208 protein-coding genes, 1 tRNA gene and 5 pseudogenes (2 of these 214 cut by a window edge) are annotated in these 230,114 nt (G+C 68.9%); 138 read left to right on the forward strand and 76 right to left on the reverse strand.

Annotation, left to right across the window (positions count from 1 at the left end; translation table 11 throughout):
- Positions 1 to 181 carry the beginning of a DUF3866 family protein gene (locus JOF29_RS09450; protein WP_209693825.1) on the reverse strand. 902 nt of this gene lie to the left of the window's left edge, so only the first 181 of its 1,083 coding nucleotides appear in the window; its start codon is at positions 179 to 181; its stop codon lies off the left edge, out of view.
- An 86-nt stretch (positions 182 to 267) separates the two neighbouring features.
- Here JOF29_RS09450 and JOF29_RS09455 point away from each other — a divergent pair, with 86 nt between their 5' ends.
- Both JOF29_RS09455 and JOF29_RS09460 read left to right on the forward strand, forming a co-directional pair.
- Complete coding sequence (locus JOF29_RS09455) at positions 268 to 1,221, forward strand: helix-turn-helix transcriptional regulator (protein WP_209693826.1); 954 nt, start codon at positions 268 to 270, stop codon at positions 1,219 to 1,221.
- Positions 1,218 to 2,189: a helix-turn-helix transcriptional regulator gene (locus JOF29_RS09460; protein WP_209693827.1), complete on the forward strand. Its 972-nt coding sequence runs from the start codon at positions 1,218 to 1,220 to the stop codon at positions 2,187 to 2,189. Before JOF29_RS09455 ends, JOF29_RS09460 begins: the two co-directional genes overlap by 4 nt.
- Here the strand turns inward: JOF29_RS09460 and JOF29_RS09465 are convergent.
- Entirely contained in the window at positions 2,186 to 3,376 is a 1,191-nt protein-coding gene (locus JOF29_RS09465) for a winged helix DNA-binding domain-containing protein (protein ID WP_209693828.1), read from the reverse strand. The two genes, JOF29_RS09460 and JOF29_RS09465, sit on opposite strands and share 4 nt — an antisense overlap.
- Positions 3,377 to 3,504: 128 nt before the next feature.
- On the opposite strand from JOF29_RS09465, the gene JOF29_RS09470 reads away from it, so the two are divergent.
- The 5 genes from JOF29_RS09470 to JOF29_RS09490 all read left to right on the forward strand — a co-directional run bounded on the left by JOF29_RS09470 (position 3,505) and on the right by JOF29_RS09490 (position 6,745).
- Positions 3,505 to 3,696 (forward strand): hypothetical protein, encoded by a 192-nt coding sequence (locus JOF29_RS09470; RefSeq protein ID WP_209693829.1) that lies wholly within the window; start codon positions 3,505 to 3,507, stop codon positions 3,694 to 3,696.
- Between the two features lie 72 nt (positions 3,697 to 3,768).
- Entirely contained in the window at positions 3,769 to 4,065 is a 297-nt protein-coding gene (locus JOF29_RS09475) for a twin-arginine translocase TatA/TatE family subunit (protein ID WP_209693830.1), read from the forward strand.
- Positions 4,066 to 4,150: 85 nt separating this feature from the next.
- Positions 4,151 to 4,906 carry a twin-arginine translocase subunit TatC gene (gene tatC / locus JOF29_RS09480; RefSeq protein WP_209693831.1) on the forward strand — a complete coding sequence of 252 codons (756 nt, stop codon included), beginning with the start codon at positions 4,151 to 4,153 and terminating at the stop codon, positions 4,904 to 4,906.
- A gap of 3 nt (positions 4,907 to 4,909) precedes the next feature.
- Positions 4,910 to 5,782, forward strand: coding sequence for a diacylglycerol/lipid kinase family protein (locus tag JOF29_RS09485; protein ID WP_209693832.1), 873 nt, complete (start codon positions 4,910 to 4,912; stop codon positions 5,780 to 5,782).
- Between the two features lie 129 nt (positions 5,783 to 5,911).
- Positions 5,912 to 6,745, forward strand: coding sequence for a chitosanase (locus tag JOF29_RS09490; protein WP_209693833.1), 834 nt, complete (start codon positions 5,912 to 5,914; stop codon positions 6,743 to 6,745).
- A gap of 95 nt (positions 6,746 to 6,840) precedes the next feature.
- Here JOF29_RS09490 and JOF29_RS09495 read toward each other — a convergent pair whose 3' ends face one another.
- Positions 6,841 to 7,296: a MarR family winged helix-turn-helix transcriptional regulator gene (locus tag JOF29_RS09495; RefSeq protein ID WP_209693834.1), complete on the reverse strand. Its 456-nt coding sequence runs from the start codon at positions 7,294 to 7,296 to the stop codon at positions 6,841 to 6,843.
- A 69-nt stretch (positions 7,297 to 7,365) separates the two neighbouring features.
- Between JOF29_RS09495 and JOF29_RS09500 the strand changes: the two genes are divergently transcribed.
- The gene (locus JOF29_RS09500) at positions 7,366 to 8,265 is read left to right on the forward strand and encodes an alpha/beta hydrolase (protein WP_209693835.1); all 900 of its coding nucleotides are present in this window, start codon (positions 7,366 to 7,368) and stop codon (positions 8,263 to 8,265) included.
- On the opposite strand, the gene JOF29_RS09505 is transcribed toward JOF29_RS09500, so the two are convergent.
- Complete coding sequence (locus JOF29_RS09505) at positions 8,216 to 8,542, reverse strand: hypothetical protein (RefSeq protein ID WP_209693836.1); 327 nt, start codon at positions 8,540 to 8,542, stop codon at positions 8,216 to 8,218. The genes JOF29_RS09500 and JOF29_RS09505 overlap by 50 nt on opposite strands.
- Positions 8,543 to 8,650: 108 nt before the next feature.
- On the opposite strand from JOF29_RS09505, the pseudogene JOF29_RS09510 reads away from it, so the two are divergent.
- The 4 genes and pseudogenes from JOF29_RS09510 to JOF29_RS09525 all read left to right on the forward strand — a co-directional run bounded on the left by JOF29_RS09510 (position 8,651) and on the right by JOF29_RS09525 (position 13,577).
- A pseudogene (locus tag JOF29_RS09510) lies at positions 8,651 to 11,462 on the forward strand (DEAD/DEAH box helicase).
- A 77-nt stretch (positions 11,463 to 11,539) separates the two neighbouring features.
- Positions 11,540 to 11,794 carry a hypothetical protein gene (locus tag JOF29_RS09515; protein WP_209693837.1) on the forward strand — a complete coding sequence of 85 codons (255 nt, stop codon included), beginning with the start codon at positions 11,540 to 11,542 and terminating at the stop codon, positions 11,792 to 11,794.
- Positions 11,791 to 12,204, forward strand: a complete 414-nt coding sequence (locus JOF29_RS09520) for a type II toxin-antitoxin system VapC family toxin (RefSeq protein ID WP_209693838.1) — start codon at positions 11,791 to 11,793, stop codon at positions 12,202 to 12,204. Before JOF29_RS09515 ends, JOF29_RS09520 begins: the two co-directional genes overlap by 4 nt.
- Positions 12,205 to 12,278: 74 nt before the next feature.
- Positions 12,279 to 13,577 (forward strand): serine hydrolase domain-containing protein, encoded by a 1,299-nt coding sequence (locus tag JOF29_RS09525; protein WP_209693839.1) that lies wholly within the window; start codon positions 12,279 to 12,281, stop codon positions 13,575 to 13,577.
- Positions 13,578 to 13,872: 295 nt separating this feature from the next.
- Here JOF29_RS09525 and JOF29_RS09530 read toward each other — a convergent pair whose 3' ends face one another.
- Together JOF29_RS09530 and JOF29_RS09535 are read right to left on the reverse strand one after the other, a co-directional pair.
- Positions 13,873 to 14,982 (reverse strand): IS110 family RNA-guided transposase, encoded by a 1,110-nt coding sequence (locus JOF29_RS09530; RefSeq protein ID WP_307863235.1) that lies wholly within the window; start codon positions 14,980 to 14,982, stop codon positions 13,873 to 13,875.
- Positions 14,983 to 15,104: 122 nt separating this feature from the next.
- Positions 15,105 to 15,569 (reverse strand): MarR family winged helix-turn-helix transcriptional regulator, encoded by a 465-nt coding sequence (locus JOF29_RS09535; RefSeq protein ID WP_209693840.1) that lies wholly within the window; start codon positions 15,567 to 15,569, stop codon positions 15,105 to 15,107.
- A 62-nt stretch (positions 15,570 to 15,631) separates the two neighbouring features.
- On the opposite strand from JOF29_RS09535, the gene JOF29_RS09540 reads away from it, so the two are divergent.
- From JOF29_RS09540 to JOF29_RS09550, 3 genes are all read left to right on the forward strand, one after another.
- Complete coding sequence (locus JOF29_RS09540; RefSeq protein ID WP_209693841.1) at positions 15,632 to 16,003, forward strand: cupin domain-containing protein; 372 nt, start codon at positions 15,632 to 15,634, stop codon at positions 16,001 to 16,003.
- Between the two features lie 83 nt (positions 16,004 to 16,086).
- Positions 16,087 to 16,560, forward strand: a complete 474-nt coding sequence (locus JOF29_RS09545) for a GyrI-like domain-containing protein (protein ID WP_209693842.1) — start codon at positions 16,087 to 16,089, stop codon at positions 16,558 to 16,560.
- A gap of 81 nt (positions 16,561 to 16,641) precedes the next feature.
- Positions 16,642 to 17,697, forward strand: coding sequence for an ArsR/SmtB family transcription factor (locus JOF29_RS09550; protein WP_209693843.1), 1,056 nt, complete (start codon positions 16,642 to 16,644; stop codon positions 17,695 to 17,697).
- Here the strand turns inward: JOF29_RS09550 and JOF29_RS09555 are convergent.
- The 8 genes and pseudogenes from JOF29_RS09555 to JOF29_RS09585 all read right to left on the reverse strand — a co-directional run bounded on the left by JOF29_RS09555 (position 17,662) and on the right by JOF29_RS09585 (position 25,312).
- Positions 17,662 to 18,735 carry an FAD-dependent oxidoreductase gene (locus JOF29_RS09555; RefSeq protein ID WP_209696057.1) on the reverse strand — a complete coding sequence of 358 codons (1,074 nt, stop codon included), beginning with the start codon at positions 18,733 to 18,735 and terminating at the stop codon, positions 17,662 to 17,664. The genes JOF29_RS09550 and JOF29_RS09555 overlap by 36 nt on opposite strands.
- 51 nt (positions 18,736 to 18,786) lie before the next feature.
- Entirely contained in the window at positions 18,787 to 19,947 is a 1,161-nt protein-coding gene (locus JOF29_RS45220) for a N(5)-(carboxyethyl)ornithine synthase (protein WP_209693844.1), read from the reverse strand.
- 127 nt (positions 19,948 to 20,074) lie between these two features.
- Positions 20,075 to 20,767 carry a hypothetical protein gene (locus JOF29_RS09565; RefSeq protein WP_209693845.1) on the reverse strand — a complete coding sequence of 231 codons (693 nt, stop codon included), beginning with the start codon at positions 20,765 to 20,767 and terminating at the stop codon, positions 20,075 to 20,077.
- An 80-nt stretch (positions 20,768 to 20,847) separates the two neighbouring features.
- On the reverse strand, positions 20,848 to 21,396 hold the full coding sequence (locus JOF29_RS42880) for an SAM-dependent methyltransferase (RefSeq protein WP_307863237.1): 549 nt from the start codon (positions 21,394 to 21,396) through the stop codon (positions 20,848 to 20,850).
- 16 nt (positions 21,397 to 21,412) lie between these two features.
- The gene (locus JOF29_RS42885; protein WP_245357524.1) at positions 21,413 to 22,399 is read right to left on the reverse strand and encodes a precorrin-2 C(20)-methyltransferase; all 987 of its coding nucleotides are present in this window, start codon (positions 22,397 to 22,399) and stop codon (positions 21,413 to 21,415) included.
- Positions 22,399 to 23,053: pseudogene (locus JOF29_RS09575) on the reverse strand (precorrin-8X methylmutase). The gene JOF29_RS42885 and the pseudogene JOF29_RS09575 overlap by 1 nt, the downstream one beginning before the upstream one ends.
- The gene (locus JOF29_RS09580) at positions 23,026 to 24,138 is read right to left on the reverse strand and encodes a ferredoxin-like domain-containing protein (protein ID WP_307863238.1); all 1,113 of its coding nucleotides are present in this window, start codon (positions 24,136 to 24,138) and stop codon (positions 23,026 to 23,028) included. The pseudogene JOF29_RS09575 and the gene JOF29_RS09580 overlap by 28 nt, the downstream one beginning before the upstream one ends.
- Before the next feature lie 10 nt (positions 24,139 to 24,148).
- Positions 24,149 to 25,312 carry an MFS transporter gene (locus JOF29_RS09585; protein WP_209693846.1) on the reverse strand — a complete coding sequence of 388 codons (1,164 nt, stop codon included), beginning with the start codon at positions 25,310 to 25,312 and terminating at the stop codon, positions 24,149 to 24,151.
- A 232-nt stretch (positions 25,313 to 25,544) separates the two neighbouring features.
- Here JOF29_RS09585 and JOF29_RS09590 point away from each other — a divergent pair, with 232 nt between their 5' ends.
- Positions 25,545 to 26,027 (forward strand): MarR family winged helix-turn-helix transcriptional regulator, encoded by a 483-nt coding sequence (locus JOF29_RS09590; RefSeq protein WP_209693847.1) that lies wholly within the window; start codon positions 25,545 to 25,547, stop codon positions 26,025 to 26,027.
- A gap of 8 nt (positions 26,028 to 26,035) precedes the next feature.
- On the opposite strand, the gene JOF29_RS09595 is transcribed toward JOF29_RS09590, so the two are convergent.
- The gene (locus tag JOF29_RS09595; RefSeq protein ID WP_209693848.1) at positions 26,036 to 26,989 is read right to left on the reverse strand and encodes a phosphotransferase enzyme family protein; all 954 of its coding nucleotides are present in this window, start codon (positions 26,987 to 26,989) and stop codon (positions 26,036 to 26,038) included.
- Between the two features lie 127 nt (positions 26,990 to 27,116).
- On the opposite strand from JOF29_RS09595, the gene JOF29_RS09600 reads away from it, so the two are divergent.
- Both JOF29_RS09600 and JOF29_RS09605 read left to right on the forward strand, forming a co-directional pair.
- Positions 27,117 to 28,541 (forward strand): DHA2 family efflux MFS transporter permease subunit, encoded by a 1,425-nt coding sequence (locus JOF29_RS09600; RefSeq protein ID WP_307863239.1) that lies wholly within the window; start codon positions 27,117 to 27,119, stop codon positions 28,539 to 28,541.
- Complete coding sequence (locus JOF29_RS09605) at positions 28,534 to 29,172, forward strand: TMEM175 family protein (RefSeq protein WP_209693849.1); 639 nt, start codon at positions 28,534 to 28,536, stop codon at positions 29,170 to 29,172. The genes JOF29_RS09600 and JOF29_RS09605 overlap by 8 nt, the downstream gene beginning before the upstream one ends.
- Here JOF29_RS09605 and JOF29_RS09610 read toward each other — a convergent pair.
- From JOF29_RS09610 to zwf, 3 genes are read right to left on the reverse strand one after another with little or no spacing between them, the layout of a single operon-like run.
- Positions 29,126 to 30,679 carry a carboxylesterase/lipase family protein gene (locus JOF29_RS09610; RefSeq protein ID WP_209693850.1) on the reverse strand — a complete coding sequence of 518 codons (1,554 nt, stop codon included), beginning with the start codon at positions 30,677 to 30,679 and terminating at the stop codon, positions 29,126 to 29,128. The genes JOF29_RS09605 and JOF29_RS09610 overlap by 47 nt on opposite strands.
- Positions 30,680 to 30,736: 57 nt before the next feature.
- The gene (cobF, locus tag JOF29_RS09615; RefSeq protein ID WP_209693851.1) at positions 30,737 to 31,498 is read right to left on the reverse strand and encodes a precorrin-6A synthase (deacetylating); all 762 of its coding nucleotides are present in this window, start codon (positions 31,496 to 31,498) and stop codon (positions 30,737 to 30,739) included.
- 13 nt (positions 31,499 to 31,511) lie between these two features.
- On the reverse strand, positions 31,512 to 32,999 hold the full coding sequence (gene zwf, locus JOF29_RS09620; protein WP_209693852.1) for a glucose-6-phosphate dehydrogenase: 1,488 nt from the start codon (positions 32,997 to 32,999) through the stop codon (positions 31,512 to 31,514).
- A gap of 162 nt (positions 33,000 to 33,161) precedes the next feature.
- On the opposite strand from zwf, the gene JOF29_RS09625 reads away from it, so the two are divergent.
- A complete protein-coding gene (locus JOF29_RS09625) occupies positions 33,162 to 33,323 on the forward strand; it encodes a hypothetical protein (RefSeq protein ID WP_209693853.1) in 162 nt (53 codons plus the stop codon).
- A 52-nt stretch (positions 33,324 to 33,375) separates the two neighbouring features.
- On the opposite strand, the gene JOF29_RS09630 is transcribed toward JOF29_RS09625, so the two are convergent.
- Complete coding sequence (locus tag JOF29_RS09630; RefSeq protein ID WP_209693854.1) at positions 33,376 to 33,759, reverse strand: VOC family protein; 384 nt, start codon at positions 33,757 to 33,759, stop codon at positions 33,376 to 33,378.
- 59 nt (positions 33,760 to 33,818) lie between these two features.
- Between JOF29_RS09630 and JOF29_RS09635 the strand changes: the two genes are divergently transcribed.
- Genes JOF29_RS09635 through JOF29_RS09645 form a run of 3 tightly spaced genes read left to right on the forward strand, consistent with a single transcriptional unit; the run spans position 33,819 to position 35,944 of the window.
- A complete protein-coding gene (locus JOF29_RS09635; protein WP_209693855.1) occupies positions 33,819 to 34,148 on the forward strand; it encodes a YciI family protein in 330 nt (109 codons plus the stop codon).
- On the forward strand, positions 34,145 to 35,335 hold the full coding sequence (locus tag JOF29_RS09640; RefSeq protein ID WP_209693856.1) for an RNA polymerase sigma factor: 1,191 nt from the start codon (positions 34,145 to 34,147) through the stop codon (positions 35,333 to 35,335). Before JOF29_RS09635 ends, JOF29_RS09640 begins: the two co-directional genes overlap by 4 nt.
- 18 nt (positions 35,336 to 35,353) lie before the next feature.
- Complete coding sequence (locus tag JOF29_RS09645; RefSeq protein ID WP_209693857.1) at positions 35,354 to 35,944, forward strand: maleylpyruvate isomerase family mycothiol-dependent enzyme; 591 nt, start codon at positions 35,354 to 35,356, stop codon at positions 35,942 to 35,944.
- On the opposite strand, the gene JOF29_RS09650 is transcribed toward JOF29_RS09645, so the two are convergent.
- A complete protein-coding gene (locus tag JOF29_RS09650) occupies positions 35,925 to 37,424 on the reverse strand; it encodes a serine hydrolase domain-containing protein (RefSeq protein WP_209693858.1) in 1,500 nt (499 codons plus the stop codon). The two genes, JOF29_RS09645 and JOF29_RS09650, sit on opposite strands and share 20 nt — an antisense overlap.
- 97 nt (positions 37,425 to 37,521) lie before the next feature.
- Here JOF29_RS09650 and JOF29_RS09655 point away from each other — a divergent pair, with 97 nt between their 5' ends.
- Positions 37,522 to 38,055: a helix-turn-helix domain-containing protein gene (locus tag JOF29_RS09655; RefSeq protein ID WP_209693859.1), complete on the forward strand. Its 534-nt coding sequence runs from the start codon at positions 37,522 to 37,524 to the stop codon at positions 38,053 to 38,055.
- Positions 38,056 to 38,383: 328 nt separating this feature from the next.
- Here the strand turns inward: JOF29_RS09655 and JOF29_RS09660 are convergent.
- Positions 38,384 to 38,455 (reverse strand) — tRNA-Arg (locus JOF29_RS09660).
- 79 nt (positions 38,456 to 38,534) lie between these two features.
- On the opposite strand from JOF29_RS09660, the gene JOF29_RS09665 reads away from it, so the two are divergent.
- From JOF29_RS09665 to prmC, 14 genes are all read left to right on the forward strand, one after another.
- Positions 38,535 to 39,368, forward strand: a complete 834-nt coding sequence (locus tag JOF29_RS09665; protein ID WP_209693860.1) for a hypothetical protein — start codon at positions 38,535 to 38,537, stop codon at positions 39,366 to 39,368.
- A gap of 137 nt (positions 39,369 to 39,505) precedes the next feature.
- Complete coding sequence (locus tag JOF29_RS09670) at positions 39,506 to 39,691, forward strand: PspC domain-containing protein (RefSeq protein ID WP_209693861.1); 186 nt, start codon at positions 39,506 to 39,508, stop codon at positions 39,689 to 39,691.
- A 43-nt stretch (positions 39,692 to 39,734) separates the two neighbouring features.
- A complete protein-coding gene (locus JOF29_RS09675; RefSeq protein ID WP_209693862.1) occupies positions 39,735 to 40,265 on the forward strand; it encodes a hypothetical protein in 531 nt (176 codons plus the stop codon).
- Between the two features lie 46 nt (positions 40,266 to 40,311).
- Positions 40,312 to 40,554, forward strand: a complete 243-nt coding sequence (locus JOF29_RS09680) for a FitA-like ribbon-helix-helix domain-containing protein (protein ID WP_209693863.1) — start codon at positions 40,312 to 40,314, stop codon at positions 40,552 to 40,554.
- Positions 40,554 to 40,967 carry a type II toxin-antitoxin system VapC family toxin gene (locus JOF29_RS09685; protein ID WP_209693864.1) on the forward strand — a complete coding sequence of 138 codons (414 nt, stop codon included), beginning with the start codon at positions 40,554 to 40,556 and terminating at the stop codon, positions 40,965 to 40,967. The genes JOF29_RS09680 and JOF29_RS09685 overlap by 1 nt, the downstream gene beginning before the upstream one ends.
- A gap of 63 nt (positions 40,968 to 41,030) precedes the next feature.
- The gene (argS, locus tag JOF29_RS09690; protein ID WP_209693865.1) at positions 41,031 to 42,689 is read left to right on the forward strand and encodes an arginine--tRNA ligase; all 1,659 of its coding nucleotides are present in this window, start codon (positions 41,031 to 41,033) and stop codon (positions 42,687 to 42,689) included.
- Entirely contained in the window at positions 42,686 to 44,098 is a 1,413-nt protein-coding gene (gene lysA, locus JOF29_RS09695; RefSeq protein WP_209693866.1) for a diaminopimelate decarboxylase, read from the forward strand. The genes argS and lysA overlap by 4 nt, the downstream gene beginning before the upstream one ends.
- Positions 44,088 to 45,386: a homoserine dehydrogenase gene (locus JOF29_RS09700; RefSeq protein WP_209693867.1), complete on the forward strand. Its 1,299-nt coding sequence runs from the start codon at positions 44,088 to 44,090 to the stop codon at positions 45,384 to 45,386. The genes lysA and JOF29_RS09700 overlap by 11 nt, the downstream gene beginning before the upstream one ends.
- A 6-nt stretch (positions 45,387 to 45,392) precedes the next feature.
- Complete coding sequence (gene thrC / locus JOF29_RS09705) at positions 45,393 to 46,457, forward strand: threonine synthase (RefSeq protein ID WP_209693868.1); 1,065 nt, start codon at positions 45,393 to 45,395, stop codon at positions 46,455 to 46,457.
- A 114-nt stretch (positions 46,458 to 46,571) separates the two neighbouring features.
- Positions 46,572 to 47,477 carry a homoserine kinase gene (gene thrB / locus JOF29_RS09710; RefSeq protein ID WP_307863240.1) on the forward strand — a complete coding sequence of 302 codons (906 nt, stop codon included), beginning with the start codon at positions 46,572 to 46,574 and terminating at the stop codon, positions 47,475 to 47,477.
- 327 nt (positions 47,478 to 47,804) lie between these two features.
- Positions 47,805 to 49,982 carry a transcription termination factor Rho gene (gene rho, locus JOF29_RS09715; protein WP_209693870.1) on the forward strand — a complete coding sequence of 726 codons (2,178 nt, stop codon included), beginning with the start codon at positions 47,805 to 47,807 and terminating at the stop codon, positions 49,980 to 49,982.
- A gap of 111 nt (positions 49,983 to 50,093) precedes the next feature.
- Entirely contained in the window at positions 50,094 to 50,300 is a 207-nt protein-coding gene (gene rpmE, locus JOF29_RS09720; RefSeq protein ID WP_209693871.1) for a 50S ribosomal protein L31, read from the forward strand.
- Positions 50,301 to 50,385: 85 nt separating this feature from the next.
- Entirely contained in the window at positions 50,386 to 51,462 is a 1,077-nt protein-coding gene (prfA, locus tag JOF29_RS09725) for a peptide chain release factor 1 (RefSeq protein ID WP_209693872.1), read from the forward strand.
- Between the two features lie 164 nt (positions 51,463 to 51,626).
- Positions 51,627 to 52,448 carry a peptide chain release factor N(5)-glutamine methyltransferase gene (gene prmC, locus JOF29_RS09730; protein ID WP_209693873.1) on the forward strand — a complete coding sequence of 274 codons (822 nt, stop codon included), beginning with the start codon at positions 51,627 to 51,629 and terminating at the stop codon, positions 52,446 to 52,448.
- A gap of 228 nt (positions 52,449 to 52,676) precedes the next feature.
- On the opposite strand, the gene JOF29_RS09735 is transcribed toward prmC, so the two are convergent.
- The 3 genes from JOF29_RS09735 to JOF29_RS09745 form a co-directional block, all read right to left on the reverse strand.
- Positions 52,677 to 53,561 (reverse strand): endonuclease/exonuclease/phosphatase family protein, encoded by an 885-nt coding sequence (locus JOF29_RS09735; RefSeq protein ID WP_209693874.1) that lies wholly within the window; start codon positions 53,559 to 53,561, stop codon positions 52,677 to 52,679.
- Entirely contained in the window at positions 53,558 to 54,475 is a 918-nt protein-coding gene (locus JOF29_RS09740; RefSeq protein ID WP_209693875.1) for a hypothetical protein, read from the reverse strand. Before JOF29_RS09740 ends, JOF29_RS09735 begins: the two co-directional genes overlap by 4 nt.
- Positions 54,476 to 54,550: 75 nt before the next feature.
- Positions 54,551 to 55,576 (reverse strand): adenosine deaminase, encoded by a 1,026-nt coding sequence (locus JOF29_RS09745; RefSeq protein ID WP_209693876.1) that lies wholly within the window; start codon positions 55,574 to 55,576, stop codon positions 54,551 to 54,553.
- A 110-nt stretch (positions 55,577 to 55,686) separates the two neighbouring features.
- Between JOF29_RS09745 and JOF29_RS09750 the strand changes: the two genes are divergently transcribed.
- The 15 genes from JOF29_RS09750 (at position 55,687) to JOF29_RS09820 (ending at position 68,144) form a co-directional block, all read left to right on the forward strand.
- Positions 55,687 to 56,589: an L-threonylcarbamoyladenylate synthase gene (locus JOF29_RS09750; RefSeq protein WP_307863241.1), complete on the forward strand. Its 903-nt coding sequence runs from the start codon at positions 55,687 to 55,689 to the stop codon at positions 56,587 to 56,589.
- Positions 56,589 to 57,707 (forward strand): glycosyltransferase family 4 protein, encoded by a 1,119-nt coding sequence (locus tag JOF29_RS09755; RefSeq protein ID WP_209693877.1) that lies wholly within the window; start codon positions 56,589 to 56,591, stop codon positions 57,705 to 57,707. Before JOF29_RS09750 ends, JOF29_RS09755 begins: the two co-directional genes overlap by 1 nt.
- 204 nt (positions 57,708 to 57,911) lie before the next feature.
- On the forward strand, positions 57,912 to 58,376 hold the full coding sequence (locus JOF29_RS09760) for a Cg1360 family ATP-synthase-associated protein (protein WP_209693878.1): 465 nt from the start codon (positions 57,912 to 57,914) through the stop codon (positions 58,374 to 58,376).
- Positions 58,377 to 58,466: 90 nt separating this feature from the next.
- On the forward strand, positions 58,467 to 58,679 hold the full coding sequence (locus JOF29_RS09765; protein ID WP_209693879.1) for an AtpZ/AtpI family protein: 213 nt from the start codon (positions 58,467 to 58,469) through the stop codon (positions 58,677 to 58,679).
- A 109-nt stretch (positions 58,680 to 58,788) separates the two neighbouring features.
- Complete coding sequence (gene atpB, locus JOF29_RS09770) at positions 58,789 to 59,571, forward strand: F0F1 ATP synthase subunit A (RefSeq protein WP_209693880.1); 783 nt, start codon at positions 58,789 to 58,791, stop codon at positions 59,569 to 59,571.
- A gap of 70 nt (positions 59,572 to 59,641) precedes the next feature.
- On the forward strand, positions 59,642 to 59,881 hold the full coding sequence (gene atpE / locus JOF29_RS09775) for an ATP synthase F0 subunit C (protein WP_209693881.1): 240 nt from the start codon (positions 59,642 to 59,644) through the stop codon (positions 59,879 to 59,881).
- A gap of 37 nt (positions 59,882 to 59,918) precedes the next feature.
- Entirely contained in the window at positions 59,919 to 60,491 is a 573-nt protein-coding gene (locus tag JOF29_RS09780; RefSeq protein ID WP_209693882.1) for a F0F1 ATP synthase subunit B, read from the forward strand.
- Complete coding sequence (locus tag JOF29_RS09785; RefSeq protein ID WP_209693883.1) at positions 60,491 to 61,288, forward strand: F0F1 ATP synthase subunit delta; 798 nt, start codon at positions 60,491 to 60,493, stop codon at positions 61,286 to 61,288. The genes JOF29_RS09780 and JOF29_RS09785 overlap by 1 nt, the downstream gene beginning before the upstream one ends.
- Before the next feature lie 26 nt (positions 61,289 to 61,314).
- Positions 61,315 to 62,952, forward strand: coding sequence for a F0F1 ATP synthase subunit alpha (gene atpA / locus JOF29_RS09790; protein ID WP_209693884.1), 1,638 nt, complete (start codon positions 61,315 to 61,317; stop codon positions 62,950 to 62,952).
- 6 nt (positions 62,953 to 62,958) lie between these two features.
- A complete protein-coding gene (locus tag JOF29_RS09795; protein WP_209693885.1) occupies positions 62,959 to 63,870 on the forward strand; it encodes a F0F1 ATP synthase subunit gamma in 912 nt (303 codons plus the stop codon).
- 5 nt (positions 63,871 to 63,875) lie between these two features.
- Complete coding sequence (gene atpD / locus JOF29_RS09800; RefSeq protein ID WP_209693886.1) at positions 63,876 to 65,330, forward strand: F0F1 ATP synthase subunit beta; 1,455 nt, start codon at positions 63,876 to 63,878, stop codon at positions 65,328 to 65,330.
- Positions 65,330 to 65,722, forward strand: coding sequence for a F0F1 ATP synthase subunit epsilon (locus tag JOF29_RS09805; protein ID WP_209693887.1), 393 nt, complete (start codon positions 65,330 to 65,332; stop codon positions 65,720 to 65,722). The genes atpD and JOF29_RS09805 overlap by 1 nt, the downstream gene beginning before the upstream one ends.
- Before the next feature lie 101 nt (positions 65,723 to 65,823).
- On the forward strand, positions 65,824 to 66,255 hold the full coding sequence (locus tag JOF29_RS09810) for a DUF2550 domain-containing protein (protein WP_209693888.1): 432 nt from the start codon (positions 65,824 to 65,826) through the stop codon (positions 66,253 to 66,255).
- 62 nt (positions 66,256 to 66,317) lie between these two features.
- Complete coding sequence (locus tag JOF29_RS09815; RefSeq protein ID WP_209693889.1) at positions 66,318 to 67,163, forward strand: helix-turn-helix transcriptional regulator; 846 nt, start codon at positions 66,318 to 66,320, stop codon at positions 67,161 to 67,163.
- Positions 67,164 to 67,235: 72 nt separating this feature from the next.
- Entirely contained in the window at positions 67,236 to 68,144 is a 909-nt protein-coding gene (locus JOF29_RS09820) for an SDR family NAD(P)-dependent oxidoreductase (RefSeq protein ID WP_209693890.1), read from the forward strand.
- Between the two features lie 18 nt (positions 68,145 to 68,162).
- Here the strand turns inward: JOF29_RS09820 and JOF29_RS09825 are convergent, their stop codons facing one another.
- Positions 68,163 to 69,161, reverse strand: a complete 999-nt coding sequence (locus JOF29_RS09825; protein ID WP_307863242.1) for an alpha/beta hydrolase — start codon at positions 69,159 to 69,161, stop codon at positions 68,163 to 68,165.
- A gap of 165 nt (positions 69,162 to 69,326) precedes the next feature.
- Between JOF29_RS09825 and JOF29_RS09830 the strand changes: the two genes are divergently transcribed.
- The 10 genes from JOF29_RS09830 to JOF29_RS09875 all read left to right on the forward strand — a co-directional run bounded on the left by JOF29_RS09830 (position 69,327) and on the right by JOF29_RS09875 (position 81,457).
- Positions 69,327 to 69,686 (forward strand): methyltransferase domain-containing protein, encoded by a 360-nt coding sequence (locus tag JOF29_RS09830; RefSeq protein ID WP_209693892.1) that lies wholly within the window; start codon positions 69,327 to 69,329, stop codon positions 69,684 to 69,686.
- 104 nt (positions 69,687 to 69,790) lie between these two features.
- Complete coding sequence (locus tag JOF29_RS09835; protein WP_209693893.1) at positions 69,791 to 71,437, forward strand: ABC transporter substrate-binding protein; 1,647 nt, start codon at positions 69,791 to 69,793, stop codon at positions 71,435 to 71,437.
- A 2-nt stretch (positions 71,438 to 71,439) separates the two neighbouring features.
- Complete coding sequence (locus JOF29_RS09840; protein ID WP_209693894.1) at positions 71,440 to 72,438, forward strand: ABC transporter permease; 999 nt, start codon at positions 71,440 to 71,442, stop codon at positions 72,436 to 72,438.
- A 2-nt stretch (positions 72,439 to 72,440) separates the two neighbouring features.
- On the forward strand, positions 72,441 to 73,301 hold the full coding sequence (locus JOF29_RS09845; RefSeq protein WP_209693895.1) for an ABC transporter permease: 861 nt from the start codon (positions 72,441 to 72,443) through the stop codon (positions 73,299 to 73,301).
- Positions 73,298 to 74,269, forward strand: a complete 972-nt coding sequence (locus tag JOF29_RS09850; RefSeq protein ID WP_209693896.1) for an ABC transporter ATP-binding protein — start codon at positions 73,298 to 73,300, stop codon at positions 74,267 to 74,269. Before JOF29_RS09845 ends, JOF29_RS09850 begins: the two co-directional genes overlap by 4 nt.
- Positions 74,266 to 75,237 (forward strand): ABC transporter ATP-binding protein, encoded by a 972-nt coding sequence (locus tag JOF29_RS09855; RefSeq protein ID WP_209693897.1) that lies wholly within the window; start codon positions 74,266 to 74,268, stop codon positions 75,235 to 75,237. The genes JOF29_RS09850 and JOF29_RS09855 overlap by 4 nt, the downstream gene beginning before the upstream one ends.
- Positions 75,234 to 76,271 (forward strand): LacI family DNA-binding transcriptional regulator, encoded by a 1,038-nt coding sequence (locus JOF29_RS09860; protein WP_209693898.1) that lies wholly within the window; start codon positions 75,234 to 75,236, stop codon positions 76,269 to 76,271. Before JOF29_RS09855 ends, JOF29_RS09860 begins: the two co-directional genes overlap by 4 nt.
- A 3-nt stretch (positions 76,272 to 76,274) precedes the next feature.
- The gene (locus tag JOF29_RS09865; RefSeq protein ID WP_209693899.1) at positions 76,275 to 77,834 is read left to right on the forward strand and encodes an FAD-dependent oxidoreductase; all 1,560 of its coding nucleotides are present in this window, start codon (positions 76,275 to 76,277) and stop codon (positions 77,832 to 77,834) included.
- A gap of 87 nt (positions 77,835 to 77,921) precedes the next feature.
- Positions 77,922 to 79,334: a cellulase family glycosylhydrolase gene (locus tag JOF29_RS09870; protein WP_209693900.1), complete on the forward strand. Its 1,413-nt coding sequence runs from the start codon at positions 77,922 to 77,924 to the stop codon at positions 79,332 to 79,334.
- A gap of 104 nt (positions 79,335 to 79,438) precedes the next feature.
- Positions 79,439 to 81,457, forward strand: a complete 2,019-nt coding sequence (locus JOF29_RS09875; RefSeq protein WP_209693901.1) for a DUF6351 family protein — start codon at positions 79,439 to 79,441, stop codon at positions 81,455 to 81,457.
- A gap of 87 nt (positions 81,458 to 81,544) precedes the next feature.
- Here JOF29_RS09875 and JOF29_RS09880 read toward each other — a convergent pair whose 3' ends face one another.
- Positions 81,545 to 83,290: a glycoside hydrolase family 127 protein gene (locus JOF29_RS09880; protein ID WP_209693902.1), complete on the reverse strand. Its 1,746-nt coding sequence runs from the start codon at positions 83,288 to 83,290 to the stop codon at positions 81,545 to 81,547.
- Between the two features lie 208 nt (positions 83,291 to 83,498).
- Between JOF29_RS09880 and JOF29_RS09885 the strand changes: the two genes are divergently transcribed.
- The 13 genes from JOF29_RS09885 to JOF29_RS09945 are packed head-to-tail and all read left to right on the forward strand — an operon-like array spanning position 83,499 to position 103,319.
- Positions 83,499 to 85,862: an Ig-like domain-containing protein gene (locus JOF29_RS09885; RefSeq protein WP_209693903.1), complete on the forward strand. Its 2,364-nt coding sequence runs from the start codon at positions 83,499 to 83,501 to the stop codon at positions 85,860 to 85,862.
- 10 nt (positions 85,863 to 85,872) lie between these two features.
- Entirely contained in the window at positions 85,873 to 87,855 is a 1,983-nt protein-coding gene (locus tag JOF29_RS09890) for an ABC transporter substrate-binding protein (RefSeq protein WP_209693904.1), read from the forward strand.
- A gap of 3 nt (positions 87,856 to 87,858) precedes the next feature.
- Positions 87,859 to 88,857 (forward strand): ABC transporter permease, encoded by a 999-nt coding sequence (locus JOF29_RS09895; protein ID WP_209693905.1) that lies wholly within the window; start codon positions 87,859 to 87,861, stop codon positions 88,855 to 88,857.
- Positions 88,858 to 88,869: 12 nt separating this feature from the next.
- Positions 88,870 to 89,994: an ABC transporter permease gene (locus tag JOF29_RS09900; RefSeq protein WP_209693906.1), complete on the forward strand. Its 1,125-nt coding sequence runs from the start codon at positions 88,870 to 88,872 to the stop codon at positions 89,992 to 89,994.
- A gap of 8 nt (positions 89,995 to 90,002) precedes the next feature.
- Entirely contained in the window at positions 90,003 to 91,001 is a 999-nt protein-coding gene (locus tag JOF29_RS09905; protein ID WP_209693907.1) for an ABC transporter ATP-binding protein, read from the forward strand.
- Complete coding sequence (locus JOF29_RS09910; protein WP_209693908.1) at positions 90,998 to 92,005, forward strand: ABC transporter ATP-binding protein; 1,008 nt, start codon at positions 90,998 to 91,000, stop codon at positions 92,003 to 92,005. The genes JOF29_RS09905 and JOF29_RS09910 overlap by 4 nt, the downstream gene beginning before the upstream one ends.
- 13 nt (positions 92,006 to 92,018) lie before the next feature.
- Positions 92,019 to 93,599, forward strand: coding sequence for an ABC transporter substrate-binding protein (locus JOF29_RS09915; protein WP_209693909.1), 1,581 nt, complete (start codon positions 92,019 to 92,021; stop codon positions 93,597 to 93,599).
- The gene (locus JOF29_RS09920) at positions 93,596 to 94,750 is read left to right on the forward strand and encodes a sialidase family protein (protein WP_209693910.1); all 1,155 of its coding nucleotides are present in this window, start codon (positions 93,596 to 93,598) and stop codon (positions 94,748 to 94,750) included. Before JOF29_RS09915 ends, JOF29_RS09920 begins: the two co-directional genes overlap by 4 nt.
- Positions 94,751 to 94,758: 8 nt before the next feature.
- Positions 94,759 to 96,156, forward strand: a complete 1,398-nt coding sequence (locus tag JOF29_RS09925; RefSeq protein ID WP_209693911.1) for a DUF5060 domain-containing protein — start codon at positions 94,759 to 94,761, stop codon at positions 96,154 to 96,156.
- Entirely contained in the window at positions 96,153 to 97,328 is a 1,176-nt protein-coding gene (locus JOF29_RS09930) for a DUF5605 domain-containing protein (protein WP_209693912.1), read from the forward strand. The genes JOF29_RS09925 and JOF29_RS09930 overlap by 4 nt, the downstream gene beginning before the upstream one ends.
- Positions 97,328 to 99,382 carry a hypothetical protein gene (locus JOF29_RS09935; protein WP_209693913.1) on the forward strand — a complete coding sequence of 685 codons (2,055 nt, stop codon included), beginning with the start codon at positions 97,328 to 97,330 and terminating at the stop codon, positions 99,380 to 99,382. Before JOF29_RS09930 ends, JOF29_RS09935 begins: the two co-directional genes overlap by 1 nt.
- Positions 99,375 to 100,556, forward strand: a complete 1,182-nt coding sequence (locus JOF29_RS09940) for a glycoside hydrolase family 28 protein (protein ID WP_209693914.1) — start codon at positions 99,375 to 99,377, stop codon at positions 100,554 to 100,556. Before JOF29_RS09935 ends, JOF29_RS09940 begins: the two co-directional genes overlap by 8 nt.
- Positions 100,557 to 100,595: 39 nt before the next feature.
- Positions 100,596 to 103,319 (forward strand): glycoside hydrolase family 78 protein, encoded by a 2,724-nt coding sequence (locus JOF29_RS09945; RefSeq protein ID WP_209693915.1) that lies wholly within the window; start codon positions 100,596 to 100,598, stop codon positions 103,317 to 103,319.
- Positions 103,320 to 103,556: 237 nt separating this feature from the next.
- Here JOF29_RS09945 and JOF29_RS09950 read toward each other — a convergent pair whose 3' ends face one another.
- Positions 103,557 to 104,561, reverse strand: a complete 1,005-nt coding sequence (locus JOF29_RS09950; protein WP_209693916.1) for a LacI family DNA-binding transcriptional regulator — start codon at positions 104,559 to 104,561, stop codon at positions 103,557 to 103,559.
- 179 nt (positions 104,562 to 104,740) lie between these two features.
- On the opposite strand from JOF29_RS09950, the gene JOF29_RS09955 reads away from it, so the two are divergent.
- Together JOF29_RS09955 and JOF29_RS09960 are read left to right on the forward strand one after the other, a co-directional pair.
- Positions 104,741 to 107,185: a pectinesterase family protein gene (locus JOF29_RS09955; protein ID WP_209693917.1), complete on the forward strand. Its 2,445-nt coding sequence runs from the start codon at positions 104,741 to 104,743 to the stop codon at positions 107,183 to 107,185.
- A gap of 3 nt (positions 107,186 to 107,188) precedes the next feature.
- Positions 107,189 to 108,454, forward strand: a complete 1,266-nt coding sequence (locus JOF29_RS09960; RefSeq protein WP_209693918.1) for a hypothetical protein — start codon at positions 107,189 to 107,191, stop codon at positions 108,452 to 108,454.
- On the opposite strand, the gene JOF29_RS09965 is transcribed toward JOF29_RS09960, so the two are convergent.
- The 3 genes from JOF29_RS09965 to JOF29_RS09975 are packed head-to-tail and all read right to left on the reverse strand — an operon-like array spanning position 108,451 to position 112,651.
- Positions 108,451 to 109,725, reverse strand: a complete 1,275-nt coding sequence (locus JOF29_RS09965) for a glycoside hydrolase family 28 protein (RefSeq protein ID WP_209693919.1) — start codon at positions 109,723 to 109,725, stop codon at positions 108,451 to 108,453. The two genes, JOF29_RS09960 and JOF29_RS09965, sit on opposite strands and share 4 nt — an antisense overlap.
- On the reverse strand, positions 109,722 to 111,209 hold the full coding sequence (locus JOF29_RS09970; RefSeq protein ID WP_209693920.1) for a glycoside hydrolase family 28 protein: 1,488 nt from the start codon (positions 111,207 to 111,209) through the stop codon (positions 109,722 to 109,724). Before JOF29_RS09970 ends, JOF29_RS09965 begins: the two co-directional genes overlap by 4 nt.
- An 11-nt stretch (positions 111,210 to 111,220) precedes the next feature.
- Entirely contained in the window at positions 111,221 to 112,651 is a 1,431-nt protein-coding gene (locus tag JOF29_RS09975; protein ID WP_209693921.1) for a glycoside hydrolase family 28 protein, read from the reverse strand.
- 156 nt (positions 112,652 to 112,807) lie between these two features.
- Between JOF29_RS09975 and JOF29_RS09980 the strand changes: the two genes are divergently transcribed.
- The 6 genes from JOF29_RS09980 to JOF29_RS10010 all read left to right on the forward strand — a co-directional run bounded on the left by JOF29_RS09980 (position 112,808) and on the right by JOF29_RS10010 (position 123,945).
- Positions 112,808 to 114,196, forward strand: a complete 1,389-nt coding sequence (locus JOF29_RS09980) for a glycoside hydrolase family 28 protein (protein WP_209693922.1) — start codon at positions 112,808 to 112,810, stop codon at positions 114,194 to 114,196.
- 9 nt (positions 114,197 to 114,205) lie between these two features.
- Positions 114,206 to 115,210 carry a LacI family DNA-binding transcriptional regulator gene (locus tag JOF29_RS09985; RefSeq protein ID WP_209693923.1) on the forward strand — a complete coding sequence of 335 codons (1,005 nt, stop codon included), beginning with the start codon at positions 114,206 to 114,208 and terminating at the stop codon, positions 115,208 to 115,210.
- A gap of 54 nt (positions 115,211 to 115,264) precedes the next feature.
- On the forward strand, positions 115,265 to 117,256 hold the full coding sequence (locus JOF29_RS09990) for a beta-galactosidase (protein WP_209693924.1): 1,992 nt from the start codon (positions 115,265 to 115,267) through the stop codon (positions 117,254 to 117,256).
- On the forward strand, positions 117,253 to 120,123 hold the full coding sequence (locus JOF29_RS09995) for a glycoside hydrolase family 2 TIM barrel-domain containing protein (RefSeq protein WP_209693925.1): 2,871 nt from the start codon (positions 117,253 to 117,255) through the stop codon (positions 120,121 to 120,123). The genes JOF29_RS09990 and JOF29_RS09995 overlap by 4 nt, the downstream gene beginning before the upstream one ends.
- Before the next feature lie 55 nt (positions 120,124 to 120,178).
- Positions 120,179 to 121,531, forward strand: coding sequence for an HNH endonuclease signature motif containing protein (locus tag JOF29_RS42890; RefSeq protein ID WP_245357528.1), 1,353 nt, complete (start codon positions 120,179 to 120,181; stop codon positions 121,529 to 121,531).
- 1,706 nt (positions 121,532 to 123,237) lie between these two features.
- On the forward strand, positions 123,238 to 123,945 hold the full coding sequence (locus JOF29_RS10010) for an aminoglycoside adenylyltransferase domain-containing protein (protein WP_209693926.1): 708 nt from the start codon (positions 123,238 to 123,240) through the stop codon (positions 123,943 to 123,945).
- A gap of 172 nt (positions 123,946 to 124,117) precedes the next feature.
- Here the strand turns inward: JOF29_RS10010 and JOF29_RS10015 are convergent, their stop codons facing one another.
- Genes JOF29_RS10015 through JOF29_RS10030 form a run of 4 tightly spaced genes read right to left on the reverse strand, consistent with a single transcriptional unit; the run spans position 124,118 to position 131,136 of the window.
- Positions 124,118 to 126,847: a glycosyl hydrolase family 95 catalytic domain-containing protein gene (locus JOF29_RS10015; protein ID WP_209693927.1), complete on the reverse strand. Its 2,730-nt coding sequence runs from the start codon at positions 126,845 to 126,847 to the stop codon at positions 124,118 to 124,120.
- On the reverse strand, positions 126,844 to 129,273 hold the full coding sequence (locus JOF29_RS10020) for a glycoside hydrolase family 95 protein (RefSeq protein ID WP_209693928.1): 2,430 nt from the start codon (positions 129,271 to 129,273) through the stop codon (positions 126,844 to 126,846). The genes JOF29_RS10015 and JOF29_RS10020 overlap by 4 nt, the downstream gene beginning before the upstream one ends.
- Positions 129,270 to 130,253, reverse strand: a complete 984-nt coding sequence (locus JOF29_RS10025; protein WP_245357529.1) for an amidohydrolase family protein — start codon at positions 130,251 to 130,253, stop codon at positions 129,270 to 129,272. Before JOF29_RS10025 ends, JOF29_RS10020 begins: the two co-directional genes overlap by 4 nt.
- Positions 130,246 to 131,136: a GntR family transcriptional regulator gene (locus JOF29_RS10030; protein WP_209693930.1), complete on the reverse strand. Its 891-nt coding sequence runs from the start codon at positions 131,134 to 131,136 to the stop codon at positions 130,246 to 130,248. The genes JOF29_RS10025 and JOF29_RS10030 overlap by 8 nt, the downstream gene beginning before the upstream one ends.
- A gap of 68 nt (positions 131,137 to 131,204) precedes the next feature.
- On the opposite strand from JOF29_RS10030, the gene JOF29_RS10035 reads away from it, so the two are divergent.
- The 11 genes from JOF29_RS10035 (at position 131,205) to JOF29_RS10085 (ending at position 144,635) form a co-directional block, all read left to right on the forward strand.
- Positions 131,205 to 131,369: a hypothetical protein gene (locus JOF29_RS10035; protein ID WP_209693931.1), complete on the forward strand. Its 165-nt coding sequence runs from the start codon at positions 131,205 to 131,207 to the stop codon at positions 131,367 to 131,369.
- Positions 131,370 to 131,532: 163 nt separating this feature from the next.
- The gene (locus JOF29_RS10040) at positions 131,533 to 132,807 is read left to right on the forward strand and encodes an ABC transporter substrate-binding protein (protein ID WP_209693932.1); all 1,275 of its coding nucleotides are present in this window, start codon (positions 131,533 to 131,535) and stop codon (positions 132,805 to 132,807) included.
- Positions 132,804 to 133,673: a carbohydrate ABC transporter permease gene (locus tag JOF29_RS10045; protein ID WP_209693933.1), complete on the forward strand. Its 870-nt coding sequence runs from the start codon at positions 132,804 to 132,806 to the stop codon at positions 133,671 to 133,673. The genes JOF29_RS10040 and JOF29_RS10045 overlap by 4 nt, the downstream gene beginning before the upstream one ends.
- Positions 133,674 to 133,693: 20 nt before the next feature.
- Positions 133,694 to 134,548 (forward strand): carbohydrate ABC transporter permease, encoded by an 855-nt coding sequence (locus tag JOF29_RS10050; RefSeq protein WP_209693934.1) that lies wholly within the window; start codon positions 133,694 to 133,696, stop codon positions 134,546 to 134,548.
- On the forward strand, positions 134,545 to 136,458 hold the full coding sequence (locus tag JOF29_RS10055) for a DUF8034 domain-containing protein (RefSeq protein ID WP_209693935.1): 1,914 nt from the start codon (positions 134,545 to 134,547) through the stop codon (positions 136,456 to 136,458). The genes JOF29_RS10050 and JOF29_RS10055 overlap by 4 nt, the downstream gene beginning before the upstream one ends.
- A 16-nt stretch (positions 136,459 to 136,474) precedes the next feature.
- The gene (locus tag JOF29_RS10060; protein ID WP_209693936.1) at positions 136,475 to 137,263 is read left to right on the forward strand and encodes an RraA family protein; all 789 of its coding nucleotides are present in this window, start codon (positions 136,475 to 136,477) and stop codon (positions 137,261 to 137,263) included.
- Between the two features lie 23 nt (positions 137,264 to 137,286).
- Positions 137,287 to 139,146, forward strand: coding sequence for a right-handed parallel beta-helix repeat-containing protein (locus JOF29_RS10065; protein WP_209693937.1), 1,860 nt, complete (start codon positions 137,287 to 137,289; stop codon positions 139,144 to 139,146).
- Positions 139,147 to 139,382: 236 nt separating this feature from the next.
- A complete protein-coding gene (locus JOF29_RS10070) occupies positions 139,383 to 140,990 on the forward strand; it encodes a right-handed parallel beta-helix repeat-containing protein (protein WP_209693938.1) in 1,608 nt (535 codons plus the stop codon).
- Positions 140,991 to 141,274: 284 nt separating this feature from the next.
- Complete coding sequence (locus JOF29_RS10075; RefSeq protein WP_209693939.1) at positions 141,275 to 142,138, forward strand: ABC transporter permease subunit; 864 nt, start codon at positions 141,275 to 141,277, stop codon at positions 142,136 to 142,138.
- The gene (locus JOF29_RS10080; RefSeq protein ID WP_209693940.1) at positions 142,135 to 143,025 is read left to right on the forward strand and encodes a carbohydrate ABC transporter permease; all 891 of its coding nucleotides are present in this window, start codon (positions 142,135 to 142,137) and stop codon (positions 143,023 to 143,025) included. Before JOF29_RS10075 ends, JOF29_RS10080 begins: the two co-directional genes overlap by 4 nt.
- Entirely contained in the window at positions 143,022 to 144,635 is a 1,614-nt protein-coding gene (locus JOF29_RS10085; RefSeq protein WP_209693941.1) for an extracellular solute-binding protein, read from the forward strand. Before JOF29_RS10080 ends, JOF29_RS10085 begins: the two co-directional genes overlap by 4 nt.
- Positions 144,636 to 144,958: 323 nt before the next feature.
- On the opposite strand, the gene JOF29_RS10090 is transcribed toward JOF29_RS10085, so the two are convergent.
- Positions 144,959 to 146,206: an SGNH/GDSL hydrolase family protein gene (locus tag JOF29_RS10090; RefSeq protein WP_209693942.1), complete on the reverse strand. Its 1,248-nt coding sequence runs from the start codon at positions 146,204 to 146,206 to the stop codon at positions 144,959 to 144,961.
- A 127-nt stretch (positions 146,207 to 146,333) separates the two neighbouring features.
- On the reverse strand, positions 146,334 to 147,581 hold the full coding sequence (locus JOF29_RS10095) for an IS110 family RNA-guided transposase (protein WP_443667596.1): 1,248 nt from the start codon (positions 147,579 to 147,581) through the stop codon (positions 146,334 to 146,336).
- 451 nt (positions 147,582 to 148,032) lie between these two features.
- On the opposite strand from JOF29_RS10095, the gene JOF29_RS10100 reads away from it, so the two are divergent.
- A complete protein-coding gene (locus JOF29_RS10100) occupies positions 148,033 to 150,534 on the forward strand; it encodes a DEAD/DEAH box helicase (protein WP_209693943.1) in 2,502 nt (833 codons plus the stop codon).
- Here the strand turns inward: JOF29_RS10100 and JOF29_RS42895 are convergent.
- The 3 genes and pseudogenes from JOF29_RS42895 to murA form a co-directional block, all read right to left on the reverse strand.
- Positions 150,521 to 150,982, reverse strand: a complete 462-nt coding sequence (locus JOF29_RS42895) for a hypothetical protein (protein ID WP_307863551.1) — start codon at positions 150,980 to 150,982, stop codon at positions 150,521 to 150,523. The two genes, JOF29_RS10100 and JOF29_RS42895, sit on opposite strands and share 14 nt — an antisense overlap.
- Positions 150,983 to 151,061: 79 nt before the next feature.
- Positions 151,062 to 151,751: pseudogene (locus tag JOF29_RS42900) on the reverse strand (enoyl-[acyl-carrier-protein] reductase FabV); the annotation flags it as partial.
- The gene (murA, locus tag JOF29_RS10110; RefSeq protein WP_209693944.1) at positions 151,729 to 153,015 is read right to left on the reverse strand and encodes a UDP-N-acetylglucosamine 1-carboxyvinyltransferase; all 1,287 of its coding nucleotides are present in this window, start codon (positions 153,013 to 153,015) and stop codon (positions 151,729 to 151,731) included. The pseudogene JOF29_RS42900 and the gene murA, both read right to left, overlap by 23 nt.
- Before the next feature lie 119 nt (positions 153,016 to 153,134).
- Here murA and JOF29_RS10115 point away from each other — a divergent pair, with 119 nt between their 5' ends.
- Positions 153,135 to 153,716, forward strand: a complete 582-nt coding sequence (locus JOF29_RS10115) for a cob(I)yrinic acid a,c-diamide adenosyltransferase (protein WP_209693945.1) — start codon at positions 153,135 to 153,137, stop codon at positions 153,714 to 153,716.
- Here the strand turns inward: JOF29_RS10115 and sppA are convergent.
- The 3 genes from sppA to JOF29_RS10130 form a co-directional block, all read right to left on the reverse strand.
- Entirely contained in the window at positions 153,713 to 155,365 is a 1,653-nt protein-coding gene (gene sppA, locus JOF29_RS10120; RefSeq protein WP_209693946.1) for a signal peptide peptidase SppA, read from the reverse strand. The two genes, JOF29_RS10115 and sppA, sit on opposite strands and share 4 nt — an antisense overlap.
- Positions 155,366 to 155,442: 77 nt before the next feature.
- The gene (locus JOF29_RS10125) at positions 155,443 to 156,381 is read right to left on the reverse strand and encodes a hypothetical protein (protein WP_209693947.1); all 939 of its coding nucleotides are present in this window, start codon (positions 156,379 to 156,381) and stop codon (positions 155,443 to 155,445) included.
- Between the two features lie 81 nt (positions 156,382 to 156,462).
- Entirely contained in the window at positions 156,463 to 156,795 is a 333-nt protein-coding gene (locus tag JOF29_RS10130; protein ID WP_209693948.1) for a hypothetical protein, read from the reverse strand.
- Positions 156,796 to 156,933: 138 nt separating this feature from the next.
- Between JOF29_RS10130 and JOF29_RS10135 the strand changes: the two genes are divergently transcribed.
- From JOF29_RS10135 to JOF29_RS10160, 6 genes are read left to right on the forward strand one after another with little or no spacing between them, the layout of a single operon-like run.
- Entirely contained in the window at positions 156,934 to 157,242 is a 309-nt protein-coding gene (locus tag JOF29_RS10135) for an STAS domain-containing protein (RefSeq protein WP_209693949.1), read from the forward strand.
- Between the two features lie 18 nt (positions 157,243 to 157,260).
- Positions 157,261 to 159,288 (forward strand): ethylmalonyl-CoA mutase, encoded by a 2,028-nt coding sequence (locus JOF29_RS10140; RefSeq protein ID WP_307863243.1) that lies wholly within the window; start codon positions 157,261 to 157,263, stop codon positions 159,286 to 159,288.
- 11 nt (positions 159,289 to 159,299) lie between these two features.
- A complete protein-coding gene (locus JOF29_RS10145) occupies positions 159,300 to 160,607 on the forward strand; it encodes a glycoside hydrolase family 32 protein (protein WP_209693951.1) in 1,308 nt (435 codons plus the stop codon).
- Positions 160,608 to 160,629: 22 nt separating this feature from the next.
- Positions 160,630 to 161,451, forward strand: a complete 822-nt coding sequence (locus tag JOF29_RS10150) for an aldo/keto reductase (RefSeq protein ID WP_209693952.1) — start codon at positions 160,630 to 160,632, stop codon at positions 161,449 to 161,451.
- A 4-nt stretch (positions 161,452 to 161,455) separates the two neighbouring features.
- Complete coding sequence (locus JOF29_RS10155; protein WP_209693953.1) at positions 161,456 to 162,421, forward strand: Dyp-type peroxidase; 966 nt, start codon at positions 161,456 to 161,458, stop codon at positions 162,419 to 162,421.
- Positions 162,418 to 163,221, forward strand: coding sequence for a family 1 encapsulin nanocompartment shell protein (locus JOF29_RS10160; protein ID WP_209693954.1), 804 nt, complete (start codon positions 162,418 to 162,420; stop codon positions 163,219 to 163,221). The genes JOF29_RS10155 and JOF29_RS10160 overlap by 4 nt, the downstream gene beginning before the upstream one ends.
- Here the strand turns inward: JOF29_RS10160 and JOF29_RS10165 are convergent.
- The 7 genes and pseudogenes from JOF29_RS10165 to JOF29_RS10190 all read right to left on the reverse strand — a co-directional run bounded on the left by JOF29_RS10165 (position 163,218) and on the right by JOF29_RS10190 (position 169,618).
- Positions 163,218 to 164,786 carry a Na+/H+ antiporter gene (locus JOF29_RS10165; RefSeq protein ID WP_209693955.1) on the reverse strand — a complete coding sequence of 523 codons (1,569 nt, stop codon included), beginning with the start codon at positions 164,784 to 164,786 and terminating at the stop codon, positions 163,218 to 163,220. The genes JOF29_RS10160 and JOF29_RS10165 overlap by 4 nt on opposite strands.
- Before the next feature lie 90 nt (positions 164,787 to 164,876).
- Positions 164,877 to 165,341, reverse strand: a pseudogene (locus JOF29_RS44405) (MFS transporter); the annotation flags it as partial.
- Between the two features lie 7 nt (positions 165,342 to 165,348).
- Positions 165,349 to 166,089 (reverse strand): annotated as a pseudogene (locus JOF29_RS45900) (MFS transporter); the annotation flags it as partial.
- A 64-nt stretch (positions 166,090 to 166,153) separates the two neighbouring features.
- Positions 166,154 to 167,341: an amidohydrolase gene (locus JOF29_RS10175; RefSeq protein WP_209693957.1), complete on the reverse strand. Its 1,188-nt coding sequence runs from the start codon at positions 167,339 to 167,341 to the stop codon at positions 166,154 to 166,156.
- A 22-nt stretch (positions 167,342 to 167,363) separates the two neighbouring features.
- Positions 167,364 to 167,981 carry a GntR family transcriptional regulator gene (locus tag JOF29_RS10180; protein ID WP_209693958.1) on the reverse strand — a complete coding sequence of 206 codons (618 nt, stop codon included), beginning with the start codon at positions 167,979 to 167,981 and terminating at the stop codon, positions 167,364 to 167,366.
- Positions 167,982 to 168,029: 48 nt separating this feature from the next.
- The gene (locus tag JOF29_RS10185; RefSeq protein WP_209693959.1) at positions 168,030 to 168,677 is read right to left on the reverse strand and encodes a response regulator; all 648 of its coding nucleotides are present in this window, start codon (positions 168,675 to 168,677) and stop codon (positions 168,030 to 168,032) included.
- Complete coding sequence (locus JOF29_RS10190; RefSeq protein ID WP_209693960.1) at positions 168,674 to 169,618, reverse strand: HAMP domain-containing sensor histidine kinase; 945 nt, start codon at positions 169,616 to 169,618, stop codon at positions 168,674 to 168,676. Before JOF29_RS10190 ends, JOF29_RS10185 begins: the two co-directional genes overlap by 4 nt.
- 124 nt (positions 169,619 to 169,742) lie before the next feature.
- Between JOF29_RS10190 and JOF29_RS10195 the strand changes: the two genes are divergently transcribed.
- The 3 genes from JOF29_RS10195 to JOF29_RS10205 all read left to right on the forward strand — a co-directional run bounded on the left by JOF29_RS10195 (position 169,743) and on the right by JOF29_RS10205 (position 171,156).
- Entirely contained in the window at positions 169,743 to 170,057 is a 315-nt protein-coding gene (locus JOF29_RS10195; RefSeq protein ID WP_209693961.1) for a TraR/DksA family transcriptional regulator, read from the forward strand.
- 8 nt (positions 170,058 to 170,065) lie between these two features.
- Positions 170,066 to 170,401, forward strand: coding sequence for a TraR/DksA family transcriptional regulator (locus JOF29_RS10200; RefSeq protein WP_209693962.1), 336 nt, complete (start codon positions 170,066 to 170,068; stop codon positions 170,399 to 170,401).
- Between the two features lie 215 nt (positions 170,402 to 170,616).
- A complete protein-coding gene (locus JOF29_RS10205) occupies positions 170,617 to 171,156 on the forward strand; it encodes a rod shape-determining protein (RefSeq protein WP_209693963.1) in 540 nt (179 codons plus the stop codon).
- Between the two features lie 43 nt (positions 171,157 to 171,199).
- Here the strand turns inward: JOF29_RS10205 and JOF29_RS10210 are convergent, their stop codons facing one another.
- Entirely contained in the window at positions 171,200 to 171,688 is a 489-nt protein-coding gene (locus JOF29_RS10210) for a pyridoxamine 5'-phosphate oxidase family protein (RefSeq protein ID WP_209693964.1), read from the reverse strand.
- Between the two features lie 83 nt (positions 171,689 to 171,771).
- Between JOF29_RS10210 and JOF29_RS10215 the strand changes: the two genes are divergently transcribed.
- A complete protein-coding gene (locus JOF29_RS10215) occupies positions 171,772 to 173,643 on the forward strand; it encodes a hypothetical protein (RefSeq protein WP_245357531.1) in 1,872 nt (623 codons plus the stop codon).
- Here JOF29_RS10215 and JOF29_RS10220 read toward each other — a convergent pair.
- Positions 173,636 to 174,331 (reverse strand): SDR family NAD(P)-dependent oxidoreductase, encoded by a 696-nt coding sequence (locus tag JOF29_RS10220; protein ID WP_209693965.1) that lies wholly within the window; start codon positions 174,329 to 174,331, stop codon positions 173,636 to 173,638. The genes JOF29_RS10215 and JOF29_RS10220 overlap by 8 nt on opposite strands.
- Before the next feature lie 152 nt (positions 174,332 to 174,483).
- Between JOF29_RS10220 and JOF29_RS10225 the strand changes: the two genes are divergently transcribed.
- A complete protein-coding gene (locus JOF29_RS10225) occupies positions 174,484 to 175,479 on the forward strand; it encodes a sigma-70 family RNA polymerase sigma factor (protein WP_209693966.1) in 996 nt (331 codons plus the stop codon).
- On the opposite strand, the gene JOF29_RS10230 is transcribed toward JOF29_RS10225, so the two are convergent.
- From JOF29_RS10230 to JOF29_RS10240, 3 genes are all read right to left on the reverse strand, one after another.
- Positions 175,462 to 176,166, reverse strand: coding sequence for an isocitrate lyase/PEP mutase family protein (locus tag JOF29_RS10230; protein ID WP_209693967.1), 705 nt, complete (start codon positions 176,164 to 176,166; stop codon positions 175,462 to 175,464). The two genes, JOF29_RS10225 and JOF29_RS10230, sit on opposite strands and share 18 nt — an antisense overlap.
- 115 nt (positions 176,167 to 176,281) lie before the next feature.
- Entirely contained in the window at positions 176,282 to 176,761 is a 480-nt protein-coding gene (locus tag JOF29_RS10235) for a carboxymuconolactone decarboxylase family protein (protein ID WP_209693968.1), read from the reverse strand.
- A gap of 88 nt (positions 176,762 to 176,849) precedes the next feature.
- Entirely contained in the window at positions 176,850 to 177,008 is a 159-nt protein-coding gene (locus tag JOF29_RS10240; RefSeq protein ID WP_209693969.1) for a hypothetical protein, read from the reverse strand.
- Positions 177,009 to 177,201: 193 nt separating this feature from the next.
- Here JOF29_RS10240 and JOF29_RS10245 point away from each other — a divergent pair, with 193 nt between their 5' ends.
- The 3 genes from JOF29_RS10245 to pdxR are packed head-to-tail and all read left to right on the forward strand — an operon-like array spanning position 177,202 to position 180,492.
- Positions 177,202 to 178,227, forward strand: coding sequence for an NAD(P)-dependent alcohol dehydrogenase (locus tag JOF29_RS10245; protein WP_245357532.1), 1,026 nt, complete (start codon positions 177,202 to 177,204; stop codon positions 178,225 to 178,227).
- Positions 178,224 to 179,087, forward strand: coding sequence for an SDR family NAD(P)-dependent oxidoreductase (locus JOF29_RS10250; protein ID WP_209693970.1), 864 nt, complete (start codon positions 178,224 to 178,226; stop codon positions 179,085 to 179,087). The genes JOF29_RS10245 and JOF29_RS10250 overlap by 4 nt, the downstream gene beginning before the upstream one ends.
- A gap of 28 nt (positions 179,088 to 179,115) precedes the next feature.
- Positions 179,116 to 180,492 carry a MocR-like pyridoxine biosynthesis transcription factor PdxR gene (pdxR, locus tag JOF29_RS10255; RefSeq protein WP_209693971.1) on the forward strand — a complete coding sequence of 459 codons (1,377 nt, stop codon included), beginning with the start codon at positions 179,116 to 179,118 and terminating at the stop codon, positions 180,490 to 180,492.
- Between the two features lie 412 nt (positions 180,493 to 180,904).
- Here the strand turns inward: pdxR and mmuM are convergent, their stop codons facing one another.
- From mmuM to JOF29_RS10295, 8 genes are all read right to left on the reverse strand, one after another.
- Positions 180,905 to 181,828 (reverse strand): homocysteine S-methyltransferase, encoded by a 924-nt coding sequence (gene mmuM, locus JOF29_RS10260; protein WP_245357533.1) that lies wholly within the window; start codon positions 181,826 to 181,828, stop codon positions 180,905 to 180,907.
- Positions 181,812 to 182,738 carry an FAD-dependent oxidoreductase gene (locus JOF29_RS10265; RefSeq protein ID WP_209693972.1) on the reverse strand — a complete coding sequence of 309 codons (927 nt, stop codon included), beginning with the start codon at positions 182,736 to 182,738 and terminating at the stop codon, positions 181,812 to 181,814. The genes mmuM and JOF29_RS10265 overlap by 17 nt, the downstream gene beginning before the upstream one ends.
- A gap of 175 nt (positions 182,739 to 182,913) precedes the next feature.
- Positions 182,914 to 183,738 carry a M55 family metallopeptidase gene (locus tag JOF29_RS10270; RefSeq protein ID WP_209693973.1) on the reverse strand — a complete coding sequence of 275 codons (825 nt, stop codon included), beginning with the start codon at positions 183,736 to 183,738 and terminating at the stop codon, positions 182,914 to 182,916.
- Between the two features lie 4 nt (positions 183,739 to 183,742).
- Positions 183,743 to 185,062, reverse strand: coding sequence for an enolase C-terminal domain-like protein (locus JOF29_RS10275; RefSeq protein WP_209693974.1), 1,320 nt, complete (start codon positions 185,060 to 185,062; stop codon positions 183,743 to 183,745).
- The gene (gene kdgD, locus JOF29_RS10280; RefSeq protein WP_209693975.1) at positions 185,059 to 185,973 is read right to left on the reverse strand and encodes a 5-dehydro-4-deoxyglucarate dehydratase; all 915 of its coding nucleotides are present in this window, start codon (positions 185,971 to 185,973) and stop codon (positions 185,059 to 185,061) included. Before kdgD ends, JOF29_RS10275 begins: the two co-directional genes overlap by 4 nt.
- Positions 185,974 to 186,025: 52 nt before the next feature.
- On the reverse strand, positions 186,026 to 186,904 hold the full coding sequence (locus JOF29_RS10285) for a LysR substrate-binding domain-containing protein (protein ID WP_209693976.1): 879 nt from the start codon (positions 186,902 to 186,904) through the stop codon (positions 186,026 to 186,028).
- Positions 186,904 to 187,572, reverse strand: a complete 669-nt coding sequence (locus JOF29_RS10290) for a FadR/GntR family transcriptional regulator (protein ID WP_209693977.1) — start codon at positions 187,570 to 187,572, stop codon at positions 186,904 to 186,906. The genes JOF29_RS10285 and JOF29_RS10290 overlap by 1 nt, the downstream gene beginning before the upstream one ends.
- A 75-nt stretch (positions 187,573 to 187,647) precedes the next feature.
- Positions 187,648 to 188,763 (reverse strand): L-talarate/galactarate dehydratase, encoded by a 1,116-nt coding sequence (locus JOF29_RS10295; protein WP_209693978.1) that lies wholly within the window; start codon positions 188,761 to 188,763, stop codon positions 187,648 to 187,650.
- 197 nt (positions 188,764 to 188,960) lie between these two features.
- On the opposite strand from JOF29_RS10295, the gene glsA reads away from it, so the two are divergent.
- Entirely contained in the window at positions 188,961 to 190,382 is a 1,422-nt protein-coding gene (gene glsA / locus JOF29_RS10300; protein ID WP_307863552.1) for a glutaminase A, read from the forward strand.
- A 124-nt stretch (positions 190,383 to 190,506) separates the two neighbouring features.
- Here the strand turns inward: glsA and glmS are convergent, their stop codons facing one another.
- From glmS to nucS, 3 genes are all read right to left on the reverse strand, one after another.
- Entirely contained in the window at positions 190,507 to 192,327 is a 1,821-nt protein-coding gene (gene glmS, locus JOF29_RS10305; RefSeq protein WP_209693980.1) for a glutamine--fructose-6-phosphate transaminase (isomerizing), read from the reverse strand.
- Between the two features lie 39 nt (positions 192,328 to 192,366).
- The gene (locus tag JOF29_RS10310) at positions 192,367 to 192,681 is read right to left on the reverse strand and encodes a hypothetical protein (RefSeq protein WP_425557290.1); all 315 of its coding nucleotides are present in this window, start codon (positions 192,679 to 192,681) and stop codon (positions 192,367 to 192,369) included.
- A 122-nt stretch (positions 192,682 to 192,803) separates the two neighbouring features.
- Positions 192,804 to 193,463 carry an endonuclease NucS gene (nucS, locus tag JOF29_RS10315; protein WP_209693981.1) on the reverse strand — a complete coding sequence of 220 codons (660 nt, stop codon included), beginning with the start codon at positions 193,461 to 193,463 and terminating at the stop codon, positions 192,804 to 192,806.
- Between the two features lie 49 nt (positions 193,464 to 193,512).
- Between nucS and JOF29_RS10320 the strand changes: the two genes are divergently transcribed.
- From JOF29_RS10320 to JOF29_RS10345, 6 genes are all read left to right on the forward strand, one after another.
- Positions 193,513 to 193,836, forward strand: a complete 324-nt coding sequence (locus tag JOF29_RS10320; protein WP_209693982.1) for a hypothetical protein — start codon at positions 193,513 to 193,515, stop codon at positions 193,834 to 193,836.
- Positions 193,833 to 194,714, forward strand: coding sequence for a class I SAM-dependent DNA methyltransferase (locus JOF29_RS10325; protein WP_209693983.1), 882 nt, complete (start codon positions 193,833 to 193,835; stop codon positions 194,712 to 194,714). The genes JOF29_RS10320 and JOF29_RS10325 overlap by 4 nt, the downstream gene beginning before the upstream one ends.
- On the forward strand, positions 194,684 to 195,157 hold the full coding sequence (locus JOF29_RS10330) for an NUDIX hydrolase (protein WP_209693984.1): 474 nt from the start codon (positions 194,684 to 194,686) through the stop codon (positions 195,155 to 195,157). Before JOF29_RS10325 ends, JOF29_RS10330 begins: the two co-directional genes overlap by 31 nt.
- A 64-nt stretch (positions 195,158 to 195,221) precedes the next feature.
- On the forward strand, positions 195,222 to 197,000 hold the full coding sequence (locus JOF29_RS10335) for a 3-hydroxyacyl-CoA dehydrogenase family protein (protein ID WP_209693985.1): 1,779 nt from the start codon (positions 195,222 to 195,224) through the stop codon (positions 196,998 to 197,000).
- A 44-nt stretch (positions 197,001 to 197,044) separates the two neighbouring features.
- Positions 197,045 to 197,356: a hypothetical protein gene (locus tag JOF29_RS10340; RefSeq protein ID WP_209693986.1), complete on the forward strand. Its 312-nt coding sequence runs from the start codon at positions 197,045 to 197,047 to the stop codon at positions 197,354 to 197,356.
- Positions 197,353 to 198,207 (forward strand): zeta toxin family protein, encoded by an 855-nt coding sequence (locus tag JOF29_RS10345; RefSeq protein WP_209693987.1) that lies wholly within the window; start codon positions 197,353 to 197,355, stop codon positions 198,205 to 198,207. The genes JOF29_RS10340 and JOF29_RS10345 overlap by 4 nt, the downstream gene beginning before the upstream one ends.
- Here the strand turns inward: JOF29_RS10345 and JOF29_RS10350 are convergent.
- Entirely contained in the window at positions 198,186 to 198,968 is a 783-nt protein-coding gene (locus tag JOF29_RS10350; protein WP_209693988.1) for a phytanoyl-CoA dioxygenase family protein, read from the reverse strand. The two genes, JOF29_RS10345 and JOF29_RS10350, sit on opposite strands and share 22 nt — an antisense overlap.
- A 169-nt stretch (positions 198,969 to 199,137) precedes the next feature.
- Here JOF29_RS10350 and JOF29_RS10355 point away from each other — a divergent pair, with 169 nt between their 5' ends.
- The 4 genes from JOF29_RS10355 to JOF29_RS10370 are packed head-to-tail and all read left to right on the forward strand — an operon-like array spanning position 199,138 to position 202,394.
- Positions 199,138 to 199,935 (forward strand): helix-turn-helix domain-containing protein, encoded by a 798-nt coding sequence (locus JOF29_RS10355; RefSeq protein WP_307863244.1) that lies wholly within the window; start codon positions 199,138 to 199,140, stop codon positions 199,933 to 199,935.
- A 10-nt stretch (positions 199,936 to 199,945) separates the two neighbouring features.
- Positions 199,946 to 200,806, forward strand: a complete 861-nt coding sequence (locus tag JOF29_RS10360) for an ABC transporter substrate-binding protein (protein WP_209693989.1) — start codon at positions 199,946 to 199,948, stop codon at positions 200,804 to 200,806.
- Positions 200,803 to 201,654, forward strand: coding sequence for an amino acid ABC transporter permease (locus tag JOF29_RS10365; protein ID WP_209693990.1), 852 nt, complete (start codon positions 200,803 to 200,805; stop codon positions 201,652 to 201,654). The genes JOF29_RS10360 and JOF29_RS10365 overlap by 4 nt, the downstream gene beginning before the upstream one ends.
- The gene (locus JOF29_RS10370; RefSeq protein ID WP_209693991.1) at positions 201,651 to 202,394 is read left to right on the forward strand and encodes an amino acid ABC transporter ATP-binding protein; all 744 of its coding nucleotides are present in this window, start codon (positions 201,651 to 201,653) and stop codon (positions 202,392 to 202,394) included. Before JOF29_RS10365 ends, JOF29_RS10370 begins: the two co-directional genes overlap by 4 nt.
- Here the strand turns inward: JOF29_RS10370 and JOF29_RS10375 are convergent.
- Both JOF29_RS10375 and JOF29_RS10380 read right to left on the reverse strand, forming a co-directional pair.
- Entirely contained in the window at positions 202,372 to 203,019 is a 648-nt protein-coding gene (locus tag JOF29_RS10375) for a response regulator (protein WP_209693992.1), read from the reverse strand. The genes JOF29_RS10370 and JOF29_RS10375 overlap by 23 nt on opposite strands.
- Entirely contained in the window at positions 202,971 to 204,269 is a 1,299-nt protein-coding gene (locus tag JOF29_RS10380; protein ID WP_209693993.1) for a sensor histidine kinase, read from the reverse strand. The genes JOF29_RS10375 and JOF29_RS10380 overlap by 49 nt, the downstream gene beginning before the upstream one ends.
- A 190-nt stretch (positions 204,270 to 204,459) precedes the next feature.
- Here JOF29_RS10380 and JOF29_RS10385 point away from each other — a divergent pair, with 190 nt between their 5' ends.
- The 10 genes from JOF29_RS10385 to JOF29_RS10430 all read left to right on the forward strand — a co-directional run bounded on the left by JOF29_RS10385 (position 204,460) and on the right by JOF29_RS10430 (position 214,111).
- Complete coding sequence (locus JOF29_RS10385; RefSeq protein ID WP_209693994.1) at positions 204,460 to 205,488, forward strand: fatty acid desaturase family protein; 1,029 nt, start codon at positions 204,460 to 204,462, stop codon at positions 205,486 to 205,488.
- Between the two features lie 72 nt (positions 205,489 to 205,560).
- Entirely contained in the window at positions 205,561 to 206,958 is a 1,398-nt protein-coding gene (locus JOF29_RS10390; RefSeq protein WP_209693995.1) for a M28 family metallopeptidase, read from the forward strand.
- A gap of 26 nt (positions 206,959 to 206,984) precedes the next feature.
- Positions 206,985 to 207,278 carry an Rv1322 family protein gene (locus JOF29_RS10395; RefSeq protein WP_209693996.1) on the forward strand — a complete coding sequence of 98 codons (294 nt, stop codon included), beginning with the start codon at positions 206,985 to 206,987 and terminating at the stop codon, positions 207,276 to 207,278.
- Between the two features lie 10 nt (positions 207,279 to 207,288).
- Positions 207,289 to 208,056, forward strand: coding sequence for an alpha/beta fold hydrolase (locus JOF29_RS10400; RefSeq protein WP_209693997.1), 768 nt, complete (start codon positions 207,289 to 207,291; stop codon positions 208,054 to 208,056).
- 103 nt (positions 208,057 to 208,159) lie between these two features.
- On the forward strand, positions 208,160 to 209,275 hold the full coding sequence (locus JOF29_RS10405; RefSeq protein ID WP_209693998.1) for an exo-beta-N-acetylmuramidase NamZ family protein: 1,116 nt from the start codon (positions 208,160 to 208,162) through the stop codon (positions 209,273 to 209,275).
- On the forward strand, positions 209,272 to 210,237 hold the full coding sequence (locus tag JOF29_RS10410) for a GNAT family N-acetyltransferase (RefSeq protein ID WP_209693999.1): 966 nt from the start codon (positions 209,272 to 209,274) through the stop codon (positions 210,235 to 210,237). The genes JOF29_RS10405 and JOF29_RS10410 overlap by 4 nt, the downstream gene beginning before the upstream one ends.
- 2 nt (positions 210,238 to 210,239) lie before the next feature.
- Positions 210,240 to 211,523 carry an ABC transporter substrate-binding protein gene (locus JOF29_RS10415; RefSeq protein WP_209694000.1) on the forward strand — a complete coding sequence of 428 codons (1,284 nt, stop codon included), beginning with the start codon at positions 210,240 to 210,242 and terminating at the stop codon, positions 211,521 to 211,523.
- Complete coding sequence (locus JOF29_RS10420) at positions 211,520 to 212,467, forward strand: carbohydrate ABC transporter permease (RefSeq protein WP_209694001.1); 948 nt, start codon at positions 211,520 to 211,522, stop codon at positions 212,465 to 212,467. Before JOF29_RS10415 ends, JOF29_RS10420 begins: the two co-directional genes overlap by 4 nt.
- Positions 212,464 to 213,342: a carbohydrate ABC transporter permease gene (locus JOF29_RS10425; protein WP_209694002.1), complete on the forward strand. Its 879-nt coding sequence runs from the start codon at positions 212,464 to 212,466 to the stop codon at positions 213,340 to 213,342. Before JOF29_RS10420 ends, JOF29_RS10425 begins: the two co-directional genes overlap by 4 nt.
- Positions 213,343 to 213,352: 10 nt before the next feature.
- Positions 213,353 to 214,111: a PIG-L deacetylase family protein gene (locus JOF29_RS10430; RefSeq protein WP_209694003.1), complete on the forward strand. Its 759-nt coding sequence runs from the start codon at positions 213,353 to 213,355 to the stop codon at positions 214,109 to 214,111.
- Positions 214,112 to 214,129: 18 nt separating this feature from the next.
- Here the strand turns inward: JOF29_RS10430 and JOF29_RS10435 are convergent, their stop codons facing one another.
- Both JOF29_RS10435 and JOF29_RS10440 read right to left on the reverse strand, forming a co-directional pair.
- Positions 214,130 to 214,897 (reverse strand): acyl-CoA thioesterase domain-containing protein, encoded by a 768-nt coding sequence (locus JOF29_RS10435; protein ID WP_209694004.1) that lies wholly within the window; start codon positions 214,895 to 214,897, stop codon positions 214,130 to 214,132.
- 156 nt (positions 214,898 to 215,053) lie between these two features.
- A complete protein-coding gene (locus tag JOF29_RS10440) occupies positions 215,054 to 215,812 on the reverse strand; it encodes a helix-turn-helix transcriptional regulator (protein ID WP_209694005.1) in 759 nt (252 codons plus the stop codon).
- Positions 215,813 to 215,876: 64 nt separating this feature from the next.
- On the opposite strand from JOF29_RS10440, the gene JOF29_RS10445 reads away from it, so the two are divergent.
- Complete coding sequence (locus JOF29_RS10445) at positions 215,877 to 216,638, forward strand: phytanoyl-CoA dioxygenase family protein (RefSeq protein ID WP_209694006.1); 762 nt, start codon at positions 215,877 to 215,879, stop codon at positions 216,636 to 216,638.
- Positions 216,639 to 216,860: 222 nt separating this feature from the next.
- Here the strand turns inward: JOF29_RS10445 and JOF29_RS10450 are convergent, their stop codons facing one another.
- From JOF29_RS10450 to mce, 5 genes are all read right to left on the reverse strand, one after another.
- Positions 216,861 to 218,273 carry an AI-2E family transporter gene (locus JOF29_RS10450; RefSeq protein WP_209694007.1) on the reverse strand — a complete coding sequence of 471 codons (1,413 nt, stop codon included), beginning with the start codon at positions 218,271 to 218,273 and terminating at the stop codon, positions 216,861 to 216,863.
- On the reverse strand, positions 218,270 to 220,381 hold the full coding sequence (locus JOF29_RS42905) for a hypothetical protein (RefSeq protein WP_245357534.1): 2,112 nt from the start codon (positions 220,379 to 220,381) through the stop codon (positions 218,270 to 218,272). Before JOF29_RS42905 ends, JOF29_RS10450 begins: the two co-directional genes overlap by 4 nt.
- A 146-nt stretch (positions 220,382 to 220,527) precedes the next feature.
- A complete protein-coding gene (ccrA, locus tag JOF29_RS10460) occupies positions 220,528 to 221,859 on the reverse strand; it encodes a crotonyl-CoA carboxylase/reductase (RefSeq protein ID WP_209694008.1) in 1,332 nt (443 codons plus the stop codon).
- A 138-nt stretch (positions 221,860 to 221,997) separates the two neighbouring features.
- The gene (locus JOF29_RS10465) at positions 221,998 to 222,912 is read right to left on the reverse strand and encodes an anti-sigma factor RsbA family regulatory protein (RefSeq protein WP_209694009.1); all 915 of its coding nucleotides are present in this window, start codon (positions 222,910 to 222,912) and stop codon (positions 221,998 to 222,000) included.
- Between the two features lie 51 nt (positions 222,913 to 222,963).
- The gene (mce, locus tag JOF29_RS10470) at positions 222,964 to 223,395 is read right to left on the reverse strand and encodes a methylmalonyl-CoA epimerase (RefSeq protein WP_209694010.1); all 432 of its coding nucleotides are present in this window, start codon (positions 223,393 to 223,395) and stop codon (positions 222,964 to 222,966) included.
- A gap of 125 nt (positions 223,396 to 223,520) precedes the next feature.
- Between mce and JOF29_RS10475 the strand changes: the two genes are divergently transcribed.
- The 4 genes from JOF29_RS10475 to JOF29_RS10490 all read left to right on the forward strand — a co-directional run bounded on the left by JOF29_RS10475 (position 223,521) and on the right by JOF29_RS10490 (position 227,058).
- The gene (locus JOF29_RS10475; protein ID WP_209694011.1) at positions 223,521 to 224,723 is read left to right on the forward strand and encodes an acetyl-CoA C-acetyltransferase; all 1,203 of its coding nucleotides are present in this window, start codon (positions 223,521 to 223,523) and stop codon (positions 224,721 to 224,723) included.
- A 109-nt stretch (positions 224,724 to 224,832) separates the two neighbouring features.
- Positions 224,833 to 225,789 carry a methylmalonyl Co-A mutase-associated GTPase MeaB gene (meaB, locus tag JOF29_RS10480; protein WP_209694012.1) on the forward strand — a complete coding sequence of 319 codons (957 nt, stop codon included), beginning with the start codon at positions 224,833 to 224,835 and terminating at the stop codon, positions 225,787 to 225,789.
- A gap of 298 nt (positions 225,790 to 226,087) precedes the next feature.
- Positions 226,088 to 226,246, forward strand: a complete 159-nt coding sequence (locus tag JOF29_RS10485; RefSeq protein WP_209694013.1) for a hypothetical protein — start codon at positions 226,088 to 226,090, stop codon at positions 226,244 to 226,246.
- Positions 226,247 to 226,335: 89 nt separating this feature from the next.
- Positions 226,336 to 227,058 (forward strand): PH domain-containing protein, encoded by a 723-nt coding sequence (locus JOF29_RS10490; protein ID WP_209694014.1) that lies wholly within the window; start codon positions 226,336 to 226,338, stop codon positions 227,056 to 227,058.
- Between the two features lie 170 nt (positions 227,059 to 227,228).
- Here the strand turns inward: JOF29_RS10490 and JOF29_RS10495 are convergent, their stop codons facing one another.
- Positions 227,229 to 227,951, reverse strand: a complete 723-nt coding sequence (locus tag JOF29_RS10495; RefSeq protein ID WP_209694015.1) for a maleylpyruvate isomerase family mycothiol-dependent enzyme — start codon at positions 227,949 to 227,951, stop codon at positions 227,229 to 227,231.
- 54 nt (positions 227,952 to 228,005) lie between these two features.
- On the opposite strand from JOF29_RS10495, the gene JOF29_RS10500 reads away from it, so the two are divergent.
- Both JOF29_RS10500 and JOF29_RS10505 read left to right on the forward strand, forming a co-directional pair.
- A complete protein-coding gene (locus JOF29_RS10500) occupies positions 228,006 to 228,509 on the forward strand; it encodes a MarR family winged helix-turn-helix transcriptional regulator (protein ID WP_209694016.1) in 504 nt (167 codons plus the stop codon).
- Positions 228,510 to 228,707: 198 nt separating this feature from the next.
- Positions 228,708 to 230,114: the 5' portion of a peptide ABC transporter substrate-binding protein gene (locus JOF29_RS10505; protein WP_209694017.1), read on the forward strand. The gene runs 180 nt beyond the window's last position; the window shows 1,407 of its 1,587 coding nt (coding positions 1-1,407); its start codon is at positions 228,708 to 228,710; its stop codon lies off the right edge, out of view.

Here is a 230,114-nt window from a genome sequence, read left to right on the forward strand (position 1 = left end):
CCAGGCCGCGGTCCAGGGCGCCTACGTTCAGCAGCACACGGTCGCCCGCAACTGGCGCACCGACCAGCTCCGGGTACGCCAGTGCACGCACAGTCTGCTCGCCAATCGTCACAGTCAGCTCAAGCGCCCCGGCCCAGCTCCGCCCGACCTGTGCGACCACACCGTCCCGCCAACGAATCACACCGTGAGATTAGCGGGTCGAACCGGTGTTCGAAGTTTCGGTGCGACAAGGCGGGTTTTGGACGCCCGAGGCCGTAAGGTGGTCGGGTGTCGGCGCGGAAGAGTGAGCGGCTGCTCAACGTGGTCATCTGCCTGCTGGTCGCGCGCACCTACGTGACCAAGGAGCGGATCCGCGAGGTCGTCGAGGGCTACGCCGGGCAGACCGACGACGCGTTCGAGAAGATGTTCGAGCGCGACAAGGACGAGCTGCGCGATCTCGGCATCCCGATCGAGATGGGCACCATCGACAAGTTCTTCTCCGACGAGGTCGGGTACCGGATCCGCCGCGACGTGTTCGAGCTCCCCGAGGTGCACCTGGAGCCGGACGAGGCCGCCGTGCTGGGAGTCGCCGCGCGGGTCTGGCAGCACGCCGGCCTGTCCGAGGCGACCACGTCCGCGGTGCTGAAGCTGAAGGCGGCCGGCATCCAGACCGACCAGTCGGCGCTGAGCGCGATCGAGCCGCACGTCGGCGCGTCCGAGCCGTCGTTCGACCCGCTGTGGGCGGCGGTGGTGGCGCGCCAGGCAGTCCGGTTCCAGCACCTGCGCAGCGGTGCGTCCGAGCCGACCACGCGGACGCTGGAGCCGTGGGGGATCGTCTCCTGGCACGGCCGGTGGTACGTCGTCGGGCGCGACCGCGACCGGCAGGCGACCCGGATGTTCCGGATGTCGCGGATCGGCGGCGCCGTGAAGACGGTGGGGGAGCCCGGCGCGTTCACCGTGCCGGAGGGGACGGACCTGCGCTCGCTGGTGACCGAACTGGCCCCGCCGCGGCCGACCTCCGAGGCGAAGGTGCGGGCGCGGACCGGGTCGTGCGTGAGCCTGCGCCGCCGCGCGAACGCCATCGAGTCGTACGAGGAGGGCTGGGACCTGCTGCACGTCCCGTACGCCGACTCGTCGGTGCTGGCTGAGGAGATCGCGTCGTACGGAACGGATGCGGTCGTCGAAGGACCGGGGGACGTGCTCGACGGCGTGCTGTGGCGTCTGCGGACGGTGGCGGGATGAGTAGCGCGCGTGACCAGGTGCAGCGGCTGCTGGCGCTGGTGCCGTACCTGCGGGAGAACGACGGTGCCCGCGTCGACGATGTCGCCAAGGAGTTCGGCGTCCGGCCGAAGCAGATCATCGCGGACCTGAAGGTGCTGTGGTTCTGCGGGCTGCCCGGTGCGCAGATGGGCGACCTGATCGAGATCGACATCGAGGCGGCCGAGGGCGACGGCGTCATCCACATCAACAACGCGGACTACCTGGCCCGCCCGCTGCGGCTCGCCGCGGCCGAGGCGCTCGCCCTGCTGACCGCGCTCCGGACGCTGCGCGAGGTGACCGGCGGCCCGGACCGGGACGCCGTGGACCGAGCGATCGCGAAGCTGGAACGCGCCGCCGGTGAGGCCGCCGCCGCGAGCGAGGGCGCCGCGGCACACGTCCACGTCGAGCCGGCCGCGCCGGAGATCGCCGAGACCGTCAACCGCGGCCTCGCGACCAAGCGCCGCCTGCACCTGACGTACGACGTACCGTCACGCGACGAGACGACCGAGCGGGACGTGGACCCGATGCGGCTCGTGGTGTCCGAGGGGCGCACGTACCTCGAGGCCTGGTGCCGCCTGGCCGAGGACGTCCGGCTGTTCCGCCTGGACCGGATCGCCGACGTCAAGCTCCTCGACCTCCCGAGCGAACCACCGCCCGAGGCGACACCGCGCGACCTGTCGAACGGCATGTTCCAGCCCTCCGAACAAGACCTCCTGGCCACGCTCCGGCTGGCCCCGCCCGCGCGCTGGGTCGCGGAGTACTACCCGAACGAGTCCGTCGAAGAGGCCCCGGAGAACTCCCTGATCGTCAAACTCCGCGTCGCCGACGTCAACTGGCTGCAACGCCTGGTCCTCCGCCTCGGCGGCGCCGCCACGGTCCTCGACCCACCCGACCTCAGCACCCAGATCGCCGCCACCGCCCGCGACGCCCTCTCGGCGTACGACGTCTAACCGTTGCTGAGCTGCTTCTCCAGCGGGGAGCGGAAGCGGGGCGTGACCCGGACGCCGGCTAGCCAGGTGGTCCAGCGTTCGGCCTCGGATGCGACGAGGGCGGTGACGTCGGCGCCGACGTCCTCCAGCAGGTGGCAGCGGACCTCGCCGGACTCGGGTTGGCCCCAGCCGCCGATGATGCGGCCGTCGGACCAGATCGTCGGGCCGATGTTGCCGGTGCTGTCGAACAGCTTCGACTTGTGCGGGCCGAGGAACCAGTCGCGTTCCTTCCAGCCCATCGGCGTCGGGTCCAGGCCGGGCAGGAACGCGACCCACGGGTCGACCGGGACCTCCGGGTCCTCGTCGCCGGGCAGCACGTACCCGACCTGGCCGTCCAGGTCCACCTCGACGGCTTCGACCGCCGCCAGCGCCTTCCGGGACTGGCCGAGCGTCCACCCGGCGTACCACTGGAGATCGGCCACGGTGCCGGGGCCGAACGACGTCAGCCATGCCCGTGCGAGCGTCACCCGCGCGTCCTCCGCCGGCGGTTTGTCGCCGAGCCCGCCGGGCAGCCAGTCCGCGGACGGTGACCACTGGTGCTGGCCGCTCAGCCAGGTCCCCAGCGGGCGGCCGCGGACGATCCGGCCCTCGGCGGAGAGCTGGAACAGGACACGGCTCGTCACATACGGCTGGGCGGCGTACGACTTCCCGGCGGCCATGCTCAGCCGGGTCCGCAGCCGCGGCTCGTCGGCGGACAGCTCCTGCGCGGTCGCGGACCCGCGCAGCGCCAGCGCGGTCGCCGTCGACTCCTCGACCGCCGCCAGCCAGCGCCCGCAGGCCTCCGTGTCCTCGGCGACCTCCGCCTCGGCCAGGTGCTTGACCAGCAACTTCCGCTGCTTCACCGCGATGTCGTCCGTACACGCCGCCTGGACGACCGGCGCGAACGGCGTCGGTACGACGAACACGGTACGGCGCATGCCCAGCATCCGGATCAGCGTGCGGTCGTCGTACAGCGCACGCTCCGTGCCCGCGACCTCACTCCCCGGAACCCGCGCGGCCACGCTCAGGTGCACGGTGGCCGGATCGGTCGCGTGCAGGGCGACCATCGCCGCGGCCGCCGCGACCGGGTCTGCCGCCTGGCAGCCCGCGCCGAGCCGGTGCCGCCGCCCCAGCCGGGCCCGCCGCTCCGCCACCCCGATCCGCCTCATCCACACCCCTTGGTCCGTTGGAACACCCTGCGCGACACTCGGTTTTACCATCACGTTCCGACACCGTTGTCCGCGGAGACGCACCGCGGGTCGTGGCCCGCCCGCCGGAACCGGCTAGGCTCCTGGGTATGTACTGGTTGCTGCTCTTCGTCGCGGTGGTGGTGGTGTGGACGATCGTCCTCGCCCTGCTCGCGCTGAAGCTGTGGCGCCAGGGCAAGGCACTGACGCGTGAGTTGGTCGCCGCCCAGTCCAAGCTGGATGCAGCGCAGTCCACGGCCGGGTCTGGACAGACCCGTGAGGATGCGTACGCTCCGGCGTAGTATTCGGCCACGAACTCAGGCTCGAGTCCCGAGTTGATGGTGGCAGTGTTTGATGTTGAAAGGGAGATCGACATGGCAGCACCGCTCCTCGGGATGCCTCAAGGCGCAGAGTGGCTCGTGATCCTCGCGATCGTCGTGCTGCTGTTCGGTTCGGCGAAGCTGCCGCAGCTGGTCAAGCAGCTCGGCAAGTCGAAGAAGATCTGGGAGGACGAGGTCGGTCCGCGGAAGAACGGCGAGCTGACCGAAGAGGCCTCGCAGCAGCCGGCCCAGCCGGTGCAGCAGCCGGTCCAGCAGGCCCAGGCGCAGCCGAACCAGGCGAACGGCCAGGCGCCGGGCGACGGCCTGCCGCCGACGCACACGGCGAACTGAACAGAACGCCCAACCTGTGTCGATGGTGAAGTTCGGGCGACGGAAGGCGAAGGAAGACCGCCGCCCGAGGGACCCAGAGGGTCGGATGACCCTGCGCGAACACATTGTCGAGCTCCGTAACCGGCTGCTCATCAGTGTGCTCGCGATCGTGGTGTGCACGATTGCGGCCTGGTTCATCTACTACCAGGCGCTGGAGATCCTCAAGCAGCCGTTCGAGACGGCCGTGCGGCCGTTCGCCGAGAACCGCGGCCTGAAGCCGCAGCTCACCTTCCAGGGCGTCGGCGACCCGCTGACGTTCCGGATCAAGGTGTCGGCGATGCTCGGCCTGATCGTGTCCGGGCCGATCTGGCTGTACCAGCTCTGGGCGTTCATCGCGCCGGGTCTGCACCGCACCGAGAAGAAGTGGGCGTACCTGTTCGCCGCGATCGCCGCGCCGCTGTTCGCGACCGGTATCGCGCTCGGCTACTGGACGCTGCCGAAGGGCATCGCCATCCTGCTCGGCTTCACCCCGGACCAGGTGCAGAACCTGATCGAGCTCGGCAAGTACCTGGACTTCGTGATCCGGACGCTGCTGGTGTTCGGCGTCGCGTTCCTGATCCCGCTGGTGGTCGTGCTGCTGAACATGGTCGGCGTGGTGCCGGCGTCCGCGCTGGCCAAGTTCCGGCCGTACATCATCGTGGCGATCTTCGTCTTCGCAGCCGTCGCGACGCCGTCCGGTGACCCGTTCACGATGTGCCTGCTGGCGATCCCGATGACGATGTTGTTCCTCGCCTCCGAGGTGATCGCGCGGATCAACGACAAACGCCGCAAGGTGCGCAACGACGAGTTGCTGGCGGACTAGGGGATGTCTCGGCGGATCGCGCTGGTGGTCAACCCCACCAGCGGTAAGGGCCGTGGTGCCCGGATCGGCCCGGTGGTCCGGGAGCGGCTGGCGGCCGCCGGGCTGACGGTCGACGTACACACCACCACCTGCGCCGCCGACGTCGGCCGGATCGCCGCCGAGGTGGTCGCGTCCGGCGCGGACGCGGTCGCGCTGGTCGGCGGTGACGGCACGATCCACCTCGGCGCACAGGTGCTGGCGAACTCCGGGATGCCGTTCGGCGTCATCCCGGCCGGCACCGGCAACGACTTCGCCCGCGGTCTCGGCGTACCGCTGAATGATCCCGCCGCCGCGGCCGACCTCGTGGTCGGCGGCCGGATCCGGGCGGTCGACCTCGCGGTGGTGAAGGACGAGTTCATCACCACCGTGGTCGCGGGCGGCTTCGACTCGCTGGTGAACCGGCGCGCGAACGCGATGACCTGGCCGAAGGGCAACGCCCGCTACACGCTCGCGACCCTCGCCGAGCTCCGGACCTTCAAGCCGCTGGAGTACGTCGTCACGATCGACGGCGAGCGGCTGGAGACCCCCGCGATGCTGGTCGCGGTCGGGACCGGGCCGATGTACGGCGGCGGGCTGCAGATCTGCGCGAACGCCGAGATCGACGACGGCCTGCTGGACGTGACGATCATCGAGCCGGTGTCCCGGCTGACGCTGCTGCAGATGTTCCCGAAGCTGTCGAAAGGCACCCACGTCGGCCACCCGAAGGTGCGGATGCTGCGTGGCCGCTCGGTGCGGATCGAGTCGCCGGGGATCACGGCGTACGCCGACGGTGAGCCGCTCGGCCCGCTGCCGGTGGAGATCGGCATCGCTCCGGGCGCACTGACCGTCTTCCACTAGGCCCTGTCTGGATCACCAGACAGGGCCGAGACGAAATCATGAGGTTCCGAGGTCCTTCCATTCCTGCCTTCGGTCTGATAGGAAAGCTTCCTAACAGTTCGTTGCCTCGGACGCCCCTCGGAGGACCTCATGGAGAACCGTCCCACCCGCCGGACCACGCTGCTGCTCGGTCTGTCGCTCGCCGCCGTTCCGGCCGCCGGACTCGCCGCCTCCCGCTACGCGTCGCCCGCCGACGCCGCGGTACAGGTGAAGGCGACCGGCCTCGACGATCCCGCGAAGAAGGAGATCGCGATGGAGATCGTCTGCAGCGCGGAGAACTCGTCGCTGGACTGGAAGGCGCAGTACAAGTACATCGAGGACATCGCCGACGGCCGCGGGTACACCGCGGGCATCATCGGCTTCTGCTCGGGAACCGGCGACATGCTCGACCTGGTCGAGCTGTACTCGAGCCGGAAGCCGGGCAACGTGCTGGAGAAGTACCTGCCGGCGCTGCGCAAGGTGAACGGCAGCGACTCGCACAAGGGCCTCGACCCGAACTTCACGAAGGACTGGAAGACCGCGGCGAAGGACTCCGCGTTCCAGTCGTGCCAGAACGACGAGCGCGACCGCGTGTACTTCAACCCGGCCGTCAAGCAGGGCAAGGCCGACGGGATCGGCACCCTCGGGCAGTTCTGCTACTACGACGCGATCGTGATGCACGGCGACGGTAACGACCCGACCAGCTTCGGCGGCATCCGCAAGCGCGCGCTCAGTCACGCGAAGCCGCCGTCGCAGGGCGGGAACGAGACGACGTACCTGAACGCGTTCCTGGACGCGCGCGTCTGGGCAATGAAGCAGGAGGAAGCCCACAGCGACACCAGCCGCGTCGACACCGCGCAGCGGGTCTGGCTGAAGAAGGGCAACCTCGCGCTGAACACCCCGCTGGACTGGAAGGTGTACGGCGACCCGTACCACATCAGCTAGTCACCACCGGACCGCAGCCGGGCTCTCGTCGGACCACCAGGGAAGAGAGCCCGGCTGCGTCATGTCCTGCGTCATGTCCTGGGCCAGGTCCTGGGTCAGGTCTCGGCCCGGTCGGTGCGCGAGTCGACCTCCGCGCGCTGCCTGAGCATCGAGAGGTTGGTGGCGAGCTGTTCGAGGACCGGTGCCGGCAGGACCGAGCCGATCCAGGTCTGCAGCTCCGCCTCGACCGTCGGCGTCGCGGCCGCGAGTGCGTCGGCGCCCGCGTCGGTCAGCTCGAGCAGGGACGAGCGGCGGTCGTCGGGGTTCGCCGTACGCCGGATGCGTCCGGCCGCCTCGAGCCGGTCGACGGCCTTGCTGGTCGCGCCGACGGTGATCGCCAGCTCGCGGGCCAGGTCGAAGACCCGGGCGGTGTCGCGGGACGCGATGGAGCGCAGGAACTCGAACTGGCCGAGCGGCAGCTCGTGCTCCGCCTTCAGCCGGGCGTCGACGGCGTTGTAGATCCGCGTTTCCAACCGGACCAGGTCCGTGAACAGTGCTGTGAGATCAGTCACGGAATTAGATTCCTCGGAATGTAGTTGGAAAGAACTATATTCCTCGGAATCTATCATCAGGAGTCGACGATGAGCGCTGAAGAACGCCAGGCAGCACGCGGCATGATGCAGAAGAGTGAGGTCGGCCGGTCGCCGAAGGAGCAGCGGGCCGGGTTCGACGAGTTGTTCGCGAACCGGCCGCTCGGCGACGACGTCACGCTGGCGGAGCGGACGATCGGCGGTGTGCCGGCCCTCGACGTACGGGTCGAGGGTGCGGACGCGGCGGGTGTGATCCTCTACCTGCACGGCGGCGGCTATGTGATCGGCTCCGCGCGGACCGGGGCGAACCTGGCCGCCCCGCTGTCCCGTCGCAGCGGTGTCCCGGCAGTTTCGCTGGAGTACCGGCTGGCGCCGGAGCACCCGTTTCCGGCCGGGATCCACGACGCGTTGGCGGCGTACCGGGAGCTGGCCGATCAGCAGGTCGTGATCGCGGGCGACTCGGCCGGCGGCGGCCTGGCGCTGGCGACCTTGATCGCGGCGCGCGCGGAAGGACTGCCGATGCCGGCCGGGGTGGTGCTGTTCTCGCCCTGGACCGACGTGGCGCTGACCGGTCCGAGCATCGACGCGCGGAGCGACTACGACCCGCTGTTCAGCCGCGCCGCCATGGAGGAGAGCGCCGAGCTCTACCTGGGCGGTGCGGACCCGCGGAACGAACTCGCCAGCCCGGTCCTCGCCGACCTGAAGGGCCTGCCGCCGTTGCTGGTGCAGGTCGGTACGGCGGAAGTCCTGCTCGACGACTCGCTCCGCCTGGTGGCCCGGGCCGCCGAGCAGGAGGTGGACGTCAGCCTCGACGTGATCGCCGGCGCGCCGCACGTGTTCCAGTACTTCGCCGGCCTCCTCCCCGAGGCCGACGAAGCCCTGGATCACGCGGCGACGTTCATCAAGAACCGGCTAGCTGCGACCAGAACCCGCAGTGGTGCTGCCGGCTGAGGCTGATCTGGGTGATCCCGCCGAGCTGGAACGACTGAGTTGCCCCACCACCATGGAACCGAGCCCACTCCGGCAGCTCCGACGAGTGATACGCGCCGGCCCGGTATCCAGGCGGGAAGCCGAAGTGGTCCGGCGCCGTCCGGTCCGCGAACGAGAACGTGTACCTCGGAACGAAGTGCGAGTACCCCTGCTCGTCGCGGGTGTTGCCCTCCATCACCGGCACGTGGTTGAAGACGGTCAGGACACTTGCCAGCCTTCGAACACGAATTGTGGTCACGCCGCGACCATAAGCAAGCCAGCCGGTCGGCCGGATCAACCTTTGGTATCCCTCCGCCGGACCATGGTCGAGGCGGGTTTTGTCGTGGGCGTCGCATAGATTGGTCACATGAGTACCCCGTCCGAGAAGTACGCCACGTTCCGCTCGGACCAGGAGCATCCTGCCGTGAAGGAGTTCCGGGGGCACTACGACTTCGAGCTGGACGAGTTCCAGCTGCGCGCCTGCGCCGCCCTCGAGGACGGGCACCAGGTCCTGGTCGCGGCGCCCACCGGGTCCGGCAAGACGCTGGTCGGCGAGTTCGCCGTGCACCTGGCGCTGGAGCGCGGGCAGAAGTGCTTCTACACCACCCCGATCAAGGCGCTGAGCAACCAGAAGTACGGCGACCTGGTCAGCCGGTACGGCGTCGACAAGGTCGGGCTGCTCACCGGCGACAACTCGGTCAACTCCGAGGCCCCGATCGTGGTGATGACCACCGAGGTCCTGCGGAACATGCTGTACGCCGGATCGCAGACCCTGCTCGGTCTGTCGTACGTCGTGATGGACGAGGTGCACTACCTGGCCGACCGGTCCCGCGGCGCGGTCTGGGAAGAGGTGCTGATCCACCTGGCGGACTCGGTCTCGGTGGTCTCGCTGTCGGCGACCGTGAGCAACGCCGAGGAGTTCGGCGACTGGCTGGAGACGGTCCGCGGCAACACCGTCGTCGTCCTGGAGGAGAAGCGGCCGGTGCCGCTGTTCCAGCACGTGATGGTCGGGAAGCGGCTGCACGACCTGTTCGCCGGTGAGGCGCCGACCGCTCGGGTCGGCGCTCCTGCGTCGGGCAAGTCCGGAAATCCGGCGAAGGCTGCCGTGCAGGCGGACGTGCGCGATCTGGTCAACCCGCAGCTCGTCCGGATCGCGCGCGACGACAGCCGGATCTTCCGGGACGACTCGCGCAAACCCCGGCGCCGCCGGGACCTGCCGAGTAACCGGCCGGCCAGGACCCACTTCACGCCGTACCGCTCGGATGTCGTGGAGGAGTTGGACGCTGGCGCGCTGCTGCCGGCGATCTTCTTCATCTTCTCCCGCAAGGGCTGCGAGGACGCCGTCGTGCAGTGCCTGCGGTCCGGGCTGCGGCTCACCAAGCCGTCCGAGCGCGACGAGATCAAGCGGGTCGTCGCCGAGCGTACGGCGGACCTCCCGGACGAGGACCTCGGCGTGCTCGGGTACCACGACTTCGCCGAGGCGCTGTCACGCGGGATCGCGGCGCACCACGCGGGCATGCTCGCGGCCTTCAAGGAGGTCGTCGAGGAGCTGTTCGCGCGCGGGCTGATCAAGGTCGTGTTCGCCACCGAGACGCTTGCCCTGGGCATCAACATGCCGGCCCGCACCGTCGTACTGGAGAAGCTCTCCAAGTGGAACGGCGAGGCGCACGTCGACATCACGCCGGGGGAGTACACGCAGCTCACCGGGCGGGCCGGGCGGCGCGGGATCGACGTCGAGGGGCACGCGGTCGTGCTCTGGCAGCCCGGGTTCGACCCGCGGGCGGTCGCGGGACTCGCGTCGACGCGTACGTATCCGCTGCGGTCGTCGTTCTCCCCGTCGTACAACATGGCCGTCAACCTGGTCCGCCAGGTCGGGCGGACGCGGGCGCGGGACATGCTCGAGCTGTCGTTCGCGCAGTTCCAGTCCGACCAGGCCGTGGTCGGGCTGGCGCGGCAGGTGCAGCGCAACACCGAGGCGCTCGAGGGGTACAAGGAGTCGATCGAGTGCCACCTCGGCGACTTCCTGGAGTACGCCGCTCTGCGCCGCCGGATCGGCGAGCGGGAGTCGTCCGGCTCGAAGCGGCGCAAGCTCGACCAGCGGGTCGAGGCGCAGGAGTCGATCGAGAAGCTGAAGACCGGCGACATCATCCGGATCCCGGCCGGGCGCAGTGCGGGCTGGGCGCTGGTGCTCGACCCGGGGATGCGGTCCGAGCGGGAAGGGCCGCGGCCGACCGTGCTGACGCTCGACCGGCAGGTGCGGAAGCTGTCGATGGTCGACTTCCCGTCGCCGGTCGAGGCGATCGGGACGCTGCGGATCCCGCGCAAGTTCAACCCGCGGAACCCGCAGCAGCGGCGCGAACTGGCCCAGGTGCTGCGGAACCGGACCGACCTGCTGGGCGAGGACGGGCCGCCGTCGCGCCACCGCGACGTGATGTCGCACGCCGACGATCCGGAGCTGCAGGAGATGCGGGCGCAGCTGCGTGCCCACCCCTGCCACGGGTGCTCGGACCGCGAGGACCACGCGCGCTGGGCGGAGCGGTACTTCCGGCTCGACCGCGAGAACCGCGACGTACAACGCAAGATCGAGCAGCGGACGAACACGATCGCCCGGCAGTTCGACCGGGTCTGCCAGGTGCTGGACGCGCTGCATTACCTGGACGACGACAAGACGACCGAGGCGGGGGATCGGCTCGCGCGGATCTACACCGAGCTCGACCTGGTCGCTGCCGAGTGCCTTCGGCAAGGTGTCTTCGACGACCTGACGGTGCCGGAGCTGGCGGCGTGCCTGGCCGCGCTGGTGTACGAGTCCCGCTCGAAGGACGACCCGACCTCACCACGACTGCCGCGCGGCGACGTACGGCAGGCGCTGGAGCGGATGGGCGCGATCTGGCGCGACCTGTCCGCCCTCGAACGCGACATGCGGGTCGACTTCCTCCGCTCCATGGACCTCAACTTCTGCTGGCCCGCCTTCCGCTGGGCCTCCGGCGCCTCCCTCGCCGAAGTCCTCTACGAATCCGACCTCGCCGCCGGCGACTTCGTCCGCTGGGTCAAGCAACTGATAGACCTCACCGAACAAATAGCCGACGCCGCCGGCCCCCACCCCCCTCCGCACCACCGCCCGCTCCGTAGTAGACCAAATCCGCCGAGGCGTAATCTCCTACGCCACGGTCGTCGACTGACCGAGCATGGCTCCTGCGCACTTGGCATGACCGATCAATGCGAGCCTGCGCCCAAGAGAGGAACTAGACTTCGTACTATGACTGGCACCGAAGCCCCCCGCGATCACGAGGCTGCCCGGTCGCGTGCGCACCGGCTGCTGGATGCGGTGCCGGATGAGCGCATGTCGGACGTCGTCGGGATGCTCAAGCGTCTAGCCGAGTCGGAGTCCTCTGACCGGCTGCGTCGACGGTTCAGGACCGTGGGCGTGTTCGACGGTGAGCACGACCTCAGTGGCCGGGTGAAGGACATCGCTCGCGGTGAACTTGGTAACGGCTCGAGTCAGTCGGCGTGATCGTAGACACCGGCGTCATTGTGGCGATGAGCAACCGCCGCGATGACTACCACCATCAGTGCACCGACCTGTTGACCACGACACTTGAGCCGCTCGTGCTTCCGGAGCCGTTGCTGGTCGAGATCGGCTACATGCTCGGTTCGAGAGCGAGCGCGCAGGTCGAGGCCGACTTTCTGCGCGACGTGGCCGATGGCCTCTACACGCTGGAGTCCATGCATCGCGATGACCTCGCCAGGACAGCCGAGTTGGTCGAGACCTACGCAGACTTGCCCCTTGGCACTGCTGACGCCTGTGTCATCGCGCTGGCGGAGCGCCTCGGTGTGACGCGAATCGCAACGCTGGACCGGCGTCACTTCTCTGTGGTGAGACCCAGACACGTTGCAACGTTCACGCTTCTGCCCGAGCTTTAGCGACTTCGACCTGAATTCAGGCGGGTGGCTGATCCTCGGCGGAGTGCACCTGTTGGGTGAAAGACTTGCCGGCGTTGTCCACCCTTGGTCTGAAGGAGAAGACGTTCGTGGAGTTGTCACGCCGGAGTCTTGGGAAGTTGGCTGTTGCTACGGGGGCCACCGCTGCGGTGGGGACCGGGGCCGGCTATCTGATCGGGCGGCCTGCTGATGCTGCTGCTACCTGGAAGGCGACCGGTACTGCGGTGCCGGCGCTGGTCGGGTTCGACAACCAGATGAAGGCGTTCATGCAGGCCCGGGGGATTACCGCGGGGCAGGTCGCGGTGACGTACAAGGGGCGGCTGGTGCTTGCCCGTGGCTACAGTACGTCGACCGCGCTGGCGGTGCAGCCGACGTCGTTGTTCCGGATCGCGAGCCTGTCGAAGTCGCTGACCGCGGCCGCGATCGTGAAGCTGGCGCAGGACGGGAAGCTGAGCCTGTCGACGCCGGTCGCGAACATCATCGACATCAAGCCGGCGACCGGGCTGACCCGGGATGCGCGGTGGTCGAAGATCACGCTGTGGAAGGTGCTGCAGCACCTCGGCGGCTGGGACCGGGACGTCTCCGGCGACCCGGAGTGGAAGGATGCCACGATCTCGCGGGCCCTCGGCGTACCGATGGAACTGCACACCGCGGACGTGATCAAGTACGTCGCCGGGCAGAAGCTCGACTTCGACCCGGGCGCGAAGTACGTGTACTCGAACTTCGGGTACACGCTCGCCGGCCGGGTGATCGAGAAGGTCAGCGGGCTCAGCTACGAGAACTACGTGAAGCAGAAGCTGCTCGCGCCGTTGAAGATCAACCGGATGGCGCTCGGCTACTCCCTCGCGAAGCACAGCGGCGAGACGTCGTACGAGTCGCAGTACACCGGCCCGACGGTCCTCGACATGTCCGGGAAGATCGTGCCCGCGCCGTACGGCTCGTTCAGCATGCGGATCCAGGACGCGAACGGCGGCTGGATCGCGAGCGCGCCGGACCTGGTCCGCTGGGCGAAGATGTTCGACGCGCCGTCGAGCGTGCTGAACAGTACGTCGCTCGGCCGCGTCTGGGCGAAGCCGTCCATCGGTGTGAACTCCGACGGCTGGTACTACGGCCTCGGCTGGCAGATCCGCCCGGTGACCGGCGGTACCGGCCGCAACACGTGGCACACCGGCAGCATGCCCGGTACGTACTCGATCGTCGTCCGCACGTACAACGGGATGAGCTGGGCGGCCGTGTTCAACCGCCGCGACGACGCCAGCGGCAAGTCGTACGGCGACATCGACGCCGCGCTGTGGACCGCCGCCAACGGCGTGAAGACCTGGCCGACGAACGACCTGTTCCCGCAGTACTTCTGATATGGAGTGAGTTCTTGTCAAGGGCAGGGTGAGGCGCCCGTCGCGGTTGTGTTCCGTGGCGGGCGCCTCGTGCTTCGTCGGGCTGTGGCTCGGCCGAGCGTGTCGGTGTCGACGCGCGGTCAAGTCTGATATGCGCGGGTTGGTTACCGCAGGACGGTTGTTTCGGCTGGAACGGTTCCGCGTGTCTAGGAACGAGCGTCGCCCGGGGGGTGGGCTGCTCATAGAAGTGTCGCGGGTCGTTCCACGCGCTGCCGGCGAGCCTGTGCGGCTGACGAAGCAGTTCGATGGCCGGGCGTCAGGTGGCGTCGTCGAGGGTTGCCAGTGACCAGCACCAGCCGGCGAGTTCGCGGGCGATCGCGATGTTCGCGACGGTGCTGCGTTTGCGGCGGTCGATGAAGCGGACCCAGCGTTGGTGGAGGCGGTGGTTTCCTTCGTCACCGCGGATCCTGGCCGCGGCCGGGGCGAGGTCCCAGCGGTCGCGCAGGGTTTTGCCGATCCGGTAGTGGGGCCGGTGGTGCCAGGCTGCCTCGACCAGCAGCCGGCGGGCGTGGCCGTTGCCGGTCTTGGTGATCGGGCCCAGAGCGCGCGATCCGCCCGAGGAGTACTCGGCCGGGGTGAGCCCGACGAATGATCCGATCGAGTTGCCGGTGAACCGGTGCCAGTCGCCGATCTCGACCGCGAGCGCGAACCCGGTGAGCGTGCTGATGCCGCGCAGACAGCCCAGACGCCGCACGAGTGCAGTGAACTCCGAATCGGCGGCCAGCTGTTCGATCGCGGCGTCGAGCCGGTCGCGACGGGCCTTGGTTGCGAGCACTGTCTCGTAGTCGGCGTCGAAGGTCAGACGTGTGGCTGTCGAAGCAGATACCGAGGTCAGCCGTGGGAGGGCGTCGTTGCGCAGCCAGGTGTCGTGCTTACCGGTCCAGGCGTTGCCGCCGTCGTAGACGATGCCGTGGCGCAGCAGCAGCTTCGATAACCGGTGCCGGGCGCGCATCAGGTCGCTGCGGCAGTCCTCGCGGGCACGAACGAGGTCGCGGGCGGCCTCCTGGTCGATGGTCGGGATCGCGACCGCGGTGATCTCGTCCAACCGCAGCAGCCGCGCCAGATGCACGGCGTCCCTGGCATCGGTCTTCACCCGGTCACCGGCCGGCCGTTGCAGCTTGCTCGGCGCGACGACCTCGCACCTGACCCCGGCCGCGGTCAACACCCGATAGAGCCCGAAACCCGTCGGCCCTGCCTCATAGGCCACCGCGACCGGGCCCGGCAAACCGGCGACCCACGACCGGATGTGCTCGTGCGACGGGGTCAGCCTGGCCTGAAACAGCTCACCCGTGACGCCATCAATCGCCGCTGCCGCGACCGACCGGGCGTGCACATCAAGCCCAACACTCGTACGCTCGGTAAACACCGGGGCCTCCCACAACTGTCGGATAGGCCGAGCAGGCAGCCCCTACTCGGTAACCCACGAATCTCTGTGAGTGAGGCCCCGGCCCGCAACCCCGTCACGACGACGGCGTCACGTCATACCGTCTAGAACATCCCCGCCCGGAAGTGCGGCGTGCTGATCTGGGCCTCGCCGGTCATCTCGGTCAGTACGTCGCGCAGGGTGTCGATCGCCTGGTCGCCGAGGGCTTTGCGGAGCCGGCGTTCGTAGTCGCGGTGGAACCGGCGGGCCGCTGACAGGGCGGCGTGGCCGCGGTCGGTGAGGTGCAGCAGGCGCGCGCGGGCGTCGGTCGGGTCGGGGCGACGTTCGACATACCCGCGGCGTACGAGGTCGTCGGCGATCTGGCCGGCGCCCTGCTTGGTGATCTCCAGCCGCTCGGCCAGCCGGCTGATCGTGGTCGGGCCATCGGCCAGCGTGCGGAACACGAATCCGTCCGAGCGGCCCTGGTCCTCGTACCCCTGCGCGGCCAGTCGCGCGCGGAGTTCGCGGACGAACTCCTGGTCGGCGAGGAGTAGGAGGATGCCGAGATCCGGCTTGCCCGATTGCGTCATACCCGCCATGATAGTCAAGCTGACTTGGTCAAGTTGGCTTGACTAAATGAGGGGAGAGGCGGATGCAGGTCATCCACGCGGACGAGGCACCGCGGTTCCGGCTGCCGGGGGTCGAGTTCACCGGGTACGCCGCGCCGAGCCGGGGGTCGGCCGGGCTGTGCACGTGGCGGCTCACGGTCGACGTCGGCCACGGTGGCGACGCACCGCACACGGTCGACCACGACGAGGTGTTCATGGTGCTGAGCGGCACGGTGCAGCTCGGCGACGGAGGGGACAGGCTCGGCCCGGGCGACGCGGTCGTGGTGCCCGCCGGTGAGCCGATCGCGCTGACCAACCTCGGCGAGGAGAATGCCGAGCTGATCGTTGCCATCACGGCAGGGTTCACCGGCCATCTGGCCGACGGCACGTCTGTCCAGCCGCCCTGGGCGCAGTAGTCGCACCGGTCCGGGTTGCTGACCTGAGGGGACGTCCGGCACTAGGTTGGTTCTGCTGGATTGTCGAGCCAGGAGGGCCGGTCATGCCGGAGATCGTGGAGTTGGGGGAGCGGCCGTACGTCGCGCTGCGGGGCACGGTGCCGATGGACGGGATCGCGGCGTTCGCGGACCGGTTGCGGGAGGTGATCGACTGGCTGGCGGCCCGGGAGATCGCGCCGAACGACGCGCCGTTCTTCAAGTACGACGTGGTCGACATGGACCGCGGGCTGACGATGGAGATCGGCTTCCCGGTCGACGACGTGCACTCCGGTGAGGGCGAGATCGTCACCGGCGTACTCCCGGCCGGCCGGTACGTGACGGCCACGCACCACGGGCATCCCGACGGGCTGCTCGGCGCGACCCGGGACCTGCTTGCCTGGGGCGACGAGCAGGGCGTTGCGTGGGACGCCGACGGCGACATCTGGGCGGCCCGCCTGGAGGTCTACCGCTCCGACCCCCGCGAGGTCCCCGACATGGACGACTGGGTCACCGACCTGCAGTTCAAACTGAAGGGCTAAGCGCGTGGCTCCCGATCCGGCGCCTACTGCGCGGCACTCGGCACGGGCTCGCGACGGCGCTGGATCGGGAGCCACGCGCTAGTGCCGACTGTCCTGGCAGGCGTCAGTCGGCTCGACCCCGAGCGGATCCGGCACGTCGCCTCGCCGCTGATCGAGCTCGGCTGCGCTCTGCACGTGCTGGCTGAGCCTGCACACCACGGCTGTGCGGACTGGGCGGCCGCCGTGCCGCTCTCGGACGACCTGCGCGGGGAGCTCGCTCAGTGGGCCTGGACCGTACGAGCGGTACGGGCACGCTTCTTCGCGACCTCCACAGCCACAGGTATGCCGTCATGGGACGACGAGCTGGCAGCGCTGCGGAAACGTCCGCCGGAGGCGGTGGCCGCGGAACTCGTCCGCCCGCTCCGTGGCCGTCCGTTGAGCAGCCACGCCACCGACAACACCGCAGTACTGCACTGGGCGCGCAGCCGAGGCCGTTCCACCGCCGCACTGGTCGAGTCGCTGCTGACCGACCCCGCCGATCCGGTACGTCGTTTTGTCGACCTGCTGGACGCCTGCTGGCAGGAGTGGTTCCGGGCCGTCTGGGACGAGTCACGTGATGCCCTGGCTGCACGTGGTCGGCAGGACCGTGACTTGGCAGTACGGGACGGTGTTGGGGCGATGCTGCGTTCGCTGGACGCCTCGGTCGACGTACGGGACGCGGACAGCGTTGTGGTGCAGAAGGTGCAGAGCAAGCGGATCGACATCGGCAGCCGCTCGTTGCTGCTTGTCCCGAGCAACTACATCGCGCCGCACCTGTTCATCGGAGAGATCCCCGGCGAGCCGATCACGATCATCTACCCGACCCGCGGGCGCGCGGCCGACGTACCGACAGCACAGCAGATCCGGGAACGCCTGGACGCCCTGGCGTCACCCGACCGCCTGCAGGTGTGCCGCGCGGTTGCCAGCGAGCCTCGCACCGCAGGTGAGATCGCTGCGTTGTGGGGTCTGCACCCGACACAGGTCACCCGCCACCTGCGAGCACTTACCAGAGCCGGTCTGGTCACCGCTGAACGCCAGGGCCGGTTCGTTGCCTACAGGTTGAACAACGACGCGCTCACGACCCTAGGCGCCGACCTGCTCACGCTCATCCTGCGCTAGGAGGTCGCGGAGAGCCCTGGCGGCCGCGAAGCCGGCGCGGTTGGCGCCGATGGTGCTGGCCGACGGGCCGTAGCCGACCAGGTGGATGCGTGGGTCGACTGCAGCCGCGGTGCCGTTCATGCGGATGCCTCCGGACGGCTCACGCAGGTGCAGTGGGGACAGGTGCGCCAGGTCAGCACGGAAGCCAGTAGCCCAGAGGATTGTGTCCACGTGCTGATTGCTGCCGTCCGCCCAGTCCACACCGTCCGGTGTGATGCGCGAGAACATCGGCAGCCGCGTGTAGACGCCACGGCCCCACGCAGCTTGTTCCTGTTGCCGCAGGTGCAGACCGGTCACACTGACCACGCTACGAGGCGGTAGGCCCGCACGGACACGCTCCTCGACCCGGGCCACCACCTGACGCCCGTACTCCGGTGTGAAGTCCACGTCGGTGCGCCACTCCGGAGGGCGCCGAGTCACCCACGTGGTGGTCGCAACCTCCGACACCTCCGCCAGCAATTGCACCGCAGACGCACCACCACCGACGACGAGGACATGCTGTCCGGCGAGCGCAGCCGCGCCGCGGTAGTCCGCCGTGTGCAGCTGACGCCCGCGGAACGTCTCGATACCCGGGTACCACGGGATGAACGGCCGGTCCCAGGTCCCGGTCGCGTTCACCAGCGCGGCAGCGGAGTATCTCCCGGCAGACGTGTCCAGTGCGAACCCGCCGTCGATCTCCCGCACGCTCTCGACCGCCACCGGCCGTACGACGGGGAGGTCGAAGCGCTTCTCGTAGTCCGCGAAGTACGCGGGCACGAACGCGTTGGCCCGCTCGGCCCCGACGCTCGCCGGCACCGGCACTCCGGGCAGGTTGGCGATCCCGTGGACGTCGTGCATCGTCAACGAGTCCCACCTGTGCTGCCAGGCACCGCCCGGCTCCGTGTTGCGGTCCAGCACGACCACCTCGTCGTACGGCGCGAACCCGAACCGCACCAGGTGGTACGCAGCCGACAGCCCGGCCTGCCCCGCACCGATCACCGCTACCTCAAGCACACCAATCGCAACGCGAAGCCAGGCTGATGTCTTCCCGCGGTCACCGGCGGACCAGGGTCAGAGGCGTGGGTGAGGATAGTCGGGGGAGCGGTGCTGGAAGGACAGGATGCCGGTATTGCGGATGGTGCCGCCCTCGATCTCGATCGCTCGGCTGAGGGTGGCGTCGGCGTGCCAGCCGGCGGGACCTTCGAGCACCGGGCGGAGGAACGGCAGCAGGGCCTCGCTGATCTCCCAGGTCGCCGAGTTCCACAGGTACGACGGGCTGTGGTCGACGCCGTAGTACGTGATGTTGTCGCCGACCATGAACGTCGGGTCGTCGAACCCGGTCGGCCGGGCCCAGCTGAAGCCCATGCCCAGGTCGCAGGAGACGTCGACGATCAGGCCGCCCGGCTCGAACAGCGCCAGGTCCTCCTCGATCAGGAAGGTGAGCGGCGCGTCCGGATCCTGCAGCACGCAGTTCACGATGATGTCGTGCTCGGCCAGGAACCCGGCCAGCGGCACTCGGCCGTCCTCCAGCAGCGCGTGGCTCCGGCGGGGATCGAGGGCGGCACCGGGCGCGACCTCGTCCTGGTCGTACTGGACCATCCGCGCCGAGTGGATCGGTGAGCCGACGGCGGCCACGTCACGGCCGGTGAGAACGTCGACGTCGTGGATGCCGTGCGCGTTCAACGCGGTGACGGCTCCTCGGGCGGTCGCGCCGAACCCGATCACCACCGCCCGCAGCCGGCGCCCGTAGTCGCCGGTCGAGCCGACCAGCTCGAGCGCGTGCAGTACGGAGCAGTACCCGGCCAGCTCGTTGTTCTTGTGGAACACGTGCAGGCTGAACCGGCCGTCGGCGGTCCAGTGGTTCATCGCCTCGAACGCGATCAGCGTGAGCCGGCGGTCGATCCCGAGCTGGGTGACCTTCTCGTCCTGGACGCAGTGCGGCCAGCCCCAGAGCACCTGCCCGTCGCGGAGCTCAGCGAGATCCTCGGGCTGCGGCTTGGGCAGCAGGACGACGTCGGCGGCGGCGATCAGCTCGTCCCGGCCGACGACGCCGGCGACCGATTCGGCCAGTTGCTTGTCGGAGAGCCCGAACCGCTCGCCGTACCCGGCCTCGAGGAGGATGCGCCCCCGCAGATCCTCCTCGATCCGCTCGAAGTGGTGCGGATGGATCGGCAACCGATGCTCGTTCTCCTTGCGGGAACGACCGATGACGCCGAGGGTTAACTGGTCCACGAAGGCCCCTTTGGTTACTGCCTGTTGTAGCACAGCCCGTAGTACGGGCCACGGTGCGGCCGGTCAATCGGCGTTGGTACGCCGTCGTCTGCGGCCGCCTCCTGCCACCGCGGCAACCGACACGTACTCAGAGAAGCTGGTCGATGCGGTCGTGGTAGCGGCGACCGGCCTTGCCGCCGATGATCGCGGCGAGCAGCGTGAGCACCAGCAGGGCGGCGGCCGCGGCGGCGCTGCCGAGCAGGAGAGTGTTGTCGGAGAGCGCGACGCTCGGCCGGTGGAGGTTGCCGGTCAGGCCGTACTGGGTGTCCAGGAACCAGGTGAGACCGCCAGCGATCGCTCCGACGAGTACGGCGATCATCCACACGCCGAAGCCCTGCCGGCCGCCGTCGAAGCGCGCCAGGCGGCCTGCGACGTACCCGCCGGTGTAGAACGCGAGGGTGAGCATGAAGATCGTGACGGCAGCCGCGGTGATCGAAGCCGCGCCAGGCTGGGCCTTCGCGTCACTGGTCGTGTAGTTGAGGATCTGCGCGGTCCCGAACGCGGCGGCGGACACGGCGGCCAGCAGCAGCACCGACATCGCGATGGCGATCAGCCAGCCGAAGAACGCGGCACCGAACTTGAAACCGCGGTAGGACAGGAGCTCCGGGTCGACCTCGGTCTGCGCTGCAGCCGGCGGCGGGGTGCGCAGCTGTTCGTCCGCCGGGACCGCGATCGTGCTGATCGCCCGGCCTGCCGCGGCCCGTGCCTCCTCGTACCGCTGGGTGCTGTCACCGGCGGGCGTGGTGATCGTGGCGGTGTCACCGGGGTACTGCTGGCTCATGTCCGCTGGCTCCTCACAGGTCGGTTTCCCGGACGCCCCCTACCCGTCCGAACACTTCCTGACACAGGCGGAGCACGGATTTAACCGACTCCTGGTGTGGTCTCACTGACCGTTGCCGGGTATCGGCGCGGAGTGAAGACCAGCGGGCCGGCCGGACGGGGCACGGTACGCGTCTGTGACGAGCCGATCAGTAGCAGGCACCGCATGTCAACCGTTTGAGCGTCCAGTTGGCCCAGAGTTGTCACAGTGATCGCCTCCGCCGGACCGCCGACGTCACGCCCGACAACCACCGGTGTGTCAGCAGAACGATGCTCGAGCAGCAGGTCCCGCGTAGCGGCCACCTGCCAGGTGCGGGACTTCGAGGCGGGGTTGTAGATCGCTATGGCGAGGTCTGCCTGTGCTGCTGCGGTCAGGCGCTGTGCGATCACCTCCCACGGCTTGAGCCGATCCGAGAGCGACAGCACGCAGTAGTCGTGCCCCAGCGGTGCTCCCACGCGGCTGGCGACCGCCTGTGCCGCTGTCATGCCCGGCAGCACCCGTATGGCGATGTCGGCGTACTCCGGCTCCGCCGCCACCTCTGTGACCGCACTGGCCATCGCGAACACACCAGGGTCGCCGGACGAGACCACAACGACGCGGGAGCCCTTACGGGCCAGGTCCAGTGCGAACGCGGCCCCGCTCCGACTCCACGCGGTTGTCGGAGCCGTGCTTACGCTGCCGAGCTCTGTCGGGCAAGCGGTCGACGTACGTCGTGTAGCCGATCACGTCGTCGGCACCTGCGATTGCTGCGCGTACCTCTGGAGTCATCCACTCCGGGCCGGCCGGTCCGAGGCCTACGACGGTGACCGAGCCTTCCGGCGCGGTCTTGGTGGCCGGGGGAGTGAGCGTGCTGTTGATGGGGCTCGGGAGCAGGGCGAGGGAGAAGTACGGCACCTCGTCCGGGTCGACTTCGTTGAGCGGGGCCGTGCGCTGGGCGTCGGTGGTGGCGCGTTCGACGTACCAGGCCTCGTCCGCACGGCCCGCCAGCTCGAACGCCTCACGCACGTTCTCGAACGTGCGGCCGAGCTTCATCACCGCTGCCGCGTCCGTAGAGCGGAGGCGGTCGGCCAGGACGTCCGGCGGCAGGGTCCCGGGGAGGACGGTGAGGATCTCGTCGCGTTCGCAGAGCGGCCGGCCGAGTACGGCGGCGGCCGCGCTCACGGAGGTCACACCGGGGACCACCTCGCACGGGTAGCGATCCGCAAGGCGTTTGTGCATGTGCATGTACGAGCCGTAGAAGAGGGGGTCGCCCTCCGCGAGGACAACGACGTCCCGGCCCGCGTCGAGATGGGCGGCCAGGCGGGCGGCGCAGTCGGCGTAGAAGTCGTCCATCGCGCCCTGGTAGCCGCCCGGGTGGTCCGTGGTCTCGGTGGTGAGCGGGTAGACGAGGTGCTCCTCGAGCTGCCCTTCGGTGAGGTACGGCGCGGCCACCGATCGCGCGATGCTCCGCCCGTGCCGCGCACTGTGGAACGCGATCACGTCCGCGGCCCCGATCAACCGCGCCGCCTTCACGGTGACGAGTTCCGGGTCGCCCGGCCCGAGCCCGACCCCCCACAACCGCCCGGTCTGCTCACGCTTCGTCGCCTCGCCCATCACTCCGCCTCGCTTGCGATCGCGTTGACGGCGGCTGCGGTGATCGCGCTACCGCCCCTGCGTCCTCTGACCACCAAGTACTCGAGGCCGAGCTTGTTCGCGGCCAGCGCCTCCTTGGACTCGGCCGCGCCGATGAACCCCACCGGAATCCCCAGCACCGCGGCCGGCTGCGGACCACCCGCCGCGATCACCTCCAGCAACCGGAACAACGTCGTCGGAGCGTTGCCAATAGCAACAACCGCGCCGTCGAGCTGGTCCGCCCACAGGTCAACCGCCGCGGCGCTCCGCGTGGTCTGCAGGTGCTGTGCGAGCTGGACGGTGCGCGGGTCCTGCAGTGTGCAGATCACCTCGTTGTCCGCGGGCAGCCTGCGCCGGGTGATCCCGGCCCGCGACCATCTGCGCGTCGCACAGCACCGGCGCACCGTTCTGCAGCGCGGCGCGGGCGTTCTTCACCACGTTCGGCGACCAGGCCAGGTCCGCGACCAGGTCGGTCATCCCGCACGCGTGAATCATCCGTACGGCGACCTGCGACACGTCGGCCGGCAACCCGTCGAGCGCCGCCTCGGCCCGGATCGTCGCGAACGACCGGCGGTAGATCTCCGCGCCGTCCCGCTCGTACTCGTAACTCACAGCCGTTCCCCGTCCACCAGATATCCGTCACCGACAGCAACCACATCCACGAACTCACCGGCCGGTTTCCCGCACCGCCGCTCACATCCGGACCAGTGCACGCGTCTCCCACGCCCAAGCCCACGCACGTCTGCCAGTACAAGGCCACCCACGTCTGCCAGTAAGTGGGTTGCGTCTGCTCGCACGTCGGCCAGCGCCTTGGCGCAGCCCGGCTTGCCGGCGCAGGCTGTGACGCCCTCCCACACCGAGTCCGGTGTGGTGACCAGCCCGACGTCCTCCAGCCCGCGCGTACTGGACGGCACCACAACGGAGCGCCACGGCGTGAGACGGACTTCGGCCTGTCCCAGCGCGGCGGCCTGCTGCTGCGTGAGACTGCCCAGCGGCACTGTCACGACCAGTGCGGTCCCATGCACACCAGCAACAACCCGTGTGGTCTCAAGAGGCACCACCTCAGTCGCCTGCAGCCCAAGGCGTTCAAGGATCCGTCCGGAGCCTCCGGCAACCTCAGCGACCCGCCATTCCTGCTCACGCACCTGCAGGAACGCCCCGGCCGCAGCAACCATCAGCTCAGGCACTGTCGCCCAGTCAACCCGAACGCCCCGGTCTCCAAGGCTCATCAGTGCAGTCCGCTCGTCCAACGCCCGTACAGCCACGTCCGCCCGCAGCTCAGCCAGGTCCCCACGCCCGTCATCCAGTGCGAACAAGAACCGCCCCGGCAGCTCTGCCAGCTCAGGGCGGTCGCACAGCGCTTCGTCAAGCGCAGCCGCCACCGGCATGACGTCGTACCGCGACTCTCGGTCCAGACCGGAGAGCGGGGACGCCATGATGTTCCGCACGCGCTCATGGGCGATCGACGGCAGTAGGCCGGCCGCGTACAACCTGTCGGACAGCTCCTGCGGTCCGTCGGCGTCCAGCCCACGGAGTTGTACGTTGGCGCGTGACGTGAGCTCCAGCCGCCCGTCACCCAGCTCAGCGGCAGCAACACGCAGTACGTCGACCTGTGCGGCGGTCAGACGTCCACCGGGTAGCCGTACGCGGGCGAGACCGCCGTCAGCAGCCTGGTGCACCGCCAGCACACCAGGGCACCGATCGCCTTCAGTCCTCGCCACAGGCGTGATGCTACGTGCCCGGAACCCGCTGTGTTCTGGACCACAGCAGGACTCCGACTGTCAGCACCGCACAGCAACCGCCGGCCACCATCACGACTGACAGCGACCACGCGTCGACCACCAGACCGCCCAGGAGCGCGCCCGTCGACAGGACAGCCTGGAACGAGGAGGTGAACCAGACAGTCGCCGCTTCCCGCTCCGGGACGGCGCGGGCGAACATGCTCATCGAGCAGACAGGCACACCGCCGTACCCGAAACCCCACACCACGAGCAGCAGCAGGGCTCCCGGCGTACTGCGACCCAGCACCGGCATCAGTAGGGTCGCCGTGGCGATCAAGGCGGCACAGGTGGTGAAAGCGGCCCTGAGGTTGCGGCCGGCGTACAGACCAGCGATGACGTTGCCGACAAGCCCTGCAGCGCCGTACACGAGCAGGAACAGGCCGATGAGCTCAGGACGCACCACCTCCCGCAAGAACGGCGTGACATAGGTGTAGGTCGCGAAGTGTGCAGTGACGATCAGACACGTAACAAGCAGAGCCATGCGGCTGCTGCGGAGAGCCTTCCGGAGTACGGCGGCGTGGGTGACCTGTAGTGGTGGGAGCGGGGGCACGCTGACGCGCAGGGCGACCAGGGCGAGTACGGCGAGGACTCCGAGCGCGGCGAACGACGTACGCCAGCCGACGAGTCCGCCGACGAAGGTGCCCGCCGGTACGCCGAGCACCGAGCCGAGGGGGACCGCGGAGAAGATCACGGCCGTGGCCCGGGTCGTCCACGGCTCGGGCACCAGGCGTCCGGCGAGTCCCGCGCCGATCGACCAGAAGCCGCCGATGGTCAGGCCGACCAGGAACCGGGCGGTGAGCTCGAGCCAGAAGAACGGTGCGGCGGCCGCGAGGAAACCGGCGGCGGCCAGCAGGACCATGAGGGCGCAGAGCATCAGACGCCGGTCCAGCCGGGCCGTGGCGACGGTGACGACCGGAGCTGCGACTGCCGCGACCAGGCCGGGTATCGTCATCAGCCAGCCGGTACGGCCGGGGGTGAGTGCGAAGTCGGCGCCGATCGGGGTGAGCAGCCCGATCGGGAGGATCTCGGTGGTGACGATCGCGAAGATCCCGAGCGTCACCGCGCCGACGCCGTACCACTGCACAGCCGGGCGGGTTGCGGTCTGCGTTGTCATGTCCTCCAGGCAACCCGGGCTGCGGCGACTCGGCTCGCGGTTTCGCGACACTGCGGTCCGCGGTGAGCAAGAGGTCGTTTTTCTGCGATTGCCGGTGCCGGCTGGGAGGGTACGGGGCATGCTGCTGAGAGACCGACCGTGGCCGGCTGACGAGCTGATCGACGGCGGCCGCGGGGAATGATCCGGCTCGGGATCATCTGCGGGTAGATAGTTCCGAGCTACCCTCGAAGGTATGGCGCAACTCCCGGAACGCACCGTCCCCGACCTCACCGGCTACCTGACGCACGCCGGCCACGTCCTGGAGACCCAGTTGTCCGCGGCGCTGGCCGAGGTCGGGCTGACGCTGCGGATGCAGTGCGTACTACGGCACGCGCTGGAGACGGAGCGTACCCAGATCCAGATCGCCGAGCTGTCGTACATGGACAAGACCACGATGGTCGTCACGGTCGACGCCCTGGAGAAGGCCGGGTACGCCGAACGCAAGCCGTCCGCCACCGACCGCCGCGCCCGCATCATCGCCGTGACCGACGCCGGCGCCCGGGTCGCCGTCGAGGGCCAGCGGATCGTCGACCGCGTCCACGCCGAGGCCCTCGCGGCCCTGCCCGCCCCCCAGCGCCAGCCGTTCGTAGACGCCGTGACCGCCCTGGTGGACGGCCCCTTGGCAAGTCCCGTCACCGCCCAACCCGTCCGCCGCTCCCGCCAACGCACCGGCTGAGCTGGGCCCTACCCGGGCACGTACACCGTCAGCTCTCGCCAGGACTCCTTGCTGTCCTCCGAATCGACGTGCGGCTGCCGGAACAGCTGAACGTACGACGCGATCTCCGCCAGCGGCCACCAGACGTCGAAGAGCTCCATCGCCGCAGCACGTGGACCGACCGGACCGGCCTCCGACTGGTACGCCGGGAGGACGTCGATCGAGTCGTCGAGGACCGCCACGAGATCGCGTTCGCGCGGTGCGAGCCGCACCGTCCCCCAGTCGACCAGCCGCAGCTGGCCGTCGGCCGTCCGGACGACGTTCGCGCTGTGTGGTTCGCCGTGCGTCACGACCCACGGATCGTCCGAGGCCTCGACCTCGCGCACGAGCGCGTCGTAGTACTCCAGTCTGCTGCGCACGCACGAGCGCGCGCCGGCCAGTCGCAGCCGGGTCGGCTCGGAGTACGGCCCGGCGGACCAGGGCTGCTCGAGGTCGGCGAGTGCCGCCAGCAGTCCGTCACGATCGGGTATGGCGAACTCCCAACGCTGCAAGGCTTCCGGCGCCGGAGCCGCGTGGAGCCGGCCGAGGATCTGCGCGATCTGCTCCCGCTCCGCGGGGTCGTCCCATCCGCCGTCCGGAGTACTCCACCCGTGCAGATACGGCAGAACGGCCAACCTCCAGCCTGGCAGCGCCTCGCGGACGAACTGCCCGCTCCGATCGGGCAACGGCGCGACGGAGAACTCGTAGCCGCGGTCGGCCAGGTCCCTGCTCGTCCGCATCGCCGCCTCGATCAGCTGGCCGCCTGCCGATCCGACACCGTCCGCGGTGACGAACCAGTGCGGCGCGTCGTCCTGGGACGCGATCCAGTGGTGACTGCCGAACCCCACCGGCGCGTACGTCACCTCCGTGGCCCGGAAGTCCCAATGCTCGTCGAGGATCCCGGCCACCAGTTCGCAGGTGATCTCCGTCGGCTCGTCTCTCATTCCCGCGACCCTAACGCCGGCCGTGGTGACCGGCAGCTCATTTCCCGGGGTCGTTCGATAGAAGATCGTCTATTACAGGACTATCTGTTATGGTCTCTCCCATCGAGTACTCAGATCGGAGTGGGCTGTGGATGTGGTGGCGGACGTTGCCGTGCGGGGCCGGGCGAAGGCGCTCGTGGTGCTCTGCGTGATGCAGTTGATGATCATTCTCGACGGGACCGTGGTGACGGTCGCGTTGCCTACGATTCAAGGGGATCTGGGCTTCTCGCAGGCGGGGCTGGCCTGGGTGATGAACTCGTACCTGATCGCGTTCGCGGGGCTGTTGCTCCTCGCCGGGCGGATCGGGGATCTGATCGGGAGCAAGCGGGTCTTCCTCGCGGGGCTCGGGTTGTTCACGGCTGCGTCGTTGCTGTGCGGGGTGGCAGGCAATGCGGAGGTGCTGATCGCGGGGCGGTTCCTGCAAGGGGTTGGTGGGGCGCTGGCCTCGGCGATGATTCTGGGGATGATCGTGAGCCTGTTCCCTGCGCCGGGCGAGCAGGCGCGGGCGATGGGGGTCTACAGCTTCACAGCGGCCAGTGGCGCGTCGATCGGGCTGATCTTCGGTGGCGTGATCACCCAGACCGTCGGCTGGCACTGGGCGTTCCTGATCAACGTACCGATCGGCCTTGCCGCGCTGGTGTTCGCCGTACGGCTCCTGGCTCTCCAACCCGGTCTGGGCCTCGCTAACGGTGCAGACGTACTGGGCGCCGTCCTTGTGACGGCCGGGCTGTCCCTAGCCGTCTACACGATCGTCCAGACGGCAGAACCGCAAGCAACGCTGGCTCGCACGCTTGTGGAAGCAGCAGCGGCGCTCCTGCTGCTGACGGCATTCGTCGTACGGCAGGCGCGTATCAAGCACCCGCTGCTTGCCCTGCGCATCTTCCGCAACCGCCAGGTCACCGTGGCCAATGTGATCGTCGTACTGATGACTGCGGCCGGCTTCGGCTTCCAGTTCACCACTGCCCTGTACGTCCAGCGCGTACTCGGGTACGACTCACTCACAACCGGCCTGGCCTTCCTGCCCTCGCCCGTCATGAACGCACTGATGTCCCTCTTCCTGGCGCCACGTCTTAGCGTCCGCTTCGGCCCCCGCAAGATGCTGATCGGCGGACTGCTCGTCTTCATGCTGTCCCTGCTCTGGATCAGCAGGGCACCAGTAGACGGCTCGTACCTCGTCAACGTCGGGCCTGTGCTCGCCGTGATGGGCGCAGGTGTCGGCGTGGCGATCCCGTCAGCCATCATGCTGGCCATGTCCGGTGCGGACCCAAGCGACGCCGGACTGGCGTCAGGACTCAACAACACCGCTCAACAAGCAGGTGCAGCCATAGGAACCGCCGTGCTGGCCACCCTGGCTGCTTCAACGACTGCTCACCGTGCAGCCGAAGGCAAACTGCTTGCACTGAGGGACGGGTACGGCGCAGCGTGGCTGGCCGCGGCCGGGTTCGTACTCGTAGCTGTCCTGCTGGCGATCACGATGCTCCGAAGTACAGCTACTGTTGTCGGCCGTGAGTAGGACGAGAGATCCCGACCGGCTGGTGCTGTTCACGGACGCCGTGGTGGCGATCGCCATCACGCTGCTCGTCCTGCCGCTGGTCGACCTGGTCCCCGAGGTCAAGAGTCACGGCGGCGACGCGGTGAGCGTGATCAGCGAGCACCGGCAGGAGATCTTCACGTTCCTGCTGAGCTTCGTGGTGATCGCCAACTTCTGGCTGGGACACCACCGGGTCTTCGAGCACGTCCGCGCGTACACGCCGAGCGTCATGCGGCTGAACCTGCTCTGGCTGCTGACGATCGTCGTACTGCCGTTCCCGACGGAGATCGTGGGTGCGTTCCGCAGCGACCGGTTCACCGCCGGGGTGTACACGGGGACGATCCTTGCCCTCAGCATCACCCAGACCGCGATCACCTGGCTGGTGCATGGTCACAAGGAGCTCGAGAACCCGGACGACCCGGTCGGCAAGCGGGAGCTCGTCGGCTCTCTCTTGCTGACCGGGCTGACCGCCGTCGCCTTCCTGCTGGCGTCGCTCGTGCCGGGTGTGAACTTCTACGCGATGTTCCTGCTGCTCCTGTCGCCGGTCACCATGCGGGTGTGGCGCGCTATGCGCCCAGAGCCGCCCAGAACCGGCACTGGTGCTCAGAGCTGAGGTTGACCTGCTGGATGCCGGTCTGGTCGGTCGGCGCGAGTGAGACGCCGTTGACGGAGCTGGTACCGGTAGGAGTCCACTGCGGGCGGCCCGGCCCGTTGGGGCTGCCTGTACGGGCGAACGCGGTCCAGTAGTCGATCATCTGGTTCGACAGCTGCTGCTGAGGCTTGGACATCGGGAAGTCGTAGCCGCCGAGCCGGAACAGGTAGGGCAGCTCCGTGGCGTGGGCAGCTCCCAGGCCGGGTGCTGCGATCGGGGAGTGCTTGTCGGCGAACTCGTACGCGTACACCGGCACCTTGCGCGCTGCCTGCTGGTCTGTCGCTACCTGTGTGCACGACCAGATCCTGTCCGTCGTCACAGCACCCCACGCAGCCGCAGGCGACGCGTAGCGGGACTGCGGGTAATGCTTCAGTAACTGTGCCGCCTTGGAGTCGCCGACCATGTTCTTCACCAGCGCCGGGTAGTCCTTGATGTCACCGAACGCGGCCAGCCACGCGTTCGCCTCGTCGTGGTTGTTGCCCGAGATGATCGGCACCCGGTGGAACAGCCCCGCCCGCATCGCCTTCGCCGGGCTGAACGGCACGACCGCCGTCCCGCCGTACCCGATCTGGGTGAACTGGAGCGTGTCGTCGACGAGTACGTCGGCCTTGAGGGCGCGCAGGCACTCGATCGTCGTACAGGACAGCTTCTTGCCGGCCGCCCACTCCTTGCCGTTCGCCTCGACCTGGCGGGCCGGGATCCACGGGGAGTCCGCGGCCTGACCCGGGTACTGGCTGTTCGCGGCCCAGTTGAACGCGCACGAGCCGCTCTGCATGATCGCCTTCGCGAACAGGCCCGTGGACGTCGGCGAGGTCAGCTGCGCGCAGACGCTCATCCCGCCCGCCGACTCGCCCGCGACGGTGACGTTGCGCGGGTCGCCCCCGAACGCGCCGGCGTTCCGCTGCACCCAGCGCAGCGCCGCCTGCTGGTCCTGCAGGCCGAACGTCCCGGAGCCGGGCAGGCCCGGGTACCCGAAGAACCCGAAGATGCCGAGCCGGTAGTTGACCGTGACAACGACCACGTCGCCGCGGGCCGCGAACTTCGACGCCTCGTAGCTGCTGCCGGCTCCGGAGAAGAACCCCCCGCCGGGCAGCCACACGACCACCGCGCGCGGTTTGGCCGACGGTTTCGCGGGGGTGCTGACGTTCAGGTAGAGGCAGTCCTCGGCGGCCGACCCGCCCGGCGCCTCGGGGTTCGCTTGCTGCGGGCACACGTTGCCGACCTTCGACTGCCGTACGCCGTTCCACGCCCGCGCCGGCTCCGGCGCCTTCCACCGCAGCCCCCCGACCGGGGGAGCGGCGTACGGAATCCCGTCGTACACGAGCGCATCGCCGACGGTCTTGCTCGCCACCAGGCCTTTGTCAGTTCGTACTGCAGAAGCTTGTGCAGCCTCGCCAGGTCCCGCGAAGCCCACCAACAACCCAACCGGCACCACCGCTGCCGCCATCATCGCCAAGATTCTCTTCATACCCAGCAGCCTCCGCCGGACCAGCCCCCGACGACTTCAGCCGCCCGGCCAAACCCACTAAGACTTTGGTCTACGCAGCAGGTACGTATCCATGATCCAGCCCTTGCGCTCACGGGCCTCGGTGCGGGTCTTCTCGATCTCTGCTGCCACCTCGTGCACGGGGCCCGAGATCAGTAGTTCGTCCGGGGTTCCGAGGTAGGCGCCCCAGTAGATGTGGGCGTCCTGGTCGAGGTGGTGGGTGAACGCCGTCTGCGCGTCCAGCATCACCACGACGTCGTCCACCCCGTCGGGCCACTCCGCCGCGAGCCGCCGGCCGGTGGTGATCTGGATCGGCCGGCCGACCTGGTTGAGGCCGATCCGGTGGCGCGCCGCCAGCGTCGAGACGCTGCTGATCCCCGGGATGACCTCGACCTCGAACGCCAGGTCACCCCGTGCCGCGATGTCGTCGAGGATCGCCAGCGTGCTGTCGTACAGCGACGGATCGCCCCACACCAGGAACGCCCCGACCTGGTCCTCGCCGAGGTCGCCGGCGATCAGCTCGGCGATCACGTCGGCCCGGCGGCGCCGCCAGTCGTCGACGGCCTCGACGTACGCCGGCGTCGTCCGGTCCCGCTCCGGATCCCGCCCGACGACGACGCGGTACTCCTTCGAGGTCGCGTACCGCCGCAGGATCTCGCTCCGCAGGTCGACCAGCTCCTGCTTGACCTCGCCCTTGTCGAGTACGAAGAACACGTCGACCCGGTTCAGCGCCGACACGGCCTGCATCGTCACCTGCTCCGGATCGCCCGCCCCGACACCGATGACCAGAATCTCCCGCATACGGGCAGCCTAACTACTCCCGCCACTCGCGTTCGAAGGGGAGGCGCCAGGCGCGTGGGGCGATGAGCTGGTGGATCGCGTTCGGGCCCCAGGTGCCCGGCTGGTACGGCTTGGCCGGTGGCGGGTCCTCCAGCAGCGGCGCGGAGCGGTCCCACAGCGACTCGATGCCCTCGGCGGTCGTGAACAGCGTGTGGTCGCCGCGCATCGCGTCCAGGATCAGCCGTTCGTACGCCTCCAGTACGTCGGCCGCGCCCGCCGTCTCCTGTGTGGAGAACTGCATCGACAACTTCTCCAGCCGCATCCCGGGGCCGGGGCGCTTGCCGTAGAAGGACAGCGACACCCGCGAGGAGTCGGCGAGGTCGAAGGTCAGGTGGTCCGGACCTTCGGAGCCGACGCCGGATCCGGCCGGGAACATCGTCTTCGGGGCTTCCTTGAAGGCGATCGAGATGATCCGCTGGCCCTCGGCCATCTTCTTGCCGGTGCGCAGGAAGAACGGCACGCCGGCCCAGCGCCAGTTGTCGATCTCGACCTTCAGCGCGATGAACGTCTCGGTGTCGGAGTCGGGCGCGACGCCGTCCTCGTGCCGGTACCCGGTGTACTGCCCGCGGACCACGTCGCCGGGGTTGATCGGCAGCATCGACCGGAAGACCTTGTTCTTCTCCTCCGAGATCGCCCGCGGCTCCAGGGCCGTCGGCGGCTCCATCGCGACGAACGACATCACCTGCATCAGGTGCGTGACGACCATGTCCTTGAACGCGCCGGTCGGCTCGTAGAACGTGGCCCGCTGGTCCAGCCCGAGCGACTCCGGGATGTCGATCTGCACGTGGTCGATGAAGTTCCGGTTCCAGATCGGCTCGAACAGACCGTTCGCGAACCGGAACGCGAGGATGTTCAGCGCCGCTTCCTTGCCGAGGAAGTGGTCGATCCGGAAGATCTGCGACTCGTGGAAGGTCTCGTGGACGAAGTCGTTCAGCTCGATCGCGCTGGCCAGGTCGTCCCCGAACGGCTTCTCCATCACCACCCGGGCGCGCGCCACGAGATCGGCGTCGCGAAGCATCGCGATCACCGCCTGGGCCGCCTTCGGGGGCACCGACAGGTAGTGCAGCCGCCGGGTGTCCGGGCCGAGCAGTTCCTCGGCCTTCTTCACCGCGGACGCGAGCGCCTCCGGGCCGGCCGTCACCGGTACGTACTCGAGCCGGTCGGCGAACTGCGCCCACTGCTCGTCGGTCATCTTGTGGGTGCCGAACTTCTCCACCGCCTGCCGGGCCCGGTCCCGGAACTCGTCGCAGCTGAGGTCCTCGGTCGCGGTCCCGATGATCCGCACGTCCGGCGCGAACTTGGACTGCTGCAGGTACGCCAGCCCGGGCAGCAGCTTGCGCTTGGCCAGGTCGCCGGTCGCGCCGAACAGCACGATCACATGCGGGGCCAGCGGCTCCGGATCCCGCCGCGACGGGCGCGACCCGGGCGCCGGGTACGCAATGGTCTGGGTACGGTCAGGCATTCAGTCCTCCCGAGGACACCGGAGCCAACACACCTCGCAGTGTAGGTCCATCAGCCGAACAACAGGCAGCCCCAGTCGACCGACCAGTGCACACCGTGTCCGCTGAGGTACCTGAGGAAGCCGGCCGGTTCGAAGGCATGGGCAGCGGCCAGTACACCGGACTTGGGTGCCGTCGGCAACGGGTCGGCGGGCGCCCTCGACCGCGGTCACCGCCGTACTGCCCGTACTGCCCTGCATGTCGGCGCCGTGTACGACGCCCCGGGCCTGCCGCCCGACCTCGCCGACGGCCTCCACGACGATGATCCAGCAGGCCCCGCGCCGTGAACTCGGTCAGTCCCCAGGCAGCTACCGCCGCGCTCTTGCCTGAACCGTCTGCCTAGGCCGTGGCCGTCTGCCAGAGGCCGAGGACGTTGCCCTCCGGGTCCTTGAAGTAGGCGGCGAAGCCCATGTCGCCGACCGGTACCTTCTCGCCGACCTTTTCGCCGCCGAGGCTCTCGATGGTCTTCCAGGCGGCGTCGATGTCCGGTACGTCGACGGTCAGCACCGGCCGGGTGAGGTCGGCGCTGCGCTGGAACATCCCGCCGTTGATGAAGCCCGGCTCGGTCGGCAGCTGCTGCTCGTCCACCGGCCCGGTGGACACCATCGTGTAGTTCATCTCGGGCATCTCCATCACGTTCCACCCGAAAGCCTCGCGGTAGAACGCCCGCGCTCGCTCAGCGTCGTCGTACGGCACCTCGAAGTGCACGATCCGACCAGTCATCCTCGTACCTCCCCCAAAGAGTTCCTTGGTGCCGACGCTAGACCTGCGAGGATGAGGGCGTGAAGTACCTGCTGATGATTGCTGGTGACGAGTCGGCCGCCGCGCACGCGTTGGACGGTTGCGACGGCTGGACCGAGGAGATGGAAGGTCGTGGTGTCGTCGCCGGTGGGGCCGGGCTGCGGCCGCCGGACGAGGCGACCACGGTCCGGGTCCGCGACGGCGACCTGCTGCTGACCGACGGGCCGTTCGCGGAGACGAAGGAGCAGATCGGCGGCTTCGTGCTGATCGACTGCGCCGACCTGGACGAGGCGATCGAGATCGCGTCGAAGCACCCGGCGGCGGGCTACGGCACGATCGAGATCCGGCCGGTGTTCGAGCCGCCGGTGTGAGGTTCGAGGAGATCTACCGGCAGGAGTGGGGCCAGGTGGTCGCCACGCTGATCCGGTTGACCGGTGACTGGGAGCTGGCGGAGGAGTGCGCGCAGGAAGCGTTCGCCGCAGCACTCCAGCGGTGGCCGAAGGACGGCGTACCGGACAGGCCCGGTGCGTGGCTGACCACGACCGCGCGCAACCGCGCGATCGACTGGCTGCGCCGGGAGGCTGTGGGCGCGGCCAAGCTGCAGCAGGTGGCCGCGCTGGGGGTTGAGCAGTCAGATCCGGCCTACGACGTACCTGACGACCGGCTGCGGCTCATGTTCACCTGTTGCCATCCCGCGCTGGCGATGGAGGCCAGGGTGGCGTTGACGTTGCGGACACTGGCTGGTCTGAGTACGGCGGAGATCGCGCGGGCGTTCCTGGTACCGGAAACGACCATGTCCAAGCGGCTGACCCGTGCCAAGCAGAAGATCCAGCACGCCGGCATCCCGTACCGCGTACCGCCCGCACACCTCCTGCCCGAGCGCACACCCGCCGTACTGGCCGTGCTGTACCTCCTCTTCAACGAGGGGTACTCCGACGTTGTAAGGAGCCAGCTGGCCACTGAAGCGATCAGACTGGCCCGGCTGCTCGTCCAACTGATGCCGGCCGAACCTGAGGCCGCCGGACTTCTCGCACTGATGCTTCTGCACGACTCCCGCCGGGAAACGCGGCTGGCACCCGACGGCGCACTGGTCACACTGGACGACCAGGACCGCACCAGCTGGGACCGCCCACAGATCACTGAAGCCGTGGACGTCCTCGACTCTGCACTGCGCCATGGCGAGCCCGGCCCGTATCAGGTCCAAGCGGCGATCGCTGCCTGCCATGCAACAGCCCGCGCCGCAGCAGACACCGACTGGCCCCAGATCGCTGCCCTGTACGCGCAGCTCCCACAGACACCGGTAGTTGCACTCAACCGCGCTGTAGCGATCGGCATGGCAGACGGCCCAGCTGTCGGCCTGCATCTCGTCGACGAGCTGGCCGCCGGCGAGCTGACCGGCTACCACCTGCTCCCCGCCACCCGCGCGGACTTCCTCCGCCGGCTGAACCGACGTACCGAGGCCGCTACCGCCTACCGCGAGGCCCTGGCCTTGGCCGCTACTGAGGCCGAACGCCTGTACCTGCAGAAGAGGTTGCAGGAGGTGTCTGTCCGGAGCTGAACCGTTCGTCGGTGGGGTATGACGGACATCAGAAGCGCTGTGGCGGGTGAGCGGACCGAGCTGGCGGAGTTGCTGGCCGGGCTGACGGAGGCGGACTGGGACAAGCCGACGCTGTGTGCAGGCTGGCGGGTGCGTGAGGTGGTCGCACACATCACCATGGCGTACCGGATCCCGATGCCGCGGTTCCTGGCCGGGATGGTGCGGGCCGGCGGCAACTTCAACCGGTACGCCGACCGGCAGGCGCGGCAGGACGCGTCGACTCTGACGTCGGCCGAGCTTGTCGATTGTCTAAAGCAGAATGTCAACAATCCGTGGAAGCCGCCGGGCGGTGGCTACGAGGGCGCCCTGTCGCACGACGTGATCCACGGCCTCGACATGACCGTTGCACTGGGCATCGATCGCCAGGTACCCCCGGACCGCCTCCGCCGAATCCTCGACGCGATGAAGCCGCGGCAGCTCAAGTACTTCGGCGTGGACCTCACCGGCGTACAGCTCCAAGCCACCGACCTCGACTGGACCTACGGTGCCGGCGAACCACTCACCGGCACCGCCCAGGACCTCCTGCTCCTAGTGAGCGGCCGTACCTTCCCTAAAGCACACGGTGGCTAAAGGCTGCCGCCTTGCGGGCGCCGGCGGCGTGGAAGCGGAACAGGCGGCCGCCGTAGCGCAGCCACTCGACCTGGCCGGTGTTCCCGCGGACGAAGTTGGCGCGCGTGTGGGTCGGCGTGCCGTCCGCGTTCAGCGCCAGTACGAAATCCTTGCGGTAGAAGGCGAAGCGGAACACCGTCTGGCCGCCCGCACTCGCCACCAGCTCGCCGTCGTCGGTTGTGAGGTCAAGCCCGATCTCCTCGGGCTTGCCGTCGAAGCCGATCTGCTGCGCGACGTAAGTCCCCACGTACTCCGCCAGCCCGCGCGGCGGCAGCTCCCGCGGTACGGCGGGCAGGTTGTCGACCCCTGCGAACTCCTGCAGCGCCCAGTCGTCCGCGAACAGCTCAGCCACCAGCAACGGCCCACTCTCCGAGTTGGTGAGCAAGGTGATCGCGAAGTCCCGCTGCGGTACGAACAGGAACCCGGAGTGCTGACCTGACCAGTCGCCACCGTGCTGCACGACCGTCGGCCCCTGCGCCGTCGGACGCAGCATCCAGCTCACACCCACGCCGTTCAGTTCTACGAACAGGCTGCCGCCAGGACCCGGGTGCGACTGCATGGACAGCCTGGTGCGGTCACTGATCACCTGGGGGAGACCGCGGTGGCCCAGGTGGAACCGGGCGTACCGCAGCTGGTCCCGTGGGCTCGAGATCAACCCGCCTGCCGCGTGCAGACCACGCGGGACCCGGTCGAAGGAGGGCTCCACGACAGGCTTGCCGTCCACGATGTTGTGCGACGCGGCGACACTGAAGCCGCTCAGCTCATTGCGGAAGTACCGGCTGTGGTTCAGACCGAGCGGGTCGATGACCAGTTCCCGTACGGCGGTCTCGTACGTCTTGCCGTACACCGTCTCGAGGATCAGTCCCGCGACGCCGATCGCGGCGTTGTTGTACGAGAACACCTTCCCGAGAGGTGTCAGCTGCGGGACCTTCGTCATGTCCGCGACGTACTTCGGGAGCGCGTCGTCGCCGTCCCCGGTGTCCTCGAAGTAGTCGCCCTGCCAGCCGGCCGAGTGGTTCAGCAGCTGCCGTACGGTGACCCGGGCCGAGACCGCCGGGTCCGCGGTCGCGAAGTCCGGCAGGTACGCGCGGACCGGCCGGTCCAGGCCGATCCGGCCGCGCTCGGCCAGCCGCATGATCGCGGTCGCGGTGAACGTCTTGGTGGTCGAGCCGATCCGGAACACGGTGTCCGCGGACACCGGCTCGCCCGTGTCCACACTGGTCACCCCGAAACCGCGGACGTACTCGCGGCCGCGGTACCAGACGCCGAGCCCGGCGCCGGGGATCGCGTACTTCGCCATCCCGGCCTGGATCTTCGCCGCCAACCGCCCGATCGCGACAGGTTCCCTGCTGGTGGTTGCCGATGCGGGCAGAGTGGTCAACGCAGCAACCGGTACGGCGGCAGCCGCGGACTTGAGCACAGTACGACGGGTGAGCGACACGTCAACGTCTCCTCGGGCGAGTGAATGGTTCCGGTGCCGCTATTATTACCACCGTTGGTATCAATGGATACCCTGAAAGAACCCTGATGGAGAGTCGATGGAGGAGTCGCCGACCCCGGTGCTGGACGTCCTGCTGCACCCGATCCGCTGGCGGATCGCGCAGCGCGTGCTGGGTCGCGAGGTGACCACAACGGACCTCAAACGCGACCTGCCGGACATCCCCACCACAACGCTGTACCGGCACGTGGCCGCCCTCATCGACGCCGGCTACCTGACCGTCGTCCGCGAACGCAAGATCCGCGGCACCACCGAACGAACCCTCACCCTCGACCAAACCAAGGTCGGCCACATCGACCAACGCGAAGCGCGCGCGATGACCCCCGACCAGCACCGCCAAGCATTCCTGATGATGCTCACCCGCCTGGCCGCAGACTTCGACCGCCTGATCGAAAGCGGCGACCTCTACCCCCGCCTGGACCAACTCGGCTACTCACAACTGGCCATGTACCTGAGCCCGGAAGACATGACCGAGTTCCGCACCCGCTTCGCAGAATTGATCGAGCCCTACCTGATCGGGGCCCCCGGCAAGGACCGCGTGGTCCTGTCGATGTTCTCACTACCCGACAGCTGATCTCGGATGCGTGGAGGCCGGCCCGCTCCAGCGGCCCCGGTCGGCCGAATCGCCGTCCCGGCGGTGCGGCGGTGGGGCACAGCGCATGAGGGGTTTGGTACCTCCGGGTGCGGTGGCGTGTACCGGACGGCGGGGTAACAAGTTTGCACATAGCAACAGATTCTTTCCCCGCTGCCGGGACTGGCAACCAGACCCTGCAACTCCGACTCGCCTCCCGCATGCCAGGCGCGAAGGAACCACCTTGGGGGCCAGCCCTGGGATGGCGGCCAGAACGCATCAAACCCCGGCCATCTCGTTGCTGACCGGGGTGAGAAATGACTAACTGTCGCGCCCCCGGCAGGATTCGAACCTGCGCACCCGCCTCCGGAGGGCGGTGCTCTATCCCCTGAGCTACGGGGGCTCAGGAACGTGCAGAAGAGTAGCAGGAAGTTCATCGAAATCCAGAATCGGGGTGCAGACCGGCGTGCTAGAAACCTGGGATGCGCAAACTAGGGATCTCTCTTGTTGTCGTGCTAGCCGCCCTCCTTCTACCCACCCAGGCCCAGGCCGTCACCGGATGGCATGTTGTCGGGTCTGACAACGCCCGCCCGTTGGACGAGAGCCAGGGCCTGGCCACCGTCACACGTGGCGGAAGTACGCAGTACCGCTACACAGGAATCGGGACCATCCCGTCGGACCTCCTGGTCCGCGGCTGGAACCACGTCGGCGACCCCGGCACATCGCAGGGCTGGTACGTCGAGCCGTACCAGCGTGACGACCGCGGCGGGAAGCTGTACCGCGTGCAGTCGCCGTCCGGCACCTGGTCCAACTACACGCATGCCCTGGAGTCCTGGGAGGCGAACAACAACAGCTTCGCCGCAGTGAGCCCGGATGCGCACTGGCTGGTAACGGGAGAGTGGGGCACCATGGACCGCCTCCTGGTCCTCCCGATGCCCGGTGTGGCCGCCACGGACCCTTCGAAGAACCTCCCGTACGCCGCTGCGATCCGCCTGGACCACCAGGTCCGCGACGTACAGGGCTGCGATTTCGTGAACGCTACTCAGCTCCTGTGCTCCTCCGACGACCCTGACGGCAGCCTGTTCGGTACGACGAAGCCGCTGCTCCAGGTCGACCTGTCCGCCCCGGTCGGCTCGAGTGACGTCACCGGCCATGTGACCTCGCTGGGGCAACTCCCGCTGCAGAGTGGCTGCTCCGGCAGCTTCGAGGTGGAGGGCATCGACTACTACGAGCCCGACGGCACTCTGCGCGTCGTGGTGATGTCCCCGGGCGTGTGCGTCGGTATCGACAGCAAGACGTACCGGTTCCAGCGCTGACGCGCCTGCCGATCGTCGTACGGGGGACCCCTGAGCGGACCCTGGAACCCCGGCGCGGTGGGACCTTTCCACCGTTGAGTGCCGTCATAGTGGACGTAAGCCCAACGGTGCAAAGGAATGGAAAGGAAACGGTACTCATGGCTAGCTCTCTGGTCCGCCCGTCACACGATCGCTGGATCGGCGGTGTCTGCTCCGGACTCGCTCGCCGGTTCGGTATCTCCGCCAACACGATGCGCCTGATCTTCGTGGTCAGTTGTCTGTTGCCGGGCCCGCAGTTCCTGATCTACATCGCGCTCTGGATCCTGATGCCGTCGGAGCGCTGACCCCGGCGCCCGGCTGTCCCTGTGTACCTGACAACCTGCTCTCATGAGAGCAGGCAGGTGGCGCCGGGCGGTCGGGACGGCGGGCGTCCTGCTGTTCGCGGGGGGCCTGCTCGGTGGCTGCCAACTCGGCCCCGCCGCGCCCGCGGCCGCCGAGCTGCGGACCACTGCGCCGCCCTGGGAAGCTCCCCGGGACGCCGTCTCGTACATCGACAAGGCCGGCTTCGAGCGGCTCCCGCTGGACTTCTCCGGCCCGTCGCCGTACACGCTGACCATCGCGATCATTCTCGACGGCAAGCCCGTGCAGGTCGCGGCCGGCATCGGCATCGACAAGCTCCGCGCCGAGCAGGCCGCGGTCCACACCCACACCACCGACGGCACCGTCTGGGTAGAGGCGAAGACCACCGCCGAGCGCCCCACCCTCGCCCAGTTCTTCACCCTCTGGGGCGTCCACTACAACCCCCACTGCCTAGCCGCCGCCTGCACCGCCCTCACCGTCACGGTTGATAGCCAACCTGCCACCTGGGACGCCCCGTTGACCCGCAACAGCCACATCGCGCTCACTGTCCGTCGATGACGTCAATGAGATCACTGCTATCATTGACCGCAGGGAGGTGGTCCTGATGGCGGCGATCACAGTGCGCAATCTCGACGACAAGGTGAAGCACCGGCTGCGGGTTCGAGCAGCCCGGCACGGCCGCTCGATGGAGGCCGAGGCCCGCGCGATCATCGTCGAAGCGGTCGGCCTCGACGAAGAGGAGCCGAACATCCTGCAGGGGCTCCATGAGCGCTTCGCCGAGCTCGGCGGCGTCGACCTGGACATCCCGGCACGGAGCAGCAAGCCCAGGGTCGTGGACTTCGACTGATGATCGTGTTCGATACCGATGTCGGGTCCGAACTGATGAAACCGGCACCCCACCAAGCCGTCGTCGAATGGTATGCCGCTCAGCGCTCGAAGGCCCTGTGGACAACGGCGATCACCGTCGCCGAGATCCGGTACGGGCTCGAGCGGATGCCGTCCGGACGGCGGAGGACAGTGCTGTCGGCGGCTGCCGACGAGGTCTTCGCGCAGTTCGCCGACTCGATCCTGCCGTTCGATGCCGCGGCCGCCGCGCTCTACCCGGAGGTGGTGATCGGTCGCGAACGTGCAGGCCTGCCGATCGAGTATCCGGATGCGCAGATCGCGGCGATCTGCCGGGTTGCGGACGCCACCCTCGCGACGCGCAACACCAAGGACTTCCGGGGGACCGGGGTCGAGCTGGTCAATCCCTGGGAGTGAGCGCCGTACCGGGCTGTGGATGGTGAGTCAAGGGATTGGGGTTGGGCCCATTAGGCTGATCCGGTGACTCCGGAACAGCTCGCTGAGAAGATCCTGCAGGCCCTGGCCGCGCTCGCCGCCGACGGCACCATCACCGTCGAGGGCGGGCTGCCGCGCGAGTTGAAGGTCGAGCGGCCCAAGAACCCCGAGCACGGGGACTACGCGACCAACGTCGCGATGCAGCTCGGCAAGCGCTCCGGGCTGAACCCGCGGCAGTTCGCCGAGCTGCTGGCCGCGAGGCTCCGCGACGACGAGGCGATCACCGCGGTCGAGATCGCCGGGCCCGGGTTCATCAACCTGCGGGTCGCGGCCGATGCCCAGGGCAAGGTCGCGCAGGCGATCCTGGACGCGGGCGCGGCGTACGGGACCAGCGACAGCCTGCAGGGCCGGGCGATCAACCTCGAGTTCATCTCGGCGAACCCGACCGGTCCGCTGCACCTCGGCCACACCCGGTGGGCCGCGGTCGGCGACGCGCTGGCCCGGGTGCTGGCCGCCGCCGGTGCGAGCGTCACCCGCGAGTTCTACATCAACGACCGCGGCAACCAGATGGACAAGTTCGGCGAAAGCCTGAAGGCCGCCGCGAACGGCGAGCCGATCCCCGAGGACGGGTACCACGGGGAGTACATCCTCGATCTGGCCAAGCAGATCGCCGCCGACGTGCCGGGCATCACCGAGCTGCCCGCGGACGAGCAGGTGATCGCGTTCCGCGAGGCGGGGTACGAGCGCCAGCTCAAGGAGCAGCAGGACCAGCTCGAGCACTTCCGGACCAAGTTCGACGTCTGGTTCTCGGAGCGCAGCCTGCACGAGCAGGACGGCGTACCGCATGCGATCCAGAAGCTCCGCGACCAGGGCCACCTGTACGAGGCCGACGACGCGCTGTGGATGCGGACCACGGACTTCACCGACGACAAGGACCGGGTGCTGATCCGGTCGAACGGCGAGCCGACGTACTTCGCCTCCGACGCGGCGTACTACGTGAACAAGCGCGAGCGTGGTTTCGAGACCTGTGTCTACATGCTCGGCGCGGACCACCACGGGTACGTGAACCGGCTGAAGGCGATCGCGGCCTGCGCCGGCGACGACCCAGAGCACAACATCGAGGTCCTGATCGGCCAGCTGGTGAAGATCCTCAAGGGCGGCGAGGAGATGAAGCTGTCCAAGCGGGCCGGCACCATCGTCACGCTCGCCGAGCTGGTCGAGGAAGGCGGCGTCGACGCCCTGCGCTACACGCTCTCCCGCTACCCGACCGACTCGCCGCTGACCCTCGACATCGAGGAGATGACCCGCCAGGCCAGCGAGAACCCGGTGTTCTACGTGCAGTACGCCCACGCCCGGCTCGCCTCCATCCTGCGGAACGCCGACGAGCTCGGCATCAAGCTGGACGAGTTCGACCCGGGCCTGCTCAGCCACGACCGCGAGGGCGACCTGCTCCGCGCGCTGGCCGAGTTCCCCCGGGTGGTGGCGACCGCCGCCGAGCTGCGCGAGCCGCATCGGATCGCGCGCTACCTCGAGGACACCGCGTCCGCGTTCCACAAGTTCTACGACAGCTGCCGCGTGCTGCCGCGCGGCGACGAGGAGGTGGAGCCGGTGCACAAGGCTCGCCTGACCCTGGTCTCCGCGACCCGGACCGTGCTCGCCAACGGGCTCGACCTGCTCGGCGTCTCCGCACCGGAGCGGATGTGAGGGCGCACGAGGCGGGCGCGCTGCACGCCGACATCGGCCACCGGGCACCGCCGTGGCTGCGCGCGCCGCGGGACCCCAACGACCTGGTCACCGCGCTCTGGTCGCACACCGCGAAGAAGAACGGCGACGGCGCCCTCGAGGTCGGCGGCGTCGACCTGCGGGACCTGGTCGCCGAGCACGGCAGCCCGGCGTACGTGCTGGACGAGGACGACTTCCGGATCCGGGCGCGCGCGTTCAAGCACGCCTTCAAGGATTTCGACGTCTACTACGCGGGCAAGGCCTTTCTCTGTACGACGGTGGTCCGCTGGGTGATGGAGGAGGGCCTGAACCTCGACATCTGCAGCGGGGGAGAGCTGGCCGTGGCGCTCCGGGCGGGCGCCGACCCGAAGCGGCTGGGCTTCCACGGCAACAACAAGTCCGAGTCCGAGCTGGCCCGCGCGCTGGATGCCGGCGTCGGGCGGATCATCGTCGACTCGCAGCACGAGATCACCCGGCTGATCGCCCTGGCCGGCGAGCGCGGGGTGACGGCGCCGGTGATGGTCCGGGTCACCGCGGGCGTCGAGGCGCACACCCACGAGTACATCGCGACCGCGCACGAGGACCAGAAGTTCGGATTCTCGATCACCTCCGGCGCGGCCTTCGAAGCCGTTGCCCGGATCAACGAGGCGCCGGAGCTCGAGCTGCTCGGCCTGCACTCGCACATCGGCTCGCAGATCTTCGACTCGTCCGGTTTCGAGGTGGCCGCGAAGCGCGTGATCGCCTTGCACGCAAGGGTTTCCGAGGAGCTCGGCGTCGACATGCCGGAGCTCGACCTGGGCGGTGGCTTCGGGATCGCGTACACCACCCAGGACGACCCGTCGGACCCGGCGCAGCTGGCGACCGAGATGGGCAAGATCGTCGAGCACGAGTGCCGCGCGTTCGAGGTCGACGTACCCAAGGTCTCGATCGAGCCCGGGCGGGCGATCGTCGGCCCGGCGATGTGCACGGTGTACTCGGTCGGCACCGTCAAGGAGGTCGAGCTGGACGCCGGCGCGGCCCGGACGTACGTGTCGGTGGACGGCGGGATGAGCGACAACATCCGCGCCGCGCTGTACGACGCCGACTACTCCTGCACGCTCGCGAACCGGTACTCCGACGCCGAGCCGACGCTGGCCCGCGTGGTCGGCAAGCACTGCGAGGCCGGCGACATCGTCGTGAAGGACGAGTTCCTGCCGTCCGACGTGCAGCCCGGCGACCTGATCGCCGTACCGGGTACCGGCGCGTACTGCCGGTCGATGGCGAGCAACTACAACCACGTGCCGCGGCCACCGGTGATCGCGGTCAAGGACGGCCGAACGCGCGTCGTGGTACGCCGTGAGACCGAAGACGACCTGCTGCTCCTGGACATGGGGACCGCCGATGAACACTGACGACAAACCACTGAAGGTGGGCCTGCTCGGTTGCGGAGTGGTCGGCACCGAGGTGGTGCGGATCCTGACCGAGCAGGCGGACCATCTGGCAGCCCGGGTCGGTGCCCGGCTCGAGATCGCGGGGATCGCGGTCCGGCGGGCCGGCCGGGAGCGCGACATCGCGGTCGACCCGGCGCTGGTCACCACCGACGCGCAGGCACTGGTGTCGCGCGGCGACCTGGACCTGGTGATCGAGGTGATCGGCGGGATCGAACCTGCCCGCGGGCTGATCCTGACCGCGCTCGAGCACGGCGCCTCGGTCGTCACCGCGAACAAGGCCCTGCTCGCCGAGGACGGCCCGACGCTGTTCGCGGCCGCCGAGAAGCACCAGCGCGATCTGTACTTCGAGGCCGCAGTGGCCGGCGCGATCCCGATCCTGCGGCCGCTGCGCGAGTCGCTCGCCGGCGACGACGTGATGCGGGTGATGGGCATCGTCAACGGCACCACGAACTACATCCTCGACAAGATGGACAGCACCGGCGCCGGCTTCGACGAGGCACTCGAGGAGGCCCAGGCGCTCGGGTACGCCGAGGCCGACCCGACCGCGGACATCGAGGGCTTCGACGCCGCCGCGAAGGCCGCGCTGCTCGCGAGTCTCGCGTTCCACACCCGGGTGTCGATCGCCGACGTACACCGCGAGGGCATCACCGAGGTGACCGCGACCGACATCGCGTCCGCCCGGGAGATGGGCTGTGTGGTGAAGTCGCTGGCGATCTGCGAGCTGGACGAGCGGACCGACTCGGTGAGCGCCCGGGTGTACCCGGCGATGATCCCGGTCACGCATCCGTTGGCCAGTGTTCGGGACGCGTACAACGCGGTTTTCGTGGAAAGCAAGGCAGCCGGGCGGCTGATGTTCTATGGTCGTGGTGCCGGCGGCGCCCCGACGGCCAGTGCCGTCCTCGGGGATCTGGTGTCCGCCGCGCGCAACCGGCTCAAGGGTGTGCCGGGGGTCGGCGAGTCGTCGTACACCCAGCGGGCCGTGCGGCCGATGGGCGAAGCGATGACCCGCTACCACGTGTCGCTGGACGTGGCCGACAAGGCCGGTGTGCTGGCGGCGGTTGCCCACGCGTTCTCCGAGCACGACGTGTCCATCCAGACCGTCCGCCAGGAGGGCCGGGGCAGTGACGCGCAGCTGGTGGTGGTCACCCACACCGCGACCGATGCCGCGTTGTCCGCGACCGTGGAGTCCTTGCGGAACATGGACATCGTCCGTGAAGTCAGCAGTGTGATGCGGGTAGAAGGCGAGTAATACACAATGGTTCACCAGTGGCGTGGCGTGATCGAGGAGTACCGAGACCGGCTTCCCGTTTCGGCGGACACGCCGGTGGTCACGCTCGGCGAGGGCGGTACGCCGCTGGTGGCCGCGCAGTGGCTGAGCGAGCAGACCGGCTGCGAGGTGTGGCTGAAGGTCGAGGGCAACAACCCGACCGGCTCGTTCAAGGACCGCGGCATGACGGTCGCGATCTCGCTCGCCGCGCAGGCGGGGGACAAGGCGGTCGTCTGCGCGTCCACCGGCAACACCTCGGCGTCGGCCGCGGCGTACGCCGTACGTGCCGGAATGCTGCCGCTGGTGGTGATCCCGGCCGGGCGGATCGCGAAGGGGAAGCTCGCGCAGGCGGTCGTGCACGGCGCCAAGCTGGTGCAGATCGACGGCGGGTTCGACGACTGTCTGCGGATCGTCCGGGAGCTCGGGAAGAACTACCCGGTCGCGCTGGTGAACTCGGTGAACCCGGTGCGCCTGGAAGGGCAGAAGACCGCGTCGTTCGAGGTCTGTGACGCGCTCGGCGACGCGCCCGACCTGCACCTGCTGCCGGTCGGGAACGCGGGGAACATCGCGGCGTACTGGAAGGGGTACCAGGAGTACGCCAAGGACAAGCTGGCGACCCGGACGCCGAAGATGTGGGGCTTCCAGGCGGAGGGCGCGGCGCCGATCGTGCGCGGCGCGATCGTCGAGAAGCCGGAGACCGCCGCGACCGCGATCCGGGTCGGGAACCCGGCGTCCTGGACGCTGGCCGAGGCCGCGCGGGACGAGTCCGGCGGCCGGATCGACCTGGTCACCGACGAGCAGATCCTCACCGCCCAGCGCGACCTCGCCGCCCGCGAAGGCGTCTTCGTCGAGCCCGCCTCCGCGGCAGGTGTCGCCGGCCTCCTCCTCGCCAAGGCCAACGGCGACCTCCCCGGCGGCTCCACGGTGGTCATCACCGTCACCGGCCACGGCCTGAAGGACATCGACACCGCCCTCAGCCATGCAACGTTCGAAGAACCACCGGTGACCCCCGCAGACACCGACGCCGTCGCCCGCATCGCCGGCCTGGCCTGAGCAGCTGTGGTGGGAGGCGAGATGAACGCTCCGGCCCGGTCCGCAGCAGACGAGTCGGCTGCGCAGGCACAGCAGGCGAGCGGTCGGCGGGCGTGTGATCAGGTTCGGGTTCGGGTGCCTGCGACGAGTGCGAACCTGGGGCCGGGGTTCGATGCGTTCGGGTTGGCTTTGACGTTGTACGACGAGCTTGTGGTCACGCCGGGCGGGTCCGGGGTGACGGTGCAGGTCAGCGGGTGTGGTGAGGGTGAGGTGCCGCTGGACGAGTCGCATCTGGTGGTGCGGGCGATCCGGGCGGGGCTGGAGGTGCTGGGGGCCTCGGTGCCGGGGTTCACGTTGCGGTGTGAGAACCGGATTCCGCACGGTCGCGGGCTCGGGTCCTCGTCGGCCGCGATCGTCGGCGGGCTGGCCGCGGCGTACGCGCTGGCCGGCGAGCCGGTCGATCGAGAGCGTCTCGTCGTACTGGCGAACGAGATCGAAGGGCACCCCGACAACGTCGCAGCTGCGGCCCTCGGTGGGTTCACCATCGCTTGGACGGAAGGCACGACGTCTGACAAGGAGCTTGGCCGCGCGGTCAGGCTGGAGCCGGCGGCTGGAACTGCCGCGGTTGCTTACGTACCGGACAATCGCGTGCTGACCAAGGAGGCGCGCGGATTGCTGCCGGGCGTTGTTTCCCACAGCGATGCCGCGGCCAATGCAGGAAAGGCCGCACTGCTCGTGGCCGCGCTGACCGGGCGGCCCGAGTTGCTGCTCACCGCGACCGAGGACCGGCTGCACCAGGAGTACCGCGAACCGGCGATGCCGGAGAGCCTCGCGCTGGTCCACGAACTGCGGCGCAGCGGTCTGGCCGCGATCGTCAGCGGGGCCGGCCCGACGGTCGCCGTACTCGGCGGTGACGACGACAAGAGCGCAGGTCGGACCGGGTTTTTCCGGGGTACGCCGGACGCTCCGGACGGCTGGACGAAGTACGAACTGGGAGTCGATCCAGTCGGCGTACAGGTCTGGTCCATGGAGGCGGGCTGACCCGGGGAATGTACCGCGGCGGACACGCGTTGTACGTCGGGAGTCGGCAGAAGGACCCGTAGTGGTGCTAGTCTCGACTCACCCGATCCCCTCCAGGTGATCGGTGTGCTCTCGTCACGATCCGGGCTGTGCTCCCGGCACCCTGTGTTGTGTGGCGACCCTCCTGTGGATGTGACCTTGCGCCGCCTGCGTCGGAGATGTCCGGGGGGACTCAGATCGAGCGAGAGCCCTCTTGTACCCCGCGTGCCCGTTGTGTGGCCGTGGGTGGAATGAAATTGGTCGATGAGCCGTATCGGACATCGACGATCCGTGTGGGAAGGACCTCACGTGACAGAAACTGTTGAAGCCTCCAGCGGAGCGGACGCAGCGGCCACCACCGCCACGCGTCGCCGCAAAGCTGGCGGCGGCCTCGAAGGCATGCTGCTCCCCGAGCTCAAGCAGCTCGCCGGGACGCTCGGCATCAAGGGCACCGGCGCGCTGCGCAAGGGCCAGCTGATCGAGGCGATCAAGGCCGCTCAAGCGGGTTCGTCCGCGGGCGGCTCTACCGGCCGCAGCCGGGCGAAGGCCATGCAGCCGACGCTCGACGAGGCGGCCGAGGCGCCGGCGGCGAAGACCGCCGAGACGCCGGCCAAGCGCGACGGCGGCAGTCGCCGGAGCCGCGCCGCCGCGCAGAAGGACGCGGCCACGGACGCGGCGCCGAGCGAGGCGCCCGCCCAGCACGACGTACAGCACGACGCCCGGCAGAACGGTGCCGCCCCCGAGGCCGCCGTCGAAGCGCCCGCGGCGAGGCAGCCGCAGCCGGAGCCGGCCGCGCAGAACGGTGCCCAGGCCGGCCAGGTCGAGGAGCGCACCGACGACCGTGGTGAGAACCAGGGCCGCACCCGCGACCGGAACAACAACCGGAGCCGCGACAACCAGAACCGCGAGCAGAACCGGGACAACAACCGGGACGCTCAGCGCGACAGCCGGGACGCTCAGCGCGACGGCAACCGCGAGCAGAGCCGCGACAACCGCGGCCGCGACAACCAGGGCCGCGACAACCAGGGCCGGGACAACCGCGGCGACAACCAGCGGAACCGCCAGGACCGGCAGGACCGGCAGGACCGGCAGGATCGTCAGGACCTGAACGACCGGAACATCGACCGGGGCGAGGACGGCGAGGGCCGTCGCCGGCGTCGCCGGGGTCGCGACCGGGAGCGGACCCGCGACGGCCAGGGCGGTCGCGACGGTGGCCGGGACAGCGGGCGCGACGGTGGGCGCGACAGCGTCCGGGACAGCGTCCGGGACAATAGCCGCAACCGCGGCCGCGGCGAGCGGTACGACGCCGAGCCGACGATCTCCGAGGACGACGTCCTGGTCCCCGCGGCCGGCATCCTCGACGTACTCGACAACTACGCGTTCGTCCGGACCAGCGGCTACCTGCCCGGCCCGAACGACGTGTACGTCGCACTCTCGATGGTGAAGCGCTACGGCCTCCGCAAGGGCGACGCGATCACCGGTGCGGTGAAGCAGCCGCAGGAGGGCGAGCGCAAGGAGAAGTTCAACCCGCTGGTCCGGATCGACACCGTGAACGGCGCCGACCCGGAGATCGCCAAGCAGCGGCAGGACTTCAACAAGCTCACCCCGCTGTACGCGACCGAGCGGCTCCGCCTGGAGACCGAGCCGGGGATCCTCACCACCCGGATCGTCGACATCGTCAGCCCGATCGGCAAGGGCCAGCGCGGCCTGATCGTCTCGCCGCCGAAGGCCGGCAAGACGATGGTGCTGCAGGCGCTCGCGAACGCGATCACCACGAACAACCCCGAAGTACACCTGATGGTCGTGCTGGTGGACGAGCGGCCCGAAGAGGTCACCGACATGCAGCGGACGGTCAAGGGCGAGGTCATCGCCTCGACGTTCGACCGGCCGGCCGACGACCACACCACGGTCGCGGAGCTGGCGATCGAGCGGGCCAAGCGGCTGGTGGAGCTCGGCCACGACGTCGTCGTACTGCTGGACTCGATCACCCGGCTGGGCCGTGCGTACAACATCGCGGCGCCGGCCAGCGGGCGGATCCTGTCCGGTGGTGTGGACTCGTCCGCGCTGTACCCGCCGAAGCGATTCTTCGGTGCGGCCCGGAACATCGAGGACGGCGGCTCGCTGACGATCCTCGCGACCGCGCTGATCGAGACCGGCTCGAAGATGGACGAGGTGATCTTCGAGGAGTTCAAGGGCACCGGCAACATGGAGCTCCGGCTGCGCCGCGAGTTCGCCGACCGGCGGATCTTCCCGGCGATCGACGTGGTCGCCTCCGGCACCCGCCGCGAGGAGCTGCTGATGTCCAAGGACGAGACCCAGGTGGTCTGGAAGCTGCGCCGGGTGCTGTCCGCACTCGACGGGCAGGCCGCGCTGGAGCTCCTGATCGGCAAGCTCAAGGAGAGCAAGTCGAACATCGAGTTCCTGCTCCAGGTCAATAAGACCACCCCGTCGACCGGGTCCAGCCACGGCACCACCAACGGCGACTGAACAACCCTCGATTACCAGTTTGCCGCCCTCGGGTGGCAAACTGGTCTGTCGGTTCCGGTTCACGTTCGTACCGTGCGAACGACCCGGGGCACCTGAACCTAGGAGACTGTCTTGAAGAGCGACATCCATCCGACGTACGTGGAGACCACGGTGACCTGCACCTGTGGCGCCACGTTCACCACGCGCTCGACCGCGGAGAACGGCGTCATCCACGCCGACGTGTGCTCGCAGTGCCACCCCTTCTACACCGGCAAGCAGAAGATTCTGGACACCGGTGGCCGGGTCGCCCGCTTCGAGAAGCGGTACGCGAAGAAGTAGCTTTCCTGCCGCGCGCCGGTTCCGCATTCACTTGCGGAACCGGCGCGCGGTTTGTGTTTGTCCAGCCTGAAGGGAGGAGTGCGGCATGTTTGAGGCAGTGGAAACGCTCAAGGCGGAGTACGCCGAGCTGGAGCGGCAGATGTCGGAGCCGGAGCTGCACTCCGACCAGGCCAACGCCCGCCGGGTCGGCAAGCGGTACGCCGCGCTGGCGCCGGTGGTGCGGACGTACGACGAGTGGCTGCAGACCGGCGACGACATCGAGGCGGCCCGGGAGCTGGCGTCCGAGGACCCGGCGTTCGCGGAGGAGGCCACGCGGCTGACGGCGCGGCGGGACGAGCTGACAGACAAGTTGCAGACGCTGCTCGTGCCACGGGACCCCAACGACGACAAGGACGCGATCCTCGAGATCAAGGCCGGCGAGGGCGGCGACGAGTCGGCGCTGTTCGCCGGGGATCTGCTGAAGATGTACCTGAAGTACGCCGAGTCGCAGAACTGGAAGACCGAGGTGCTGGACTCGGCCGAGTCCGACCTCGGCGGGTACAAGTCGATCACGGTCGCGGTGAAGGCAAAGGGTACGCCGGAGCCGGGCGACGCGCCGTACGCGAAACTGAAGTTCGAGGGCGGCGTGCACCGGGTGCAGCGGGTACCGGTGACCGAGTCGCAGGGGCGGATCCACACGTCCGCGGCCGGCGTACTGGTGCTGCCGGAGGCCGAGGACGTCGACGTCGAGATCGACCAGAACGACCTGCGGATCGACGTGTTCCGGTCGTCCGGTCCGGGCGGGCAGAGCGTGAACACGACCGACTCCGCCGTACGGATCACACACCTGCCGACCGGCATCGTCGTCTCGATGCAGAACGAGAAGTCCCAGCTGCAGAACCGGGAACAGGCGATGCGGGTACTGCGCTCCCGGTTGCTGGCGGCCGCGCAGGAAGCGGCGGACCAGGAGGCGTCGGACGCCCGTCGCTCGCAGATCCGCACGGTGGACCGCTCGGAGCGGGTCCGCACGTACAACTTCCCGGAGAACCGCTTCTCCGACCACCGCGTCGGCTACAAGGCCCACAACCTCGATCAGGTCCTCGGCGGCGACCTCGAGCCCGTCATCAAAGCCCTCACCGAAGCGGACCTCGCAGCGCGCCTCGAGTCCGTCGATACCCAGTGAGCACAAAACAACACCCCCTCGCTCCGCTCGGGGGCGGGGATGGCGACGCCCACGCCCACGCAGCTGGTCCCACCGGCAGCCCGACCGCGCCGGGCAACGCGGGCGGCGCGCCTCCACCACCCAACGCGGGTGGCGCGGCTACTGCACCCAGCGCGGGTGGTGGGGTGCGGGAGGTTGTGGGTGCGGCGGGTGAGCGGTTGCGGGGGGCTGGGGTTGCGTCGCCGGAGTTTGATGCCGGTGAGTTGATGGCGTTCGTCACGGGGTCCAGCCGGTTGCACCTCTCCGAGCCGACCGTGGAGCAGCGGGCGCGGTACGACGAGCTGGTTGAACGGCGGATGCGGCGGGAGCCGTTGCAGCATCTGACGGGGACCGCGGCGTTCAGGTACCGGGAGCTGGCGGTGGGGCCGGGAGTGTTTGTGCCGCGGCCGGAGACCGAGGTGATGGTCGGGTGGGTGCTGGAGCGGATCGCCGGCGTACCGAATCCTTTGGTTGTCGATCTGTGCAGTGGGTCGGGGGCGATCGCGGGGGCGGTGGCGACCGAGCGGCCGGACAGCACGGTGCATGCGGTGGAGCTGTCCGCCGACGCCGTCGCGTGGGCTCGGCGGAATCTGGAAGGTACCGGGGCGATCCTGCACGAGGGGGACATCGCCGGATGTCTGCCGGAGCTCGACGGGCAGGTGGATGCGGTGATCTCGAACCCGCCGTACATCCCGTTGACCGCCTGGGAGTCCGTCACCACCGAGGTCCGCGACCACGACCCGGCGCTCGCGCTGTGGTCCGGCGACGACGGCCTCGACGAGATCAAGGTCGTCGCCGCCACCGCGGGCCGCCTCCTCAAGCCCGGCGGCTGGTTCGCCTGCGAACACGCCGACGTACAAGGCGAATCAGCCCCCGCAGTGTTCGCCGCCAGCGGCCTGTACGCCGAGGTCCGCGACCAACTGGACCTCTCCGGCCGCCACCGCTTCGCCACCGGCCGCCGGATCTGAACACCTGAGGGGTCAACCCCTGAGCTGGCCCCTTCACCTGCCGCATGCCAGCAGCGAACGGGCGACCTCAAGCGTTAACCCCCGAAATGGCGCCGCGGGGAGCGGGCGGGCGTAGCGCGCCGGGCGGAGCAGGCCGGGGAGGTGGGGGGAGTGGACCGGGTGCGGGCGATGCCGCGTGGGCGGGGAGGTCGGGCGGGCCTGGCGGTGTAGCAGGCCGGGTGGAGGGGGTTAGGTGCGGGTGATGCCGTGTGGGCGGGAGGTTGGGCGGGCTGGTGGTCTGGTCAGGTCCTGGTCGCGGATTCGGGCGGTGGGCGGCGCGTCGATGGGTCGGCGGGAGAGGCGGCAGACGACCAGGTGGTGGTCGGCGCCGGGGAGCTGGATCACCTCCGCCTGGCGGGTGATCAGGTCGCGCGTGGAGAACAGGCGGTCGATCGAGCGGCCGTCCGGGGTTGTCGCGGGTGGTGGGTCGCCGAACGCGTCCACCAGCCCGAGCCGTTCGCCGAAGAACTCCCGCGGGTTGGGCATGTTCAGATCACCCGCAACCACCGCCCGCCGGACACCCCGCGCCGCCAGCTCGCCCTGCAGATACGCCGCCAGCTGTACGCCGTACTCGCGCCCCGCCCCCTCCTGATACGTGTACTCGACCCCGTCCGCGCTCCGGAACATATGCACCGGGCAGACCTGCCCACCAACGATGTCCACCTCACCGAACGCCCCGAACTCCCCCCGCGCCACCACGAACCCCTTCGGATGCGGATCCATCGGAGCCCCTGTCCGCCAGTGCAGGTAGTCGATCGGCGGATCCGGCAGGTCGATCCGCTCCAGCTCGGTCAGCGCGTACGCCGAGACGATCCCTACGCCCAGTCGCTCGACGCCCGGGATGTGCGAGTCCGAGAACTCCTGCCGTGCGAACGACAGCTCCCGCCCCGGCATCGCCGCCGCGCCCAGCCGCTCCAGCTGATCGCCCCGGGTGTCGAGCTCCGTCACGATCAGTACGTCGGCCTGCAGCCCGGCGAGCGCCCGCCCGAAATCCGCGGTCCGGTCGGCGTCCGCGTAGCCGTCCGGCCCGACCAACCGCCCGCCGGCGACGTTCGCGAAGGCGATCGAGATCACTCGTAGACCACCAACTCCGGTCGTGGCTTCAGCGCCAGCACCTGCGCGGGCGTCATCAGCGGCCCGTGCCGCGTGTCCTCGGTGTAGAACAACTTGAACCCGGCATGCACGCCCGCGGGCAGCCGCGTGGTCAGCTTCGACCACGTCTTCAGCTTGTCCTTGCGCGCGCCGATCCCGTCGACCGACTTGATCGTCACCACGCCGGGATGTGCCTTGAGCGCGGCCTCGTCGCTGACGATCTTCGTCGACAGCTGATGGAACACGAACACCTTCTCGGGCAGGTGCTGGGCAGTCACCAGCCCCGAGAGGTACGCCGCGATCCTGTCCAGCTCGGCACCCGTCGTGTGCCCGAAGACCTTGCCCGGCACCTGCGTCGCCCCGACCGCCCACTCAGGATCGAACGCGAGCCCGACGTCCGGCTCCTTCAGCCACCGCTCCAGCCGCTGCACCTCGGGCAGGATCTTCGCGCGTCCGGGCTGGATGTCGAGCAGCAACAACATCCTGTGCTTCCGCGCGACCGTCAGGTACTGCGCGATCTTCGCGTCAGGCAACCGCCCGCGGTACATCCCGTCCTTACCGCGCGAGCCCCGAGCGACCACGGTGATCAGCTCCAGCACAGGCTGCGGCGTACGCCCGGCCGCATAAGCACGCGCCAGGGTCTCCAGCTTGGCGGCCTTCGCGTCCAGGTCCTTGTCCAGCGGCCCTAGCGCAGGAGAGCCAGGAAGACCGACGTACGCCACCAGTTGATAGTGAGGGAACAGCACCCGCCCGCCCCGCGGCAGACCGGCAGGCGCCGGCGGGAGAGCGGGCGTGGACCTGGTAGCAGGCGGAGGTGTCGCGGCCGGTGGGCGCTTGTCGCTGCAGCCGGTCAGGGCCAGCAGTACGACGGCTACCACCGCACAGGCTCTCCGCATCAGCCCAGCCAACCACACGTCACCGACCGAGCAGGTCGAGCCGCAGGTCGTCCGTCACGGGGCACGGTTTGTCAGCTACAGCGCGTTCACGCCCACGTAGGCGTCGATCTCGGACAGCAGGGCGGTCTTCACCGAGTCCTCGGCGAACGACTCGCGGACCGCGGTCTTCGCCAGTTCGCCGACGCCGGCCTCGTCGAGGTCGAGCAAGCGTGCAGCGACGGCGTACTCGTTGGTGAGGTCGGTGCCGAACATCGGCGGGTCGTCGGAGTTGATCGTCACCACGAGGCCGGCGTCGACCATCGCGCGCAGCGGGTGCACGTCGTACGAGTCGACCGCCCGGGTGGCGATGTTGGACGTCGGGCTGACCTCCAGCGGGATCCGGTGCTCGCCGAGGTAGTCCACCAGCGCCGGGTCCTGCATGGTCGACGTACCGTGGCCGATCCGCTCGGCCTTCAGCACCCGCAGCGCATCCCAGATCGTCTGCGGACCGGTCGTCTCACCGGCGTGCGGCAGGCTGTGCAGCCCGGCCGCGACGGCCGCCTCGAAGTGCGGCTGGAACTGCGGCCGCGGTACGCCGATCTCCGGACCGCCGAGCCCGAACCCGATCAGCCCCTCCGGCCGGATCCTGGTGGCGATCCGCAGCGTCTCGTCGGCGGCCGGGATGCCCGCCTCGCCGGAGATGTCGAAGATCCACCGCAGGACCAGGCCGAACTCCTTCTCGGCCGCGACCCGGGCGTCCTCGATCGCCTCGCAGAACGCCTCGGCCTGGATCCCGCGGACCACCGAGGTGTACGGCGTGACGGTCAGCTCGGCGTACCGCAGGTTCTGCTGCTCGGACATCTCGCGGGCGACCTCGTAGGTCAGCAGCCGGACGTCCTCGGGTGTCCGGACCAGCTCGACCACGGACAGGTAGATGTCGATGAAGTGGGCGAAGTCGCTGAACCTGAAGTACTCCGCCAGCGCCGCCGGGTCGGCCGGCACCGGCGAGTTCGGGTGCCGGGCGGCGAGCTCGGCGACGATCCGCGGCGAGGCGGACCCGACGTGGTGGACATGCAACTCGGCCTTCGGCAATCCGGCGAGGAACTCACGGGACACAGTCATGACCGGGATCCTAAAGAGTGCTGCGGGTTCGAGGCCGCAAAGCTGACAATCAACTGTCAGGAACCGGCCCGGCTACCTCCCGCCCCCGCGGGAGTGGCACGATTCACTCCGTGAGTGAGCGCTTCGACTTCACCGGGGACGAACTGGCACCGGCGTACCGCGCAGCGGTGGACGCCATCGAGGCCGGGGACCTGGTCGTGCTGCCGACCGACACCGTCTACGGAATCGCTGCCGACGCCTTCAAGGCGGACGCCGTGCAGCGGCTGATGGACGCCAAGGGCCGCGGCCGGGACATGCCGCCGCCGGTGCTGATTTCGGTGGTGGAGTCGCTGGACGCGCTCGCCACCGACGTACCGGACGCCGGACGGAAGCTCTGCGAGGAGTTCTGGCCCGGCCCGCTGACGGTGATCTGCCACGCGCAGAGTTCGCTGATGTGGGACCTGGGGGAGACCCAGGGCACGGTCGCGCTCCGGGTGCCGGACCACGAGAACACCCGCGAGCTGCTGTCCCGCACCGGGCCGCTCGCGGTCAGCTCGGCGAACACCTCCGGCAAGCCTGCGGCGCTGGACGTGTACGACGCCGAGGAACAGCTGGGCGAGTCGGTCGCGGTGTACCTGGACGGCGACCGGGTGAGCGGCGGCCAGCCGTCGACGATCGTCGACATCACCGGCGAGACACCCCGCGTACTGCGCGTCGGCGCACTGTCCGTCGAACAACTCCGCGCCGTCGCCCCGGACCTGACCGCGTACGACGAACCCGAGCCCCCCACGAAGCCGGCCGACGAAGCCGAGCCGGCCGAAGAAGCCAAGCCGGTAGACGAAGCCGAGCCGGCCGGTGACGCCAAGCCGGTCGACGAAGAGAAGCCGGTCGATCAAGCCAAGCCGGTAGACGAAGCCAAGCCGGTAGACGAAGCCAAGCCCGTAGACGAAGCCAAGCCAACTGATGAGCCGGCTGAGGCGTCCAACAAGCAGGACGAGAAGAAGACCGACTCCGATGTGAGGCCTGCGGACTAGTGCGCGAGTACCTGCTGGTCCTGTTCGTGGCGATGGCCACGACCTTCCTGCTGACCGGCGTCGCCCGGCAGATCGCGATGCGGTACGGCGCGGTCGCCAAGGTCCGGGCCCGGGACGTGCACAAGGTGCCGATCCCGTACTTCGGCGGCCTGTCGATCCTCGGCGGCCTGATCGCCGGGTACGCGGTCGCCTCGAACCTGCCGTTCCTCGGCAACAGCCTGCAGGTCGCGCACGACGCCCGCGCGATCCTGGTCGGCGGCGTGGTGATCTGCGCGGTCGGCGTGGTCGACGACCTGTACGAGCTGGACGCGATCACCAAGCTGGCCGGCGAGGTGCTCGCGGTCGGCGTACTCGTTGTCCAAGGCATCCAGTTGTACTGGCTGCCGCTGCCCGGTGGGGTGATCTCGCCGTCGCCCGCGCAGCTCGCCGTACTCACCGCCGGCATCCTGCTGGTGTCCTGCAACGCGGTGAACTTCGTCGACGGCCTGGACGGCCTGGCGGCCGGCGTGACCGCGATCGGTGCGACCGCGTTCTTCATCTACTCGTACCTGCTGAACGTGCACGAGAACCTCGACCGCGCCACCACGTCGACGTTGATCACGGTCGCGCTGGCCGGCGCCTGCCTCGGCTTCCTGCCGCACAACTTCTTCCCGGCCAGGGTTTTCATGGGCGACTCCGGCGCCCTGCTGATCGGCCTGATGCTGGCCGCGTCGACGATCAGCCTGACCGGCCAGATGGACCCGAACGCGGTCCCGTACGAGGTCGGCGGCTCCAGCCTGCTGCCCGCGCTCCTGCCGTTGGTGCTCCCAATCGCCATCCTCGCGATCCCGGCGCTGGACCTGACGCTCGCGTACATCCGCCGTACCAAGGCGGGCCGGTCGCCGTTCGCGGCCGACAAGCAGCACCTCCATCACCGCCTCATGCAACGCGGCCACTCGCACCGCCGCGCCGTGCTGCTGATGTACCTGTGGACCGCCTTGATCGCGTACGGCGTGGTCGTCCTCGGCCTGGTCCTGTACTGGTGGACGGCGCTGATCGTGTTCGCCGTCGCGGTCACCGCGGTACTGCTCACGACGGGTCTCCCTGGCCGTCGCCGGAAACCGCTCGCCAAAGTCTGAGTGCCCGCTGAGAGGGACCAGACCACCCATCGGTGTGGCCTACCGATAAGGTGTGGCTGTACAGCGGCAGGGGACTCGTTTTGCTGACCGTGCAGACTTTGTGCTAGTTTTCACAAGCACCAGCAAAGAACAGCGACACCCCTGACCCCGCCCACCCGACGAGTTGGCCGCGAGACCAGCCCGCCTGCAGGACGGAACCACCAGATGGCTCCCACGAACCACCGCCAGAAGATCGCCGGAGAAGCGACCAAGCACCCGGCGCTGGTCATGCTGCGTGGAGCGCTGGTCGCGGCGCTGGTCGTCGGGGTGAACGCGGCCGCCGTGTCCACCGTCGCCGCCGGGCTGCCCGGCCTCTGGGGCGCGTTGCTCGGCCTGCTGATCGTGGTCGTCTTCTCCGGTGCCGGCCTGTTCGCGCTGCACCTGTCCCGGAACACCACCCCGACCATGCAGCTCGCGGTCGCGATGGCGTCGTACACCGGCCGGATCGCGGTCTTCGGCGGGCTGCTGGCGATCGCGCTGAGCTCGGACACGCTCGCGAAGTACGTGAACCTGACCGTGCTCGGCCTGGTCGCGCTGGTGGTCGTGATGGGCTGGATGGCCGGCGAGATCTGGGCCTGGTCCCGGCTTCGGGTGCCGATCTACAACCTCGACAAAGAGGTGACCAGATGAGCACCGTAGGTAACGTTTCGCCTGCTGTGGTGGAGATTACGGGCCCTGATGTGACCACAACTGTCACCAACTGGTACGTTTCGGGTGCCAATGAGCGAGCAAAAGGATCCGAAGCCATCACCCGGAGCGGGCGACGGCTGGCGGGTCCTGTCCTACTTGATCGGCGGTGTCCTGGTCTACGGGGGCATCGGGTTCGGGTTGGACCGCCTCCTCGGCACCCAGTTTTTGGTTCTGGTGGGCATCGTCCTCGGTGCCGGGCTCACCATCTTGATGTTGCACTTCCGGTACGGGTCGCGGTCCTGACCTCAGGTCCGATCCCTACCGGGTCTGACGTTGTTGACCGCCATGCCCTGAGCCGCCCTGCCCTTTGCCACAAGGCGTCCGACTTGAGCACGACGCGAGAGGAGACCCGGTGACCGCCGGCGTTCCGACCGAGTTCATCGCACCCGGTCCGCAAAGCTTCAACACCCCGCCGATCATCGATGGCGTGGACTGGTTCACCAAGCCCGTGCTGGTGGCCGCGCTGTCCGTCGTCGTCATCGTCTGGTTCTTCTGGGGTGCGTCGCGTAAGGCGGCGATCGTCCCGACCAAGCTGCAGTTCGCCGGCGAGCTCGGGTACAACTTCGTCCGCAACTCGATCGCCCGGGACGCGATCGGCAGCCAGGACCACATGAAGTACGTGCCGTACCTGTGCGGCCTGTTCTACTTCATCCTGCTGAACAACGTCGCCGCGTCGATCCCGCTCTTCCAGTTCCCGACGTTCAGCCACATCGGCTGGGCGTACGTCGCGGCCGTGATCAGCTGGGTCATCTACAACGCTGTCGGCATCAAGAAGCACGGTCTCTGGGGCTACTTCAAGCACCAGACGATGCCGGCCGGCGTGCCGCTGTGGCTGATGCCGCTGATGATCCCGATCGAGTTCATCTCGAACATCGTGGTCCGGCCGGTCTCGCTGAGCCTGCGGTTGTTCGCGAACATGTTCGCCGGTCACATCCTGCTGCTGGTGTTCGTGCTCGGCGGCGAGTACATGGTGTTCGAGTCCGGGAAGATCTTCCTCGGTGGCGTCGGCATCATCACCTTCATCATGGGCATCGCGATCGCCGGGCTGGAGCTGTTCGTGCAGTGCATCCAGGCCTACATCTTCGTGGTGCTGACCGCGCAGTACATCGGCAGCGCGATCGCCGACGACCACTGATCCGCAGTACTCCAAAGACCCGTAACGGAAACCCGGATAGGCCCTATCCGTACCGAAAGGAAACACCGCAATGGTGAGCAACATCGCTCTCGCAATCACCGGCAACATCGCCGTCCTGGGCTACGGCCTCGCCGCGATCGGCCCGGGCGTCGGCGTCGGCCTGATCTTCGCCGCGGTGATCAACGGCACCGCGCGGCAGCCGGAGGCCCAGAACAAGCTGCAGTCGATCGCCTGGATCGGCTTCGGCGTCACCGAGGTTCTGGCCATCATCGGTATCGCCCTCGCCTTCGTGTTCAAGGCCGGCGCCTGATCCACCCCTTTTCCAGACTGACTGACAGGACGCAGATATGACGACGTTGGTGCTACCGCTCGCGGCGGCCGCAGGCGAGGATGTGAACCCGCTGCTGCCGCACACCGCCGAGATCATCTTCGGCTTCGTCTTCCTGGTTCTGCTGGCCATCGCCTTCGCCAAGGTCGTCGTACCGAAGTTCGAGAAGGCGTACGCCGATCGGACCGCGGCGATCGAAGGCGGGATGAACGAGGCCAAGCGGGCCCAGGCCGAGGCGAAGGCGGCTTTGGAGAAGTACAACGCGCAGCTGGCCGAGGCCCGGCAGGAAGCTGCGAAGATCCGCGAGGACGCCCGCGAGCAGGGTGCGGTGATCATCGCGGAGATGCGTGAGCAGGCGAGCGCCGAGGCTGAGCGGATCGTCACGCACGCGCGGGCCCAGATCGACGCGGAGCGGGCGCAGGCGGTGACCTCGCTGCGTTCCGAGGTCGGCACCATGGCGACCACGCTGGCCGGCCGGATCGTCGGTGAGTCGCTCGAGGACGAGGCCCGGCAGCGCCGGACCGTCGAGCGCTTCCTGGCCGAGCTGGAAGAGTCGGAGTCCGCTCGTCAGGCTGTCGGAACGGACAGCTGATGCGCGGCGCGTCGAACGTGTCACTCGCCCGGGCCGAGCAGGCCCTGGCGGGTGTGACCCCGGCCGAGGGCCTCGGCAGCGAGCTGTTCTCGATCGCAAAGCTGCTCGACGGCAGCGGCGCGCTCCGGCGCGCGCTGACCGACCCGGCGCGGCCGGCCGACGCGAAGGTGGCGCTGGCCGGGCAGCTGTTCGGCGGCAAGATCTCCGCCCAGGCGCAGGAGATCCTGTCCGCCGCGGTGGCCGGTCGCTGGGTCAGCGGCCGGGACCTCGGTGACACCCTGGACCAGCTCAGCGTCGAGGCCGACGTGGCGTACGCCGACACCCGGCGGAAGCTGGACGAGGTCGAGGACGAGCTGTTCCGGCTGGACCGGGTGGTCGTCGCCGAGCGCGTCCTGGCCGACAAGCTGGGCGACCGGGGGATCCCGGTCGAGCACCGCCAGGAGCTGCTCCGCGGACTGCTGCAGGGCAAGGCGGACGGCACCACGGTGCGGCTCGCCGAGCGGGCCGTGGACGGCCGGGGCCGCAACTTCGCGGCCTCGATGCGGGCCTACCAGGTCGCCGCGGCGGCCCGGCGGAACGCCAGCATCGCGACCGTGCGGGTGGCCAACGACCTGACCGAGGCGGAGCACACCCGGCTCGCGGCAGCGCTCGGACGGCAGTACGGCCGGGAGATCCAGCTGAACGTCATCGTCGACCCGAACGTGGTCGGCGGCGTCCGGGTGGACATCGGCGACGAAGTGATCGACGGAACCATCGCGGCCAGGCTCGACGACGCGCAACGGCGCATCGCAGGCTGACGGCCCTCCTAGACAAAGGAAACACAATGGCTGAGCTCACGATCAGGCCGGAGGAGATCCGGGACGCCCTGGATCGGTTCGTCACCGAGTACCAACCGGCCGAAACCGCCGCCGAGGAGGTCGGCACCGTCGTCGACGCGGGTGACGGTATCGCCCACGTCGAGGGCCTGCCCTCGGTGATGACCAACGAGCTGCTCGAGTTCGAGAACGGCACCCGCGGTATCGCGCTGAACCTGGACGTCCGCCAGATCGGTGTCGTGATCCTCGGTGAGTACGACGGGATCGAGGAGGGCCAGCAGGTCCGCCGGACCGGTCAGGTGCTGTCGGTGCCGGTCGGCGAGGGCTACCTCGGCCGCGTCGTCGACCCGCTCGGCAAGCCGATCGACGGCCTGGGCGAGATCCAGGGCATCGACGGCAACCGGGCGCTCGAGATCCAGGCCGCCGGCGTCATGGACCGCCAGGAGGTCCGGCAGCCGCTGCAGACCGGCATCAAGGCGATCGACGGCATGATCCCGATCGGCCGCGGCCAGCGCGAGCTGATCATCGGCGACCGCAAGACCGGCAAGACCGCGATCGCGATCGACACGATCATCAACCAGAAGGCGAACTGGGCGTCCGGCGACCCGGACAAGCAGGTCCGCTGCATCTACGTCGCGATCGGCCAGAAGGGCTCGACGATCGCCGCCGTCCGCGGCGCGCTCGAAGAGGCCGGCGCGATGGAGTACACCACCATCGTCGCCTCCCCGGCGTCCGACCCGGCCGGCTTCAAGTACGTCGCGCCGTACACCGGATCCTCGATCGGCCAGCACTGGATGTACCAGGGCAAGCACGTGCTGATCGTCTTCGACGACCTCACCAAGCAGGCCGAGGCGTACCGCGCGATGTCGCTGCTGCTGCGCCGCCCGCCGGGCCGCGAGGCGTACCCGGGTGACGTCTTCTACCTGCACAGCCGGCTGCTCGAGCGTTGCGCGAAGCTGTCCAACGAGCTCGGCGCCGGCTCGATGACGGGTCTGCCGATCATCGAGACCAAGGCGAACGACGTCTCGGCGTTCATCCCGACCAACGTCATCTCGATCACCGACGGCCAGATCTTCCTGCAGTCCGACCTGTTCAACGCGAACATCCGGCCCGCCATCGACGTCGGTATCTCGGTGTCCCGGGTCGGCGGCGCCGCGCAGGTCAAGGGCATGAAGAACGTGTCCGGCACGCTGAAGATCGACCTCGCGCAGTTCCGCGCGATGGAGGCGTTCGCGATGTTCGCGTCCGACCTGGACGCCACCTCGCGGCGGCAGCTGGACCGTGGCCAGCGGCTCGTGCAGCTGCTCCGCCAGCCGCAGTACTCGCCGTACCCGGTCGAGGACCAGATCGTCTCGATCTGGGCCGGCACCAACGGGCACTTCGACGACGTACCGGTGAACGACGTACTGCGCTTCGAGCGGGACTTCCTGGACTACCTGCGCCGGGAGAGCAAGGTGCTGGACGCGATCCGCGAGTCCGGGCTGTTCGGCGACGACGAGGCACAGGCCGTGACCGACGCGCTGAAGTCCTTCAAGCCGACCTTCCAGACCTCCGAGGGCACGCTGCTCGGCACCGAGGCCGCGGCCGAGGCGATGGACGAGGCGGACGTCGACCAGGAGCAGATCGTCAAGCAGAAGCGGGGCTGATCGAACGTGCCAGCCAACCTGCGGGAGCTACGCGATCGGAAGGCTTCGGTCACGACGATCAAGAAGCTCACCCGCGCGATGGAGCTGATCGCGGCGTCCCGGATCGTCAAGGCGCAGCAACGCGCCGCGGCGGCCGGTCCGTACGCGCGTGAGCTCACCCGTGCCGTGTCGGCGGTGGCGACGTTCTCGAACGTCGACCACCCGCTGACCACCGAGAAGGAGAACCCGCGGCGCGCCGCGGTACTGCTGATCACCTCGGACCGCGGCCAGGCCGGTGCCTACTCGGCCAACGTGATCCGCGAGGGCGAGCGGCTGCAGCAGATGCTCCGCGAGGACGAGAAGGAGATCGTCTCGTTCGTCAGCGGCCGGAAGGGCATCGCGTACTACACCTTCCGTCAGCGTCAGGTCGCGCAGTCGTGGGGCGGTGACTCCGACAACCCGAGCTTCGCCCGGGCCCGGGAGATCGCCGACGCGCTGATCGAGGCGTTCCTGACCCCGACCGAGGAGGGCGGCGTGGACGAGATCCACATCGTCTTCACCCGGTTCGTGTCGATGCTCACCCAGCGCGCCGACGTCATCCGGCTGCTGCCGCTGGAGGTCGTCGAGGGCGAGGAGGCCCCGACCGCCGACGACGTGCTGCCGCTGTACGAGTTCGAGCCGTCCGCCGAGGAGGTGCTCGACGGGTTGCTGCCGAAGTACGTCGCCAGCCGGATCCACTGGTGCATGCTGCAGGCCGCGGCGTCGGAGCTGGCCAACCGGCAGCGTGCGATGAAGTCCGCGACGGACAACGCGCAGGACCTGATCGAGAAGCTGACGCGGGACCTGAACCAGGCCCGCCAGGCGCAAATTACCCAGGAAATCAGCGAGATCGTCGGTGGCGCGAGTGCGCTCGCCGACGCGAACGCCGGGAGCGAGTGAGAGAGATGACTGCCACGGTTACCGAGAAGAACAACGAGGCTGGTGCTGCCGGTATCGGTCGCGTCGTCCGGGTGATCGGCCCGGTCGTCGATGTCGAGTTCCCGGCGGACGCCATGCCTGACATGTACAACGCGCTCGAGGTGGACATCACCCTGGGCGACACGACCCAGACGATCACCCTCGAGGTGGCGCTGCACGTCGGTGACAACATCGTCCGGGCGATCTCGATGAAGCCGACCGACGGCCTGGTCCGCGGCGCCGAGGTGCGGGACACCGGCGCGGCGATCTCCGTCCCGGTGGGCGACGTCACCAAGGGCCGGGTGTGGTCCGTGACCGGCAAGTGCCTGAACCAGGACGAGTCCGAGTTCCAGGTCACCGAGCGCTGGCCGATCCACCGCAAGGCGCCGGCCTTCGACCAGCTCGAGTCGAAGACCGAGATGCTGGAGACCGGTATCAAGGTCCTGGACCTGCTGACGCCGTACGTGCAGGGTGGGAAGATCGGCCTGTTCGGCGGTGCGGGTGTCGGCAAGACCGTTCTGATCCAGGAGATGATCTACCGGATCGCCCACAACTTCGGTGGTACGTCGGTGTTCGCCGGCGTCGGCGAGCGGACCCGTGAGGGCAACGACCTCATCAACGAGATGGAAGAGGCCGGCGTCTTCAAGGACACCGCGCTGGTGTTCGGCCAGATGGACGAGCCGCCGGGCACCCGGCTGCGGGTCGCGCTGTCCGCGCTGACGATGGCGGAGTACTTCCGCGACGTCAAGGAGCAGGACGTGCTGCTCTTCATCGACAACATCTTCCGGTTCACGCAGGCCGGTTCCGAGGTCTCCACGCTGCTCGGCCGGATGCCGAGCGCCGTCGGTTACCAGCCGAACCTGGCCGACGAGATGGGCGTTCTGCAGGAGCGGATCACGTCGACCCGGGGTCACTCGATCACCTCGATGCAGGCGATCTACGTGCCCGCCGACGACTACACCGACCCGGCGCCGGCCACCACGTTCGCGCACCTGGACGCGACCACCGAGCTCTCCCGTGACATCGCCGCTCGTGGTCTGTACCCGGCCGTCGACCCGCTGACCTCGACGTCGCGGATCCTCGACCCGCAGTACATCGGCCAGGAGCACTACGACGTGGCCGTCCGGGTGAAGCAGATCCTGCAGAAGAACAAGGAACTGCAGGACATCATCGCGATCCTCGGTGTCGACGAGCTCTCCGAAGAGGACAAGATCACCGTCGCGCGGGCGCGCCGGATCGAGCAGTTCCTCTCCCAGAACACCTACATGGCGGAGAAGTTCACCAACGTCCCGGGTTCGACGGTTCCGCTGAAGGACACCATCGAGTCCTTCAAGAAGATCACCGAGGGCGAGTACGACCACGTCGCCGAGCAGGCCTTCTTCAACGTCGGCTCGCTGGACGACGTCGACCGCAAGTGGGCCGAGCTGCAGAAGGAAAACTGATGGCTGACCACTTGGAGGTGGCGCTGGTCGCCGCCGAGCGGACGGTCTGGCAGGGGCAGGCGAAGATCGTCATCGCCCGGACCACGGACGGTGACGTCGGGATCCTGCCCGGCCACGCGCCGCTGCTGGGCCTGCTGCAGGGCGGCACCGTCCAGGTGCGGACCGTCGACGGCGAGTACTTCGTCGCGGCCGCGCCGGACGGCTTCATCTCGGTGGCGAACGACCGGGTCTCGATCCTGGCCGAGAACGCCGAGATGGGTCACGACATCGATCTCGAAGAGGCCCGCCGGGACCTCGAGCAGGCGCTGGCCGCCGGTCTCGACACCGACGAGGACACCGACGAGGTACGACTCGCCGAGGCCAGGGTTCGGGCCGCCGAGCAGACGTCCTGATCCGACCTGCCATAATCAAATATCGTCACCGAACAGTACGGTTCTCCGGGGTGCCCGGGTAGGTACCGAACATTGGGCACCGGAAATGGGGTCGGCAGGGTATGAGGGTAGTCCTCGATGTCGTCGGGGTCTGTCTGCTTGCCGCCGTACTGTTCATCGTGCTTGTCGCGTTCCGCCGTCGCTGGTTGACCAGAGACGGCGGAACTTTTGATTGCAGCCTGCAACTCGCCCAGAAGGACCACGGCCGCGGCTGGGCCCTCGGCCTGGCCCGCTACGTCGGCGACGACCTGCAGTGGTTCCGGGTCTTCAGCCTCGCCTGGTGGCCCAAGCTGGTCGTCAACCGCCGCCAGCTCGACGGCGTCACCACCCGCCGCCCGATGGGCAACGAGCCTCTGGTCACGTACGCCGGCCACGTCATCGTCGACGCGAAACTGAACGACCGCACCGTCCACTTCGCGATGACCGAAGAGGCCCTGACCGGCGTCCTCGCCTGGATGGAATCCGCCCCACCCAGCACCCAGACCTACCTGTGATTCGCTCGTCGTAGGAGTGTCAGGGCCACGATAAGTACGTCGTGGACGGGCACACTGGAGCGGTGGAGTCGTGGGAGTTCGGCCGGGCGGTCCGTCGATGGCGTGACCGGGTCTCGCCCGGCGCGGTCGGACTGCCGCCGGGTAGCCGTCGCCGCGCGACCGGGCTACGACGGGAGGAGCTCGCCGCCCTGGCGGGTATCTCGGCCGACTACCTGACCCGGCTGGAGCAAGGCCGGGCGAGGTCTCCGTCGCCGCAGGTCGTCGAGGCGCTGGCTCGCGCACTCCGCGTCTCCGACTCCGAGCGCGACCTGCTCTTCGAGCTGGCCGGGCTCTCCGCGCCGGGCCCGGACGTCGTACCGTCGCGGATCAGCGCCAGCGTGCAGCGACTGCTCGATCGGGTGGCGGACACACCGGTGGCCGTGTACGACGCGACGTGGACGCTGCTCGCCGCGAACACGCCGTACGACGCCTTGATGGGCGAGACGACTGCGTGGCAAGGGCTCGAGCGGAACGCGCTCTGGCGCAACTTCGTCGGTCCTGGTACGCGCGTGGTTCATTCGCCCGACGCGAAGGCGGAGCTGCTGGCCGGGCAGGTCGCCGACCTGCGCCGGACCGCGGCACGCTATCCGGCGGACCGGCAGTTGCAGACGCTGATCCGCGAACTCACCGCGCACAGCCCTCATTTCGCCGGCCTTTGGGCGCACGACGACCCGGAGCCACGCGTGGAGCCGTCGAAGCGGAAGGTGGTCGACCATCCTGCCGTCGGCCCGATCAGTCTCGACTGCGACGTCCTGTTCGTGGCCACCGACGACGTGCGGCTGATGATCTACACCGCCGAGCCCGGTACCGAGGACGCGGAGCGGCTGGCCCTTGCTGTCGTCCTCGGCACGCAGCAGTTGGTTGAGTAAAAGCCTGGTCCTGTCAGTCCTACGAAAACCGGACGGCTGTTTGGGTGGTGACGACCGGCCGAGACTCGTCGTATGAACTCGCAGAACGCATGGATCATCACCGGGCCGACGTCAGGTATCGGCCGTCGTGCCGCCCTCGAACTTGCCGCGCACGGCACGGTCGTCCTGGTCGGACGCGATCCGGCGCGGCTCGCCGTGGTCGAGCATCAGATCGAGGCGAAAGGCGGGCGCGCGGTGCCGATTGTCGCTGACTTCTCCGACGTCGGCAGCGTACGGCGCGCCGCCGGGGAGATCGTCGCACTCGGCCTGCCGATCGCCGGCGTGCTGAACAACGCCGGCATCTTCCCGCTGGAACGCCGTACGACGCCGCAGGGGTGGGACCTCACCTACGCGACCAACCACCTCGGTCCGTTCGCCTTCACCGAGGCCCTCGTGCCGTATCTGCCGGACGGTGCGAACGTGGTGTTCGTCTGCTCCGGAGTAGAGGATCCCGAACGCAGGCCCGCCGTCGTGGCCGGCTTTCGTGGCGCCCGGTTCATCTCGGTCGAGGCGAGCGCACGCGGCGAGTGGAAGCCGGGCGGCTCCGCGCGACCCGGCCTCGACGCGTACGCGACCTCGAAGCAGGGCAATCTCGCCACGGTGCTGGCGTTCGCGAGGGAGATGCCACGGCTGCGGTTCAACGCGGTCGAGCCGGGATTCAGCCCCGGCAGCGCGCTCGCCCGCGACGCCGGTCCGGTGCTGGTGTTCGTGTCGAAGTACGTGCTCTCACCGCTGGCCCCCATGATCAAGTACTGGAGCACGCCCAAGCGCGCCGCCCGGATGATCACCGAGGTACTGACCGCCGACTCCGACGCGTCGGGCGTCTACTACGACGAACGAGGCGAGCCGATGCGCGGCTCGGCCCAGGTCCGCGACCCCGAGTTCAGCGCCCGCGTAGTCAGCGAGACCCGCACCCTCCTCGCCACGTCCGTCAACGAGTAGGCCGCGGCGCCGACGGGTTCAGTGGACGTTGAGGGCCTGGAGCAGGATCGGCAGTGAGGCGTGGAGTTCGCGTTGCCAGTAGGACCAGGCGTGGGTGCCGGGGCCGTAGAAGTTGGTGGTCAGGTGGTGTGCGCCGGCCTGTTCGAGTTGGGCGGCGAGGGTGTGGTTCTGGCGGTTGAAGTCGGCCTCGAGGGAGTCGGTCTTGCCGGGCGGGTCGAAGGGGCCGGCGGTGCCGTCGCCGCAGGAGAGGTAGACCGGTAGGGACTTGAGCCGGTGGGCCAGGTAGTACGGGTCGTGAGCCTGCCAGATGCTGCGTTGGGCGACCGGGTCGCCCCAGACGCGGAGCGGGTCGTTGCCCTGGCCGGCGAAGAAGCCCATGATCCGGTTGACCGACTCGTCGTTCAGCAGTGGATGCGCGGAGCCGGAGTACGCCGCGACCGCGCGGAACATGCCGGGGTGCCGGGCGGCGTACAGCAGGGCTCCCTGGCCGCCCATCGAGAGGCCGGCCACGACGCGGTTCGAGCTCGCGCCCCAGCCGTGTTCGAGGAGGTGCGTGAGTTCGACGGTGTGGAAGGTCTCCCAGGCCGGGTCGCCGCCGGCGCCGTAGTTCCACCAGTCGCTGTACCAGCCGTTCCAGCCGGCTTCGGGCATCACGACGAGAACCTTGTGCAGGCTCGGGATCTTCGCGATGTCGGTGCCGGACCAGGACGTGTAGTCGCCGCAGCAGCCGTGCAGCAACCAGAACGTCGGCCAGTGCTGACTGCGATCGGCGGGGTTCCACCCGTCCGGCGTGAGCAGGCGGACGTTGACGGTGCGGCCGCCGAGTGCCTGAGAGCGGACGGTCAGGTCGGTCAGGCGGTCCGCAACCTGTTTGACCGCGACGACTTCGGCGCCGCGGGGTGCTGCCTGGACAGTGGTCGCCGGGGTTGGTGAGGGAGCGGCCTGGGCGGGGGCCAGGGGTGTGAGGACGAGTGCTGTGGCGAGTAGGACTTGCCGGCCGATACGGGACAGAAGCACGAGCAACCTCCGGGGCGGGGATCGATGCTCACAGCTGGTGGTTCCTGGAGTTGTACCCGCGAAATTCGGTGGGTACTCCGCGACGGGTGTGTCACGATCGCGGGCATGAAGAGTTTCTTCTTCCCACTGGGCTAGCTTCCGCTGGTCCTTGTGCGGCTGGTATTGGTGCGGGCTGTTTCTGGGTTGGAGTGGCTGGCTGCCGAGGAGGTTGTCGCGGCCGCGATGGCCCACCTCGCAGACCTCGCACCCGGCCACGACGTACTCGATCCGTTCTGCGGCGCGGGCACGGTGCTGCTCGAAGCACAGGTGCTCGAACCCGACGCGCGGTACGTCGGCGTCGACCGAGCCCAAGGCACCATCGCAGCAGCACAAGCAAACGCCTCTGCGCTGCAGCGGGAGGTGACTTGGCGGCTGGGGGATGCGCGGCGGGATGGCGGGTGCGGGGGCGGTGTGAGGTGGTGGTGGCGGGGCGGCGGCCGGGGATTGTGGTTCTGGAGTTGTCTCGGTATTGACATGCGCACGTAACGTTCGTAGGTTCCTGCGCATACGTAAGAGCAGAGCCCAAACAGCTCGTATTCGAGTGCTCATACGTATGAACGTGCAGCCGCTCTACTTCTGGGGTGAGGAATATGCGCAGTCGATGGCGAGTGTTGCTGGTGGTCGGCGCGGTGCTGGTCGTGGGGTGCTCAGGCCCCACGGGCGGTCCGGCGGCGACCGGGTCGGCGGGTGGCGCGAGCATCGTGTACGCGAAGACGGACGGCGGTACGACGTTCGTCCGCAACTACAACGTGCTGGGCCCGGCGACCGACAAGGCGCCGAACATGGAACTGGTCTACGAGCCGTTGATGCGGGTCGACTACGGCGCCGGCGGCGTGGTGAAGCCGTGGCTGGCCGAGAGCTGGGCGTTCGCAGCGCAGGGCAAGCAGCTGACCATCAAGCTGCGCACCGACGTGAAGTGGTCGGACGGCCAGAAGTTCACCGCGGACGACGTCGTGTACTCGCTCGGCCTGCCGATCGAGAAGCCGGACTTCAGTATCGCGGGTGTCACCTACAAGTCGGTCACGAAGGTCGACGACAGCACGGTCAAGGTGGTGTTCCCCGAGCCGTCGTACGCGACCCTGAACCAGTTCGCGAACATCCTGCTGCCGATGGTCCCGAAGCACATCTGGGCGAGCCAGAACCTGAACACCTGGACCAACCCGGACCCGGTCGGCACCGGCCCGTTCACGGTGGGGGAGTTCAAGCCGCAGCAGATCACTCTGAAGGCGCGCTCCGACTACTGGGGCGGCAAGCTGCCGATGACGACGTACAAGATCATCCCGACCAGCGCCGACGCGCTGAAGGCGCAGCTGCTGAAGGGTGACATCGACTGGGCGTCCGCCAGCTGGCCGAACGGCGAGAAGGAGTACGTCGCCAAGGACCCGGACAAGCACCTGTACCAGCTGTACTCCAACGGCGGCGCGATGTCCGTACTCTTCAACACCGCCAAGGCCCCCTTCAACGATGTGCATGTACGGCGGGCCCTCGCGCTCACGATCGACCGTACGGCGGTCGTGACCACGCTGCAGCGCCCCGGGACCGAGGCCGGCCCGACCGGGTTGTCCGAGCAGCTGTTCGGCGACTGGCTCGACCCGTCGTACAAAGGCAAGGTGCAGAAGGTCGACGCGACCGGAGCGAAGGCCGAGCTGGCCAAGGGCGGCTGGACGATCGACAACGGCGCGCTCGTGAAGGACGGCAAGCGGTACCAGCCGAGCATCCTGTTCAACGCCGACTGGGGCTGGGGCAACTACGCCGACATCCTGATCAACACCTGGAAGCAGTCGCTCGGCCTGCAGGTGAAGGGCGCCGGCCAGCCGAGCGCCGGGTACTACGACAAGCAGAACCTCGGCCAGTTCGACCTGGCGGCCGCGTCCACCGGTGGCGCCAGCGTGTACGGCGTCTACCGGTTCCTGTCCAGCCAGTTCCTGACCCCGATCGGCAAGTCGGCCACCCTCGACCAGGGCCGCTGGAACGACCCGGAGACCGACAAGATCATCAGGTCGATGGAGCGCACCGACAACGTCGACGAGCTGAAGACGCTCGGCAAGCAGCTGCAGAAGATCGTCGTCGACGAGGTCCCGTTCAGCCCGATCTACAACAACTTCTACTTCATCGACATCAACGCGACCCGGTGGACCGGCTGGCCGACGCCGGAGAAGTTCGACAGCATCCCGTTCGCCGGGATGGGCCCGGACACGATCCGTACGCTGCTGAGCCTGCAGCGCCGGGGGAACTGACGATGCGGTGGGCCTTCCTGGCCCGGCGGCTGGGTTTCTACCTGGCCGCCGCGGCCGCCGCGATCGGCCTGAACTTCCTGCTCCCGCGGCTGATGCCGGGCGACCCGTCGTCGGCGATCGTCGAGGAGCTCGAACGGGTCAGCGGGCAGCAGGTACCGGCCGAGACGCTGATGTCGATCCGCGCGATCTTCGGCAACCCGCACGCGAACCTGGCCCAGCAGTTCGCCGACTACCTCCGCCAGCTGTCCCACGGTGACCTCGGCGTCTCGGTGGTGAACTTCCCGGTCCCGGTCGCCGACCTGGTCTGGCAGGCGCTGCCGTGGACACTGCTGCTGGTCGGTACGACGACGATCACCGCGTTCGCGATCGGCACCCTGCTCGGCGTGGTCGCGGGCTGGAAGGCGGGCAGCCGGTTCGACGCGATCCTCACGCCGTTCACGACGTTCCTCAGTAGCGTCCCGTACTTCTGGGTGGCCCTGCTCGCGCTCTGGATCTTCGGCTTCGTCCTCGGCTGGACGCCGCTGTCCGGCGGGTACGACGCCGACCTGCCGCAGGGATTCAGCCTCGCGTACGCCGTCAGCGTGCTCCACCACGGCGTGTTGCCGGCAGCAACGATCGTGTTCTCGGCGTTCGGCGGCTGGCTGCTCGGGATGCGGAACATGACCGTCACCACGGTCCGCGAGGACTACGTCCTGCTGGCCCAGGCGAAAGGCCTGTCGCCGAAGCGGGTGATGTTCCGGTACGCCGCCCGGAACGCGATGCTGCCGAGCTTCACCGGGTTCGCGATGGCGCTCGGCGGCGTGGTCGGCGGTGCGCTGCTGACCGAGATCGTGTTCAGCTACCCGGGGATCGGCTACCTGCTGTACGAGTCGCTGCAGAAGCGCGACTACCCGATGATGCAGGGCGTGTTCCTGCTGATCACGCTGACAGTCCTGCTGGCGAACCTGGTCGCGGACCTGGCGTACGTGTTGCTCGATCCACGCATCCGGGCGAGGGGATGATCATGCTTCGCAGTTGGAAGGTCCGGATCGGGCTGTCGATCCTCGGCTTCTTCGGGCTGCTCGCCGTCTTCGGTCCGCTGGTCGGCCAGGATCCCAGAGCGAACGACATCAGCGCGATCTCGCAGCCGCCGAGTGCGCACCACCTCTTCGGTACGACGCAGTTCGGGCAGGACGTGCTCGCGCAGACGATCTCGGGTGCCCGCGGCTCGATGCTGGTCGGCGTACTGGCGGCTGCGATCGGCACGCTGATCGCGGTCCTGGTCGGCGTCCCGGCCGGGTACTTCGGCGGCGCCGTCGACAACGGGCTGAACTTCCTCACCAACCTGTTCCTGGTGATGCCGGTCCTGCCGCTGATCCTGATCGTCGCGGGGTACGTGCAGGGCACCGGGCCGTTCGTGATCGCGCTGATCATCGGCCTGTTCGGCTGGTCCGGCGGCGCCCGGACGCTCCGGGCGCAGTCGCTCAGCCTGAGCAGCCGGGACTTCGTGCTCGCGATGCGGATGGTCGGCGAGCCGCACCGGCGGCTGATCTTCTTCGAGATACTGCCGCATCTGACCGGGTGGATCTCGGCGATGTTCCTGCACGGCATGATCGGCGGCGTGATGGCCGAGGCGGGGCTGGCGTTCCTCGGCATCACCGACTCCGGCTCGATCAGCTGGGGCACGATGATCCAGGCGGCCCAGCAGCAGAGCGCCGTACTGCGGGGGCTCTGGTGGTGGTTCGTACCACCCGGGCTGTGCATCGCGCTGATCGGTACGGCGGCAACGCTGGTGAACTTCGGCGTCGACGAGGTCTCGAACCCGAAGCTGCGGGTGGCCCGTCGCTCGGTCGTCGTCCGGACCCGGAAGGTGGTCGAGGCATGAGTGTGCTGACGGTGGAAGGCCTGACCGTCGACTACGTGACCGGCGACCGCCCGGTGCGGGCGTGCGACGACGTCTCGTTCGAGCTGCACCGCGGCGAGATCCTCGGGGTGGCAGGGGAGTCCGGGTCGGGCAAGTCGACGCTGATCACCGCGCTCACCCGGCTGCAGCGCCCGCCGGCGGTCACCACCGCCGGCCGGATCGAGTTCCACGGTACCGACCTGGTCGGGCTGCGACCGGACGAGCTCCGGAAACTGCGCTGGACCTCGCTCGCGATCGTGCTGCAGAGCGCGATGGACGCCCTGAACCCGGTGATGCGGGTCGGCGCCCAGTTCGTCGACGTACTGCGTTCGCACGACAAGAGCCTGAACAGAAAGGACGCCTGGGCACGCGCCGAGGAGCTGCTCGGGATGGTCGGCATCTCCGCCGACCGGGTCCGCGCGTACCCGCACGAGCTGTCCGGCGGCATGCGGCAGCGAGCGAGCATCGCGCTCGCGCTGGCCTGCGGTCCCGAGCTGGTCGTGATGGACGAGCCGACGACGGCCGTCGACGTGGTGATGCAACGCCAGATCCTTGCGCAGGTCCTGCGACTCAGAAGAGAGCTGGGTTTCGCGGTCGTGTTCGTCACCCACGACCTCTCGCTGCTGCTGGAGCTCGCCGACCGGATCGCGATCATGTACGGCGGCCGGATCGTCGAGATCGGCACCGCCGAGTCGCTGTACGCCAAACCGCGGCATCCGTACACCCGTGGCCTCCGCGACTCGTTCCCGCCGCTGCGCTCGGAGCTGCGCAAACTCACCGGCATCCCGGGCAGCCCACCGGACCTTCGCAATCCGCCCGCGGGCTGCCCGTTCCACCCGCGCTGCGCCGATCGCTTCGACGGTTGCGACGAGCAACGACCGGAACTGCTGACGATCGAGGACCATGCCGTTGCCTGCCGCCTGTACCCGTCGGGAGAGGATCGAGTATGAGCCAACCCGTTCTGGAGGCCCGTGGGGTCTCGAAGCATTTCCCGGCCGGGCGGTCGACGGTGCGGGCGGTGGACGATGCGACGCTCGCACTGCAACCGGGGCGGATCGTGGCGCTGGTCGGAGAGAGCGGGAGCGGGAAGACGACGCTCGCCAGGCTGCTGGCCCGCTTCTACCCGCCGACGGAAGGGGAGATCCGGCTCCGGGGCGAGGTGGTGAAGGGTAAGCAGCGCGCGTACTACCGCGACGTACAGCTGATCTTCCAGGATCCGTTCGGGTCGCTGAACCCGTTGCACCGGGTGCGGTACAACCTGGAGCGGGCGGTGAAGCTGCATCACGACGTACGTTCTCGCGCTGAGCTGCACGAGAAGGTCACCGAGCTGCTGGAGCGGGTGAGCCTGACGCCGGTCGAGCAGTACGTCGACAAGTTCCCGCACGAGCTGTCCGGTGGGCAGCGGCAGCGGGTGGTGATCGCGCGGGCGCTGGCGGTCGAGCCGAAGGTGCTGCTCGGTGACGAGCCGATCTCGATGCTGGACGTGTCGATCCGGCTGGAGATGCTGAACCTGCTCGACCGGCTGCGGACCGAGGACGGGCTGGCGCTGCTCTACATCACGCACGACATCGCCAGCGCGCGCTACCTGTGTGACGACATCGTCGTGATGTACGCCGGCCGGATGGTCGAGGGCGGCCCGAAGGAAGCGGTGATCGCCGATCCGCTGCACCCGTACACGCAACTGCTGATCGACTCGTCACCGGACCCGGAACGCGATCGCACCGACCGCACCGACCGCCTCGGGCTGTTCGACGCCGAGGACCTGGGCGAGCCGCCGAGCCTGATCGACCCGCCGGCGGGCTGCCGGTTCCACCCGCGCTGTCCGGTGGCGATGGACATCTGCCGGACCGACGTACCGCCGCGGACCGAACTGCCCGACGGCCGCTGGACCCATTGCTGGCTGCAGGAGAAGAAATGAAGGCACCACGACAGTCCGACGTCGCCCGGCTCGCGGGCGTCTCCCAGTCCGCGGTCTCCCGGGTGGTGAGCGGGGAGGTGGACCGGATCCCGGTCGAGACCCGGGACCGGATCCTCGCGGCGGTCAAGGAGCTCGGGTACGTCCCGAACGCCGCCGCGCGGAACCTGCGGAACAAGCGCAACCGGCTGCTCGGCGTACACACGTTCGAGGCGGTGTTCCCGCATGCCCGGGAAAACTTCTACTTCGAGTTCCTGCTCGGGATCGAGGAGCGCGCCGAGGAGATCGGGTACGACCTGGTGCTGTTCACGTCGACCGGGACCAGCGACGGACGGCGGCGGATCTACCGCGACGGGACCAACCGGCTCAACCTCGCCGACGGGACCGTGCTGCTCGGTGCCGCCACCGACCGCGAGGAGCTCGCGCGGCTGTGGCACGACGGCTACTTGTTCGTGCACATCGGCCGCCGCGAGGTTCCCGGCGCCGACATCCCGTGCATCATCCCGGACTACGTGGCCGCCGCCGACCGGCTGGTCACCTCGCTGGCCGACCGCGGCCACCGGCACTTCGCCTACCTGCGGGAGGCCATCGAGCAGGAGGCGTACGTCGACCGGCGCGCGGGGTACCGGACCGCGGTCGAACGGCTCGGCCTGCGGGACCGCTCGCCCGGGTTCCGTGGCGAGACCGGGCTGACCGAGGAATGGCTGGACGAACTGGTCGCCGGGCCGGAGACCGCGGTGGTTGCCGAGGGCATCAGGTTGGCCGAGGAGCTCCGGGCCGGGCTGGCCGCGCGGGGGCGGAGCATTCCGGAGGACCTGTCGGTGGCGGTGCTGGAGGGATCGGGTGACGAGCCCGGGCACCGCTGGGACTGTCTGGTCATCCCACGCAAGGAGATCGGCCGGATCGCGATCGACGCGCTGGTGGCGCGGGTCGAGGACCCGGAGGCGGAACCGGTCAGTCAACTGGTGGCCTGCGACCTGGTGGCCGGCGAAACCGTCGCCGCGCCGTCCGTACAAGAGCACTGGACCAAGGAGTAACGGGTGGAAACAGATGTCCTGGTGGTGGGCGGCGGACTCGGCGGGGTCGCCGCCGCGCTGACCGCGGTACGCCTCGGCCGCAGCGTCGTCCTGACCGAGCCGACCGACTGGCTGGGCGGGCAGCTGACCAGCCAGCTCGTCCCGCCGGACGAGCACCCGTGGATCGAGCAGTACGCCGCCACCGGGTACGCCGAGCTGCGTCGCCGGATCCGCGACTACTACCGGCGCAACTACCCGCTGACGCCGGAGGCCGCGGCGGATCCGCTGCTCGATCCCGGTCTCGGGGTGGTCAGCCGCTTCTGCCACGAGCCGCGCGTCGCGGCCGCCGTACTCGAGGAGATGCTTGCGCCGTGGCGCGCGTCCGGCGCGCTGACCGTGCTGATGGAGCACGAGCCGGTCGAGGCCGCGACGAACGGCGACGAGATCGAGGCGGTCACGTTCCGCGGGGAGGGGAGGGAGCTGACGGTCGCGGCGACGTACGTCGTGGACGCGACCGAACTCGGCGACCTGCTGGAGCTGGCGAACGTCGAGCACGTCATCGGCGCCGAGGGCCGCGACGAGACCGGCGAGCTGCATGCGCCCGAGGTCGCGAATCCCCTTGACCAGCAGGCATTCTCCTGGTGCTTCGCGCTCGAGCACCGCGCCGGGGAGGACCACACCATCGACCGGCCGGCCGGGTACGAGCACTGGCGGGACACCGTCGCGCCGTTCTGGCCCGGATCGCAGCTGTCCTGGACGGACGTCGTACCGGTGACGCTCGACCAGCGGGAGTGGAAGCTGCTGGACGCGAACCCGTCGAAGCGGGCGCCGTTCTCGCTCTGGCGGTACCGGCAGGTCCTTGCCAGTAGCAACTTTGTCGACAAGGCGATCCCGGACGTCACGGTGGTGAACTGGCCGCAGCTCGACTACTGGGAGCAGCCGCTGCTGGGCGGGCCCGATCCGGACCAGGCGCTGGCGGCGAGCCGAGACCTGTCGCTCTCGTTCCTGTACTGGATGCAGACCGAGGGCGGGTACCCCGGACTGCGCCTGCGCCCCGACGTCACCGGTACGGCGGACGGGCTCGCGAAGGCGCCGTACATCCGGGAGGCACGCCGGATCCGGTCCGAGTTCACCGTGCTGGAGCAGCACGTCGGCGTCGAGGCCCGGCCGGCCAGGGTAGGAACGAGGGCGGGCAGTGAGGTGTTCGCGGACACCGTCGGCCTCGGCCGGTACCGGATCGACCTGCATCCGAGTACGGCGGGGCGGACGTACGTCGACATCGAGGCGTACCCGTTCCAGATCCCGCTCGGCGCGCTGATCCCGGTCCGGGTCGACAACCTGCTGCCGGCGAACAAGAACATCGGGACGACGCACATCACCAACGGTTGCTACCGCCTGCACCCGGTCGAATGGAGTATCGGCGAGGCGGTTGGCGCACTGGTCGGGTTCTGCCTGGCCGAAGGCCTGTCACCACGCAAGGTCCGCAACGATCCCACCCACCTGGCCGACTACCAACGCCTGCTGGCGGACACCCTCAAGATCCCGCTGGCCTGGCCGGAAGAGATCCGCACCCATCGCGACTGAAGGGATGTAGCCGTGTTCCGAAAGTCTCTGGCCGCCTTCCCGTCCCCACCCCGAGCGAAGCGAGGGCACCTTTTTCTGTACCTTCTTGTGGCTGGTGCCCTGCTGCTGTCCGGTACTTCGCTCGTGAACGCCTCGGCGCAGACTGCAACTACCGCAGCCCTCCCCGCTCTGCACACCGAAGGCAATCGCATCAAGAACTCCGCCGGTACCGACGTCACCCTCAAGGGTGTCTCCGTCATCGCCCCCGAACAGAACGCCGTCTGCACCGACTGCAACAACAAGCCGATCAACGACCTGATCGACATGACGGTCGCGAACGGCTGGCACTCCAAGGTCCTCCGGCTGCTTGTCACCGAGGCGATCGGCAAGGACCTGAACGCCTACGACGCGACGTACATCAAGCCGTACGTCGACCACGCCGTCGCCAAGGGCCTGTACGTGATCATCGACCTGCACCTGGTCCGGAACTACGGCGACGCGGCCGGCGCCGTACCGCAGGCGGATGTGAAGGGATTCTGGGACTTCATCGCGCCGCGGTACGCGAACAACCCGAACGTGCTGTTCGAGGTGTTCAACGAGCCGATCGCGCCGGACGGCTGGGCCAGCTGGAAGTCGTACATCCAGCCGGTCGTGGACTCGATCCGCTCGGTCGCGTCGAACGTGATCCTGATGGGCAGCCCGTCCTGGAGCACCCGGCTGAACGGCGCGCTGACCGCCCCGATCACCGGCGGCGATATCGCGTACGTCTACCACCTCTACCCGAACCAGGGGCCGGCGACCGCGGCCAATCTGGATCCCAAGTTCGGTACGGCGGCCGCGACGCTGCCGGTCGTACTGACCGAGTTCGGTTGGGATCCGTCGTCGTCGGCGAACAACGTCACCGCCGGTACGACGTCCGGCTGGGGGCTGCCGTTGCGGCAGTACCTGGATGCCCGTCCGCAGATCGGGTGGCTCGGCTGGATCTTCGACAACTTCTGGGCGCCGGTGATGTTCGACAAGTTCTGGAACCTGTTGTCGGGGGAGTACCAAGGCGCGTTCGTCCGGGACTGGCTGGCCGGGGCGCCTGCTGTGTCGCCGTGCTCGGACCACCTGGCCCGTGGTGCGACCGCCACGGCGTCGTCGACGTACGACGCGAACTCGGGGGCCGCGAAGGCGGTCGACGGGTCGTGTACGGACAGCGGGCGATGGATGTCCGCGGTCGGCGACGCCACGCCGGTGCTGACGTTGAACCTCGGCGCGTACAAGACCGTCAAGCAGGTGGATGTGTACAGCGGGTACGGGTACCCGAACGTCGCCACCGGGACCGTGCTGGTCGCGTTCAACGTCGAAGGGCACACCTCGGCCGGGTGGGTCCAGCTCGGCAGCGTCACCGGCAACACCAGGTCGCTGGTCTCGATGACCGGTCCGTCCGGGACAATTGACCAGCTACGCCTGACCGTGACCGTCCCGTCGAACACCACCCCGGACATTGCCCGCGTGTACGAGGTGGCCGCCCACTGAGCCGTTAAGGAGGACCTCTGACATCCCGTCCAGGCCGGATCGTCGCAGCGCTGCTCGCCGGTGCGCTGGTCTTCCCGCTGGTGCCGACGGTCACCTCACGGCCGGTGAAGCTGCAGGTCCTGTCCAGCCGTGCGGACATGGTGACCGGCGGTGACGCGCTCGTGCACGTGGACGTGTCCGAGGCGGACGCGGACGACGTACGGGTGAGTCTGAACGGTAAGGACGTGTCGTCGGTGTTCAGCGCCGACGACACGGGCCTTACCGGTCTGGTCGAGGGGATCCGGCTCGGGAAGAACATCCTGCGGGCGGAGTCCGGTGGCCGGCGGACGACGCTGGAGGTGCGCGACTTCCCGCGGCAGGGGCCGGTGTTCGCCGGGCCGCACGAGCAGCCGTTCGTCTGCGAGACCGCGAACGCGACGGTGCCGGTGATCGGCGGGACCCTCGGCGTACCGCTGGACGAGGACTGTACGGTCGCGCCGCGGGTCGACTACTTCTACCGGACCACCGCCGGGAAGTACGCGAAGTGGCCGGCCCGTACGACCAGGTACCCGGCGGATCTCGCCGACACCGCCACCGGCGATCCGTTCATCGTCCGGATGGAGACCGGGAGCGCGGACCGGGCGATCGTCCGGACGACGATGCTGCACGACCCGTTGCACGAGGCCGCGCCGACGCCGACCCGGCGGTCGAGGGGCTGGAACGGGCGGGCGATCTTCACACTCGGCGGTGGCTGCGCCGGCGGGTGGTACCGGTCCGGCCGGACCACCGGCGGGGTGACCGACGCGTACCTGCTCGGGCAGGGGTACGCGTTGATGTCGTCGTCGCTGAACGTGTTCGCGCAGAACTGCAACGACCTGACCGCGGCCGAGGCGGCGATGACGACGAAGGAGCTGTTCGTCGAGCACTACGGCCGGCCCGAGTTCACGGTCGGGTTCGGATGCTCGGGCGGCTCGTACCAGGCGCATCAGATCACCGACAACTACCCGGGCATCTTCGACGGGATCATCGTCGGCTGCTCGTTCCCGGATGTCGGGTTCGGGACCGTCCCGTTCATCACCGACGCATGGCTGCTGACCGGGTACTTCGCCCGGTCGGGCCTCGCGTGGACGCAGGACCAGCAGCGCCAGGTCGCCGGCTTCCGGAACTACAAGACCTTGGCCAGTACGGCGCTCAGCGCCCGCCGGATCGATCCGCGGCGGAACTGCGGCAGCGTCCCGGTCGGGCTGCGCTACGACCCGGTGGGCAACCCGCGCGGCGTGCGCTGCGACGTGTACGACCACGCGGTCACCGTCTACGGCAAGGACCCGCTGACCGGGTTCGCACGCCGCCCGCTGGACAACGTCGGAGTCCAGTACGGGTTGAGGGTGCTGAAGACCGGGGTGATCACGCCCGCGCAGTTCCTCGACCTGAATCGGCGGGTCGGCGGCTTCGATGCGGACGCGAACCTGGTCCCGGCCCGCACCGAGGCGGACCCGGAGGCGGTCCGGGCGGCGTACCGGACCGGGCGGCTGACCAGCGGTGGCGGCGGGCTGCGGGACGTGCCGATCATCGACTACCGCGCGTACGCCGACACCCAGCCGTGGGGCGACCTCCATCTGCGGTACCACACGTTCTCGATGCGCGCCCGGCTGGAGAAGTCGAACGGGACCGCGGCCAACCAGGTGAGCCTGCTCGAGGACTCTCGCTACGGACTGTTCAGCACCGCGAGCCCGCTGCTGCGGCACGCGGTCAAGGAGATGGATCATTGGCTGACCCAACTGACTGCGGACGGGACCGCGCGGCCGCGAATCGACAAGATCGTCGCGGCCCGGCCGTCCGGGCTGGTCGAAGGATGCCGCGGGCCGCACGGGTTCATCGCGCAGCCGCTGGACCGGGACCCGGCGACGCTGTGCGAGCAGCTGTTCCCGTCGGCGTCGTTCCCGCGTGAGGTGGCCGGGTCCGGGGTGGCGGCCGATGTGATCAAGTGCCAGCTGGTTCCGCCGGTACGGTCGGAGTACCCGAAGTTCACCGACGCGCAGTGGGATCAACTGCAGGCGATCTTCCCGGACGGGGTGTGCGACTGGTCGAAGCCGGGCGTCGACCAGCAGCCGTTGGGCGGTACGTGGCTCAGCTTCCCAAGCTGAAACCCGAAGGTGTGCGGTCGCCTGGAGGTCGTGCGGCGGCCCGCGCCGGCAGTATGCCGCACCCAGGACCGGGATCCTCCCAGTAGTTCACGCGTCCTCCTGGATCCACACGGTCATCGGGCCGACCTCACGATTCGCCCACGCGTAGTACGGAATCGCGGTCAGCGCCCCGTCCCGGGCCGGCACCTCGACGGTCGTCACACCCCCGAGCAGCTCGGGCTGCTCCCGTTCGACCAACGGACCCCCGACCACAGCAGTCGAATCAAGCACAACCGACGCGTCCTGCTGCTCGAAGCAGTACACCAACGGCCCACGCTCGATCGCGACACACCCGCGCACCGAGTCGATCCGCTCGTCGGGCGTCGTACGCCGAGCAGCCACCGGCAGCTCGAGCACAACCTCGTCGCCGACCGACCACACCCGCCGCAGCGGTCCGTCGTGCCCGTTGATCGTCAGCCGATGAGTGTCCGCCCACGAGGGGATCCGCAACCCGAGCGTCCAGGGCGAGTCCGGCGTGGACGTGATCCGCACTCGCACGGTCCCATGCCAGGGGTACTCCGTTTCCACATCGAAGCCGATCCCGCCCACGCGGACCGACGCCGGTGCATACAGCTGAATCTGAACGCCGTCGTCGTCGCACGTAGCGACCAGCTGGTCGAGCGACGACAGTGTGCGCATCACGTTCGGCGGGCAGCACGCGGTCCCGAACCACGGCTGCCGTCCACCCGCCGCCGACCGCTGGTCGTCGGCGAAAGCACGGTCGCGCACCTTCAACGTGTTCACGTAGAAGAACTTGTCGCCGGTCAGCGCGACCCCCGAGATCACCGCGTTGTAGAGCGCCCGCTCGATCAGGTCGGCGTACTTGCTCTCACCGGTCGCGAGCAGCAGCCGCCAGCTCCACTGCACGCTGGCGATCGCGGCACACGTCTCGCAGTACGCCGTGTCCGGCGGCAGCTCGAACGGGTCGCCGAACGCCTCGCCGTACCACCGCGAACCCACACCACCCGTCAAGTAGGTCTGGCTCTCGACCATCGTGTCCCACGTCGCCCGCAACGCGTCGAGCAGCTCACCGTCCCCGGTTTCCACCGCGACATCGGTGGCACCGGCCGCCAGGTACAGCGCCCGCACCGCGTGCCCCGCGATCGTCCGCACCTCGCGCACCGGCAGGTGATCCTGGAAGTACGCCGGCCCGTGGTGCCCCGGCACCGTGAGCGTCCCGTGCCCACGCGCCTCGACGAAGTACGAAGCGAGCTCAAGGTACGCCGCGGTCCCGGTCTCGCGGTACAGCTCGACCAGCGCCATCTCGATCAACGGATGCCCGTCGACACCTTCCAACCGCCCCGGGCCGAAGGTCTTGCACAGGTGATCCGCGAACCGGCAGGCAACGTCGAGCAAGGTCCGGTCCCCGGTAGCCCGCGCTTGCGCGACAGCCGCCTGAAACAAGTGCCCGGCGCAGTACAGCTCGTGGCCCTTCTCCAGGTCGCCGTACCGCCGCCCGCCCAGCGCCAGACGCGTGTGGCTGTTCAGGTAACCGTCAGCCTCCTGCGCGGAAGCGACCAGAGCGCTCGCCTCGGCCTGCCAAGAGGCAAGGTCGGTGGACGGCTCGCGCAACTGCTCCCAGGCGACCGCTTCGAGCCATTTGTAGACGTCGGTGTCGGCGAACAGCTTGCCCTCGAAGGACCCGCTGGTACGGCGGAAGTTCTCCAGTGTGCCGACGTCTTCGAGCCGCTGAGCGGCGGCCGGAATGGTGGCGTCGCGATTGGTGCGCTGGCGCTCCAGCCAGAACCCGCCGCTGATCTCGAGGCTGCCGAGGGGGAGTGGGCGCAAGGGCATGGAGGCAAGGTAACCACCGCCTCCGACGTCCAGGCAAGACTTCAGTGCAAACGATTGCGAGCACACTTTTCGTCATCTGCAATCGTTTGCAACTTATCGGCGTCACGCCCTTGACATCGGCTCGTAACCTCCGTGACCATGAGGGCCGTCGTTCCATTCGGACTTGACTAGATATTCAGACAGCGCCCCCTGAGATGAGGCATGGACGATGACCGATACACCCTCCTCCGTCCCACCCGGCTGGTCCCGGCGCGGATTCGTCGGCACCACCGCGGCCGCGATCGGTGTCGCGTCGCTGGGGATCACCCCGACCGCGAGCGCGAAGACCGCGGCCGTGAACGACCAACTGCCTGCCTTCCCCGGCGCCGAGGGCGCCGGCAAGTGGTCCAAGGGCGGCCGCGGCGGCTCCGTGTACGAGGTGACCACGCTGGCCGATTCCGGACCCGGATCGCTGCGGGACGCGGTCTCCGGCTCCGACCGGACGATCGTCTTCCGGGTCTCCGGCACGATCCAGTTGGTGACCGGGCTGCTGATCGCCGGTAACAACCTGACGATCGCCGGACAGACCGCGCCTGGTGGCGGGATCTGCGTGGCGGGCCACAGCACCAACATCAAGGGCAGCGCGCACGACATCGTGATCCGCTACCTGCGCTTCCGGCTCGGCGACGAGAACGAGATCGCGGACGACTCGTTCAACACCAACGTGCCCGGCTCGGTGAGCCCGGAGATCCGCAACCTGATCATCGACCACTGCTCGTTCAGCTGGGCGGTCGACGAGTGTCTCTCGCCGTACGGCAACTTCGACGTCACCGTCCAGTGGTGCGTCGTGTCCGAGGGCCTGGCGCTGTCCGCGCACCCGAAGAACCGGCACGGGTACGGCGGGATCTGGGGCGGCGAGCGGAACACGTACCACCACAACCTGATCGCCCACCAGGGCGGCCGGAACCCGCGGTTCGGCTACACCGAGGGCATCAACCTCGAGGTCGACCACTACAACAACGTGATCTACGACTACGGGTACACCTCGCTGTACGGCGGCGAGTGGGCCAACGGCATCAACATCATGAACAACTTCTACAAGCCGGGCCCGACCACCCAGGACGAGGTCGCGCCGGTGGTGCTGAGCGCGAACCGCGGTGGCCAGTGGTACGTCGCCGGCAACCAGGTCGAGGGTCATCCCGAGGTCACCGCGCACAACCGCAAGGGCATCCGGTACCCGATCGGCGGCATCGTCGAGCTGACCCGGCCGCAGCCGATCCCGGGCCGCGGCGATCTCCAGGCACCGAACAAGGCGTACGACGCAGTGCTCGGAGGAGCCGGCGCGATCCTGCCGAAGCGCGACGCGGCCGACGCCCGCGTGATCGCGGAGGTCCGCAACGGCACCGGCCGGCTGATCAACTCGCAGAAGGACGTCGGCGGCTACCCGGCGCTGGACGGCGGCGAGGCGCCGGTCGACTCCGACCACGACGGCATCCCGGACTGGTGGGAGAAGGCCAACGGCCTGGACCCCAACGATCCGTCCGACGCGCAGAAGGTCGCGCCGAACGGCTACACGTACCTGGAGAACTACCTCAACTCGCTGATCCCGGATCCAGTAGGCAACCCGACCGTAGCGATCACCACTCCCACGCAGAACCAGACCATCACGGGCCGGACGACACCGACCATCACGATCAAGGCGGACGCCGCAGCCGCCAAGGGTGGCCAGATCGCCAAGGTCGAGTTCTTCGTCGCCGATCAACTGATCGGCACGGCGACCAGCGCGCCGTACCAGGTCCAGTGGAAGAACGTTGCCGACGGCTCCTACTGGCTGACCGCCCGGGCCACCGACAAGTTCGGTACGGCGACCCAGTCGACCGCCGTCCAGGCGCACGTCAGCCGGCAGACCGGTACCGGGGCATGGACCTCGACCGCGGTGGGCAAGCCGCCGGTGCCGGGCTCCGGCAACCTGGAGAACGGCGTACTGACCATCAAGGGTTCGGGCCGGATCTACGCGCGGAGCAGCAACTTCCACTACGTGTACCGCAAGCTCCAGGTCGGCGGCGCCGGGGCGGTCTCGCAGATCACCGCGCGGCTGGACACGATCAGCAAGGTCGCGAACGGACTGACCGCGGGCCTGATGATCCGCGACAGCCTCGACCCGGCCGCGCCGTTCATGTACGCCGGGATCGGGTACGGCGTCGCCGGCGGGTACGGCACCGTGAACGACAACGCGAGCGCCGCGCCGACCGCCACCGACGACGGCGGCATGAAGGCGCAGGCGATCCGGCTCCAGACCGACGGAACCGTGCCGAGCGTCGGCCCGTGGCCGTGGGACGGGACGTACCTGGACCACACGAAGGTCTACTGGCTGCGGTTGCTCCGGCGCGAGCGCCCGCAGGCCCGCGACGTCGAGTTCGAAGCCTTCATTTCAACGGATCAGGTCAAGTGGGACCGCTTCGGCTACGAGAAGCTCGTGATGCCGAGCCGGACCTTCTACATCGGCTTCGCCGTCGACGGCGGCCAGATCGACAACGGCCTCGTCGACTACGGGACCGCGCAGTTCAGCAACATCACGCTCGAGCAGCAGTGAGGTAACCACGATGTCTGAAAGCATGATCAATAGGCGACGGCTGCTGCAGGGCGGTCTGGGCCTCCTGGCGGTCGCGACCGTACCCGGGTGCGGCTTCTTCGACACCAAGCCGGCCGGTTCCGGCGCACAGGCCGCGACGGCCGGCGAGAAGGAGTCGCCGATGCTGAAAGCCCTGGTGGACAAGGGCTCGCTGCCCGCCCTCGCGGACCGGCTCCCGAAGAACCCTCCGGTGATCAAGCCGCTCGAGGGCAAGGCGCAGTACGGCGGGACCTGGCGGTCGGCGATGCTGACCCAGGCGGACACCCAGTGGCTGTGGTACGCGATGCGCTACGAGCCGCTGCTGCGCTGGAAGCCGGACAAGGTCGGCAAGCCCGGGTACGACGAGATCGAGGCGAACACCTGCGAGTTCACGGTCGATGCCGAGAGCAAGGTGTACACGTTCACGCTGCGCGAAGGCCTGAAGTGGTCGGACGGCAAGCCGTGTACGGCCGACGACCTGATGTTCACGATCCTCGAGGTGCAGTGTGACGAGGGTCTGCACCCGGACGGCCTGTACGACGCGTTCACCTCGCCGGACACCGGCAAGCTGGTGAAGGTCGAGAAGGTCGACGACCGCACGATCAAGATGACCTACAGCTCGCCGCAGCCGTCGTTGCTCGTGCAGATCGCCGACGGGATCTTCGAACGCGAGGGTGCGTACGGGATGCTGCTGCCGAAGCACTACTTCCAGCAGTTCCACCTGAAGTACAACAAGAACGCGAACGCGCTGGCGAAGAAGGCCGGCGTCGGCAGCTGGACCGACCTGTTCACCCAGAAGCAGAACCCGTGGACGAACCCGGACCAGCCGACGCTGGCGCCCTGGAAGGTCGAGACCCCCTTGGGCAAGAGCTCCGCGGTCACGCTGACCCGGAACCCGTACTACTGGAAGGTCGACGACCGGGGCCGGCAGCTGCCGTACATCGACAACTGCCGCGTCGAGGTGGTCCAGGACGCGCAGGTCGAGCTGCTGAAGGTGATGAACGGCGAGTTCGGCCTGCAGTACCGGAACTTCGGTACGCCGCAGAACAAGCCGGTCGTCGCGCAGAACCGGGAAAAGGGCGGCTACAAGATCTTCGAGGTGCCGACCCAGCTGACCAACACGATGGTCATCGGCCTGAACCTGACGCACAAGGACCCGGTGAAGCGGGCGCTGTTCGCGAACAAGGAGTTCCGGGCAGGGCTGTCGCACGCGATCAACCGCAAGGAGGTCATCGACGCGGTGTACGCCGGCCAGGGGGAGCCCTGGCAGGGCGCGCCGCCCAAGGACTCGCCGTACTACAACGAGCAGCTGGCCACGCAGTACCTGGAGTTCGACGCCGCGAAGGCGAACCAGCACCTGGACGCCGCGGGCCTGACGAAGAAGTCGGCGGACGGCAAGCGGCTCGGTGCGGACGGCAAGCCGGTCTCGGTCGCCGTACTGGTCAGCGAGTCGTTCCCGGACCACGTCGAGGGCATCGAGTTCGTCAAGAAGCGCTGGGCCGCGGTCGGCATCGAGCTGCGTACCCAGGCGGTCAGCGAGGACCTGTACAAGCAACGGGTCAAGGGCAACGACCACGACGCCGGCACCTGGACCTGCGGCACCTTCGTCCTGCCCACCGGTTCTGGTGGCGACCACTACTGGGTGCCGACCAACGACGGCAGCGCGCGGTACGCGATCGGCTGGGCGCAGTGGTACCAGTCGAAAGGCGAGAAGGGCAGCAAGCCGCCGGCCGAGGTGCAGAAGCAGCTGGAGCTGTTCACCCAGGCACGGCAGGAGCCGGACCCGGCCAAGACGCTGGAGCTCGGCAAGCAGATCCTGCAGATCGCGGCCGACCAGTTCTACTACCTCGGCATCAGCTCGGTCCCGAACACCTACGGCGTGGTGAAGAACGACTTCCACAACGTGCCGTCGACGATGAACGAGTCGGTTGCCCCGGGCATCGTCCACCCCGAGCAGTTCTCGATGGGGCAGTAGCCGATGCTGCGCTTCGTGGCCCGGCGGGTGGTCTGGATGTTCGTCACGCTGGCGGCGATCTCGTTCGTCACCTTCGTGGTGATCAAGCTTCCGCCGGGTGACTACACCACCACGGTGATCGCGAACGCGGAGGCCCGCGGCCAGGACATCCCGGACTCGCAGATCGCCGAGCTGAAACGGCACTACGGCCTCGACAAGCCGTTCATGGCACAGTACCTGACCTGGATCGGTGGCGTCGTACTGCACGGCGACCTCGGCCAGTCGTTCGCCTGGAACCAGTCGGTGTCGAGCCTGATCGGCAGCCGGGTACTGCTGTCCATGGTGCTGTCGATCGCCAGCCTGCTGTTCGTCTGGGCGATCGCGTTCCCGATCGGCATCTACTCCGCCCTGCGGCAGTACTCGGCCGGTGACTACGTCGCGTCGTTCCTCGGCTTCATCGGGATGGCCGTCCCGGAGTTCATGCTCGCGCTGGTCATGATGTACGTCGGGTTCCGGTACTTCGGGCAGAGCGTCGGTGGGCTGTTCTCACCGCAGTACGCCGATGCCGCCTGGAACCTGGGCAAGCTGCTCGACCTGCTCTCGCACCTGTGGGTCCCGATCGTGGTGGTCGGCGTGGCCGGCACCGCGGGCCTGATCCGGATCACCCGGGCGAATCTGCTCGACGAGCTGCACAAGCCGTACGTCGCGACTGCGCGGGCGAAGGGCCTGCCGGAGTGGAAGCTGCTGCTCAGGTACCCGGTCCGGATGTCGCTCAGCCCGTTCTTCAGCACGGTCGGCTGGCTGCTGCCCGGGCTGATCAGCGGCGAGACGATCGTCTCGGTCGTGATGAGCCTGCCGACCAGCGGCCCGCTGCTGCTCGGCGCGGTGAAGAGTCAGGACATGTACCTGGTCGGCAGCTTCGTGCTGATCCTCAGCACGCTGACGGTGATCGGCACGATGCTCAGCGACCTCGCACTGGCTTGGTGGGATCCGCGGATCCGCACCCGGTTCTCGAAGCGATAGGCAGGGACAACTATGGCCCAGCAGACCGAGGCCCTTCCGGTGACGCAAGAGGTGGTGAAGAGCCTCAGAGACCACGGCGCGCTGCCGCAGTGGCGGCTGATGTGGCGGCAGTTCCGGCGCCACCGGCTGGCGCTGATCGGCCTGATCGTGCTGATCCCGATCTACTTCGTCGCGGTCTTCGCGGGCTTCTTCGCACCCGCGAACGCCGACACCGCGCACACCGCGCTGCCGTACGCCCCGCCGCAGCTGGTGCACGTCTCCGCCGAGCACGGGATGTTCGTCTACGGATACTCGTCGACGCGGGACAAGGCGACGTTCGAGCAGACCTTCACCGTCGACCGGTCGAAGATCGTCGAGGTCGGGTTGTTCGTCCACGGCGACGTGTACTCGCTGCTCGGACCGATCAAGTCCGACATCCACCTGATCGGCCCGACGAACGCCGGCCAGCCGTTCTTCCTCGTCGGTGCCGACCAGTCCGGGCGGGACCTGTTGTCCCGGCTGATCCACGGCGCCCGGGTGTCGCTGTCGATCGGCCTGGTCGGGGTGTTCGCGAGCTTCCTGCTCGGCATGCTGATCGGCGGCATCTCCGGTTACCTCGGCGGTACCGTCGACAACCTGATCCAGCGGGTCATCGAGTTCATCATGTCGATCCCGACGCTGCCGCTGTGGATGGCGCTGTCGGCCGCGCTCCCCGGCGGCTGGGGACCGCTGACCAGGTACTTCGCGATCACCGTGATCCTGTCGCTGATCGGCTGGACCGGCCTGGCGCGCGACGTCCGTGGGCGGTTCCTGAGCCTGCGCGAGGAGGACTTCGTGATGGCCGCCCGGCTGGACGGGGTCGGCCGGACCGGGATCATCTTCGGTCACATGGTTCCGTCGTTCGCCAGCCACATCATCGCGTCGGTGTCGATGGCGGTACCGCGGATGATCCTCGGGGAGACCAGCCTGTCGTTCCTCGGCCTCGGCCTGCAGCCGCCCGCGGTCAGCTGGGGCGTCCTGCTCGAGGGCGCGCAGAACGTCCGTGCGGTCGCCACCGCCCCATGGCTGCTCACCCCGGGCCTCGCGGTCGTGGTCGTCGTACTCGCGATGAACTTCGTCGGCGACGGCCTCCGCGACGCCGCCGATCCCTACAAATAGGAGCTCTCATGCAACGGTTGCTGGAAGTTCGTGGGCTTCGGACGCATTTCGAGCTCGGCGACGGGGTCGTGAAGGCCGTCGACGGTGTCAGCCTGACAGTGCAGCGCGGCCGGACGCTGGCCGTGGTCGGGGAGTCCGGGTGCGGCAAGAGTGTCACCGCGCGGTCGATCCTGCGGCTGGTCGAGAAGCCGGCCAGGATCGTCGGCGGCGAGATCCTGCTGTACGACGACGCCTCCGACGCCGAGCCGCTCGACCTGCTGGCGGCGAAGGACAAGCGGCTCCGGCAGGTTCGCTGGGCCGACATCGCGATGGTGTTCCAGGAGCCGATGGCGTCGCTGAGCCTGGTGCACACGATCGGCGACCAGATCATCGAAGCGGTCCGGCTGCACGAGCACGTCGGCAAGCAGGCGGCCCGGGAGCGGGCGATCGAGATGCTCGACCGGGTCGGGATCCCGGACCCGAAGCGACGGGTGGACTCGTACCCGTTCGAGCTCAGCGGCGGCATGCGGCAACGGGCGATGATCGCGATGGCGCTGTCCTGCCGGCCGCGGCTGCTGATCGCCGACGAACCGACCACAGCGCTGGACGTCACCACGCAGGCCCAGATCCTGGACCTGCTGCAGGACCTCCAGGAGGAGCTCGGCATGGCGATCATGCTGATCACCCACGACCTCGGTGTCGCGGCGCAGGTCGCCGACGAGGTCGCGGTGATGTACCTCGGCGAGGTCGTCGAGCAGGGGCCGGCGTCCGCCGTACTGAGCAGGCCCAAACACCCTTATACGCAAGCACTTGTGCGTTCGGTGCCGAGGCTGGGGCAGAGCAGGCAGGACCGGTTGGTCGCCGTCCGGGGGACCGTGCCGCCGCCGTACGAACGCCCGTCGGGCTGCCGGTTCCATCCGCGGTGCGACGCGTTCATGGCCGGCAAGTGCGACACGACCGTGCCGGACCGGGTGCGCAGCGACGAGATCGACGTGGCGTGTCTGTTGTACGGCGAGGAGAAGTCATGAGCCTGTTGGAGACGCGCGGCCTGACCATGCACTTCCCGCTGAGCGGCGGGTTTCTCGGCCGGAACCGTGGGTATGTGAAGGCGGTCGACGGGGTCGACCTGTCGATCGAGGCCGGGCGGACGCTCGGGCTGGTCGGCGAGTCGGGCTGCGGCAAGACCACGCTCGGCCGCTGCATCGTGCGGGCGTACGAGCCGACGTCCGGCAGCATCATGTTCGACGGCGTCGACCTGGCGTCGCTGAGCGAGAAGCAGCTGAAGCCGTACCGTGCGCAGGTCCGGCTGATCTTCCAGGACCCGCACTCCTCGCTCGACCCGCGCAAGACGCTGCGCGACATCATCGCCGAGCCGTTGAAGGTCCAGGACGCCGGATCCCGCGACGAGATCGACGACAAGGTCGCCGCGCTGCTGCGCCGCGTCGGGCTGCGGGCGGAGTACGCGCACCGCTACCCGCACGCGTTCAGCGGGGGTGAGCGGCAGCGCGTGGTGATCGCCCGGGCGCTCGCGACCGAGCCGCGGCTGGTGGTCGCGGACGAGGCGGTCAGCGCGCTCGACGTGTCGGTCCGGGCCCAGATCCTCAACCTGCTCAGGGATCTGCAGGAGGAGTCCGGGCTCACCTACCTGTTCGTCTCCCACGACCTCGGCATCGTCGAGCACGTCGCCGACGACGTCGCGGTGATGTACGTCGGCAAGCTCGTCGAGAGCGCGTCGACCGAAGAGCTCTACACCAAGCCCCTGCACCCATACACCGAGGCGCTGCTCAGCGCCGTACCGGATCCCGATCCCACGTCGCGCGGACAGCGTGAGCGGATCAAGCTGCGCGGCGAGATCGCGGATCCCTCGAAGGTGCCGACCGGCTGCCCGTTCCATCCGCGCTGCGGGTACGCCGAGGACCGGTGCGCGACCGATGTGCCGCAGCTACGCGAGATCCGTGGCCGCAAGGTCGCCTGCCACCTCGCCGAACAGCTCGACCTGAAGGGTGTCCTCACGGCCACCACCGCCCCGTAAGAGAGGTCCTCCCATGTCCAAAAACCCCAACACCCCCGGCGTACCCCCGCACACCCCCGCCTCCGACGACCCGTCCGCCGCGTCCGGTGGACTGTCCCGGCGTGGGTTCGTGCGCAACGGCGCGCTGCTCGGCGGGCTTGCCGCCGCCTTCGGCGGTGTGCTTCCCGCGGGAACGGCCGCCGCTGCGACCACCAGTTCCACCACCGCGACGCCGCGCAGCGGCGTGAACTCCGCCACCGGCACCGTCGACATTCCGAACAAGTACAACAAGCCGTTCTCCGTGGCCGACGACGAGCTGTTCGTGTTCGCGGCCAACTTCAAACCGTTCGAGCTCGGCGGCGACGACGCCCCCGACCGGCAGGCGCAGGGCTTCTTCAACACCGTGTTCGGGGACGCGATCCGGGCCAAGTTCCCGAACCTCAAGATCAAGTACGCCACCTGGGACTACCCGATCCGGTACGAGGACATCGCCAAGGCCGGCCGGGTGCCCGACCTGATCCTGGAGGACCCGCGGCTGCGCATCGACCGGGACCTCGAGCCGCTCGGCTGGACCCAGGACATCACCGCGCTCGTCCAGGGCGCCGGCATCGACCTGACCAAGCTCAACCTGGGCGCGGTCGAGCAGCTCAAGTCCCGCTCGGACGGCGGCCTGTACGGCGTCCCGCTGTGGATCGACGAGAGCCTGCTGTTCTACAACAAGCTGATCTTCGACAAGTTCCGGGTGAAGTACCCGACGGTCGGCTCGACGTACGACGACGTGTACCGGACCGCGCAGAAGCTCACCCGGCAGGACGGGCTGGACTTCTACAAGGGCTACATGCAGCACCCGGACAACTACCTCGCGATGAACCAGCTCGGGCTCTACCCGTTCGTGCCCGGTTCCAGCGAGCAGCCGGCGCCGGAGGACGTCAAGGTGAACCTGACGACCGCGGACTGGAAGTCGATCGCGAACAACCTGTACCGGTTCCTGATGATCCCGCGGAACAACTTCACCACGGTGGACGACTTCTTCAAGGGCGACATGAGCTTCCCGGGCCACCTCGCGATGGCGGTGAACAGCCTGTCGAAGCTGAACGCGTACGCGCTCAGCCCGTACTACATCAAGCCCAGCGACGCGGCGAAGTACGCGGAGTGGGCGAAGAGCGTGAAGCTCGGCGTCACCTCGATGCCGGTGCTGTCCCGCGGGTCGAAGGCGATCTACCAGCCGGACACCCGGGCCGCGTTCGTCCCGCCGCAGTCCAAGCACCAGGACCAGGCGCTGGACGTGGTCAAGTACCTGGTCTCCGAGGAGATGCAGACCCGGATCTCGGCGTACGGCATGAAGGCGGTGCTGCCGACCGACGCGGTGGTGAACGCGTTCGGTACGTCGATCCCGGAGCTGTCGGCGGTCGACACGTCGGCGGTGTACTGGGGCGAGAACGCGGTGATCAAGAACTACAAGAACACCGAGTACTGGGACATCCCGCTGTACAAGGTGTTCCGGCAGCACGTGCTCAAGGACGGCATGGACGTCAACTCGTCGCTGCAGGTCGCCGAGCAGCAGGACATCCCGGACTACATCAAGGCGCAGGCAGCCGCCGGGTTCACATGGTGATCGACTCCAGGTTCGACGGCCGCATCCGTGAGGGTGCGGCCCTCCTGCCCACCCTCCATCCCGGTGACAGCCACGCCGTCACCCTGGTCGAAACCGCCGCCGGCGACCTGCTGTGCGCCTGGTTCAACGGCCCGGGGGAGGGTGAGCCCGACACCAACATCGTCCTGTCCCGGCTGCCTGCGGGCACAGACACCTGGCTGGAGCCGGTCCAGCTCTCCTCGGACCCGCACCGCTCGGAACAAAACCCGCTCCTCTTCGTCCCCCCGCCTCCGGCGGCGCGAGGCGTGGAAGCGCGGTCCCGCGCGGACGGACCGAGCGGTGCTGGGGTTGGCGCTGACGCGCCTGGCGGTGCTGGGGCTGGTGTGGTTTGGTTGCTGCATACGTCGAACGAGCCGCATGATCAGTCGACTTCGCGCGTCATCCGCCGGGTGTCCCGCGACGGCGGGCTCACCTGGGGGCGTAGTGAGGTGCTGTTCGATCAGCTGGGCAGCTTCATCCGGAATCCGATTGTTGTCCTGAGCAACGGCGACTGGTTGTTGCCGGCGTACGACTGTGACAAGAGCGCCGAGCGGACCGTGCTGGAACTGAGCACGGACCGCGGGGAGACCTGGTCGACGGTCGAGGTGCCGGAGGCGGTCGGGCAGGTGCAGATGAGTGTGGTCGAGTTGTCGCCGGGTGAGCTCGTCGGGTACTTCCGCAGCCGCGCCGCCGACCGCATCCACCGGTCGGTGTCGAAGGACAACGGCCGGACCTGGACCGCCCCCGAGAAGACCGCGCTGCCGAACAACAACTCCGCGATCCAGGTGCTCCGGCTGTCCGACGGCCGGCTCGTCATGGTGTTCAACGACTCGTCCGCGGAGCGCGACCAGTTCCGCTGGGTCGACGACGGCAAGGGCGGCGTACGCCGGAAGACCCTGCGCACGCCGCTCACGCTGGCGCTGTCCGAGGACGACGGCGCCACCTGGCCGTACTGGCGGAACCTGCAGGTGCAGGACGCCGAGTACCGCGACAACGAGTTCGGCTACTCGTACCCGACGCTGCTGCAGACCCGCGACGGCCGGCTGCACGTCGCGTACTCGTACCTGCGCAAGACCATCAAGCACGTGATCCTGGCGCCCGAGTGGATCCAGGCGGGAGACCGGTTGCCGTGACCAGTGCCATGAGTACCGAGAAGTGGGGCCTGTACGAGCTCACCCTGACCGGACCTGCCGAAGGTAACCCGTTCGCGGAGGTGGAGTTCCAGGTCACCTATCAGTTCCGGAACCGGATGGTGACCGTCGACGGCTTCTACGACGGCGACGGGACCTACCGCGCGCGGTTCTCACCGGACCGCGAAGGCGACTGGTCGTACATCACGTCCAGCTCGGCTGCGGACCTCGACGACCACCGGGGCACCTTCACCTGCACTCCGCCCGGTCCGGACAACCACGGTCCGGTCGAGGTACTTGGCAGGCACCACTTCTCCTACGCCGACGGCAGTCGCTACGACTGCATCGGTACCACGTGCTACCACTGGACGTACGAGACCAAGGAGCTCCAGGAGCTCACCCTGGAGTCGTTGCGCGAGGCACCTTTCGACAAGGTCCGGATGTGTCTTCTCCCGACGGACGGAATGCGTCCCGAGCGAGTGCCGTTCGTCGGCTCGACACCCGGCTCCGTCGACGTCGACCGGTACGACCCGGCGTTCTTCCGGCACTTCGAGAGCCGGGTCGCGGACTTGCTGGCGCTCGGCATCCAGGCGGACCTGATCCTGTTCCACCCGTACGACAAGGGCGCGTGGGGCTTCGACCGGATGACGCCCGCCCAGGACGCGGCCTACCTGCGGTACGTCGTCGCGCGGTTGGCGGCGTACCGGAACGTCTGGTGGTCGCTGTCGAACGAGTACGACTTCAACCGGCTCAAGACTGTGTCCGATTGGGACCGTCTGCTGCAGTTGGTGCAGCGGTACGACCCGTACCAGCGGCTCCGGTCGATCCACAACGGCACCAAGATGTACGAGGTCTTCACGCCGTACGACTTCGCCAAGCCGTGGATCACCCACCAGAGCGTGCAGCACTGGGACGGCGCCGAGACCGCGACCTGGCGGGACTGCCCGAAGCCGGTGGTGATCGACGAGATCGGGTACGAGGGCAACGCCGGCCGCCGCTGGGGCAACCTGACCGCGGACGAGCTGGTGCACCGGTTCTGGCAGGGGATGGCGCTCGGCGGGTACGTCGGGCACGGCGAGTCGTTCGTCGACCGCGAGACCCGGGCGTGGATCTCGGTCGGCGGCCGGCTGTACGGCGAGAGTCCGGAGCGGATCGACTTCCTGCGCGGGGTGTTCGCGGGGTTGCCGCGGCAGTCGGACGGCGAGGTCGACGGCGCCCGGTGCGTCCTGCACTACCTCGGCGACCGCCAACCGTCGGCCGTGGACCTCGACCTGCCGGCCGGTTCGCCGTTCCACTTCGACCTGATCGACAGCCGCGCGATGACCATCACCCCGCTGGCCGACTACTCCGGCCCGAGCCGCATCCCACTGCCTGCCACCCCGTACCTCGCCCTGAGAGGCACCCGATGACGTCAGTACCCCGCTGGGACGTGCTCGAACTCGCAATCGCTGAACCGATCATCTTCCAGCACACTTCCGGGGCGACCTCCTACGTTGAACCGTTCCCGGCATCCGACGGCTGGAAGCTGCGCTTCAGCCCGGACCTCGAAGGCCGGTGGTCGTACGTCGGCGGCTCGTTCGTGTGCACTCCGGCGACGTCCCGCGGCCCGGTGCGGCGGGCGGGTACGACGGTGCGCTGGGCGGACGGTACGCCGTACCACCCGCTCACCACCGAGTGGTTCGGCGAACCGGACCAATGGGCCGCCGCTCGTCTCGCGCTGGCCGCGTCTCCGTTCAACCGCGTCCGTCTGAAGGTCTCGCCCGCCCTCGAGGAACAGGTCCGCGACCTGCTGACCGCAGACATCGTCGCGGACGTACTACTGCCGCTCGACGAGGCCGTCGTCCGCGACACGGTCAACCGCCTCGCCGCCTTCCGCAACCTCACCTGGTGCCTGCAGCCGGCCGCCGACTCCCGCCGCCTCGCCGACTCCCGCCGGCTCGCCGAACTGATCGCGGAGCTGGACTCGAGCCGCCACCTGATCTCGATGCATGAGGCAACCGATCCCGGTCCGCTGTGGCTGACCCATCTCAGCGTGCGGCTGGAGAACGTGCGCGGCGTGTCCGCGCTCCGCCGCAACTACTCGAAGCCCGTCTTCGTGGACGCCTGCGGTCACGAAGGCAACGGCACCACCCCCGACACCAGCCTCCGCCCGGAAGAACTGCTTACCCGCATCTGGGAAGGAACCGTCCGCGGCGCCTACGTCACCCATGGCGAGTCGTACGTCGACGCGCCCTGGTCCGCCGGTGGTAGTCGGCCGACCGGGGTGGTCGCGCAGCGGCTGCGGTTGTTGCGGGAGGTGCTGGACGAGCTCCCCGACGGTGTCGAGCCGATCGACGACTACCGCGACGCCCCGACGCTGGCGGTGCCGGGGGAGTACTACCTGCAGTATCTCGGCGAGCACCAGTTCCCGGACCGCACGTTCACGCTCCCGCCCGGCGCGTACGACGTCGACGTACTGGACGTGTGGAACCACTCGGTACGCCGGACCCGCGAGAACGTCACTGATACTGGCCACGGCACGCTGACTGTCCGCCTCCCGGGGACGCAGTATCAGGCGATCCAGATCCGCCGGACGTCCTGATGCCCGCGCTCACCTCCGGCCCGCGCCAGGCCGAACTGCGCCGTACGCCCGACGGGGTCGTGCTGCGGCTCGGTCTGGTGGACGGCACGGCCTACCTGGAGCGCCCGCTCGCCGGGCTGCTCACGTATTCGGCCGGTCGCCCGTGGGAGCTGGCGGCGCCGCAGCCCGACGGGTGGTGGATCTCGTGCCGCGCCGGTGAGCATCGCGCGGGCTTCCGCACCGGACCGCTTGCGGTCGAGCTGCGGCTCTCGTTCGACACCTCGCATCGCTTGAACCTGGAGGTGCGCTGGCGAAACATCAGCCAGCGCCGGATCGCGGACCTTGCCGTCGGGCTGTTGCTGGATCTCGGTCGGGTGCAGGACAGCCGGCTGACGATCCCCGGCCTGATCTACAACGACAACCCGTCCGCGGACCCGCTGCGCGCCGTACCCAGGATCGGCCACACGCCCGGCGGCGGCTTCGTCGCCGAGGAGGACCGGCTGCCGATCCCCGGTATCAACCTGGAGTGGCGCGCCGGTCGTGACCGCCGCTGGTTGTCGGTGTTCTCCCGCCCGCAGGCGCGGCGCTCGGCCGACGGTCAGGTCCGGTACGGCTCGCTCGGGGTGATCCGGCAGGAAAGCCCGGTGATCGCGGCGCTCAGCGGCGTACTGATGTTCGACGGCAAGCAGGACGTCAGGTATGTCAGCAAGGCGGAAACGGCGGCGACCGACGATGGCTACCTCACGCTGCGGCCCGGCGAGGTCTACACGCAGCAGCTCGTCCTCGATTGGGGTCCGTTGGAGGTGCGCGGGCACGCGTTCCGGCACCTGGTCCACACCGGTCGTGCACTGTTCTCCTCGCCGGGTGCGAGCGGGCTGACCGTGGCGGAGTCGATCGCCTTGAAGACGGTTGCCATGGACAACAGGTGGCACAAGGACGGGTCTGTCGCCGGATATACCAAGTTCAGCGATATCCCGGGCAACGGGCCGGTCAAACCGACGCACTTCATGTACGGCTGGACCGGGCAGGCGCTCAAGCTGGCCTGGTGCGACGCGCAGCTCGGCTTCACCTCCCAGGACCGGCTGCGCATCGACCGTTGCCGCGCGGCCGTCGAGTTCTACCTGTCCGGCAGCCCGACGCCGACGCCCGGCCTGCGGCACAACGCATACCAGGTCGACACCCGTCGCTGGACGAGTTTCCGCACCGGCAGCCGACCGATGATCTCCAGCCGCGCCTACGGCGAGACGATCAGCGACCTGGCCGACGTGATCACTCTCTTCCGCCAGCACGACGAACCGGTACCGCTGTCGTGGCTGGACGCCCTCGAAGGGGCGATGCTCTTCCTGCGCAACGCCCAGTTGCCTGACGGCACGTTCCCGATCGGTTGGCGGCTCGACGGTACGCCGGCCGCGACGACCGTCTCCGCCGCCGGCATCCCGTGCGTACTCGCGGCACTCAAGGCATCCGACGTCCTCGGCCACCCCGGGTTGTTGTCCGACGCAACCACCTGGCTCTCCCGCTACCACGACCAGCATGCGCGGACCTTCGACCGCCCGTTCGCACGGTCCACGCTGGACGCGGCCTGCGAGGACAAAGAAGCCGGCATGTACTACTTCATGGCGGCCTACGAGCTCTTCCGCCGCACCAACGATCCGCTGTACGCCGGCTGGTGCGAGGTGGCCGCCGACTGGCTCCTGACCTGGGTGTACGTCTGGTCCCCGGAGCAGGACGCGGACGCGCCGCTGCACACGTCCGGGTTCAACACGATCGGCTGGCCGTCGGTCAGCGTGCAGAATCACCATCTCGACGCCTTCTTCCCGACGTACGAGCTGCTCGCCTTCGGCCTGGCGACCGACCGGCCCGAGTACGTCGCGGCAGCGCTTACCACGGTGCACGCCCTGACCCAGGGCATCGCGGCGAACCCGGGCGACTGGAACTTCCCGCTGCCCGGCGAGCAGGGCGAGGCCGTCTTCCAGACGCACTGGCAGCGCCGCGGCCACACGAACACCTGGAACCCGAGCTGGGTGATCGCTGTCCCACTTGCCAACGCCCTCCGCATCCAGGCTCATGACTGACCGGGTGATCACCGACTTCGGGGCGTCGCCCGGAGCGGACTGTTCGGAAGCCGTCGCGCGGGCGATCGAGGCCGGCGGGCGGGTCGTGGTACCGCCGGGCGACTTCCTGACCGGACCGATGCGGCTGCGCAGCAACGTCGAGCTGCATGTGTCGGCAGGCGCGACGCTGCGCTTCCACACCGACGCGACGACGTACCCCATCGTCCGCACGCGTTGGCAGGGCATCGAGTGCTTCAGCCACTCTCCGCTGATCTACGCCTACGGCGAGACCGACGTCGCGATCACCGGGACCGGGACGCTCGACGGCGGCGCGAGTACGGCCAACTGGTGGAGCAGCACCCGCCCGCGCACCGACTGGCAGCGGCTCGTGCAGATGGCCGACGACGGCGTACCGGTCGAGGAACGCGTGTTCGCGCCGGGCCACGGGTTTCGCCCGAGCTTCGTGCAGCCGTACGAGTGCCGGCGGGTCCGGATCGAGGACGTCCGGATCGTCAACGCTCCGATGTGGGTGGTGCATCCGGTGTTCTGCACCGACGTCCTGGTGCGCGGCGTCACGGTCGACTCGCTCGGCCCGAACAACGACGGCTGCAATCCCGACTCGTGCGAGGACGTGGTCATCACCGGCTGCTCGTTCACGACCGGCGACGACTGTATCGCGATCAAGTCCGGCCGCGACAGCGACGGCCGCCGGGTCGCGCGTCCGTCCCGGAACATCCTGATCGAGTCCTGCCGTTTCACCGCCGGACACGGCGCGTTGACGATCGGCAGCGAGGCGTCCGGCGGTGTCCACAACGTCCATGCGCAGGACCTGCGCGTCACCGGCACCGACCACGCGATCCGTGTCAAGACGAACTCCGCCCGCGGCGGCCGCATCGAAAACCTCACCGCCACGAACCTCACCGCGAACGCCCTCACCACGTCCGTCGTACTCATCACCACCCGGCACGCCGAACCGGACCCGCCGGGCGAGCACGCTCCCGTCGTACGCAACATCACCATCACCAACCTGACAGCTCATTCCACACCTCGCACGGTAGAGATCATCGACAGTCCGCGGGCTCCGGTCGAAGGCTTCACCCTGGCTTCGACGCAACCCGGTGAGCCGGCCGCTTCCGCACCAGTCTCCGTCACCGATCGTCAAGAAAACAAGGCGGATCGGCCAGCCTGTGGATAGCCGGTTGACATCGGGACCGGAGGAGGCAAAGGTTTTCCCATGGTGACCAACTGGGTGCTGTCCGACGCGCCGGCCGTGGCGGATCTGACCAGGCTGACGGCGTACGACCTGCGCTGTGAACACCGCGTCGAGCCGCTCGGCATCGGTACGCGGCGGCCGCGGCTGAGCTGGCGGCTCGCGTCTCCGGCCCGCGGCGACCGGCAGGACGCGTTCCGCGTGCAGGTGCTGCGCGACGGCGTGCAGGTGTGGGACAGCGGATGGCGGTCCGAGTGGGAGACGTACGTCGACCACGGAGGCGCGCCGTTGACCTCGCAGACCGACTATGTGTGGCAACTGTCGGTGCGAGACGCGGCCGGGGAGGTGACCAGCGCCGAGGCGACGTTCGCGACCGGGCTCTTCCACGACGACGAGTGGGAGGCGCACTGGATCGAGCACGACTACGAGACCGACCCGTACTTCGAGCCGCCGGTCGACCGCCAGGAGCCGCGAACGGTGCGCCAGGCAACGATCGCACCGCCGAGGCACTACCGGCGCTCGTTCGAGCTGACCCGGCCGATCAGCCGGGCGCGGGTCTACGTGACCGCGCACGGGCTGTACCAGTTCAGCGCGAACGGCCAGCGGATCGGGAACGACGAGCTGACGCCAGGGTGGACCGATTATCGCGAGCGGGTCGCCTACCAGACGTACGACGTGACCGGCCTGCTGCACGAGGGCGAGAACGTCATCGGTGCGGTGCTCGGTGAGGGCTGGTGGTCCGGGTACGTCGGCTGGGACACCCGGAGCCACGCGCACCACTACGGCAAGAAGCCGCAGCTCCTGGCGCAACTCGTCGTCGACCACCCGGACGGTTCGCGGACCGTGGTGGCGACCGACGGGCGCTGGGTCGAGCGTGTCGGGCCGATCCGGTTCGCGGACCTGCTGATGGGGGAGTCGTACGACGCCCGCCTCGAGCTCGGCGACTGGTCGAGCCCGGGGTACGACGCGAGCGACTGGGCGCCGGCGGGTGACCTCGGTGGCGACGTGTCGACGCTGATCGCCGCGACGACCGATCCGGTGCGGGTCACGGAGGAGGTGCCGGCGGTCGCCGTGACAGCGCTCGAATCAGGGCGTTTCATCGTCGATCTCGGGCAGAACGTCGCGGGCCGGGTGCGGTTGCGGGTGCGCGGAGCCCAGGCCGGTCAGCAGATCCGGTTGCGGCACGGCGAGATGCTGCAGGCCGACGGCTCGTTGTACACCGCGAACCTGCGGACCGCCGACGCGACCGACTACTTCGTCAGCGCGGGTGCGGACGAGGAGTTCTTCGAGCCGATCTTCACCGTGCACGGGTTCCGCTACGTCGAGGTCGACGGGTATCCGGGCGAGTTGACCGCGGACGACGTCGTCGGCCAGGTGCTGCACTCCGACACCCCGGTCGCGGGGCGGTTCGAGTGTTCGGACGCGGGCGTCAACCAGTTGCTGAGCAACATCCGGTGGGGTCAGCGGGGCAACTTCGTCAGCGTGCCGACCGACTGCCCGCAGCGCGACGAGCGGCTCGGCTGGACGGCGGACGCGCAGATCTTCCTGCCGACCGCGGCGTACCAGGCCGACGTACTGACGTTCTTCGAGAACTGGTTCGCGGATCTCGCGGTCGCGCAGACCGGCGAGGGCGCCATCCCGGACGTCATCCCGCACGTCATCACCGGCCGGCACGGGACACCTGCCTGGGCGGACGCCGCGACGATCGTGCCGTGGACGCTGTACCGGATCTACGGCGACGAGCGGGTGCTGCGGACCGCGTGGCCGGTCATGCGGCGCTGGGTCGACTACGTGCACCGGGCGAACCCGGACCTGATCTGGCGGCACCGGACGAGCGGGCACTACGGCGACTGGTTGCAGGTCGGCGTGGTGACGGACCGGGACCTGCTCGCGACGGCGTACTTCGCGCGGAGTGTGGAGTTCACGGCGGCGGCGGCTCGGGTGCTCGGGCTGGCCGACGAGGCGGCGGCGTACAGCGAGCTGTGGGAGAAGGTCAGGGCGGCCTTCGTCGCGGAGTTCGTGGATGCCGAGGGCAAGCTTCGTGGGGATACGCAGACCGGGTACCTGCTGCCGTTGGCGTTCGGGTTGCTGGACGAGCAGGCTGAGCAGACAGCGGTGAAGCAGCTGGTCGCCGACCTCGAGCGGCGCGGGCGGTCGCTGACCACCGGATTCGCCGGGGTGGCGCTGCTGTGCCCGATGCTGACGAAGTACGGGCACGCCGACCTGGCGTACGACCTGCTGCACGACGACCGGTACCCCTCGTGGGGGTACTCGATCAAGCACGGCGCGACGACCATCTGGGAACGCTGGGACGGCTGGACCGAGGAGAACGGGTTCGGCCCGGTCGCGATGAACTCGTTCAACCACTACTCGCTCGGCTCCGTCGGAGAATGGCTGTACGCCGACGTCGCCGGGATCAGCCAGTCACCGGAGTCCGTCGGCTTCCGCGACCTGGTCATCAACCCGCACCCCGGCGGCCGCCTCACCTGGGCCAAGGCGTCCTACGACACCCCCACCGGTCGCGTATCCACCCACTGGCAGCTCAGCGACGGCGCCTTCACCCTCGACGTCACGATCCCACCCGGCGCCACCGCCACCATCCACATCCCCACCTCTGCCCCCGACTCCGTCGAGGAGAGCGGCCACCCACTCACAACCGCCGAAGGCCTCACCCCGCTGGAACCCACACCCACCACAGCCATCTGCCGAGCCCACCCCGGCACCTACCGCTTCACCACCCCTGCTTGACCCGGCGCCCTGGTGTGACCCACGCGCCCGCCACTGGCGCGCACACGAGTGGATATCCGCTCGGCTTGGGGGTTCTCCGCTGGTATGCGGGTGGAGAACCCGCAACGCGAGTGGATATCCGGCCGTGTGGGACGCCGGGTGGCCCCGGGACCGGGGCCACCCGGGGCGTGGGGCTAACTCGCGGTTGGGCAGGCCGGGGGCGCTGCCTCGGAAGGTGCGGATCGTCCGGGGGTGGGGTTAGCGCCGGGGGGAGTGGCGGGGTGGGGGTGCTGTCGAGGCGCGGACCACGAGTTCGCCGCGGATGTGGGTGGTGGCGGTGGAGGGCTTCGGGGCGAAGCGGGACCAGGCCTGGCGGCCGACCTCGACGGTGGAGACGGCGTACGTGGTGAGGCCGGGATCGGTGTGGGCGCTCATCGGGGCATCGTCGATGCCGGCGACCGACAGGTCGTGCGGGACCGACAGGCCGAGTTCGCGGAGGCGGCTGAGGACGCCGACGGCGACGTGGTCGTTGAAGCAGATGATCGCGGTCGGCTTGTACGTCAGCGCCTCCTCGACCGCCTCCCGCCCGTCGGCGAGCGTGGACCCGCACGGCACCCGGAAAATGGTCAGACCGGACGCCTCCGGCGAGCGGAACCCGCGCTGGCGTTGCTGGTCCGACCACGCCGCGGTCGGCCCCTGCAGGTACGCGATCCGCTTGTGCCCGAGCGCCGCGAGATGCTCGCACAGCGCCCGGACGCCGAGGTGGTAGTCGACGACCACCGAGCCGACCGCGTGATGACGCAGTACCCGGTTGATCAGCACCAGCCGGCGCGCGGCCTCCGCGACCTCGCGGAGCCGGGGCGTACTCATCCGCGGCGCGCACAGCAACAGCCCGTCGACCCAGCGGGCTAGCTCGATCGCGGACCGGTACTCCTGCTCCGGGTCCTCGTCGGTGCCGGCCACCAGCGTGTGGTGCTGCTCGGCCGCCGCCTCGGCCGCGAACCCCTTGAGGATCTCCGCGAAGTACGAATTGCCGAGATCCGGTACGACGACGCCGACCGTGCGGCTGCTTCCGCGCAGCAGGGTCTGGGCGGCTGGGTTCGGCCGGTAGCCGACGTCGTTCGCGGCCGCGCGGACCCGCTCGGTGACCCCCGGCGACACCGGCTTGCCGCCGCTCAGCACCCGCGACACGGTCGCCGTCGACACCTCGGCCAGCCGCGCCACGTCGTGAATCGTGGCCCGGGCTGCAGTCGGCTCTCTCACCAGCCCATTGGACCATGACGACGGCGCGGATCGCTGCCATTCGGGCGATGTAAACCTTTTCCCGATTTCCCCCGACGAACCCTTGACGCCGCCGCGGCACGCTGCGACGGTTGGCAGGAAAAGGATTACCCTGCCACCGCCCCGGGCTCTCCGCGCGGTGGTCTGCGCGAGGAGACGCCGTGCGAAATCGTCTGATCAGCTGGTGCCTGGTGGTTCTCGTCGGAGCCGGTCTGCTGACGCTGTCCGCCGGTCCGGCCACCGCGGCGAACCCGGCGACCTACGGACCGTTCGATCCGCGGATCGAGCTCGCCGGCCATTGGGGCCGCGACGACGACACCGCGATCACCGTGAACTCCGGATCGTCGGTCCGTCTCCGGTTCACCGGATCCCACCTCGGAGCGCTGTTCGACACCTCGTCGATCACCGTCCCGGCCCAGCTGTACGTCGCGATCGACGGCCAGGCGCCCGTGCTGCAGAAGGCCGACGCCGACCACAAGGTGTTCGCCGACGACCTCGACCCGGCCGTCGCGCACACGGCGGAGCTGCTGGTCAAGGACGTCGACGAGTACGAGAACCGCTGGAACGTCCCGCTGCAGACCGGGATCGTGCTGAAGAAGCTCGAGCTCGCCCCGGACGCGAAACTGATCCCGCTGCCGACCACCTCCGAGCACCGCATCGAGTTCTACGGCGACTCGATCACCCAGGGCGTGATGGCGCTCTGCCCGGAGCTCGGCACCGACTGCGCGGACGGCACCAAGGCGTACCCGCACCTGGTCGGCGAGGCGTTCGGCGCGGACACCAACCAGGTCGGCTTCGGCAAGCAGGGCATCCTGCAGCCGGGGCACGGCAACGTCGGTACGGCGGCCGACTCGTTCGGCTGGAACCTCGCCGGCTTCCCCGCGGACGGGTTCGACCCGGGCGCGGTCGTCGTCAACTTCGGCACGAACGACGCGGCGTACGGGAGCGCGGAGTTCACCGCGGGGTATGTCGCGTATCTGCGGAGGATCCGGGCGGCCGATCCGAAGGCGCTGATCGTTGCCCTGCGCCCTTTCAACGGGACGCATGCGGGCGACATCAATGCGGCGGTTGCGGCGACGAAGGATCGTCGGATCGTGTACGTCGACACGACGGACTGGCTGGGGGCGGGTGACTTCAACGGCAGTACGCATCCGAATGTGCAGGGGCATCAGGTTGCTGCTGCCAAGTTGACTGCCGTGTTGAAGGGGCTCACCGGGTGGGCTACTGGGGCGGCTGGTGCGGCGACACTTTCGCCGCAAGGGCCTGAGAACGCGACGTGTTCGGATACGGCGTTGAGTATGAGCTTTCAGGGGCCGGTGCAGCTCGGGGTGAGTGGGAAGGTGCAGATCCACAAGGCGAACGGTGACGTCGTGGACACCGTCAGCCTGGCGGAGCTGGCGTCGTACCAGCGGACTGTTGGTGGGGCGCGGACGGACTTCGATCAAGTGCATGTGTGGATGTACCAGGCGGTTGTGGTCGATGGGCGGACGGTCACTGTGTATCCGCACCGGCGGCTTGCGGGTGGGCAGGTGTACTACGTGACGGTCGACCCCGGGTTCGTGGTCGGGGATCATGGTGTGAGTGGGGTGAATCCGTGGAGGTTCCGGACGCGGCAAGATCCCGGGACTGACGAGAAGCTGCGCGTGGACGCGCATGGGAGCGGGGACTTCTGCACCGTGCAGGGGGCGATCGACTTCGTCGGGGAGGGGGAGAAGGCGACGATCGAGGTGGCGCCTGGGTTGTACAGGGAGCTGGTCTGGGTGCCGCCGACCAAGCCGGGGTTGACGATTCGTGGGGCGGGCGCCGGCCGGACCGTGATCGGGTATCCGAACAACAACCTGCTGAACGGCGACTCCGCGATGGGCAGCGTGCCGCAGGAGCAGTCGTACTGTCAGCGTCGCGTGATCCCGCAGTCCGACCGCTACAACTGCTGGCGTGCCGCGATGGGTGTGTTCGCCGACGACTTCACGCTGTCGGACGTGACGGTGCAGAACCTCACGCCGTACCGCGGCTCGCAGGCCGAGGCGTTCTTCGGGAACGGGGACCGGATGGTGCTTGCGCGGGTCCGCGTCCTCGGGTACCAGGACAGCCTGCGGTTGCAGGGCAAGGCGTTCGTGACGAACAGCTACATCGAGGGTGATGTGGACTTCGTCTGGGGGACCGGCGGCGTGTTCATGCAGGACTCCGAGCTGAAGGCGCTGCACGAGGGGTACTACAACCAGGTCCGCAACATCGACAACGGACCCGGCAACGTCTTCGTCCGGGTCCGGCTGACCCGGGCGCCGGGGCTGGCCGACGACAGCGTCTACCTGGCTCGCGCCGAGCTCGGCCGGTTCCCGACGAGTCAGGTGGTGTTCATCGACTCCGCGATGGACAGCCACGTGAAGACGACCGGCTGGCAGCTCACCAGCCCCAACGACTGCGCGGCCGCCGGGCAGATCCGGTTCTGGGAGTACCACAGCACCGACCTGGCCGGCCGGCCGCTCGACACCACCGCACGACTCGCGTGTTCCCGGCGGCTCAGCGACGAGGAGGCCGCACAGTTGCGCGACCCGTCGTACGTGTTCGCCGGCTGGCACCCGGTCGTTCCCCGCCCCGAAAGGTAGTCCATGATGAAGAACGTCAACCGCCGGACCGTTCTCGGAGGTGCTCTCGCCGTGACCGCAGGCACCGCAACCGGCTGGCCGTCGAACGCCGCCGCCAGCGAGGTACCGGCTGGAGCTGTACCGGCTGGAGGTGTGCCGGCTGGAGGTGTGCAGCCGCACCCGGCGCCGCGTCCTGTCGCGCCGGTGAATCAGGAGATCGCCGCCGCGCACGCGGCGACGTACAAGACTCTGCCGCAGGTTGTCGTCGGCGTGGATGTGGAAGATCTGATGAAGATCCACACGGCGGCCGATGCGGATGCGCTCCGTCCGCAGCTGGTTGCACAGGTGTGGAAGGACACCGGCGTACTCCCGACCGCGCTGCCCACTGTGACACGCGACGTCGGAGCACCGTCCCTGCTACCGGCGTTCACCGGCGTACGGCGGTACGACAAGCTCGACGTACCGATGGAGTTCGGGTACGTCTCCACGGTGTACCTGCTCGAGCCGACGCAGTCCACGCATCGCCGGGTCGCGTTCTACCACAACGGGCACGGTGAGGGACCGGAGACGATGCAGCCGGTCACCCAGGCGCTGCTCGACCGCGGGTACACCGTGCTGCTGTTCGCGATGCCGTTCTACCACTGGAACCCGAAGACCCTGCAGGACCCAGCTGACCCGACCAAGGTGCTGCAGCCGTCGCACAACGACCTGCCGCAGTGGGCCTCGGACAAGTACTCACCGCTGGCACTGTTCCTCACGCCGTTGTCGGTCGCGATGAACCACGTGCAGGCGACGTACCGCCCGTCGTCCGTGCAGATGGTCGGACTGTCCGGCGGCGGCTGGGCGACGACCGTGTACCCGGCGCTGGACACGCGGATCACCCGGTCGTACCCGGCCGCCGGCTCACTGCCGTTCTTCGTCCGGCCCGGGTCGCCGAAGCCGAGCCCGACGCGGGGCGACTGGGAGCAGCGGCTGGACATGCAGCCCGGGTTCTACGGGCTGGCCGACTTCCCGGACTTCTACGCGCTTGCGTCCATCGGGCGGAACCGGCGGCAGCTCCAGATCCTGAACCGGTTCGACGACTGCTGTTTCAACGGGGTCGGTCACCGGTCGTACGAAGCGGCTGTCCGGCAGCGGATCGCCGTCATCGGTACCGATGACGTCAGCAACGAGTCGAACGGCCACTGGGAGCTGCTCGAGGACGCCACCCACCAGATGCACGCGATCAGCCCGTACGCGCTGTCCGTGATCCTGTGGGACCTCGACGTCCATTGCGCCCATCTGCCCTAGCGGATCTGGTGGACGTCCTTCACCGGGTGACCGTTGACCTTGACGTTGTCGAAGCTCAGTGCCGTGTGCTGCACGGTGCTGGGCTGGTCGACGGTGAAGGCGCAGTCGACCAGCCGGAAGTCCTCGATCCGCGAGTGCCGGTAGCCGCGCAGCAGCAGCGCGTTCCGGGCGTGCTCGACGGTGATGCCGCGGAGCTCGACATTCCGGACGGACGGAGTCAGCGGGCCGGCGTCGCCCTCGCCGCGGTAGAAGTTGCACTGGACAACTTCCTTGGTGACCGCGGCGACCGTGAGGTCACGCAGGTACACGTTCTCCACGAAGCCGCCGCGGACCGCGTTGGACTTGATGTACAGGGCGAAGTACGGCCCGTCGATCCGGCAGTTCCGTACGTAGACGTTGCGGATCCCGCCGGTGAGGTCCGAGCCGAGGGTGATCGCGCCGTACTTGACCCGCAGCTCGCAGCCCTCGATCAGCACGTCCTCGGTCGGTACGCCGACCCGCAGCCCGTCGGCCTCGCGCCCGGACTTGAGGGCGATGCAGTCGTCGCCGGCGTCGACGACGCAGCCGCTGACGACGACCGAACGGCAGGACTCGAGGTCGATCCCGTCGTTGTTCGGGCCCTGCGAGTCGAGGACGAGGTCGCGGATCGTCACGTTGCGGCACAGCACGGGGTGGATCTGCCAGAACGGTGAGCGAACCACGGTGACACCCTCGATCAGGACGTTGGTGCAGTTGTACGGCTGCACGAAGCTGGATCGCAGCCGGGTGCCGACGATGCGTTCCTCGAGGGGTACGCCGAAGAAGCTCTGCTCCCGCAAGACCTTGAACTCTTCGTCGCACTCGTGGAACCACTGCCACCAACTGCTCCACGAGCCTTGCCCGTCCAGTGTGCCCGTGCCGGTGATCGCGATGTCGGTGCAGTTGTTCGCGTAGATCATCGGGGCATGGTTGAGGACTTCGAGGCCCTCGTAGCGCGTTTCGACCAGCGGGAGGTAGTCGGCCGGGTCGGTGCTGAAGCTGAGGGTGGCGCCCGCGCTGACGTGCAGTTCGACGTACGACAGTAGGCGGATCCCGGTGGTGTGCCAGCGCCCGGGCGGTACGACGACGCGCCCGCCGCCGGACGCGTTGCACGCCTCGACGGCGGCGGCGATTCCGGGGCCGGCGTTCGCCTCGGTGGCGCCGTACGACGTGATCGGGAAGTCGACGGCGGGGAAGACCGGCGGCCGGACGGCGGCCTGGATCCGGTCGGCGTCGGCCCAGCCGGCTTTCACAGGAGCTGCGCCGGATCCGTGATGAGCTGCCCGTTGACGGTGAAGTTGCGGAACGTCAGCTCGGTGTCCTGGATCGAGCTCGCGGCGTCGATGCTGGTGTAGGTGCAGTCGATCAGCCGGAAGTCCTGGATCGGGGAGCGCGGGTAGCCGAAGATCGAGAACGCGTTCCGGGCATGGCCGACGTTGACGTTGCGCAGTTCGACGTTGCGCACCCGCGGCGTCAGCGGGCCGGTGTCGCCCTCGCTGCGGTAGAAGTTGCAGGAGACCACTTCCTTGGTCAGGTTCGAGATCTCCAGGTCGCGGAGGTAGATGTTCTCGGCGAAGCCGCCGCGGACCGAGTTGGTCTTGATGTACAGGCCGAAGTACAGGTTCGGGCTGCCGATCGTGCAGTTCCGGACGAACACGTTCCGGACGCCGCCGGTCATCTCGCTGCCGATCGTGATCGCGCCGTACCGGATGTTCAGCGTGCAGTCCTCGATCAGGACGTTCTCCGACGGTACGGCGATCCGCAGGCCGTCGGCGCCCTTGCCGGACTTGATCGCGATGCAGTCGTCGCCGCAGTCCAGCGTGCAGTTCTGGATGTGCACGTACTGCGAGCTCTCCGGGTCGATGCCGTCGTTGTTCGGGCCGCGGCTGTCGATGTGTACGCCGCGGACGGTGATGTTGCGGGACAGTACCGGGTGGATCTCCCAGAACGGCGAGCGGACGATCGTCACGCCCTCGATCAGCACGTTGCGGCAGGACTGGGTCTCGATGAACGCGGCGCGGAGGTGGTGGCCGGCGCCGAAGACGCGATCCTTCACCGGTACGCCGGATTCCGCCAGCTGGGTGAGTGCCTGGGCGTCCGGGCCGGACGGGGTGACCCAGGACCACCAGTTGTCCCAGGTCGCACCGCCGTCGAGGGTCCCGCCGCCGGTGACGGCGATGTTCTCGCAGTCGCGGGCGTAGATGAGCGGGGAGTAGTTCATGCACTCCTGACCCTCGAAGCGGGTGAGGACGACGGGAAGGTAGTCGCTTGGGTCGGTGCTGAACAGCAGGGTGGCGCCGGTGGACACGCACAGGTTCACGTTGGACTTGAGGTGGATAGCCCCGGTGAGAAAGGTGCCCGCCGGCACCACGACCCGCCCGCCGCCCGCCCGGTGACACGCGTCGATCGCCTCCGCAATCGCCTCCGTAGCAAGCGTGGTCCCGTCCCCGACGGCGCCAAACGTGGTGATGGAGAAGTCACGCGCCCGAAACCGTGGCGGACGAGTGTTGGCGAGAATCCGCCCAACCTGCCCCCACCCGGGCCCCGGGTCGGCAAGACCCACCCCACCCGCGACCCCGACCTCCCCACCTGCGGCACCACCTCCCGCTCCCGCGTCTGCGGCGCCTCCCGCTCCACCTGCGCCTGCGGCGCTGCCCACCGCGCCTCCCGCGCCTGCGGCGGTGGCGGCGACGGCTCCGCCGAGGCGGAGGAAGTTCTTGCGGGTCAGGTTGTTCATGGGAGGCTCCTTCACTTGGTGGTGTGGGTGCCGTTGATCCAGACCTGGTCCAGGCGCAGGCCTTCGACGTACGTGATCACGTTCGGCTCGGTGATCGCGTCGAAGCGGCACTGGTGCAGGTGGATGTCGCGTAGGGGGTCGTCGGCGAGGCCGAGGAGGTTCAGGGCGCGGGGTGCGGACGCCACGGTGAGCCGGCTGATCGTGATCCCGTGCACGTCCGGCGGGTACGCGCCGGTGATCACGTTCGCGTAGTTCAGCACGATCTCGATCACCGAGTCGGCGGCCTGGCCGACCGAGACCCGGCGTACGTCGATGTTCGTGATCGTCCCGCCGCGGTCCGGGTTGCTCTTGATCCGGATCGCCCGCTCGAGGTGCGGACTGCTCATCGTGCAGTCCCGGACGAAGACGTCGAGCACCCCGCCGCTGGTCTCGCTGCCGACCGTGACACCGCCGTTCCCGTCGGCCATCGTGCAGTTCCGGACCACGGCGTACCGCGACGGTACGTTCACCCGCCGGCCGTCCGCGTCCTTGCCGGACTTGAACGCGACGCAGTCGTCACCGGTGGAGATCGTGCAGTTCTCGATCAGTACGTCGGTGCAGGACTCCGGGTCGATGCCGTCGTTGTTCGGGCCGTTCGGGCTGTCGACGGTGACGCCGCGGATCGTGACGTTCCGGCAGAGCACCGGGTGGATGTTCCACATCGGCGAGTCCTTGACGGTGATGCCGTCGACCAGGACGTTCTCGCAGCGGTTCAGTTGCAGCAGATTCGGGCGCAGGTAGTGTCCCTCGCCGAACACCCGCTCCTCGACCGGAACGCCCGCGGCAGCCAGCTGGATCAGTGCAGTCTTGTCCGGGCCTTCGTTGGGTGGCGGGCCACCCGTCCAGTCCCACCAGTGCGTCGTGTCGGCGCGGCCGTCGAGCATGCCCTGACCGGTGATCGCGACGTCCCGCTGGCCGTACGCGTACACGAAGGCAGAGTAGTTGTAGCACTCCGTCCCCTCGTACCGCGTCGCCACGACCGGGAGGTACGCCGCCGGGTCCTGGCTGAACGCGAGCCGCGCGCCGTGCTCCAGGTGCAGGTCGACGCGGCTGAGCAGGTGGACGGCGCCGGTGCGGTAGTCACCCGCCGGTACGACGACGTGCCCGCCGCCGGCGCGGTGACACGCCTCGATCGCGGCGCGGATCGCCCCGGTGCAGTCGGTGGCGTCGTCGCCGACCGCGCCGAACTTCGTCACGTCGTACCAGCGGTCCGGAAAGTGTGGCGGTCTGATCCGCTTCAGGATCGCGGCCACCTGGGCGTCGGCCGCCGCTACCGACGTCGAGGGCGCAGTCGGGGCGGGGCCGGCGGCGGCCGGGGCGGTACCGCCGCCGAGCAGGGGACCGCCGGCGGCGAGCGCGCCACCGGCGAGCAGGACGGTACGGCGACGAAGCGGGGCGGACATCTGCGACCTCCTAGCGTGCAAACGATTGCAGTTGATCGTGCCCGGAGAGCGTGAGTGTGTCAACGGCTGGCCGTCGGCAACTCTTGACCGTCCCGAAAGCTCTTGGATACTTACGGGCAAAGCTTTACCTGATCCGTCCCGTGGAAGGTATGTGTCATGCATCCAACTCGTCGTCAGTTGCTCGGGTCCGGTCTCGGTGGAGTGGTTGCTGCAGGCATCGGTCTGCCCGCCGCCGCCGACCCCGGCGTCGAAGGTCTGGTCAGGTCCCGGATTCGGGCGCCGCGGTTTCGGGATGTGTGGTTTCCGATCACGCGGTACGGGGCGACGCCTGAGGATGCGACTGCGGGGATTGCGGACGCTGTCGCTGCCTGTCATCGGGACGGGGGCGGGCATGTTGTCGTGCCGGCGGGGGTGTGGGAGACCGGGGCGATCAACTTGTTGAGTCGTGTCGACCTGCATCTGGAGGAGGGGGCGACGTTGCGGTTCAGTACGGACCCGGCGGCGTACCTGCCGGTCGTCCGGACACGATGGCAGGGCGTGGAGGTGTACAACTATTCGCCGCTGATCCGCGCCGAGGGGCAGACCGACATCGGCATCACCGGGAAGGGCGTCCTCGACGGTGCCGGTGACAACGAGCACTGGTGGTACCTGATCGGCAGCGGCCAGTACGGCTGGCACACCGGCCTGCCGAACCAGCGCGCCGACTGGGCCGAACTCGAACGGATGAACAACGAACAGGTCCCGGTCGACCAGCGCGTCTTCGGTGACGGCCACTACCTTCGCCCGAGCTTCGTCCAGCCGTTCCGCTGTACGAACGTGCTGATCGAGGGGGTGACCATCAAGGACTCGCCGATGTGGACGATTCACCCGCTGGAGTGCCGCAATGTCACCGTCCAGGGCGTCACGGTCGACAACCTCGGCCCGAACGGCGACGGCTGCGACCCGGAGTCCTGCACCGACGTACTGATCCGTGGCTGCACGTTCCGGACCCACGACGACTGCATCGCGATCAAGTCCGGCCGGGACGCGGACGGCCGCCGCCTCGGCCTGCCGTCGCGCGGCATCGTCGTCGAGGACTGCACGTTCGTCAGCGGAGGCGCTGCAGTCGCTGTGGGTAGCGAAATGAGCGGCGGCGTCGAAGACGTGTACGTCCGCCGGTTGCACGCCCCGGCCGATCCGGCGGCGGAGGAGGCCTACCTGCAATGGCTGTTGTGCGTGAAGTCCACGTCGACACGCGGTGGCTACGTCCACAATGTCGATGTCCGGGACGTGGAATCGCGGGCCTGGATGTATCGTCCTCTGGAGATCACGTTCAGCTACCAGGGAGGTGGCGACCAGTCGCTGTACCCCGACGTGCGGGACATCCGTTTCGACCGGGTCCGGGTGGCGCGGGCCGAGCGGGCGTACCGGATCGTGGGCGCGGAGACGCAGCACATCCGGTCGGTGGTGGTCAGCAACAGCCGGTTCGACCAGGTCGCGGCCGAAGCTGTCGTACAGTACGCCGACGACGTGACGGTTCGAAATGTCTTGATCAGCGGTTCTTAGGGGTACGAAGTGGCGGAACGGGTTCGGTTGATCGACGTCGCGCGCGAGGCCGGGACCTCGGTCTCGACGGTGTCGCGGGCGCTGAACGGCTCCGACCTGATCTCGCCCGAGGTGGTCGCGCACGTCCGCTCGGTGGCCGGCCGGCTCGGGTACCGCGCCGACAAGCGGGCGCAGGAGTTCAAGCTCGGCCGCCCGCTGACGGTCGGCGTGACGGTGCCCGACCTGACGAACCCGTTCTTCTCCGAGGTCCTGAAGGGCCTGACCGGCGCCGCGCGGGCCGGCGGCTACCGGCTGCTGATCGGTGAGAGCGGCGAGGATCCGGCGGAGGAGCTGCGGCTGGTCGACGAGCTGGTCGACTACTCCGGCGCGCTGGTGCTGTTCAGCTCGCGCCTCACCCGCCAGGGCCTGGAGAAGGCGATCGCGCAGCCCGTCCCGGTGGTGTCGATCAACCGCAACGTCAAGAACGCCGGCGTGGTCGCGATCGACTACCGCGCCGCGTCGAGACTGCTGCTGGAGCACCTCACCGGGCTCGGCCATCGCCGCGTGCTGTACGTCGGCGGCCCGGCGACGTCCTGGTCAGACGGTGAGCGCCGCCGGACGTTGCGGCGTACGGCGCGGGCGCTCGACGTGACGCTGGACGAGATCGACGGCGGCTGGTCCGGGAACCACGGGTACGACGCCGGCCCGACCGTGCTGCACAGCCGCGCGACCGCGGTGATCACGTTCAACGACCTGGTCGGGATCGGGCTGCTGAGCTGGCTGTACGACAACGGCGTCGAGGTGCCGGCCGAGCTGTCGGTCGCGTCGTACGACGACATCCCGATCGCGTCGTACTCGCGGCCGCCGCTGACGTCGCTGCGCAACGAGCGCGCGAAGCTGGGCGAGCTGGCCTGGGAGCAGCTGAGCAAGCGGCTCGGCGGGGCGGACTGGCCGGCGCCGGATCTGCTGACGCCGGAGCTCGTCGTCCGGGCGAGTACCGGTCCGGTTCGGCGCAGAGTTCGGATCAAGGTCTGATTCCCTGCATGCAAACGATTGCACGGGGATGTCGCCGTCGGTTACGGTTGGCGCATGCTGCCGCCACAGGTCGTGCTTGGGACGGCCTACTACCCGGAGTACCTGCCGCGCTCGGTCGGTAATCGGGCCGCCGTCGACCTGGAGCTGATGGTTGCCGCCGGCATCACCGTGATCCGCGTCGGTGAGTCGGTCTGGTCGACCTGGGAGCCGCGGGACGGGGTCTTCGACCTGGAATGGATCCGCCCGGTGCTGGACGGCGCGGCCGAGCGCGGGATCGGGGTGATCCTCGGGACGCCGACGTACGCCGTACCGCCGTGGCTGCAACGGGCGCATCCGGAGATCGCGGCCGAGCGGCGGACCGGCGTACCGGTGCCGTGGGGGATCCGGCAGGAGGTCGACTACGGGCAGCCGGCCTTCCGGTTCCACGCGGAGCGGGTGGTACGGCGGATCGTCGAGCGGTACCGGGACCACCCGGCGGTGATCGGGTATCAGGTGGACAACGAGCCCGGGGTGCTGCTGGCACACAACGCCGCTGCCTTCGAGGAGTTCGTGGCCGGGCTGCGGCGCGAGTACGGCGATGTCGAGACGCTGAACGAGGCGTGGGGGCTGACGTACTGGTCGCACCGCTTGAGCGACTGGTCGGAGCTGTGGCGGCCGGACGGGAACAGTACGCCGTCGTACGACCTGGCGTGGCGACGGTTCCAGGCGGCCCGGACCACCGAGTTCATCGAGTGGCAGGCGGAGCTGGTGCGGGCGTTGCGGCGGGAGGGGCAGTTCGTGACGACCTGCCTGGCGTACGACCGGCCGGCGGTGGCCGACGTACCGCTGACCGCGTCGCTGGACGTTGCGGCGGGCAACATCTATGTGGACGTCCAGGACGGGCTCGCGCGGCCGGCCGTCCCGTCGCGGCTGTCGCCGGGGTGGATCGGGCGCAGCGTCGCGGACCTGTTCCTGGCGGCGGATCGCGGGTACGGGTCGCGCGGCGAGCCGTTCCTGGTGACCGAGACGAACGCGACGTCGATCGGCGGGTCGCACCAGAACAGGCCGCCGTACGCCGGTCAGCTCCGGCAACTGGCGTGGGCGATGGTGTCGCGCGGCGCCCGGATGGTCGAGTACTGGCACTGGCACTCGATCTACCACGGGGCGGAGACGTTCTGGGGCGGGATCCTCGGGCACGGGCTGGAGCCGGGGCGGATCTATCGCGAGGTCGCGGCGATCGGGGCCGAGTTCGCTGCGCTCGGATCGTCGGTGGCCGGGCTGACGCCGGATGTCGATGTCGCGCTGCTTTGGTCTCAGGACAGCGACTGGGCGTTGCAGTTCCAGCCGCCGCTGGCGTTGGCTCAGGGGCAGCCGGACAAGTCGTCGTACCGGACGCTGGTCGAGGCGTTCTACGGCGGGATCGTGGACGCCGGTCTGCGGCCCGGAGTGGTGCCGGTGGAGCGGCTCGACGCTGCGTTGACGGCGTCGGTGATTGTTGCTGCGGGCTTCTATGTGGCATCGGATGCGGTGCTCGACCGGTTGGTCGGGTATGCGCGCGATGGTGGGCACCTCATCGTCGGGCCGCGGACCGGGTACGCGGACGAGCTCGCGCGGCCGCGGGCCGAGGTTGCGCCGGGGCCGTTGCGGAGGGCTGCGGGACTGGGCTACCAAGAGTTCGAGAACCTGGACGTCGCGCTACCGGTGGAAGGGCTGGCCGGACATGCCACGCGGTGGGCCGAGACGCTGCTCGTCGACGACGCCGACGTACTGGCGACGTACCGGCATCCGAGCGGTGAGCGGCGGCCGATCGTCACCACGAAGCGCTGCGGGAGCGGCCGGATCACGTACGTCGGGACGGTGCCGGACGCGTCGCTCGCGGCCGGGCTGTTCGGGGATTCGCGGGTGTGGGCGCCGTCGGTGACCGCGATGTCCGCGGTGAACGCGGACGGCGAGCGGATCTGGTTCGTGCACAACTGGTCCGGTACGGCGGTGACGGTCGAGCCTGCGGTGCTTGGGCGGATCGAGTTGGGGCCGTGGGACGTCCGGGTGCTCAAGGAGGGGCGATGAGGTACTTCGAGGATCTGACGCCGAGTACCGGAGCGCGTGAACCACGGGCGTGGTTGCGGTCGTCGCGGCCGCGGATCAGCCTGAACGGGCGGTGGGACTTCAAGCTCTGGGACAGTGTTCCTTCGGGCGAGCCGGTTGTCGGTGAAGGCTGGGGCCCGATCGAGGTCCCGGGGCACTGGGTGCTGCAGGGGTACGACCGGCCGCGGTACACGAACACGGCGTTCCCGTTCCCGATCGATCCGCCGTACACGCCTTCGGTGAATCCGACGGGGGACCACGTCCGCTGGTTCGACCTGCCGGCGGACTGGCCGATCGACGGCGCCATACTGCGGTTCGAGGGCGTCGACTCGGCGTTCAAGGTGTGGGTGAACGGCGGTGAAGTGGGTACGGCGAAGGGCAGCCGGCTGCCGAGCGAGTTCGAGGTCGGTTCGCTGCTGCGGCCGGGGCGGAACCTGCTGGCGGTCCGGGTACACCAGTGGTCTTCGGGGTCGTACCTCGAGGACCAGGACATGTGGTGGTTGCCGGGGATCTTCCGGGATGTCACGCTGCTCGCGCGGCCGTTGATCGACGACGTGTTCGTGCACGCGTCGTACGACCATGTCACCGGGGGCGGAACGTTGACGGTGGAGACGGAGCCGGGGGCGGTGGTCCGGGTTCCGGAGCTCGGGGTCGTGACGGAACCCGGCGTACCGGTTGAGCTCGCGGCCGTCGAGCCGTGGTCGGCCGAGGTGCCGCGGCTGTACGACGCGACGGTGGAGGTGCCGGGGGAGACGGTCGAGCTGCGGATCGGGTTCCGGACCGTGGCGATGGTGCACGGGGTGTTCACCGCGAACGGGCGGCCGCTGTTCTTCCGCGGCGTCAACCGGCACGAGCACGACGAACGCCGCGGCCGGGCGCTCTCGGTCGATGCGATGCGGCGGGATCTCGTACTGATGAAGCAGCACAACCTCAACGCGGTCCGGACCGCGCACTACCCGCCGCATCCCGCGTTCCTGGACCTCTGCGACGAGCTCGGGCTGTGGGTGATCGACGAGTGCGACATCGAGACGCACGGGTTCATCTACACCGACTGGCGCGGCAACCCGGCCGACGACCCGGACTGGGCGCCGATGATGCTGGACCGGATGCGGCGGATGGTCGAACGCGACAAGAACCACCCGAGCGTGGTCATCTGGTCGCTGGCGAACGAGAGCGACCGCGGAGGGAACTTCGGCGAGCTGGCGGCGTGGACGCGGTCGCGGGATCCAGGGCGGGCGGTGTTCTACGAACGGGACCGGACGTACGAGTTCTCGGACTTCTACAGCTTGATGTACCCGCCGCTGGAGGATCTCGAGGCTATCGGCACCCGTACCGAGGACGTGACCACGGAGGACTCCGCTCTGGAGGCCAGACGGCGGGCGTTGCCGTTCATCTTGGCGGAGTACGCGCATGCGATGGGGAACGGGCCGGGTGGGCTGGCCGACTACCAGCGGGTGCTGGAGCGTTATCCGCGGTTGCAGGGCGGGTTCGTCTGGGAGTGGATCGACCACGGGCTGCTGTTGCCTGGTGCAACGGACCACGTGTACGGCGGGGACTTCGGGGAGCGGCTGCACGGCACGAACTTCTGCATCGACGGGCTGCTGTTCCCGGACCGCACCCCGTCGCCCGGTCTGACCGAGTACAAGAAGGTCCTGGAGCCGGTGCGCATCACGGGGCTGCTCACGATCGAGAACCACCGCACGTTCACCAGCACAGACGACCTCGAGTTCTTGTGGTCAGTCACGGCTGACGGCGTTGAGGTGGACTCGGGCCGTCTGGAGGTTCCAGAGATCGCTCCTGGAGCATCCGCCTGTCTAGAGCCTCCAACAACCATCTCCTCTGAGGTAGAGCGGGTGCTGACTGTGCGGGCGGTGCTGGCGAAGGACACAGCCTGGGCCAACGCAGGGCACGAGGTCGCATGGTCGCAGTTCGTACTGGAACAGGCTGTTGCAGTGTCTACTGGCTCAGGTCTTCCTGTAGTGGACAGGGGCGAGGTGTTGCGGTTGGGTGGCGGCGAGTTCGACCGTACTACCGGACGCTTGACCCGCCTGTACGGACAGGAGGTCGACGGACCGCAGCTGGACCTCTGGCGGGCGCCGACTGACAACGACAACGGCCAGGGCGGCCGGAACGGCGTCACCCAGGAGTGGCGCGCCGCCGGCCTCGACCGGCTCCTCCACCGGGTCGACGGGGTAGACGTGCTGGACGACGGTCTCGTCGTACGTACACGGGTCGCACCGGAGGGGCTTGGCGTCGGCGTACGTACGACGTACCGCTGGACGGCCTCCGACGACGGCCTGCGGCTCACGGTCGACGTACAGCCGGAAGGGGAGTGGGCGGGCACCGCGGTCACACCACGGTGCGGGAGCTGGCCGCGCGTCGGCGTACGGCTGGAGCTGCCGAAGGCGTTGGAGAACGTGCAGTGGTACGGCGGGGGGCCGGGCGAGGCCTACGCCGACAGCCGGGACGCGTCCCGCATCGGCCGCTACGAACGCACCGTCGACGACCTGCAGACGCCGTACGTCGTACCACAGGAGAACGGCGCCCGCATGGACGTCCGCTGGGCTTCCCTTACCGATGCCGCGGGCAACGGCTTCCGGGTAACGGGTTCACCGCATTTCCAACTCACCGCCCGCCGCTGGACCACCGAAGATCTCGAACAAGCCCGCCACCGCTCAGACCTGACCCCTCGCGCCCACATCTACCTCACCCTCGACCTGGCGCAAAACGGCCTAGGCTCGGCATCCTGCGGCCCACCCACCCGCATCGGCCTCGAAGTCGCCCCTTACACCTTCACCCTCACCTTCCGGCCAGCCGGATCCAAATCTGTGGATAACTATTTCCCTTAAAAACAAGGCGATCTGGCTTTGAAAACTGTCGGAGGCCGTGTCTAGAGTTTGCTGTATGGAACGGGCGGCTGAGTTGATGAGCGAGGAGGAACTCGTGCGCGCTCTCGACGAGTCCGAGGCCGATCTTGCCCGTCGGCAGGCGTACCACCTGCGGCTCATCGCGGCCCTGGACAACACCGGTCACGCGGAAAAGGTCGGCGCCCGCAACCTCACGCAGTACCTCCAGTACCGCTACCGCCTGGACCACTACCGCGCCCACCGCGACGTGCAACTCGCCCGCGCCCTGCCCAAATACCCGGCGATCAGCTCCCGCCTGGACGCATTGAGCCTGCGCCCCGCCCAGGCCGAAGCCATCGTCCTCGAACTCGAAAAGACCCCGAACACGGTCCCAGTCCCTGACCTGGAATGCGCCGAACGCGAACTGGCCGCCCTCACCCACCTCGCGCCCAGCGACCTCCGCAAAGCCGCCGTCGCATCCCGCAACATCCTCGACACCGACGGCCCCGAACCCGAAGAACACAAGGCCGCCGCCCGCGAGACCCTGACCCTCGCCTCGGTCGACCGCGGCGTCAAGTTCAAGGGCTACCTCGCCAACGAGAACGCCGAACTGTTCCGCTCGTTGATCACCACCGGAGCACGCCCCCACAAGACCGTCGACGGCACCCCCGACCCCCGCTCCCGCGAGAAGCGCCAGGCGGACGCCCTCACCACCACCCTGACCCTCGCCGCCACCGCCCTCGACGCGGGCGTCCCGTCCCCCACCATCCCCCGCCCCACCACGAACAACGGGTCAACAACCGACCCAGCCCACGACCCGACCCACGGCTCGTCCCACGGCGCCCCAGCCGACTCGGGCCAGGAGGCGGCAGCCCGTTCGGGTGGTGAGGTGGTGCCCGGGTTCGGGGCGAAGGCGAACATCACCGTGACGATCGACCTGGAAGACCTCAAAGCCGCCACGGCGAACGCGATCGGTCAAACCGTCTACAGCAACGGCCTGTCCGCAGCCACCATCCGCCGCCTGGCCTGCGACGCGAACGTCATCCCCATCGTGCTCGGCTCACAGTCCGAACCACTCGACGTCGGTCGCCGCGAACGCCTCGTCACCAAAGGCATCCGCCGCGCCCTGAACACCCGCGACCGAGGCTGCGTCGTCTGCGGAGCACCCCCGGTAATGTGCGATGCACATCATTTGATCTCCTGGATCGACGGCGGCCCCGACCGCCCTGTCAAACCTCGTCCTGCTCTGCCGCCGCGACCACACCGACCTCCACAAGGGCCACTGGAACATCACCATCACCAACGACGTCGTCCACGTCGCCCGACCTGCCTGGGCCGACGTGCCGCCCCCAGCTCATCTCCGCCCACCAGCAGCCACCACCGAGCCGCCCGCACGATCCGAGCCACCTGACCGGTTCGAGCCACCCGGACAATCGGAGCCGCCTGACCGGTTCGAACCACCCGGACAATCCGAGCTGCCCGGACGGTCCGAGGCGCCTGACCGGTTCGAACCACCCGGACAATCCGAGCTGCCCGGACGGTCCGAGGCGCTGGCTGATGATCCCGCATGCCCGCAGCCGCGGGCGGTTGACCGTAGTGGAGCATGGGCCGCGGCATCTGAGTCATTGGGCACAGCAACCGCACGCCTCGATCGCTCCGCCGACGAACGCGGATCCGCCGACATCCCCACGGCTCGAACCGCGACGCAGGCTGCAGTCGAGTCGCACTCGTCCCGGGTCAAGTCCCGCGGCGCGGCAGTCGAGCCGTGGAATGGGCCCGCCGTACCCGCAGCTTCGGCGACCGCAGCACGATCCGGCCGTTGGAAGTCCGACGACACGACCCTCGCGGAGGCCGCGCGGTTCGCGGTGTGGGGCGACGGCACGACAACCGAACCCGGCACCGGACCACCATCCTTCGCAACGATCTGACCCATCCGATCACAATCCTTCGCCTCGACCTGAGCCGCTGGCGCACCGAGCCGTCCGTCCCGGCGCCCCAGGCGGCCGAGACGACGAGCAGCCGATTCGCGGCGCGGCGCTTCGTGCCCGCGCTAGCGGCGACCACCTGGTCGGCCGTTCGGAACTGTCCGCGCGCAGTTCGCCCGCATCCGGGCGCGTGGGACGCGGCAGGTTCGCGAGTCCTCGAGAGCCGGTGGCTGAGCCGTGACCCGGACACCGTGGTGCTTTGCGCCCGACGAGGCGGGCGGGTGAACCTGGCGTGTGCAGCGCCGAGCGGTGCGCAGGCGGTGTTGTGCCGACAGGGCGCGGTGGCGCGGTGCCTGGATCTGCACGCGATGGTGCGGTGGCTTGTAGGGATTCGCCGGCCGCGGTCGACGGTTGGACCTGTGTGGGTGGTGCTGACGGCTGCGGTGCTGGTCGGTGCGTGCGCGGTGCCGATGGGGTGTGGTGTTGGGCCGGTGCTATGCGTGCGGCGTGGTGCTGGTGGTGTGGTGCCGACGCATGCGGTGGTGGCTTGTGCGGTGTCCGCAGGCCGCGGTCGACGCGTGGACTTGGTGCGCGTGGTGCCGACGCGTGCGGTGGTGGTTTGTGCGGTGTCCGCAGGCCGCGGTCGACGCGTGGACTTGGTGCGCGTGGTGCCGACGCGTGCGGTGGTGGTTTGTGCGGCGCCCGCACGCCGCGGCTGACGGTGGGCGTGGTGCGGGTGGTGCCGACGATGACTGCGCGATGCCGACGGGTGTCGTGTTGGCGGATGCGGTGCTGGCGGGTGCGGTGTCGGAGGGCGCCGCTGATGGGTGCGGCGCCAGCTTGTGGGGTTCGCGGGCCGCGGGCCACGGGTGGACTAGGCGTGCGTGGTGTCGATGGGTGAGGTGCGGCGTGCGGGTGTTGTGCTGGCTGGTGGGTGTTGGTGGTGGTGCGCTGGGGTGGGCTTGAAGGGTGGTGGGGCTGTGTCTGTGAAGGCGTTGCTTGTCGGGGACAGGACGATGGACGGGGTGAACAAAACTTGGTTGGGTGGCGTCGAGGGAGGTGTGGGCTTTCAGAGGAGGGGCTTGTGAGGGTGCCGGCTGCCGTGCGGGATTTGTGTGAGCGTTTCTTGTTGCTGGTAGAGCGGGAGTTGCCGGCGGGGTTGCTGACTGGGCTCTATCTCCATGGTGGGGTCGTGTTCGGTGAATGGGTGCCGCGGGAGTCCGATGTCGACTTCCTGGCGACGCTCGCCCACCGGCCGGACGCGGTGGAGGTGGAGGCGCTGCGGGGTGTTCACGAGCAAATGGTGGCGTACTCGTCGATCCGGTTCGACGGGCAGTTTGTGCTCGCCGACGACCTGGCCGTGGACCCGCGTACGCTGCCGCCGAACCCGGCGACGATTCATACGAGAGAATTCGTGATCGGCAACTCGCCGTCGTTGATGATCGTCTGGCACGAGCTGGCCCGGGCAGGGATCACGGTCACCGGTCCGGAGCTGTCCACCCTGAAGATCTGGACCGACGAGCGAGCGCTGCGCGACTACACGGTCGACAACCTCGACACCTACTGGCGCCGCAATGCGGAGGGCCTGACCCGCGCCACTCCCGCTGACCTCCCAACGGACAAGGCCGAGCGTGACGCCCTGCTCTCCCACTGCATCCTCGCCTCCGTACGCCTGCATCACCTCCTGGTCACCGGCGAGATGACCGCGAAGTCGCGCGCCGGTCGGTGGGCGCTGATGCAGTACGACGAACGCTGGCGTCGCGTCCTCAATGAGGGCCTCCACTTGCGCGAGGGCACCGGCACCTCCCAGTACACAAACGAGACAGACCTCCTCGCAGACATCCGGGACCACCTGGCCCAGATCGTAGAAACAACGACCGGTAAGCCTGTGGTTGGTTGAAGTAGGTCGGCAGGCGCTGCGGATCGCGATGGCGACTTCGCGGACCTGGTCGTGTACGGCGTGGCCCGCCTCGGGCGGTAGGTCCTACAGGTCCTCGTGACGGGTGGTGGGGACGTACAAAGGTAAGCGCCTGGTCACGGCGCAGCGCGAGGTGTGCTGCGCCGTGATGTTGTCAGCGTGGTACGACGAACGTGATGTAGGTGGAGTTGCCCTTGCCGGGTATGCCTGAGTTGGGGCCCAGGGAGAGGTGGCCGGCGGGGGCGTTGCGTTTGAAGAGGGTTAGGGGTTGGTCGGTGGTGGATACGGTTTCGGTGGTGCGGGTGTAGTCGGAGAGCCAGCTGGGCCACCAGGTGTTTTCGCCGCGGGGGTCGAAGGCTACGTAGATCGTGGCTGGGTGGGTGAGGTTGAGTTTGAGGTAGTCGGTGGGGGTTGTTGCTTTGGAGTCGTCGTTGGAGCCTTGGATCAGGGCCTGGCCGTTCAGCTCGGCCGGCAGGTCGGTGATGGTGTAGCTGCGGTCGACGTACGTCGGGGCGCCCACCTGGGCCTTGACCAGGTTGTTGAGCTTCTCCGGGGCCTCGACCGAGACCAGGTCGCTCTTCAGCGGCGGCTCGCTCCGCGTGATGCCAAGAACGCGATTACCGACGGTCTTGACCGTGGTGGCAGGCTGGCCGGTCATGGGCGCATAGGAGAACGACGACAGCTGTACGGCGGTCCGCTCCACCGTGTACGACGTGTTGGGACTGACCGTGAACGTGATGACGTCAGCGGACGATGACACGAGCTCATGCCCGTGAGAGTCGACTACGCGGACCTCCTCGCCCTTCCACGGGTTCTGGAGCTTCAGGGTGTCGCGGTTGCCGGCCTGGATGCCCACGACGTTCGGTACGCCGTTGTGCACCTCCGTACTGACCCGGTGTCCGCCCTCGATCTGCACCGACCCGGAAACATCCCAGTCGTGAGGCCACGCGGGCGCGACCTTCACGACCCCGCCGTACGACTGCACCAACGCCTCCTGCAGACCGGTGCTGAGCACGCCGCCCCACTCGTTGTAGAAGCTGTGGTTGCGAACAGCCTCCTGGCCGGTGCGGTGCACAGTGAAGCCGTTCGGGTAGATCTGAAAGTCCGCGATCCCCTTCAGCAGCAGGCGTTTCACCTCGTCCGACAACCCGAGCCGTGCGGCCCACGTGCTGTCCATGCCCCAGTCCTTGTCCTGCGGGTACACCCGTTGCCGGAACGTCGCCTGCATCAACGAGGACGACGCGTCGAACACGCCCCACGGCCAGAGCGCTTCCATCTCCGGGTTCTGGGTGTTGTGCGCGGCCTCGTCGGTACCGGACCACGCCAGCACCTCCTCACCACCGCGTTGAACCGTCCGGAACGGCGGCAGCTTGCCAACAGCCGCACGGAGCTGCGAGGCCAGCGCAGCATCACCACGTGACACAGCAAGGTCAGCAACAAGAGGGAAGATCACCCGCATGGCAGCCAGGTCCGGCACCGGGTCCGTGGTGTCCCATTGAACCTCCAGCGCGTTCACATGCTCCAGGTGCAGGTAGCCGTCAGCACCAGGCGTAAGCGCCGCCAGATAGAACCGTGCGACGTCCCGCATCAGCGGGTAGCTCCGGCTGAGTAGCGCCTTGTCGCCGGTGTAGCGGTACTGCTGCCAGATGTTGTTCACCAGCTCCGGCCCGCTCGTCAGGATGCGCCGCGTCCAGCTGGGCTCCTGCTTGTTGTCGCAGCCGTCCCCGGTCCCGTCGTACCTCATGAACTCCGGCATGCAGAGCCCTTCACCGCCGGTCCAGTGCGTCCGCGTCCACTCACGCATCAGCTCGGCGCGGTCCTGGTAGAACCTGAAGTACGGCGCGTTCAGCTCGCCGACGCCCGCGCCGAGGTTGGCCGAGATCAGCATCCGCAGGTTGAAATGCCAGTACGAGTCCTGCGCCCAGTCCGCCTGGTCTTCCGCCGACGAGAACATCCGTACGACGGCACCGTGCGTGCTCGGTACGTCGCCCCGCATCGACGCGGCCATCGTGTACAGCTGCAGCGTCCGCAGGTTCTCGACGTACTCCCCGGTGCCGTCGGGCGAAGTGATCCGCATCGGCGCGGCCTTCGCCCAGTACGAATGCCACCAGGCGAGGTGCCGGCTCGGCGTCTCCACCACAGCCTTGCGGGCCGCCGTACGCAGCTCTCCACCCCGGTACGACGGCACGCCGACGACGAGCCGGTAGCTGCCGTTCGCGTTGGGCCGGAACGTCAGCCGTACCGTGAGCGGATCCACCACGGACGCCGTGACGCCCTGAGCGTGTGCTGTCAGCGCAGCGACCGCACCGGTGACGCTGCCGGACGCCGCGTCGTGGAACGTCTCTGCCAACGCCGCCACTCCGCCAAAAGCACTGACTGCCGGCGTACGACCAGCCCACAGCCTCAGGTCAGCCGTTTGCGTTGTGGACGGATCCGCACCAGTCACCTCCAGTACGAACTGGTCGGCGTCAGCACGCACATACGAGCGCGCGGTCATCCCGCCACCGCGCTGCACGAGCTCACCGTCGTAGAGCGCCAACCGCCCGCTGTAGTCGTCAGCACGCATCAGGGAGTCCAGCCCGGGTACGACGAGCCGCCCAGCGGACTTGAGATCCGGGAACGTGTCGACCCGGTTCAGCTGAGCGCTGTAGCCCTTCACGGCCCACACCGCTGCACCCAGTACGCCGTTACCCAGTGGCATCGCCTGGTACGGACGCCAGGCCGGCCCCTCCTGTACCAGGTCGGACCGCGAGACCAGACCGGCAGTGTCGCCCTGCAGCGCACCGTCGTGCCAGGCGGTCGTCTCCTGCTCTACTGAACTACCGGCCGCCGGAAGGCCAACAGCAAGCAGCGCTACCACGAGCAGCGGTAGAGCTAGCCTCATGCGCGCACCTCGACCCAGTAGTCCACCCCAGGACGGGTACGGAACTCGACGACGCCTTCCTCCGGCCGAGCGAACGCCACCGGACCGGCCGACGACTTCACGTCCACCAGCACCCCGGTCCGCAGCCGCAGCCGGTTCCCGAGCAGCGAGCGGATCTTTGCCTTCGACAACTTCCCGGCCGCCCAGGAGAACTCCAGGTCGAAGCCACCGCGGGCGCGCAGACCCCGGACACTGCCAGTCGGAAAAGCGCTCGGCAGGCACGGCAGCAGCGCGACCTCACCGGAGTGGCTCTGCATGATCATCTCCGTGAGCCCGGAGACACCGCCGAAGTTGCCGTCGATCTGGAACGGCGGGTGCAGGTCGAACAGGTTCGGCGCCGTACGCCCCGGACCGAGCAGCTGGGTCAGGTGCTTGTACGCGTTGTCCGCCTCCAGCAGCCGTGCCCGCAGGTTCAGCTTCCACGCCAACGACCAGCCGGCCGTGACAGCCGGACCACGGAGCTCCAGGAACTTGCGGGCCGCGTCGGCGAGTTCCGGCGTACGGCGCGGGGTCACCTGGTCGCTCGGGAACACCGCCCACAGGGGTGAGACGTGGCGGCTGGTCTCCAGCGCGGCGTCCTCCCAGTCGATGAGCCACTCCTGGATCTGACCGAGGTACCCGATCTGAAGCGGCGCCAGCTTCGCGCCCGCCTCCGCGGCGGCGGCTGCCATCGCCGAGTCCTTGCCCAGCAGTACGGCCGCCTGCCCGAACACCTTGAACAGGTCGCGCAGGATCTCCATGTCCATCGTCGGCCCGGCGCACACGCTCACGCCGTCACCGTCGTAGTCGTGGTGCTTGACCTCGGGGGACAGCGACGGGCTGGTCACCAGCCAACCCGTCTTCGCGTCGGTCTGCAGCTGGTCGAGGAAGTACTCCACCGAACCGCGCAGCACCGGGTAGTACTCGCGCAGCATCTCGAGGTCGCCGGTGTACTCGTACCGCTCCCAGAACAGTAGCGACAGCCACGCACCACCGGTCGGCCACAGCCCGTAGAAGGCGAAGTCCACCACCGCACTACCGCGCCAGCCGTCGGTGTTGTGGTGCGCCACCCAGCCAGGGGCGTCGTACATGGCGGCCGCGGTCCGAGCGCCCGACTCCGCGAGCTCGCTGATCATCTTGAACAGCGGGTCCCAGCACTCGGCAAGGTTCGCGGGTCCGGCAGGCCAGTAGTTCATCTCGGTGTTGATGTTGATGGTGAACTTCGACTGCCACTCGGGCAGCATCTTGTAGCTCCAGATGCCCTGCAGGTTCGCGGGCTGCCCGGGCGTCCGGGAGCTGGAGATCAGCAGGTAGCGCCCGAACTGGTAGTACAGCGCCGCCAGTTGCGGGTCGCCGCCGTTGCGGAACGCCGTGATGCGCTGGTCGGTCGGGAGCGCGATCGAGTCCGAAGTACCGAGGTCGAGGTCCAGGCGGCCGAACAGCCGCTGGTAGTCGTCGACGTGCTCGTGGCGGAGCTTGCCGTACGCCGGGCGGCCGATCGCGTTCAGCGGTGCGACCGCGCGAGCGACCTGGTCCGCGCTGACGTCCTGCCAGTTGCGGTAGCTGGTGCCGACCGTGAGCAGCAGCGTCACCTCGTCCGCACCGGCGACCGACAACTTGCCGTCGGCAACCGTCGTCCGGCCGCCGTCGGCGTAGGCGCGGAGCAGCGCGGTGAACTTGACCGAGCCGGTCAGCCCCTCGGCGTCGCCGCTGATCCCGTCGAGCGCGAGCGTCTGGCCGTCGTACGCCGCCGGCGTGGCAGCCTGCTCGGTGCTGTACGTCGCGTCGAACGTCAGGGCGCCACGTTCGCTCGCGGTCAGCCGCATCACCAGCACCTGTGCCGGGTGGCTGATGAACACCTCGCGCGTGTACCGCACGCCGGCGTGCTCGTAGCTGACGGAGGTGATCGCGGTGGTGAGGTCGAGCTCGCGCCGGTACGCCGAGACGGCGGCGGCGTCGATGCCGGGGAAGGCCAGGTTCAGGTAGCCGACCGGCTGGTACTGCATCTGCTCGCTCGGCCGGCCCATGAAGTGCGCGTCGGCGAGGTTCTGCGCGTCGAGGTACTGCTCCGCGGCGATCAGGCGGCGGATCTCCGGCAGCACCTCCTTGCCGCCCGGATCGGCGTAGTCGTGCGGGCCGCCGGCCCAGATCGAGTCCTCGTTGAGTTGCAGCTGCTCGGTGGCGGTCCCGCCGTACACCATCGCGCCGAGCCGGCCGTTGCCGATGGCAAGCGCCTGGAGCCATTCGGTGGCGGGGGAGGTGTACCAGAGTTTGAGCGGGTTGGTGTCGCTGCCGGGTTGCGGGGCGGCGGTGGCGGTGGTGGTTTCGGTGAGTGCGCCGGCGACGATCGCGGCGCCGGCTGCGGCGCCGGTGGTTCTGAGGACCTGGCGTCGGGTGTATTCGGTCATGGGGCGGTCTCCCTGGGGCGGTAGATGCGCTGGGCGGTACCACGGAGCACGTCGTTGTGCGTGGTGGGCGGCAGGAGAGCGGTGGTACGTCGGAGTACGTCGGCGCGGGTACTGGCCAGCGTGCACACGGGCCAGTCGGAGCCGAACATCAGCCGTTCACTGCCGAAGTGTTCGAGGGCGACGTCGACAAGTGCGCGCAGGTCGCCGGTCGCGAGGTGGGCGGTGCCGGAGAGCTTGACGGTCACGTTGGGGTGCTCGGCGAGCGCCTGCAGTCCGGCGCGCCACTCCGGGGTGGCCGTGATCGGGTTGCCGAGGTGGTCGAGCACCAGCCGCGCCTCCGGCACCACGGCCGCGAGCCGGGCCGCGCCGATCAGGGCGGAAGGGCGGATCAGAAGGTCGACGGCGAGGCCGGCATCGGTGGCGGCTCGCACACCCCGCACGTGCGCGGGGTCGGTCAGCAGGTCGGGGTCGGTCTGGTCGGCCGGCGGACTGCGCACGCCCACCAGCCGTGGGTCATCCGGCAACCGATCGGGGAAGTCCAGCAGGTCGAACCACCCGACCACGCCGACGACAGCCGGGTGCTGCCGAGCCAAGGCCAGCAGATCATCCACCTCAGCCGGATCCGCATCCGCCTGAACCAGGACCAGCTCAGCTGTTAACCCCTGAAGTGGACCGTTTGCTCCCTGCATACGGCGGGGTGAACGGGCGCGGTCGGGGGTTAACCCCTGAAATGGACCGTTTGCTCCCTGCATATGGCGGGGTGAACGGGCGCGGTCGGGGGTTAACCCCTGAAACGGCCCGGCGGTGGTGGAAGGCCTGGGGGTGGCGGGCGGCATGGTGGTGGCGAGGTCGGTGAGGGTGAAGTCCCGGCGAAGGGGGTGACCGGGCCGGAGCCACGGCAGCGTGCGCTGCCGAAGCTCCCACACATGCACGTGTGCGTCGAGGGGGTCCGCTGGGCCGGCGTCCGCTGGGCTAGTCATGGTGGCCGGCTGGTCTGGTGATGGAGCTTTCGCCTCGGGCGTGGGCGGCGAAGAGGCGGGCGGAGTCTTCGGGGTCGGTGCCGGCGAGGACTTCGATGAGGTCCACGTGGCGGCGGGCCATCAGGCCCCAGTCGCCGGCGTACATGGCGTTCGAGACCACCTGCAGGCTCCACAGTGCGGGCTCGAGGGTTCGCCAGACGCGGAGCAGCATCGAGTTGCCGCTGGTTGCCAGCACCTGGCGATGGAACCGCAGGTCCGCCTCCCGGAACGCGCCGATGTCGTGGTGGTCGGCGGCCTCGCTCATCCGCTGGACCTCGATCCGCAGCAGGTCCAGCTCGTCGGCAGGCACATGCCCGGTCGCCCGCCGCGCCGCCGCGGACTCGAGCAGCACGCGGACCTCGCGCGCCTCCCGCGCCTCGACCTGCGAGATCTCGGTGACGAAGTTCCCGAGCCGCGGCCGGTACGTGACCAGCCCCTCGTGCGCGAGCCGTCGTACCGCCTCCCGGGCCGGTGTCTGGCTGGTGCCGAGCACCCGCGCGATCTCGGACTCGACGACCCGCATCCCGGGCGCCAGCTCGCCGGACAGTATCCAGCCGCGGATCGACTCGTACACCCGGTCGGACAGCAACTCCGGGTCACTCGAGAACGGCGGTGCCGCCGGACCGGACCCGACCACGATGCCGGACCGGAAGTGCTGCACCTCCTCCCGGCGCCGGCGGGCGACCGTCGACTGCGAGACGCCGTACGCCGCCGCCAGCTCCCGCGTCGACCGGCGCTGTCCGGAATCGGCCATCGATCCGACCGCCACAGCACCGAGTTGCACCCGGTCCACCATCCGCGGCCGGCCGCTGCGCATCCCGTCGTCGAGCCCGGCCATTCCCATCCGGAGGAACCGCCGCCGCCACTTGCCGACCGTCCCGGGGGTGACCTCGAGCAGGTCCGCGACGGCCCTTGTTCGAGCGGCCCTCGGCGCTGGCCAGCACGATCCGTGCCCGCAGACGCATCGCGGCACTGGTCCGCGGGGCCGCGGCGAGCTGGCTGAGCGCGGTCCGCTCGGCCACCGACAACGTCAGCGGCGACTTCGGTCTTCCGGCATCGGGCATGGCTGCATCGTGACCCCCACCCCAGGGTTCTGCCAACCCCTTATGGCATGGACTTCCGACTCAGAACGTCCACTTTGGCGCGTAAACGTTGACACTTGACCGCCGCGCTCTGCATCGTCACTCGATAACGACGCCCGGCCGCCCCCGACGCCGGGACGATCCGAGAGGACCCGGAAATGGCTCGTTCGATACGCCGCACACCAGGGATTGCCCTGCTGACCTCTGTTGCGTTCCTGGTAGGCGCGGCGGGCTGCGGTGGTGGCTTCAGCGACACCAAGGGTGCTGCTGGTGACAGCACCGGCGAAGTACGCATGCTGGTCAACATCACGCCCAACCTCACCAAGAGCTACTGGGAGGGCCTGGTCAAGCCGTTCGAGGACGCAAACCCGGGTGTCGACGTCAAAATCGAGGCCCCGACCGGCTCGGGTGTGAAGGACACGCTGCCGCAGCTGCTCGCGGCAGGCAACGCCCCGGACGTCGTCGAGACGCTGATGGCCGACAGGGTCCTGGCGCCGCAGATGCTGGACCTGACAGACCAGGCGTGGACCAAGGACACCCCGCTGGTGGACCAGGCGAAACTGGACGGCAAGGTGTACACGGTCGGTGTCGGACAGCAGGCCCAGTCGCTGGTGTTCTACAACAAGGACGCGTTCGCCAAGGCCGGTATCAGCGCCCCGCCGAAGGACCTGGACGAGCTGACCGCCGACATGGGCAAGCTCAAGGCGGCCGGGTACCTGCCGCTGCAGACGGCCGGCGACTACGTGACCGGTCTGCAGCTGATGCAGCTGAGCGACCCGTCGATCGCCACGAAGTACCCGGACTGGTTCCAGCAGGTCAACTCCAAGCAGCTGAAGCTCGGCGACACCCTGCTGCCGCTGCTGGACCGCTACGAGTCCTGGATCAGGAACGGGTACGTCGACAAGAACGCGCTCGGCCTGAAGGACGTCGGGGCGCAGACGAACTTCCTGTCCGGCAAGGCCGGGATGTACATCATGGGCAGCTGGTTCGTCCGCAGCGCCGACGACGCGAAGCCGACGTTCGACCTCGGGGTGTTCGCGGCGCCGACCGAGAAGGGGCAGCCGTCGCCCGGCCCACAGGGTGTCACGATGGCCGCGCCGTACATGGTGCTGAAGTCGACCAAGCAGCGTGACCTGGCGGTGAAGCTGGTGCAATTCCTGGCCACCGACAAGGCCGCGGTGCAGAGCCAGCTGTCGCAGGACGGCAACTTCCGTAAGGGCTACACCGAGAAGCTGTCGCCGCTCGGCAAGCAGGTGCAGGACATCCTCGACCAGGCGCCGAAGGGCGTCGCCCAGGGCGAGGGGTACGGCGCCAGCACGCTGCCGTCGGGCTTCAACGGCGAGTGGAACAAGGCCGTCCAGAGCCTCTACACGGGGAAGAGCGCCAAGGACGTCGCGGCCCGCATGGACAGCTGGTTGGGCTCGAAATCGTGAGAGCCCGTCTGACCACGCTCAGTATGGTCGGGCCGGCCCTGGTGCTGTTCGTCGTCATGCTGGTGGTTCCGGTCGGTCTGTCGATCTATCTCAGCCTGACCGACTGGGACGGCTACAGCGCCAACCCGGCGTTCATCGGCCTCAAGAACTACGTCAACCTGACGCACAGCGCAGAAGCGATCAGGGCCGGCTGGGTGACGCTGCTGATCGCTGCAGTCGGCACGGTCCTGCTCAGCGTGCTGGGGCTCGGTTTCGCGTTGCTGGTGAACGGTGCGTCCCGCCTGAACGCGTTCTTCCGGATCGTGCTGTTCTACCCGCACGTGCTGAGCGCACTGGTCGTCGGCTTCCTGTGGAGTGCTGTGCTCGGTACGTCGGGCGTCGTCAACGGCTGGCTGACGTCGAAGGGTTCCGCAGTACTGCCGTTCCTCTCGGATCCGAAGTGGGCCCTCGCGTCGTTGATCGCCGTACTGGTGTGGGCCGGGTTCGGTGTGAACGTCGTGCTCTACCTGGCCGGTCTGCAGACGGTGCCGAAGGACCTGCTCGAGGCGGCGCGGATCGACGGCGCGACCAAGCGGCAGACGTTCTTCAACGTCACACTGCCCGCGCTGGCACCTGTCGTCACGGTGAACCTGGTGCTGTCGCTGGTGACGCTGCTGAAGACGTACGACCTGGTGGTGTCGCTGACGGGTGGTGGTCCCGCCGGGTCCACTCAGACGGCGGCGTACCTGATCTTGTGGGACTCGTTCCACAACAACGCGCTCGGCTTCGGTTCGGCGCAGAGCGTCGTACTGATGGTGATCACCGCAGGGCTCGCGTTGACGGTGGCGCGGTTGCGGGCGCGCGCCGACCAGGGGGCGAGCGCATGAGTGCATTGAGGATGCCCCGGGTGGCGACCCTGCAACTGAAACCGTGGAAAACAAAGCGCTGGGGACGGATCGCGTTTCTGGTGCTGACCAGCGTGCTGATGCTGGTGCCGATGTACCTGCTGGTGGTGAGCGCGTTCAAGTCGCAGCAGGACATCCTGGCGCACCCGTTCTCGCTGTCGCCCGACCAGCTGACCACGCAGTACCTGAAGAAGGCCGCGACGAACCCTGACTTCAACATCGTCAAGGGGTACGCCGTCACGGTCCTGTTCGTGGTGTCGGTCAACGTGCTGTCCGTGGCACTGGCCGGCCCGGTGTCGTACGTGATCGCCCGCCGCAGCGAACGCCGGTACCGGATGCTACTGCTGCTGTTCGTGGCCGGGACGTTCATCCCCAGCCAGGTGCTGGTGATCCCGGTCGTCTACACGCTGAAGTTCCTCGGGCTGATGGGCACGATCCCGGGGTTCGTGCTGTTCGAGACCACGCTGACGCTGCCGTTCTCGATCTTCCTGTACGCCGGTTACATCCTGACGATCCCGGCCAGCCTGGACGAGGCGGCCGCGGTGGACGGGGCCGGCAAGCACCGGGTGTTCTGGTCGATCGTGTTCCCGCTGATGAAGCCGGCCGTGGTGACGATGGTCATCCTGAACACGTTCTCGGTCTGGAACGACTTCGTGAACCCGCAGATCATCCTCGGCCCGGGCAGCGGTCTGTACACCGTGACGACCGGCGTGTACGCCGCGGTGAGCCAGTACTCCACCGACTACACGGTGGTGTTCCCGACGCTGCTGCTCGCAGTGGCTCCGTTGCTGGTGGTCTTCGTGCTGCTGCAGCGGCACGTGATCAGCGGCCTGACCGCGGGAGCGACCAAAGGATGAGCCAACAGATCATCGCCGAGACGCCCATCGGCATACCTCCGGCCTGGGCGATCATGCAGCGCCGCCTGTTCGACGTGATGGACGAGGGCTGGTGGCTGTTCCGGGAGCGCTACTGCCTGCCGGACGGCGGACTGCGGTACGCCGGCCCGATGCAGAGCCGGGACGGCGCCGACGACTTCTACGAGGCCTTCGTGAACTGGCCGGTGCTGTACCAGCTGGGCGGCGCGGACGACCTGATCGACGTGTCGAAGTGGCACTGGGAAGGTGTCACGCGGCAGCTCACCGACCTGGGGTTCCTGGTCGACGAGTTCGAGCGCGGGTACGACTGGTTCCACATCGGCGAGTCGATGATCTTCTTCTACTCGCTGTGCGCGGCCGACCCGGCCGACGAGGTGTTCCGCGAGCGCGCGTACCGGTTCGCCGAGCTGTACCTGCCCGGTTCGCCGGCCGGTAACTACGACGCCAAGACCAGGACGATCCGGGCGCCGCACAACGGTGCCGGCGGGCCGCGCTGGGGGATCAACGACGAGTGGCGGACGTTCGGTGCCGATCAGGAGCGGATGCGGAGCTTCGGGCTGCCGCTGTCCGGTGTACCTGGGATCCGCGGCTGGGGCGACCTGAAAGCGAACGCGGACCTGATGGGCGCGGAGATGATCCGCCGACTCGGTGCTGGTGACACCGCAGTCAACCTGGCCGCGACCACGCTGACCGCGAACGCCTGGCTGTACGACCACAGTGACCGCTTCTCCGCGTGGACCCTGGAGTACCTGGACGCGTGGGAGGAGCGGGCCAAGGCGAACGGCGGCCTGCTGCCCGACAACGTCGGCCCGAACGGCATCGTCGGCGAGCTGCACGACGGACGCTGGTACGGCGGCAACTACGGCTGGAACTGGCCGCACGGTGTCTACAGCGTCGGCTCTGCCGCGTGCGTCGCCGCACTCAACGGCGTCGTACTCACAGGTGATCAGAAGCGGCTGGACTTCGCCCGGCAGCTACTTGACCACTTGTACGAGCGGGGCGTCAGCGGTGCCGTCGACGACACCGAGCTGAGCATCCGTGACCGCTGGGAGGCAGAGCTCGGTGAGGACTGCGCCAACCCGACCCTGCTGATCCCGAACCGCCACAACGACAACGGCTGGTTCGACTACCAGCCCCCGCAGCTGGGGCTGCCTGTCTGGCTGTGGCAGGCCGCCTTTGAAAGCCCAGACCGCGACCGGCTCACCAATCTGCGGAAGCGCAGCGGGTACGACTGGCGAACGGTCCGCGACTTCCGTAACAAGGAAGACGCCGGCCATGAGGCACCGTGGCTCGCGTACCTGGCAGGGGATAACCCTGGCTACCCGGAGGCGATGCTGGGCGTGGCCCTGTCGCAGGTGCAGCGCCGGATGGACCTGATGGCCGTGGACACCGTTGACCCGGCCGACCTGAACATCCACCACTGGCAACGACACAACCCGGTAGCCACCGAGGCCCTGCTCCAATTGACCACCGGTACGCCGCAACTGCTCTACAACGGCGGCCTGCTACCGCTGCGGGTCCTGTACCTCGACCCGGACCGCGGTCGCCCCGGTCTGCCACCTGACGTGGCCGCACTGGTCGACACGGTCGAACCCGACAGGACAGGTCTGCAGTTGGTGAACCTGTCGGCGACGCGGACACGGCGGGTCGTCGTACAGGCCGGAAGCTTCGGCACCGACCGGATCGACGAGGCGACGGTGTCCACGGCGTCGGGGGAGTATCCCGGACCGGCACCGGCGTACACCTCACAACCACCGGCACCGGGGACCCGCACGGTCGTTGTCGGCGGCAACAGACTCGAAGTGACGATGCCGCCCGGCCGGACCATCCGGCTCGACTTACGGCTGACCAGGAACACCTATCGAGCCAGTCATCTGGCCCTTGCCCACTGAACTACCGAGGAGACATATGAGCAGCACGGAACAAGCTCCGGTGACGCCGGTCTGGGACCTGCCGGTGCGCGGCGAGAACCCGCCGCCGTCGGACCCGGACCTGGTGTCGCGGCTGTCCGGGATCGGGTCGGCCACCGCCTGCGCCCGGTTGCACAACCAGGGCATCCGCCGGACCTTCGTCGACGGTCCGACCAGCATGTTCCCCGGCAAGAAGGTGGTCGGCCGCGCGCTGACCCTGCAGTTCATGCCGCAACGTGAAGACATCGCCGACGGCCAGACCCAGGAGTACATCGAGCGCAGTACGGCGCTGTGGGCCGTGCTCGACGAGGTCCGGCCCGGCGACGTCCTGGTGGTCCAGGCCTACGGCAGCCACACCACCGGCTGCTTCGGGGACATGCTGGTCCGCTACTTCAAGCTCCGCGGCGGCGCCGGCATCGTCGTCGACGGCCGGATCCGCGACGTCCCCCGGGTGGCGCAGCTCGACGTACCGATCTGGTCGACCGGAGCCACCCCGCACTACGCCTCCCAGTCCGAGCTGTTCCCGTGGGCGTACAACGTCCCGGTGGCAGTCGGCGGCGTCCTGACACTGCCCGGGGACCTGGTGCTCGCCGACGACGACGGTGCGGTCGTCGTCCCCCGGCAGCGGGCCGAGTCCGTGATCGCGGCGGCCGCCGAGCACGACGAGTGGGAGAAGTTCAGCCGGCGCCGCATCGACGAGGGCGCCGCACTGCGTGACTACTACCCCCTGACCGAGAAGACCCGTCTCGAGTACGAGCGCTGGCGATCCGAGAACGGGAACCACTGACCCTCTGAGAGGACCCCGCCCACATGTCCAAGAGAACCAGGCGTACGGCGTTCAGCGTCGTCGCCGGGATGGTCGTTACTGCCCTGGTGACGGTAGCGGCCGTCCAGCTGAACACCCAGCCCGCAGGTGCCGCCGACTGCAAGACCTTCTGGGTCGCCCCGAACGGTGACGACGCCGCCAAAGGCACCGAGAGGGAACCGTGGAAGACGGTCACCCGGGCCCGCGACGAGATCCGGAACAAGCGCCTCAACGACCATCAGAACTGCGACATCACCGTCAACCTGAAGGCCGGCGACTACCCGGTCACCTCGAGCATCGACTTCGGCCAGCAGGACTCCGGGAGGAACGGCCACCGGGTCGTCTACCGCAGCGTCGACGGCCCCGGCAAGGCGAACCTCCAGGGCGCCGAGGAGCTCACCGGGTGGACGCCGTACAAGGACGGCATCTACAAGACGAGCTTCGACAAGTCCAAGCCTTTCTACACGCTGTTCGAGGACGGCAAGCGTGCCACGAACGCCCGGTACCCGAACCGCGCCACCGACGACACGTGGGCGCCGTACCTGACGTCGATCCTCTACCAAGAGGACAAGATGGACGTCCACAACTGGCTGTGGGGCAAGCCGGGCGACTGGGACCCGAACTGGGACATGAGCCAGGCGTCGGTGACGATCTGGTCCGGCGGTTCCTGGTCGTGGTTCACCGACACGATCCCGCTGCTCGACACCAACTTCAAGAAGACCCAGACCACGCTGAAGTACTTCACCCGGTTCGCGATGGTGAACAGCCGCGGTGGGTCCCGGTACTACTTCCAGAACTCGCTGAGCTTCCTGGACCAGCCCGGTGAGTACTACGTCGACTTCAAGGGCGGCGAGGTCTACTACAAGCCGCGCGCCGGCACGATGGACGGCGTCAAGGTTATGCGGCCGACCGTGAAGACCGTGCTGAACCTGGCCGGCAAGTCGCCGCAGGACCGGCTGCACGACGTCACCTTCGACGGCCTCGGCGTGCAGTACTCCGACTTCGTCAGCTGGTACCGGGTCGGCTGGAACGCCCCGGGCGACTCGGGTGTCGAGCACAAGTACCCGGAGTACGACCGGCAGATCGAGCTGCCCCGCAACCAGTTCGGCGCGATCACGCTGACCAACACCAGCAACATCGACCTGAGCCGGATGCACATCTCGAACACCGGCTACACCGGCGTCTTCATGCTGTACGCCAACGACCACACGAGGATCACCGACAGCCTGCTGGAGAACATCGGCAACGACGGCATCAAGGTGGAGGGCGGCTGGCCGGGTGAAGGCGACCTGACCAACCACCACACGTTCTCGAACCTGTTCATCGACCACATCGGCGAGCTGGTGCCGGGCGACGCGGCCGGCATCGAGCTGATGGACACCGGCAACAACACGGTGACGAACGTCGAGGTCAAGCACAGTGCCCGCTACGGCATCAGCCTGGAGTCGCGGCCGGAGGTGCAGGACCCGGACCAGTACGAGTCGGGCAACACGTTCAAGTACATCAAGCTCGAGGAGATGGGCCTGGACAGCGGTGACATGGGTGCCTTCTACACGTACGGCGTCGACAACCAGGAGCCGCACCCGATCCAGAACACCGTCGACCAGATGGTGATCGGGGACGTGATCCCGGACCCGTCGATGCCTGATGCGGGTGGTACGCGTGGTGTGCACATGGACGCCGGCGGGTGCGGGTTCGCGATCAGCAACGTGCAGGTCGGCAAGGTGACGGACCAGAAGTACCAGTCGTACAAGTGCAACACGGTCAGCAATGTCGACTGGGAGGCAGGATTCGACACGTCGAAGATGGAGTACGACAAGATCGGCGTGCTGCCGACCTTCCCGTACGACGTGGCCGGCCGGTGAGCGGGATGCGTTTCGCGGCAGGAGTGCTGGCCGGTCTGGCGTTGCCGGCTCTTGTCCTCGGAGGCGGGGTGGCGGCGCGAGCCGCCGCCCCGGCGGGGCATACCGATTGCAGCTCCTTCTGGGTCTCGCCCGACGGGAGCGACGCTGGGCCGGGGTCTGAGCGGAAGCCTTGGAAGTCGGTTGAGCACGCGCGGGACACGTTGCGGCTGCGCGGACATGCCGGGTGTACGCCGGTCGTGAATCTGAAGGCCGGCACGTATCAGGTGGACAAGACGATCACGTTCGACGACCGCGACTCCAACGTCACCTACCGCAGCGTGGACGGGCCGGGCAAGGCCGTCTTCGAGGCGGGGCAGGAGGTGACGGGCTGGACGCCGTACAAGGACGGCATCTTCAAGGCGCCGGTCGACGTCGGCCAGCCGTTCTACAGCTTGTACGCCGAGGGCAAGCGTGCGACGACGGCCCGCTTCCCGAACAAGGCGTCTGACGACAAGTGGGCGCCGTACCTGAAGTCGGTCCTGTTCGACCCGACCAAGGAGGCGGTGCACGACCAGCTCGGGTTCAGCACCGGCGACATCGACCCGTCGTGGGACCTGCGGCTCGGGACCGACTGGCCGGCGCAGGTGACGGTCTGGTCGGGCGGCTCGTGGTCGTGGTTCACCGACACGATCCCGATGCTCGACATCAACTTCGCCAAGAAGCGGACCACGCTCGTCTACCCGGCGCGGTACGGCTTCATCAACTCGGGCGGCGGCTCCCGGTACTACGTCCAGAACTCGCTGAGCCTGCTCGACCAGGCGGGTGAGTACTACCTGGACTACCCGGCGAAGACCCTGTACTACAAGCCGTCCGGCGGCACCATGGACGGCGTCAAGGTGTTCCGGCCGACGCAGACCGAGGTGTTCTCGATCGCCGGCGCGTCCGCGAACCGGCGAGTGGAGAACCTGACGCTCGACGGCCTGACCATTCAGCACACCGACTTCATGCAGTGGTACCGGTACGGCTGGAACGGGACCGGGGACTCGGGCGTGAAGCACAAGTACCCGAAGTACGACACCCAGATCGAGATGCCGCGGAACCAGTGGGGAGCGATCACGCTCACCAACACCCGGGGCGTGACGCTGACCAGGTTGCACCTGCAGCAGACCGGCTTCACCGGGATCGAGCTGCTGTTCGCGAACGAGAAGGCCACGGTGTCGGACAGCCTGCTCGAACACATCGGCAACGACGGCATCAAGGTCGAGGGTGGCTACCCCGGCGAGGGAGACCTGGCGCACGGCAACACGTTCACCAACAACTACATCCACCACATCGGTGAGCTGGTCCCGGGCGACTCGGCCGGCATCGAGATCATGGACAGCGGTCACAACCTCGTGAGTCATACGGTGGTCGAGCACGGTGCGCGGTACGGCATCAGCATCGAGTCGCGGCCGGAGATCCCGAACGCGGACAACTACACCGGCGGGAACACGGTGAAGTACGTGCGGTTGTCGCATCTCGCGCAGGACAGCGGCGATACGGGCCCGTTCTACGCGTACGGCGTCCGCAACGAGCCGCCGTACACGCCGGATGCGTCGGTCTCCCAGATGATCATCGACGACGCGAATGCGGACCCGTCGATGCCGGACGCGAAGCCGTACGGCGTGCACATGGACTTCGGCGGCTGCGGGTTCGCGTTCTCGGACATCAAGGTGACGAACACCGAGAGCGACCCGTACCACGGCCCGTCGGCCGGTCCGTGCGACACGTTCGCGAACGTGAGCTGGGAGGCCGGGTTCGACGACTCCAAGCTGCAGTACGACCAGATCGGCGTACTGCCGTCCTTCCCGTACGAGAAGCCCTGAGGGCCGCGCCTGACCTGTTTCCCGCAGACACACCGATCTGAGCTGCGCGACTCTCCAAGACGAGACACAGTCGAACACGGGAGAACGGAAAGCGTTCTCCGATCGTGGGGGGACGACCCTGGGAGTGTCGCGTGGCTCAAACAGACCGAATCCCCAGCCGACCGACCACAGCCGGAAAACCGACCGGCTCCGGACCACCGGGTACAGCTACGGACAGTGGTGGAACGACGGCCAAGCCGCTCTCGTGGTGGGCACGCGCCAGACGGGACAAGGTCCTGCTGCTGATGGCTCTGCCCGGGCTGGCGCTGCTGCTGTTGTTCCACTACCTGCCGTTGCTCGGGAACCTGATCGCGTTCCAGGAGTACCTGCCGTTCGTCCCGCTCGGCCGCAGCGCCTGGGTCGGGCTGGACAACTTCGCGGTGATCTTCAACGGCGACGCGGAGTTCCTCAACGCACTCAAGAACACGCTGCTGATCACGCTGGTCCAGGTGGTCTTCGTGTTCCCGGCGCCGATCGCGCTCGCGCTGCTGCTGAACAGCCTGCTGTCCGAGCGGATCAAGCGCGTCGTGCAGTCGGTGCTGTACCTGCCGCACTTCCTGTCCTGGGTGATCGTGATCGCGATCTTCCAGCAGATCCTCGGCGGCAGCGGCCTGATCAACAACTTCCTGCGCTCGCACGGGATGGGCACGATCGACTTCCTCGGCAACCCGGACGGGTTCATCGCGCTGCTCAGCAGCCAGGTGATCTGGAGGGACACAGGGTGGGGGACGATCCTGTTCCTGGCCGCGCTGACCCAGATCGATCCCGGGTTGTACGAGGCTGCGCGGGTCGACGGCGCCTCCCGGTGGCGGCAACTGTGGCACGTCACCGTGCCTGGTATCCGTGGGCTGATCATCCTGCTGCTGATCCTGCGGCTCGGCGACTCGCTGACCGTCGGGTTCGAGCAGATCATCCTGCAGCAGAACCTGGTCGGACGGCCGGCGAGCGAAGTACTCGACACGTACGTCTACAACAACGGCGTACTGGCCGGGCAATGGGGCGTGTCCGCCGCGGTGGGCCTGGTGAAGGGCCTGGTCGGCGTCGCCCTGGTGATCGGCGCCAACAAGATCGCCCACATCTTCGGCGAGGCGGGGGTGTACCAGAAATGAGTGTTCAGGGAATTGATGACGGTCCTGCGACCTCGTCACGGGTGATCAAAGGCGTCGTACTGCTGGTCTGCTGTGCGGTCGTCGTCGTGCCGTTCCTCGGCGTGATCTCGACGAGCGTCGCGAGCCAGCGACACGTCACGAACTCCGGCGGGTTCGTGCTCTGGCCGGACGGGCTGAACTGGGACGCGTACAAGGCGATCTTCAACGGCGGCGTGGTCCAGCGGGCGCTCGGGATCAGCGTGGTGGTCGCGGCCGGCGGCACGCTGGTCAGCCTGGCCGGGTCGACCATGCTGGCGTACGCGCTCAGCCGGCGCGGCTCGTTCGGGCAGCGGCCGATCCTGCTGATCGTGCTGTTCAGCCTGCTGTTCAGCCCGGGGCTGATCCCGAACTACCTGGTGGTGAAGGAGTTCGGGCTGCTCGACTCGTTGCTGGCGCTGATCCTGCCGACGGCGATCAGCGGGTTCAACGTGATCGTGCTGCGCTCGTTCTTCATGGGCATCCCGGACTCGGTGCTCGACTCGGCCCGCGTCGACGGAGCCGGCGACTTCCGGATCTTCTGGTCGATCGTGCTGCCGCTGTCGAAGGCGGTGCTCGCGGTCGTCGGGCTGTTCTACGCGGTCGGGTACTGGAACGCGTTCTTCAACGCGATGCTCTACATCAACGACACCTCGAAATGGCCGCTGCAGCTGGTACTGCGGACGTACGTCATCAACAACACCGAGCTGAGCAGCGGGGACCTCGGCGGCGCGGCGGCCGACCAGCTGCCGCCGCAGGAGTCGATCCAGATGGCGATCCTGGTGGTGTCGCTGGTGCCGATCCTGATCGTGTACCCGTTCCTGCAACGGCACTTCGCCAAGGGCATGCTGACCGGGGCGGTGAAGGGATGAGCCCGATCAGCAGAAGGACGCTCCTCGGCGGGTCGCTGGCTGCGGCGGCCGTCGGGCTGACCGGCTGCTCGACGGTGACCAGGTCGACCGACATCGCCGCGTTGAACAAGCCGGTCGAGTTGCCGACGTACAAGCGTTTCGACGGGCCGAAGCCGGATCTGCCGCGGAGCCATCCGCTGATGCCGGACTGCTTCTACCGGTTCCCGGAGCATCCGGCGAAGGTGACCAGTGGTACGCCGGGGGACGGGCACAAGGTGACCGGTTCGACGTTGACGTCGAACCCGATCCCGCCGACGGCGGACCGCAACCCGTACTGGCAGGAGCTCAACCGGCGGCTCGGTGTGCCGCTCGAGCTGAACATCACGGCGGCGACCGACTACTCCAACAAGTTCGCCACGGCGGTCGCGGGTGACACGTTGGGCGATGTGTTCAACGTGGACGGCGGGTTCGCGTACCTGCCGCAGTTCCTGGAGGCGCGGGCGCAGGACCTGACCGAGTACCTGTCCGGCGACGCGATCCTCGAGTACCCGTTCCTGGCGAACGCGCCGCAGGCGTCATGGCGCGGGTGCGTGTACTCCGGCGGTATCCGCGCCGTACCGATCCAGCGCGGGATCATGTCGTCGAACACGCTGCTGGCCCGGCAGGATCTGCTGGACCAGCTCGGCGTCGAGCTCGGGTCGCCGACCGTCGACGACCTGCAGAAGGTGGCGAAGGCGGTCACCGACGGGACGAAGAACCGGTGGGGTTTCGCGGTGCCGCCGACCGCGGCGGTCAGCGCGATGCTTGGTCTGCCCAATGGTTGGGAGGTGCGCGACGGGAAGCTCGTGCACAGCCGGGAGCTGCCGGAGCACAAGGAGATGCTGGCGATCACCCGGCAGATGGTGAAGGACGGCGTGATCCATCCGGACGGCGTCGCGAAGAACAACCAGAAGGTGTGGTTCACGCAGGGGTCGGCGGTGATGACGCAGGACACGTACTCGTCGATCCAGAGCTTCTACCGACGGGCGACCGACCAGTCGTTCAGCATCTCGATCCCGGTACCGCGGGCCGCGGACGGGAAGGTCGGCCGGGTCCTGCTCGGGTCCCCGAACAACTCCATCGCCGCGATCCGCCCGGGGCCTCCGGCGCGGATCAAGACGTTGCTGCGGATCCTCAACTGGTTCGCGGCGCCGTTCGGGACGGAGGAGTACCTGTTCCGGAAGTTCGGTCTGCCTGGGCGGCACTACACGCTGAACGGCAGCGACCCGGTCCTCACCAAGGACGGCGGGAGTGAGGTCTGCCTCGGCGAGTTCCCGATCCAGTACCTCGCCGACGGGCCGTACCCGGCGTACTTCCCGGGCCACCCCGAGGCGGTCGACACGGCGTACAACCATTTCAAGGCGGTCCTGCCGACGGCGATCATGCCGCCGACGTACGGCCTGTACTCACCCACCCAGTCCACCAAGGGCAAGATCCTCGACACCCGGATGGATTCCCTCACCAAGGACATCCAGCTAGGCCGAGCCGACCTCAACTCCTGGGACGAAGCCGTCGCCAACTACCGCAAGTCCGGCGCCGACGCCATCCGCAACGAACTGGAACAAGCCCTCGCCATCAAGGGCGAAAAATAAGAGCTGACAGGTGCCGTCTCCGAAGGACAAGAACTAACAGGTGCGGTCTACGGGAGTTAAGAGCTGACACGGGAAGCCTGTACGCCTACCCCGGTCCCGCGCCGGGGTAGGCGGCCGCGAGCTGCATGAGCCCACAGTATGTGTGGCTGCACCACTGGACGCATACCGCGTGAGGACGTACTGCGTGAACCTGCAGTACGTGTGTCTGCGCCGCCGGACGCGGGCTGGGTGAGCACGTAGGACGTAAGCCGGCACCCCGGACGCGCGGAGTTGGCGCGTGCTCTGTGAATCCGCGCCAGCGGTTCTCGCGCGGTGGGGTGGTTCTACTTGCAGCGGAGGGAGTCCAAGTTGGGGGCTTGGCCCATTGCCTGGTTTCCGGCGTCGTTCGGGTGCAGCCCGTCGCCTCCGTCGTACGCCGGTGCCAAGCGGGACGGGTCCGCCGGGTCCCGGGTCGCGGCGTCGAAGTCCGCGACCCCGTCGAACTCGCGGCTCGTACGGATGAAAGTGTTGACCGCTTGGCGGACGGCTTCCTTCTCAGGGGTGTAGACGAAGGAGCTGCCCATCGGGGTCAGGGTTCCGCCGACGATGCACCGGCCGGCTGCGTGCACCCGGGCGATCAGCTGGCGGTAGCCGGAGATGAGCTGGCCCGTGGTGGCGCCGGCGTAGATGTCGTTGATGCCTTCCAGTACCAGCACCGTGCGTACGCCGGGCTTCGTCAGCACGTCCTTGTCCAGCCGCGCCAGCGCACTCGCCCCGGCGCTGCCCGCCTTCGCGACCCCGCCCAGGACCCGGTTCCCGGAGATGCCCTCGTTGGAGATCGCGAGCCGCCGCGGCTCCGGCAGTTTCGCGTACCGGCCGGCGAGGATGTCCGGCCAGCGCCGGTTGGTGTCGATCGTCGTACCGACCGACGACGTGATCGAGTCGCCCAGCGTCGCGACGGTTTCCACCTGCTGCGAGGCGTCGACGATCGCCGCGTTCACGAAGTACCAGGCCGCGGATTCCGTCTGGTACGCCGTACCCGACTCGTCGGCTGCGTGATCACCCGATGTCGACTTGTAGCTGTGCTGCATCGCCCGGTTGTGTGCGGTGATGACGCCCGTCGTCCCGACCACGTGCAGGCTGACGGTCAGACTCGTCAGCGCGGGCACCGCCCCGGGCAGCGGATCGCTGATCGCCATCGCGCCCGGCGGAATCGTCACCGCCGTACTCCCGCCGAACGTCAACCGCCGGCTCGACCCCGGCAGCACACTCGCCCCGGTCGCCTGGCGCCCGACGTACACCGAGTCCGTCACCAGCGGCTGATCACCGTTCGCGTTCGAGATCCGGATCCGCAGATCCTTCCCGCCGACGCTCGTCCGCAGCACGTTCCGCACCGTCAGGTCGCTCAAAGTCCCACCGGCGACGTCGTCCGCCGCACCCCACGTCGTCACCAGCGCACCACCACCACGACCGCCGGCTCCGTCACCAGCACCAGTCGTCGCTCCATCGCCGGGAGCGGCCGCCACCAGGCCCGCCGTACCCACCACCGTCACCAGCAAACTCGCGCCCATCCGGCGCCATGTCATCGTCATACGCATCAAGTCACCTCCGAATACCTGCACATGCAATCGTTTGCACAGATTCCGTCGCCGAACGGTCACCTACACGAGCCGAACGGCACGTGTGCAAGCTCGACAGACATCCCAGGAGCTAAGGGTGTCAAGCTGCGAGCAATTCGGCCTGTTGTGACCAGGCGGTTGTTTCGTTGTAGGGGGTGCTGGTTTTGAGGCAGCCGTGGAGGATGCCGACGAGCCGGTTGGCGAGTTGGCGCAGGGCGGGGTTGTGTTCGGCTCCGCGGGCTCGTTGTTTGTCGTAGTAGGCGCGGGCTCCGGGCGAGGTGTTGAGCGCGGAGAAGGCCTGGGTCATGAGGGCGTCGATGAGCCGGTCGTTGTGCACGTAGCGGGCCAGGGCGACCTTCTTCTTGCCCGAGGAGATGGTGATCGGGCTGGTCGCGGCGTAGTTCTTGCGGGCTTTGGCCGAGGCGTACCGTTCGGGGTCGTCGCCGAACTCTGCGAGCACCCGGGCGCCGAGGATCGGTCCCAGCCCGGGCTGGGACACGATGATCTCAGCGGCCGGGTGCCGGCCAAAATGTGCCTCCACCTGGCCCTGCAGCGTCGTGACCTGCTCATCGAGGACGACCAGGACCGCGACCAGCGCGCGGGTCGAGGCGGCGTAGGCGGCAGTCACCACGGCAGGCTGGCCGAGGTGCTCGGCGCGCAGCGCGGCCCGGATCCGCGCGGCCCTGCCGTCGATGCCGTCGATCTTGCGGCGCCGGGCGTGTTTGAGCGCCGCGGTGATCTGCGCGGTGGTCAGCCGGGCCGCAGACGCCGGGTCGGGGGCCTTGGCCAGTAGTTCGAGGGTGTCGGGCGCGTCGAGGTCGGCGAAGGCTTCCAGCGCGGCGGGGAAGTACTCGCGCAGCGCGTGCCGCAGCCGCTGCGTGGTGCGGGTCCGTTCCCAGATCAGTGTCTTGTGCATCCGGGTGACGACCTTGATCGCCTCGGCCCCGGCGCTGTCACCGGCCACCGTGCGCAGCTGGTGGGAATCGGTGCGGACCATGTCGGCCAGCACGTGCGCGTCGCCCGCGTCGCTCTTGGCGCCCGACACCGCATGCCGTTTGCGGTACGCCTTCGCCTGCAACGGGTTCACCGCGAACACCTGGTAGCCCGCGGCCACCAACGCGGCCACCCACGGCCCCCGATCGGTCTCGATCCCGACCACCACCTCGACCTCGTCCAGATCGGCATCGGGATCAACAGCGGCGAACTGCTCGGCCAGCAGCGCGTGCAGCCGGGCCATCCCCACCATCCCCTCGGGCAGCCGCGCCTTGGCCAGCACCCGCCCGGCCGGGTCCATCACCTCCACATCGTGATGCGCCTCGGCCCAGTCATCACCCACGAACAACTTCACTAAGTTCTCCCGCTCTCGATCAAGCCAGTCACCCGCAGGCAAGCCGGTCGGGAGAACCATCAGCGACCTAATGAAGCAGTACTCACGGCAACCCACCACACAGCACGGCGGGGCCAGGCACGACATCCCATCAGCGATCAACTCTCCCGGTCACCGGCAGGGGCACGCTCTGTCGACAGGACTCAAAGTCCAGGACGTATAGAGTGCTCACCCACCGGCGGCCTACCAGCTACCGAGTCTGCCCGACGGCGACCCGATAACTCTCATTAGGACGTATCCGTCCATCGCGGCCGCTTGCACGCCTGGCACACGGGCCGGCCGCGGCACGGTGCGCGTATGTCCTGTCGAGCTTGCACAAGCTCTCCTTCGTACGCAGTGCTGCGGGAGGACACGCTCACCGGTGGGACCCGGCGGAGTTGGCGGGTTGGCTGTTCGGGGACAATGGGTGGTGATGACGCTTACTGAGACACTTCCGGGGACCACTGGGCCTGACGACCTGTTCGACGCCTTTCAGGGGTGGGTGGGGGAGCAGGGGATCTCGTTGTACCCGGCTCAGGAAGAGGCGTTGATCGAGGTGATGACGGGGTCGAACGTGATCCTGTCGACGCCGACCGGCTCGGGTAAGAGCCTCGTTGCCACCGGCGCGCACTTCGCCGCGCTCGCGAACGGTCAGCGGACGTTCTACACCGCCCCGATCAAGGCCCTGGTCTCGGAGAAGTTCTTCGCGCTCTGCGACGTGTTCGGCGCGGACAAGGTCGGCATGCTGACCGGCGACGCCGCCGTCAACGCATCGGCCCCGATCATCTGCTGTACGGCGGAAGTCCTCGCGAACATCGCGCTCCGCGAAGGCGCCGACGCCGAGATCGGCCAGGTCGTGATGGACGAGTTCCACTTCTACTCCGAGCCGGACCGCGGCTGGGCCTGGCAGGTGCCGCTGCTGGAGCTGCCGAAGGCGCAGTTCCTCCTGATGTCCGCGACCCTCGGCGACGTCGAGCGCTTCAAGATCGACCTGTCCCGCCGCACGGGTCGCCCGACGGCGATCGTCGCGTCCGGCGAGCGCCCGGTCCCGCTGATCTACAAGTACGTGACCAGTCCTCTGCACGAAACGCTCCAAGAGTTACTCGTGACGCACCAGGCTCCCGTGTACGTCGTGCACTTCACCCAGGCGTCGGCGTTGGAGCGTGCGCAGGCGCTGACCAGCATCAACGTCTGCACGAAGGAGGAGAAGGACAAGATCAAGGAGCTGATCGGACACTTCCGGTTCGGCTCCGGCTTCGGCAAGACGCTGCAGCGACTCGTCATGCACGGTATCGGTGTCCACCATGCAGGCATGCTGCCGAAGTACCGGCGTCTGGTCGAGCAGCTGGCTCAAGCCGGTCTGCTGAAGGTGATCTGCGGCACCGACACGCTCGGCGTCGGCATCAACGTGCCGATCCGCACGGTGGTGCTGACCGCGCTGAGCAAGTACGACGGTCGCCGGCAGCGCATCCTGAAGGCACGTGAGTTCCACCAGATCGCGGGCCGCGCGGGTCGCGCCGGGTACGACACCTCCGGCACAGTCGTGGTCCAGGCGCCAGATCATGTGGTCGAGAACGTCAAGGCGCTCGCCAAGGCCGGCGACGACCCGAAGAAGCAGCGCCGGGTGCAGCGGAAGAAGCCGCCGGAGGGTTTCGTCACCTGGGGGGAGGACACCTTCGACCGGCTGGTCGCTGCCGATCCCGAACCGCTGCAGTCGAAGATGCGCGTCAGCCATGCGATGCTGCTGAACGTCATCGCCCGCGACGGCGACGCGTTCACCAGTATGCGCAAGCTGCTGCGGGACAACCACGAGGACGCCAAGGCCCAGGTCCGGCTGGTTCGGCGCGCGATCCAGATCTACCGCACGCTGCTGACGGCCGGCGTGGTCGAGCGGCTGGACGAGCCCGACGAGTTCGGCCGCTCGCTGCGGCTGACCGTTGATCTGCAGAAGGACTTCTCACTCAACCAGCCGCTGTCCACCTTCGCGCTGGCGGCTTTGGACCTGCTCGACCCCGCGGATCCCGTGTATGCCCTCGACGTGGTGTCGGTGGTCGAGGCGACGCTCGAGGATCCGCGCGCCGTCTTGATGGCGCAGCTGCACCATGCCAAGGGCGAGGCCGTGAACTCGATGAAGGCCGACGGCATCGAGTACGAGGAGCGGATGGAGCTGCTCGACGAGATCAGCTGGCCGAAGCCGCTCGAAGAGTTGCTCGAGGCCACTTTGGAGATGTACCGGCAGACGCACCCGTGGATCGCCGAGGCCGGGCTGTCCCCGAAGTCGGTGGTCAGGGACATGTTCGAACGGGCGATGACGTTCGGCGAGTTCGTCCAGTACTACGGTCTGGCACGCTCCGAGGGCATCCTCCTGCGCTACCTCAGCGACGCGTACAAGGCGCTCCGGCAGACCGTCCCGCCGGACAAGGTCGACGAGGACCTGGCCGACCTGATCGAGTGGCTCGGCGAGGTGGTCCGCCAGACCGACTCCAGCCTGCTCGACGAGTGGGAGGAGCTGACGAACCCGACCGACGACACGCAGGTCGAGGTCGTGCCGGCCGGACCGCGCCGGATCACCTTGAACACAAGGGCTTTCCGGGTCCTGGTCCGGAACGCGATGTTCCGCCGCGTCGAGCTGGTCGCCCTGCACCGCTGGGCGGAGCTGGGGCAACTCGACAGCGAAGCCGGCTGGGACGCGGGCCGCTGGGCCGAGGCCGGTACGGCGTACTACGCCGAGCACGAGGTCGTCGGTACCGGCCCGGAAGCCCGCGGCCCCGCGCTGTTCATGGTCGAGGAACACCCGGGCTACTGGGAGGTCCAGCAGATCATCGACGACCCCGAGGGCAACCACGACTGGCGTATCACCGCGAGCGTCGACCTGGCCGCCTCCGACGAGGCGGGCGAGCTGGTCCTCGAGCTGGCGTCGTTCAAACCCCTGTAGCTGTTGCGGTAGGCCAGTCCACGTCGACCTCGGTCTCCGCGTCGTACTCCACATCCGGTACGCCGAACCCGTACAGCCGACGTACCTCGGCCAGGAACCACGCGGCGTCGGCGACCTCGGCGATGTTCTCCTGCGTCACCAACTCCCACTGCGCGCGGACGGCGGACTGGACCTCGTCGTTCAGCTCCCAGCGGTCGAGGCGGATGCGCCCCTCGTCGTCGAGGTCGAGCGGTGCCTCGCCGGTGAGCTGGTCCCACAGCGCGATCGACTGCTCCACCGGCGTCTGCAGACCGGTCACCTTGTGCAGGAGACTGACATACAGACCGATGCCGGGGATCGCGGACGACGCCTGCGTGACGGCGGCGCCGTTGACCGACGTCATCGCGGTGACACCGTCCGCGGCCAGCTTCAGGGCGGTCTGCTCCAGATCCGCCTTGGCCGCGCCGATCGAGCCCTGCCGGTAGAGCGGGCCCGGTCAGGTCGGAGCCGATGTACGTGAGCGCGACGGTGTTGAACCCGGACTTGAGCAGGTCGCGTTCCTGCAGCGCGGCGATCCACCGGGTCCAGTCCTCGCCGCCCATCACCTTCACGGTCTGGGCGATCTCGTCGTCGGTCGCGACCTCGATCCCGACCTCCTGCAGCACCGGCGCACCGTCGTCGAACGCAAGGCTCTTCGTGGTGTGCGGAGCGCCGATCGCCTTCAGCGCCGACTGGTAGGTCTCGCCGCTGCGCGGGTCGGTACGGCGGGGCGCGGCGACGCTGTAGATGAGGTGGTCGATCTTGCCGAGCTTCGCCGCGACCAGGTCGAGCACCTCGTCCTTGGTGGTGTCCGCGAAGGCGTCAGCGTTCACGAAGCTCCACGAGCGGCCGAGCTCAGCGGCCAGTGCGGCGGTCTCCGCGGTCCGGTACCACCCGGCGGTCGCCGTACGACGGGCTGTGGCCGCCTTCTCGAAGCAGACGCCGATGCCGTCGATCCCGTACCGCGCGAGGCCCGCGATCGTGGTCGCGAGCCCATAGCCCGAGCTGGACCCGATCACCAGCGCCGTACGCCGCTCCGCCGGCCGCGCCGGGACCTCCGCCGTCATGTCCCGCACAACCCGGGCGCACCCCGCCGGATGCGAGTCGAGAAACAGAAATCCCCGCCCAACCGGCTTCACCACACGCTCACTCATGCGGACGACCCTAACCGGGGTGTCAGCTCCAGTACATCTCCGCATCGTCAGGTTCCACCACGACGTCGGCGCCGAGGCGGCGGAGGTTGCCCGCGAAGTCGGTGTAGCCGCGGTGCACGTGGTGGGCGGCCGAGACCAGTGTCTCGCCCTCGGCGGCGAGGCCGGCCAGCACCAGCGCGGCACCGGCCCGGATGTCGGACGCGACCACCGGCGCACCGGACAGCCGCGGTACGCCGCGGACCACCGCGTGGTGCCCGTCGGTCTGGATCTGCGCGCCCAGGCGGGTGAGTTCCTGGGCGAACGTGAACCGGCCTTCGAACAGGTTCTCGGTGACCATCGCGGCGCCGTCGCTGAGCGCGTTCAGCGCGATCACGAACGCCTGCAGGTCGGTCGCGAACCCGGGGTACGGCAGTGTCACCACGTCCACCGGCTTCGGCCGGTCATGCATCCGGACCCGGAAGCCCGGATTCAGCACGGTGATCTCGGCGCCTGCCTTGTGCAGCTTGTCGAGCGGCAACTCGAGGTGCTCCGCATGACCGTTGGTGACGGTCACATCACCCTTGGTGATCGCAGCCGCGAACGCCCAGCTGCCGGACACGATCCGGTCCGGGACCACGGTGTGGTCGACCGGGTTCAGCAGCCCGTTCACGCCGCTGATCTCGATCCGCGGCGAGCCGGCGCCGTCGATCTGCGCGCCCATCTCGACCAGCATCGCGGCGATGTCCTGGATCTCCGGCTCGCGGGCGGCGTTCTCGATGATCGTGGTGCCCTTCGCGAGCACCGCCGCCATCATGATCGTCTCGGTCGCGCCGACGCTCGGGAAGTCCAGCCAGACCTCGGCGCCGTGCAGCCCCTGCGGCGCCTCGGCGATCACGAACCCGTGCTCGATGTGCACCTTCGCGCCCATCGACTCCAGCCCGGCGACGTGCATGTTCAGCCCGCGGGAGCCGATGTTGTCTCCGCCCGGCAGCGCCACCTCCGCCTGGCCGCAGCGGCCGAGCAGCGGGCCGAGCACCGAGATCGAGGCGCGCAGCTTGCGGACCAGCTCGTAGTCGCACTGGTGGCCGATGGCGCCCGGTACGGCGATCGTCGCGAGCCGCTGGTCCGCGTCCACCTTCACCGAGCACCCGAGCGTGTCCAGCAGCTGGGCCATGAACGTGACGTCCAGGATGCCCGGCACCTGGCGCAGCGTCGTCGTACCTTCGGCGAGCAGCGCCGCCGCCATGAGCTTGAGCACACTGTTCTTCGCGCCGGCCACCTCGACAGCGCCGTCGAGCCGTGCCTCACCCGCGATTCGAAACCGTTCCACCGGTCGACTGTAGGCCATGCTGGGTCTCGCTGTGCCCGCCGAGTGCCGCGCAGCACGCGCAGGAAGACCCAGCATGGCCTTCGCGTTTGACGGTCCCGGGGTTTGCGTAGAGTCCTGGCATGGCTGTGAACTTGACGCGGATCTACACGCGCACCGGTGACGCCGGCGAGACCCGCCTCGGCGACAACTCCACCACCTCGAAGACCGACCCGCGGCTGGCGGCGTACGGCGAGGTCGACGAGGCGAACTCGGCGATCGGGGTGGCGATCGCCGCCGGGCACCTGAACAGTGCGATCGCGGTGCTGCTGACCCGGATCCAGAACGACCTGTTCGACGTCGGCGCGGATCTCTGCAACCCGATCACTCCTGATCCGGAATATCCGCCGCTGCGGGTCACTCAGGACTACGTCGACCGGCTGGAGGGCTGGTGCGACGAGTACAACGGTCGTTTGACCAAGCTGCGTTCGTTCATCCTGCCCGGCGGTACCGAGGGCGCCGCGTACCTGAACGTCGCCCGCGCGGTCGTCCGCCGCGCCGAGCGGGCCGGCTGGGCCGCCGTCGAGGCGCACGGCCCGTCGATCAACCTGCTCGCGATCACGTACCTGAACCGCCTGTCCGACCTGCTCTTCATCCTCGGCCGGGTCGCGAACCTGTCCTCCGGCGGCGACGTCCTCTGGATCCCCGGCGGCGAACGGGACTAGCTGATCTCCCACGAGAACGGCATCCGCAGTACGCCCGCGGGGGGTAGGCCGAGCGCGCTGTAGAGACCGGTGGTCAGGCCGTCGAGCGTCAACGGCGCCGCGGCGACTGCCAGATCATCGGTCGTCGTCGGCGCCTTGAGCTGACTCATCAGGTTGCGGTGCGGTACTGCGGTCACGGCGACCTCGTCGCGGTCCAGACCGGCCCGGTTGCAGGCCAGGGTCAGCGCGTGCTGGAAACCGCCCAGCTCGTCGACCAGCTTGTGGCTGTGGGCGTCGGCACCGGTCCAGACCCGTCCGCGTGCCAGCGACTCCAGCCGCTCCTCCGGGAGTCCCCGGTCCAGTGCGGCCTTGCCGACGAAGTCCTTGTAGATGCGGTCGAGTGTTTCCTCCAGCCGCGCCCACTGCTCGTCGGTGAACTCCTCCTGTGCCGAGTACATCTGTGCGTTCGCACCTTCGGACACGGCCTGCTGTGAGATCCCGATACGGCCGAGAGCGTCCCGTACGACGCCCTTGCCGGTCAGTACGCCGATAGAACCGGTGATCGTGCCCGGCTGCGCCACGATCAGGTCAGCCGGCATCGCAACGAAGTACCCGCCGGATGCGGCGACACTGCCCATGGACGCGATCACAGGGCGTCCGCTTGAACGCAGCCGCAGTACCTCGTTGCGGATCGCGTCAGAGGCGACGTACGACCCGCCTGGGCTGTCTACGCGCAGTACTACCGCCCTCACGCGTTCGTTGGCTGCCACGGCGCGCAGTGCGGCGCCTACGGTGTCCGAGCCGGAGCCAGGGCCGCCCATGGGGCTGTTGGAGTTGCGGCCGACCGAGATGCCGCCAGTCACGCGCACGACCGCCACCAGCGGCTTCTGCGGCCAGGGGAGCGTCTTGCGTACTTCGTCCAGCGTCCGCGGGCCACGGCGGATGTAGCGCTCGGCCAGCAGCCTGTCGTCGTACTGCAGCTGCTTCTCGAGCTCGTCGTACACGTCCGACCGGTACCCGAGCCGATCGACCAGCCCCGCGTCCAGACCGGCCTGTGCGGGCAGGGGCGCGCTGTCGACCAGCTCCCGTACCTGCGTCGTGTCCAGCCGTCGCCGTACCGCGATACCCTCGACGATCTGCTCGTACGCCGACTCCGCCAGCCGCGACGCCATCTCCCGGGCCGGCCCGGTCATTTCGCGCTCGGTGAACGTGTCGGCCGCTGTCTTGTACTCACGCCGCTTCCCGAACTGCGGGATCACCCCGGCCTTGTCCAGCGCGCTGCGGATGAAGACCGCCTGCACCGAGACACCCGTGATCGCCAGGTCGCCGGACGGCTGCAGCCAGATCTCGTCGAACGCAGTGGCCAGGTAGTACGGGACAGTGCCCTGGCCGGTCTCGCCGAACGACTCGGTCCACGCGACCGCCGGCTTCCCCGACGTACGGAAGTCGGCAACCGCCTCGCGCAGCTCCTGCACCTGGGCCAAGGACAGCCGGTGGCCGCCGAGGTGCGCGACCAGCCCGACGACCCCGTCGTCCCGGGCGCCCTTCCGCAGCGCGGCAACCAGCTCGCGCAGCGTCGGCAGATGCCGCATCCGAAACGCGGCAACAGGAGAAGCGGGCGGCGTCTCGAGTACGCCGCGGGTCAGATCCAGCTCAAGCAGTGTCCCCATACCCCGACCCTAGACGCTCCAAAAAGACCTGTCCCCGCCCAGCTCGGCTGGACGGGGACAGATCCGTTACAGCTGGGTCACTCGCCCACGCGCTGCGGGCCGCCCGAGCCGGTCAGCAGGAAGTGCACCTTGGCACCGAACGTGGCCTTGAAGCTCCCGTAGCTCTTGATCACCGTGGTGGTCCCGGTGGCTTTGCTGACGGCGTACACCGTGGCTGTGTCGGTGTCGTGGTCGAACGCGGTCAGCAGCGTGCTGGTAGCGCCGCACCGCTGGGCCACCAGCGAGTCGAACGCGGCGAACCCGGATGCACGGACCTGCTTCACAACCGGCTTCATCGGCAGCGTGACCGGCACGTGCACCGTGTAGAGCGCACCGCCCTTGGTCAGCACCAGCAGGGTGTCGTACGTCGCCGTCTCGGCGATCAGGGTGATTGCCTTGACGGAACCGAAGCCCGGCGCCGAACCGTACGCCCGCGCCCGGTCCTGGACTGAGTAGCGGTACAGCGACCCGTTGGCGTGCAGGCCGTAGAGGAACGACCGCTCGCCGTACGAGTAGTTGGAGTCGGTGATCTGGCTGAACCCGCGCCACCCCGTGCCCAGCTTGATGGCCCGGACGGTCGGTGTGGTCGCCGAACCCTGGTACATGGCGATCGCGCCGTACAGGTTGTCGCCCTGCAGGACGAGACCGTGGACGAAGTCCGTCGTGCCGTCGCTCTCCAGGTACCAGCTGGCGCTGGAGCGGACGGCGAACAGCTTGTACGGGTCCAGCGGGTTCACGGTGAGCGGCCGGCTGGCCGTCACGTCGTACCCGCCGGCCGTCCCGGTCGCGTTGACCGCGCCGATGCCGAGCCCGCATGCCGTGGTCGCGGCCTGGGAGTTGGTGGTGGGGAGCTTCCCCGCGCTCTTCGCGGCGGTCCGGAACGAGTCCGGCTTGGGCTTGGCCGCGATCGCGGCTGCCGGTACCGCCGCCGCGGTGACCAGGCCCAGCCCGGCCAGCGCGAGTGCAACACGTCGCATTCTCATAGCCCGTACATCGGCGGGTGCATACTCCGCGTTACCGGGAACACGTACCGTTACTAATTTGGTACAGTCCGGTAGTCAGGAGGCGTCGAGGAGGCCGCGGGCGGCGGGCTCGTCGTGGGGCCAGACGTAGACGGTCCAGCCGTTGGTGGTGCGGGCGGCGGTCGCCTTGATGCCGAAGGTCTTCAGGCGGGCGACCAGGACGCGGGCCTCGTTGTACGTCGGCACGGTGCGGATGTCGGTGAGCAGGCCGAAGGTGTCCGGCTCAGCCGGGGTGTGGTCGACCCGCCGGACCAGTGAGCCGCCCTTCGCCTTGGAGAACGCCCAACGGCACAGCAGCACCATCACGCCGGCCAGGGCGATGGCCACCACCGGGAACAGGAAGTAATCCTCGGCGAACACGCCCACCATTGTCTCGCGGATCAAAAGGTCGTGAGGTGTTGGCAACCTTCCGTGTCTTCGGGGAGTCTTTACGAACACAAGCCATCACCAACGCTGTCACGCGGCCGATGGAACTCGGGGGCCGCCGGAAGAGCGGAGGGCACGAACATGCTCGAGCCTGACAACGTGGTTCACCTGACCGGAATCCTGGACGTGCGCTCGGTCGGCGACGTCCGGCAGACCCTCAACCACCTGATCGACACCTCCGTCGGCGACGTGATCGTCGACCTGGAAGCGGTCGACGCGGTCGATGCGACCGGCCTCGGCCTGCTGGTCGCCACCCACCGCCGCACCCAACTCCTCGGCCGTCAGTTGGTCCTCTGGCACCCGATGCCGTCGGTCGTCCGCATCCTCGCCGTCACCCGTCTGCACCGCGTCCTGAACGTGGAACGCACCCCACTGCCGATCAGCGCCTAGGTGTGATGTAGGCCCCTGGTGACGCCAGTCACGAGGGGCAGACTCACAAGGGCACACAGTCCTACTCTCGGGTACATGGCCGATCGACCTTGGGTGATGCGGACGTACGCGGGGCACTCGTCCGCGGCCGAGTCCAACGCGCTGTTCCGGCGGAATCTGGAGAAGGGGCAGACCGGTCTGTCGGTCGCGTTCGACCTGCCGACGCAGACCGGGTACGACGCGGACCACGCGCTCGCGAAGGGCGAGGTCGGGAAGGTCGGCGTGCCGGTCGCGCACCTCGGCGACGTCCGGGCGCTGTTCGACGGGATCCCGCTGGCGCAGATGAACACGTCGATGACGATCAACGCGACCGCGATGTGGCTGCTCGCGCTCTACCAGGTCGCCGCGCAGGAGCAGGGCGCGCTGCCGGATGAGCTGACCGGTACGACGCAGAACGACATCGTCAAGGAGTACCTGTCCCGCGGCACGTACGCGTTCCCGCCCGACGCCTCGCTGCGGCTGACCACCGACATGATCGCGTACACGGTCGCGAACATGCCGAAGTGGAACCCGATCAACATCTGCAGCTACCACCTGCAGGAGGCCGGCGCCACGCCCGTCCAGGAGCTGGCGTTCGCGCTGTCGACCGCGATCGCCGTGCTGGACCGGGTCCGCGACGGCGGGCAGGTGCCGCCGGAGCGGTTCGGGGACGTCGTACAGCGGATCTCGTTCTTCGTGAACGCGGGGGTCCGGTTCATCGAGGAGACGTGCAAGATGCGCGCGTTCGTCCGCCTGTGGGACTCGCTGACCTTGGAGCGGTACGGCGTGACCGACGCGAAGGCGCGGCGCCTGCGGTACGGCGTACAGGTGAACTCGCTCGGGCTGACCGAGGCGCAGCCGGAGAACAACGTGCAGCGGATCGTGCTCGAGATGCTCGGCGTGACGCTGTCGAAGAACGCCCGGGCGCGCGCGGTCCAGCTGCCGGCGTGGAACGAGGCGCTCGGGCTGCCGCGGCCGTGGGACCAGCAGTGGTCGTTGCGGATGCAGCAGGTTCTGGCGTACGAGTCCGACCTGCTCGAGTACGACGACATCTTCGACGGCTCGCACGTGATCGAGGCGAAGGTCGACGCGCTGGTCGCCGGTGCGCAGGAGGAGATCGACCGGGTACAGGCGATGGGCGGGGCGGTCGCCGCGGTCGAGAGCGGCTACCTGAAGCAGGCGCTGGTCGCGTCGCACGCGGAACGCCGGCAGCGGATCGAGTCCGGCGAGCAGGTCGTCGTCGGCGTGAACAAGTTCGAGAGCACCGAGCCGTCGCCGCTGACCGCCGACCTCGACACGGCGATCCAGACCGTCGACCCGGCCGCCGAGTCCGCCGCGCTGGAGTCCCTGCAGAAATGGCGCTCCGCTCGTGACCAGAAAGCGGTCGACGCCGCACTGACCAGGCTCCGGGCCGCGGCGAAGACGACCGACAACCTGATGCCCGTCACGCTCGAATGCGCGCGCGCCGGCGTGACGACGGGGGAGTGGTCCGGCGTACTGCGGGAGATGTACGGCGAGTACCGCGCGCCGACCGGGGTCTCCGGATCGGTCGGGGTGTCCGCCGGCGGGGCGGAGATCGCCGCGGTCCGGGAGAAGGTCGCCGCGACGTCCGCCGAACTCGGGGGACGGCTGCGGCTCCTGGTCGGCAAGCCCGGCCTGGACGGGCACTCGAACGGCGCCGAGCAGGTCGCGGTCCGTGCCCGTGACGTCGGCTTCGAGGTCATCTACCAGGGCATCCGCCTGACGCCGGAGCAGATCGTCGCGGCCGCGGTCGCCGAGGACGTGCACTGCGTCGGCCTCTCGATCCTGTCCGGCTCCCACATGGAACTGGTACCCCAGGTCGTCGAGGGCCTCCGCGAGGCCGGCCTCGAAGACGTCCCGGTCGTGGTCGGCGGCATCGTCCCGGAGGCCGACGCCGCAGCCTTGCGGACCGCCGGTGTGGCCGCGATCTACACCCCCAAGGACTACGACCTGACCGGCATGATGTCGGATGTCGTCGACGTGATCAGGCAGGCCAACAAGCTCTAGCATTGGAGCCTGTGACCAACCAGCCGTTGTACGGCGAAACGTGGCGTCCGCAGCAGCACTTCACAGCCCGGCAGTTCGGGACCGAACTGCCGGAGCCCGGGAAGCGCCAGGAGGGCTGGCTCAACGACCTGAACGGTCTCGTGTACTACGAGGGCGAGTACCACCTGTTCGCTCAGCGCTGGAACAAATGCTGGATCCACGCCGTCAGTGACGACCTCGTGCACTGGACGGAGCTGCAGCCGGCGTTCTGGGAGGAGGCGCTCGACACCGGGGTGCAGTCCGGTTCGGTGGTGATCGACTACGGCAATACCTCCGGGCTGTCGCCCGACCCGGACCGGCCGCCGATGGTCGCGTTCTGGTCGCGCAACGACAACCTGAGCCAGTGTGTGTCGTTCAGCCTCGACAAGGGCCGCACCTGGCAGCACTACGACGGCAACCCGATCATGACGATGCCCGAGCGCGACCCGAAGGTGCTCCGCTACGACGACCACTGGGTGATGATGCTGTACGGCGACCAGCGGTACCACCTGCTGACGTCGACCGATCTCCTGCGCTGGACCGACACCGGCAACGTCGTACCGGACAGCTTCGAGTGCCCGGACTTCTTCGAGCTGCCCCTCGACGGCGGCGACCCGAAGTGGGTGCTGGTGCGCGGCGACGGCAAGTACTCCGTCGGCACGTTCGACGGTACGTCGTACACCGAGGAGTCCGAGCAGCTGCTCTCGGACGCCGGGCCGAACTTCTACGCCACCCAGACCTGGAACAACACCGAGACCGGCGACGGCCGCCGGATCCAGGCCGCGTGGATGCGGGACGGCCGCTACCCCGGGATGCCGTTCAACCAGCAGGTCACGATCCCGTGCGAACTCAGGCTGCGCACCGTCGACGGCCGTCCGCACCTGTTCCGGACCCCGGTCCGGGAGCTGACCACGCTGTACGCCGGAACCACGCACTGGTCCGGCACCGTGAAGCCGGGCGCCGACAAGGTCCTCGCCGACGGCCCGGTGGAGGTGGACCTGCACCTCGAGGTCGAGATCCCGTCCGGCGCCGCGCTGACCGTCGACGTGTCCGGTACGACGGTGGAGCTCACCCACGCGACCGTGACATCCGGCTCGGAGCCGCAGCCGGTCTCCGGCGGGCTGCGCACCGTCCGGGTGCTGGTCGACCGGACCTCGGTGGAGGTCTTCGCGAACGACGGCGAGGTGTCGCTCTCACGCTGCTACCTGCCGTCCGGCGGCGGACTGGTCCTGACCGCTACCGCCCCCGTCCGGGTCGTGGCGACCCTGCACAGTCTCGCGTCGATGTGGCCGGATCGCTGATCCGGCTGGTAGAACCGGATGCATGAACTTGACCAGCACGCGCAAGCTGTCCAACGGAACCGAGCTCCCGGTGTTCGGGCTCGGGGTCTGGCAGGTGAACGACGGGCTCGAGTGTGAGCGCGCCGTGCGGTGGGCGCTGGAGGCCGGCTACCGGCTGATCGACACCGCGCAGGCGTACCGCAACGAGGCCAGCGTCGGGAAGGCGATCCGGGAGAGCGGCGTACCGCGCGAGGAGATCTTCCTGACCACCAAGTTCTACCCGGGCGGGAAGGACGCGCGGGTCGAGGCGGAGAAGAGCCTGGAGCGGCTCGGCACCGACTACCTCGACCTGTACCTGATCCACTGGCCGCAGGGCGGGCCGACCTGGGCGTGGCCGGCGATGGAGGCCGCCGTCGACGCCGGGCTCACCAAGGGCATCGGCATCTCGAACTTCAGCGTCGCCGAGCTGGCCGAGCTGGGCAAGATCGCCCGCATCCAGCCGGTCGCCAACCAGGTCCAGTTCAGCCCGTTCGAGTACCGCCGGGCGCTCCTCGACGCCTGCGAGGCGGCGAACGTCGTCGTCCAGGCGTACAGCCCGCTCGGCACCGGCCGGCACCTCGACGACCCGGTCGTCACCCGGATCGCCGGCGCCACCGGTCACACTCCCGCCCAGGTGCTGATCCGCTGGGCGATCCAGAAGGGCCTGTCGGTGATCCCGAAGACCGTCCACCAGGACCGGATCATCGAGAACGCGGGCGTCTTCGACTTCGAGCTCGACGACGCCGCGATGGCGGCGCTGGACGGGCTCGACACCACCGGCCAGACCGCCGACGCGCTCTCGCAGAGCGGCAAGTGGTGGTCCTGAACCGATGATCCAGGACGTACTGCGGGAGCCCGCGAAGGCGGCGATCTTCCTGGTCGCCGACGTACGTCCCGGATCCGAGGCGTCCGTTCGGGACCTGCTGGCGGACCTCGCCGGACTGACCCGCGCGGTCGGCTTCCGCGCCCCCGGCGACCAGCTCAGCTGTGTCGTCGGCATCGGCGCGTCGCTGTGGAGCCGGCTCTACCGGGCTCCGGCGCCGCGGGACCTGCACCCGTTCCGCGGGCTGTCCGGCGCGCGGCACACCGCCCCGGCGACGCACGGCGACCTGCTCTTCCACCTCCGCGCGCGGCGCCTCGACCTGTGCTTCGAGCTGGAGCGCCAGCTGATGCGGCGGCTCGCGGGGCACGTGCGGGTGCTGGACGAGGTCCAGGGGTTCAAGTACTTCGACGAGCGGGACCTGCTCGGGTTCGTGGACGGCACCGAGAACCCGGCCGGTGCGGCGGCCAGGGCGGCGCTGGCGATCGGGGACCAGGATCCGGCGTACGCCGGGGGCAGCTACGTGATCGTCCAGAAGTACCTGCACGACCTGGACGCCTGGCAGGCGTTGCCGGTCGCGGAGCAGGAACGGGTGATCGGCCGGTCGAAGCTCAGCGACATCGAGCTGACCGACCAGGCCGTGAACTCGCACGTCGCCGTGAACACGATCGTCGACCCGGACGGCACCGAACGCCAGATCGTCCGCGAGAACATGGCGTTCGGGTCACCGGGAGCCGCCGAGTTCGGCACCTATTTCATCGGGTACGCCGGGACGCCGGAGGTGATCGAGCGGATGCTGCGGCGGATGTTCGTCGGCGAGCCGGCCGGGAACCACGACCGGATCCTGGACTTCTCGACCGCGGTCACCGGCAGCCTGTTCTTCGTACCGGCAGCGGACTTCCTCGAGAACCCCCTCGACAACTCCACCAGCGACGGTTCGCTGGGGATCGGCAGCCTGAAAAGGAGTTCCAGATGACGAACAACCTGCACCGCGAGCTGGCCCCGGTCTCGGACGCCGCCTGGGGGGAGATCGAGGAGGAGGCCCGCCGGACCTTCACCCGGGACATCGCCGGGCGCCGCGTGGTCGACCTGGTCGGTCCCGCCGGACCCGCCCTGTCCTCGGTCGGCACCGGCCATACCGAGGCGGTCGAGGCACCCGGCGACGGCGTACACGCGCTCCGTCGGCTGTCGCAGCCGATCATCGAGCTGCGGGTCCCGTTCACGGTCACCCGGCATGCGGTCGACGACGTGGAGCGCGGCGCCAAGGACTCCGACTGGCAGCCGGTCAAGGACGCCGCCAAGCAGATCGCGTACGCCGAGGACCACCTGGTCTTCCACGGCTCCGACGCGGCCGGGATCGTCGGACTCGCCCCGAGCACGTCGAACGACGTCCTGGCGCTGCCGGGTGAGGCGCGCGACCTCCCGGACACCGTGGCGCAAGCACTGCGTGCGCTGCGACTGGCTGGTGTGGCTGGTCCGTACAGCCTGCTGCTGTCGGCGGACGCTTACACGGCGGTGGCGGAGACAACCGACCACGGCTACCCGATCCGTGACCACCTGTCCCGGCTGATCGGTGACGGAGAGATCATCTGGGCACCTGCGCTCGAAGGCGCGCTGCTGGTGTCGACCAGAGGTGGCGACTACGAGCTGCACCTCGGGCAGGACCTGTCCATCGGTTACCTGTCCCACAACGCCGACAGCGTTCAGCTGTACCTGCAGGAGTCGCTGACGTTCCTGGCGCTCACTGCGGAGTCCAGCGTCGTACTGCGGGCTTAAAGCTCCAGCAGGGTCCGTTCCTCGTGGTCCAGTTCGCGGCGCAGCTTGCGCAGGCTGGCGTCCGGCAGCCTGCCGGCGTCACGCCAGCGGACCAGCTCGGCGCCCTGGGCGTTGATGATCGCCCGGCGCGCCTCGACCGCGGCACGGTAGTCCTGCGGCCAGGTGATGTCGCCGTCGCCGGACTGGAGCAGTGCGGCGCTGCGGGCCTTGAACCTGTCGGCTCGGGCGGCCAAGTTGGCTCGCAGTACGGCGGCCAGTTCGGCGCCGATGCGTTCCGCTGCGAAGAGCCGGTCCACGGCGGCCAGGCCGGCCTCCACACCGGCCAGGCGTGCGTCGTTGTTCAGCTGCTCCACCTCTGCCACGTTGACGCCCAGCTTGAGCCACCGGAGCAGCGGCGCGAACGTGAGGCCCTGGCCGACAAGAGTCACCAGCACGGCGACGTACCCACAGAAGACCAGCAGGTCACGCTGTGGAAATGCGTGGAGGGGTACGGCGACCAGTGCGGCCAGGGTGATGACGCCACGCGTCCCGGCCCAGCTCATCGCGACGACCTCACGCGGGTGCAGCCGTTCGGACGGTGTGATGCCGAGTCGTGCGTGCAGGCCGACCGGTACGAGCTGTGTGAGCGCCAGCCACAACGGCCGGACCAGTAGGACCGCTCCGACTGTTACGGCCGCTGCTGCGATGACCTGACCGTTGAGCATGGCTGGTAGCTGCTGGCCGATCAGCAGGAAGATGAACCCCTCCAGCAGGAACTCGACGAGTTCCCACACCGCCCCGGTCTGCAGCCGCGACGCGCCGGTCTCCTCGCGGCCCGCGTCGTACCCGATCATGAGCCCCGCGATGACGACCGCGAGTACGCCGGAGGAGTGGATCTCCTCGGCGAGCAGGTACGCGACGAACGGCGCGGCGAGCGACACCGCGTTGCCGATCAGCGGGTCGCGCAGCCACGGACGCGCCTTCCGGATCGTCCACGCGACCAGCCCGCCGACCGCGAGCCCGCCGACGATCGCCAGGACGAACCGCCCGGACGCGGCCGCCCACGAGAACCGGGTGCCGACCGCGGCCGCCAGCGCCAGCTGGTACGTCGTGAGCGCGGTCGCGTCGTTGAGGAGGCCCTCGCCCTCGATCAGCACGATCAACCGCGGCGGCAGCCCGGCGCGGCGCCCGATCGACAGCGCGGCCACCGGGTCCGGCGGCGCGACCGCGGCACCGAGGACCAGCCCGACCGCCAACGGCATCCCCGGTACGACGAGGCTCACGAGCGCGCCGACCACGAAGGCGGTGAGCAGGACCAGCAGCACCGAGAGGCTGACGATCGGCCGCAGGTTCGCCCGGATCGCCGGGAGACTCGACCGCCGCGCGGTGCTGTAGAGCAGCGGCGGCAGCACGAGCAGCAGCACCACGTGCGGGTCCAGCGTGAGCTTCGGCCCGGGCAGTACGGCGTACACCAGGCCGACCAGCGTCAGCAGGATCGAGGACGGTACGCCGAACCGGGAGCCCGCGCCGCGGGCGAGCACCACGACCGCGGCCATCGCGAGTACGAACCACACCTGTCCGGCCACGGGACCTCCGAGGGACGTGCCGACGTTACCCGGCAACCTATCTCTGCAGGCCCGCCGGAACGCCCCGGTTTGTCCACGCGCACAGCGAAGTTAGTTCCGGACCTCCACGTTGCCGCTGTAGCGGAGGAGGGACGGGGTCCAGAGGGCCAGGGCGATCAGGGCGGTGACCAGGAGGAGCGCGCTGACGAAGGTGGTGGTGTTGACGCCGTAGTGCTCGGCGAAGGCGCCCAGGGTCAGGGAGGCTACGGGCATGATGCCGATGGCAAGTTCCTGGATGCCGAGGGCGCGGCCGTGCAGGGGCTCGGGGGTGGTCATCAGCAGCAGCGTGGTCTGCAGTACGCCGAACGCCGCGCTCATGACGCCGATCCCTGTCATCAGGACGAACGACACCATCACGTTGTGGGACAGCGCGAACAGCGCCCACAGCGCGCCCCAGACCGCCGTACCGACGACGAACAGGCCGCCCTTGAACCGGAAGTCGCCCAGCCAGGCGATCACCAGGGATCCGGTCAGGCCGCCGACGCCGGCACAGGTGAGCAGCCAGCCGAGGGCCGGCCGCGTCCAGCCCGAGGGATTCCTGCGCGAACACCGGCATGAAGGACTGCGCCACCGGCCAGAGCATCGTGTTCGCGGCCAGCGTGACCAGCAGGACGGTCGACGCCAGCCGGTTCCGGGCGATCTCCCGGAGCCCGCTGGTGACCATCCGGACCGCCGACTCGGTGTGCCCGCCGACCACCTGGCCGTACTCGCGCAACGGCAGCAACGCGACCAGCGAGACGGCGTACCAGAACGTCGACACCCACAGCGCGGCCGGTGCGCCCAGCCCGGTGATCATCAGGCCGCCGATCGCGGGCCCGATCACCTGGGTCATGTTCAGCGCCATCGAGTTCAGCGCGTTCGCGTTGCTGAGGTTGTGCCGGCCGACCAGGTCCATCACCAGCGACGCGCGGGCCGGCTGCGACGGCGACTGCGCGAGCCCGATCGCGAGCCCGCCGACGACCAGCACCCAGTACGGCGCTTTGCCGAGCGACGCGAGCGTGGCCACCGTACTGACCGCGACCATCGCCCACGACGCCGCGATGATCAGCAGCCGGACCCGGTTGTGCCGGTCCGCGAACGCCCCCGAGAACGGGCCGAGCAGCAGCGGCGCCAGCCGTACTGCGGTGAACACCGCGACCAGGAAGTCCGAGTGCGTGGTCTCGTACGCGAGCCACCCGAGCACGAGCGTCTGCGTCCACACCCCACCGAAGCTCTGCTCAATTGTTCGCTCGCTGCGCTCGCGAAGAAGAGGTTCGAGAACCACAACAGCCGGAACGCCCGGTTGTCCCGCAACGAGCCCAGCGTCCGCCCGACGACAGCTGTGGTACTCACACCTGGAGATCGCCGTCGCGAACGACGACCTGTCCAGCGGCGATCACGAACTCCCGGCGCGGCGCGCGAACCAGCACGTCCGGCGCGTTCTCCGCGTCCAGCAGCACGATGTCCGCCCGCGCACCGACGGCGAGACCGTGGTTCTCCCGGTGCACGAAGGTCGCGCCGTACGTCGTCGCGAGCTCCACCGCGTACGTCAGGTCCTCGTCCGTCCGCAGCCCGTGCAGCCGCGCGAACCCGCGGGCGATCTGCAGCAGGTCACCATCGCCGTACGGCGACCACAGATCGCGGATGCCGTCCGTACCGAGGCCGATCGGCACGCCCGCGGCCCGCATCTCGCGGAACGGCAGCGGCGCCGACGTTGGCGGGGCCACCGTGGTCCAGGAGATCCCGGCCGCACCGAGCAGTTCCACCAGCTCCGAGCGCCGCGCCGGGGCCAGCTCGCCGAGCGCGAACCCGTGCGACACGTTCACCTTGCCCTGCAGGCCTGCCTGGATCGTGCGCTCGGCGAGCAGTTCGTACTGGAACGCGCCGAGGTCGCCGTGGTCGTGCAGGTGCAGGTCGAGCCCGACGCCGCGCCGGACCGCGATCTCGAACAGCCCGTCCAGCTGGCCGACCGGGTCGCGGTCGATCGTCGCCGGGTCCAGTCCGCCGATGCTGGTCGCACCCTCCGCCGCGGCCTGGTCGAGCAGCTCGAGTACGCCGGGTCGGCGCAGTACCCCGTCCTGCGGGAACGCGACCAGCTCGACCTCGACCGCGCCGTTCAGCTCGGCCGCGGCCTCGAGGACGTTGGCGATCCCGCGCAGGCCGACGCCGAGGTCGACGTCGACGTGCGTCCGGGTGGCCGTCGTACCGTGCCGGAGGAACTCGCGCAGTACCGCCGACGCACCCTTGACGCTGGGGATCCCGTACTTGTCCCGCTCGGCGCGCTCGTGCGCGATCCGGCCCTGGGTGGTCGGCTGCCCGCCGTACGACACCCACGGCAGACCCCACCAGCTCTTGTCGACATGCGCGTGCGCGTTCACGAACCCGGGCAGCGCGAGCAGCCCGCGCCCCTCGACGCGCTGGTCGGCCGCGCCGCCGCTCCCGGCGGGGGAGAGTTCGGAGATGACACCGTCGACGACCACGACGTCGACCGCGCCGCCGCCCCAAGGGCGCACGTCAGCAAGCAGCAAAGAGGTCATACAAGGAATGGTATACCAAAATTCAGGACGGCTGGCCGCGGAGGGCTGCTCGGGCCTGGGCGAGGTGTTCGCCGGCGAGGCGTTCGGCGAGGGCTACGTCTCGGTTGGCGATCGCGGCGCAGAGTTCGCGGTGCTGCTGGACGACTCCGAGCAGGTCGTCGTGCTGGGCGAGCAGCCAGCGCATCCGGCTGCGGAGTGGTCGCTCGATCTCGACCAGGAGTTCGTTGGACGCCAGTTCGGTGACCTGCTCGTGGAAGTCCGCAGCCTTCCGCCGGGCCAGCACAGCGTTCCCGGCCTCCGCGGCCTCCAGGTGCTCGTCGAGCGTTGCCTGCAAGCGATCCAGCCCCTCGCGGGTACGCCGTTCCGCGGCCAGCCGGAACGTCAACGGCTCGAACGCCGTCCGCACCTCCAGCAGATCCGCGATGTCGGAGTCGGTGAACGTCCGCACCACCGCCCACGACCGCGGCCGCAGCGTCACCAGCCCCTCGCCGACGAGCGCCTTCAGCGCCTCCCGCACCGGCACCCGGCTGACATTCAGAGCGGTCGCCAGCTCGCGCTCGACAAGCCGTTCACCGGGCGCGCGGACCCCGTCGAGGATCTCCTCCCGCAACAACCGCGTCACCCGCTCGGTCTCGGACACCCGCGCCCTCCCTCCGGATTTGGCATACCATTATCCACGCCCATGACCTCAGGGTTCGAGCAGCCCGGCCCGGATCGCGTACCGGGTCAGGTCCAGCCGGTCCCGGAGCCCGAGCTTCTGCAGGATGTTGGACCGGTGCCGCTCGACGGTCTTGACGCTGATCGTGAGCAGCTCGGCGATCTCCTTCGAGGAGTTGCCCTCGGCAACCAGCTTGAGGATCTCCTCCTCGCGCGCGGTGAGGATCTGCCGCGGCAGGTCGGCGCCCTGCCGGACCCGCTCCAGGTAGCTGCGCACCAGCCGGGTCATCGCGCCCGGGTACAGGAACGGCTCGCCGCGCATCGTCGCCCGGCAGGCCTCGACGAGGTCCCGGTCGAGCACCGACTTCAGCACGTACCCGGACGCGCCGGCCTTCAGAGCCTGGAAGAAGTACTGCTCGTTGTCGTACATGGTGAGCATCAGCACCCGTACGTCCGGTGCGACCGCGGACAGCTCGCGGGCCGCCTGCAGCCCGGTCATCCGCGGCATCGCGATGTCCAGGATCGCCAGGTCCACCGGCTGCCGGCGGCAGATCGCGACCGCCTCGCTCCCGTCGGACGCCTCCGCGACCACGGCGAGATCCGGCTCGCCGTCGAGGATCAGCCGCACGCCACGCCGTACCAGCGCGTGATCGTCGGCCAGCAGGATCTTCGTCGTCATGCGCGGCTCCCAACGGTCAGGCTGACCTGCGTACCGCCGTCCGGCCCGTCGCCGACCTCCAGCGTCGCGCCGATCAGCAACGCCCGCTCCCGCATCCCGCGGATCCCGGCGCCCTCGTGCGCCGGCCCGGTGCCGCGCCCGTCGTCCTCGATCCGCAGTACGACCGCCGAGTCCTCCCGCAGCAGCGACAGCTCGATCCGCGACGCACCCGCGTGCCGGGCCACGTTCGTCAGGCTCTCCTGCGCCACCCGGTACAGCACCAGCTCCGTCTGCTCGTCCAGCTCCAGCCCGCTGTCGAACCGCCGGTGGATGTCCAGCCCGGTGTGGTCCGACACCTCGGTGGCGAGCGCGGTCAGCGCACTGGTCAGCCCGAGATCCTCCAGTACGCCGGGCCGCAGCCGGTGCGCGAGTCGCCGTACCTCGTCCAGACTCGCCCGGGTCGTCTCCTGCGCCTGCACCAGCTCGTTCCGCAGTCCCGGATCCGGCGAGCGATCGGCCGCCCGCTTCAGATCCATCAGTACGGCGGTCAGCGTCTGCCCGACCTCGTCGTGCAGCTCGCGCGCGATCCGCCGGCGCTCGGACTCCTGCGCCGACAACGCCCGCGCCGCACTGGTCGCCCGCTCCTCCTCCAGCCGGTCGAGCATCGCGTTGAACGCCCGCAGTACATCCGGTACGCCGCCGTGCCCCTGCACGGGAAGCCGCTGCCCGGGCCGCAGTACGTCGACCGTGGACATCCGCCGGTTCAGCCGGGCCAGCGGGGCCAGGCCGACCCGCAGCAGCACCGCGTTCGCGACGAGCATCACGGCGAGCCCGCCGATCAGTACGGACGCCTCGGTGAACAGCACCGGCACCGAGACCGTCACCGGCGCCCACAGCAGCAGGGCGGTCGCAGCGCCGAGCACGACCGCGTTGAGAGCGAAGATCCGCCAGAACAGCGCCACCGCGGGCACGCTCCTTCCGTGAACGAGATTCCCGCCACTATGGCAGCCCTGCGGCGTTCGCACCGGCGCAAGATGGGTGTTGGTCCCGATAGGCAACCCGCGCGGCAGCGGCCATGGTGTGGGCATGAACACCCCGAAGACCGCACCCACCGACCACCGGGTGCACGAGACCCTGCAGCGGCTGCAGCACGAGCGGAACACGCGGCTCGCGCAGCTGAACGCGATGGAGGCCGACAAGCCGAACTCCAACGAGGACCTGGCGACGGCCCAGACGACCGCGATCCGGCTGGTTCTGAAGGAGATCGACGCCGCCGTGGAGCGCGTCTCGGACGGGACGTACGGCGTCTGTGGCGGCTGCAACGCGCGGATCCCGGTCGGCCGGCTGGAGATCCTGCCGTACGTCCGGTACTGCGTCCGCTGCCAGCAGCGGGCCCTCTGAGGAGATTCGTGAACAGCCAGGCTCGGACCAATCGACGCAACGGGGGCCTGCCGCACGACGAACTCGCAGTACTGCGGGCGAAACTGCTCGACCAACGCGCCTTCCGAAGCGAACAGCTGGCCGGCTACGGCGGGAGCGCGGTACTGGACGAGGTGCACGGCCAGCTGGTGGGTGCGGCCCGGCATGTCCTCGCAGACGTCGAGGCCGCCCTGGACCGAATGAACACCGGCCACTACGGCCACTGCCGAGCCTGCCGCACCGCCATCGACCTGCCCCGCCTCCGAATCTGCCCGGAGTCGCTGTACTGCGTCACCTGCCACCGCGAACGGGAAACCGACCAGTGAAACCCACACACGCGTCGGTGAGTGCCCTGCGTCGGCTGGGGGCGGATGGTGGGGTGCGGGGTGTGGCCTTGGATGTTGGGAGTGCTCGTGCTCGGGTTTGGAGTTCTGAGCGGGGGCTGGTCCTGGATGCGCCGACTGCTGGGCGTGGGCGGCGGCTGGTGTCGCGAGGGGCCTTTGCTGATCTTGCGGGAGTGGTTGCGCTGGTCAGTGCTGTCGTGGCTGACGGGCGGCGTGATCGGCTGAGCGCGGTGGTCACCACGCCGGTGCTGTGCGATGACACGCACCGGGAGAACGTTCGTACTGTGCTGGCTGAGCTCGGTGTCGCCTCGGTCGTGCTGATCGACGGGGTGAAGGCAGCGGCGTTCGGCGCCGGCACGGACGTAACCGAGCCGCTCCTCGTCGTCGACATCGGCGCCCAGCTCACAGAAGTGGCGCTGGTCGCGGGCGGCGCCGTCGTCGAGGCACGACGTACCGCACTCGGCCTCGACGACGTACGTACGGTGTTCCCGATCGTCGAGGTGGTCGGCGAGGCGCTGCTCGAGCTGCTCCGCGGCGACTCCGGCGCCCAGGTCGTCGACGCGCTCGACCGCGGCGTCCTGCTGACCGGCGGCGGCGCGCTCCGCCCGGAGATCACCTACAAGCTCGGCCAGCGCCTCGGCGCCCCGGTCACCCCGGCCCCAGCGCCGCACACGGCCGCCGTCCGCGGCGCCGCCGCAGCCCTCCAAGCCATCCATCGCCACCCAACCAGCACCTAGCCCCACGGCTCGGCAAACCACAGGCCGGCCCCCGACCGGGCACCTAGCCGGCGGCCTTCTCCTGGATCAGGTCTTCGACAGCCTTCGGGATGGTGGTCTCGAAGTCGAGGAGCTTCGCCCAGGTCAGGGTGATCCGGATGACCACCATCTCGTCGTACAGCGCTGTCACGCCCTCGACCCACCCGGGGTACTGCTCGTCGGTCATCACCTTGTGGCCGGCGACCAGGTAGCCCTCGGGTACGCCGGGCACCAGCTCCAGCTCGGCCGTGCCGCGGAGCAGCAGGACCTTCGGCGGGAACGCGCCGGTGTCGATGGTGAGCGCGACCTTCGGGTTCTTCCGCAGCGCGGCGACCTTGGCGGACTTCGGCACGGTCGCGATCGCGAGCTGGTCGCCCTCGACCCAGAACCCGATCGGGATCACCCGCGGGTCGCCGTCCAGGCCGTCGTACGCGAGCCGGGCCGGCTCCGGGCCGTTCAGGAGCTGCTGGGAGTACGGCTTGGCCAGGATCTCGGCGATCTGCTGCTGGTTCATGACTCTTGTCCTATCTCTGAGTGGCTTCTTAACCGGGGGACGGAGCCGCCGACGGGTTCTCGACATCGATAGGTTGGCGAATCGTGGAAAGTTTTGACTTCGGTCGCGGGACGGTCCAGCTCGCCGACGACGGGTCGGTTGCCCAGGTGCTGCATCCGGACGGGCGCCGCGTGCTGCTCGACGAGGCCCATGATGGCGGAGTGCACGACAGCCTGCACGCATGGGGCAAGGGGTTCGTGGTCACCGACCGCGGCTCGTACCGCTTCGACACCCCGGTGCACACCCGGTGGCGAAGCAGCGGGATCGACCTCCTGTACCAGTTCGGCGACCTCGAGCTGCGGGTCGGCCGCCGGTTCGGCGAGCGGTGGACCGAGACGTACGAGCTGCGCAACACCGGCGACGCCCCGATCGAGCTGGGATCGGTCGCGATCAGTACGCCGTACCGCGACGTCTACACGTCCAGCCGGGAGAGCCTGACCGGCTCCGTGCACGCGCATGTGTGGACGGGCGGCGCGGACGCGTGGGTCTGGGCGACGCCGATGGACGGCAGCGGCCCGGGCCTCGGGCTACAGCTGACCGAGGGCGAGCTCTGGGCGTACTCCGTGGAGTCCCGCGAGCCCGGCACCAGCAGCAACATCCGCGGGCACATCTACTTGCACGTCACCGACCACGCCCGCGCGCCGCACGCGATGGGCGGCCAGCCGGCGATCACGCTCGCACCCGGCGCGACGTACCGCTGGACCTGGCAACTGAGCTGGTACGACGACCTGCCGGCCTTCCACGCGGACCGATCACCGCTGATCGCCGCGGACCGTCTCGCCGCGGAAGTGGGGGAGACCCTCGAATTCACCGGGGCCGCCGCGCTGACCAGCGACGTGCCGGGTGTCCACCACGTCGAGTCGACCGACGGCCGATCCCGGATCGCGGTCCTCTTCCACGAGCCGCTACGCGTGATCGCCGAGCGCCGAGTCCGGTTCGTCCTCGACCACCAGCGGCGGCCCGAGCTGGCCGGGAGCCGCAAGTACGCCTTCGTGCCGTACGACAACGACAGCGGCCTCACTGTGCTGGCGAGCGCGTGGCGGGACTGGTCCGACGCCCGCGAGCGTGTCGGCATGGCCCTGCTGCTGCAGGAGGTTCGCGACCGCGGCTGGGGCGACCGTGCCGAGCTGGACGTGGCGCTGGCCGGGTACGAGCAGTTCGTCCGCGAGTACCTGCTGGACCACGAGGGCACGATCCACGACGACAGCGTCCACCAGAACGCCGTACGGCTCTACAACTTCCCGTGGTTCGCGCGCTTCCTGCTCGGGCAGGGCGACCGGGACGGCGCGACCCGGATCCTCAACCGGTACTACGAGCTGGGTGGCGACCACTTCCTCGCCTTCGACCTCGGCCCGCTCCTGACCGACCTCGGCCTGGAGGAGCACCTCGTCCGGCACGCGCAGACCTTCATCGGGTACGGCGACGAGCTGCCGCCGCACGAGGTCAACTACGAGCAGTCGATGGTGGCCCCGCTGCTCGAGCTGCTGGCTGCGGCGTACCAAACCGGCAAGATCGACGGCGCCGAGCTGACCCGCCGCCTCCCGTGGCTGACCGCGTTCGCCGCCGACCAGCCCGACGTACGGCTGCGGCACGTCCCGATCCGGCACTGGGACGGGTATTGGTTCGGCCGGCTGCGGCTCTGGGGCGACGTCTTCCCGCACTACTGGTCCGCGCTGAGCGCCGTCGTGTACGCCGCCTGGCCGCGGGACCTGGTGACGCCCGAGCAGGCCGACTGGCTCGACCGCGCCGAGGAGGCGATCCTCCGGGCGAACCTGGTCAGCTTCGCCCCGGACGGGTCGGCCACGTGTGCGTTCGTGTACCCGAGCTGCGTGAACGGTCAGCCCGCCCACGTGGCCGACCCGCTCGCGAACGACCAGGACTGGGCCTTGGTGTACGCGTTGCGCCGGCTCAGCTGAGCAGCGCGGCGTTCTGCCGTTCGAGCGTCTTGACCGCGCCGGACGCCCAGCCCGGAGCGAGCGTCGCGGACAGGGCGTCCGGGAAGATCTCCTCGTCACCGGCCGCCACGCCGTCGAAGATCGCCCGCGCCACCGACTCCGGCGACGCCTTCGGTACGTCGAGGTCGCGGGACATCTCGGTGTCGGTCGGACCCGTCAGTACGGCGTGGACCCGGACGCCATGCGGGGCGAGCAGCGCCCGCTGCGCCTGGGTGAGCGAGAACGCGGCCGCCTTGGAGATCGAGTACGCCGGGATCATCGGCAACGAGGCGAGCGCCGCCACGGACAGGACGTTGACGATCGCCCCGCGTGCCTCGATGAGCTGCGGGAGGAACGCGGTGGCGAGGGCGTGCGGCCCGAACAGGTTCACGGCCAGGTGCTGTTCGAGCAGGGCGCGGTCGCTGAGGTTGTCGTACGCCGCGAGGCCCGCGTTGTTGACCAGGACATCCAGGGACTCGACGGTCTTCGCCGCCGCCTCGATCTGCGCCTGGTCGGTCACGTCCAGGTCGAGGTACGTCACCCGGGAGTCCTTGTGCGTCAGCGGAACCCGCGTCCCGGCGTACACGCGTTCTGCGCCTTGACGCAGGGCCTCCTCGACGAGTGCTTGTCCGATGCCCCGGTTGGTGCCCGTGATCAGGACGGTGTGCATGGTGTTCTCCGTTCGGCTGTCGCAGTGCTTCACAGTGCTTTCACAGTGGACAGACCGCGCGGGCTGCGGGAACTGGTCGCGCGGGGACCGATCAGTTCGGGCGCGTGCCGGTGTCAGCAACGGTAGGAGAAGAATGGCGACGGAGGTGTCTCATGCCGGACGAACTGCTGCAGCGGGCGCGTGAGGGTGACCGGGACGCGTTCGCGGCGCTGGTCGCGCCGTATCGCGCGGAGCTGCAGCTGCACTGCTACCGGATGCTCGGGTCGCTGCAGGACGCCGAGGACGCGCTGCAGGAAACGTTGCTCTCGGCATGGATCGGGCTGAGCGGGTTCGAGGGCCGCTCGTCGGTGCGCACCTGGCTGTACCGGATCACCACCAACCGGTGCCTGAACCTCCTGCGGTCGACGTCCCGCCGGCCGCTGCCCGCCGTACCGCTGCCGGTGCCCGCGCCGGAGCCGTCCCGGTCGGGCGAGGTGCTGTGGTTGCAGCCGTACCCCGACGACCTGCTCGAAGGACTTCCGGATCGGCTGCCCGGGCCGGAGGCGCGGTACGAGTCGCGCGAGGCGATCTCGCTGGCGTTCGTGACCGCTGTGCAGTTGCTCCCGCCGAACCAGCGCGCGGTGCTGTTGCTGCGCGACGTACTGGGGTATCGGGCAAGCGAGACCGCGGAGCTGCTCGGGCTGACCGAGGCCGCCGTCAACAGTGCGCTCGCGCGGGCTCGGGTGACTGTGGACGAGAAGACGGTCGCGAGCCCGGCCACGACTGCGGACGAGCAGGCGCTGACCGAGCGGTTCGTGGCGGCATTCACCGCGCAGGACGTCGACGCGTTGATCGCGCTGATGACCAGCGACGCCTGGGTGCGGATGCCGCCACTGCCGTTCGAGTACCAGGGCACCGAGGCCGCGCGCCGGTTCTTCACCGCGCTCGCCGCGCACCGGCGGCAGATCGCGGCCATGGTGCCGGTGCGCGCGAACGGTCAGCCGGCCTGGGGCGAGTACATCCGGGACCCGGTCACCGGCGGCCTGCACCTGATCGGGGTGCTGGTGATCGGCATCGCCGGCGACCGGATCCACGAGATCGTGCACTTCGAGACCACGGTCGCGCCGTACTTCGGTCTCCCGCGCACGCTCTCAGAGCCGGGGGAGTAGCCCGCGCAACTGGTCCATCACGTACTTGTGCAGGCTGGTCCCGTACGAGATCCGCGTGGCGCCCGCGGCCGCCAGCTCGGTCTGGGTGGGTCCGTCCGGGGCCGCGTGCCCGTTGATCGGTCCGCCGACGCCTTCCGCCACCTGCCGGAGCTGGTCGAGCGGCGCGAGGATCGGGTACACGCAGTCGGCCCCGGCACGGCGGTACTCGCGTCCCCGGCGTACCGCCTCGGTCACCGGATCGTCGAGCCGCCGTACGAACGTGTCCACGCGGGCGTTGATCACCAGCTCGGCGCCTGCAGCCGCCCGTACCTCGGCCAGGTAGTCGGACTGCTGCGCGACGTCGACCAGCCCGCCGCCGACCGAGTCCTCCAGGTTGCAGCCGACCGCTCCGGTCTCCAGCAGCCGCTCCGCGAACTCGTTCGGCGGCAGCCCGTACCCGGCCTCCATGTCGGCCGTCACCGGTACGTCGACCGCACGGGCGATCTGCGCCACCGCGGCGAACATCGTCTCCGGCGGGGTCAGCTGCCCGTCGTCGTACCCGAGAACCCGGGCGACCGCCCCGCTGCTGGTGGCAACAGCGGGGAAGCCGGCGTCGGCGATCAGCCGGGCGCTCACCGGGTCCCAGGCGTTCGGGAGGACCAGGGGAGTGCCGCCGTGGTGCAGTGCTCTGAAGAGTTCGGCGGTCATGGGGCCTCCCTGTCTGGACTGAGGAGTGGAGGGAGCGAAGCGACTGGAACGACGAGGGAAGACAGGGAGCAACAGCCCCATGACCCGCCGCGACGGAGTCGCGGCATCAATACCGTCATGGCTTGTAGTGGCCGGGCTCCATCTTCCCGGTGACGCCGACGCGGGTCCACATGTTGATCGTGATGATCAGCGCGATCAGCTGGGCCAGGTCCTGCTCGTCGAACGCCTGCGCCGCGACCTCGTACACGTCGTCCGGCACGTGGTCGACGCTGATCAGCGTGATCGCCTCGGTCAGCTGCAGCGCCGCCTTCTCCTGCTCGGTGTAGAACTTCTGCGCCTCCCGCCACACCGGCAGCAGGGCGATCCGCTGCTGCTGCTCCTCGCCGAACTGCAGGAGGTCGAGCGAGTGCATGTCGGTGCAGTACGCGCACCCGTTGAGCTGTGAGGCCCGGATCCGCACCAGGTGCGCCAGCTTCGGGTCGAGCCCGTTGTCGGACACCTTGTCCAGCTCGATCAGCGCCTTGTAGAAGTCCGGTACCAGGGTGGCGAGCTTGACCCGCCTCCGCCTGAATGTGCTTTGTGTCGTTGTGCTCATGACTTCACGCTATGACCGGATCGGCCCAGTTGCATGGTCCACTTCCTCGGAAGATCCACGGGCCAATCCGGTCAGCGACGACGACCTGTCAGGCCTTGTCACGCCGTACGAGGTTGCGCAGCTGGGTCCAGGCGCTGCGCAGCGGATTACGCGGCGCGTGCTTCGTGAGCGGCTTCATCAGCTCGTCGACGGGCGACGGCGGCGGAACGGGCGCGGGGGTTTCGGGCGTGCTCTGCGGTTCGGACATGACGTTTCCCTGACGGGAGGGCCGGCTTGGCTGCACCACGAGGTGGGATGTCGTCGTTTCCGGAGCTACCGCCACAGTACGCCCGTACGGACCGGAAAGCGCTGGCCGCCCCGACGACAGGGTTAACGTACTGAGTACGAAAGGCCATCGGCGCTGGGGGCTCCGACATCGAGCACACCCAGGGGGAAACACCATGGCCAGCACCACGACGACCACGATGCGAGCGATCGTGCAGGACCGGTACGGGGACGCCGACGTCCTGCAGCTGCGGCAGATCGCCCGTCCCGAACCGGCCGCGGACGAGGTACTCATTCACGTGCACGCCGCCGGCCTCGACCGCGGCACCTGGCACGTGATGACGGGGACGCCGTACCTGCTCCGGCTCGGCTTCGGGTTTCGCGGCCCGCGGAACCCCGTGCCCGGGCGAGATGTCGCCGGCACGGTCGAGGCCGTCGGCGCCGCCGTGACGAAGTTCTCCGTCGGTGACGAGGTGTACGGCGTCGCGCCGGGCTCGTTCGCCGAGTACGCCGTCACGCGTGCGGGCAAGCTCGCCCGCAAGCCGGCCAACCTCTCCTTCGAGCAGGCCGCCGTGGTCCCGGTCTCGGCGCTCACTGCGCTGGATGCGGTGACCACCGGCCGGATCGAGGCCGGTCAGCACGTGCTGGTCATCGGCGCGTCGGGTGGCGTCGGCAGCTACGCCGTCCAGCTGGCCAAGGCCTTCGGCGCGGAGGTCACCGGCGTTGCCGGCACCTCCAAGCTCGACCTCGTCCGGGCGCTCGGCGCCGATCATGTCATCGACTACACGCGCGACGACTTCGCGGGAAGGGGGAATCGCTACGACCTGATCATCGACATCGCCGGCAACCCCACGTTGTCCCGCCTGCGACGCGCGCTCACACCCACCGGGACGGCCGTCATCACAGGTGGCGAGGACGGCGGCAGTTTCAGCGGCGGCATGAACCGGCAGTTCCGTGCGCTGGCCCTGTCGCTCTTCGTGCGCCAGCGGCTGACCTTCATCGTCAACAAGGAACGTGGCCGCGACCTCGAACGACTCACGGCCCTCATCGAGGCAGGCAAGGTCACTCCGAGTCTCGACCGGACCTACCCACTCGATCAGGTCCCGGACGCCATCCGCCGGCTGACCACCGGCGAGGTCCGCGGCAAGATCGCCATCACCGGCCTGGAGGAAAAGTTCGTCGAGCGCGCGGAGGTCACATGACATCCGGCCAGGAGGGGCAGGCGACAGGCTGGACGGTTCTGGTCACCGGCGGCACCGGCGGCATCGGGAAGGCGACAGCCGCCGGCCTCGCCGCCCTGGGCGCCCGTGTCGCGATCACCGGCCGCGACCGCGGGCGGGCCGAAGCCGCCGCAGCCGAGATCCGTGCGGCGACCGGGGGCCAGGTTGACGTGTTCGTCGCCGACCTGACCTCGCAGGCAGAGGTACGGCGGATGGCCGCCGACGTTCTCGCGGACCTTCCGCGGATCGACGTACTGGTCAACAACGTCGGGGGCTACTGGAACACCCGGCATGTCACAGCCGACGGGCTCGAGCGCACCTTCGCACTCAATCACCTGGCTCCGTTCCTGCTCACCGGGCTGCTGCTCGAGCGGCTTGGGGACAGCGGGGCGGGCCGGGTGGTCACAGTGTCGTCAGGCGCACATTACGGTGCTCGGATCAACTTCGAGGATCTGCAGGCGGAGCGGTCCTACTCCGGTGAACGGGCATACGGCCAGTCCAAGCTCGCGAACATCCTGTTCACCCGCGAGCTCGCCAAACGATTGCACGGGACCACCGTCACCGCCAACGCCCTGCATCCCGGCGTCGTGCGCACGTCCTTCGGCGGCGAAGACCCCAGCAGCGTGCAGCGAGTGCTCGTTCCGCTGCTGTGGCCGTTCCTGAAGTCTCCGGCCCGGGGTGCCGCCACCTCGATCCACTTGGCGTCGGCACCTGGTCTCGAACACGTGTCCGGACAGTACTTCGTCAACGGCAAGCCCAAAGCGTCCTCCTCGCGCAGCCACGACGAGGCCGATGCGAGGCGGCTCTGGGAGATCAGCGAGGAACTGGTCGCGGCGGGCTGACTCCGAGGGCCGCGATAAGGTCCGGCTCATGGAGGATTCCGAGGCGGCCGGGGCGGATCTTCATCTGGATCTGGCCGCGGCGCGGGGTCGCAACGAGCTCGTCCACGCCTTGCACGAGTCGATCCGGACCGGACGGTTGCCTGCTGGGACACGGTTGCCGTCGTCGCGGTCGCTGGCGAAGGATCTCGGGATCGCGCGGAACACGGTGGCGGACGCGTACGGGCAGCTGGTCGCGGAGGGCTGGCTGATCGCGCGGCAGGGGTCCGGGACGGTGGTCGCGAACCGGGCCGCGGTCCCGGCGACCCCCGCGGTTTCGTTGCCGGAGGCCCGTAGTTTCCGGTACGACCTGACGCCCGGCGCGCCGGACGTGGCGACGTTCCCGCGGGCCGAGTGGCTGGCCGCGACGCGGAAGGCGCTGACCGCGGCGCCGAACGAGGCCTTCGGGCTGGGCGACCCGCGCGGGCGGATCGAGCTGCGGCGGGTGCTCGCGGACTACCTCGCGCGGGCGCGCGGCGTCCGGGCCGACCCGGAGCGGATCCTGATCTGCTCCGGGTACGTGCAGGCGCTGAGTTTGCTGAGCGAGGCGATCAAGAACCTCGGCGGTACGACGATGGCGGTCGAGGAGTTCGGGTATGCACTGCACCGGGAGGTGATCCGGGCGCGCGGGCTGTCCGTTGCCGGCGTACCGGTGGATTCGTTCGGCGCGCAGACGTCCGCGTTGACCGGGCAGGGGGTGCTGCTGACGCCGGCGCACCAGATGCCGACGGGTGTCCCGCTCGCGCCGGAACGCCGTACGGCGGCCGTCGAGTGGGCGCGGGAGTCCGGGGCAGTGCTGATCGAGGACGACTACGACGGCGAATTCCGGTACGACCGGCAGGCGGTCGGCGCGCTCCAGGCGCTGGATCCGGAGCGGGTCGTCTACACCGGCACGGCCAGCAAGAGCCTGGCACCCGGGCTGCGGCTCGCGTGGATGGTGCTGCCACAGCGCCTGATCGAGCCGGTGGTCGCCGCCAAACGCACGGCCGACTACCAGACCGCCACTGTCGAGCAGCTGGTCCTCGCCGAATTCATTGCCTCCGGCCACTACGACCGCCACGTCCGCCGCTCCCGCCTGCACTACCGCCGCCGCCGCGACCGCCTCGTCGAACTGCTGGGCGTCCGCGCACCGACCGTCAAGGTGGCCGGCATCTCCGCAGGCCTCCACCTCCTCCTGGACGTCCCCGGCGACGCCGAAGACATCGTCACCCGAGCCGCCCGCCAAAGCCTCGGCCTGGCCTCCCTCACCACCTACCACGTCAACCCCACCCCAGCCACCCGCCAAGCAGTCATCGTCGGCTACGGCACCCCACCCGACCACGCCTACCCCGGCGCCCTAGACCTCCTCTGCCAAGTCCTCGGCGTCTAACCCATACCCACACCCACGTCCACACCCACGTCCACACCCACGTCCGCACCCCCGGGTGCCCGCGCCTGGTACCACCGCCCGAAGGTGGGTCGTGGGACAGGGTCTGGTGTCGCGGCACACGCAATAGCCTGTCCCCAGAGCCCACAACCTGTGCGCGCCTCCACCGCCCGCCCGCCCGCCCGCCCGCCCGTCCACCCACCCACCCGGCCGTCCGGCGCCGGTCGGCCGGCGCCGGCGCAGACGCGGTCGCCCCATCCGCGCCGGCCCCATTTCAGAGGTTCACCCTCGCTGTTGCCCCTTCCCCTCTGGTGTGCGAGGGGTGAACCGACAATCTGCGAGGTGAACCGCTGAAATGGGAGCCCGGGATCTCGGGAGGTGGGACGGCAGGCCGCCCTCTCTCGACTGGTCCAGGCTAGGCGGTGCCCGCCGCGAGGGCTCGGATGTCCTCCGGGCCGACGCGGCAGCAGCCGCCGACGTACCGTGCGCCGGCGTTGAACCAGCCCGGCGCGAAGGCAGCCGGTCCCGCGCCGTCGCCCACCCAGGTGCGTGCGACCGCGTCCCATGCCTCGCCGCGGTTGGGGTAGGCGACTGCGGGTTTGCGGGTGACGGTGACGGCGGTCTCGACGGCCGCCTGCACATCCGTGGGTTTGCAGCAGTTGATGCCGACGGCGATCACCTGGGGGATGGCGGCGGGGATTGCGAAGGCGTCGGCGAGTGGTTGGCCGGCGCGGGTGTGCAGGCCTTCGATCGAGTACGAGAACCATGCGCGTACGTCGAGTTCGGCGAGCAGGGCGACGAGGATCTCGGCCTCGTCGGTGTCCGGGATGGTCTCGATGGCCAGCAGGTCGGGTCCGGCGGCGGCGAGGAGTTCCAGGCGCGGGCCGTGGAAGTCGCGGAGGACCTGCGCACTCACGCCGTACCGGCCGCGATACTCCGAGCCGTCCGCCAGCATCGCGCCGTACGGACCGACGGAGGCGGCGACCAACCGCCGCCCGCCCAACCCGGCACCCGGCCGCGGCTCGTCCGCCCCGCCATCCGCTGCGAACTCGTCGCGGACGTCGCGGGCGATTCGGACACTGCTCGCGATCAGGTGCTCGGCCTCGGTACGCGAGAGGCCGGCGCGTTCGAAGCCGATGACGCTCGCCTGGTAGCTGGCGGTCGTGGCGACCATCGCGCCGGCCTCGTAGTACGCGCGGTGGACGGCGGCGATCTCCGCCGGGTCGTCCCGCAGCAGCCGGGCGGACCACAGTGTGTCGGACAGGTCGTGGCCGCGGTCCTCCAAGGCGTTCGACAGGCCGCCGTCGAGGATGACCAGCCGGTCAGATGCCGCGGACAAGTTCCAGGACCTCGTCGGCGCAGCCCCAGGAGAGGGTGACGCCGGAGCCGCCGTGGCCGTAGCAGTGGATGACGGGTTCGCCGGTGTGGGTGCGGACGAGCTCGCAGCGGATGGCGGGGCGGGCGGGGCGGAGGCCTACGCGTTGGCGGATGATCTTGGCGTCGCGGAGTTGGGGGACCAGCTCGGCGGCCCGGTCGAGGATCTGCCGGGTGGTGTGCGGGTCGACGGCGAGGTTCCAGTCGCCGGGCTGGCTGGTGCCGCCGACGACCACGTCGTTGCGGCGCGGGACGACGTACGTCAGTTCGTCGGGGGAACGGTCCGCCAGCAGCCATTCGGTCAGGCCGCACGGCTCGACGGTCAGCACCTGGCCGCGGACCGGCGTCACGGTCGGGTCGCTCGCGGTCAGGCGGCCGCCGAGTCCGGTGCAGTTCACCACCAGGTCGGCCCCGGTCGGCAACGCGGACAGGGCCGCGCGGGTGAGCGTCCCGCCCGCGGCCTCGAGTCGTTTCACCAGCGACGGCAGGTACGCCGGCATGTCGATCACCGGCACCGTGAACGCCCACCCGTCCGCGAACCCGGCCGGCGGCGACCCGACGCGGGTGAGATCCGGCAGTACGTCGGCCCACGGCGGATCCGGTGCCGGCTGCACCAGGAACTCCCGCCCGTGCTTGAGCTGCACGGCCGGCTCGTGCTCGGCGAGCTTCGTGAACTCCTCGTACGTCGCCCGCGACCAGCCGGCCACCCGGTCCGCCGGCGCCGACAGGTACGGGTACCAGATCGCGGCCGCGACCGACGAGGTCGTCTCCAGGGGCAGATCGCGGGCGAACACGGCCACGTCGTACCCGCCCTCGGCGAGCCGGATGGCACAGCTCAGCCCGATCACGCCCGCACCCACCACGATCACGCGCATTAACACAGTGTTACCTACGCACCGAGATCACGCCAGCGAGCGGTCGAGTCAGCAGTTCGACAGTACGTATACGTCTGTCGCCGCCGGCCGTACGCCTGGCGCGGGGAGATGGCCAGTGCAGTAGGCGTATACGTACTGTTGAGCTGCACAAGGTTGGGTGCACGGGTGAACGCGGTTACTCGCTGACGCCGCGGCTCAGGAAGACCGTTGCGACGAACGTCCGGTAGAGCTGCAGCGGATCGTCGTTGCGCAGGGCAACGACCTTGTCCTCGCGACGCTCGACCCCGCGCAGCTCGCAGGCCAGCTCGGCGAACGCGCGGCCGTGGAACCGCACGGTCAGCTCGGCCGGCAGCGTGATGCTCGGCGGCCGGATGTCGCTCAGCCGGGCGAGCGCGCGCCGTGCCCCGTCGTGGATCAGCTCCCGCGCCCGCTCCGGGTGTACGGACAGCGCGGCGTTGTGCGAGACCGACTCCTTCACCACGACCGACTCGATGTCCGGGCAGAACGGCTGCGTCTCGTCGATCGTGGTCCGGTCCCCGGAGATCAGTACGACGGGCACCTGGTGGGCGAGCGCCGCGAGCGCGTTGATCCCGGCCTCTCCGGTGATCGCGCCGTTCAGCCGTACCTCGGCGATCGCCCGTGGGTTGTACGTGTGGTGCAGGACGGAGCCGGTCGCCCCGGCGGAGCCGTGGTACGAGACAAAGAAGATCGCGTCGAACGAGTCGTCCAAGCCCTGCATCATGTAGAGCGGCTTGTGCTTGCCGGACAGGTAGCTCGCGCGGCCGTGCAGCTCGTCCGGGCGGAGGTTCTGCATCGTCGAGTGCGAGTCGTTGACCAGGAACTCGGTCCCGCCCGCCGCCAGCGCGCCGTCGATCGCGGCGTTCACCTCGGCCTGCAGCTGGCCGCGGTAGTACTCGTACTCGGTGGCAGGCCCGCGCGCCTGACTCCAGTCGACGACCCCCGCCGTACCTTCCATGTCCGTTGACAAGAAGAGCTTCATGAAGTCACCGAACCATACAAGGCCGCTTCGGGTCGAACTCCCAGTCCTCGATCAGGTACTGCATCGCGATCGCGTCGTTCCGCGCGCCAAGCCCGTGCTCCAGGTACAGCTCGTGCGCGGCGTCGAGGGCGTCGCGGTCGAGTTCGATGCCGAGGCCGGGAGCGGTCGGTACGGCGATCTCGCCGCCGGTGATCCGCAGCGGGTGCTTGGTCAGCGCCTGGCCGTCCTGCCAGATCCAGTGCGTGTCCAGCGCGGTGATGTCGCCCGGCGCCGCCGCGCCGACGTGGGTGAACATGGCGAGCGAGATGTCGAAGTGGTTGTTCGAGTGCGACCCCCAGGTCAGCCCGAAGTCGTTGCACAGCTGGGCGACCCGCACCGACCCGGCCATCGTCCAGAAGTGCGGGTCGGCGAGCGGGATGTCGACGGCGTCGGTCCGGATCGCGTGCGCGAGTTCGCGCCAGTCGGTGGCGATCATGTTGGTCGCCGTTCGCAGGCCGGTACGGCGTTTGAACTCCGCCATCGTCTCGCGCCCGGAGAACCCACCCTCCGCACCACACGGATCCTCGACGTACGCAAGCACGTCGTCGAGCCCTGCGCAGACCGCCACGGCCTCCCGCAACAACCAGGCCCCGTTCGGATCCACTGTGACCCGGGCCTGCGGAAAACGCTCGCGCAAGGCCCGTACGGCGTCGATCTCCACGTGCGGGTCGAACACGCCACCCTTCAGTTTGAAGTCGGCAAATCCGTACCGCTCCTGCGCCGCCTCCGCCAGTTCCACAACATCCTCAGCCGAAAGCACAGGCCGCCGTCGAACCTGCTCCCACCCGTCCGCACTCACCTCGGTCAGGTAGGGCAGGTCGGTCCGCGCCACATCGCCTACGTAGAACAGGTAACCCAGTACTGGGACCGCTGTGCGTTGCTGTCCTTCGCCAAGCAACTCGGCGACTGGTACGTCGAGGTGCTGGCCCAGTAGGTCGAGGAGCGCCGACTCCAGCCCGGTAACTGCGTGCACCGTCGTACGGAGGTCGAATGTCTGTAGTCCGCGGCCACCGCTGTCGAGGCCTTCGAATGTTGTGGAGATGGTGTGCAGCAAGCTTCGGTAGTTGGCCAGGGGTTGGGCGGTCAGGTGGGGTGCTGCGGCGCGGATCGTGGTGGCGATCTTCTCGCCGCCGGGGACTTCGCCCAGGCCGACGTTGCCCGTGCTGTCGGTCACGATCACGACGTTGCGGGTGAAGAACGGGCTGTGCGCGCCGCTCAGGTTCAGCAGCATGCTGTCGTGCCCAGCCACCGGCACGACCTCCACCGACACGACGGTAGGCGTCATTTGATCCTTCCGATCAGCGCCGTCAGCAACGACACCTCGTCCGCGGTGAGATCCTGCAGCGGCGGCCGTACCGGACCGGCGTTCCGGCCGATCGCATTCACCCCGGCCTTCACGATCGACACCGCGTACCCCTTGGTCCGATCGCGGATGTCCAGGTACGGCAGCACGAACTCCCGCAGCTTGCCGTAGACAGCGTCGCGATCCTGCGCCAGCACGTCCGCATAGAACCCGAGCGCGAACTCCGGCACGAAGTTGAAGATCGCCGACGAGTACGTGCTGTACCCGAGCTGCAGCAGCGGCAGGGCGAACGTCTCCGCGGTCGGCAGCCCGCCGACGTACGTCAGCCGCTCGCCGACCAGCGCGTACGTCCGGGTCATCTGCTCGACGTTCCCGACGCCGTCCTTGAGGCAGACCAGGTTCGGGTTCCGGTCCGCGAGCTCGGCGACCGTCACGTCGGTGAGGATCGCGTTCGCCCGGCTGTAGACCGTCACCCCGAGCCCGGTACTGCGGCACACCGCCGACACGTGCTCGATCAAACCACGCTGCCCGGCCTCCGTCAGGTACGGCGGGAACAACAGGAGGCCGTCCGCGCCCGCCGCCTCGGCCGCCCGCGCGCCGTCGATCGCCGCCGCAGTCCCGCCGGTCGCGGGCGCGATCACCGGCACCCGCCCGCCGACCTCGGAGACAGCGGTCCGTACGACGGTGTCGATCTCGGCCGGCGTCAGCGAGAACCCCTCGCCGGTACCACCCGCCGCGAACAGTCCCGCGACGTCGTACTGGCTCAACCATGCCAGATGCTCGCGGTACGCCGCCTCGTGGAAGCTGAGGTCGGGGTGGAAGGCGGTCACGGGGAACGAGAGCAGCCCGGTCTTGAGCTGAGCGGCCAGCTCGGCGGGGGAGTAGTGGGTCACGCAGGTCAGCGTAGGAACGCCGGTGGATACCTGTCCAAGATCGTTTTTGGATCTAGTGATGCTCTGAGAGCATCGTGAGGACGCGCTGCAGTACCGGGCTGGTCGCGTCCCGCCGCCAGATCGCGTGCAGCTCGACGAGATCGTCGGGGCCGTCCAGGTCGCAATACGTGACTCCCTCGACGCCCAGGTTGCGCGCGGACGCCGGGACCAGAGCGACGCCGCGCCCGGCCGCGACCAAGAGGATCACGGTGAGGATCTGCTGCACCCGCTGCTCGATCCGCGGGTGCGACTCGGCGAGGAAGCGGACGGTCAGCTCATGAAAGTACCGGGCCTGGGTCGGCGAGTAGCTGATCACCTGTTCGCCGGCGAAGTCCGCGGCGGTCAGCGGCCGCCCGAGCGACTCGAGCCGATGGTTGCCGGGGACAACGGCACACATCGGCTCCCGGAACACGATCCGCGAGTCCAGTACGTCGCGATCGAACGGCGGCCGCCCGAGCCCGAGGTCCAGCTCGCCGCGCAGCAGCCCGTCGACCTGCGCCGGGGTGACCCGTTCGTGCAGGATCACGTCGACGTCCGGCAGTTCCTCGGACAGCCTGCGCAGCAACGGCCCGAGCGTCCGGATCGCCGACGTGGCGGTGAATCCGAGCCGCAGCGTCCCGGCCGCGCCCTGATCCACTCGGCGGGCAAGGTCGCCCGCGGTCTCCACCAGCGCCAGCAACCGCCGCGCCTCGACCAGGAACGCCTGCCCGGCCTCGGTCAGCTCGACCCTCCGGTGGTCGCGTTCGAGCAGCCGGGCGCCGACCGCCCGCTCGAGCTTCTGCACCTGCCGGCTCAACGGCGGCTGCGTCATGCTCAGCCGCTCGGCGGCCCGCCCGAAGTGCAACTCCTCGGCGACCGCGACGAACGCACTCAGCTGCTCGAGGGAAAACATCAGCGCAGCCGCTCGCGGGTGTTCGCCAGGTGCACCCGCGTCGCCGCCCGGGCCGCCTCGGGATCGGCGCGGGCGATCGCGGCGTGGATGTTCTCGTGCTCGTGGACCACCCTCGTCAGGTGCTCGGGGTCGGACATCTCGTACGCCGGGTCCAGCCGGGTCCGCGGCAGCATGATCATCATCGGGCCGAGGTCCGCGATCAGGTCGCCGTAGAAACGGTTGCCGGAAGCAACGGCGACCTTCAGGTGGAAGGCGAAGTCGGCCTCCACCGACCGGCTCGGGTCGTCGCCGATCCGCCGGAAGTCGTCCAGCGCCCGCTCGATGCCCTTGAGTTGATGGGCGGTACGCCGGACCGCCGCCAGTCCGGCGGCCTCGCTTTCGACGCCGATCCGGAAGTCCATCAGCTCCAGGACGTCGCTGTGCGAGCGGACCGCGCGCAGTCCCGGCGTACGCTCGGGAACCTCGAGGACGAACGAGCCGCGACCCTGGAACGTCTCCACCAGCCCGGCCGCCTGCAGCCGCGACACCGCCTCGCGGACGACGGTCCGGCTGACCCCGAACTCCTCGACCAGGCCGTTCTCGCCCGGCAGCCTCTCGCCGGGCGCGATCTCGCCGTTCAGGATCCGCTGCTTCAGCTCCTCGACGATCTGGTACGCCAAATTACTCATCGGCGTGCTCGCTTCGCACCGGGCGCCGACGAGGCACGACCGGGCTGTGATGTTTGGTGCCCTCGCTCCGCTCAGTCACGTGAACTCGCAGCTGTCGACCGTCCAGCGCGCGCACTGCTCACTGGTGGTGAAGCCGAGACCGGGGCGGTCCGGGACCAGCATCCGTCCGTCGACCGTCTCCAGACGCTCGTTGAACAAGGGATTCAGCCACTCGAAGTGCTCGACCCAGGGCTCCCGCGGGTACGCCGCGGCGAGGTGCAGGTGGATCTCCATCGCGAAGTGCGGCGCGAGCTGCAGACCGTTGTGGTCGGCAAGCGTCGCGAGCCTGAGGAACGGCGTGATGCCGCCGATCCGCGGCGCGTCCGGCTGGATGATGTCGGCGGCCCGCGCCTCGATCAGCCGGACGTGTTCGCCGACGCTGGACAACATCTCGCCGGTCGCGATCGGCGTGTCCAGTGCGCGCGCCAGCTCGGCGTGACCGTCCGCGTCGTACGCGTCCAGCGGTTCCTCGATCCACACCAGGCCGAACCGCTCCAGCACCCGCCCGACCCTGAGCGCCGTCGGCCGGTCCCACTGCTGGTTCGCGTCCACCATCAGCGGTACGTCGTCGCCGAGGTGCTCGCGGACGGCGCGGACGCGCTCGAGGTCGATCCGCGGATCGGGCTGACCGACCTTGAGCTTGATGCCGCCGATCCCGTCGGCGAGCGACTTGGAGGCGTTCTCCAGCACCTCGTCGATCGGCGCGTGCAGGAACCCGCCGGAGGTGTTGTACGTGCGGACCGAGTCCCGGTGCGCGCCGAGCAGCTTGGCCAGCGGGAGACCGGCGCGCTTCGCCTTCAGGTCCCAGAGCGCGATGTCGATCGCCGCGATCGCCTGGGTCGCGACGCCGGACCGCCCGACCGAGGCGCCGGCCCAGAGCAGCCTGTCGTACACCTTGCCGATGTCCGACGGGTCCTCGCCGATCAGGTTGCCCGCGATCTCCTTCGCGTGCGCGTACTGCGCCGGACCGCCGGCCCGCTTGGAGTAGCTGAACCCGATCCCGTGCTGCTCCTGCTCGGTCGCGATCTCCGCGAACAGGAACACGATCTCGGTCATCGGCCGCTGCCGCCCGGTCAGCACCTTCGCGTCACTGATCGCCCGCTCCAACGGCAACACCACGGACGACAACCGCACCTGCCGAATCCGGTCCATGGCAGGTGATCGTACAAGTACTCCACTTGTCCAACAAGATGCCCGGTTGACGCAGCCGTAACGTCAGGTGACCGAACCGGAAATACGCAACGGACAAGCTGTTGCCGCCGAGGCCCATGACCCGCCGCGACGGAGTCGCGGCATCAATTCCGTCGGGTGCTCGCGTTTGTTCTGGGGAAGGGAAGCCGACATTGGACGTGTCTCCGACGCAGCTGTTCGACTCGTTCCGGACGATCGACAAGGACAACGACGGCCGGATCTGGGCCTGGGAGCTGCTCAGCGCGCTGGGACGCGCCGGGATCCAGCCGGGTGATCCACGGGTACGCGCGGCGCTCGCCGACGTTCGGGATCCCGACGGCCGGCCGGTGGGGGTGGACAGCCAGCCGGTACAGCTCGACCTCCGGCAGTACTCCGCGATCGCCCAGCACGGCGACGGTGTGGTGCACCGGGCGCTGAACGACGAGCTGGCGGTGTCGGCCGAGGAGTTCCGGGAGTTCGCGCGCGGCGTCGAGGCGATCTACGCCGACGTACTGCCGAACCGGGACGGCGCCAACGCCGACTACATCCCGACGCTGCGGGACGCGGATCCGGAGAAGTTCGGGATCGCGATCTGTACCGCCGACGGGCAGACGTTCTCGATCGGGGACGCCGACCTCGGGTTCAGCGTGCAGTCGACCTCGAAGCCGTTCAGCTACGCGATGGCGCTGGAGCAGCTGGGGCCGACCGAGGTACATCAGTGGGTCGGGCAGGAGCAGAGCGGCGGGACGTTCAACGACTACCGGCTGTCGCTCGGCGACGGCCGCCGGCCGCACAACCCGATGATCAACGCGGGCGCGATGGCGACGCTCGCACTGGTCGATCACGGCAAGCAGACCAGCGACCGGTACCGGACCGTGCGCGGGACCTGGACCCGGATGATGGGGCAGGCGCCGGGGTTCGACCAGGAGACGTACCTGGCGGAGAAGGCGACCGGGGACGGGAACCGTGGGCTCGCGAGTCTCATGAAGGCCGCGGACATGCTGAAGGCATCGGGCGAGGACGGGGCGGCGCGGACGGCCGACTTCTACTTCCAGGTCTGCTCGCTCGAGGTGGATGCGCAGCGGCTCGCGGCCGCGGGTGCCACGCTCGCGAACGGCGGTATTGCGCCGTACTCGGGCGAGCGCGTGTTCTCCCAGGAGACCGCAGGCCGAGTGCTGTCGGTGATGGGGCACAGCGGCATGTACAACGACTCCGGGAAGTTCTCCGACCAGGTCGGGCTGCCCGCCAAGAGCGGCGTGTCCGGAAACGTGATGCTGGTCGTCCCGTCGAAACGGCTCGCCGTCGTCACGTTCTCACCCCGCCTGGACGCGGCCGGGAACTCGGTCCGCGGGGTCGAGGTGTCCAAACGCCTGGTCAACGACTTCAACCTGCACCCGTACCGCGCCCTCGGCGCCGACCGTACCCGCCGCCTGGGCAGCCTGAACCCGGCCGACCGCCGAGCCGAGGCCGCGAGCGCCGCCGACCGCGCCCTGAGCGGCATGACCCCACCAGGCGCCAGCACCCCCACCACCAAACACCCCACCACAGAAGCCGCCACAACCACCCGCCGCACCCCACCGCCCCCCACCCACCAACTCTGAACGCGAGCGCTCCTCCGCCGCTCGGCGGGCGGGGGGTGCCGCCTGACACCGAGTGGGGGATCGGCTCCAGCAACGAACGCAGCCCCCGTCGCGCGAAGCGCGACGGGGGCTGCTGGTGTTGGTGTTACTCGACGGTGACGGACTTCGCGAGGTTGCGGGGCTTGTCGACGTCGTGGCCGAGGGCTACGGCTGCGTAGTACGCGATGATCTGCAGGGGGATCGTGAGCAGGATCGGGTCCAGCTCGGGCTCGTTCTTCGGGACGACGATCTTCGCCTCGACGCCGTCGGGAATGTCGACGCCCGGGTGCGTGACGACGTACAGCGGGCCGGAGCGGGCGCCGATCTCGTGCAGTGCGCCGATGTTGCGGTCCACCAGTTCGTCGTCCGGGACGATCGCGACGGTCGGCACGTCCGGCGAGATCAGCGCCAGCGGGCCGTGCTTCAGCTCCGAGGTCTGGTACGCCTCGGCGTGCCGGTACGAGATCTCCTTCAGCTTCTGCGCACCCTCCCGCGCCACCGGGTAACCGCGGGTGCGGCCAACGAAGAACAGGCTCTCGTGCTGCGCGAGCCGGCCGGCGATCTTGGCCAGCTCCTCCTCCTGCGCGACGATCGCGGCGATGTCCGCGGGCAGCTTCTTCAGCCCCTCGATCAGCCGCCGGCCGTCCGCGGGGGAGACGTCCCGGATCCGCCCCAGGTGGATGCCGAGCATCGCGAACCCGACCGCCATGTTGGTCAGCGCCTTCGTCGACGCCACCGAGACCTCCGGGCCGGCGTGCAGGTACACACCGCCGTCGACCTCACGCGCGATGCTCGACCCGACCGCGTTCACCAGGCCGATCACCCGGCCGCCCTTGCGCTTCAGCTCCTGTACGGCGACCAGCGTGTCGAGCGTCTCGCCCGACTGCGACACCGCGACGTACAGCGTGTCCCGCTCGACCACCGGGTTCCGGTACCGGAACTCCGAGGCCGGCTCCGCGTCGGCGGGGATCCGCGCGACCTCCTCGATGAACTGGGCGCCCATCTGGCCCGCGTAGTACGCCGAGCCGCAGCCGAGGATCTTGACCCGCTTGATCTCCCGCGCCTCGCGGGCGTCCATGTTCAGGCCGCCGAGGTGGACGGTGTGGAAGCGCTCGTCCAGCCGGCCACGGGTGACCCGGCCGACCGCGTCCGGCTGCTCGTGGATCTCCTTCATCATGAAGTGCTCGTGCAGGCCGCGCTCGAACTCCTCGGCCTCCCACTCCACGGTCTTCGCGGTCTTCGTGGTCGGCGCCGCGTCCTGGGTGAAGGTCCGGTAGCCGTCCGCGCGGACGGTGGCCAGCTCGCCGTCGTCCAGGTACACGACCTGGCGGGTGTAGCGGATCAGCGCAGCCGCGTCCGACGCGATGTGCATCTCGCCGTCGCCGATGCCGAGGATCAGCGGGCTGCCGTTGCGGGCCACCACGATCCGGTCCGGGAAGTCCAGGTCGACGACCGCGATGCCGTACGTGCCCTCGATCCGGCGCAGGCTGGCCAGCACCTTCTCCTCGAGCGTGTCGCCCTCGGCCTGCTGGATCAGGTGCGCGAGTACCTCGGTGTCGGTCTCCGAGCGGAGCTTGACGCCGGACTCCTCCAGCTGGCGGCGGATCGCCGCGGCGTTGTCGAAGATGCCGTTGTGCACGACCGCGATCCGCTCGTTGCCGCTGGCGTGCGGGTGCGCGTTGTCCTTGCTCGGACCGCCGTGCGTCGCCCAGCGGGTGTGCCCGATGCCGAGCTTGCCGCCGAACCGCTTCGGCAGCGACGCCTCCAGTTCACGGACCCGGCCGGCGTCCTTGTGCACCTTGAGCTCGCTGGACCCGACGACGGCGATGCCTGCCGAGTCGTACCCCCGGTACTCGAGCCTGGCCAGGCCGTCCACCAGGATGGGCGCGGCCGGCTTGGTGCCGACGTACCCGACGATTCCGCACATGTAGTGGTGCCCCTTCGTAGGTTCGGTTGAGCGCGCCCGTCAGCCGTAGACGATCCGTCGCAGCTGCCGGGCGGAGAGTTCGGGCGAGCGGACCGGCCAGTGCCGGAGCTCGGTGCCGAGCCGGGCGAAGATCTCGTCGTTGCGAGCACCGTAGGTCTGCAGCTCACGGTGCCGGCGCCGGACGTAGTCCTCGGTCGTCTCGGTGAAATAGGCCAGTACGTCGGCGACCACGCGTCGCGCGACCTCGGCCGGCAGCCCGGTCGTCCGGCTGACCTGATCGGCCAGCTCGTCGACCGGCTCCACGGCCGCCGCCTCACTGATCACCCGTCCACCATGCAGTGTTTCGAGGTCCACCGCCAAGCTCCTGCCCGAAATCGGGCAAATTTCCTGCTTTGTCAGGAGTTACCCCCGCACACCTTGAGAAGCCACCAACCACTTTTCGCCGCGAGAACTGGTTGGTGGCTTCTCAAAGTCGGTCAGAAGAGGCGGAGTACGTCGGACTCCATGCCGCGGAGCGCGTCGTAGTCGACGGTCAGGCACTCGAGGCCGCGGTCCGTGGCGAGGAACTGCGCCTGCGGCTTGATCAGCTGGGCGGCGAAGATGCCGCGCACCGGGGCGAGCAGCGGGTCCCGGTTCAGCAGCTCGACGTATCGGGTGAGCTGCTCGACGCCGTCGATCTCGCCGCGGCGCTTGATCTCGACCGCGACGTGCCTGCCGTCGGCGTCGCGGAGCAGCAGGTCGACCGGGCCGATCGCGGTCGGGTACTCCCGCCGTACCAGCGTCCAGCCGTCGCCGAACGTCTGCACGTGCTCGGCGAGCAGCTCCTGCAGGTGCGCCTCGACGCCGTCCTTGATCAGCCCGGGGTCCTGCCCGAGCTCGTACGAGGTGTCGCTGTGCACCTCCTCGAGCGTGATCCGGAGCTCCTCACCCGCCTTGTTGGTGACGCTCCAGACCCCCTCCTCCGCGGTCAGCTTGCACGGCGGAGACATCCAGTTCAGCGGTTTGTACGACCCGCCGTCGGCGTGAATCAGCACCGACCCGTCCGCCTTCACCATCAGCAACCGCGGCGCCATCGGCAGATGAGCCGTCAGCCGCCCCGAGTAGTCAACAGAACACGTAGCAATCACCAAGCGCACGAGAAAGCACCGTAGTGCACTGGCCGGGTGGAGTGGGAGGGTGGTGAGCATGATGCCGAAGGTGAGCGACGAGGCGGTCGCGGCGTACGACGCTGTCGCGGCCGGGCTGGAGGCGGCCGGGGTGGTGCGCGGCAGCATGTTCGGGATGCCGTGCCTGAAGATCGGGAAGAAGGTGCTCGCGGGGATGTTCGGTGACGCGATGACCTTCAAGCTGCCGCCGGAGCCGCGGGAGCGGGCGCTGGCGCTCGAGGGAGTGGAACAGTTCGATCCGGGTATGGGTAGGCCGATGAAGGAGTGGGTGGAGATCCCGCTCGACCGGTCCGCCGTCTGGGCGGAGTACGCCGCCGAGGCCCTGGAGTACGTCGCCCGATGAATCTGATGTGTCCCGCACGGATCCTGCTGCTGCCGGGTGACGTCCAGAACCCGGCGGTCGGCGAGCGGGTCGCCCAGGTGTACGCCGGCCCGTTCGAGGCGGCGGCCGGTTCCCGGCTGGCGGAGCACCTCGGCGTCCGGCTCACCGTCGTACCCGAGCTGACCGAGCACCCGGACGCGGAACTGGAGGCGATCGCCGACCTGCACCGCGGGGAGACCGTCGTCGTCCTCGGGCTCGACCTCGGCCTCAAGCTGCCCGCCGTCGTCGAACACACCGGCGACGGCTGGACCCGGGTCGCCTCGGACAACGAACTCACGCTGGCCGCCTACGACCAGGCCGCGGAGAAGTTCCGCGACACGATCCCCAAGGACGCCAACCACGACCTGATCGACCTCCTCGCCGCCCGCATCACCCCGGGCGGACGAGTGCTCGAACTCGGCAGTGGCACCGGCCGGGACGCGATCGAGCTCGAGCGCCGCGGCTACCTCGTACGCCGTACCGACGCGAGCCGGGCGTTCGTCGAGATGATGCGCGCCGACGGGTACGCCGCCGACGAGCTGAACGCGCTCAGCGACGAGTACGGCGGCCCGTACGACGCGGTGTTCGCGAGCGCGGTGTTCCTGCATTTCGACCGGGCTCAGCTGGCCGACGTACTGCGGAGATCGGCACGGACCGCCCCGCTGCTCGCGTTCGCGACCCGGGAGGGCAAGGGCGAGGAGTGGTCGAGCCGGCACCTGGACCTCCCGCGGCACTTCGTGCTCTGGCAGGAGGGCCCGCTGCGTGACCTGCTCGCCGCATCCGGGTGGACTGTGGAACAGCTCGTACGTACGGAGTCCAAGATCGGCACGTGGTTCCAGGTCCTGGCGAGGCGGTCGTGATGCGGGCGGGCGTCGTACTGCTGACGAACGACGGGCTCGCGGCGATCGAGCGGGTGCGCGACGGGCGGACGTACCACGTGCTTCCCGGCGGGCAGGTGGAGGACGGCGAGAGTCCGGCGGAGGCGGCGCGGCGGGAGGTGTACGAGGAGCTCGGGCTGCTGGTGAAGATCCGGGACGCGATCGCCGTCGTGCACTTCGGGGACAGCACGCAGCACTACTTCATCGCGGACGTGATCGGCGGCGAGTTCGGTACGGGCGACGGTCCGGAGTTCACCGGTCAGGGCGCAGGGACCTACCGTCCTGTCTGGCTGCCGCTGCCTGAGCTCACCGCGCGGGACCTACGGCCGCGCCCGATCGCGGCCGCGCTTGAGGGTGCGCCGGATCCGTGGTGGCTGCTCGACGGCTGGACCGTGACGCCGGTGGTGCTGGACGAGCCCGTGTGAGGTTGGCCTCGCCGGTGACCCATCTCATGGGCGGACCAGTGTCCGGACTGGCATAGTGCACAGCATGGCTCGGGAATTGACGACAGTCGGTGTGGTGGGTCTCGGCACGATGGGCGCCGGGATCGCCGAGGTGTTCGCGCGCCACGGGTTGACCGTGGTCGGCGTCGAGCGTGACGAGGAGGCCGCCGAGCGCGGCCGCGGGCACATCCAGCACTCCACCGACCGGGCCGTGAAGCGCGGCAAGCTGTCGGTCGAGGACCAGCAGGCGCTGTTCGACCGGGTCACGTTCGCGACCACGATGGAGGCGCTGGCGGACTGCGACCTGGTGATCGAGGCGGTCGTCGAGCGGCTCGAGCTGAAGCGCGAGATCTTCGCCGCGCTGGACAAGATCGTCCGCGAGGACGCGATCCTCGCCACCAACACGTCGTCGTTGTCGGTCACCGAGATCTCGGTCGCCACCCAGCGGCCGCGGCGCGTGGTCGGCATGCACTTCTTCAACCCGGCGCCGGTGCAGGAGTTCGTCGAGGTGATCAAGACGGTCGTCACCGAGCCGGACGTGGTGGACGACGTACAGGCGCTGGCCCGGCGGCTCGACAAGGTCCCGGTGGTGGCCGCCGACCGGGCCGGGTTCATCGCGAACGCGCTGCTGTTCGGGTACCTGAACCACGCGGTGTCGATGGTGGAGTCCCGGTACGCGACCCGTGAGGACGTGGACGCGGCGATGCGGCTCGGCTGCGGGTACCCGATGGGTCCGCTGGCGCTGCTCGACCTGATCGGGCTGGACACGGCGTACGAGATCCTCGACACCATGTACAAGCAGGGCCGGAACCGGCTGCACGCGCCGGCGCCGATCCTCAAGCAGATGGTCACCGCCGGGCTGCTCGGCCGGAAGACCGGGCGCGGCTTCTACACCTACGAGTCGGCCGATTCGCCGGTCGTGGTCGACGACGAGAACACGCCGGCCGTCGACGGTGACGAGATCGCCGTACGGCCGGTCAAGCAGGTCGGCGTGGTCGGCTCCGGGACGATGGCGGTCGGCATCGTCGAGGTGCTCGCGAAGGCCGGGTACGACGTCCTGTACGTCGCCCGCGGTACCGAGAAGGTGGACCGGGTCCGCGGGGTGCTGGAACGCTCGCTGGAGAAGGGCGTGCAGCGCGGCAAGCTCTCGTCGGAGGAGCGGGACGCGGCGCTGCGCCGGGTGACCGGTACGGCGAAGCTCGACGACCTCTCGCCGGTCGACCTGGTGATCGAGGCCGTGGTCGAGGAGCTCAGCGTCAAGCAGGCGCTGTTCGAGTCGTTCGACGAGATCTGCAAGCCGGGCGCGATCCTGGCCACCACGACCTCCTCGCTGCCGGTCATCGACCTGGCGGTGGCGACCAAGCGCCCGGCCGACGTGGTCGGCCTGCACTTCTTCAACCCCGCGCCGGTGATGCAGCTGGTCGAGATCGTCAGTACCGTGAGCACGTCCGCCGAGGTCGCCGACACCGTCGCGGCCGTAGCCGTTGCCGCCGGCAAGCACCCGGTCCGCTGCGGCGACCGCGCCGGCTTCATCGTCAACGCCCTCCTGTTCCCGTACCTGAACGACGCCGTCCGGATGCTCGAGGCCCACTACGCCGGCGTCGACGACATCGACGCCGCCATGAAGCTGGGCTGCCGCCTCCCGATGGGCCCCTTCGCCCTCCTCGACGTAGTGGGCCTGGACGTCTCCCTCGCCATCCAACGCACCCTCTACCTGGAATTCCGCGAGCCCGGCTTCGCCCCGGCCCCCCTCCTGGAACACCTGGTAACCGCCGGCTACCTAGGCCGCAAAACCGCCCGCGGCTTCCGCGACTACAGCAGCTGATTCGGGGTAGCGTTGCCCCTCACCAGCTGTAGAGGGGGCCGACGATGCCGGACGGTGGCGAGCGGAGCAGGCACCTCACGGAGGCGCTCGGTGGTCGCGCGGGCGCGCCGCTGAGCGACGAGGATCGGCTTGAGGGGGAGCGTGTCCGGGACCTGATCCAGGCCGTGGCCGCCTGCTACAACACCCTGGTCAGCCGGGAGACCGGCACCAGCCGGAGCCTCGACCTGGTGGCCAGGCGCTCCTTCTACGACGGCGAGTTCCGCCGGCGGGCGGCCATGACGGCGGCCGAGCGGGCCGAGGTGATCCGCAGCTACCCCGAGCTGCTGGCGCGACTCCGCGCCGAGATCGACCGATGACGGCCGATCCCACCCTGACCCCGGCCGAGGCGGACGCGGTCATCGCCCGTCGGCTGGCCCAGATCACGCCGCTGTGGCTGCCCGAGCGGGCCGCGGGCTACCGGATCGCGGTCGTCTACATCGCCACCAACGAAGCCAACAGCCTGCTCGGTATGGCGGACCGGTATCAGCGGGCGAAGGACACCGTCGGCTACGGCCGCTGGCTGGAGCCGGAACTCCACAACCGTGCCTATGCGGGAATGCCCGACGCGGCGCACGCACTGGAGCTGCAGGGCCGCGTCGACGACATCTACGTAGTCGACCGGGACGGCAACGTGCTGTACGAGAATCACCGTGCGGACGACGGCGTGATGCCGCCGCCGTACCAGGCCCGGGAGACGATCCTTGCCGAGCGCAATCGTCCGCCGACACCGGCCGAGCAGCAGCGCTTCCTCGCCACCGCCGTCCCGCTGCTCGACCGGGGCCGGCGCGCTGGAGCGTCCGGTCCTGGAGCTGGTCCAGACCGCGATGCGGGTGCAGAGCGAGCGGCCGGCCGCTCGGCTCATCGCCCGGGAGTCCGGGCATCGCCTCGACCATCGACTGACGGATCTGCAGCGGATCACCGGCTCCGGCATCGCGGCGCCGTCGACGATCTCCACGCGGCCGGTGCCGGAGAGCGCGCGCGTACCGGACGGCGGGCGTTCCGGCCCGTCCCAGGACCGCGAACCCCCAACCCGCTGAAACCGGGCCCGCCGGCAATCTCGCTCGGCAGACCCGCTGGGCCAACCTCGCTCGGCAGACCCGCTGGGCCAACCTCGCTGGGCAGACCCGCTGGGTCGATCGGCGCTGTCTACGGCTCCATTTCGGCGTAGTCGCCGCAGGGGCCGCCGCCGAGGGCTTCGGGGAGGATTGTTTCTCGGTGGTCGGGGCGGATGAGGGGGTTGTAGAAGGAGGCGATTTCCACGCTGTCCTCGGGGATGTAGTGGAAGATCAGGGCGCGGCGGAAGCGGTCGGGGGTGGAGTTGGGCCGGGAGCCGTGGACGACGCTGCCGTGGAAGAACAGGACGTCGCCGGCGGTCATCTTGGTCTGGACCTTGGACAGTCCTTCGGGTACGGCGACCTGGGCGTTGCTGAACGACTCGGCCAGGTCGGCCGGTTCGGGGCAGAGGAGTTCGGTGCGGTGCGAGCCGGGGACGACCTGGAGGCCGCCGTTCGCGGAGTCGACGTCGTCGATCGCGATCCAGGCTGCGAGGCAGGTCTCGGGGTCGGCGCGCAGGAACGTGTTGTCCTGGTGCAGGGCCTGGCCGCGGGCGCCCGGCGGCTTGAAGTAGAACATCGACTGGGCGCCCAGCGGCGGGCCGATCAGGGCCTGGACGACATCGAGGATCCGGGTGTCGAGCATCAGCTGGAGCGCGATCGCACCGGCCTCGGTGTCGGCCCGCCGGTGCGGGTGCACGAACCGCGGGTACTTCTTCAGCGGGTCGTCGTCGGGGACCCCGTCGTCGTGGGCGAGTGAGAGGTCGGCCTCGACCTGCTCCATGTAGACCTTGCGGATCCGCTCGACCTCGGCGGGTTCGAGCAACTGCGGAACCTGGACGATGCCGTCCCGCTGGTAAACGTCGGCGATGGTCATCGGGCCTCCCGGTCTGGACTGAGGAGCGTAGGGAGCGGAGCGACCGGAGCGACGAGGGAAGACCGGGAGGTGAAGCCCGATGACCCGCCGCGCCGGAGGCGTGGCATGAGCACTGTCATGACACCAGAATCAGGTGGCACGACTGCCTGAGGCGATAGCCTATTGAGCTGTGAACCTTCGATATCCTGCTGAGTCGCCGCATCCGACGGTGCGCCGGCTGGTGGTCGGTGAGTTCGACGAAGGGCCTGAGTACGCGACCTACCGGCGGCGCGGGACCACCGACTGGCTGCTGGTACAGACCCTCGACGGACAGGGACGATTCGGCTCTGTCGCCGCCGTGCCGGGCAGCGTGACGCTGGTCCGCCCGGACACGCTGCACGACTACGCGACGATCGGCGACCGCTGGCACTTCCTGTACACGCACATGCACCCGAAGCCCGACTGGCTGCCGCTGCTCGACTGGCCGGAAGTTGCCCCGGGCATCGTCCAGCTGCACCCGGCGGCACCCACCTTCGACAGGATCGCCGACCACCTGCGGGACGCCGTACGGCATCAGCACAGCGTCCTTCCACAGGCGGAGCAGCTGAGCGCGAACTCGCTCGAGGCCGCGCTGCTCTGGTGCGACACCCAGAACCCGAAGGCGGTGCAGATCGACGACCGCCTGCTGCGCGCGATCGAGCTGATCGACCAGGACCTGACCGCGAACCTCGACGTACCGCGCCTCGCCCGGGCGGTGAACCTGAGCGTCTCCCGCTTCGCGCACCTGTTCCGCGCGCAGCTCGGCGTCACCCCGCAACAGTTCGTCGAACACCGCCGCCTCGACGCCGCCGCCCGCCTCCTCGAGCTCACCAGCCGCCCCGTCGCCTCGGTCGCGGCCCAGGTCGGGTACGCCGACCCGCTCTACTTCGCGACCCGCTTCCGTCTACACACCGGATCAAGCCCCACCAAGTACCGGAAGAGGTCCTAGAGTTCTCCGCATGAGAACGCGTGCTGTTGTGGTGGGGCTGGCCGTGCTGGCGGTCGTGGGGCTGGCAGCGTGTGCGCCGGCGGACAACAACTCGTCCGGTACGTCGACGCCGTCGGGCGTGGATGCCTGCGCGAAGGACAAGCTGGCGGTGACGACGGCCGGAACGTTGACGGTCGGCACCGACAAGCCGGCGTACGAGCCGTGGTTCAGCAACAACGACCCGAGCAACGGCAAGGGGTACGAGTCGGCGGTCACCTATGCGCTGGCGAAGAAGCTCGGGTTCGGGCAGGCCGAGGTGAAGTGGCAGACGGTGCAGTTCAACACGGCGTTCGCACCCGGGCCGAAGGCGTTCGACCTCGACGTGAACCAGGTGTCGATCTCCGAGGAGCGCCGCAAGGCCGTCGACTTCTCCTCCGGGTACTACGACGTCCGGCAGACCGTGATCACCACCGCGGGCAGCAAGATCGCGAACGCCAAGTCGCTGGCCGACCTGGTCGACGCGAAGCTCGGCGCACAGGTCGGTACGACGAGTTACACCGAGCTGCGGGATGTGATCAAGCCGAAGCAGACGCCGGCCGTGTTCGACTCCAACGACCTGGCGGTGCAGGCGCTGAAGAACAAGCAGCTCGACGGCATCGTGGTGGACCTGCCGACCGCGTTCTACATGACCGCGGCGCAGCTCGGCAACGGCAAGATCGTCGGCCAACTGCCGGCGGGCGGTAAGGCCGAGCAGTTCGGGTTCGTACTCGCGAAGGGCTCGAAGCTGACCGGCTGCGTCACCCAGGCGGTCGACGCGCTGAAGGCGGACGGCACGCTGGCCAACCTGCAGAAGCAGTACCTGACCGAGTCAGGCGCTCCCGAACTCTCGTGAACGAATGGCAACCGTCCGAGCTCCAGCAAGAGCGGATCGCATACCGACGTAGACGGGCCCGGCGGTCGACGCTGATCGCCGTGGTCAGCTCGGTGGTCCTGCTCGCGCTGGTTGTCGTGGGCATCGGTTCCACGCCCGGCTGGCCGCGGGTCCGGGCGACGTTCTTCGACGTGCACCGCGGCTGGGTGGCGTTGCCGATCGTTGCCCAGGGCCTCTGGCTGAACGTCCGGGTGATGCTGGTCTGCGCGGTGCTGATCGTCGTGTTCGGGATGACCCTGGCGATCATGCGGACGTTGCGCGGCCCGATCTTCTTCCCGTTCCGGGTGTTCGCGGCGGCGTACACGGACGTGTTCCGCGGGCTGCCGTTGCTGCTGGTGATCTTCCTGCTCGGCTTCGGCGTGCCGGCGCTGCAGTTGCGCGGTCTGCCCAACCAGGCGGTGATCTGGGGTGGCGCCGCACTGGTGCTGACCTATTCGTCGTACGTCGCCGAGGTCTTCCGCGCCGGGATCGAGTCCGTGCATCCGTCCCAGCGGGCCGCGGCGCGTTCGCTCGGGCTGACCTACCGCCAGACGCTCCGCTTCGTCGTACTCCCGCAAGCGGTACGCCGGGTGCTGCCGCCGTTGCTGAACGACTTCGTCAGCCTGCAGAAGGACTCCGGGCTGATCGCAGTACTCGGGGTGATCGACGCGATCCGGGCCGCGCAGCTGGAGACGGCCGAGGACTTCAACTTCACGCCGTACGTCGTGGCCGGGCTGCTGTTCGTCGCGCTGACGATCCCGCTGACCCGGCTGACCGACTACGTCGCCCGGAGACAGGGCTGGTACGGCGGGGGAGGCGGACCGGTATGAGCCTGCTGACGATGCGTGGAGTGCGGAAGGCGTACGGCGACAACGTCGTACTGGACGGGTTCGACCTGGACGTCGCGGCGGGGGAGTGCGTCGTACTGATCGGGGCGTCCGGCTCCGGGAAGTCGACGCTGCTGCGCTGCGTGAACCTGCTGGAGACCGTGGACGACGGCGTGATCGAGCTGGCCGGCGAGGACATCACGGATCCGCGGGTGGACGCGGACAAGGTGCGGTCCGGGATCGGGATCGTGTTCCAGTCGTACAACCTGTTCCCGCACCTGTCCGTGCTGGACAACATCACGCTGGCACCGATCCGCGTGCACCGGATGCCGCGGGACACCGCGCGGGCCCGGGCGCTGCGGATGCTGGACCGGGTCGGACTGGCGGACAAGGCGTCGGCCAAGCCGGACGAGCTGTCCGGCGGTCAGCAGCAACGTGCCGCGATCGCCCGAGCGATGGTCAACTCGCCGCAGCTGATGCTGCTCGACGAGGTCACGTCCGCACTCGACCCCGAGCTCGTCGGCGAGGTCCTCGACCTGCTCCGCGAGCTCAAGTCCGAGGGCATGACGATGGTCGTCTCCACCCACGAGATGGCCTTCGCCCGGGACGTCGCCGACCAGGTCTGCTTCCTGCACCAGGGCCGGCCGCTGGAAGTCGGTCCACCGCGTCAGGTGATCGACAGCCCGCAACAAACCCGCACCCAAGAATTCCTCAGCAGGATCAGCGGGACGACAGGTAGGTGAGGACCGCCATCACCCGGCGGTTGTCGTCCTCGGACGGCGGCAGGTCGAGCTTGGCGAAGATGTTGTTCGTGTGCTTGCTGACCGCCTTCTCGGTGACGAACAGCGCGCTCGCGACGGCGGCGTTCGAGCGGCCTTCGGCCATCAGGCCGAGGACCTCGGACTCCCGGGGCGTGAGCCGGCTGATCGGGGAGTCCTTGGTGCTGCGGGCCAGCAGCTGACCGATTACGTCCGGGTCCATCGCGGTACCGCCGCCCGCGACCCGGCGTACGGCGTCCAGGAAGTCGGCGACGTTCGACACCCGGTCCTTGAGCAGGTACCCGACACCGCCTCCGCCGCCGGTGAGCAGCTCGCGGGCGTAGAGCTGCTCGACGTACTGCGAGAGCACCAGGATCGGCAGGCCGGGGACCTGGGTACGGGCGTCGATCGCGGCCTTGAGGCCCTCGTCGGTGAACGTCGGTGGCAGCCGTACGTCGACGACGGCGACGTCCGGCCGGTGCTCCACGAGCGCGGGCACCAGCCGGGGCCCGTTGTCGACCGCCTCCACGACCTCGAAGTCGTGCGCCTCCAGCAGGCGGATCAGGCCGTCCCGGAGGAGGGCGTGGTCTTCAGCGATGAGGACTCGCAAGGCAGCTCCATGATCACGGTCGTCGGCCCGGCGTTCGGGCTCACCACGGTCAACGTACCGTCGAAGGCGGCCAGCCGCCGCTCGATACCGTACAGACCGCCGCCGGGCTTGACGGTAGCGCCTCCCACGCCGTCGTCGCCGACGATCATGTGCAGCTTCTCGTCCTCATGGGTGATCTGGATCCAGGCGTTGGTGGCGGCCGAGTACTTGACCGCGTTCGCCAGGCACTCGGCGACCGCGAAGTACGCCGCGGACTCGACCGGTGCGTGCGGCCGGCCGGGGACGTCGAAGGTGACGTCGACCGTGAACGGGCAGGTCAGCGCGAGCGCCTTGACCGCACCCTCGAGCCCGCGGTCGGCGAGCACCGGCGGGTGGATGCCGCGGACCAGGTCGCGGAGCTCGGACAGCGCCGTACTCGCGGACTCCCGGGCCTCGGTCAGCAGTGCGGCGGCCTGGGCCGGGTCGCGGGCGACCATCTCCTCGGCCATCCCGAGGTTCATGCTGAGCGCGGCCAGCCGGGCCTGCGCGCCGTCGTGCAGGTCGCGCTCGATCCGGCGCAGCTCGGCCGCCTGGGTGTCGACGGTCTCGGCGCGGGACTCGGACAGCTCGCGGACCCGCATCGCCAGCCTGGCACTCTCGGTCGGGCCGAGCAGCGAACGGGCCAGGAAGGCGTTCGCCTTCAGCAGCCGCTCGCCGGCCGCCTGCCAGATCAGGAACGCGACCAGCGCGACCGGCATCATCACGAAGCTGGTCCAGAAGTTCACCGTGAACAGGCCGCCGAACGGCTCGGTGAACACGCCCTTCGGCGTCACCCCGACGAGCAGCGGATAGACCAGGTAGAACAGTGTGGCCAGGAACAGTACGGCGCTCAGCAGGCAGAGGGTGAATCCGATGACGGCGTTCACCAGCAGCCAGGCGATGTCCCGCCAGGTCTGCGGGTCGGTGAGGATCGTCCGCAGCCGCATCAGCATGCCGGGGATCGGCGGCTGCTTGTACGGCCGCGGGATCCGCTCGCCGAGGAAGCCGGCCATGATCGTGCGATGACAGTTCGCGAACCAGCGCGCGGTCGGGACGACCACGAGCAGTAGCGGGATGCCCACCCAGACCGCGATCAGCGGCACGGACACCACGCTCAGCACGAACAGGGCGATCCCCAGCTCGGCCAGGATCGCGAGGAACAGCGCGATCCACGGCTGGGCGAACTTCGGGTACCTCATCGGCGGTGCTTCGGTGGTGGCGACAGTGCTCATGACACCCATCATGACTCAGCGTGTGCTCAGGCGCGGTGGAGTTAACTCCCCACCGGCCGGAGGGCTGCCACCACCAGCCATTTGGGTAGTAGCTCTCATGTTTTCAGCGGTTAGGGCGCAGAGGGTTGATGCCGTACGCTGGCCGCGGCTGTACGCCTAGGCCTTCCACCGCTCATGAGACGAGGACCTGATGGCTCAGCCAACCATGTCATCCGTTGCTGCCCGTGGATCGGACTTCTCCCCGCTGTTGCGGGAAGTCAAGGCCGCCGGCCTGCTCGAGCGCCGTACCGCGGCGTATGCGATGGCGATCGGGATCAACGTGGTGCTGATGGCCCTGACCTGGGCGGGAATCGCCGTGATCGGCGCCTCCTGGTGGGTGGTGCTGCTCGCCGTACCGCTCGGGATCCTGACCACCCGGGCCGCGTTCTTCGGGCACGACGCGGGGCACCAGCAGATCGGCAGCTCGCGCAAGCTGCACGACTGGATCGGAATGCTGCACGGCAACCTCGTGCTCGGCATGAGCTACGCCTGGTGGAACGACAAGCACAACCGCCACCACGCGAACCCGAACCACACCGACAAGGACCCGGACGTCGGCGAGGGCGTCTTCGTCTGGACCCTCCAGCAGGCCGAGGGCCGTAAGGGCCTGGAGGGCTGGCTGACCCGCAACCAGGCGCGGATCTTCTTCCCGCTGCTGACCCTGGAGGGCTTCAACCTCAAGGTGTCCAGCATCCGCTTCCTGCTGGCCCGTCGCCGTACGCAGCAGCTCGAGCTCGGCCTGATGGCCGCGCACATCGTGCTGTACTTCACCGCGTTGTTCCTGATCATGTCGCCGGCCCAGGCGCTGGTGTTCGCGCTCGTCCACCACATGGTCTTCGGCCTGCACCTCGGCAGCGTGTTCGCGCCGAACCACAAGGGCATGGAGATGCCCGAGGCCGACAGCGACTGGGGCCACCTGGAGAAGCAGGTGCTGACCTCGCGCAACGTGAACGGCGGTCTGGTCGTCGACTGGATGATGGGCGGGCTCAACTACCAGGTCGAGCACCACCTGTTCCCGAGCATGCCGCGGGCCAACCTCCGGTTCGCCCAGCCGATCGTCCGGGAGTACTGCGAGAGCATCGGAATGCCCTACGTTTCAACGGGTCTGATCGATTCGTACCGAATGGGGTTGCGCCACATGCACGCGGTCGGCGAGGAACTTCGGAGCAATCCTGAGTAACCCCTAGGCACTCAGCCGGGTCTCAGTTACGGTCTGGTCTTCTCGGGGCCGCCCACCGACAGGGAGACCTTCATGACCGACAGATCCGGTCCCAGCCAGGGCCTCAGTCGCCGGGGCCTGCTCGGCGCCGTAGCCGGCGTTACCGCAGCCTCGGCACTGACCGCCGCGCCCGCCTGGGGCGTCGACGACCTACGGCCGGGCGCGGTGACCCGGCCGAAGCTGGACAGGTACGACCGGGAGATCGTCTCCGGTCTGTCCTCCGACCGCGCGTTGCAGCATCTGCAGATGCTCTCCGAGCGGATCGGGCCACGCATCGGCGGTACGCCGAGCGAGAAGCGCGCCGCCGACTACATCGCGAGCCAGCTCGACAAGTTCGGCTACCGGACCCGGCTCGAGCCGTTCCCGGTCGCGGACAAGTTCCTCGCGCAGATCACCGACGTACGCGGAATGCTGCCGGACGACATCTGCTGGCAGGCCGGGGCCGCGCCGGGCGGGAAGCTCGACGTGACCGTCCAAGGACCGGTGCGGGATGTCGGGCCGGCGACCGCGCCGGCGTGGCCTGCTGAGGTGGCCGGGTCGATCGTGATCGCGGACGACAGCGCGGCGGCGCGGCCCGCGTTCGTCACGGAGGCCGCGGCGCGCGGTGCGGTCGGCGTGATCCTGTTGCCGGCCGACCAGGTGTACCCGCGGCGCGCGTCGGCGTTCTCGCCGAGCGGTCTGACCGACGCGCCGATCCCGGTGATCGGTGTCGCCCAGGTGCAGAAACGCCTGATCCGCGAGGCCCTCGCCGTCGTCACCTCGCTGCCGTTGAAGATCAGTACGGCGGCACACCGCGGCCTGATCTCCAACAACGTGATCGGCGAACGTCGCGGGAAGTCCAACGGCCCGATCGTGATGGTCAGCGGCCACTACGACACGGTTCCGGGCGCTCCGGGGGCGAACGACGACGGCTCGGGCACCGTGCTGACGATGGAGCTGGCGCGGGTGTTCAGCCGGATCCCGACCAACGCGACGCTCCGGTTCGCGCTCTGGGGTTCGGAGGAGCAGGGCCTGATCGGCTCGCGGTACCACGTCGCGCAGCTCGCCCATGACCAGCGCGACCGGTACCGCGCGGTGTTCCAGAACGACATGGTCGCGACCAGCTGGGACCCGGCCGTCACGTACTGGCTGCTGTCGTTCACCGGGCTCGGTAACACCGCGACGGACTCGGTCCGCGCGGCCGGCCAGCGGCTCGGGTACGACGCACAACTGGTCGGACCGGTGCAGCGGGGTGCCTCGGACCACCAGTCGTTCCAGGAGGTCGGGATCGCGTCCGCGAACTTCTCCTGGCGCGGCGAGCTGGCCCCGTCGTTCCTCGAACCGCCGTACCACTCGCCCGAGGACACGATCGCGAAGAACGTCAGCCTGGAGCGCCTCCAGGTCTCGATGGAGCTGATCGGCTGCGCGGCGTACGCGGTCGCCAGGGCTTGAACCTGACCGACTAGCCTTGAGGGGCTATGTCGCGCAGAAAGCCTTCGAAGTGGCAGCGGCCGGTCGGTGACCGGCCGCTGCTCGGCGGTACCCAGTCGCGGGAGACCAAGACGGACGGCGAGTGGAATGTCCGGCGGGTCTCGGGGTCCGCGTCGGCGAAGTCGTACCGCTGTCCGGGCTGTGACCAGCAGATCCCGCCGGCCACCCCGCACGTCGTGGTGTGGCCGGACAACCCCAGCCTGCTCGGCGCGCTGGGCGGTGCGCAGTCGCTCGACGAGCGGCGCCACTGGCACACCGCGTGCTGGCAGCGCAGTCGGTGAAAGGTAGGCGATGAAGCTTCCGGTCACGTCGTACGGCGAAACGGGTACGCCGGTCGTGGTGATGCACGGGCTGTTCGGCTCGGGGCGGAACTGGATGACCGCGGCCCGCCGGCTCGCGGACCGGCACCGGGTGTTCGCGTTCGACCTGCGCAACCACGGCAGCTCGCCGCACGTCGCGACGATGAGCTATCCGGAGATGGCCGACGACGTCCGGGAGACGATCGAGTCGCTCGGCGTCGGGCCGGTCGCGCTGGTCGGGCACTCGATGGGCGGTAAGACCGCGATGCTGACCGCGCTGCAGCACCCGGCGGTGGTCGAGCGGCTCGTGGTGGTGGACGCTGCGCCGGTCGCGTACCCGCCGGCCTTCGTCGAGTACGCCCGCGCGATGCGGAACGCCGACCTGTCGTCGGTGACCCGGCGCGCCGAGGTCGATGCCCAGCTGGTGGACGCCGTCCCGACGCCCGGCACCCGGGCGTTCCTGCTGCAGAACCTGATCCTGGACGCCGACGGCGCCCGCTGGCGCCCGAACCTGCCGGTCATCGAGGCCGGCCTCCCGCAGATCTCCGGCTGGCCTTCAGCTGCCACGGGGCTGGTGTACGACGGCCCGACCCTGTTCATCTACGGCGGCAAATCCGACTACGTCCAGCACGACCACCGCGCGACGATCGCGTCGTACTTCCCGCACGTCCAGTACGCCGAGATCCCGGAGGCCGGCCACTGGGTCCACGCCGAACGCCTCGACGACTTCCTCGCCGCCCTGACGCCGTTCATCGATTGACCTTGGCAAACGGTTGTCCGTAATCTATTGACCTTCGACTGCGATCGTCGGTAAGTTTTCAACTCAGTTCCTGCAGGATCCATGATCTGGGTTGGTGGTAGCGATGGTGGTCCGGACCGGCGCACAGCGTCTGGCCGAGGACCCGGGGTTGGTGCCCGACGGGCGCCTGGGACTGATCACGAACTTCACCGGTGTACTGCCGGACCTCACGCCGACCTCGGTCGGGTTGCGTGCGGCCGGGTTGCCGTTGACGGCGTTGTTCGGTCCCGAGCACGGACTCCGGGGTACGGCGCAAGCGGGCGCCAGCGAGGGTGAAGGCGTCGACCCGGACACCGGGCTGCCGGTCTTCGACACGTACCGGCGGAAGGGCCGCGAGCTCGACGACCTCTTCTCGGGCGTCGACGTACTGCTGTTCGACATCCAGGACATCGGGACGCGGTTCTACACCTACGTCTGGACGATGTACGACTGCCAGCAGGCGGCCGCGCGGCTCGGCCTGCCGTTCGTCGTGCTGGACCGGCCGAACCCGCTCGGCGGCGTACGGGTCGAGGGGCCGACGCTGCAGCCCGGGTTCGAGAGCTTCGTCGGACGGGCGCCGATCCCGTTGCGGCACGGGCTGACCGTCGGCGAGCTGGCGCTGCAGCTGGGTACGGCGAGCGTGGTCGAGCTGGAGGGCTGGACGCGCCGCAGCTGGATCGGGGCCCGCGGTGTCGAGCCCTGGGTCCCGCCCTCCCCGAACATGCCGACCCCGGACACCGCGCTGGTGTACCCGGGCACCGGCCTGTTCGAGGGTACGAACCTCAGCGAGGGCCGCGGTACGACGCGACCGTTCGAGACGATCGGGGCGCCGTACGTCGACGACCGGTTCGCGCCGGCACTCCGCGAACTCGGCCTGCCAGGGGTGGTCTTCCGGCGGACCTGGTTCGAGCCGGTGTTCAGCAAGTACGCGGGCCAGGCGGTGTCCGGCGTACAGCTGCACCTGGTGGATCGGGACACGTTCGAGCCGGTGCGGACCGCGCTGGAGATGCTGCGGGTGCTGAGAGAGTTGTACCCGGACGACTTCGCGCTGCTGCCGTCGCTGGACAAGCTGTGGGGGTCGGACTCGCTGCGGAAGGCGCTGGAGGCGGGCGACGACCCGCTCGACCTTTTGCCCGCGGCAACCACACCTGCCGGGTGGGTGCGTCCCGGCGTACTGCTTTATGAAGAGGATGCCCGATGATCCGTGCCTTCCAGGTCGGCGACGGACCGGCGATCGCTGCCGCGTGGACCGCCGCGGCGCCGGCCGACCCGATCTCGTACCAGCGGCTTCGCGACCTGTTCCTGCTCGACCGGAACTTCGACGCGGCCGGTCTCCAGGTGGCGGTGATCAATGATCAGATCGTCGGCGCCGCGTACGCCGTCCGCCGGCTGATCGCGGTCGACGCCGACGACCTGGAGCCGGCGTCCGGCTGGATCCCGTTCTTCTTCGTGCATCCCGACCATCGGGGGCAGGGGCTCGGCCGCGAGTTGTTGACCGCGGCAACCGACTGGCTGCGGTCCCACGGGCGGACCGAGGTCTTCTTCTCGTCGTACACGCCCAACTACTTCCTCCCCGGCCTCGACGCGGCTCGCTACCCGGCGGCCGCCGGGCTGCTCGCCGCGCTGGGATTCCAGCGCGGGTACGACGCGGTCGCGATGGACCGCAGCCTCGTCGGGTACGCCGTACCGGACGAGGTCCGCAAGCGGATCGACGCGCTGACCGCCGAGGGCTACAGCTTCGGTACACCGTCCGACGACGAGCTGACCGCGCTGATCGCGATCGCCGGCACGGAGTTCAACCCGGACTGGGGGCGCGCGATCCGCGAGGGCGTCGTCGCCGGACTGCCACTGGATCGGATCGTCGTCGCACGCAACCCTGACCGGGAGATCCTCGGCTGGGCGATGCACGGGACGTACGAAGGCGTGATCGACCGCTTCGGGCCGTTCGGCGTACTGCCGGCGTCTCGCGGTACCGGGCTCGGCAAGGTGCTGCTGCACCTGACGCTGGAGCGGATGGTCGCCGCCGGCGCGCACAGCGCCTGGTTCCTGTGGACCGGCGAGAAGTCCGCCGCCGGGCAGCTGTACTTGAAAACGGGGTTCGACATCACGCGCACGTTCACCATCCTCCGGGCGCCGTTGCACCCGGCCGGCGAGAAGGAATGATCATGAGGATTGCCAAGGGTTTGCGGCTCGCTGTCGCGCTGGGCCTGCTGGCCACCGGCGCTGCCGCGTGCGGCGGGGGCAGTGGCTCCGGGGGCTCCGGCGGCAAGGTCGAGCTGACGCTGCTGAGCCACTACAGCGACGGCCCGTCCAAGGAAGGCCTGGACAAGATGATCCAGGAGTGGAACAAGGAGAACCCGAAGATCCAGGTGAAGTCGCAGGTGGTCAAGTTCGACGACCTGCTGACCACGATGACGGTCCGGCAGACCGGCGGCCGCGGCGCGGACATCGTCAGCGCGTACGGCCTGTGGGGCGGCCAGCTGATGAAGGCGAACGTCGTGGCCAAGGTGCCGGACGACATCGCGACCAAGATCAAGGCGGAGTACAGCCCGGCGGCGCTCGGCGCGGTCACCACCGGCGGCACGCTGCTCGGGTACCCGACCGAGCTGAACACCTACGTGCTGTTCTACAACAAGAAGATCCTCGCGGCGGCCGGGATCAGCAAGCCGCCGTCGACCTGGGCGGAGCTCGCGGACGCCGCCAAGAAGACCGTGAAGCGTGATGCCAACGGCAACATCCAGGTCGAGGGCCTGAGCCTGATCCAGGACGGCGACAACAAGTCGGTGCACCCGTTCCTGTCGCTGCTCGACTCCGCCGGCGGCAAGTTCCTCGCTCCCGACGGTACGGCGCAGTTCGACGACGCCGCGGGCAAGGCGGCGCTGAAGTTCGAGGCGGACCTGGCGGCCGCGAAGGCGACCAACCCGTCGATCATGCCGACCAAGCAGTTCCGCAGCGGCGGCGTCGCGATGGCGATCCAGGCCGGCTGGTGGATCGGCAGCCTGAAGAACCAGATGAAGGACAAGTACTCCGACGTCGGCGTCGCCGCGATCCCCGGCCCGACGCCGGGCAGCAAGGGATCGCTGGCGTACGGGTTCTTCATGGGCGTGAACCAGCGCAGCAAGCACGCCGACGAGGCGTGGAAGTTCCTCACCTGGATGAACGAGCACAAGACGCCGGACGGCAAGGTCACCGAGACCGGCAAGTGGCTGGCCGACCAGGGCCTGATCCCGCCGCGGACCGCGGACCAGGAGGAGTACAAGAAGTCGCTGTCCGACCCGAACCTGGCGCCGATCTACGAGGCGGCGACGTACGCGATGGCCGAGCCGAACCAGCCCGGGGCCTACGAGGCGAAGACGGCGCTGCACAACGCGATCATGGGAGTGCTTGCCGACGGCAAGAACCCCGACGACGCGCTGGCGCAGGCGGCGAAGGCGGTCAAGCCGCAATGACGACCGCGGTCTCCCGGGTCGGCGACAGTCGCACGGCGGCGGCGCCGGCCCGGCGGCTCGGCAGGCTGCAGCGCGAGGGGCGGGCGGCTTACCTGTTCCTGTCCCCGGCGCTGCTGTTCTTCTGCGTGTTCCTGATCCTGCCGTTCGTCTTCGCGATCATCCTCGCGTTCTCGGACTGGGGCGGCTTCGACCTCGGCACGCTGAAGTGGGCGGGTGCGGCGAACTTCCGCGACGTGCTGAGCTTCAACGGCACCTTCGTGAAGCCGATCCTGGTGAACACACTGCTGTTCGCGTTCGGGTCGGTGTTCCTGGCCACGTTCGGGTCGGTACTCGTTGCCTACTGCATCGACCGGCTGTCGTTCCAGGGCTTCTGGCGGGTGCTGTACTTCCTCCCGGTGGTCGCCACGGTGGTGGCCATCGGCAACGTGTGGAAGATGATGTACCAGCCGGCCGGGATGATCAACGGCGTACTCAACAAGCTTGGCGTGAACAGCATCGGGTTCCTGTCCGACGCGTCGTACGCACTGCCGTCGGTGACCGTCGTCCAGGCCTGGGCGTCGATCGGCGGCGCCGTACTGATCCTGACCGCCGGGCTGAAGGCGATCCCGGAGATGTACTACGAGGCGGCCGAGGTGGACGGCGCGAACTCGTGGCACATGTTCTGGTCGATCACACTGCCGTTGCTGCGGCCGGCGTTGCTGTTCGTGCTGATCACGCAGTTCATCGGCGGGCTGCAGTCGTTCGCGCTGATCATCGTGATGACCGGGGACGGCGGGCCGGTGAACGCGACCAACGTGGCCGCGTTCGAGATGTACCAGCGGGCGTTCAAGTACGGCGCCTGGGGGACGGCGAGCGCGATGGCGATGGTGCTGTTCGTGATCATCCTGGCGATCACGCTGCTGCAGCTGTGGATCGCCCGGCGGCGCGGGGAGGAGACCTCGTGAGACGACGTGGTGGCAAGTTCCCGTGGGTCGCGTACCTGGTGGTGATCCTCGGCGCGGTGGCGATGGTGATGCCGTTCCTCGACATGGTGATGAGCTCGTTCAAGGGCGCGGGCGAGTACGGCGTGATCCCGTACAAGCTGCTGCCGTCGTCGTTCAACCTGGACAACTACCGGGAGGCGTTCTCGCAGCTGGAGCTGCCGCGGCTGTTCCGGAACAGCGTGATCGTGACGGTTTCCGTGACGGTGTCGGTGCTGGTGACCTCGTCGATGGCGGGGTACGCGCTGGCCAAGCTGCGGTTCCGTGGGCGCGCGGTGATCTTCCGGTTCATCCTCGCGACGATGATGCTGCCGCCGTTCCTGCTGCTGATCCCGACGTTCCTGATCATGCTCAACTGGCCGCTCGCCGGTGGCAACGACATCCTCGGGCGCGGCGGCGACGGCGGGCTGACCACCAGCCTGGTGGCGCTGATCCTGCCGTTCACGGTCAGTGGTTTCGGTATTTTCCTGATGCGGCAGTTCATGGTGTCGCTGCCGGACGAGATGCTCGAGGCGGCCAAGATCGACGGCGCGAACCAGTGGCAGACCTGGCGGCTGATCGTGCTGCCGCAGACCAAGCCGGTGGCGATCACGCTCGGGCTGATCACGTTCATCGGCACCTGGAACGAGTACATCTGGACGCTGCTGATCTCGTCGTCCGACCCCTCGTTGCAGACGTTGCCGGTCGGGATCCAGCTGCTGCAGAGCTTCCTCGACCCGGACCGCACGATGCCGATCGTGATGGCCGGGCTGGTGATCAGCACGCTGCCGGTGCTGGTCGTGTTCCTGCTGTTCCAGAAGTACTACGTGCGTGGCGTCGTACTCAGTGGCCTGAAATGAGGAGCGTCCTATGACCAGCAATGCAACCCGCTCGGTGCTGGCGATCGGCGGACACATCGGCGACATGGATCTGACCGCCGGTCCGACGCTCGCGAAGCTCGTACTGGAGGGCGCGTCGGCGACCATCGTCGCGCTCACCCCCGGCGAGCGCGGCCACCCGCGGATGACGCCGGCCGACTACCGGAAGCAGAAGATCGCGGAGGGGTCCGCGTTCGCGGCGGCGATCGGCGCGGACTTCCAGGTGCTCGACCACAGCGACGGGTTCCTGCCGGCCACCGACGACGTGGCGCTGGAGCTGGCCCGGATCATCCGGGAGAAGCAGCCGGACACGATCATCACGCACTGGAAGCACTCGATCCACAGCGACCACGAGCACACCGCCCAGGTGGCCGAACGCGCCCGCTTCCTGGCCGGCCTCCCGATCGAGTCGGACGAGGACTTCAAGGCGCTGACGCCGTACGCCGAACTGGCGGCCCGCGTGGCCGAGCTGCCGCGGCACGGCGTCCGTACCTTCATGCACGCCGAGAACTGGGAGGACATGGAGGGCTTCACGCCCACCCGGTACGTCCCGATCTCCGACGAGGCCTTCTACCGCTGGGTCTCCGCCATCCGCCACCAGGCCTTCGCCCGCGGCGAGACCTACGGCTTCCGCTACATCGACTACTACACAGCCCTGATGACCACCCGCGGCTGCCTGGCCGGCTACCCCCGGGCCTGCGCCTTCCACACCAGCCCAACCCCCGAAGTCAGCAAACTGGCAGGCCCGTAGCCGTGGCTCCCGCGGCGTTCAAGTGCGGAGCGTGAGGATCTGGGCGAGGGTGCCGATCGGGCCGTGGGTGTCGTGGAGGACGCTGCTTGTCAGGCCGATGCCGGTGGGTCCGAACGTGACGGTGGTGTCGAAGCCGACCCAGTCGCCGCGCGGTTCGGCGAACAGGTGTGCCGTGAGGTCGACGTTCGGGAACGCCACCTCCTTCGGGTCCGCCCGTACCGTCATCCCGTTCGCGATGTCGAACAGCCCGGCGGCGCGGGCGAGCGGGCTGACGTCCTCCTCGTCGATCAGGCGCACCGCCGTACGGACCCAGAACGCGGCCCGCCCCGGCTCCACCTGCTCCCGCCGTACGTCGGCCGACTCGATGAACCCACCCGGCCACACCGACGACGGATCCCACGGCGCCATGTCCTCCGCGGGCGTGATCTTCGGGTACGCCGTACCCCGCAAAGCCGCGGTATCACCGGGCCGCAGCAACCACGCCCGCAGCAGGACCGCGTCCCGCCCGCCGTGGCTGAGCGCCGCCTCCACCAGCTCCACGGTCCGCCCGGGCCGGACGACCCGCACCCGCACGTCCACCACCTCGATCGGGATCGTCCCGAGAATGTCGTACGACAACCGCCCGACCACGATCCCGTCCGTACGCCGCGCGTCCCGATCCCGCTCGACCACATGCACCAGCAGCCCGAGCGCAGGCGCGATGTGCTGGGTCGCGGTGTCCCACGCCCCACCGACCTCCTCGGTCGCGCGGTACGCGGCATCGCCGACCCGTTCGAAGTAGGCCATCCGGTCGAACCTCCTCGGCGTACGTGGGATGACACGGTACCGCTGGCCTCATCGACCAATGGACAGGATCCCGGCGGGACGCATGGATCGGGTCGCTGGTCAGGGGCGAGCTTCCGTAGTGCGACTGGTCAGGGAGAGCGTTCGTAGTGCGGCTGGTCAGGGGTGGGCTTCCGTGGTGCGCAGGGCGCCGGGGGCGGAGCCGGTCGCGGACTTGACGTGGCGGGAGAGGTGGCTGACCGAGTGGTAGCCGGTCAGGTCGGCGACGGCCTGCAGGGGGAGCGTCGAGTTGCGGATGTGGGCGAGTGCGTGGCGGAGGCGTACGGCCTGGAGAGCCGCCTGCGGGCTGGTGTTGCGCAGGCGGGCGAACGCGGCGCGCAGCCCCGACGTGGAGATGCCGAGGTCTCTGGCGACGTCGGCGATCCGCAGCCCGATGGCGAAGCGTTCCTCGAACAGTTGCTCAGCTTGGGCGACGAGCTGTTCGGCGGGCGTCGGTGGTGGGGCGGCGGCGCGGCGGAGGCGGATGTCGAGCTCGGTCAGCAGGATCGCGCGCAGCTCGTCGCTGTCGGTCTCGCGGACGAGCGCGTCGAACACCCGGCGCAGGGTGTGGTCGGTGTCGTCGTAGCACCGGCGCGGCCACGGGTGGTTGCTTGCAGCATCTACCTGGAGGAAGCGGTTCGCGTAACCGGTGCGGCTCTGTTCGGCGTGCCAGGTGTTCGGTGGGGTGAGCAGGACGGTGCCGGGCGTGGCGTCGTACGTCTCGTCGCCGACAGGGCAGGTGATGCGGCCGCGAACGTAGTACACGAGTTCCCAGGACGTGTGGGCGTGCGACGGGTAGTCCTTGCCCGCGGCGGCGGTGTGGACGCCGGCGCCGAGGAGTCGTGGCGATTTGTGCATAAGCCCTGTCGTCTTCTGCATTGTTTCTCTGCTGGGTCGGATCGATGCTGGCATCGATCCGTGCATCTTGGGAAGGGACAGCTCGATGGATATGCAGACCGCGTTGCGCGAGCTCGGCGTGACCGACGACGTACTGACGCCGGCCGAGAAGGAACAGCTGGACCGCGACGGGTTCCTTCCGCTGGAGGGGATCCTGTCGGCGGAGGAAGTGTCCGCGATCGTCAAACGCCTCGCCGAACTGACCGCGGCCGAGGGAGACCGGGCCGGCCTCGAAGTACACCAGGAGAAGGGCACGGACCGGCTGGCGGACCTGGTGAACAAGGACCCGATGTTCGAGGTCTGCTTCAGCCATCCGCGGGTGCTGGCCGCGATGCACCACGTGCTCGGCGAGTTCCGCCTGTCGTCCCTCAACAGCCGCGCAGCCCTATCCGGCCAGGGCCACCAGGCCCTCCACACCGACTTCGGCCACCCCGTCGAACCCGGCGCCTACCAGGTCTGCAACTCCATCTGGCTCCTCGACGACTTCACCCCCGAGAACGGCGCCACCCGAGTGGTCCCCGGCTCCCACCGCCGCGGCACCATGCCCGCCGACGAAATGCCCGACCCCGCCGCCCCACACCCCGACGAAATCCAGCTGACCGCCCCCGCGGGCACGGTCGTCATCTTCAACAGCCACCTCTGGCACGGCGGCACCCAGAACCACACCCAATCTCCGCGCCGAGCCCTCCACTCCTACTTCACCCACCGCCACCTACCCCAGCAACTGGACCAGCAGACCTACCTCCGCGTAAACACCTACAACCGCCTAACCCCCGCCCAACACTTCATCCTCGACGTCACCGGTTAGATCCTCGACGTCACCGGTTACCTCGAATCCGTGGAGGTCGGCCCGCGTCAGCCGCCCAGGTCGGCGCGAATCGCGAGCAATCCAAGGGGTTAACCTCTGACATGGCTCCTTCGCCCACTGCATGCCAGGGGCGAAGGAACCATCTCAGGGGCTAACCCCTGACATGGCTCCCAGACCAGGAGGAACCGGCGGGTAATCCTCCCCAGATGGTCGTTCTGTGCGCTACGAAGCGTCGGCTTTGCGGACCCAGACCTCTCGGATGATGAGGAGGATGGCGGCGGCGGACGGGATGGCGAGGAGGGCGCCTACTACGCCGAGGAGGGCGCCGCCGAGGAGGGCGGCGATGACGGTGACGGCGCCGGGGATGTCGACCGCGCGGCGCATGATGCGCGGGGCCACCACGTAGTTCTCGATCTGCTGGTAGACGATGCCGTAGATCAGGCAGGCGATGCCGGTCCAGAGGCCGCCGGTGAAGCCGATCAGGGCGACGGAGGCGACGCCGATGAAACCGCCGACCATCGGGATGAAGTCGCAGAACATCACCACGATCGCCAGCGCCACGGCGTACTGGCGCAGCCCGATGATCTCCAGGAAGACGAACATCGTGACGCCCGCGCACAGCGCCACCATGAACTGCCCGCTGACGTACCCGCCGACCCTGCCGAGCACCTCGTCGCCGAGGATCGAGACGCGCCGGCGACGGGTACGGGGGACCAGGCTGTACACCGCCCGCTTGACCGACGGGAGCGACGCCAGGAAGTACAGCGTCAGCACCAGGATCGTGAACGTATTGAACAGCGCGCCCGCGACCACTTTGCCGACACCGAGGATGCCGCCGAACGCGCGCTGGGCGAGCGCCGGGTCCTGGATGTACTCCTGGGCCTTCTGGATGAAGTGGTACTTGTTGTTCAGGTTCGTCAGCGTCTTGGACTTCGCGAGCAGATCCAGATAGCCCGGCGCGTTATTGATCAGGCTGTTGATCTGGTCGGTGACGACCGGGACGATCGCGAAGCCGACGCCGACGACCGCGAGGATCATCAGCAGGAACACCACGGCGACCGACAGTCCGCGCTTGAGACCACGGCGCATGAACCATTCGACGAGCGGGTTCAGGCCGACCGCGATGAAGATCGAGACCAGCAGCAGGATCAGTACCGAGCGTGCCTGGCCGAGGGAGTTCCACAGGCCCCAGGCGACGAGTACGCCGAGCGCCGCGAAGAACCCGAACGTGAACGGGTTGCCGCGCCGGATCGGCGGACCCGGCTGCCCCATCCCCTCGGACGGGTGCCGCTCTTGGATCAGGAGTTCGTCCGCGATGTCGAGATCCTCGTCGGCCCGGTCGGCCGCGACGCCGGCATGTACCGCGGCGGCCTCCGCGCTGTGTGCCGAGCCGTCGGCCTCGCTCGCGGATTCCCGCGCCTTGCCGGCGGCGCCGTTCGCTGCGGTGGCCGAGGTCTTCGCGTCGTCGGCCGAGTCGTCGGCCTCGTCGGCGGAGGTGTCCGCGTCGGTTGCTGCTCGTTCACTTCTGCCGGCGGCGGCTTCGGCCTTGGCGGCCGCGGACCGTGCTTCGCGAGTGGCTTCCGCGAGGTCCGCGTCGGTGGTCGCTGTCGAGGTGTCGTCGCCGGGCGGCGTCACATCTTGTCCTTCGGGGATCGCGCGCTCGAGCCGGCCGCATCGGTCTTGCCGTCGGCGGCGGCTTTACCTCCGGACTTCGCCGAGGCGGACGGCCGCGCCTGCACCTGAGTGTCCTCGTTCGCCCGGTCACTCAGCCGAAACTGATCCACCATGGTGGACTCCTTCGGCTCCTCGTCAACGGAACTCCCGCGACCCGAGCCGGCCGAACCGACGGCGCTACCCGAGCCGGCCGAACCGACGGCGCTACCCGAGCCGGCCGAACCGACGGCGCTACCCGAGCTCGCCGAACTGCCAGACGCGCCGGACCCGGCGGCGGATCCAGCGGAGCCCGCTGTAGTACCTGCACCTGTCCCGATGCCCGCGCTGCTTCCGGTGCCTGCGCCGGTGGTGGTTGGGCCGCCGGCGGTTTTGCTGGTCCTGCCGGCGAGGTTGCCGGCGTCCTTCGCGTCGACTCGCAGGCCGGTCTCGATCCGGGTCTCGTCGACCCGCGCGTCCCCGGCACCGGTCCCGACGAACGGGCTCGCACCGGTGAACGGACCCTCGTCGTACGACGACGTACCGCCAGGCGTCGCACCCGGGAACGGGTTGTCCGCCTCGGTCGCCGCCGGGTACGAACCCGAACCCCCAGCCACCGAACCAGCCGCCCGACCGGCGGCCGAGCCACCGACCGCCGAGCCACCGACCGCCGAGCCGCTCGTCGCCGAGCCGCTCGTCGCGCCTCCGGCAGGCCCGCTCACCGCGGATCCCGTCGGCCCGCTCACCGCGGATCCCGTCGAACCGCTGCCAGCAGCCGGCGAAGCAGTCCCCGTACCCTTCGCGCCCTCGGCACCGAACGCACTCTCGGCGCCGAACGGCGCGGACGCCCCACCCGAAGTCGGCGAGGTGCTCCCCGTGCTCTCGGCGCCGAACGCGCTCTCGGCGCCGAACGGCGCGGAGGTCTCGCCCGACTTCTCCGGAGCGAACGGGCTGCCGACCCCCGTCCCCGGCGCGCCGGCCGCGGCGGTCCGCGGGGACTCGGCCGGGCGGGTGAACGGGTTCACGTACGGCGCCGCGGACGTCTCGGAGTCCAGCTCGGCCGCCTGTCGCGCGATGTTGCTGGCGATCTCGTTCAACCCGGCGATCTGGGTCAGGATCCCGTCCCGCCGCTTCGCCAGCCGCTCGGTCTCGCGGGCGACGACGGTCCGCGAACGCTCCGCCTCGTCCGACGCGTTCGCCAGCTCGGCATCGGAACGCGTCCGGGCCGTGGTCAGCAGCTGCTCGGCCTCGCGGCGGGCCCGGGAGAGCGTACGCTCGGCCGACTCCTCCGCCTCGGCGCGGATCTTGCGGGCCTGCTCGGTCGCCTCGGCCACCCGGCGCTCGGACGCCTCGGCGGCCTCCTTCATCTGGGTGGTCAGGCTGTCGGTGTCGGCCGCGATCTGCTGGTGCTTGTCGGCCAGCTCCTTGGCCTGCTGCTCTCGCTCGTCCGCCAGCCGCGCGCGCAGCGCCGCCGACTCACGCTGGATCGCGGTACGGATCTTCTCCGCCTCGTGCAGCGCCCCGTTCTTCAGCGTGCTCGACTGCGACTCGGCCGTCAGCTGCAGCTGCTCGGCCTTTCGGCGGGCCGCCTGCAGTACCTCGGCGGCCTCGGTCTCCGCCGTACGGCGCAGCTCGGCCGCGTCGCCCTCGGCGGTACGCCGCATGCTGTCCGCCTCGTTCAGCGCGACCGTGCGGATGTCCTCGGCCTCGCGGTCGCCGGTCGCCCGCGCGGCGGCTGCCTCCTTGGCCGCGTTCGCGCGCAGCTCGTCGGCCTCGCGCTTGGCCTCCTCGAGCGCCTCGGACGCCTGGTCCTGGGCGAGCCGGAGGATCTGCGCGGCCCGGTCGCCGAGTCCGGCGTACGACGGGTTCGCGCTGGCCTCGAGCTGCCGGCGGGTCTCCTCGAGCTGGTGCTGCAGCGGCGCCACGCTCTGCTGCAGGCCGTCGGCTCGATGCCGCGCCTCGGCGAGTTGCATCTCCAGTGCGCGGACGTAATCGTCCACGGCCTGCTTGTCGTACCCACGGCGACTGACCGGGAAGCCCCCGGCCGCGGTCGCCGTTCGGTCGAAGAACGGCAGGCTCGACTCGTCAGGCATTCCCGAGGTTCCCTTCTGGCGGCTCAGCGTGAACTCCCCACGATAAGCCTGTCAGAAACCCGTTCAAACGCCTAAACGCCCCCAGAGCACGCCGATGCACCGCACCGAGCACCTGCTCGCGACGGCGAGCGATCGGGAAACATGCCCTACCTGTCGCGGAAGCGATTGATCTGGTCCAGGTGCCGGGCGCGGAGTTCGGGGTCCCGGACGCCGAGGCCTTCGGTGGGGGCGAGGGTGAGGACGCCGACCTTGCCCTGGTGCAGATTGCGGTGCACGTCGTACGCCGCCTGGGCGGTCTCCTCCAGCGGGTAGACCTTGCTGACCGTCGGGTGCACCATGCCGCGGGCGATCAGCCGGTTGGCCTCCCACGCCTCGCGGTAGTTGGCGAAATGAGAGCCGATGATCCGTTTCAGGTTCATCCACAGGTACCGGTTGTCGTACTCGTGCATGAACCCCGACGTCGACGCACAGGTCACGATCGTCCCGCCGCGCCGGGCGACGTACACCGACGCCCCGAACGTCTCCCGCCCCGGATGCTCGAACACGATGTCCGGGTCGTCCCCGCCGGTCAGCGCGCGAATCCGGGCGCCGAACCGCTTCCACTCCTTCTGGTCCTGGGTGTGCTCGTCCTTCCAGAACCTGTACCCCTCCGCGGACCGGTCGATGATCAGCGAGGCACCCATCGCGCGGCAGATCTCCGCCTTCTCCGGCGACGACACCACACACACCGGGATGGCCCCGCCGTTCAGCGCGAACTGGGTCGCGTACGAACCGAGACCGCCGGACGCTCCCCAGATCAGCACCACGTCGCCCTGTTTCATGTCGGCGCCGTTCGACGAGACGAGCTGCCGGTACGCCGTACTGTTCACCAGCCCGGGCGACGCCGCCTCCTCCCAGGTGAGGTGCGCCGGCTTCGGCATCAGCTGGTTCGACTTGACCAGCGCGAGCTCCGCGAGCCCGCCGAAGTTCGTCTCGAATCCCCAGATCCGCTGCTCGGAGTCGAGCATCGTGTCGTTGTGCCCGTCCGGCGACTCCAGCTCGACCGACAGGCAGTGCGCGACCACCTCGTCGCCGGGCTTCCAGGCGTTCACGCCAGGCCCGGTCCGCAGTACGACGCCCGCGAGGTCCGAGCCGACCACGTGGTACGGCAGGTCGTGCCGGGCGGTCAGCGGCGACAGCTTCCCGTACCGCTTCAGAAAGGAGAACGTCGACACCGGCTCGAAGATCGACGTCCAGACCGTGTTGTAGTTGATCGCGCTCGCCATCACCGCGACCAGCGCCTCACCCGGCCCGAGCTCCGGCGTCGGTACGTCGTCGAGATGCAGGCTCTTCCGCGGATCCTTCTCCTTGGTGTCCATCCCGTCGAACATCGACGCCTCGTCGGCGTGCACGGTGATCCCGCGGTAATGGTCCGGTACGTCGAGCCCGCCGACGGCCGCGTTGTCGCCGGAGAGGATCGCTTCGAGGATCTGCTTCACGAAAGTACCTCCTGCAGCGGGGGTCTGGTGAGCGGTGAACCTACCGCTGAGTATGCGCCCCTGGCTGTGCCGTGTAACACAGCGGACCCCGGGTGAGACGACCGTCACTCCATGAGTCCACCGTTGTCAGTGGTCCTATCACCGCAACCGGGTGTGCAGCCGTACCTGGGTCCAGTCGTCGCCCGACCGCAACTGCGCCAGGTCGCACAACTGGTTGGCCAGCCAGACGCCGCGTCCGCCGAGCCCGTCGAGCGGCGGCAGCACCCGTCCGACCAGCAGGGCGTCGATCCGCCCGTGGTCCGTGATGTCGCAGATCAGCGCGCCGTCCGCGATCCACACGGCGAGCGTCCCGCGCCCGCCGCCGAACCGGATGCTGTTCGTGCAGATCTCGTGCAACGCCAGCGCCAGGTCGTCGAGCCGGTCCCGCGACACCCCGTGCGAAGCCGCCTGACCGCTCAGCCACTGCCGAACCTGGCCGAGCTCGTCCGGCCCGAACTCCCACCGCTCGGCCCGGTTCGGTACGTCGTCCAGCGGCGTCCGGAACGCCTTCTCCGCAAGGCCATCAACGGTCAGCACAGTGCCGCCCGCATGGGTTGCCGTCGGATCGATCCCGACCGACGCCTCGTAAGCGCAGTACAGCCGGAACGAGCGGTCGGTTGCGAAAGCGATGTCGGACAGCGCCTCGTGCAGCAGCACCTCGTCGTACTCCGCCGCGCTCCGGCCCGGGTACGCCGCCTCGCTGAGCCCACGCACCGGACCGGGATGCTGCTCGAGCACGTCCCGCCAGAACGGGATCAGCCGTGCAGGGTTGCCGCCGGCAACGGTCATATCGATAAAACGGACCGCGTGCTGTTCCGCACCGAGGGCCTCGCGCAGTACGGCGATCCGCTTCGGTGGCAGCACGGCCACGATGGTTTCCCCCGCCGCCGGACCCTCGGTCAAGAACGCAGCCGCGCGCTGCACGAAGACCGCGTCCGAGGCATGGACGAAGGCATCGTGCTCGAACCCGGCCGGCGCACCGTGCAAGGAGTCGGTGGCGCTGTCCTTCAGCACCCGAACAGAGTAGTCCGCCGCACCGACAAGCAGCAGTTGTCCAGCGTGCCGTCACCCGGTGTGCGAGGTCGATGGCTCCACGAGTTCGACCAGGACCCCGCCGGCCGACTTCGGGTGGATGAAGTTCACCCGGGACCCGGCCGTACCGCGCTTCGGTTCGTCGTACAGCAGCCGCGCACCGCGTTCCCGCAGTACGGCGGAGACCGCGTCCAGGTCGTGCACCCGGTACGCGAGCTGCTGGATGCCGGCGCCGCGCTGGTCGAGGAACTTCGCGATCGGCGACGCGTCCGACAGCGGTGCCAGCAACTGGATCGACGACCCGGAGTCGCCGACCGCGAGCATCGCCTCCCGGACGCCCTGCTCCTCGTTGATCTCCTCGTGCGCCACGCTCATGCCGAACACGTCGGCGTAGTACCGGACGGCCTCGTCGAAGTCGGCCACCGCGATGCCGACGTGGTCGATCGCGTCGAACAGCTGATCCATCCACCCAGCCTGGCGTACGGCGATGTCGCAGGCCATCGAAAGTGGCCCACTCGACACGATCCGTGTGACCCGTCTGACGTGCTCGACCAGCGGCGTACCAGTGCCGTCGCAGGTATCGTGACAGCATGTCTGACACGCGGAACTCAAGCGTCATCGTCGCCGGTGCACGGACCCCGATCGGGCGGTTGCTGGGCGGCCTCAAGGGCTTCACCGGCGCGGACCTCGGCGGGTTCGCGATCCAGGGCGCGCTGCGGAAGGCGGGCGTCGCCGCGGACCAGGTCGAGTACGTGATCATGGGCCAGGTCCTGCAGGCCGGCGGCGGTCAGATCACCGCCCGCCAGGCCGCGGCCAAGGGCGGTATTCCGATGGACGTGCCGGCCATCACGATCAACAAGGTCTGCCTGTCCGGGCTGAACGCGATCGCGCTCGCCGACCAGCTGATCCGGGCCGGCGAGTACGAGATCGTCGTGGCCGGCGGCATGGAGTCGATGACGAACGCGCCGCACCTGCTGCCGAAGTCCCGCGAGGGCTTCAAGTACGGCGACACCACGCTGGTCGACTCGATGGCGTACGACGGGTTGTGGGACGCGTTCACCGACCAGGCCATGGGCGCGCTCACGGACCAGGCGAACAACGAGCGCCAGAAGCTGAGCCGCGAGGAGCAGGACGAGTTCAGCGCCCGGTCGCACCAGCGCGCCGCGGAGGCCTGGAAGAACGGCCTGTTCGCGGACGAGGTGGTCCCGGTCGAGGTGCCGCAGCGCAAGGGCGACCCGATCGTGGTGGACAGCGACGAGGGTGTTCGCGGTGACACGTCGGTCGAGGTGCTGGCGAAGCTGCGGCCGGCGTTCGGCAAGGACGGGACGATCACGGCCGGGTCGGCGTCGCAGATCTCCGACGGCGGGTGTGCCGTGGTCGTGATGAGCAAGGCGAAGGCCGAGGAGCTCGGGCTCAGCTGGATCGCCGAGATCGGTGCGCACGGTTCGGTCGCCGGGCCTGACTCGACGCTGCAGAGCCAGCCGGCGAACGCGATCGCGAAGGCGTGCTCGAAGGAAGGCATCCAGCCGGGTGACCTCGACCTGATCGAGATCAACGAGGCGTTCGCGGCGGTCGGGATCGCGTCCGCGCGCGAGCTGCAGGTCAGCGAGGACAAGGTCAACGTGAACGGCGGCGCGATCGCCCTCGGGCACCCGATCGGGATGTCCGGCGCACGGCTCGTGCTGCACCTCGCCCTGGAGCTCGGCCGTCGCGGCGGCGGCATCGGCGCAGCCGCCCTGTGCGGCGGCGGCGGCCAGGGCGACGCCCTGATCATCCGAGCCCCGAAGAGCTGATGCCAACCCCGACCCCCCACCCACGTCGCGTGCAGATCCTGCGCCTGCGGGGTGAGCGGAGCCGCCGTCTGGCGGGCGCGCGGTCCTCGGTTGGGTGGTGGGGGGTTTGATGGCGCGGCGGAGTGCGCCGGTAGGTGAGTTGGTTGAGCGGGCTCGGGACGGGGAGTCCCGGGCGGTGGCTCGGTTGATTTCGCTTGTCGAGGACGAGTCGCCGTTGTTGCGGGACGTGATGGCAGCGCTGGCGCCGTACGCCGGGAACGCGCACATCGTCGGCATCACCGGATCGCCCGGAGTCGGCAAGTCCACGTCGACGTCCGCGCTCGTGACGGCGTACCGCGAGACCGGCAAGCGGGTCGGCGTACTCGCGGTCGACCCGTCGTCCCCGTTCTCCGGGGGAGCGCTGCTCGGCGACCGGGTCCGGATGCAGGACCACGCGACCGACCGGGGCGTGTTCATCCGGTCGATGGCGTCCCGCGGGCATCTTGGCGGACTGTCCTGGTCCACGCCGCAGGCGCTCCGGGTGCTGGACGCGGCCGGGTTCGACGTCGTGCTGGTGGAGACTGTCGGCGTCGGGCAGTCCGAGGTGGAGATCGCCGGTATGGCGGACACCACGCTGGTACTGCTGGCCCCCGGGATGGGCGACGGGATCCAGGCCGCGAAGGCCGGGATCCTCGAGGTCGGCGACATCTACGTGGTGAACAAGGCGGACCGCGACGGCGCCCATTCGGTGATCCGGGACCTGCGGTCGATGCTGGCGCTGGCCGAGCGTGCCGAGGGCGCGTGGAAGCCGCCGATCCTGAAGACGGTCGCCTCCCGTACCGAGGGCGTCGCGGAGGTCGTCCAGGCGATCGACGACCGGGTGCTGTGGATGTCCGGGAACGGCGTACTCACCGAGCGCCGGCGCAGTCGCGCGCGGGACGAGATCGAGGCGATCGCGACGACCGCGCTGCGGGCCCGGTTCGCGCACCTGCACGGGGACGCGCGGCTCGACGTACTGGCGGCGAAGGTCGCGGACGGGGCCATTGATCCGTATTCGGCGGCCGACGAGTTGATCGCCGCTTTGTGACACTTGTCTCGCCGTGCAACAGCCGGCCACGCAGTGTCACATTGTGTCTTTGCTTTTCGTTCACCGTGAGTTGTTCCGATTCCGGGCAAATGCCGCAGAATTTCCGGTGCCGAAGGCCATCAGCGTCTCACGGCGGCGCGCCGGTGGGTGCCATGCCCCCGGATCCGTTACAGAATGGACCTTGTACCTGGTGAGCATTGTGCGGTGGGCTGTGTTCAGTCAGTGACAATTGGTCACGGTCCGTGATACAAACTCAAACACAGTCGACCGAGTGGGTTGGGAACAAGGGAGTGGCGACATGCCGAAGAAGTTGTTGATCTGGGCGCTCATCGCCTTTGCCGGCTTCTATCTGTTCACTCAGCCGGCGAACGCTGCCGGCGCAGTCGGTGGTGCGTTCTCGGCCGTGGGCTCTGCCTTCGGGAGTGTCATCACCTTCCTGAGCGCGCTGTTCAAGTGAGCACCCGCTGAGTGTCCCGTAGCGAGCGATCGTGCGGGACACTTGTTTCCACGGGGTCACACACAGGTGCGTGACAGGGGAGTGAGTGGATGGCCGGAATAGGCCTGTTCCGGATCTTCGACCCGAAGGTCCGGCGCCATCTGATCTCGGACGAGGGCGAAGTCGTCATTGACGAGGTTCGGCACCACTGGGTGGTGTTCGCGCTGCCGATGCTCGAGGTGGTCATCGCCGCGGCACTGCTGGTGACGATGGCGGTCACCTCGATCGGAGCGCAGCCGGTGCTGCTCGCGATCGTGCTCATCCTGCTGGTGCACGCCTTCTGGCAGTTCCTCACCGAGCACCGGGACCGGTTCGTGGTCACGAACATGCGGGTGATGCGGATCCGCGGCGTGTTCTCGCAGACCGTCGCGACGACGCCGATCGCGCGGGTCCTGGACATCACGCTGCAGAAGCCGATCATCGGGCGGATGCTGGGCTACGGCCACTTCGTCTTCGAGTCCGCCGCCCAGGACCAGGGCTTCCGGGAGATCAAGTGGGTCAGCCGTCCCGACGACCGGGACCTGACCATCCAGCGCGTCATCCAGCGCACCGGCCTGCGGGCGTCCGCGAGCGTCGACGTACTCCAGGGGGACGAGGACTCCGACGACGACGGCACCGGCCCGATCGGGATGGACTCCGCCCAGGAGGTCACCACCAGCACCCCGGCGCCGGCCGCCGCGCAATCCTCGTCCCGCCCGTCACCGCCCCCGTCGTCGTCCGCAACCAAGTCGATCTTCAACAGCGAACGCGGCAACTGGATCGACAACGACTGACCCGCCCGCAGATCGGTGGAATCGTTGCGACCGTCGACACCAACTGGGGCCCTGGGGCATGAAATACCTTGTCCAGCGTCCCCGGTCGGTGCCCCTGATCTCGGAGCTCTCCTTCTCGTCAGTCGTGAAGGGAACGAACGGCGACGCCCGGAGAAGACGGTGTCATGCGGTCATTGCGACGCCTCGGAAATCCTTCCGCGGAACGCCCGCACGACGTCCGGGTCCCCGGCGACGTCGATCGCGTCCTCGCCGGCCCGCCCCCACAACCACAGGTAGACCTGCGTCGGATCACCGGTCACCTCGGCCGCCGCGGCACCCTCGGCCCCTTGCCGTACGTCGACACTCGTCGCGTCGACGACCACCGTCCAGGACCGGCCCGCCGCGGTCAGCCGGATCGTGGCCTCGACCGGGTACTCGGTGTCGCCCTCCTCCCACCACGGGCCGCCGACCGTCGGGTACAGCACCTCGTCGATCCCGTCGAGGGCCAGCTCCGGGTCGATCGGCGAGACCGCGTCGTGCGCCTGCTCGACGTCGATCCGGTGGATCACGGTCTCGTGCACCATCCGCCGGTGCCAGAACGCCGACGTGCTGTCCCGCGGGTTGAAGGTCCAGGTCGGCCGGTCGGTCCCGGCGCTCTCCAGCGCGTCGACGACCGCCTGCCGCGCCTCGTCGTACCACTTGAACGTGTCCAGCCCGGAGAAGTCCGGCGGCCACGGATCAGGGAGCGCGCCGAGCTTCAGCACCTCGACCTTGTGCACGTACACCTGCGCGACGTGCCGCACCACGTCGTCGACCGTCCACCCGGGACAACTGGGCACCGCGGCACCCAGCCCACGACGCGCCACCTCACCCAGCCGCACACTCTCGGTCCGCAAGTGATCCAGATATCTCATACCGGCACAGTGCCAGACCCCACAGACAGTTTTCAGCGGGCTAAGGTTCCGCACATGGCGAGGAAGCGGGCGTTGCCGTTCGATCCGATCGACGAGGCGTCGCGGCAGTGGGGGCGGCGCTGGGGCGCCGTGGAGCAGATGCGCGCGGTCACGTCGTTGATGCGGGCGCAGCAGATCGTGATCAACGAGCTGGACGAGATCCTGCGCAAGCACGGGCTGACGTTCGCGCGGTTCGAGGCGCTGGTGCTGCTGACGTTCTCGCGGCGCGGGTCGCTGCCGCTCGGCAAGATGGGGGAGCGGCTGCAGGTGCACCCCACGTCCGTGACGTCGATCGTGCGCCGGCTGGAGGCGGCCGGGCTGGTGACCCGGACGCCGCACCCGGACGACGGACGGGCGGTGCTGTGCGAGATCACCCCCGAGGGCCGCGACCTGGTCGAACGCGCGACCGCCGACCTCGTCAAGGCGGACTTCGCCCTCTCCGGCCTCGACGACGACCAGCTGAAGATGCTCTGGTCCGTCCTCGAACCCCTGCGCCGCAACGCCGGCGACTTCTCCTAACAGAACAGAACGGTTCCTGACAGAACTGTTCCTGACACAGACCGTGACCGGACGCCTCGGAATCGTGTTACGCACATGCTAAAAGTTCATTTCCTACTGAAACTTCCCAAGTTTCCCTATTGACCGTCATCGTGTCGGCGTCCAGGATCAGGGATCAAGCCGGCCCACCCCTGCAGGGCCGGGATTCTGGAGGACCTCATGAAGCGTGCTGCGGCCTTTCTGCTCGTAGGCACCCTCGCCTTGGCCGGCTGCTCCGGCGGCGGTTCGAAGACGCCGGCCGGCGGTGGGACGAAGTCGGTCTCGTTCGCCGTCTCCGATCCGGTCACCCTCAACCCCGGTCGCCAGACGATCGCGTTCGCCCAGGTCAAGGAGCTGTTCTCGAGCCTGACCTTCGTCAAGGCGGACGGGTCGCTGAGCTACCTGAACGCCGAGTCGGTGAAGTCGTCCGACGCGGTGCACTGGACCGTCAAACTGCGCCCGGGCTGGACTTTCCACAACGGCGAGAAGGTCACCGCCGGGAGCTACGTGAAGGCGTGGAGCACGGTCGCCTACGGCCCGAACGCCTGGGAGAACAGCGGCCAGCTCGTCAACATCGCCGGGTACGACGCGCTCAATCCAGCGAAGGGCAAGCCGGCCACGACGCAGCTGTCCGGCCTCAAGGTGATCGACGACCTGACATTCACGGTCACGCTGAAGAGCCCGGACGGGCAGTTCCCGGTCCAGCTCTCGCAGGCCCAGAGCGGATTCTTCCCGCTGCCGGAGGCGGCGTACAAGGACTTCGACGCGTTCGCCAAGCAGCCGATCGGCAACGGGCCGTTCGAGATGGTCGGCAGCTACACCGAGAACGAGCCGATGACCGTCAAGCGGTACGACGGGTACCAAGGCCCCAAGCCCAGCGTCGACGAGATCGTCTTCAAGCCGTACACCGACATGACGACGGCGTACACCGATGTGCAGGCCGGGAACACCGACATCGTGTTCGTCCCGGCCGCCCGGATGGCTCAGGTGAAGAAGGACTTCGCCGACCGGACGTACGTCTTCCAGGGCCTCGGCATGAACTACCTCGGCCTGCCGCTGTGGGACAAGCGGTACGCCGACGTCCGGGTCCGGCAGGCGATCTCGATGGCGATCGACCGGCAGGCCGTCAGCAACGTGATCTACGGCGGCATCTGGGAGCCCGCGACGGCACTGACACCGCCGGGTGAGCCTGGTACGCCGAAGGGCCTGTGCGGCGAGCTGTGCACCTTCAACCCGGCGAAGGCGAAGCAGCTCCTCGCCGAGGCGGGCGGCTTCAGCGGCACCATGGAGATCCGTTACCCGGGCGGCGCGGGCCTCGACGACCTCTACAACGCCTACGCGAACCAGCTCCGGCAGAACCTCGGGATCAAGGAAGTGACCGCGACGCCGACCACGGACTTCCCCGAGTTCCAGAAGCTGCGCAACGAGAAGAAGCTGAGCGGCCCGTACTTCTCGCGCTGGGGTGCTCTCTACGCCAGCCAGCAGAACACGCTGCGCTCCTTCTACACCAAGGCCGGCGGCTGCGTGAACTGCATCCCGTACTACACCCCGCAGGTCGAGCAGCTGCTGGCCAAGGCGGACGCCCAG

This window comes from Kribbella aluminosa (assembly GCF_017876295.1).
GTDB classification, from domain to species: domain Bacteria; phylum Actinomycetota; class Actinomycetes; order Propionibacteriales; family Kribbellaceae; genus Kribbella; species Kribbella aluminosa.

Coding starts and splice junctions, on each gene's coding strand:
- JOF29_RS09460 (WP_209693827.1), top strand. CDS start 1,218: ATGAGTAGCGCGCGTGACCAGGTGCAGCGGCTGCTGGCGCTGGTGCCG.
- JOF29_RS09465 (WP_209693828.1), bottom strand. CDS start 3,376: ATGAGGCGGATCGGGGTGGCGGAGCGGCGGGCCCGGCTGGGGCGGCGG.
- JOF29_RS09470 (WP_209693829.1), top strand. CDS start 3,505: ATGTACTGGTTGCTGCTCTTCGTCGCGGTGGTGGTGGTGTGGACGATC.
- JOF29_RS09475 (WP_209693830.1), top strand. CDS start 3,769: ATGGCAGCACCGCTCCTCGGGATGCCTCAAGGCGCAGAGTGGCTCGTG.
- tatC (WP_209693831.1), top strand. CDS start 4,151: ATGACCCTGCGCGAACACATTGTCGAGCTCCGTAACCGGCTGCTCATC.
- JOF29_RS09485 (WP_209693832.1), top strand. CDS start 4,910: ATGTCTCGGCGGATCGCGCTGGTGGTCAACCCCACCAGCGGTAAGGGC.
- JOF29_RS09490 (WP_209693833.1), top strand. CDS start 5,912: ATGGAGAACCGTCCCACCCGCCGGACCACGCTGCTGCTCGGTCTGTCG.
- JOF29_RS09500 (WP_209693835.1), top strand. CDS start 7,366: ATGAGCGCTGAAGAACGCCAGGCAGCACGCGGCATGATGCAGAAGAGT.
- JOF29_RS09515 (WP_209693837.1), top strand. CDS start 11,540: ATGACTGGCACCGAAGCCCCCCGCGATCACGAGGCTGCCCGGTCGCGT.
- JOF29_RS09535 (WP_209693840.1), bottom strand. CDS start 15,569: ATGACGCAATCGGGCAAGCCGGATCTCGGCATCCTCCTACTCCTCGCC.
- JOF29_RS09540 (WP_209693841.1), top strand. CDS start 15,632: ATGCAGGTCATCCACGCGGACGAGGCACCGCGGTTCCGGCTGCCGGGG.
- JOF29_RS09545 (WP_209693842.1), top strand. CDS start 16,087: ATGCCGGAGATCGTGGAGTTGGGGGAGCGGCCGTACGTCGCGCTGCGG.
- JOF29_RS09565 (WP_209693845.1), bottom strand. CDS start 20,767: ATGAGCCAGCAGTACCCCGGTGACACCGCCACGATCACCACGCCCGCC.
- JOF29_RS42885 (WP_245357524.1), bottom strand. CDS start 22,399: ATGGGCGAGGCGACGAAGCGTGAGCAGACCGGGCGGTTGTGGGGGGTC.
- JOF29_RS09585 (WP_209693846.1), bottom strand. CDS start 25,312: ATGACAACGCAGACCGCAACCCGCCCGGCTGTGCAGTGGTACGGCGTC.
- JOF29_RS09590 (WP_209693847.1), top strand. CDS start 25,545: ATGGCGCAACTCCCGGAACGCACCGTCCCCGACCTCACCGGCTACCTG.
- JOF29_RS09595 (WP_209693848.1), bottom strand. CDS start 26,989: ATGAGAGACGAGCCGACGGAGATCACCTGCGAACTGGTGGCCGGGATC.
- JOF29_RS09610 (WP_209693850.1), bottom strand. CDS start 30,679: ATGAAGAGAATCTTGGCGATGATGGCGGCAGCGGTGGTGCCGGTTGGG.
- cobF (WP_209693851.1), bottom strand. CDS start 31,498: ATGCGGGAGATTCTGGTCATCGGTGTCGGGGCGGGCGATCCGGAGCAG.
- zwf (WP_209693852.1), bottom strand. CDS start 32,999: ATGCCTGACCGTACCCAGACCATTGCGTACCCGGCGCCCGGGTCGCGC.
- JOF29_RS09630 (WP_209693854.1), bottom strand. CDS start 33,759: ATGACTGGTCGGATCGTGCACTTCGAGGTGCCGTACGACGACGCTGAG.
- JOF29_RS09645 (WP_209693857.1), top strand. CDS start 35,354: ATGACGGACATCAGAAGCGCTGTGGCGGGTGAGCGGACCGAGCTGGCG.
- JOF29_RS09655 (WP_209693859.1), top strand. CDS start 37,522: ATGGAGGAGTCGCCGACCCCGGTGCTGGACGTCCTGCTGCACCCGATC.
- JOF29_RS09665 (WP_209693860.1), top strand. CDS start 38,535: ATGCGCAAACTAGGGATCTCTCTTGTTGTCGTGCTAGCCGCCCTCCTT.
- JOF29_RS09670 (WP_209693861.1), top strand. CDS start 39,506: ATGGCTAGCTCTCTGGTCCGCCCGTCACACGATCGCTGGATCGGCGGT.
- JOF29_RS09675 (WP_209693862.1), top strand. CDS start 39,735: ATGAGAGCAGGCAGGTGGCGCCGGGCGGTCGGGACGGCGGGCGTCCTG.
- JOF29_RS09680 (WP_209693863.1), top strand. CDS start 40,312: ATGGCGGCGATCACAGTGCGCAATCTCGACGACAAGGTGAAGCACCGG.
- JOF29_RS09685 (WP_209693864.1), top strand. CDS start 40,554: ATGATCGTGTTCGATACCGATGTCGGGTCCGAACTGATGAAACCGGCA.
- JOF29_RS09700 (WP_209693867.1), top strand. CDS start 44,088: ATGAACACTGACGACAAACCACTGAAGGTGGGCCTGCTCGGTTGCGGA.
- thrC (WP_209693868.1), top strand. CDS start 45,393: ATGGTTCACCAGTGGCGTGGCGTGATCGAGGAGTACCGAGACCGGCTT.
- prfA (WP_209693872.1), top strand. CDS start 50,386: ATGTTTGAGGCAGTGGAAACGCTCAAGGCGGAGTACGCCGAGCTGGAG.
- JOF29_RS09740 (WP_209693875.1), bottom strand. CDS start 54,475: ATGCGGAGAGCCTGTGCGGTGGTAGCCGTCGTACTGCTGGCCCTGACC.
- JOF29_RS09745 (WP_209693876.1), bottom strand. CDS start 55,576: ATGACTGTGTCCCGTGAGTTCCTCGCCGGATTGCCGAAGGCCGAGTTG.
- JOF29_RS09760 (WP_209693878.1), top strand. CDS start 57,912: ATGGCTCCCACGAACCACCGCCAGAAGATCGCCGGAGAAGCGACCAAG.
- JOF29_RS09765 (WP_209693879.1), top strand. CDS start 58,467: ATGAGCGAGCAAAAGGATCCGAAGCCATCACCCGGAGCGGGCGACGGC.
- atpE (WP_209693881.1), top strand. CDS start 59,642: ATGGTGAGCAACATCGCTCTCGCAATCACCGGCAACATCGCCGTCCTG.
- JOF29_RS09780 (WP_209693882.1), top strand. CDS start 59,919: ATGACGACGTTGGTGCTACCGCTCGCGGCGGCCGCAGGCGAGGATGTG.
- JOF29_RS09785 (WP_209693883.1), top strand. CDS start 60,491: ATGCGCGGCGCGTCGAACGTGTCACTCGCCCGGGCCGAGCAGGCCCTG.
- atpA (WP_209693884.1), top strand. CDS start 61,315: ATGGCTGAGCTCACGATCAGGCCGGAGGAGATCCGGGACGCCCTGGAT.
- atpD (WP_209693886.1), top strand. CDS start 63,876: ATGACTGCCACGGTTACCGAGAAGAACAACGAGGCTGGTGCTGCCGGT.
- JOF29_RS09805 (WP_209693887.1), top strand. CDS start 65,330: ATGGCTGACCACTTGGAGGTGGCGCTGGTCGCCGCCGAGCGGACGGTC.
- JOF29_RS09810 (WP_209693888.1), top strand. CDS start 65,824: ATGAGGGTAGTCCTCGATGTCGTCGGGGTCTGTCTGCTTGCCGCCGTA.
- JOF29_RS09820 (WP_209693890.1), top strand. CDS start 67,236: ATGAACTCGCAGAACGCATGGATCATCACCGGGCCGACGTCAGGTATC.
- JOF29_RS09835 (WP_209693893.1), top strand. CDS start 69,791: ATGCGCAGTCGATGGCGAGTGTTGCTGGTGGTCGGCGCGGTGCTGGTC.
- JOF29_RS09840 (WP_209693894.1), top strand. CDS start 71,440: ATGCGGTGGGCCTTCCTGGCCCGGCGGCTGGGTTTCTACCTGGCCGCC.
- JOF29_RS09845 (WP_209693895.1), top strand. CDS start 72,441: ATGCTTCGCAGTTGGAAGGTCCGGATCGGGCTGTCGATCCTCGGCTTC.
- JOF29_RS09850 (WP_209693896.1), top strand. CDS start 73,298: ATGAGTGTGCTGACGGTGGAAGGCCTGACCGTCGACTACGTGACCGGC.
- JOF29_RS09855 (WP_209693897.1), top strand. CDS start 74,266: ATGAGCCAACCCGTTCTGGAGGCCCGTGGGGTCTCGAAGCATTTCCCG.
- JOF29_RS09860 (WP_209693898.1), top strand. CDS start 75,234: ATGAAGGCACCACGACAGTCCGACGTCGCCCGGCTCGCGGGCGTCTCC.
- JOF29_RS09880 (WP_209693902.1), bottom strand. CDS start 83,290: ATGCCCTTGCGCCCACTCCCCCTCGGCAGCCTCGAGATCAGCGGCGGG.
- JOF29_RS09885 (WP_209693903.1), top strand. CDS start 83,499: ATGACCGATACACCCTCCTCCGTCCCACCCGGCTGGTCCCGGCGCGGA.
- JOF29_RS09890 (WP_209693904.1), top strand. CDS start 85,873: ATGTCTGAAAGCATGATCAATAGGCGACGGCTGCTGCAGGGCGGTCTG.
- JOF29_RS09895 (WP_209693905.1), top strand. CDS start 87,859: ATGCTGCGCTTCGTGGCCCGGCGGGTGGTCTGGATGTTCGTCACGCTG.
- JOF29_RS09900 (WP_209693906.1), top strand. CDS start 88,870: ATGGCCCAGCAGACCGAGGCCCTTCCGGTGACGCAAGAGGTGGTGAAG.
- JOF29_RS09905 (WP_209693907.1), top strand. CDS start 90,003: ATGCAACGGTTGCTGGAAGTTCGTGGGCTTCGGACGCATTTCGAGCTC.
- JOF29_RS09910 (WP_209693908.1), top strand. CDS start 90,998: ATGAGCCTGTTGGAGACGCGCGGCCTGACCATGCACTTCCCGCTGAGC.
- JOF29_RS09915 (WP_209693909.1), top strand. CDS start 92,019: ATGTCCAAAAACCCCAACACCCCCGGCGTACCCCCGCACACCCCCGCC.
- JOF29_RS09925 (WP_209693911.1), top strand. CDS start 94,759: ATGAGTACCGAGAAGTGGGGCCTGTACGAGCTCACCCTGACCGGACCT.
- JOF29_RS09930 (WP_209693912.1), top strand. CDS start 96,153: ATGACGTCAGTACCCCGCTGGGACGTGCTCGAACTCGCAATCGCTGAA.
- JOF29_RS09935 (WP_209693913.1), top strand. CDS start 97,328: ATGCCCGCGCTCACCTCCGGCCCGCGCCAGGCCGAACTGCGCCGTACG.
- JOF29_RS09940 (WP_209693914.1), top strand. CDS start 99,375: ATGACTGACCGGGTGATCACCGACTTCGGGGCGTCGCCCGGAGCGGAC.
- JOF29_RS09945 (WP_209693915.1), top strand. CDS start 100,596: ATGGTGACCAACTGGGTGCTGTCCGACGCGCCGGCCGTGGCGGATCTG.
- JOF29_RS09960 (WP_209693918.1), top strand. CDS start 107,189: ATGATGAAGAACGTCAACCGCCGGACCGTTCTCGGAGGTGCTCTCGCC.
- JOF29_RS09970 (WP_209693920.1), bottom strand. CDS start 111,209: ATGAACAACCTGACCCGCAAGAACTTCCTCCGCCTCGGCGGAGCCGTC.
- JOF29_RS09975 (WP_209693921.1), bottom strand. CDS start 112,651: ATGTCCGCCCCGCTTCGTCGCCGTACCGTCCTGCTCGCCGGTGGCGCG.
- JOF29_RS09980 (WP_209693922.1), top strand. CDS start 112,808: ATGCATCCAACTCGTCGTCAGTTGCTCGGGTCCGGTCTCGGTGGAGTG.
- JOF29_RS09990 (WP_209693924.1), top strand. CDS start 115,265: ATGCTGCCGCCACAGGTCGTGCTTGGGACGGCCTACTACCCGGAGTAC.
- JOF29_RS09995 (WP_209693925.1), top strand. CDS start 117,253: ATGAGGTACTTCGAGGATCTGACGCCGAGTACCGGAGCGCGTGAACCA.
- JOF29_RS42890 (WP_245357528.1), top strand. CDS start 120,179: ATGGAACGGGCGGCTGAGTTGATGAGCGAGGAGGAACTCGTGCGCGCT.
- JOF29_RS10015 (WP_209693927.1), bottom strand. CDS start 126,847: ATGAGGCTAGCTCTACCGCTGCTCGTGGTAGCGCTGCTTGCTGTTGGC.
- JOF29_RS10020 (WP_209693928.1), bottom strand. CDS start 129,273: ATGACCGAATACACCCGACGCCAGGTCCTCAGAACCACCGGCGCCGCA.
- JOF29_RS10025 (WP_245357529.1), bottom strand. CDS start 130,253: ATGACTAGCCCAGCGGACGCCGGCCCAGCGGACCCCCTCGACGCACAC.
- JOF29_RS10030 (WP_209693930.1), bottom strand. CDS start 131,136: ATGGGAATGGCCGGGCTCGACGACGGGATGCGCAGCGGCCGGCCGCGG.
- JOF29_RS10040 (WP_209693932.1), top strand. CDS start 131,533: ATGGCTCGTTCGATACGCCGCACACCAGGGATTGCCCTGCTGACCTCT.
- JOF29_RS10055 (WP_209693935.1), top strand. CDS start 134,545: ATGAGCCAACAGATCATCGCCGAGACGCCCATCGGCATACCTCCGGCC.
- JOF29_RS10060 (WP_209693936.1), top strand. CDS start 136,475: ATGAGCAGCACGGAACAAGCTCCGGTGACGCCGGTCTGGGACCTGCCG.
- JOF29_RS10065 (WP_209693937.1), top strand. CDS start 137,287: ATGTCCAAGAGAACCAGGCGTACGGCGTTCAGCGTCGTCGCCGGGATG.
- JOF29_RS10075 (WP_209693939.1), top strand. CDS start 141,275: ATGGCTCTGCCCGGGCTGGCGCTGCTGCTGTTGTTCCACTACCTGCCG.
- JOF29_RS10080 (WP_209693940.1), top strand. CDS start 142,135: ATGAGTGTTCAGGGAATTGATGACGGTCCTGCGACCTCGTCACGGGTG.
- JOF29_RS10085 (WP_209693941.1), top strand. CDS start 143,022: ATGAGCCCGATCAGCAGAAGGACGCTCCTCGGCGGGTCGCTGGCTGCG.
- JOF29_RS10090 (WP_209693942.1), bottom strand. CDS start 146,206: ATGACGATGACATGGCGCCGGATGGGCGCGAGTTTGCTGGTGACGGTG.
- JOF29_RS10100 (WP_209693943.1), top strand. CDS start 148,033: ATGACGCTTACTGAGACACTTCCGGGGACCACTGGGCCTGACGACCTG.
- JOF29_RS10115 (WP_209693945.1), top strand. CDS start 153,135: ATGGCTGTGAACTTGACGCGGATCTACACGCGCACCGGTGACGCCGGC.
- sppA (WP_209693946.1), bottom strand. CDS start 155,365: ATGGGGACACTGCTTGAGCTGGATCTGACCCGCGGCGTACTCGAGACG.
- JOF29_RS10125 (WP_209693947.1), bottom strand. CDS start 156,381: ATGCGACGTGTTGCACTCGCGCTGGCCGGGCTGGGCCTGGTCACCGCG.
- JOF29_RS10130 (WP_209693948.1), bottom strand. CDS start 156,795: ATGGTGGGCGTGTTCGCCGAGGATTACTTCCTGTTCCCGGTGGTGGCC.
- JOF29_RS10135 (WP_209693949.1), top strand. CDS start 156,934: ATGCTCGAGCCTGACAACGTGGTTCACCTGACCGGAATCCTGGACGTG.
- JOF29_RS10150 (WP_209693952.1), top strand. CDS start 160,630: ATGAACTTGACCAGCACGCGCAAGCTGTCCAACGGAACCGAGCTCCCG.
- JOF29_RS10155 (WP_209693953.1), top strand. CDS start 161,456: ATGATCCAGGACGTACTGCGGGAGCCCGCGAAGGCGGCGATCTTCCTG.
- JOF29_RS10160 (WP_209693954.1), top strand. CDS start 162,418: ATGACGAACAACCTGCACCGCGAGCTGGCCCCGGTCTCGGACGCCGCC.
- JOF29_RS10175 (WP_209693957.1), bottom strand. CDS start 167,341: ATGACCTCTTTGCTGCTTGCTGACGTGCGCCCTTGGGGCGGCGGCGCG.
- JOF29_RS10185 (WP_209693959.1), bottom strand. CDS start 168,677: ATGACGACGAAGATCCTGCTGGCCGACGATCACGCGCTGGTACGGCGT.
- JOF29_RS10195 (WP_209693961.1), top strand. CDS start 169,743: ATGAACACCCCGAAGACCGCACCCACCGACCACCGGGTGCACGAGACC.
- JOF29_RS10210 (WP_209693964.1), bottom strand. CDS start 171,688: ATGAACCAGCAGCAGATCGCCGAGATCCTGGCCAAGCCGTACTCCCAG.
- JOF29_RS10220 (WP_209693965.1), bottom strand. CDS start 174,331: ATGCACACCGTCCTGATCACGGGCACCAACCGGGGCATCGGACAAGCA.
- JOF29_RS10225 (WP_209693966.1), top strand. CDS start 174,484: ATGCCGGACGAACTGCTGCAGCGGGCGCGTGAGGGTGACCGGGACGCG.
- JOF29_RS10230 (WP_209693967.1), bottom strand. CDS start 176,166: ATGACCGCCGAACTCTTCAGAGCACTGCACCACGGCGGCACTCCCCTG.
- JOF29_RS10235 (WP_209693968.1), bottom strand. CDS start 176,761: ATGAGCACAACGACACAAAGCACATTCAGGCGGAGGCGGGTCAAGCTC.
- JOF29_RS10240 (WP_209693969.1), bottom strand. CDS start 177,008: ATGTCCGAACCGCAGAGCACGCCCGAAACCCCCGCGCCCGTTCCGCCG.
- JOF29_RS10245 (WP_245357532.1), top strand. CDS start 177,202: ATGGCCAGCACCACGACGACCACGATGCGAGCGATCGTGCAGGACCGG.
- JOF29_RS10250 (WP_209693970.1), top strand. CDS start 178,224: ATGACATCCGGCCAGGAGGGGCAGGCGACAGGCTGGACGGTTCTGGTC.
- pdxR (WP_209693971.1), top strand. CDS start 179,116: ATGGAGGATTCCGAGGCGGCCGGGGCGGATCTTCATCTGGATCTGGCC.
- JOF29_RS10265 (WP_209693972.1), bottom strand. CDS start 182,738: ATGCGCGTGATCGTGGTGGGTGCGGGCGTGATCGGGCTGAGCTGTGCC.
- JOF29_RS10270 (WP_209693973.1), bottom strand. CDS start 183,738: ATGAAGCTCTTCTTGTCAACGGACATGGAAGGTACGGCGGGGGTCGTC.
- JOF29_RS10275 (WP_209693974.1), bottom strand. CDS start 185,062: ATGACGCCTACCGTCGTGTCGGTGGAGGTCGTGCCGGTGGCTGGGCAC.
- JOF29_RS10285 (WP_209693976.1), bottom strand. CDS start 186,904: ATGTTTTCCCTCGAGCAGCTGAGTGCGTTCGTCGCGGTCGCCGAGGAG.
- JOF29_RS10290 (WP_209693977.1), bottom strand. CDS start 187,572: ATGAGTAATTTGGCGTACCAGATCGTCGAGGAGCTGAAGCAGCGGATC.
- JOF29_RS10295 (WP_209693978.1), bottom strand. CDS start 188,763: ATGGACCGGATTCGGCAGGTGCGGTTGTCGTCCGTGGTGTTGCCGTTG.
- glmS (WP_209693980.1), bottom strand. CDS start 192,327: ATGTGCGGAATCGTCGGGTACGTCGGCACCAAGCCGGCCGCGCCCATC.
- JOF29_RS10320 (WP_209693982.1), top strand. CDS start 193,513: ATGATGCCGAAGGTGAGCGACGAGGCGGTCGCGGCGTACGACGCTGTC.
- JOF29_RS10325 (WP_209693983.1), top strand. CDS start 193,833: ATGAATCTGATGTGTCCCGCACGGATCCTGCTGCTGCCGGGTGACGTC.
- JOF29_RS10335 (WP_209693985.1), top strand. CDS start 195,222: ATGGCTCGGGAATTGACGACAGTCGGTGTGGTGGGTCTCGGCACGATG.
- JOF29_RS10340 (WP_209693986.1), top strand. CDS start 197,045: ATGCCGGACGGTGGCGAGCGGAGCAGGCACCTCACGGAGGCGCTCGGT.
- JOF29_RS10345 (WP_209693987.1), top strand. CDS start 197,353: ATGACGGCCGATCCCACCCTGACCCCGGCCGAGGCGGACGCGGTCATC.
- JOF29_RS10350 (WP_209693988.1), bottom strand. CDS start 198,968: ATGACCATCGCCGACGTTTACCAGCGGGACGGCATCGTCCAGGTTCCG.
- JOF29_RS10360 (WP_209693989.1), top strand. CDS start 199,946: ATGAGAACGCGTGCTGTTGTGGTGGGGCTGGCCGTGCTGGCGGTCGTG.
- JOF29_RS10370 (WP_209693991.1), top strand. CDS start 201,651: ATGAGCCTGCTGACGATGCGTGGAGTGCGGAAGGCGTACGGCGACAAC.
- JOF29_RS10380 (WP_209693993.1), bottom strand. CDS start 204,269: ATGAGCACTGTCGCCACCACCGAAGCACCGCCGATGAGGTACCCGAAG.
- JOF29_RS10385 (WP_209693994.1), top strand. CDS start 204,460: ATGGCTCAGCCAACCATGTCATCCGTTGCTGCCCGTGGATCGGACTTC.
- JOF29_RS10390 (WP_209693995.1), top strand. CDS start 205,561: ATGACCGACAGATCCGGTCCCAGCCAGGGCCTCAGTCGCCGGGGCCTG.
- JOF29_RS10395 (WP_209693996.1), top strand. CDS start 206,985: ATGTCGCGCAGAAAGCCTTCGAAGTGGCAGCGGCCGGTCGGTGACCGG.
- JOF29_RS10400 (WP_209693997.1), top strand. CDS start 207,289: ATGAAGCTTCCGGTCACGTCGTACGGCGAAACGGGTACGCCGGTCGTG.
- JOF29_RS10405 (WP_209693998.1), top strand. CDS start 208,160: ATGGTGGTCCGGACCGGCGCACAGCGTCTGGCCGAGGACCCGGGGTTG.
- JOF29_RS10410 (WP_209693999.1), top strand. CDS start 209,272: ATGATCCGTGCCTTCCAGGTCGGCGACGGACCGGCGATCGCTGCCGCG.
- JOF29_RS10415 (WP_209694000.1), top strand. CDS start 210,240: ATGAGGATTGCCAAGGGTTTGCGGCTCGCTGTCGCGCTGGGCCTGCTG.
- JOF29_RS10420 (WP_209694001.1), top strand. CDS start 211,520: ATGACGACCGCGGTCTCCCGGGTCGGCGACAGTCGCACGGCGGCGGCG.
- JOF29_RS10430 (WP_209694003.1), top strand. CDS start 213,353: ATGACCAGCAATGCAACCCGCTCGGTGCTGGCGATCGGCGGACACATC.
- JOF29_RS10435 (WP_209694004.1), bottom strand. CDS start 214,897: ATGGCCTACTTCGAACGGGTCGGCGATGCCGCGTACCGCGCGACCGAG.
- JOF29_RS10440 (WP_209694005.1), bottom strand. CDS start 215,812: ATGCAGAAGACGACAGGGCTTATGCACAAATCGCCACGACTCCTCGGC.
- JOF29_RS10445 (WP_209694006.1), top strand. CDS start 215,877: ATGGATATGCAGACCGCGTTGCGCGAGCTCGGCGTGACCGACGACGTA.
- JOF29_RS42905 (WP_245357534.1), bottom strand. CDS start 220,381: ATGCCTGACGAGTCGAGCCTGCCGTTCTTCGACCGAACGGCGACCGCG.
- mce (WP_209694010.1), bottom strand. CDS start 223,395: ATGGATCAGCTGTTCGACGCGATCGACCACGTCGGCATCGCGGTGGCC.
- JOF29_RS10475 (WP_209694011.1), top strand. CDS start 223,521: ATGTCTGACACGCGGAACTCAAGCGTCATCGTCGCCGGTGCACGGACC.
- meaB (WP_209694012.1), top strand. CDS start 224,833: ATGGCGCGGCGGAGTGCGCCGGTAGGTGAGTTGGTTGAGCGGGCTCGG.
- JOF29_RS10485 (WP_209694013.1), top strand. CDS start 226,088: ATGCCGAAGAAGTTGTTGATCTGGGCGCTCATCGCCTTTGCCGGCTTC.
- JOF29_RS10490 (WP_209694014.1), top strand. CDS start 226,336: ATGGCCGGAATAGGCCTGTTCCGGATCTTCGACCCGAAGGTCCGGCGC.
- JOF29_RS10495 (WP_209694015.1), bottom strand. CDS start 227,951: ATGAGATATCTGGATCACTTGCGGACCGAGAGTGTGCGGCTGGGTGAG.
- JOF29_RS10500 (WP_209694016.1), top strand. CDS start 228,006: ATGGCGAGGAAGCGGGCGTTGCCGTTCGATCCGATCGACGAGGCGTCG.